The sequence below is a fragment of the Azospirillum sp. A1-3 genome (assembly GCF_023806445.1).
In the GTDB taxonomy this organism is placed as follows: domain Bacteria; phylum Pseudomonadota; class Alphaproteobacteria; order Azospirillales; family Azospirillaceae; genus Azospirillum.
The window spans coordinates 1573114-1799274 of the sequence record NZ_JAMSLU010000001.1 but is presented as its reverse complement, the minus strand read 5'-3'; the positions used below and the strand labels follow the sequence as shown (position 1 = coordinate 1799274).

205 protein-coding genes, 4 tRNA genes, 2 other RNA genes and 3 pseudogenes (2 of these 214 cut by a window edge) are annotated in these 226161 nt (G+C 67.6%); 113 read left to right on the top strand and 101 right to left on the bottom strand.

What is annotated here, in order from left to right:
- The 11 genes and pseudogenes from M5E06_RS08485 to M5E06_RS08440 form a co-directional block, all read left to right on the top strand.
- On the top strand, positions 1–1430 hold the 3' portion of the coding sequence (locus M5E06_RS08485; RefSeq protein WP_252137843.1) for a ribonuclease J. The gene continues 286 nt to the left of window position 1, outside the view; the window shows 1430 of its 1716 coding nt (coding positions 287–1716); its start codon lies beyond the left edge, outside the window; the stop codon is at positions 1428–1430.
- An 82-nt stretch (positions 1431–1512) separates the two neighbouring features.
- The gene (gene mce, locus M5E06_RS08480) at positions 1513–1917 is read left to right on the top strand and encodes a methylmalonyl-CoA epimerase (RefSeq protein WP_085089939.1); all 405 of its coding nucleotides are present in this window, start codon (positions 1513–1515) and stop codon (positions 1915–1917) included.
- 24 nt (positions 1918–1941) lie between these two features.
- Positions 1942–2196 carry a DUF1467 family protein gene (locus M5E06_RS08475; RefSeq protein ID WP_252137842.1) on the top strand — a complete coding sequence of 85 codons (255 nt, stop codon included), beginning with the start codon at positions 1942–1944 and terminating at the stop codon, positions 2194–2196.
- A gap of 37 nt (positions 2197–2233) precedes the next feature.
- Positions 2234–2809 carry a DNA-3-methyladenine glycosylase I gene (locus tag M5E06_RS08470; RefSeq protein WP_252137841.1) on the top strand — a complete coding sequence of 192 codons (576 nt, stop codon included), beginning with the start codon at positions 2234–2236 and terminating at the stop codon, positions 2807–2809.
- Between the two features lie 482 nt (positions 2810–3291).
- Complete coding sequence (locus M5E06_RS08465) at positions 3292–4191, top strand: hypothetical protein (RefSeq protein WP_252137840.1); 900 nt, start codon at positions 3292–3294, stop codon at positions 4189–4191.
- A complete protein-coding gene (locus M5E06_RS08460; RefSeq protein ID WP_252137839.1) occupies positions 4188–4655 on the top strand; it encodes a hypothetical protein in 468 nt (155 codons plus the stop codon). Before M5E06_RS08465 ends, M5E06_RS08460 begins: the two co-directional genes overlap by 4 nt.
- Before the next feature lie 145 nt (positions 4656–4800).
- Positions 4801–6114 carry a proline--tRNA ligase gene (gene proS, locus M5E06_RS08455; protein WP_136704356.1) on the top strand — a complete coding sequence of 438 codons (1314 nt, stop codon included), beginning with the start codon at positions 4801–4803 and terminating at the stop codon, positions 6112–6114.
- Positions 6115–6252: 138 nt separating this feature from the next.
- Positions 6253–7500 (top strand): lipoprotein-releasing ABC transporter permease subunit, encoded by a 1248-nt coding sequence (locus M5E06_RS08450; RefSeq protein ID WP_252137838.1) that lies wholly within the window; start codon positions 6253–6255, stop codon positions 7498–7500.
- A 19-nt stretch (positions 7501–7519) separates the two neighbouring features.
- Positions 7520–8248: an ABC transporter ATP-binding protein gene (locus tag M5E06_RS08445; RefSeq protein ID WP_252138532.1), complete on the top strand. Its 729-nt coding sequence runs from the start codon at positions 7520–7522 to the stop codon at positions 8246–8248.
- Positions 8249–8359: 111 nt separating this feature from the next.
- A pseudogene (locus M5E06_RS36035) lies at positions 8360–8440 on the top strand (hypothetical protein); the annotation flags it as partial.
- Between the two features lie 12 nt (positions 8441–8452).
- A complete protein-coding gene (locus tag M5E06_RS08440; RefSeq protein WP_502801975.1) occupies positions 8453–9226 on the top strand; it encodes a dienelactone hydrolase family protein in 774 nt (257 codons plus the stop codon).
- 117 nt (positions 9227–9343) lie between these two features.
- On the opposite strand, the gene M5E06_RS08435 is transcribed toward M5E06_RS08440, so the two are convergent.
- A complete protein-coding gene (locus tag M5E06_RS08435) occupies positions 9344–9919 on the bottom strand; it encodes a cysteine hydrolase family protein (RefSeq protein ID WP_252137836.1) in 576 nt (191 codons plus the stop codon).
- Positions 9920–10028: 109 nt separating this feature from the next.
- On the opposite strand from M5E06_RS08435, the gene crcB reads away from it, so the two are divergent.
- Genes crcB through M5E06_RS08415 form a run of 4 tightly spaced genes read left to right on the top strand, consistent with a single transcriptional unit; the run spans position 10029 to position 12867 of the window.
- On the top strand, positions 10029–10430 hold the full coding sequence (gene crcB, locus M5E06_RS08430; protein WP_109151191.1) for a fluoride efflux transporter CrcB: 402 nt from the start codon (positions 10029–10031) through the stop codon (positions 10428–10430).
- Positions 10430–11482 carry an RluA family pseudouridine synthase gene (locus M5E06_RS08425; protein WP_252137835.1) on the top strand — a complete coding sequence of 351 codons (1053 nt, stop codon included), beginning with the start codon at positions 10430–10432 and terminating at the stop codon, positions 11480–11482. Before crcB ends, M5E06_RS08425 begins: the two co-directional genes overlap by 1 nt.
- Complete coding sequence (locus M5E06_RS08420) at positions 11482–12168, top strand: HAD-IA family hydrolase (protein ID WP_502801964.1); 687 nt, start codon at positions 11482–11484, stop codon at positions 12166–12168. Before M5E06_RS08425 ends, M5E06_RS08420 begins: the two co-directional genes overlap by 1 nt.
- Positions 12169–12171: 3 nt before the next feature.
- On the top strand, positions 12172–12867 hold the full coding sequence (locus M5E06_RS08415; RefSeq protein ID WP_252137833.1) for an ATP12 family chaperone protein: 696 nt from the start codon (positions 12172–12174) through the stop codon (positions 12865–12867).
- 41 nt (positions 12868–12908) lie between these two features.
- Here M5E06_RS08415 and M5E06_RS08410 read toward each other — a convergent pair whose 3' ends face one another.
- Together M5E06_RS08410 and ygfZ are read right to left on the bottom strand one after the other, a co-directional pair.
- Positions 12909–13538, bottom strand: a complete 630-nt coding sequence (locus M5E06_RS08410; protein ID WP_252137832.1) for a PRC-barrel domain-containing protein — start codon at positions 13536–13538, stop codon at positions 12909–12911.
- A gap of 117 nt (positions 13539–13655) precedes the next feature.
- A complete protein-coding gene (ygfZ, locus tag M5E06_RS08405; protein ID WP_252137831.1) occupies positions 13656–14570 on the bottom strand; it encodes a CAF17-like 4Fe-4S cluster assembly/insertion protein YgfZ in 915 nt (304 codons plus the stop codon).
- Between the two features lie 212 nt (positions 14571–14782).
- Here ygfZ and M5E06_RS08400 point away from each other — a divergent pair, with 212 nt between their 5' ends.
- From M5E06_RS08400 to M5E06_RS08385, 4 genes are all read left to right on the top strand, one after another.
- A complete protein-coding gene (locus M5E06_RS08400; RefSeq protein WP_502801963.1) occupies positions 14783–16399 on the top strand; it encodes an ABC transporter ATP-binding protein in 1617 nt (538 codons plus the stop codon).
- 27 nt (positions 16400–16426) lie between these two features.
- Positions 16427–17503, top strand: a complete 1077-nt coding sequence (locus tag M5E06_RS08395) for an ABC transporter permease (protein ID WP_252137829.1) — start codon at positions 16427–16429, stop codon at positions 17501–17503.
- Positions 17500–18429 (top strand): ABC transporter permease, encoded by a 930-nt coding sequence (locus M5E06_RS08390; RefSeq protein WP_252137828.1) that lies wholly within the window; start codon positions 17500–17502, stop codon positions 18427–18429. The genes M5E06_RS08395 and M5E06_RS08390 overlap by 4 nt, the downstream gene beginning before the upstream one ends.
- 97 nt (positions 18430–18526) lie before the next feature.
- On the top strand, positions 18527–19615 hold the full coding sequence (locus M5E06_RS08385) for a BMP family ABC transporter substrate-binding protein (RefSeq protein ID WP_252138531.1): 1089 nt from the start codon (positions 18527–18529) through the stop codon (positions 19613–19615).
- Positions 19616–19677: 62 nt separating this feature from the next.
- On the opposite strand, the gene M5E06_RS08380 is transcribed toward M5E06_RS08385, so the two are convergent.
- Positions 19678–20148: a hypothetical protein gene (locus M5E06_RS08380; protein ID WP_252137827.1), complete on the bottom strand. Its 471-nt coding sequence runs from the start codon at positions 20146–20148 to the stop codon at positions 19678–19680.
- A gap of 131 nt (positions 20149–20279) precedes the next feature.
- Here M5E06_RS08380 and M5E06_RS08375 point away from each other — a divergent pair, with 131 nt between their 5' ends.
- Together M5E06_RS08375 and M5E06_RS08370 are read left to right on the top strand one after the other, a co-directional pair.
- The gene (locus M5E06_RS08375; RefSeq protein ID WP_244560841.1) at positions 20280–20978 is read left to right on the top strand and encodes a phosphatidylserine decarboxylase; all 699 of its coding nucleotides are present in this window, start codon (positions 20280–20282) and stop codon (positions 20976–20978) included.
- Complete coding sequence (locus M5E06_RS08370; RefSeq protein WP_252137826.1) at positions 20975–21895, top strand: CDP-alcohol phosphatidyltransferase family protein; 921 nt, start codon at positions 20975–20977, stop codon at positions 21893–21895. The genes M5E06_RS08375 and M5E06_RS08370 overlap by 4 nt, the downstream gene beginning before the upstream one ends.
- Before the next feature lie 16 nt (positions 21896–21911).
- Here M5E06_RS08370 and M5E06_RS08365 read toward each other — a convergent pair whose 3' ends face one another.
- Positions 21912–22259, bottom strand: a complete 348-nt coding sequence (locus M5E06_RS08365; protein WP_109151204.1) for an ACT-like domain-containing protein — start codon at positions 22257–22259, stop codon at positions 21912–21914.
- A 325-nt stretch (positions 22260–22584) separates the two neighbouring features.
- On the opposite strand from M5E06_RS08365, the gene M5E06_RS08360 reads away from it, so the two are divergent.
- Positions 22585–22740: a DUF3309 family protein gene (locus M5E06_RS08360; RefSeq protein ID WP_109151205.1), complete on the top strand. Its 156-nt coding sequence runs from the start codon at positions 22585–22587 to the stop codon at positions 22738–22740.
- Positions 22741–22762: 22 nt separating this feature from the next.
- On the opposite strand, the gene M5E06_RS08355 is transcribed toward M5E06_RS08360, so the two are convergent.
- Positions 22763–23008 (bottom strand): hypothetical protein, encoded by a 246-nt coding sequence (locus tag M5E06_RS08355; RefSeq protein ID WP_252137825.1) that lies wholly within the window; start codon positions 23006–23008, stop codon positions 22763–22765.
- Between the two features lie 160 nt (positions 23009–23168).
- On the opposite strand from M5E06_RS08355, the gene M5E06_RS08350 reads away from it, so the two are divergent.
- Positions 23169–23648, top strand: coding sequence for a CYTH domain-containing protein (locus M5E06_RS08350; RefSeq protein ID WP_252137824.1), 480 nt, complete (start codon positions 23169–23171; stop codon positions 23646–23648).
- Between the two features lie 63 nt (positions 23649–23711).
- On the opposite strand, the gene M5E06_RS08345 is transcribed toward M5E06_RS08350, so the two are convergent.
- The 8 genes and pseudogenes from M5E06_RS08345 to M5E06_RS08315 all read right to left on the bottom strand — a co-directional run bounded on the left by M5E06_RS08345 (position 23712) and on the right by M5E06_RS08315 (position 32909).
- Positions 23712–26117 carry a methyl-accepting chemotaxis protein gene (locus M5E06_RS08345; protein ID WP_252137823.1) on the bottom strand — a complete coding sequence of 802 codons (2406 nt, stop codon included), beginning with the start codon at positions 26115–26117 and terminating at the stop codon, positions 23712–23714.
- Positions 26118–26237: 120 nt separating this feature from the next.
- Positions 26238–26594 carry a sterol carrier protein domain-containing protein gene (locus M5E06_RS36030; protein WP_286208760.1) on the bottom strand — a complete coding sequence of 119 codons (357 nt, stop codon included), beginning with the start codon at positions 26592–26594 and terminating at the stop codon, positions 26238–26240.
- Between the two features lie 432 nt (positions 26595–27026).
- Positions 27027–27368, bottom strand: a pseudogene (locus M5E06_RS35815) (GNAT family N-acetyltransferase); the annotation flags it as partial.
- 208 nt (positions 27369–27576) lie between these two features.
- Positions 27577–28665: a tRNA epoxyqueuosine(34) reductase QueG gene (gene queG, locus M5E06_RS08335; protein WP_252137822.1), complete on the bottom strand. Its 1089-nt coding sequence runs from the start codon at positions 28663–28665 to the stop codon at positions 27577–27579.
- Positions 28652–29116, bottom strand: coding sequence for a preQ(1) synthase (queF, locus tag M5E06_RS08330; protein ID WP_252137821.1), 465 nt, complete (start codon positions 29114–29116; stop codon positions 28652–28654). The genes queG and queF overlap by 14 nt, the downstream gene beginning before the upstream one ends.
- Positions 29109–30350 carry a tRNA guanosine(34) transglycosylase Tgt gene (gene tgt, locus M5E06_RS08325; RefSeq protein WP_252137820.1) on the bottom strand — a complete coding sequence of 414 codons (1242 nt, stop codon included), beginning with the start codon at positions 30348–30350 and terminating at the stop codon, positions 29109–29111. Before tgt ends, queF begins: the two co-directional genes overlap by 8 nt.
- Positions 30347–31375: a tRNA preQ1(34) S-adenosylmethionine ribosyltransferase-isomerase QueA gene (gene queA, locus M5E06_RS08320; protein ID WP_252137819.1), complete on the bottom strand. Its 1029-nt coding sequence runs from the start codon at positions 31373–31375 to the stop codon at positions 30347–30349. Before queA ends, tgt begins: the two co-directional genes overlap by 4 nt.
- A gap of 187 nt (positions 31376–31562) precedes the next feature.
- Complete coding sequence (locus tag M5E06_RS08315; RefSeq protein WP_252137818.1) at positions 31563–32909, bottom strand: ABC1 kinase family protein; 1347 nt, start codon at positions 32907–32909, stop codon at positions 31563–31565.
- A gap of 565 nt (positions 32910–33474) precedes the next feature.
- Between M5E06_RS08315 and M5E06_RS08310 the strand changes: the two genes are divergently transcribed.
- The 4 genes from M5E06_RS08310 (at position 33475) to guaB (ending at position 38233) form a co-directional block, all read left to right on the top strand.
- The gene (locus M5E06_RS08310) at positions 33475–34698 is read left to right on the top strand and encodes an ABC transporter substrate-binding protein (RefSeq protein WP_252137817.1); all 1224 of its coding nucleotides are present in this window, start codon (positions 33475–33477) and stop codon (positions 34696–34698) included.
- Positions 34699–34843: 145 nt separating this feature from the next.
- Positions 34844–35854, top strand: a complete 1011-nt coding sequence (locus M5E06_RS08305; RefSeq protein ID WP_252137816.1) for a Ppx/GppA phosphatase family protein — start codon at positions 34844–34846, stop codon at positions 35852–35854.
- A gap of 85 nt (positions 35855–35939) precedes the next feature.
- Positions 35940–36647 carry an RlmE family RNA methyltransferase gene (locus tag M5E06_RS08300; protein WP_252137815.1) on the top strand — a complete coding sequence of 236 codons (708 nt, stop codon included), beginning with the start codon at positions 35940–35942 and terminating at the stop codon, positions 36645–36647.
- Positions 36648–36754: 107 nt separating this feature from the next.
- On the top strand, positions 36755–38233 hold the full coding sequence (gene guaB / locus M5E06_RS08295) for an IMP dehydrogenase (protein ID WP_252137814.1): 1479 nt from the start codon (positions 36755–36757) through the stop codon (positions 38231–38233).
- A gap of 171 nt (positions 38234–38404) precedes the next feature.
- Here the strand turns inward: guaB and M5E06_RS08290 are convergent, their stop codons facing one another.
- Positions 38405–38941, bottom strand: a complete 537-nt coding sequence (locus M5E06_RS08290; RefSeq protein WP_252137813.1) for a hypothetical protein — start codon at positions 38939–38941, stop codon at positions 38405–38407.
- A gap of 121 nt (positions 38942–39062) precedes the next feature.
- Here M5E06_RS08290 and ligA point away from each other — a divergent pair, with 121 nt between their 5' ends.
- Together ligA and M5E06_RS08280 are read left to right on the top strand one after the other, a co-directional pair.
- Positions 39063–41444, top strand: coding sequence for an NAD-dependent DNA ligase LigA (gene ligA, locus M5E06_RS08285; protein ID WP_252138529.1), 2382 nt, complete (start codon positions 39063–39065; stop codon positions 41442–41444).
- Between the two features lie 217 nt (positions 41445–41661).
- A complete protein-coding gene (locus M5E06_RS08280; protein WP_252137812.1) occupies positions 41662–42081 on the top strand; it encodes a bacteriohemerythrin in 420 nt (139 codons plus the stop codon).
- Positions 42082–42322: 241 nt separating this feature from the next.
- Here the strand turns inward: M5E06_RS08280 and lpxC are convergent, their stop codons facing one another.
- From lpxC to M5E06_RS08160, 24 genes are all read right to left on the bottom strand, one after another.
- Positions 42323–43258, bottom strand: coding sequence for a UDP-3-O-acyl-N-acetylglucosamine deacetylase (gene lpxC / locus M5E06_RS08275; protein ID WP_252137811.1), 936 nt, complete (start codon positions 43256–43258; stop codon positions 42323–42325).
- 406 nt (positions 43259–43664) lie between these two features.
- A complete protein-coding gene (gene ftsZ / locus M5E06_RS08270) occupies positions 43665–45602 on the bottom strand; it encodes a cell division protein FtsZ (RefSeq protein WP_252137810.1) in 1938 nt (645 codons plus the stop codon).
- A 125-nt stretch (positions 45603–45727) separates the two neighbouring features.
- Positions 45728–47002 carry a cell division protein FtsA gene (ftsA, locus tag M5E06_RS08265; protein WP_252138528.1) on the bottom strand — a complete coding sequence of 425 codons (1275 nt, stop codon included), beginning with the start codon at positions 47000–47002 and terminating at the stop codon, positions 45728–45730.
- An 85-nt stretch (positions 47003–47087) separates the two neighbouring features.
- Entirely contained in the window at positions 47088–48050 is a 963-nt protein-coding gene (locus tag M5E06_RS08260) for a cell division protein FtsQ/DivIB (protein ID WP_109073949.1), read from the bottom strand.
- Positions 48035–48982, bottom strand: coding sequence for a D-alanine--D-alanine ligase (locus M5E06_RS08255; protein WP_252137809.1), 948 nt, complete (start codon positions 48980–48982; stop codon positions 48035–48037). Before M5E06_RS08255 ends, M5E06_RS08260 begins: the two co-directional genes overlap by 16 nt.
- The gene (gene murB / locus M5E06_RS08250) at positions 48979–49923 is read right to left on the bottom strand and encodes a UDP-N-acetylmuramate dehydrogenase (protein ID WP_252137808.1); all 945 of its coding nucleotides are present in this window, start codon (positions 49921–49923) and stop codon (positions 48979–48981) included. The genes M5E06_RS08255 and murB overlap by 4 nt, the downstream gene beginning before the upstream one ends.
- A gap of 14 nt (positions 49924–49937) precedes the next feature.
- Positions 49938–51356 (bottom strand): UDP-N-acetylmuramate--L-alanine ligase, encoded by a 1419-nt coding sequence (murC, locus tag M5E06_RS08245; protein ID WP_109151224.1) that lies wholly within the window; start codon positions 51354–51356, stop codon positions 49938–49940.
- Between the two features lie 7 nt (positions 51357–51363).
- Positions 51364–51549, bottom strand: coding sequence for a hypothetical protein (locus M5E06_RS08240; protein WP_247870655.1), 186 nt, complete (start codon positions 51547–51549; stop codon positions 51364–51366).
- Positions 51550–51608: 59 nt separating this feature from the next.
- Positions 51609–52862, bottom strand: coding sequence for an undecaprenyldiphospho-muramoylpentapeptide beta-N-acetylglucosaminyltransferase (gene murG, locus M5E06_RS08235; protein WP_252137807.1), 1254 nt, complete (start codon positions 52860–52862; stop codon positions 51609–51611).
- Positions 52859–53980, bottom strand: coding sequence for an FtsW/RodA/SpoVE family cell cycle protein (locus M5E06_RS08230; RefSeq protein WP_109073943.1), 1122 nt, complete (start codon positions 53978–53980; stop codon positions 52859–52861). Before M5E06_RS08230 ends, murG begins: the two co-directional genes overlap by 4 nt.
- Complete coding sequence (murD, locus tag M5E06_RS08225) at positions 53977–55398, bottom strand: UDP-N-acetylmuramoyl-L-alanine--D-glutamate ligase (protein WP_252137806.1); 1422 nt, start codon at positions 55396–55398, stop codon at positions 53977–53979. The genes M5E06_RS08230 and murD overlap by 4 nt, the downstream gene beginning before the upstream one ends.
- 12 nt (positions 55399–55410) lie before the next feature.
- Positions 55411–56496 carry a phospho-N-acetylmuramoyl-pentapeptide-transferase gene (mraY, locus tag M5E06_RS08220; RefSeq protein WP_109073941.1) on the bottom strand — a complete coding sequence of 362 codons (1086 nt, stop codon included), beginning with the start codon at positions 56494–56496 and terminating at the stop codon, positions 55411–55413.
- 9 nt (positions 56497–56505) lie between these two features.
- Positions 56506–58005, bottom strand: a complete 1500-nt coding sequence (locus tag M5E06_RS08215) for a UDP-N-acetylmuramoylalanyl-D-glutamyl-2,6-diaminopimelate--D-alanyl-D-alanine ligase (RefSeq protein ID WP_252137805.1) — start codon at positions 58003–58005, stop codon at positions 56506–56508.
- Positions 58002–59477, bottom strand: coding sequence for a UDP-N-acetylmuramoyl-L-alanyl-D-glutamate--2,6-diaminopimelate ligase (locus M5E06_RS08210; protein WP_252137804.1), 1476 nt, complete (start codon positions 59475–59477; stop codon positions 58002–58004). Before M5E06_RS08210 ends, M5E06_RS08215 begins: the two co-directional genes overlap by 4 nt.
- The gene (locus M5E06_RS08205; RefSeq protein ID WP_252137803.1) at positions 59443–61314 is read right to left on the bottom strand and encodes a peptidoglycan D,D-transpeptidase FtsI family protein; all 1872 of its coding nucleotides are present in this window, start codon (positions 61312–61314) and stop codon (positions 59443–59445) included. The genes M5E06_RS08210 and M5E06_RS08205 overlap by 35 nt, the downstream gene beginning before the upstream one ends.
- Positions 61311–62102 (bottom strand): cell division protein FtsL, encoded by a 792-nt coding sequence (ftsL, locus tag M5E06_RS08200; RefSeq protein WP_252137802.1) that lies wholly within the window; start codon positions 62100–62102, stop codon positions 61311–61313. The genes M5E06_RS08205 and ftsL overlap by 4 nt, the downstream gene beginning before the upstream one ends.
- Positions 62099–63073: a 16S rRNA (cytosine(1402)-N(4))-methyltransferase RsmH gene (gene rsmH, locus M5E06_RS08195; protein WP_252137801.1), complete on the bottom strand. Its 975-nt coding sequence runs from the start codon at positions 63071–63073 to the stop codon at positions 62099–62101. Before rsmH ends, ftsL begins: the two co-directional genes overlap by 4 nt.
- Positions 63073–63519 (bottom strand): division/cell wall cluster transcriptional repressor MraZ, encoded by a 447-nt coding sequence (locus tag M5E06_RS08190; RefSeq protein ID WP_014248340.1) that lies wholly within the window; start codon positions 63517–63519, stop codon positions 63073–63075. Before M5E06_RS08190 ends, rsmH begins: the two co-directional genes overlap by 1 nt.
- 769 nt (positions 63520–64288) lie before the next feature.
- Positions 64289–64690: RNase P RNA component class A (gene rnpB, locus M5E06_RS08185), an RNA gene on the bottom strand.
- A 61-nt stretch (positions 64691–64751) separates the two neighbouring features.
- Positions 64752–65444 (bottom strand): N-acetylmuramoyl-L-alanine amidase, encoded by a 693-nt coding sequence (locus M5E06_RS08180; protein WP_252137800.1) that lies wholly within the window; start codon positions 65442–65444, stop codon positions 64752–64754.
- Positions 65445–65471: 27 nt separating this feature from the next.
- Positions 65472–66350 carry a DMT family transporter gene (locus tag M5E06_RS08175; RefSeq protein WP_109151233.1) on the bottom strand — a complete coding sequence of 293 codons (879 nt, stop codon included), beginning with the start codon at positions 66348–66350 and terminating at the stop codon, positions 65472–65474.
- Complete coding sequence (locus tag M5E06_RS08170) at positions 66347–68176, bottom strand: ATP-binding cassette domain-containing protein (RefSeq protein ID WP_252137799.1); 1830 nt, start codon at positions 68174–68176, stop codon at positions 66347–66349. The genes M5E06_RS08175 and M5E06_RS08170 overlap by 4 nt, the downstream gene beginning before the upstream one ends.
- A 117-nt stretch (positions 68177–68293) precedes the next feature.
- A complete protein-coding gene (locus tag M5E06_RS08165; protein ID WP_252137798.1) occupies positions 68294–69448 on the bottom strand; it encodes a hypothetical protein in 1155 nt (384 codons plus the stop codon).
- A gap of 124 nt (positions 69449–69572) precedes the next feature.
- On the bottom strand, positions 69573–70355 hold the full coding sequence (locus M5E06_RS08160) for a TerB family tellurite resistance protein (protein ID WP_252137797.1): 783 nt from the start codon (positions 70353–70355) through the stop codon (positions 69573–69575).
- 286 nt (positions 70356–70641) lie between these two features.
- Between M5E06_RS08160 and M5E06_RS08155 the strand changes: the two genes are divergently transcribed.
- Together M5E06_RS08155 and M5E06_RS08150 are read left to right on the top strand one after the other, a co-directional pair.
- A complete protein-coding gene (locus M5E06_RS08155) occupies positions 70642–71223 on the top strand; it encodes a GNAT family N-acetyltransferase (RefSeq protein ID WP_109151237.1) in 582 nt (193 codons plus the stop codon).
- A 159-nt stretch (positions 71224–71382) separates the two neighbouring features.
- Positions 71383–75066: a hydantoinase B/oxoprolinase family protein gene (locus tag M5E06_RS08150; protein ID WP_252137796.1), complete on the top strand. Its 3684-nt coding sequence runs from the start codon at positions 71383–71385 to the stop codon at positions 75064–75066.
- 174 nt (positions 75067–75240) lie between these two features.
- On the opposite strand, the gene M5E06_RS08145 is transcribed toward M5E06_RS08150, so the two are convergent.
- A complete protein-coding gene (locus M5E06_RS08145) occupies positions 75241–77193 on the bottom strand; it encodes a sigma-54-dependent Fis family transcriptional regulator (protein WP_252137795.1) in 1953 nt (650 codons plus the stop codon).
- Positions 77194–77448: 255 nt separating this feature from the next.
- Between M5E06_RS08145 and M5E06_RS08140 the strand changes: the two genes are divergently transcribed.
- On the top strand, positions 77449–78363 hold the full coding sequence (locus tag M5E06_RS08140) for a GGDEF domain-containing protein (RefSeq protein WP_136704316.1): 915 nt from the start codon (positions 77449–77451) through the stop codon (positions 78361–78363).
- 118 nt (positions 78364–78481) lie between these two features.
- Here M5E06_RS08140 and M5E06_RS08135 read toward each other — a convergent pair.
- The 7 genes from M5E06_RS08135 to epsC form a co-directional block, all read right to left on the bottom strand.
- Positions 78482–78556 (bottom strand) — tRNA-Met (locus M5E06_RS08135).
- A 169-nt stretch (positions 78557–78725) separates the two neighbouring features.
- Complete coding sequence (gene mnmA / locus M5E06_RS08130; protein WP_252137794.1) at positions 78726–79889, bottom strand: tRNA 2-thiouridine(34) synthase MnmA; 1164 nt, start codon at positions 79887–79889, stop codon at positions 78726–78728.
- Between the two features lie 142 nt (positions 79890–80031).
- Positions 80032–80361 carry a ferredoxin family 2Fe-2S iron-sulfur cluster binding protein gene (locus M5E06_RS08125; protein ID WP_252137793.1) on the bottom strand — a complete coding sequence of 110 codons (330 nt, stop codon included), beginning with the start codon at positions 80359–80361 and terminating at the stop codon, positions 80032–80034.
- Positions 80362–80434: 73 nt separating this feature from the next.
- Positions 80435–81124, bottom strand: a complete 690-nt coding sequence (locus tag M5E06_RS08120) for a molecular chaperone DnaJ (RefSeq protein WP_252137792.1) — start codon at positions 81122–81124, stop codon at positions 80435–80437.
- A gap of 200 nt (positions 81125–81324) precedes the next feature.
- Positions 81325–82464 (bottom strand): cysteine desulfurase family protein, encoded by a 1140-nt coding sequence (locus M5E06_RS08115; protein ID WP_252137791.1) that lies wholly within the window; start codon positions 82462–82464, stop codon positions 81325–81327.
- Positions 82465–82509: 45 nt separating this feature from the next.
- Positions 82510–82995, bottom strand: a complete 486-nt coding sequence (locus tag M5E06_RS08110) for an Rrf2 family transcriptional regulator (RefSeq protein WP_252137790.1) — start codon at positions 82993–82995, stop codon at positions 82510–82512.
- On the bottom strand, positions 82992–83777 hold the full coding sequence (epsC, locus tag M5E06_RS08105; protein WP_252137789.1) for a serine O-acetyltransferase EpsC: 786 nt from the start codon (positions 83775–83777) through the stop codon (positions 82992–82994). Before epsC ends, M5E06_RS08110 begins: the two co-directional genes overlap by 4 nt.
- Positions 83778–84124: 347 nt before the next feature.
- On the opposite strand from epsC, the gene M5E06_RS08100 reads away from it, so the two are divergent.
- On the top strand, positions 84125–84787 hold the full coding sequence (locus M5E06_RS08100; protein ID WP_109073919.1) for an alpha/beta hydrolase: 663 nt from the start codon (positions 84125–84127) through the stop codon (positions 84785–84787).
- A 67-nt stretch (positions 84788–84854) separates the two neighbouring features.
- On the opposite strand, the gene M5E06_RS08095 is transcribed toward M5E06_RS08100, so the two are convergent.
- From M5E06_RS08095 to M5E06_RS08080, 4 genes are all read right to left on the bottom strand, one after another.
- The gene (locus M5E06_RS08095) at positions 84855–85244 is read right to left on the bottom strand and encodes a DUF2155 domain-containing protein (RefSeq protein ID WP_252137788.1); all 390 of its coding nucleotides are present in this window, start codon (positions 85242–85244) and stop codon (positions 84855–84857) included.
- 150 nt (positions 85245–85394) lie between these two features.
- Positions 85395–85661, bottom strand: coding sequence for a hypothetical protein (locus M5E06_RS08090; protein ID WP_252137787.1), 267 nt, complete (start codon positions 85659–85661; stop codon positions 85395–85397).
- A 103-nt stretch (positions 85662–85764) separates the two neighbouring features.
- A complete protein-coding gene (gene mlaD / locus M5E06_RS08085; protein ID WP_109154180.1) occupies positions 85765–86301 on the bottom strand; it encodes an outer membrane lipid asymmetry maintenance protein MlaD in 537 nt (178 codons plus the stop codon).
- A gap of 91 nt (positions 86302–86392) precedes the next feature.
- Positions 86393–86785, bottom strand: coding sequence for an NADH:ubiquinone oxidoreductase subunit NDUFA12 (locus M5E06_RS08080; protein WP_109073915.1), 393 nt, complete (start codon positions 86783–86785; stop codon positions 86393–86395).
- A 268-nt stretch (positions 86786–87053) separates the two neighbouring features.
- Between M5E06_RS08080 and M5E06_RS08075 the strand changes: the two genes are divergently transcribed.
- From M5E06_RS08075 to M5E06_RS08055, 5 genes are all read left to right on the top strand, one after another.
- Positions 87054–87650 carry a 50S ribosomal protein L25/general stress protein Ctc gene (locus M5E06_RS08075; protein ID WP_109073914.1) on the top strand — a complete coding sequence of 199 codons (597 nt, stop codon included), beginning with the start codon at positions 87054–87056 and terminating at the stop codon, positions 87648–87650.
- Between the two features lie 91 nt (positions 87651–87741).
- Complete coding sequence (gene pth / locus M5E06_RS08070; protein WP_252137786.1) at positions 87742–88314, top strand: aminoacyl-tRNA hydrolase; 573 nt, start codon at positions 87742–87744, stop codon at positions 88312–88314.
- Positions 88315–88417: 103 nt separating this feature from the next.
- Positions 88418–89518, top strand: a complete 1101-nt coding sequence (ychF, locus tag M5E06_RS08065; RefSeq protein WP_109073912.1) for a redox-regulated ATPase YchF — start codon at positions 88418–88420, stop codon at positions 89516–89518.
- A gap of 150 nt (positions 89519–89668) precedes the next feature.
- On the top strand, positions 89669–91339 hold the full coding sequence (locus M5E06_RS08060; RefSeq protein WP_252137785.1) for a Na/Pi cotransporter family protein: 1671 nt from the start codon (positions 89669–89671) through the stop codon (positions 91337–91339).
- 207 nt (positions 91340–91546) lie between these two features.
- Positions 91547–92425 (top strand): EAL domain-containing protein, encoded by an 879-nt coding sequence (locus M5E06_RS08055; RefSeq protein ID WP_252137784.1) that lies wholly within the window; start codon positions 91547–91549, stop codon positions 92423–92425.
- Here M5E06_RS08055 and M5E06_RS08050 read toward each other — a convergent pair.
- Positions 92382–92846, bottom strand: coding sequence for an NUDIX hydrolase (locus M5E06_RS08050; RefSeq protein WP_252137783.1), 465 nt, complete (start codon positions 92844–92846; stop codon positions 92382–92384). The two genes, M5E06_RS08055 and M5E06_RS08050, sit on opposite strands and share 44 nt — an antisense overlap.
- 119 nt (positions 92847–92965) lie before the next feature.
- On the opposite strand from M5E06_RS08050, the gene M5E06_RS08045 reads away from it, so the two are divergent.
- The 3 genes from M5E06_RS08045 to M5E06_RS08035 all read left to right on the top strand — a co-directional run bounded on the left by M5E06_RS08045 (position 92966) and on the right by M5E06_RS08035 (position 95682).
- On the top strand, positions 92966–93904 hold the full coding sequence (locus M5E06_RS08045) for a LysR family transcriptional regulator (RefSeq protein ID WP_252137782.1): 939 nt from the start codon (positions 92966–92968) through the stop codon (positions 93902–93904).
- A 108-nt stretch (positions 93905–94012) separates the two neighbouring features.
- Complete coding sequence (locus tag M5E06_RS08040; RefSeq protein ID WP_252137781.1) at positions 94013–95263, top strand: MFS transporter; 1251 nt, start codon at positions 94013–94015, stop codon at positions 95261–95263.
- Between the two features lie 11 nt (positions 95264–95274).
- A complete protein-coding gene (locus M5E06_RS08035) occupies positions 95275–95682 on the top strand; it encodes a hypothetical protein (protein ID WP_252137780.1) in 408 nt (135 codons plus the stop codon).
- Positions 95683–95712: 30 nt separating this feature from the next.
- On the opposite strand, the gene M5E06_RS08030 is transcribed toward M5E06_RS08035, so the two are convergent.
- A complete protein-coding gene (locus tag M5E06_RS08030; protein ID WP_252137779.1) occupies positions 95713–98751 on the bottom strand; it encodes a transglycosylase domain-containing protein in 3039 nt (1012 codons plus the stop codon).
- 102 nt (positions 98752–98853) lie between these two features.
- Positions 98854–100203, bottom strand: a complete 1350-nt coding sequence (gene hisS, locus M5E06_RS08025) for a histidine--tRNA ligase (RefSeq protein ID WP_252137778.1) — start codon at positions 100201–100203, stop codon at positions 98854–98856.
- Between the two features lie 205 nt (positions 100204–100408).
- Between hisS and M5E06_RS08020 the strand changes: the two genes are divergently transcribed.
- Together M5E06_RS08020 and pyrC are read left to right on the top strand one after the other, a co-directional pair.
- Positions 100409–100987, top strand: coding sequence for a hypothetical protein (locus M5E06_RS08020; protein WP_252137777.1), 579 nt, complete (start codon positions 100409–100411; stop codon positions 100985–100987).
- Between the two features lie 168 nt (positions 100988–101155).
- Positions 101156–102211: a dihydroorotase gene (pyrC, locus tag M5E06_RS08015; protein WP_252137776.1), complete on the top strand. Its 1056-nt coding sequence runs from the start codon at positions 101156–101158 to the stop codon at positions 102209–102211.
- Positions 102212–102252: 41 nt separating this feature from the next.
- On the opposite strand, the gene xseA is transcribed toward pyrC, so the two are convergent.
- Positions 102253–103872: an exodeoxyribonuclease VII large subunit gene (gene xseA, locus M5E06_RS08010; RefSeq protein ID WP_252137775.1), complete on the bottom strand. Its 1620-nt coding sequence runs from the start codon at positions 103870–103872 to the stop codon at positions 102253–102255.
- Positions 103873–103945: 73 nt separating this feature from the next.
- Here xseA and purD point away from each other — a divergent pair, with 73 nt between their 5' ends.
- A complete protein-coding gene (purD, locus tag M5E06_RS08005; protein WP_109073899.1) occupies positions 103946–105232 on the top strand; it encodes a phosphoribosylamine--glycine ligase in 1287 nt (428 codons plus the stop codon).
- Positions 105233–105295: 63 nt separating this feature from the next.
- Here purD and M5E06_RS08000 read toward each other — a convergent pair whose 3' ends face one another.
- Both M5E06_RS08000 and M5E06_RS07995 read right to left on the bottom strand, forming a co-directional pair.
- Positions 105296–106801: a methyl-accepting chemotaxis protein gene (locus M5E06_RS08000; protein ID WP_109154198.1), complete on the bottom strand. Its 1506-nt coding sequence runs from the start codon at positions 106799–106801 to the stop codon at positions 105296–105298.
- A 242-nt stretch (positions 106802–107043) separates the two neighbouring features.
- Positions 107044–107496 (bottom strand): nucleoside deaminase, encoded by a 453-nt coding sequence (locus M5E06_RS07995; protein ID WP_109073895.1) that lies wholly within the window; start codon positions 107494–107496, stop codon positions 107044–107046.
- A 105-nt stretch (positions 107497–107601) separates the two neighbouring features.
- Between M5E06_RS07995 and M5E06_RS07990 the strand changes: the two genes are divergently transcribed.
- From M5E06_RS07990 to oxlT, 3 genes are all read left to right on the top strand, one after another.
- Positions 107602–109017, top strand: coding sequence for a pseudouridine synthase (locus M5E06_RS07990; RefSeq protein WP_252137774.1), 1416 nt, complete (start codon positions 107602–107604; stop codon positions 109015–109017).
- Entirely contained in the window at positions 108998–109558 is a 561-nt protein-coding gene (rsmD, locus tag M5E06_RS07985; protein WP_252137773.1) for a 16S rRNA (guanine(966)-N(2))-methyltransferase RsmD, read from the top strand. Before M5E06_RS07990 ends, rsmD begins: the two co-directional genes overlap by 20 nt.
- Positions 109559–110219: 661 nt before the next feature.
- Positions 110220–111563: an oxalate/formate MFS antiporter gene (oxlT, locus tag M5E06_RS07980; RefSeq protein WP_252137772.1), complete on the top strand. Its 1344-nt coding sequence runs from the start codon at positions 110220–110222 to the stop codon at positions 111561–111563.
- Positions 111564–111656: 93 nt separating this feature from the next.
- Here the strand turns inward: oxlT and M5E06_RS07975 are convergent, their stop codons facing one another.
- Positions 111657–111878 (bottom strand): hypothetical protein, encoded by a 222-nt coding sequence (locus tag M5E06_RS07975; RefSeq protein ID WP_109073892.1) that lies wholly within the window; start codon positions 111876–111878, stop codon positions 111657–111659.
- A 314-nt stretch (positions 111879–112192) separates the two neighbouring features.
- Here M5E06_RS07975 and M5E06_RS07970 point away from each other — a divergent pair, with 314 nt between their 5' ends.
- Positions 112193–113878, top strand: coding sequence for an alpha-amylase family protein (locus M5E06_RS07970; RefSeq protein ID WP_252137771.1), 1686 nt, complete (start codon positions 112193–112195; stop codon positions 113876–113878).
- Between the two features lie 12 nt (positions 113879–113890).
- On the opposite strand, the gene M5E06_RS07965 is transcribed toward M5E06_RS07970, so the two are convergent.
- Complete coding sequence (locus M5E06_RS07965; RefSeq protein WP_252137770.1) at positions 113891–114298, bottom strand: winged helix-turn-helix transcriptional regulator; 408 nt, start codon at positions 114296–114298, stop codon at positions 113891–113893.
- 132 nt (positions 114299–114430) lie between these two features.
- Here M5E06_RS07965 and M5E06_RS07960 point away from each other — a divergent pair, with 132 nt between their 5' ends.
- The gene (locus tag M5E06_RS07960) at positions 114431–115042 is read left to right on the top strand and encodes an NAD(P)-dependent oxidoreductase (RefSeq protein WP_252137769.1); all 612 of its coding nucleotides are present in this window, start codon (positions 114431–114433) and stop codon (positions 115040–115042) included.
- 57 nt (positions 115043–115099) lie between these two features.
- On the opposite strand, the gene M5E06_RS07955 is transcribed toward M5E06_RS07960, so the two are convergent.
- From M5E06_RS07955 to M5E06_RS07940, 4 genes are all read right to left on the bottom strand, one after another.
- Positions 115100–115474 (bottom strand): helix-turn-helix domain-containing protein, encoded by a 375-nt coding sequence (locus M5E06_RS07955; RefSeq protein ID WP_252137768.1) that lies wholly within the window; start codon positions 115472–115474, stop codon positions 115100–115102.
- Between the two features lie 2 nt (positions 115475–115476).
- A complete protein-coding gene (locus tag M5E06_RS07950) occupies positions 115477–115701 on the bottom strand; it encodes a type II toxin-antitoxin system HigB family toxin (RefSeq protein WP_286208754.1) in 225 nt (74 codons plus the stop codon).
- A gap of 111 nt (positions 115702–115812) precedes the next feature.
- Positions 115813–117732: a DNA mismatch repair endonuclease MutL gene (gene mutL / locus M5E06_RS07945; protein WP_252137766.1), complete on the bottom strand. Its 1920-nt coding sequence runs from the start codon at positions 117730–117732 to the stop codon at positions 115813–115815.
- 60 nt (positions 117733–117792) lie between these two features.
- Positions 117793–118158: a hypothetical protein gene (locus M5E06_RS07940; protein WP_109154207.1), complete on the bottom strand. Its 366-nt coding sequence runs from the start codon at positions 118156–118158 to the stop codon at positions 117793–117795.
- 247 nt (positions 118159–118405) lie between these two features.
- On the opposite strand from M5E06_RS07940, the gene M5E06_RS07935 reads away from it, so the two are divergent.
- Complete coding sequence (locus M5E06_RS07935; RefSeq protein ID WP_252137765.1) at positions 118406–119620, top strand: DUF3095 family protein; 1215 nt, start codon at positions 118406–118408, stop codon at positions 119618–119620.
- Positions 119621–119648: 28 nt separating this feature from the next.
- Here M5E06_RS07935 and M5E06_RS07930 read toward each other — a convergent pair whose 3' ends face one another.
- Complete coding sequence (locus M5E06_RS07930) at positions 119649–120086, bottom strand: YccF domain-containing protein (RefSeq protein ID WP_136704286.1); 438 nt, start codon at positions 120084–120086, stop codon at positions 119649–119651.
- Positions 120087–120370: 284 nt separating this feature from the next.
- Here M5E06_RS07930 and M5E06_RS07925 point away from each other — a divergent pair, with 284 nt between their 5' ends.
- Positions 120371–120919 carry a hypothetical protein gene (locus M5E06_RS07925; protein WP_109073883.1) on the top strand — a complete coding sequence of 183 codons (549 nt, stop codon included), beginning with the start codon at positions 120371–120373 and terminating at the stop codon, positions 120917–120919.
- 254 nt (positions 120920–121173) lie between these two features.
- Entirely contained in the window at positions 121174–121887 is a 714-nt protein-coding gene (locus M5E06_RS07920) for an alpha/beta fold hydrolase (protein ID WP_252137764.1), read from the top strand.
- 89 nt (positions 121888–121976) lie between these two features.
- Here the strand turns inward: M5E06_RS07920 and M5E06_RS07915 are convergent, their stop codons facing one another.
- Positions 121977–122648, bottom strand: coding sequence for a LuxR C-terminal-related transcriptional regulator (locus tag M5E06_RS07915; RefSeq protein ID WP_109154213.1), 672 nt, complete (start codon positions 122646–122648; stop codon positions 121977–121979).
- A 300-nt stretch (positions 122649–122948) separates the two neighbouring features.
- Positions 122949–123629: a LuxR C-terminal-related transcriptional regulator gene (locus M5E06_RS07910; protein ID WP_252137763.1), complete on the bottom strand. Its 681-nt coding sequence runs from the start codon at positions 123627–123629 to the stop codon at positions 122949–122951.
- 580 nt (positions 123630–124209) lie between these two features.
- Between M5E06_RS07910 and M5E06_RS07905 the strand changes: the two genes are divergently transcribed.
- The 10 genes from M5E06_RS07905 (at position 124210) to recN (ending at position 137039) form a co-directional block, all read left to right on the top strand.
- Entirely contained in the window at positions 124210–126543 is a 2334-nt protein-coding gene (locus M5E06_RS07905) for an ATP-dependent helicase (RefSeq protein ID WP_252137762.1), read from the top strand.
- A gap of 151 nt (positions 126544–126694) precedes the next feature.
- Complete coding sequence (locus M5E06_RS07900; RefSeq protein WP_252137761.1) at positions 126695–127891, top strand: hypothetical protein; 1197 nt, start codon at positions 126695–126697, stop codon at positions 127889–127891.
- Positions 127892–128005: 114 nt separating this feature from the next.
- On the top strand, positions 128006–128896 hold the full coding sequence (locus tag M5E06_RS07895) for a 50S ribosomal protein L11 methyltransferase (protein WP_252137760.1): 891 nt from the start codon (positions 128006–128008) through the stop codon (positions 128894–128896).
- A 65-nt stretch (positions 128897–128961) separates the two neighbouring features.
- On the top strand, positions 128962–129432 hold the full coding sequence (locus tag M5E06_RS07890; protein ID WP_252137759.1) for a tellurite resistance TerB family protein: 471 nt from the start codon (positions 128962–128964) through the stop codon (positions 129430–129432).
- A 121-nt stretch (positions 129433–129553) separates the two neighbouring features.
- Positions 129554–131617: an aminopeptidase P family protein gene (locus M5E06_RS07885; protein WP_252137758.1), complete on the top strand. Its 2064-nt coding sequence runs from the start codon at positions 129554–129556 to the stop codon at positions 131615–131617.
- 245 nt (positions 131618–131862) lie between these two features.
- Positions 131863–132228 (top strand): chemotaxis response regulator CheY, encoded by a 366-nt coding sequence (locus tag M5E06_RS07880; protein ID WP_012974572.1) that lies wholly within the window; start codon positions 131863–131865, stop codon positions 132226–132228.
- A 114-nt stretch (positions 132229–132342) separates the two neighbouring features.
- Positions 132343–133461, top strand: a complete 1119-nt coding sequence (locus tag M5E06_RS35490) for a protein phosphatase CheZ (RefSeq protein ID WP_286208635.1) — start codon at positions 132343–132345, stop codon at positions 133459–133461.
- Between the two features lie 210 nt (positions 133462–133671).
- Positions 133672–134397: a protein phosphatase CheZ gene (locus M5E06_RS07865; RefSeq protein ID WP_252137757.1), complete on the top strand. Its 726-nt coding sequence runs from the start codon at positions 133672–133674 to the stop codon at positions 134395–134397.
- 126 nt (positions 134398–134523) lie between these two features.
- Positions 134524–135339: an outer membrane protein assembly factor BamD gene (locus M5E06_RS07860; protein WP_252137756.1), complete on the top strand. Its 816-nt coding sequence runs from the start codon at positions 134524–134526 to the stop codon at positions 135337–135339.
- Positions 135340–135347: 8 nt separating this feature from the next.
- Positions 135348–137039, top strand: a complete 1692-nt coding sequence (gene recN / locus M5E06_RS07855; protein WP_252137755.1) for a DNA repair protein RecN — start codon at positions 135348–135350, stop codon at positions 137037–137039.
- A gap of 3 nt (positions 137040–137042) precedes the next feature.
- On the opposite strand, the gene M5E06_RS07850 is transcribed toward recN, so the two are convergent.
- Positions 137043–137936 (bottom strand): LysR family transcriptional regulator, encoded by an 894-nt coding sequence (locus M5E06_RS07850; RefSeq protein WP_252137754.1) that lies wholly within the window; start codon positions 137934–137936, stop codon positions 137043–137045.
- 75 nt (positions 137937–138011) lie between these two features.
- Complete coding sequence (locus tag M5E06_RS07845; RefSeq protein ID WP_252137753.1) at positions 138012–138611, bottom strand: NUDIX domain-containing protein; 600 nt, start codon at positions 138609–138611, stop codon at positions 138012–138014.
- A 394-nt stretch (positions 138612–139005) separates the two neighbouring features.
- Between M5E06_RS07845 and M5E06_RS07840 the strand changes: the two genes are divergently transcribed.
- The gene (locus tag M5E06_RS07840) at positions 139006–141555 is read left to right on the top strand and encodes an HWE histidine kinase domain-containing protein (protein WP_252137752.1); all 2550 of its coding nucleotides are present in this window, start codon (positions 139006–139008) and stop codon (positions 141553–141555) included.
- Between the two features lie 137 nt (positions 141556–141692).
- Here the strand turns inward: M5E06_RS07840 and M5E06_RS07835 are convergent, their stop codons facing one another.
- From M5E06_RS07835 to mltA, 3 genes are read right to left on the bottom strand one after another with little or no spacing between them, the layout of a single operon-like run.
- Positions 141693–142457 carry a TrmH family RNA methyltransferase gene (locus tag M5E06_RS07835; protein WP_252137751.1) on the bottom strand — a complete coding sequence of 255 codons (765 nt, stop codon included), beginning with the start codon at positions 142455–142457 and terminating at the stop codon, positions 141693–141695.
- A 57-nt stretch (positions 142458–142514) separates the two neighbouring features.
- On the bottom strand, positions 142515–143057 hold the full coding sequence (locus M5E06_RS07830) for a GNAT family N-acetyltransferase (protein ID WP_252137750.1): 543 nt from the start codon (positions 143055–143057) through the stop codon (positions 142515–142517).
- A complete protein-coding gene (gene mltA / locus M5E06_RS07825; protein ID WP_252137749.1) occupies positions 143057–144202 on the bottom strand; it encodes a murein transglycosylase A in 1146 nt (381 codons plus the stop codon). The genes M5E06_RS07830 and mltA overlap by 1 nt, the downstream gene beginning before the upstream one ends.
- 413 nt (positions 144203–144615) lie before the next feature.
- Here mltA and M5E06_RS07820 point away from each other — a divergent pair, with 413 nt between their 5' ends.
- From M5E06_RS07820 to M5E06_RS07805, 4 genes are all read left to right on the top strand, one after another.
- Positions 144616–145998 (top strand): RsmB/NOP family class I SAM-dependent RNA methyltransferase, encoded by a 1383-nt coding sequence (locus M5E06_RS07820; RefSeq protein WP_252137748.1) that lies wholly within the window; start codon positions 144616–144618, stop codon positions 145996–145998.
- 300 nt (positions 145999–146298) lie between these two features.
- Entirely contained in the window at positions 146299–147807 is a 1509-nt protein-coding gene (locus M5E06_RS07815; protein ID WP_252137747.1) for a leucyl aminopeptidase, read from the top strand.
- Between the two features lie 24 nt (positions 147808–147831).
- On the top strand, positions 147832–148281 hold the full coding sequence (locus M5E06_RS07810) for a DNA polymerase III subunit chi (protein ID WP_109073865.1): 450 nt from the start codon (positions 147832–147834) through the stop codon (positions 148279–148281).
- A 109-nt stretch (positions 148282–148390) separates the two neighbouring features.
- A complete protein-coding gene (locus M5E06_RS07805) occupies positions 148391–149608 on the top strand; it encodes an ATP-binding response regulator (protein ID WP_252137746.1) in 1218 nt (405 codons plus the stop codon).
- Between the two features lie 11 nt (positions 149609–149619).
- On the opposite strand, the gene M5E06_RS07800 is transcribed toward M5E06_RS07805, so the two are convergent.
- Together M5E06_RS07800 and M5E06_RS07795 are read right to left on the bottom strand one after the other, a co-directional pair.
- Positions 149620–150387: a class II glutamine amidotransferase gene (locus tag M5E06_RS07800; protein WP_252137745.1), complete on the bottom strand. Its 768-nt coding sequence runs from the start codon at positions 150385–150387 to the stop codon at positions 149620–149622.
- Between the two features lie 149 nt (positions 150388–150536).
- A complete protein-coding gene (locus tag M5E06_RS07795) occupies positions 150537–151592 on the bottom strand; it encodes a DUF2125 domain-containing protein (protein WP_252137744.1) in 1056 nt (351 codons plus the stop codon).
- Between the two features lie 121 nt (positions 151593–151713).
- Here M5E06_RS07795 and M5E06_RS07790 point away from each other — a divergent pair, with 121 nt between their 5' ends.
- The 3 genes from M5E06_RS07790 to M5E06_RS07780 all read left to right on the top strand — a co-directional run bounded on the left by M5E06_RS07790 (position 151714) and on the right by M5E06_RS07780 (position 156189).
- Positions 151714–152319, top strand: coding sequence for a gamma-glutamylcyclotransferase (locus M5E06_RS07790; protein WP_252137743.1), 606 nt, complete (start codon positions 151714–151716; stop codon positions 152317–152319).
- 181 nt (positions 152320–152500) lie between these two features.
- Positions 152501–154180 carry a methyl-accepting chemotaxis protein gene (locus tag M5E06_RS07785; RefSeq protein WP_353654315.1) on the top strand — a complete coding sequence of 560 codons (1680 nt, stop codon included), beginning with the start codon at positions 152501–152503 and terminating at the stop codon, positions 154178–154180.
- A complete protein-coding gene (locus tag M5E06_RS07780) occupies positions 154177–156189 on the top strand; it encodes a M1 family metallopeptidase (RefSeq protein WP_252137742.1) in 2013 nt (670 codons plus the stop codon). Before M5E06_RS07785 ends, M5E06_RS07780 begins: the two co-directional genes overlap by 4 nt.
- A 199-nt stretch (positions 156190–156388) precedes the next feature.
- On the opposite strand, the gene M5E06_RS07775 is transcribed toward M5E06_RS07780, so the two are convergent.
- The 7 genes from M5E06_RS07775 to rpsU form a co-directional block, all read right to left on the bottom strand.
- The gene (locus tag M5E06_RS07775) at positions 156389–157576 is read right to left on the bottom strand and encodes a CobW family GTP-binding protein (RefSeq protein ID WP_252137741.1); all 1188 of its coding nucleotides are present in this window, start codon (positions 157574–157576) and stop codon (positions 156389–156391) included.
- Positions 157546–158016 (bottom strand): Fur family transcriptional regulator, encoded by a 471-nt coding sequence (locus M5E06_RS07770; protein ID WP_109073859.1) that lies wholly within the window; start codon positions 158014–158016, stop codon positions 157546–157548. Before M5E06_RS07770 ends, M5E06_RS07775 begins: the two co-directional genes overlap by 31 nt.
- A 200-nt stretch (positions 158017–158216) precedes the next feature.
- Positions 158217–159698 carry a cryptochrome/photolyase family protein gene (locus M5E06_RS07765; RefSeq protein ID WP_252137740.1) on the bottom strand — a complete coding sequence of 494 codons (1482 nt, stop codon included), beginning with the start codon at positions 159696–159698 and terminating at the stop codon, positions 158217–158219.
- 67 nt (positions 159699–159765) lie between these two features.
- A complete protein-coding gene (gene pdeM / locus M5E06_RS07760; RefSeq protein WP_252137739.1) occupies positions 159766–160473 on the bottom strand; it encodes a ligase-associated DNA damage response endonuclease PdeM in 708 nt (235 codons plus the stop codon).
- Positions 160473–162974: a ligase-associated DNA damage response DEXH box helicase gene (locus tag M5E06_RS07755; protein ID WP_252137738.1), complete on the bottom strand. Its 2502-nt coding sequence runs from the start codon at positions 162972–162974 to the stop codon at positions 160473–160475. The genes pdeM and M5E06_RS07755 overlap by 1 nt, the downstream gene beginning before the upstream one ends.
- Positions 162975–163034: 60 nt before the next feature.
- On the bottom strand, positions 163035–163868 hold the full coding sequence (panB, locus tag M5E06_RS07750) for a 3-methyl-2-oxobutanoate hydroxymethyltransferase (RefSeq protein ID WP_252137737.1): 834 nt from the start codon (positions 163866–163868) through the stop codon (positions 163035–163037).
- Between the two features lie 205 nt (positions 163869–164073).
- Positions 164074–164277 (bottom strand): 30S ribosomal protein S21, encoded by a 204-nt coding sequence (gene rpsU, locus M5E06_RS07745; protein ID WP_012974546.1) that lies wholly within the window; start codon positions 164275–164277, stop codon positions 164074–164076.
- A 217-nt stretch (positions 164278–164494) separates the two neighbouring features.
- On the opposite strand from rpsU, the gene def reads away from it, so the two are divergent.
- Positions 164495–165046, top strand: coding sequence for a peptide deformylase (def, locus tag M5E06_RS07740; protein WP_252137736.1), 552 nt, complete (start codon positions 164495–164497; stop codon positions 165044–165046).
- Positions 165047–165070: 24 nt separating this feature from the next.
- On the top strand, positions 165071–165766 hold the full coding sequence (locus M5E06_RS07735; protein WP_252137735.1) for a COQ9 family protein: 696 nt from the start codon (positions 165071–165073) through the stop codon (positions 165764–165766).
- A gap of 36 nt (positions 165767–165802) precedes the next feature.
- Here M5E06_RS07735 and M5E06_RS07730 read toward each other — a convergent pair whose 3' ends face one another.
- The 3 genes from M5E06_RS07730 to ssrA all read right to left on the bottom strand — a co-directional run bounded on the left by M5E06_RS07730 (position 165803) and on the right by ssrA (position 167135).
- The gene (locus M5E06_RS07730) at positions 165803–166183 is read right to left on the bottom strand and encodes a TfoX/Sxy family protein (protein ID WP_252137734.1); all 381 of its coding nucleotides are present in this window, start codon (positions 166181–166183) and stop codon (positions 165803–165805) included.
- A 13-nt stretch (positions 166184–166196) separates the two neighbouring features.
- Positions 166197–166694 (bottom strand): SspB family protein, encoded by a 498-nt coding sequence (locus tag M5E06_RS07725; RefSeq protein WP_085089801.1) that lies wholly within the window; start codon positions 166692–166694, stop codon positions 166197–166199.
- Between the two features lie 80 nt (positions 166695–166774).
- Positions 166775–167135: a transfer-messenger RNA gene (gene ssrA / locus M5E06_RS07720) on the bottom strand.
- 114 nt (positions 167136–167249) lie between these two features.
- Between ssrA and thyX the strand changes: the two genes are divergently transcribed.
- Both thyX and M5E06_RS07710 read left to right on the top strand, forming a co-directional pair.
- Positions 167250–168191: an FAD-dependent thymidylate synthase gene (thyX, locus tag M5E06_RS07715; protein ID WP_252137733.1), complete on the top strand. Its 942-nt coding sequence runs from the start codon at positions 167250–167252 to the stop codon at positions 168189–168191.
- 16 nt (positions 168192–168207) lie between these two features.
- Entirely contained in the window at positions 168208–170103 is a 1896-nt protein-coding gene (locus M5E06_RS07710) for an O-linked N-acetylglucosamine transferase, SPINDLY family protein (RefSeq protein WP_252137732.1), read from the top strand.
- Positions 170104–170128: 25 nt separating this feature from the next.
- On the opposite strand, the gene ruvX is transcribed toward M5E06_RS07710, so the two are convergent.
- Positions 170129–170680 carry a Holliday junction resolvase RuvX gene (gene ruvX, locus M5E06_RS07705; protein ID WP_502801974.1) on the bottom strand — a complete coding sequence of 184 codons (552 nt, stop codon included), beginning with the start codon at positions 170678–170680 and terminating at the stop codon, positions 170129–170131.
- Between the two features lie 73 nt (positions 170681–170753).
- On the opposite strand from ruvX, the gene M5E06_RS07700 reads away from it, so the two are divergent.
- The 3 genes from M5E06_RS07700 (at position 170754) to gatA (ending at position 173168) form a co-directional block, all read left to right on the top strand.
- Positions 170754–171296 carry a GNAT family N-acetyltransferase gene (locus M5E06_RS07700; RefSeq protein WP_109149837.1) on the top strand — a complete coding sequence of 181 codons (543 nt, stop codon included), beginning with the start codon at positions 170754–170756 and terminating at the stop codon, positions 171294–171296.
- Between the two features lie 103 nt (positions 171297–171399).
- Positions 171400–171687, top strand: a complete 288-nt coding sequence (gene gatC / locus M5E06_RS07695) for an Asp-tRNA(Asn)/Glu-tRNA(Gln) amidotransferase subunit GatC (RefSeq protein ID WP_042691134.1) — start codon at positions 171400–171402, stop codon at positions 171685–171687.
- Positions 171687–173168, top strand: coding sequence for an Asp-tRNA(Asn)/Glu-tRNA(Gln) amidotransferase subunit GatA (gene gatA, locus M5E06_RS07690; RefSeq protein ID WP_252137730.1), 1482 nt, complete (start codon positions 171687–171689; stop codon positions 173166–173168). Before gatC ends, gatA begins: the two co-directional genes overlap by 1 nt.
- Positions 173169–173251: 83 nt before the next feature.
- Here gatA and M5E06_RS07685 read toward each other — a convergent pair whose 3' ends face one another.
- Complete coding sequence (locus M5E06_RS07685) at positions 173252–173452, bottom strand: hypothetical protein (protein WP_252137729.1); 201 nt, start codon at positions 173450–173452, stop codon at positions 173252–173254.
- 76 nt (positions 173453–173528) lie between these two features.
- Positions 173529–173720 (bottom strand): hypothetical protein, encoded by a 192-nt coding sequence (locus tag M5E06_RS07680; protein WP_252137728.1) that lies wholly within the window; start codon positions 173718–173720, stop codon positions 173529–173531.
- A gap of 178 nt (positions 173721–173898) precedes the next feature.
- On the opposite strand from M5E06_RS07680, the gene M5E06_RS07675 reads away from it, so the two are divergent.
- Positions 173899–174192 carry a hypothetical protein gene (locus tag M5E06_RS07675; RefSeq protein WP_252137727.1) on the top strand — a complete coding sequence of 98 codons (294 nt, stop codon included), beginning with the start codon at positions 173899–173901 and terminating at the stop codon, positions 174190–174192.
- Positions 174193–174238: 46 nt separating this feature from the next.
- Here the strand turns inward: M5E06_RS07675 and glnA are convergent, their stop codons facing one another.
- Together glnA and M5E06_RS07665 are read right to left on the bottom strand one after the other, a co-directional pair.
- The gene (gene glnA, locus M5E06_RS07670; protein ID WP_109073834.1) at positions 174239–175648 is read right to left on the bottom strand and encodes a type I glutamate--ammonia ligase; all 1410 of its coding nucleotides are present in this window, start codon (positions 175646–175648) and stop codon (positions 174239–174241) included.
- Positions 175649–175952: 304 nt separating this feature from the next.
- Positions 175953–176291, bottom strand: coding sequence for a P-II family nitrogen regulator (locus tag M5E06_RS07665; protein WP_012974531.1), 339 nt, complete (start codon positions 176289–176291; stop codon positions 175953–175955).
- Positions 176292–176659: 368 nt separating this feature from the next.
- On the opposite strand from M5E06_RS07665, the gene M5E06_RS07660 reads away from it, so the two are divergent.
- From M5E06_RS07660 to M5E06_RS07615, 10 genes are all read left to right on the top strand, one after another.
- Positions 176660–176735, top strand: a tRNA-His gene (locus M5E06_RS07660).
- Between the two features lie 201 nt (positions 176736–176936).
- Positions 176937–178400: an NAD(P)H-hydrate dehydratase gene (locus M5E06_RS07655; protein ID WP_252137726.1), complete on the top strand. Its 1464-nt coding sequence runs from the start codon at positions 176937–176939 to the stop codon at positions 178398–178400.
- Between the two features lie 103 nt (positions 178401–178503).
- A complete protein-coding gene (locus M5E06_RS07650; protein WP_252137725.1) occupies positions 178504–180057 on the top strand; it encodes a malonyl-CoA decarboxylase in 1554 nt (517 codons plus the stop codon).
- Between the two features lie 137 nt (positions 180058–180194).
- A tRNA-Leu gene (locus M5E06_RS07645) sits at positions 180195–180279 on the top strand.
- A 91-nt stretch (positions 180280–180370) separates the two neighbouring features.
- Positions 180371–181702, top strand: a complete 1332-nt coding sequence (gene tig, locus M5E06_RS07640) for a trigger factor (RefSeq protein WP_109149842.1) — start codon at positions 180371–180373, stop codon at positions 181700–181702.
- A 112-nt stretch (positions 181703–181814) separates the two neighbouring features.
- Positions 181815–182441: an ATP-dependent Clp endopeptidase proteolytic subunit ClpP gene (gene clpP / locus M5E06_RS07635; RefSeq protein ID WP_109149843.1), complete on the top strand. Its 627-nt coding sequence runs from the start codon at positions 181815–181817 to the stop codon at positions 182439–182441.
- Between the two features lie 269 nt (positions 182442–182710).
- Positions 182711–183973 carry an ATP-dependent Clp protease ATP-binding subunit ClpX gene (clpX, locus tag M5E06_RS07630; protein WP_012974526.1) on the top strand — a complete coding sequence of 421 codons (1263 nt, stop codon included), beginning with the start codon at positions 182711–182713 and terminating at the stop codon, positions 183971–183973.
- A gap of 456 nt (positions 183974–184429) precedes the next feature.
- Positions 184430–186841: an endopeptidase La gene (gene lon, locus M5E06_RS07625; protein WP_252137724.1), complete on the top strand. Its 2412-nt coding sequence runs from the start codon at positions 184430–184432 to the stop codon at positions 186839–186841.
- Positions 186842–187040: 199 nt separating this feature from the next.
- Positions 187041–187313 carry a non-specific DNA-binding protein Hbs gene (gene hbs / locus M5E06_RS07620; protein ID WP_012974523.1) on the top strand — a complete coding sequence of 91 codons (273 nt, stop codon included), beginning with the start codon at positions 187041–187043 and terminating at the stop codon, positions 187311–187313.
- 107 nt (positions 187314–187420) lie between these two features.
- A tRNA-Val gene (locus tag M5E06_RS07615) sits at positions 187421–187495 on the top strand.
- A 94-nt stretch (positions 187496–187589) separates the two neighbouring features.
- On the opposite strand, the gene M5E06_RS07610 is transcribed toward M5E06_RS07615, so the two are convergent.
- Together M5E06_RS07610 and M5E06_RS07605 are read right to left on the bottom strand one after the other, a co-directional pair.
- Positions 187590–188777, bottom strand: coding sequence for a hypothetical protein (locus tag M5E06_RS07610; RefSeq protein ID WP_252137723.1), 1188 nt, complete (start codon positions 188775–188777; stop codon positions 187590–187592).
- A 131-nt stretch (positions 188778–188908) separates the two neighbouring features.
- Positions 188909–191173, bottom strand: coding sequence for a DNA topoisomerase (locus M5E06_RS07605; RefSeq protein WP_252137722.1), 2265 nt, complete (start codon positions 191171–191173; stop codon positions 188909–188911).
- Between the two features lie 75 nt (positions 191174–191248).
- Here M5E06_RS07605 and M5E06_RS07600 point away from each other — a divergent pair, with 75 nt between their 5' ends.
- From M5E06_RS07600 to M5E06_RS07550, 11 genes and pseudogenes are all read left to right on the top strand, one after another.
- Positions 191249–192001 carry a trypsin-like serine peptidase gene (locus tag M5E06_RS07600; RefSeq protein WP_252137721.1) on the top strand — a complete coding sequence of 251 codons (753 nt, stop codon included), beginning with the start codon at positions 191249–191251 and terminating at the stop codon, positions 191999–192001.
- A gap of 97 nt (positions 192002–192098) precedes the next feature.
- Positions 192099–192446: a RidA family protein gene (locus M5E06_RS07595; RefSeq protein WP_252137720.1), complete on the top strand. Its 348-nt coding sequence runs from the start codon at positions 192099–192101 to the stop codon at positions 192444–192446.
- A gap of 228 nt (positions 192447–192674) precedes the next feature.
- Positions 192675–194816, top strand: a complete 2142-nt coding sequence (gene fusA / locus M5E06_RS07590; RefSeq protein WP_252137719.1) for an elongation factor G — start codon at positions 192675–192677, stop codon at positions 194814–194816.
- 303 nt (positions 194817–195119) lie between these two features.
- Entirely contained in the window at positions 195120–195596 is a 477-nt protein-coding gene (locus tag M5E06_RS07585; protein ID WP_252137718.1) for a tetratricopeptide repeat protein, read from the top strand.
- 257 nt (positions 195597–195853) lie between these two features.
- A pseudogene (locus M5E06_RS07580) lies at positions 195854–197024 on the top strand (IS30 family transposase).
- A gap of 84 nt (positions 197025–197108) precedes the next feature.
- The gene (locus M5E06_RS07575; RefSeq protein WP_252137717.1) at positions 197109–198461 is read left to right on the top strand and encodes a hypothetical protein; all 1353 of its coding nucleotides are present in this window, start codon (positions 197109–197111) and stop codon (positions 198459–198461) included.
- 182 nt (positions 198462–198643) lie between these two features.
- A complete protein-coding gene (rpsM, locus tag M5E06_RS07570; RefSeq protein WP_012974491.1) occupies positions 198644–199012 on the top strand; it encodes a 30S ribosomal protein S13 in 369 nt (122 codons plus the stop codon).
- A 15-nt stretch (positions 199013–199027) separates the two neighbouring features.
- Positions 199028–199426, top strand: a complete 399-nt coding sequence (gene rpsK, locus M5E06_RS07565; RefSeq protein ID WP_012974490.1) for a 30S ribosomal protein S11 — start codon at positions 199028–199030, stop codon at positions 199424–199426.
- A 135-nt stretch (positions 199427–199561) separates the two neighbouring features.
- Positions 199562–200578: a DNA-directed RNA polymerase subunit alpha gene (locus tag M5E06_RS07560; RefSeq protein ID WP_085089782.1), complete on the top strand. Its 1017-nt coding sequence runs from the start codon at positions 199562–199564 to the stop codon at positions 200576–200578.
- 160 nt (positions 200579–200738) lie between these two features.
- Positions 200739–201167 carry a 50S ribosomal protein L17 gene (rplQ, locus tag M5E06_RS07555; protein WP_109073821.1) on the top strand — a complete coding sequence of 143 codons (429 nt, stop codon included), beginning with the start codon at positions 200739–200741 and terminating at the stop codon, positions 201165–201167.
- Positions 201168–201323: 156 nt separating this feature from the next.
- The gene (locus tag M5E06_RS07550; protein ID WP_109149850.1) at positions 201324–201902 is read left to right on the top strand and encodes a YqaA family protein; all 579 of its coding nucleotides are present in this window, start codon (positions 201324–201326) and stop codon (positions 201900–201902) included.
- Positions 201903–201907: 5 nt separating this feature from the next.
- On the opposite strand, the gene M5E06_RS07545 is transcribed toward M5E06_RS07550, so the two are convergent.
- A complete protein-coding gene (locus tag M5E06_RS07545; RefSeq protein ID WP_252137716.1) occupies positions 201908–202168 on the bottom strand; it encodes a hypothetical protein in 261 nt (86 codons plus the stop codon).
- A 124-nt stretch (positions 202169–202292) separates the two neighbouring features.
- Here M5E06_RS07545 and M5E06_RS07540 point away from each other — a divergent pair, with 124 nt between their 5' ends.
- The gene (locus M5E06_RS07540) at positions 202293–202664 is read left to right on the top strand and encodes a hypothetical protein (RefSeq protein ID WP_252137715.1); all 372 of its coding nucleotides are present in this window, start codon (positions 202293–202295) and stop codon (positions 202662–202664) included.
- Positions 202665–202674: 10 nt separating this feature from the next.
- Complete coding sequence (locus M5E06_RS07535) at positions 202675–203994, top strand: replication-associated recombination protein A (RefSeq protein WP_109073819.1); 1320 nt, start codon at positions 202675–202677, stop codon at positions 203992–203994.
- 63 nt (positions 203995–204057) lie between these two features.
- On the opposite strand, the gene M5E06_RS07530 is transcribed toward M5E06_RS07535, so the two are convergent.
- Both M5E06_RS07530 and M5E06_RS07525 read right to left on the bottom strand, forming a co-directional pair.
- Positions 204058–204285, bottom strand: a complete 228-nt coding sequence (locus M5E06_RS07530; protein ID WP_098739542.1) for a hypothetical protein — start codon at positions 204283–204285, stop codon at positions 204058–204060.
- Positions 204286–204456: 171 nt separating this feature from the next.
- A complete protein-coding gene (locus tag M5E06_RS07525; protein WP_247870517.1) occupies positions 204457–205314 on the bottom strand; it encodes a cell envelope integrity EipB family protein in 858 nt (285 codons plus the stop codon).
- A gap of 108 nt (positions 205315–205422) precedes the next feature.
- Between M5E06_RS07525 and M5E06_RS07520 the strand changes: the two genes are divergently transcribed.
- From M5E06_RS07520 to M5E06_RS07495, 6 genes are all read left to right on the top strand, one after another.
- Positions 205423–206463: a 2-hydroxyacid dehydrogenase gene (locus M5E06_RS07520; RefSeq protein ID WP_252137714.1), complete on the top strand. Its 1041-nt coding sequence runs from the start codon at positions 205423–205425 to the stop codon at positions 206461–206463.
- 255 nt (positions 206464–206718) lie between these two features.
- Positions 206719–207435, top strand: a complete 717-nt coding sequence (locus M5E06_RS07515) for a GGDEF domain-containing protein (RefSeq protein WP_286208633.1) — start codon at positions 206719–206721, stop codon at positions 207433–207435.
- Between the two features lie 255 nt (positions 207436–207690).
- On the top strand, positions 207691–208098 hold the full coding sequence (locus M5E06_RS07510) for a response regulator (RefSeq protein WP_085089773.1): 408 nt from the start codon (positions 207691–207693) through the stop codon (positions 208096–208098).
- Positions 208099–208139: 41 nt separating this feature from the next.
- A complete protein-coding gene (locus M5E06_RS07505; protein ID WP_252137713.1) occupies positions 208140–209534 on the top strand; it encodes a PleD family two-component system response regulator in 1395 nt (464 codons plus the stop codon).
- A 92-nt stretch (positions 209535–209626) separates the two neighbouring features.
- Positions 209627–210292: a phosphatase PAP2 family protein gene (locus M5E06_RS07500; RefSeq protein WP_252137712.1), complete on the top strand. Its 666-nt coding sequence runs from the start codon at positions 209627–209629 to the stop codon at positions 210290–210292.
- A gap of 196 nt (positions 210293–210488) precedes the next feature.
- Positions 210489–214004: an SNF2-related protein gene (locus M5E06_RS07495; RefSeq protein ID WP_252137711.1), complete on the top strand. Its 3516-nt coding sequence runs from the start codon at positions 210489–210491 to the stop codon at positions 214002–214004.
- A gap of 9 nt (positions 214005–214013) precedes the next feature.
- Here the strand turns inward: M5E06_RS07495 and M5E06_RS07490 are convergent, their stop codons facing one another.
- The gene (locus M5E06_RS07490) at positions 214014–214523 is read right to left on the bottom strand and encodes a DUF4405 domain-containing protein (RefSeq protein WP_252137710.1); all 510 of its coding nucleotides are present in this window, start codon (positions 214521–214523) and stop codon (positions 214014–214016) included.
- Positions 214524–214708: 185 nt separating this feature from the next.
- On the opposite strand from M5E06_RS07490, the gene M5E06_RS07485 reads away from it, so the two are divergent.
- The 5 genes from M5E06_RS07485 to arfB are packed head-to-tail and all read left to right on the top strand — an operon-like array spanning position 214709 to position 218032.
- Positions 214709–215593, top strand: coding sequence for an AraC family transcriptional regulator (locus tag M5E06_RS07485; RefSeq protein ID WP_252137709.1), 885 nt, complete (start codon positions 214709–214711; stop codon positions 215591–215593).
- A gap of 22 nt (positions 215594–215615) precedes the next feature.
- Positions 215616–216350, top strand: a complete 735-nt coding sequence (locus M5E06_RS07480; protein ID WP_252137708.1) for an AzlC family ABC transporter permease — start codon at positions 215616–215618, stop codon at positions 216348–216350.
- Positions 216343–216651: an AzlD family protein gene (locus M5E06_RS07475; RefSeq protein WP_149198353.1), complete on the top strand. Its 309-nt coding sequence runs from the start codon at positions 216343–216345 to the stop codon at positions 216649–216651. The genes M5E06_RS07480 and M5E06_RS07475 overlap by 8 nt, the downstream gene beginning before the upstream one ends.
- A 56-nt stretch (positions 216652–216707) precedes the next feature.
- Positions 216708–217616: a 16S rRNA (adenine(1518)-N(6)/adenine(1519)-N(6))-dimethyltransferase RsmA gene (gene rsmA / locus M5E06_RS07470; protein ID WP_252137707.1), complete on the top strand. Its 909-nt coding sequence runs from the start codon at positions 216708–216710 to the stop codon at positions 217614–217616.
- Entirely contained in the window at positions 217613–218032 is a 420-nt protein-coding gene (arfB, locus tag M5E06_RS07465) for an alternative ribosome rescue aminoacyl-tRNA hydrolase ArfB (RefSeq protein WP_252137706.1), read from the top strand. The genes rsmA and arfB overlap by 4 nt, the downstream gene beginning before the upstream one ends.
- Before the next feature lie 10 nt (positions 218033–218042).
- Here the strand turns inward: arfB and M5E06_RS07460 are convergent, their stop codons facing one another.
- Both M5E06_RS07460 and M5E06_RS07455 read right to left on the bottom strand, forming a co-directional pair.
- The gene (locus tag M5E06_RS07460; protein ID WP_252137705.1) at positions 218043–218387 is read right to left on the bottom strand and encodes an HVO_A0114 family putative DNA-binding protein; all 345 of its coding nucleotides are present in this window, start codon (positions 218385–218387) and stop codon (positions 218043–218045) included.
- A complete protein-coding gene (locus M5E06_RS07455; RefSeq protein ID WP_252137704.1) occupies positions 218384–218677 on the bottom strand; it encodes a toxin-antitoxin system TumE family protein in 294 nt (97 codons plus the stop codon). Before M5E06_RS07455 ends, M5E06_RS07460 begins: the two co-directional genes overlap by 4 nt.
- 222 nt (positions 218678–218899) lie before the next feature.
- Between M5E06_RS07455 and M5E06_RS07450 the strand changes: the two genes are divergently transcribed.
- Positions 218900–220135 carry an MFS transporter gene (locus M5E06_RS07450; RefSeq protein ID WP_252137703.1) on the top strand — a complete coding sequence of 412 codons (1236 nt, stop codon included), beginning with the start codon at positions 218900–218902 and terminating at the stop codon, positions 220133–220135.
- 22 nt (positions 220136–220157) lie between these two features.
- Here M5E06_RS07450 and M5E06_RS07445 read toward each other — a convergent pair whose 3' ends face one another.
- From M5E06_RS07445 to dprA, 5 genes are all read right to left on the bottom strand, one after another.
- A complete protein-coding gene (locus M5E06_RS07445; RefSeq protein WP_252137702.1) occupies positions 220158–221453 on the bottom strand; it encodes an O-acetylhomoserine aminocarboxypropyltransferase in 1296 nt (431 codons plus the stop codon).
- A 21-nt stretch (positions 221454–221474) separates the two neighbouring features.
- Positions 221475–222011: a CoA-binding protein gene (locus M5E06_RS07440; protein ID WP_136704234.1), complete on the bottom strand. Its 537-nt coding sequence runs from the start codon at positions 222009–222011 to the stop codon at positions 221475–221477.
- Entirely contained in the window at positions 222008–222826 is an 819-nt protein-coding gene (locus tag M5E06_RS07435; RefSeq protein WP_252137701.1) for an enoyl-CoA hydratase, read from the bottom strand. Before M5E06_RS07435 ends, M5E06_RS07440 begins: the two co-directional genes overlap by 4 nt.
- A gap of 219 nt (positions 222827–223045) precedes the next feature.
- Positions 223046–225835 (bottom strand): type I DNA topoisomerase, encoded by a 2790-nt coding sequence (gene topA, locus M5E06_RS07430; protein WP_252137700.1) that lies wholly within the window; start codon positions 225833–225835, stop codon positions 223046–223048.
- Between the two features lie 46 nt (positions 225836–225881).
- Positions 225882–226161: the end of a DNA-processing protein DprA gene (dprA, locus tag M5E06_RS07425; RefSeq protein WP_252137699.1), read on the bottom strand. The gene runs 857 nt beyond the window's last position; the window shows 280 of its 1137 coding nt (coding positions 858–1137); its start codon lies off the right edge, out of view; it ends in the stop codon at positions 225882–225884.

The following is a 226161-nucleotide window of genomic DNA, read 5'->3' as shown; positions in this document are numbered from 1 at the left end:
ATCTGGGCGCGGTGCAGTATCTGTGGCCGGAGCTGCGCTGTCCCGTTTATTGCACGCCCTTCACCGCGGCCTTCCTGCGCGCCAAGCTGCACGAGAAGGGCCTGAGCAGCACGGTGCCGATCCACGAAATCCCGCTGGGTGGCACGGTGAAGGCCGGTCCCTTCTCCGTCGAATACGTCACCATGACGCATTCGATCCCGGAGCCGAACGCGCTCGCCATCCGCACCTCGGCCGGGACCATCCTGCACACCGGCGACTGGAAGCTGGACCCCGATCCGCTGGTCGGCGAGACGGCCGATGAGGAACGGCTGCGCGCCATCGGCGACGAAGGGGTGCTGGCGCTGGTCGGCGACAGCACCAACGCGCTGGTGCCCGGCGCCGCCGGGTCGGAGGCGACCGTCCGCGATGCCCTGATGGAGTTGTTCGGCCGCTATCGCGACCGCCGCATCGCCGTCAGCTGCTTTGCCACCAATGTGGCGCGGCTGGAGAGCATTGCCGCCGCCGCCGCCGCCCATGACCGCCATGTGGCATTGGTCGGCCGCTCGCTGTGGCGCATCAACGAGGCGGCGCGGGCCACCGGCTATCTCGCCGACGTGCCGAAGTTCCTGTCGGAGCATGACGCCAGCTATCTGCCGCGCGAGAAGCTGGTGCTGATCTGCACCGGCAGCCAGGGGGAGCCGCGCTCGGCGCTTGCCCGTATCGCCGCCAACGATCATCCGCAGGTCACGCTGTCGCGCGGCGACGTGGTGATCTTCTCCTCCCGCGAGATTCCCGGCAACGAGCGCGCCATCGGCCGCATGCAGAACCAGCTGGTCGCACAGGGAGTCGAACTGGTGACGGCGGACGAGGCGCCGGTCCATGTCTCCGGCCACCCGGCGCGGAACGAACTGGTGCGCATGTACCAGTGGGTGCGTCCGCGCATCGCCGTGCCGGTCCATGGCGAGCAGCGCCACCAGCAGGCCCATGCCGCCCTGGCGGAGGAGTGTCAGGTCGCCCACAGCATCGTTCCGGCCAACGGCGAAGTCCTCCGGCTCGACGGGCCGGAGGGCGCGCGGGTGGTGGCCAACGTGCGGGCCGGACGCATGGCGGTGGACGGCAAGCGTCTGGTGCCGCTCGACACCGGCATGATGCGCGCGCGTAACCGCATGGTGAACAACGGCGCCGCCGTGGTGACGCTGGTGATGACCGGAACGGGCGAGTTGCTGACCGCTCCGCAACTGGCGGTGATGGGGCTGATCGACGAGGCGACCGACCGCGACCTGTTGCTGGACGTGGTGGATGCCGTGCGCGAGTCGGTGGCGATGCTGCCCAAATCGGCACGGGGCGACGACGCCCAGGTGAAGGAGGCGGCACGGATCGCCGTGCGCCGCTGCTTCAACGCGACCCACGGCAAGAAGCCGGTGACGGAGGTCCATCTGGTCCGCGTCTGACCGAACCCAAGAACGGATTTGATGTATAACAGGCTTATCAGAGCCCGCTAACGGGCCAGGAACAGCCAGCGAGAGGACACGCATGATCGGGAAGCTCAACCACGTCGCCATCGTCGTTCCGGACCTTCCGGCGGCGACCGCGCTCTATCGCGACACGCTGGGCGCCGCAGTGTCGCAGCCGGTGGATCTGCCGCCGCACGGCGTCACCGTGGTCTTCGTCACCCTGCCAAACACCAAGATCGAACTGCTGCATCCGTTCGGCGAGAAGTCGCCGATCGCCGGCTTCCTGGAGAAGAACCCGTCGGGCGGCATCCACCATATCTGCTATGAGGTGGAGGACATCCTGGCCGCCCGCGACCGGCTGAAGGAGCAGGGCGCCCGCGTGCTGGGCGATGGCGAGCCGAAGATCGGCGCCCATGACAAGCCGGTCCTGTTCCTGCACCCGAAGGATTTCTGCGGGACGCTGGTGGAACTGGAGCAGGCCTGAGACGGCTGACACGCGGAGGGGACGATGAACAACTGGGTGACTGGAGCCTTCGTTTACGTCGTCGTCTGGTGGGTGGTGCTGTTCGCGGTGCTGCCCTGGGGCGTTCGGACCCAGGAGAACCCTGAACCGGGCATGGCCTCCTCCGCGCCGGTCGAGCCGCGCATCCTGCGGAAATTCATGATCACGTCGCTGGTCGCCCTGCTGGTGTGGCTGGCGATCTTCGGCATCGAGCGGTCCGGCATCATCTCCTTCCGGGACATGGCGCGGGACATGTTCTGACGCCAGATTGCTCTGAGTATCGAGAGGAGCGAGGCGGGTGAGCCTGACCTATTGCGCGGCCGCACCCGGCCATCCCCATCACGGCCCCTACCATGATGGCGAGTACGGTTTTCCCAGCAGCGATGACCGGGTGCTGTTCGAGCGTCTGGTGCTGGAGATCAATCAGGCCGGCCTGTCCTGGCTGACCATCCTGAAAAAGCGTGACGCCTTCCGCGCCGCCTTCGACGGGTTCGACATCGACCGGGTCGCCGCCTATGGCGAGGCGGAGCGGGCGCGGCTGCTGGCCGACGTCGGCATCATCCGCAACCGTCTGAAGGTGGACGCGGTGATCGAGAACGCCCGCCGCATCGTCGCATTGCGGGAAACCCACGGCTCCTTCGACGGCTGGCTGCGCGCCCATCATCCGCTGACCAAGCCGGAATGGGTGAAGCTGTTCGGCCGGACCTTCCGTTTCACCGGTGGCGAGATCGTCGGGGAGTTCCTGATGAGCCTGGGCTATCTGCCGGGCGCTCATCAGCCCGACTGCCCGGTCCAGGCCGTCTTGCTTGCCCAGAATCCGCCGTGGAAGGCGGCGGTGGAGGCCGGGTATCGCGGGTACGCGCCCATGGAATAGGCAATCGCCCGCCCAGAACGGTGGCAATCGCCGAAGAGCTGGGCAAAATTGCAAAAACTTTGTGCATGAGCCGCTTCTGCCTCCGTTTTGGGCTTGCCATCGCCGTGGCTCGGGTTCACTCTTTTGGAGTGATGAGGGAGGATATTCCTCCCTTTCCGACGCCTGGTGGCGATTCCTCCCTAAACTCGACAGGCCGCGCCGCTTTTGCCGCGCGGCCTTTCTTTATCCGGCCTACGGGAGGAGACAGGGCAGGGTCGCGGACAGAAAATTTCCACGCTGCTCCAGAAAACGTTAACGGTTTACTTGGTAGCGTTGCTTGGATTAGCTCGCATCGGGTTTTCCCCAATCAGGGCTATCAGCTGGGCTGAACCATCACCACCGGGGGGCCGGTCCGCCGGGGCGATTCCGCTTTGCCCGTTTACCGGTTGAGCCTTTTCCCGCTTCGGCGGGTGGCAGGAAAAAGGACGACAGTCGAGGCGCCGATGGCCGCGAATGAAAACGAACGGTTCGATCAGTTCGCCGCGGTTCTGTCGATTGAACTGTTGGAGCGGACAAAGAAAAGCATGGAGCTGCTGGCGCCGGAGCTTCAGCCATGCTCGATCCTGCCCTTCATCCAGACACCGTCCTTCGTAGAGTTCTATCAGGAGTTGGTGCGCGTCGGCATTCTGCCGGTGGTGCTCAGCCGCCGTCCGGTGCGCGCGATCGTCGGTGACGTCGATTGGGCGCGGGAGGGGCGCGAATATCTGCTGACGGTCCTCGACGACCGCTCCAACGCCGTCTTCACCGCCTGGGAATATGCCTGGGACTCGTTGTGGGACGAGCGCAAGGTTGGGCAGGACGGCGGTGGCGGCAGCCAGACCAAACCGAAAAAGGGCTTCTTCAGCGCGCTGTTCGGCCGCAAGCGCGAGCAGAAGGCGGACGGCGGTGGCGGCGAGGGCGGTGAGGGCGGTGTCATGGCCGGCCTGCATACGATGCTGACCGAACTGGGGGAAAAGCGGGGCTTCCTGCCGCTGTTCCATGACGATGTCCGCATCCTGAAGGCGTTGCCGCGCCTGAAGCCCGGTCGGGTGGCGCAGGCGTGGAAGGAGATCTCGCAGTACCACCACCAGGAATTCTACCTGCCCGAGCCCGAACAGGCGAAGCCGGGTGTGACCTCCGAGTGTCTGCAGAAATGGCATTACAATCTGCCGGACAAGATCGGCGAGTTCCTGGTGCTGAAGGCCGCGGTGGACCTGGAGCATGTGAACAAGCCCTTCATCGGCAAATACATCCGCCAGTCGGCGCGGACCCAGGAGGAGGCGGAAAAAGGAATGCCCTACCTGTCGATCTACTGGAAATCCATGCGCAACCCGGCCCCGGTGGCCGAGCGGCACACGCTGTGAACCCGCGCGGCATCTTGTACGCCGGGCTGACGGCGGCGGCGCTGTCTCTGGCGACCGCACCGGCATCGGCGCAAACCCAACCGCCGCGTCCCGGTCCGGTCCCGCTGACCCCCGATGCCGCCCGCGACCGGCCGGTGGTGGATCTGTCCTTGTGCCAACGGCTGACCCGCCATGTGCCGGCCGCCGACGTGGAATACCGGCCGGGCGTGGATGTGCATGGCCGCGCCGTCGCCCCCGCCGACTTGGCCGGCAGTGCAGGCGCGCAGCCGCCGATCCCCATCGACCTGCCGCTGTCGATCGATCTCGCCCGGCGCATGGGCATCGCCCTGCCGTCGGTGCCGTTTCTGCCTAACGATGTCACCGCGGTGTGGCTGACCGTCGTCGGCAACCAACTCTATCTCAACGGCCAACCGATCGATCCGGGTGCCGAGGAACGCCTCTACGTCTACTGCCGCTCCCGGTAGCCGGCCGTCAAGCGGGGGGCTTACAGTGGACAAGTGCGGGCGACCTTCCTAAAGTCGCTCACCCGCCGCCGCCCGTGTCCGTTCCTGTCCGCAGGAGCCATGTGTGCGCGGCCTTGTCGAACACCTCGCACACGAGAGCAGAGCCATGCGGCTGTCCAGCTTCTTCATGCCGACCCTCAAGGAGACCCCGACCGAGGCGCAGATCGTCTCGCACCGCCTGATGCTGCGGGCCGGGATGATCCGCCAGACCAGCGCCGGCATCTATGCCTGGCTGCCGCTGGGCTATCGGGTTCTGCGCAAGATCGAGCAGATCGTCCGCGAAGAGCAGGACGCCGCCGGCGCGCAGGAACTGCTGATGCCGACCATCCAGTCGGCCGATCTGTGGCGCGAGAGCGGTCGTTACGACGATTACGGCAAGGAGATGCTGCGCATCACCGACCGTCACGACCGCGAGATGCTGTTCGGCCCGACGAACGAGGAGATGATCACCGACATCTTCCGCTCATTCGTCAAGAGCTACCGCCAGTTGCCGCTGAACCTCTACCATATTCAGTGGAAGTTCCGTGACGAGATCCGCCCGCGCTTCGGCGTGATGCGCGGCCGCGAATTCCTGATGAAGGACGCCTATTCCTTCGACATCGATGCGGACAGCGCCCGCCGTTCGTACCAGAAGATGTTCCTGGCTTACTTGCGCACCTTCGCCCGCATCGGGCTGAAGGCGATCCCGATGCGTGCCGACACCGGCCCGATCGGCGGCGACCTGAGCCACGAGTTCATCATCCTGGCCGAGACCGGCGAGAGCGGCGTCTTCTGCCACAAGGACTGGATGACCCTGGACGTGCTGAAGGACGCCCCCGGCATTGAGGACGACCTGCAGCCCTTCTTCGACCGCGTCACCGGCATTTATGCGGCGACCGACGAGAAGCACGACCCGGCCAACAGCCCGGTGCCGGAGTCGGATCTGGTGTCGGCCCGCGGCATCGAGGTCGGCCACATCTTCAACTTCGGCACCAAATATTCCAAGCCGATGAACGCGGTGGTCGCCGGCCCGAACGGCGAGTCGATCCCGGTGGAGATGGGCAGCTACGGCATCGGCGTGTCGCGCCTGATGGGCGCTATCATCGAGGCCAGCCACGACGACAACGGCATCATCTGGCCGGACGCCGTCGCGCCCTTCAACGTCGGCCTGATCAACCTGAAGTCCGGCGACGCCGAGACCGACCGCGTCTGCGCCGAGCTGTATGCGAAGCTGGAATCGGCCGGCCTGGAGGTCGCCTATGACGACCGTGACGAGCGTCCCGGCGCCAAGTTCGCCGACATGGACCTGATCGGCGTTCCCTGGCAGCTGGTCGTCGGCCCGCGCGGCCTGAAGAACGGCGTCGTCGAACTGAAGCGCCGCGCCACCGGCGAAAAGGAAGAGCTGCCGGTCGAGGCGGCGCTGGCGAAGCTGCTGGGCTGATCGGCTTAGCTCGAAGAGGAAGCCCGGATCGCCCAAGTCGGCGATCCGGGCTTTGCCCTTTTCCCGCCACGCTCACGTTCTTATCTAGGGCATCGTTTCCGCCCGCCCACAGGGCCTCCCCCACAGGATCCCAGCCGCATGATCTTCAACGCCTTCGAACGCATGGTCGCGATGCGTTACCTTCGGGCGCGCCGCCAGGAAGGGTTCATCTCGGTCATCGCGGGGTTCTCGTTGCTGGGCATCGCGCTCGGCGTGGCGACGCTCATTATCGTCATGGCGGTGATGAACGGATTCCGGGCGGAGCTGCTGGGCCGGGTGCTCGGTCTGAACGGGCATCTCAACGTCTACAGTTCACGAGGCGGGCCGCTGCCGGACTTTGACATCCTGGCCGGCAAGCTGCGCAACACGCCGGGCGTGGTGAATGTCACCCCGACGGTGGAAGGGCAGGCGCTGGTGTCGGTGCACGGAGTCGCGTCGGGCGCCGTCATCCGCGGCGTGCGGGCGGAAGATTTCAAGGTGCGACCGACGCTCGCCAACAACGTCATCCGCGGTTCGGTGGATGAGTTCGGCCAGGACCGCGTCGCCATCGGCGTGCGCATGGCCCAACGGCTGGGGCTGTCGGTCGGCGACCAGATCACGCTGATCGCACCCCAGGGCAACGTCACCGCCTTCGGCACCGTGCCGCGGATGCGCAGCTACCCGATCGGCGCGATCTTCGACGTCGGCATGTTCGAATACGACAACAGCTTCATCTTCCTGCCGCTGGAGGAGGCGCAGGCCTTCTTCCGCACCGGCGACGCTGTGACCTCGCTGGAGGTCTTCGTGAGCGACCCGATGCAGATCGCGTCCGCCCGCGCCGCCGTTCAATCGGCGGTCGCCGGGGAGGGCAGGGTGGTCGACTGGCAGCAGTCGAACGCCAGCTTCTTCACGGCGCTTCAGGTCGAACGCAATGTGATGTTCCTGATCCTGTCGCTGATCATCATGGTCGCCGCCTTCAACATCATCTCGAGCCTGATCATGCTGGTGAAGGACAAGGGGCGCGACATCGCGATCCTGCGCACCATGGGGGCGACGCGCGGCATGATCATGCGCATCTTCTTCCTGTCCGGCGCCAGCGTCGGGGTGACGGGGACCTTGCTGGGTCTCGCGCTCGGCGTCTCGTTCGCGCTGAACATCGAGAGCATCCGGCAGGTCATCCAGGGGCTGACCGGCACCAACCTGTTCAATGCCGAGATTTACTTCCTGTCCCACCTGCCGGCGAAGATCGACTGGAGCGAGGTCATTCAGGTGACGCTGATGGCGCTGGGCCTGTCCTTCGCCGCCACCATCTACCCGTCCTGGCGCGCCGCCCGGCTCGACCCGGTGGAGGCCCTGCGCTATGAGTGACGCCGTCCCCATGAAATCCATGTTGCAGCCGATGCTGGAACTGAAGGGCATCGTCCGCCGCTTCGAACAGGCGGGCGAGACGCTGGAGGTGCTGCGCGGGGTCGACCTGACCGTCGGCGCCGGCGAACTGGTGGCGCTGGTCGGCCCGTCGGGTGCCGGCAAATCGACGCTGCTGCACATCGCCGGACTTCTGGAGCGGCCGACCGACGGCATGGTGCGCATCGCCGGCACCGACGTGTCCAACCTGGACGATGGCAAGCGGACCGAGGTGCGGCGTCGCTCCATCGGCTTCGTCTACCAGTTCCACCACCTGCTGCCGGAGTTTTCGGCGCGGGAGAACATCGTCCTGCCGCAGATGATCGCCGGCGTGTCGAAGTCGGTCGCCCGGCAGCGCGCGGACGAGCTTCTGCGCATGGTCGGGCTGGAGCAGCGCGGCACCCACCGGCCGGCCCGCCTGTCCGGTGGCGAGCAGCAGCGCGTCGCCATCGCCCGCGCGCTGGCCAACGCCCCGTCGCTGCTGATCGCCGACGAGCCGACCGGCAACCTCGACCCCCACACGGCGGAGCATGTCTTCGCCATGCTGTCGGCCATCGTCCGGCAGGCCAAGGTCGGCGCCCTGGTCGCGACCCACAATCTTGACCTCGCCCGTCGCATGGACCGGGTTCTGGAGATGCGCGACGGGCATCTGGTGGAATATCAGCCGTCGGAACTGGTGCCGCTGAGTGAGGTCGCGCCGGAAGCATCATAAGAAGTGTCATAGACCGAAAGCGGAACCTCCCCCTGGTTGCCAAGCCGGCGCGGCGCCCCCACTCTCATGCGCGACCGCACCGGCTGAGCTGCGGCACCGACAAGACAGGGGGCATCGGGGATGGACCAGCGGATCATCGACCTCTACGACGAATACACCCACGCGCCGTTGCCGCGCCGGGTCTTTTTGGAACGGCTGGCAGCAATGGCTGGCGGTGCGGCGGCGATCCCCGCGATCCTGGCGGCGATCGAGCCGAACTATGCCCGCGCCGCCATCGTCGGTGAGGACGACACCCGTCTGGCCGCGGAAAAGATCAGCTTCCAGGGGGCGACCGGCGACGTGTCCGGCTATCTCGCCCGGCCGAAGCTGATCGACAAGGCTCCGGCGGTGCTGGTCATCCACGAAAATCGCGGCCTGAACGCCTATGTCGAGGATGTCACCCGCCGCCTTGCCACCGAAGGCTTCGTGGCGATGGCGCCGGACCTGCTGTCGCCGCTGGGCGGCACGCCGCAGGATGCCGACAAGGCCCGCGACATGATCGGCCAGCTCGACGCCGACAAGACGGTCAACAACCTCGTCGCGGCCATGAGTTACCTGATGGCCTACCGCTATTCCTCGGCCAAGGTCGGGGCGGTCGGCTTCTGCTGGGGCGGCGGCATGATCAACCGGTTGGCGATCAAGGCGCCCGACCTGAAGGCCGGCGTCGCCTTCTACGGCCCGACCCCCGACCCGGCGCTGGTCGGTACGGTGAAGTCGCCGCTGCTTCTGCACTATGCCGGGCTGGACCAGCGCGTGAACGCCGGCATCCCCGCTTACGACGAGGCGCTGAAGAAAGCCGGCGTCGAGCATCAGATTTACGTGTACGAGGGCGTCAACCACGCCTTCCACAACGACACCTCGGCCGAACGCTACAACAAGGATGCCGCCGATCTGGCCTGGAAGCGGACGGTGGAGTTTTTGAAGGCGAAGCTGGCGTAGGGGGGTGCTCTTGCCCCCTCCCTAGCCCTCCCCCGCCTCTGGCGGGAGAGGGAACTCCGCCGCTCTTGCGCTTAACTTCCTCTCCCTTAAAGCGGGGGAGGGTTGGGGAGGGGGCAATCACTCCAACAGCTCCGCCGTCTCCACCACCGTCGCATACTCTCCGTCCATGTTGGCGAGCGACAGGTCATGGACCTCTTCGGCCGTCCGCAGTCTCCCTGACCGGTCCAGGCGGGCGAAGGTGAAGCAGGCGTCGGCCGCCAGACGCACGTCGTAGCCGAGGTTGCCGGCCATCCGCACCGTCGCCTCGACGCTGTTGTTGGTGATGACACCGGCCACCACCAGCATGCCGATGCCGCGGGCGCGCAGCCAGTCGTCCAGGCCGGTGCCGATGAAGGCGCTGTTCACCCGCTTGCCGATCACCGTCTCGCCCGGCAGCGGCATCGCCTCGTCCTTGAAGGCGTGGCCAGGGCTGCCGGGGCGATAGGCGGAGTCGGGCTCCGTCGAATCGTGGCGGATATGGACGATGGGCCGCCCATCCCGTCGCCAAGCGGCCAGCAAGGCGGCGACGTTGGCCTCCGCCTGCGGGTTGTTGCGCGGGCCGAGATGGCTCCAGCGCGGGTCGTCGATGGCCTTTTGCAGGTCGACGATCAGCAAAGCGGTGTTGGTGGGCAGTGGAGCGGGGAGGGTTTCCATGCCGACGATCCTGCCGCGATAGTCCATCGCGTGACAAGTCCGCCGGTTTCTGGCTCTAATCCGGCACTCGACCCTCGTTTCCCGTTTCAAGCGCTCGTCCGGAGGCGCCGTGCTCGCATCCCCCCTGTCATTGCTCGCCGTCGCCGCCGGAGGTGCCGCCGGATCGGTGGCGCGTTATCTGACGCTGCTGCTGATCGCGCAGTGGGTCGGCACCCGTTTTCCGATGGGGACGATCATCGTCAACGTGATCGGCTGTACGGTGATGGGGGTGCTGTCGGAACTGGCGAGCCTGACATGGTCGCCGTCGCCGGAAATCCGCGCCCTGCTGCTGGTCGGCGTGCTCGGCGGCTTCACCACCTTCTCCTCCTTCACGCTGGACATCGGCGTCCTCGTCGCCCGTGACGAGATCGCCGCGGCGGCGGGATACTTCCTCGCCTCGACGCTGTTCAGCGTGGTGGGCTTCTTTGCCGGCCTGTGGGCCGTGCGTTCTCTTGTTTCGGTGTCCATCTGATGACTGACTCTCCCGATCACGCTGATACCACGTCGACCGAAGCCAAAAGCGACAGCAAGGTCGAAACCCGCATCGTCACGGCCGACGAGGCCGACATGCGGCTCGACCGCTGGTTCAAGCGGCATTTCCCCGACGTGAACCACAGCTACCTGCAGAAGCTGCTGCGCACGGGCCAAGTCCGCATCGACGGCAAGCGGGCGGAGACGTCGTCGCGGCTGGCGGCCGGGCAGGGAATTCGCATCCCGCCGCTGGCTGCCTGGGCCGCGCCGGTCAGGGGGCCGAGTCAGGGGGCCAGCAAGCCCAAGGGCATGTCGGACAAGCAGATTGCCGAGCTGCAGGCGCTGGTGCTCTACCGCGACGCCGATGTCATCGCCATCAACAAGCCGGCCGGTCTGGCGGTGCAGGGCGGCACCGGCACCTCCAAGCACCTCGACGCCATGCTGGACGCCCTGCGCTTCGACGGCAACGAGCGGCCGAAGCTGGTCCACCGGCTGGACAAGGACACCTCGGGCGTGCTGCTGCTGGCCCGCACCACCTTCGCCGCCAGCAAGCTGACGGAGCTGTTCCGCGGCAGCGCCGTGCGCAAGATCTACTGGGCCGTCACCGTCGGTGTGCCGACGCCCTACCAGGGCAAGATCGACCTCGCGCTGGCCAAGGAAGGCGGCCCGCATGGCGAGCGGGTGGCGGAGAACAAGGAAGAGGGCAAGCGCGCCGTCACCGTCTATTCGGTGCAGGAGAATGTCGGCAAGCAGGCGGCCTTCGTCGCCATGTGGCCGCTGACCGGCCGCACCCACCAGCTGCGCGTCCACATGGCCGCCGTCGGCACGCCGATCCTGGGCGATGGCAAATATGCCGGGCTGGGCGCCTTCCTGGCCGGGGCGGAGGTGGCGAAGAAGCTGCACCTGCATGCCCGCCGGCTGATCCTGCCGCACCCGCGTGGCGGCAAGACCATCGACGTGACGGCACCGCTGCCCGACCACATGCAGGCGACCTGGAAGTATTTCGGCTTCAGCCCCAACCTGCGCGACGACCCGTTCGAGGATTTCGAGTGATGGCCTCCGCGGGGAGAGCGCCGTTGCGTCTCGCGCTGTTCGATTGCGACGGCACTCTGGTCGACAGCCAGTTCGCCATCATCGACGCCATGACCCAGGCCTGGGCCGAGCATGGGCTGGGCGAACCCGACCCGGCAGATGTACGCCGCATGGTCGGGCTGTCGCTGGTGGAGGCGGTGGCCCTGCTGCTGCCGCAACGTGACGCTGACCTGCATGTCGCGGTGGCGGAGAGCTACAAGCGCGCCTTCTCATCCGCCCGCAGCCGCGGCGAGGTGGACGAGCCGCTCTTTCCCGGCATCGTCGACACGTTGGCGGTTCTGGAGGAAGCGGGCGTGCTGCTGGGCGTCGCTACCGGCAAGTCGCGGCGCGGGTTGGACGCGGTGCTGAAGGGGCACGGACTGACCGGCCGCTTCGTGACGCTGCAGACCGCCGATGTCGGTCCCGGCAAGCCGAACCCGCACATGGTGCAGCGTGCGCTGGCGGAGACCGGTGCGGAAGAGGCGGCGACGGTTGTGATCGGCGACACGACCTACGACATACAGATGGCCCGCAACGCGCGGGTGCGGTCGGTCGGCGTCTCCTGGGGGTACCATGCGGTGCCGGAGCTGGAGCGGGCCGGGGCCGACCGCATCGTCCACCGCGGGCGTGACGTCGCCACCGCGGTGCTGGAGCTTTTGGAAGGGTAAGCGATGAAGCGTTTCTACAAGGCGGCAGGCGTCGGCGAGACCGGGAGCGGCTTTCAGGTCGAGCTGGACGGCCGTCCGGTGCGCAGCCCGGCCAAGGCGCCGCTGGTCTTCTCCAGCCGGCCGCTGGCCCAGGGCGTGGCCGACGAATGGGCGGCGCAGGGCGACCAGATCGACGCCCATTCCATGCCGCTGATGCAGCTGTCGAGCACCGCCGTCGACCTGATCCCGGCCAAGCGGCCGGACATCGTCCAGGCCATCAGCGCCTATGCCGGCACCGATCTGCTGTGCTATCGCGCCGAACATCCCCAGCCGCTGGTGGAACGGCAGGCGCAGCTCTGGCAGCCTCTGCTGGATTGGGCGGCGCTGACCTATGACGCGCCGCTGCATGTCTGCGCCGGGCTGATGCCGAAGCCGCAGCCGGAGGAGGCGCTGGGCGCCCTGCGCCGGGTGGTGGAGCGGACCGACGACTGGTATCTGTCGGCGCTGCAGACCGCGACCGGCGTCTGCGGGTCGATCGTCGTGGCGCTGGCCCTGCTGGAGGGCCGCCTCAGCGCCGAAGAGGCGTTCGAGGTTTCGCAGTTGGACGAAACCTATCAGATCGAGCAATGGGGCGAAGACGCCGAGGCCACGAAGCGCCGCGCAAACGTGCGCGCGGAGATCGTGGCCTGCAGACGGTTCGTGGATTTGCTGCGGGGGTGAGGTGTGGGGGTGTCAGACCCCCACACACCGTTTGGAACCCCTTACTTCGTGGTGGTGGTGCCGGTCGTCGAACCGCTGGTGGTCGAACCGGCGGTCGGGGCGGCGCCCGGCGCGACCTTCTCGGTCTCGGCCGGCTTGCGGCTCTTGTTCAGCGACGTCATGGTGTCGTCGTACTTGAACTCCGGCATCGACTTCACGTCGTCGCGGCTCATGCCGGCCAGGTTCAGGCGGTTGTTCTGCGAATCCCAATTGGCGGCGCTGTAATCGACGGCGACCTGCTTCTCGCCGATGCCGAGGAAGCCGCCGGAGCTGATGACCAACTGCTTGGCCTTGCCGTTGGCGTCGAGGATGACGTCCTCGATTTCGCCGATCTTGTTGTTGTCGCGGCCGTAGACGTTCTTGCCGATCAGCTCGTCGGCGCTGGCCAGCTGGCCGCCCAGGCCGCCGGATGTGGCGGCGCTGCCGGACGTCATGCTGTCAGACTTGGTGGCGTCCGACTTCATCGTATCCGACTTCGTCGTGCCGGTCTTGGTGCCGTCCGGGGCGGCGGTGTTGGACATGCTGGAGGTGGAGGAAGACGGGTTGCCCACGGTCGGCGAAGTGGTCTGTGCGACGGCGGCTCCGGTCATGAGAGCCAGCGAAGCGGCGGTAGCGATCAGGATGCGACGCATGGGGGTGGCTCCTTTGTCGTTGTGTCGAGAACACGAGGTTCGTGTGTCGAGAGACATCGGAACAACAGCGACCGAGCCCGTTTTATTTCACCTTCCGGGAATTCTTTTGGTGAGTGACTACCCCTTTGAGGTGTGGTCCCAGTCCGGTTCGTGCGGAATCAGCGTCACCGGACCGGCCTGGAAGGTCAGCCCATTTTCGGCCGCGCGCTGCACATCCTCCAGCCGCAGCAGGGCGAGCGCGGCACCATCGCGGGCGCTGCGGATCTCGCCGGCATCCTTGCCCTCCAGCGTCACCGGAGTCCCCGCTTCCGGCGCCGCGCCGTCGAAGGTGACGGGGAACAGCTTCTTCTTGATGAGGGCGCGGTACTTGGTGCGGGCGGTCAGCTCCTGCCCCATGTAGCAGCCCTTGTCCCAGGAGATGGCGTTCAGCGCGTCCATTCGGCTTTCCAGCGGGATCGATTTTTCCGGGATCAGGTCCAGCGTACCGTCTGGCACGCCGAGCGACAGGCGCAGCCGGTCGTAGTCCGCAACGTCCCGTCGCGCCAGTCCGGCCGCTTCCAGCGCCGCCAGCCCGTCGGCAGGCAGGAACAGGCGGGCGCCCAAGGCCGGCAGCCGCGGATCGGTGAAGGCGACGCCGCCGGCGAAGGGCCGCGCCGCGCCCGGTTCGGCCGGCAGACCCAGCGCCTCCAGCGCGCCGTCCCCGAAAGCGGCGACCACGCGCAGCCGGTCCGGCCGGTCTTCCAGGGCGATCTTCGACCGCAGCTTGTACATCTTCAGCCGCCGCAGCAGGTCGGCGCGCCGATCCGTTTCCGGATCCAGCAGCAGGACGGCCTCCTCGCCGCCGTCCGACTCGACGATGCTGAAATCATGCAGGAACTTGCCCTGCGGGGTCAGGAACAGGGCATAGGCGGCATGGTCGGGCGTGACCCGCAGCAAGTCGTTGGACACCAGCCCCTGCAGGAAGGCCTTGCGGTCCTCGCCCGAAACCGCCACCACGCTCCGCTGGTCCAGCACTGCGTAACCCGCCGACATCCTAGCCTCCCCATCACTCGATAGCCTGAAGTGTTGGGCCGAACGGGCCCGCTGGCAAGAGTCTGCCGCGTTGCGGAAGGCTGGGTTGCGGCTGCCGACTGTGGCATGATGACCAAAGCGGCAGATGCATCACCGTTGGGCAGAGGATCGGTTGTTGACGGCCGGTGGTGCCGCCGGATTACTCTGTTGGTAGCGGTGGCATGGCTTTGGCAATGCCATGCAGGTTTGACCTTTTCCCGGATTGCTCCCCCTTGCCTTCGCACGCCGAGACCTCACCCCCGGACGCTCCGCCGCCCCGTTTGGAGCTGCGCGGCATCACCAAGCGATTCCCCGGCTGCCTGGCCAACGACCATGTCGACCTCGTGCTGCAGCCGGGCGAGATCCATGCGCTGCTGGGCGAGAACGGGGCCGGCAAGTCCACCCTGGTCAAGATGATCTACGGGGTGCTGCATCCCGATTCCGGCACGATGCTGTGGCAGGGGGCGGAGACGACGGTGCCCGATCCGGCCGGCGCCCGCCGGCTCGGCATCGGCATGGTGTTCCAGCATTTCTCGCTGTTCGACACCCTGACGGTGACGGAGAACATCGCGCTCGGCCTCGACAATGCCGGGCCGATGGACCAGCTCGCCGACCGCATCCGCACCGTGTCCGAACGCTATGGGCTGGCGCTCGACCCCGGCCGCCATGTCTTCCACCTGTCGGTGGGCGAGCGGCAGCGGGTGGAGATCGTGCGCTGCCTGCTTCAGGACCCGAAGCTGCTGATCATGGACGAGCCGACCTCCGTCCTGACGCCGCAGGAGGCCGCCAAGCTGTTCGAGACGCTGCGCGTCCTGGCCGCCGAAGGCTGCACGATCCTCTACATCTCGCACAAGCTGGAGGAAATCCGCGCCCTGTGCAGCCGCGCGACGGTGCTGCGCGCCGGCAAGGTGGTGGGCGACGCCGATCCGCGGCAGGAGACCGCACGCAGCCTCGCCGAGATGATGATGGGGGCGGAACTGTCCACTCCCGAACGGCCGCCGCAGGGCGCCGCCGGGGCCGCCCGCCTGACGGTGCGCCATCTGTCCACCACCTCCGACAATCCCTTCGCCACCAACCTGAAGGATGTCAGCTTCGAGGTGCGGGCGGGCGAGATCCTCGGCATCGCCGGCGTCGCCGGCAACGGTCAGGCGGAGCTGATGGCGGCGCTGAGCGGCGAGGTGCTGCTGGCCGACGCCGACGCCGTGGTGATCGAGGGCACGTCTGCCGGGCATCTGGGGCCGCGGGCTCGCCGGGAACTCGGCCTCGCCTTCGTGCCGGAGGAGCGGCTGGGCCGCGGCGCCGTGCCGGAACTGAGCCTGTCGGAGAACGCGCTGCTGTCTGGCTATGCCCGCGAGCCTTTGGTGCGCGGCGGCATGGTCCATTTCGCCCGCGCCCGTGCCTATGCCGAGACCATCATCCGCGGATTCAACGTTGTCGCCCATGGCCATCGGGCGGAAGCGCGGTCGCTGTCCGGCGGCAATCTGCAGAAATTCATCATCGGCCGCGAAATCCTGCAAAAGCCGAAGCTTTTGGTCGTCGGCCAGCCGACCTGGGGCGTCGATGCCGGTGCCGCGGCCGCCATCCACAAGGCGCTGATTGAGCTGGCGCGCTCGGGTGCGGCGGTGCTGGTCATCAGCCAGGACCTGGACGAGTTGTTCGTGCTGAGCGACCGGATTTCCGTGCTGTTCCACGGCCGCCTGTCCGACAGCCGGCCGACGCACGAGACGACGGTGGAACGCATCGGCCTGCTGATGGGCGGCCTGTTCGGCACGCCGCCGGACGAAGACGGGGAGATCACGCGTGCGGTCTGATGGTTTTTTGAGCGCCGGAGACGCCGCATGAGCTTTATCCGTCTGGAACCGCGCGGGCAGGCGTCGAAGACCATGGTCTATGCCACGCCGCTGCTGGCGGTGGTGCTGACCCTGCTCAGCGGCTTCATCCTGTTCATGGCGATGGGCTTCGACCCGCTGAAGGCGCTCTATTCCTTCTTCATCGCGCCGCTGACCTCTGTTCGTGGGCTGGGCGAACTGGTGGTGAAGGCGACGCCGCTGGTGCTCTGCGCCGTCGGGCTCGCCATCGGCTTCCGCGCCAATGTCTGGAACATCGGCGCCGAAGGGCAGCTGACCTTGGGCGCCATCACCGGCGGCGGGCTGGCGCTTGCCTTCTATGGCGAGGGCGGCTGGTGGCTGCTGCCGCTGATGGTGATCGGTGGGGCCATCGGCGGGGCGGTGTGGGCTGCGGTGCCGGCCTACCTGCGGCTGCGCTTCAACGCCAGCGAGATTCTGACCAGCCTGATGCTGAACTATGTGGCTCTGCTGCTGCTGAACTATCTGGTCCATGGCCCCTTCCGCGACCCGGATGGCTTCGCTTTCCCCGAATCGCGGCTGTTCGAGGCCGATGCCACGCTGCCGATCCTGTGGGCGGGGACGCGTGTCCATCTGGGGGCGCTCTTCGCCCTGCTGGCCGTGGCCGGCGGCTGGCTGCTGATCGCGCGCACCTTCATCGGCTTCCAGATCAAGGTGATCGGCCTGACCCCGGCCGCCGCCGGCTATGCCGGTTTCGACCAGAAGCGCATCGTCTGGCTGACTCTGCTGCTGTCCGGTGCGCTCGCCGGCATCGCCGGCATGGGCGAGATCGCTGGCCCGATCGGCCAGATCACCGCCAGCATCTCGCCCGGCTACGGCTATACCGCCATCATCGTCGCCTTCCTGGGCCGGCTGCATCCGGTTGGCATCCTGCTGGCGGCGCTGCTGATGGCGCAGTCCTTCATCGGCGGCGAGGCGGCGCAGATCGCCATGGGCCTGCCCAAGGCCATCACCGGAGTGTTCCAGGGCATGCTTCTGTTCTTCCTGCTGGCGAGCGATGTGCTGATCCGCTACCGGGTCCGCTTCGGTGCGCGGAGGGCTGCGGCATGAACGACCTCGCCCTGATCGGCCCGATCCTGGCCGCCATGTTCGCCGCCGCGACGCCGCTGCTGTTCGCCGCCCTTGGCGAGTTGGTGGTCGAGAAGTCGGGCGTCCTCAACCTGGGTGTGGAGGGCATGATGCTGGTCGGCGCGGTTTGCGGCTTTGCCGTGACGGTGCAGACCGGCAGCGCCACCGCCGGCTTCCTCATCGCCGCGCTGGCCGGTGCCGCCACCGCCTCGCTGTTCGCCGTGCTGACCCTGTTCCTGCTGGCCAATCAGGTGGCGACCGGCCTCGCGCTCACCCTGTTCGGCGTAGGCTTGTCGGCGCTGATCGGCCAGGGCTTCGTCGGCATCCCGCTGGACGGGCTGCCGAAGCTGTACATCCCCGGCCTGACCGACCTGCCGGTGGTGGGGCAGGCGGTGTTCGGCCAGGACGTCATGGTCTATCTGGCGGTGGCCGCCGTGCCGCTGGTGCATCTGTTCCTCTACCGCACCCGTGCCGGTCTGGTGCTGCGCGCGGTGGGGGAGAACCACACGGCAGCCCATGCGCTTGGCTACAAGGTGCTGCGCATCCGCTTCCTTGCCGTGCTGTTCGGCGGGGCCATGGCCGGGCTGGGCGGCGCCTTCCTGTCGATGGACTACACGCCGATGTGGGCGGAGAACATGACGTCGGGCCGCGGCTGGATCGCGCTGGCGCTGGTGGTCTTCGCCACCTGGAAACCGGCGCGCGCCATGCTGGGCGCCTGGCTTTTCGGCGGCGTCACCATCCTGCAACTGCACGTCCAGGGGCTGGGCATCGACGTGCCGTCGCAGCTCTTGTCGATGCTGCCGTATCTGGCTACCGTTCTGGTTCTGGTGCTGATTTCGCGGGACGTCGCCCGCATCCGCCTGAACGCGCCGGCCTGTCTGGGAAAACTGTTTCATCCCGATGCTTGACGCGTCGTTTTGAAATCGAAACAAAGCCCATATCTAAAGATCTGCAGAACTCTAAAAGACCTGAAGAACAAGGAGCGTCGACGTGAACAGAAGGACGATGGGCAAGGCGGTGCTTGGCTTGGCCGGTGCCGCGGTCGCGCTGAGCGTGGGCATGGGCGCCGGTATGGGGTCCGCCTTCGCGCAGGAGAAGCTGAAGGTCGGATTCGTCTATGTCGGCCCGGTCAGCGACCACGGCTACAGCTACCAGCACGATCAGGGCCGTCTGGCCGTGGAGAAGGCGCTGGGCGACAAGGTCACCACCACCTTCGTCGAGAATGTGCCGGAAGGCGCCGACGCGGAGCGCGTGATCGAGCAACTGGCCTCCAGCGGCCACAAGCTGATCTTCACCACGTCCTTCGGCTTCATGAACCCGACGCTGAAGGTGGCCAAGCGCCATCCCGACGTGAAGTTCGAGCACGCCACCGGCTATAAGCGCGCCGAGAACGTCGCCACCTATTCGGGCCGCTTCTATGAGGCCCGCACGGTGGTCGGCGCCATCGCCGGCAAGATGACCAAGTCGAACATCATCGGCTATATCGGCTCCTACCCGATTCCCGAGGTGGTCAGCGGCATCAACGCCTTCACCATCGCGCTGCGCGAGCAGAACCCGAAGGCCGAGGTTCGCGTGGTCTGGGTCAACAGCTGGTACGACCCCGGCAAGGAAGCCGAGGCCGCCAAGGCTCTGGCCGACCAGGGCGCCGACATCATCGTCCAGCACACCGACAGCCCGGCCCCGATCCAGACCGCGCAGGAGCGTGGGCTGTGGTCGGTCGGCCAGTCGTCGGACATGACCCGCTTCGGTCCGAAGTCGCACCTGACCGCAATCGTCGAGGACTGGAACGGCTACTATGTCGACCGCGTCAAGGCGGTGCTGGACGGCACCTGGAAGCCGATCGACACCTGGGGCGGCATCAAGTCCGGCATGGTCGAACTGGCCCCCTACAACCCGGCCATTCCGGCCGACGTCGTGAAGCTGGCCGACCAGATCAAGGCCGACATCGTGTCGGGCAAGCGCCACTCCTTCCAGGGACCGGTCAAGGATCAGTCCGGCAAGGTCGTGATCCCGGAAGGCAAGTCCGCCACCGACGAGCAGATCCTGAAGATGGACTGGTACGTCGAAGGCGTGCAGGGCAAGGTTCCGAAGTAAGCGCTTAGATCCCGCGCGGCGGACCGGGGCTGGAAGCCTCCGGTCCGCCGCGCCGGTCGAATTTACAGATACTGGCCCAGTAGCCGCAGGAACGGTCGGGCTTCCTGCAGGACCAGGGTGGTCTGGTGGAACAGGTCCTCGGGCGAGGCGTGGTGTTCCAGGCGGATTTCCGAGAACAGGATGATCTTCTGCCCGCCCTGGACGATGAAGCGGACATGCGGCAGCCCCTCGATCCCGCGCAGGACCGCCAGCAGGGCGCGGCGGCGCTCCGGAGCCTGGGCGGTGTAGGGCACATGGCCGACATCGGCCCAGATCTGGCAGATCGACCCGCCGCCGTCCTCCGGTCCTTCGTGACGGACGGCGACGTTGAAGGGCAGGCCGTCGGCCATGAAGGTCAGCTTGCAGGGGCGGGGCGGCTTGGCGATCCCCAGCACGCCTTCCGGCGTCACCTCGATCGAACCGGGGTTGATGGGCAGGGCGCCGTCCGGCACTTCGGCCAGCGATTGAATGGTCTTCAGATCGGGAACGGACAAGGCGGCACGCTCGGCTTCTGGGTCGACGGAAACGACAGCATGGGCGCTGGCCGCTAAAATTCTGTAAAGGCTCGGAACGCACGGCTAGAATGGCTGTTCGCTGTGGTCTGAAAATACGAAGAAAGCAGGCGATGTCCGCCATCGATACCGTCGTCGTCCCCATCCACCGTGCCGGCTGGCCCTTCATCGCCGGATTCGCCGTGGTTTCCCTGATCCTCGGTCTCGCCGTCTGGGCGCCGCTCGGCTGGATCGGCTTGGTGCTCACCCTGTGGTGCGCCTATTTCTTCCGCGATCCCGACCGGGTGACGCCGACGCGGCCCGGCCTGTTGGTCAGTCCGGCCGACGGGCGCGTCACCATGATCGTCCAGGCCGTGCCGCCGAAGGAGTTGGGCATGGGCGACAAGGCGCTGACCCGGATCAGCGTCTTCCTCAACGTCTTCAACGTCCACGTCAACCGCGTGCCGGCCGACGGCACCATCGTGGCGGCGGAATACCACAAGGGCACCTTCGTCAACGCCGCGCTGGACAAGGCGAGCGACGAGAATGAACGCATGGCCTTCCGCCATCGCCTGCCGGACGGGCGCGAGATCGCCTATGTCCAGATCGCCGGGCTGGTGGCGCGCCGCATCCTGTGGTGGGTGAAGGCCGGGCAGGAGGTGAAGGCAGGCGAGCGCTTCGGCCTGATCCGCTTCGGCAGCCGCACCGACATCTATCTTCCCGACGGCGTCGCCCCTCTGGTCTGCGTCGGCCAGACCGCCATCGGCGGCGAAACCATCCTGGCCGACCTGAACGGCACCGAACCGCAACGGCAGGGGGACGTGCGGCGATGAAACGACCGCCCGTCTTCCGCCAGCAAATCTTCCGCCCGCACCGGGCCCGCCGTCCCGGCCGGCCGCATCCACGGCTGAAAGGGCTGTCGATCAACCACCTGTTGCCGAACGTCCTGACGGTGCTGGCGCTCTGCTCCGGCCTGACGGCGATCCGATTCGCCATGCAGGGGCGGTGGGAGCCGGCGGTCATCGCCATCGTCATCGCCGCAATCCTGGATGCGCTGGACGGTCGCATCGCCCGTCTGCTGAACGGGCAGAGCAAGTTCGGGGCGGAGTTGGACAGCCTGTCCGACGCCATCAGCTTCGGCGTCGCGCCGGCCTTCATGATGTATCTGTGGGGGCTGAACGGGGCGGGCAGCCTGGGCTGGATCGCCGCCATGGCCTATGCCGTGTGCTGTGCGCTGCGTCTGGCGCGCTTCAACTCGCGTCTCGGCGTGGTCGATCTGCCGCCCTGGGCCTACAACTACTTCACCGGCGTGCCGGCGCCGGCCGGTGCCGGCCTCGTGCTGCTGCCGATGATCCTGGGGTTCGAGATCGGGCCGCAATATCCCGGCCATCCGGCGGTCATCGTGCCGTGGACGCTGCTGATCGGCGGGCTGATGGTCAGCACCCTGCCGACCTTCTCCTTCAAGGGCGCGCGGGTTCCGGCCCATTGGGTGGTGCCGGCGCTGGCCGGTGTCGGCCTGCTGGCGGCGATGATGGTCAGCCAGCCCTGGTGGACGCTGTCCATCGTCGGCACCGTCTATATGGTCAGCCTGCCATTCTCCATCGTCCAGTTCCGCAAGCTGCAGCGTGCCGCGGAACTGATGCGAACGGAGATCCAGGAACCGGCTCCCGAGTCGCAGTCTCCCGAGCCGCCGGAGTCGCAGGCCACCGAAGCCACGGCCCCCGGGAGTGAGCCAAGGAAGCCGGCCTGACCGGCTTCCCGTTTTCTCATTCCGCCGCAGCCAGTTCCGCCACCAGTTCGGCCGCAGACCCGGTGGCGGCCAGTTCGGCGACGGTGACCCGCGCCACCATCGGGATCTGTCCCAGGCAGCGGCCGATATGGTCGGTCTCCGCCTGCGGCAGGTCGCCGACCTCCATGGCGATGGCGAGCGTATCGTCGGTCAGCCGGCTGTGCAGGGCCAGCGGGACCAGCCCGCGCTTGGCGACATATTCGAGGATGCGGGGCAAGGTGCCGGGATCGGCATCGGCGACCAGGGAAAAGGCGACGCGGCGACCGGGCGCGGTAACGCGGGCATCCGAAGCGGATGCGACAGTGGTGTTCATGGTCTTGGACATGGCGTGATCGGGCCTTCAGACGGTTCTGCGGAATGGACGAGCGAAATCCCCGGCTCTCAAAGGAGAACCGGGCCGCTAATTCGCAGAATGCCGTCGAAGCGATGCACGATCATGGATGGGAGCCTAAGCGGCCTGTCGCCGACAGTCAACAGGAGTGAACTCGCCGAACGGTTGGGCGCGTCGCGTTCGGGGAGTGCCGGAGGAGCACCATTCCCCCTTGGTGGTGGCAATCGGTCACGTTCGAGCCGGACAGGAACAAAGTCCACGGGACGCCGTTCCGGTCACGCTTGTCCGTCACAAATGCTCCACCAGAAGGGAGAAGGCCATGCTCGGCACTATTCTGCTCATCGTTCTGATTCTGCTGCTTCTCGGTGCCGTTCCGGCTTGGCCGCACAGCCGCGGCTGGGGCTATGGTCCCAGCGGCATCCTCGGCGTGCTGCTGATCGTCCTGATCGTTCTGCTGCTGATGGGCCGGATCTGATCCCCAGCCTGTCTGTCTGATGCTATCTGCCAGATGCGCGGCGGGGCCGGCGGAGCGCGAACATCAGCCATCCGACCGGCCCCAGCATCAGCACCATCACCAACCAGCCGGCGCGTGGCCCGAAGGGGCAGCGCGACCCGGCCGGCGGACGCCAGCCGCCGCCACGGCGCGACAGCGCCACATGCAGAAGCGGCAGCCCATAGAGGGCGAACAGGACCAGCCAGGGAATCAGGGCCCCAGGAATCCAGGCGGAGAGATCGGCGTTCATCGACCGACGATAGCATCATTTCCAGAGCTGTTGCGACCGATCGTCACGTTATGGTACGGGCGCACGCAGTCTCGGTTGCGTTCCGCACAGAGCAACGAGGTTGAAGCCGGCAGGGACTTTCCGCTAGGGTCGTCGGCGAGTTCGTCCGAAGGGCCTAGCCATGGCACTGGAAATCGAGCGGCGCTTTCTGGTCCGCAAGGATGTCCGGCATCTCTGCCGGGATGGCGTCCGAATCCTCCAGGGATACCTGCCGTCCGACGGCGCCAGCACGGTCCGCGTCCGCATTGCGGAGGACCGAGCCACACTGACCATAAAATCGCTGAAGCGGGGCGCATGCCGGGACGAGGTGGAACACCCGCTGGCACTGGATTTCGCCTGTCAGCTCCTGCTCCATGGCTGCGAAGGGCGGGTGATCGAAAAGACGCGCTACCGCCACTGCCAGGACGGGCTGTGCTGGGAGATCGACGTCTTCCATGGGGATAATGCCGGGCTGGTGATCGCGGAGGTCGAGTTGGACACTCCCGACCAGATGGTGCCGCTGCCGGACTGGATCGGTGCGGAGGTCACCACCCTGCGCGCCTACGGCAACTCCGCCCTGTCCCGCGCACCGATCCGGCGCTGGTCGGCCGCCGCGGCCTGACGGCGCGGAGGGCGGGCGTGCGGCCCGCTGCCGCACGCCTCCTCAAAAAACAGGCTCGAAAAATCAGGCTGTCCGTACCTTGTTCAAGAAGCCCTGGACCTCGCCGCGCAGGCGGTCGGCCTGGGTGGCTAGCGTGCGGCTGGCGGTCAGGACCGCATCGGCGGCGCCGCCGGTCTTGGTGGCGGCGGTGGTCACCTCGGCGATGTTGCGCATCACCTGCTGGGTGCCTTCGGCCGCCTGCTGGACATTCTGGGCGATTTCGCGGGTTGCGCTGCCCTGCTGCTCCATCTCATGGGCGATGTCGGTGACGGTTCCGCTGATGGCGGTCACGGCTTCGGAGATGGTGCGGATGGCGTCCACCGCGCTGGTGGTGGCGGTCTGCATCTCCGCAACCTGGGCGGAGATCTCCTCGGTCGCCTTGGCGGTCTGGCCGGCGAGGTTCTTCACCTCGGTCGCCACCACGGCAAAACCCTTGCCGGCTTCACCGGCGCGGGCGGCCTCGATGGTCGCGTTGAGCGCCAGCAGGTTGGTCTGCTCGGCGATCTCGCCGATCAGTCCGACGACCTGACCGATCCGCTCGGCGGCGAGCGACAGCCCTTCGACGATGCTGTTGGTCTGCACCGCCTTGTCGGCGGCACCCGACGCGGTGGCGGAACTGGCGTTGAGCTGGCGGGAGATCTCGGCGATGGACGCCGACAGCTCCTCCGCCGCCGCCGCGACCGTCTGCACGTTGGCGGTGGCCTGCTGCGAGGCCGTGGCGACGGCGGTGGACTTCGCGGTGGTCAGTGCCGCGTCGGACGACATCTCCTGCGCATCCCGGCCCAGCGAGTTGGCCGATTCGGTCAGCGACATGACCACGCCCGACACCGCCTGTTCGAAGCCGTTGGCGAACTCGTTCATCGTGCGGCGGCGGTCGGCGTCGATCTGGATGCGCATCTCCTCCCGCTCGCGTTCCATCCGCCGCATCTCCAGGGCGTTGTCCTTGAAGATGGTCATGGCGGCGGCCATGTTGCGCAGCTCGTCCTTGCGGTCGCTGCCGGGGACGTCGACCGTCAGGTCTCCTTCGGCCAGCCGGCCCATGGCGCCGGTCATGGCGTGCAACGGGTGGGTGATGGCGCGGTCGATGATCCAAGCCATCAGCATGCCGAGGACCAGCGCCACGGCGGCCCCCACGGCGATCACCATCCCGGCGCTGGCGCGCCCGGCTTCGCGGTCGTCGCGCTGCAGGCTGACCAGCCGGCCGACCTGGCCGCTGACCGTCGCGGACGCCTTGGCCATCGCCGCCGATGCCTCGTGCTGCTTGGCGACGGCGGATGACAGCGAGGCGAATTCCGAGTCGAAGGCCCGCGCGGCTTCGGTGATGGCGGCGATCAGCGCGCGCCCTTCCTGGTCGACCAGAACGGCGCCGGCCTGTTCTGCAAGCCCCAGGATCTCCTTCACCGCGGTGTCGACCATGGCCTTGGCGTCGGCCGTGCCGGTCAGCAGGAAATCGCGCTGGCCCAGCATCGCGGATTGGGCGCCCTGCACCAGCCGCATCGCCAGACCGCGCAGCATCACCGCCTCGTTCACCTCGCTCTGGGCGTATTTGGAGGCCTCGCTCAGGGCCTCGGTCACCATCGCCTGATTCTGCTGCAACTCCACCGCGCGCTCCTGCACGCCGCGCGCGGCCTCGTCGAGCCCCGTGGCCACCCCCGCCTCGGTGAGCGCCGCGACGCCCTTGCCACGCAGGGCCTTGACGGTATCGTGATAGGCGCGGGCATCGCCGGCGATCCGGGCGGCGAGTTCCTCGTCGTTGGTGCCGACGAGGTCCTTGGCAACGGTGTCGGTGGTCTCCACCAGTTCGTCCAGCGCCGCCACGATGCGGTCGGCCAGCGCCTCGTCCGTGTTGCGGCGGAGTTCGCTCTGCTGACGCCGGACTTCCAGAACCCGTTCGATCACACGGTTCGCGCGCTCGGCCGTATCCATGCTGTGGCGCAGCTCGGTATCGGCGCCGCGCTTGCTGGCCATGTTCAGGTCATAGCGTTCGGACTGCTGCTTGCCGATCTTTTCGGCGATCTCACGCAACGCGCGGGCGCGCGTTTCCATGCTGGCGGTGCGGGCGTGCGCCTCGCCGTCCTGTGCGACGAAATTGGCGAAGGCGCTACGGTAGCCGTCGATGCCGGACAGAACCTCGTCCAGCAGACGCCGGCCCTCGCCCTCGGTCAGGGCGGCGCGGGTTTCCTGCGCTTCGCTCTGCAGGGCGTCCAGCATTCCCGGAACATTGGCCGCGGCCTTGGCATCGCGTTCGGTGACGAAGCGCGCCTCCTCCAGCCGGACCGACTTCAGCCGGGTGTCGAGGTCGGCGGTGTGTGACGCCAAATCGACCCGCTCGGCATAGGTGCTCAGGCTGTTCCAGCCGACGAACGCCACGCCCACGGTCAGCAGCAGCACGGCGGCGAAGCCAAGCGCGATCCGCGTTCCGATCGTCATGGATTTTGGACTCCCCGATGGCATCGCCTGTGCGGCGACCCTTTTCTCCCGATCATTGGGACGATTGAACCACAGCTCGGTTAACGTCCGGTTTGATTCAGGTCAGGAAACCCACTTATTTCAGAAGCGGTCGGGCATCCACGAGGGTGCGCCGCAAAATATGCGCTGCAACCGGTCGATCATCTTTTCTTCACCATGAAGCAAACCGGCTCTCCACAATGAACGAGCGCTTGCATGGCCTGTGAACAGACTGGCGAAGACGGCGACCCCCAGGCGGATCGGCGGTTCAATGACTTGCTCCATTTCGGAGATATTTCCCCTGGATTGGGCAACCTCAAGGTGATATTTGCCGCAGTTACCGTGGATTAAATTATCTTTTATCTCAAAAGTGGCGGATTCCGACAGGCCGGCGGGATAGCCCCGCGCCTCCAGCGCCAGCGCTATATCGAGCGGGCGGATCAGCCACTCCTCGCGCATTTCCAGCGTCACGCCGTCTCCGGCCATCAGTGCCAGCGTGTCATCGGGGCCGCCGCGCCAAGTCACCCGGTCAACCTGGGCGCGGAAACCGGCCAGCAGGGCCATGGCGGGCTCCAGCGCCCGCGGCGAGGGCAGGCAGGCATCAGCGACGGCAAGCCGCCGGTCCTGCGGCGGCGTCACCGCGATATAGCCGTCGTCGTTGCGATAGAGGTCGGCCGGTTCGCCATCGGGGCAGAGGGCGAGCGTCCACAGTGCCTCCGTCCGTTCCGGCAGGCCGTTCTGCTCCGCCAGCATCGGCCGGCGGAGCATCGCCAACGGCGCGGCATCGAGCGGATCCGCAGGCAGGAGGGAAGCTGCGGTCATCCCGGCTTGTGCGAAGGCCATCGGCGGGGCGCTCCAGCGGCAGGTAACGCCGCCGCGGCTGAAGCCGAGTCGCTGGTAAAAGGGCAGGGTCGCCGGGCAGAGAACCGAAAGCGCGGCCCCGGCATTCCGCCCTTCCATCATCAGGGCCCGCATCAATGCGCTGCCATGACCGGCGCCGCGCAGGGCCGGGTCGACCGCCACCATGGCGATGGCCTGCACCGGAACCGGGCGTCCGCCGAACCACTGGTCCATCATCCAGTGCGCGGCACAGGCGGCCAGTACGGTTCCCGTGGCTCGTGGAACTCTCAAAACGCGGATGCTGTCGATGCCGAACAGCCCGGCATAGCGGTCGAACAGATCGCGCGACAGTCCGAAGCCGAGCCGCGCCAGACGTGCGACGTCGCTCAGTTCGTCCGGATGGGCCGGGCCATACCCGTGATGTGGAGCGGGGAGGGAGACGGCTGGCCTCCACTCATTCGGCGGCGGGCGGAACCGCGGCGACGCGGGTCGGGATCAGATCGGCATTGTTCGACATGCACGCCTCCGCAGGAATGATAGCGCAACAGCGCGGGCGGCGACAAGGTAAGCGGAGAATGCCGCCGTGCGGAAGAAACCTCACTCAAGCGTGTGCCTTTGTCATTCCGCTCAACCTTGCCGCTGCCCAGCCGGCCGCCTCGCGCACGACGTCGCTGCCGTCCTCGCGCAGAGCCTCGGCCACCGGTCGCAACGACGCGTCACCGCTGTTGCCGATGGCGACCAGCACGTTGCGGACGAAGCGGTCGCGGCCGATGCGCTTGATGGGGGAGCCGCTGAACACCTGCCGGAAACCGGCATCGTCCAGTTGCGCCAAGTCGGCCAGCCGCGGCGCGGTCAACTCGGCCCGCGGCAGGAAGGCGGGTTCGCTGGTCGCGCGGGCGAACTTGTTCCAGGGGCAGGCGGCGAGGCAATCGTCGCAACCATAGATGCGGTTGCCCATCAGCGGCTTGAGCTCGTCGGGAATCGGCCCCTTATGTTCGATGGTCAGATAGCTGATGCAGCGCCGGGCGTCGATCTGGTAGGGCGCCGGGAAGGCGGCGGTCGGGCAGGCAACCTGACAGCGGTCGCAGGAGCCGCAGCGGTCGCGGGCTGGCGGGTCCGGCGGCAGCTCCAGCGTCGTGTAGATCTCGCCCAGGAACAGCCAGGAGCCATGGTCGCGCGACACCAGATTGGTGTGCTTGCCCTGCCAGCCGAGCCCGGCCTGCGCCGCCAGCGGCTTTTCCATCACCGGGGCGGTGTCGACGAACACCTTAACCCCCGCCTTGGTCTGGTGGGCGAGCCATTGGGCCAGCGTCTTCAGCCGCCCCTTGACCAAGTCGTGATAGTCCCGGTTGCGGGCATAGACGGAGACGACGCCGCGGTCGGGATGCTCCGCCAGCCGCAGCGGATCGTCGTGCGGCGCGTAGCTGGTGCCCAGCGCGATGACGGTGCGCGCCTCGTCCCACAGCGATTGCGGATGGCTGCGCTGGTCGCTGCGCTCGGCCATCCATCCCATGTCGCCGTGCCGCCCCTCGGCAACGAACTGGGCGAGCCGCTCGCGCGCCTCCGGTCCCAGCGCGGCGGGGGCGAATCCCACCGCGTCGAATCCCACCGCCAGCGCGCGGTCGCGGATGGCGTCCCGCAGCCGCGCCGGGTCGGCGGACGCCAGCGGAGCGGGCTTAGCCGCGGCCACGATAGCTCGGGACGTCCTGCGACGGGATCCAGACGCCCTTCGGTGGCTCACCGGTCTGGAAGAAGACGTCGATGGGGATGCCGCCGCGCGGATACCAATAGCCGCCGATGCGCAGCCACACCGGCGACAGCTCGTCCACCAGACGCTTGCCGATGCCCACCGTGCAGGCCTCGTGGAAGGCGCCATGGTTGCGGAAGCTGGTCAGGAACAGCTTCAGCGACTTCGATTCCACCAGCCAGTCGCCGGGCACATAGTCGATGACCAGATGGGCGAAATCGGGCTGGCCGGTGATCGGGCAGAGCGAGGTGAACTCTGGCGCGGTGAAGCGCACGCAGTAGGGGGTGCCGGGGTTTGGGTTCGGCACCCGCTCCAGCACCGCCTCTTCCGGGGTCTTCGGTTGGACGGTGGAGCCGCCGAGTTGGGTCAGGCCGGCATAGATGTTCTCAGTCATCGGTCTTTTCCTCTTCCACCCGGTTCTTCTTGGGCGGATCGCTGTCTTTGCCCGCCTTCGGCTGGCGGCCTTGCTTCGGCGGCTTGCCGGGCTTGGCGATGGGATCGATGGTCGCCTCGATGTCGCCCTCGTTCATGCGGGCTTCCATCGCGCTGGCGACCTCCTCGAAGTTGCCGTCCTCGATGGCCTGCCGCATCGTCCGCATCACGTCCTGGTAGTAATGCAGGTTGTGCCAGGTCAGCAGCATCGGCCCCAGCATCTCGTCCGCCTTGAACAGATGATGCAGATAGCCCCGGCTGTAGCTGCGGCAAGCGGGGCAGGTGCAGTCCGCGTCGAGCGGGCGCTCGTCATGGGCGTGCCGGGCGTTGCGGATATTGATGGTGCCACGGCGGACGAAGGCCTGTCCGGTGCGGCCCGAGCGGGTCGGCATCACGCAGTCGAACATGTCGACACCGCGCCGCACCGCGCCGATCAGGTCGCTCGGCCGGCCGACGCCCATCAGGTAGCGCGGGCGGTCCTTGACCATCAGCGGTTCGGTGAAGTCCAGCACGCGGAACATCGTCTCCTGACCCTCGCCGACCGCCAACCCGCCGATGGCGTAGCCGTCGAAGCCGATGTCGCTCAGGGCGGCGACGCTCTCCGCCCGCTGCTCCGGATAGACGCTGCCCTGGACGATGCCGAACAGGCCGTAGCCCGGCCGCTCGACGAAGGCGTCCTTGCTTCGGCGCGCCCAGCGCATCGACAGGCGCATGGAGGATTCGGCCTGAGCCTCGGTCGCCGGGAAGGGCGTGCACTCGTCCAGGCACATGGTGATGTTGCTGTCCAGCATGTGCTGGATCTGGATCGAGCGTTCCGGCGTCAGATGGTGGAGGCTGCCGTCCAGGTGCGATTTGAAGGTGACGCCTTCCTCCGACATGGTGCGCAGGTCGGACAGGCTCATCACCTGGAAGCCGCCGCTGTCGGTCAGGATCGGCTTGTTCCAGTTCATGAAGCGGTGCAGGCCGCCCAGTTGCGCCACCCGCTCCGCCGTCGGGCGCAGCATCAGGTGATAGGTGTTGCCCAGCAGGATTTCGGCGCCGGTCGAGGCCACCGCGTCGGTGGTCATCGCCTTCACCGTCGCCGCGGTGCCGACCGGCATGAAGGCCGGCGTCTCGATGGTGCCGTGGGCGGTGGTCACGCGGCCGCGCCGCGCCCGCCCGTCGGTCGCCAGAAGGTCAAAGCCGATGCCGGTCATGATGGGTCCATCCTGTGCAGCAGCGAGGCGTCGCCATAGCTGAAGAAGCGATAGTTGGTGTCGATGGCGTGCTGATAGGCCGCCCGCATGCGGTCATAGCCGGCGAAGGCGCAGACCAACATGAACAGGGTCGATTTCGGCAGGTGGAAGTTGGTCCACAAGAGATCGACGATGCGGAAGCGGTAGCCGGGGGTGATGAAGATGTCGGTGTCGCCGCTGAAGGGGACCAGCGTCCCGTCCGGCTGCCCCGCCGTCTCCAGGATGCGCAGCGCCGTGGTGCCGACCGAGACGATGCGGCCGCCGGCCTTGCGCGTCTCGTTCACCGCGGCGGCGGTCTCCGGAGAGATCTCGCCCCACTCGCTGTGCATCTTGTGATCGGCGATGTCGTCGACCTTCACCGGCAGGAAGGTCCCGGCGCCGACATGCAGGGTGACCGGCACCCGCCGCACCCCGCGTTCGTCCAGCGCGGCCAGCAGTTCCGGTGTGAAGTGCAGCCCGGCGGTGGGGGCGGCGACGGCGCCCTCGCGGGCGGCGAAGACGGTCTGGTAGTCGGCGTTGTCGCCCTCGTCGGCCTTGCGGCGGATGTAGGGCGGCAGCGGCATCCGGCCATGGCGGTGCAGGGCCTCCATCAGTTCCGCCCCGCCGGCGGAGAAGCGCAGCCGCACCTCCATGCCGTCCTTGGCGACCACTTCGGCGCTGAAGTCCTCGGCAATGACGATGGTGTCGCCGGGCTTAAGCCGCTTGCCGGGCTTGGAGAATGTCGCCCACTCCCGCTCGCCCAGCCGTTTGTGCAGCGTGATCTCCACCGCAACCTCGCCGCGCCGGCCGTCGAGCCGCGCGGGAATCACGCGGGTGTCGTTGACGACCATCAGGTCGCCCGGCTGCAACAGCGTCGGCAGGTCACGCACGATGAAGTCGCGCAAGGTCGAACCCACCTCCAGCAGGCGGGCGGCGTCACGCGGCCGGACGGGATGCTCGGCGATCCGGTCGGGCGGCAGGTCGAAGTCGAAATCGGCGGTCTTCATGGGAGGGGCAAGCTATAGACTGAAGTGCGGGCGGATGGGAAGGGTTTGGGGTGTGCCAATCCTATGCCCCCTCCCTGACCCTCCCCCGCTTTCAGCGGTGGAGGGGACTGGCGCCGCTTTCCCGTAAGGCACCCTCTCCCGCAAAGCGGGGGAGGGTCGGGGAGGGGGCAATCACTTGCGACCCCCATCACTCCGCCTGCGGCAACCCCTGCGCCGCGAGCGCCGCGCTCTGCCGCGCCGCCAGTTCGTTCACATCGAAGTCGCGGATCAGCCCCTGGAACATCTGGTACCAGTTCAACTCCGCCTTCAGATGCAGGAAGACCGAGCCCAGCCCCACCGCTGCGCGGTCCATGAAGACGAACTCGCGTGGGATCTCGACGCCGCCGACGCGGCGCAACTCTGCATGGACCTTGCCGGCTGTCTCGCGCCCGTAATGGCCGCCGTTGGTCTCCTCGATCTTGCGCTGGCGATCCTCCATGATCGGGGCATAGACGAAGCGCGCCCAGATGTTCAGCACGTCGACCAGTTCGTTCGATGGGTTGACGAAGCCCCAGGTGCGGTAGGCCTCCACCGCCTGCTCGCGGTTGTCGGTGCGCAGGGCATTGTAGAGGTCGATCACCCCCTTGACGAAGCTGGGCTTGAAGACGCGGATACAGCCGAAATCCAGCAGGTTGATCGAGCGGTCGGGCCGGACCGTGTAATTGCCCAGATGCGGGTCGCCGTGGATGACGCCGTAATTGTAGAAGGGCACGTACCAGGCGCGGAACATGTTCATCGCCAACTCGTCGCGGGCTTCCGGATGCTCGGCGACGAAGTCCAGGATCTTGCGGCCATGCACCCAGCCCATGGTCAGCAGCCGTCTGCTCGACAGCTCCGGCACCACGTCCGGCACATGGACGCCGGGCGTGCCGGCCAGCATGGACTGGTAGAGGCGGGTGTGCTTGGCCTCGCGTTCGTAATCCAGCTCCTCGCGCAGGCGGGCGCCGATCTCCTTCTGGATCTGGCGGGTGGAGATGGCGCTGTCGGTGCGCTCGAAGATCGCGAAGATCAGGCCCAACTGCCGCAGGTCGGCCTCCACCGCCGAGGCCATGTCGGGATATTGCAGCTTGCAGGCAAGCTCCCGCCCATCCAGGCCGACGGCCTTGTGGACCTGCCCCAGCGACGCGGCGGCGGCGGCCGTGTGTTCGAAGCTGCGGAACCGCGACTGCCAGTTGGGACCAAGCTCGGTCGCCATCCGCCGCTTGACGAAGGGCCAGCCCATCGACGGCGCGTCGGCCTGAAGCTGCGCCAGTTCCTGGGTGTATTCCTTCGGCAGGGCGTCGGGGATGGTGGAGAGGATCTGCGCCACCTTCATCAGCGGCCCTTTCAGCCCGCCGAGCGCCGCCCGCAGTTCCGCCGCGTGGCGTTCCCGCTCCACGCGGATTCCCAGCACGCGCTCGCCCGCCAGCCGCGCGGCCAGCCCGCCAACGGCGGTGCCGACCCGCGCATATCGCGCGACCCGCCCGCCCCATGTGTTCTCATCGTGTTCCGGCATGCCCCACAAGGTGGGTTCGGCCCCGGCAAAAGGCCAGCCCTCCCCCGATTGGACGGGCGATCGAACCTCCCAAAATGGTGCCGCGCCGCAGCATGCGATTTTCTTGACAGCTCTGTGAAAGGGGAGCAGGCTTCGTCTTACAGTAATCAACGCCGAGGTGAAGTGAGCGAGCATCGGAAACGCCTTACCGTTCAAGCAGATGGCTTGGGCGGAACAGTAGAGACCGATACCAGGGAGGGTGAGTAAGATCATGACTCCACCGGCGCTTACGTGATAATGCCGAACTATTCGGCCGACATAGCTCAGTTTTATCTCGCCTGATTGGCGACACCATTTGGGCCGCTGATGCCCGATGCGAAAGCCCTCGCCCCAGTTCGGAGTGAGGGCTTTTGTTTTGCGCGGAGTCTTCCGATGCGAGGTTCGCAAGGCTCCGGGCAATACGTTGCAAACGATACTGTTTGCGCCTGAAACCAAATCCCGCTATCCACGGACACGAACGGTGCGGCAGGACGTCGCAGCCTGGCGCACGCACCCGTTACGCAAAATCGGGGATGGGGAGGATCGCATGGGGCGTTTTCTAAGGCCTTTCACGCTGGCGGCCTTGCTTGCCACGACGGCGCTGTCAGCGGCGGCACATTCCGCACAGGCGCAGACCACCCAGCCGGTGCGCATCGGCGTGCTGGCGGATGAGGCGGGCTTCGCGTCCGACATCGGCGGCGCGGGCGCGGTGCTCGCCACCCGGATGGCGGTGGAGGATTTCGGCGGCAGCGTGCTCGGCCGGCCGGTGGAGGTGCTGTCCGCCGACATGCAGAACAAGCCGGACGTGGCGTCCAACATCGTGCGCAGTTGGTTCGACCGCGAAGGCGTCGACATGGTGACCGACATCCCGGTCTCCTCGGTCGCGCTGGCGGTGCAGGCGGTCGCGCGCGAGAAGAAAAAGGTGCTGATGATCAGCGCCGCGACGACGACCGAGCTGACCAACGCCCAGTGCTCCCCCTACAGCATACATTGGGCCGACGATACCGCGTCGCTCGCGGTCGGCACCACCAAGGCGGTGGTGCAATCGGGCGGCACCAGCTGGTACTTCATCACCGCCGATTTCGCCTTCGGATCCGCCATGGAGAAGGCGGCGACCGAGGCGATCAAGCAGGCCGGCGGCACCGTGGTCGGCGGCGTGCGTCACCCGATGGGCACCAGCGATTTCGGCTCCTACCTGCTCAGTGCCCAGGGCAGCGGCGCAAAGGTGGTGGCGCTCGCCAATGTCGGCGCGGAGACCATCGGCACCATCAAGCAGGCCGGCGAGTTCGGTTTGACCCAGTCCGGCCAGCGGCTGGTCGGCTACATCGTCTTCATCACCGACATCCACTCGCTGGGTCTCGACCTCGCCAAGGGGCTGTATGTCACCAGCGGCTTCTATTGGGACAAGAATGACCAGACGCGGGCCTGGGCCAAGCGCTTCTTCGACCGTCACGGCAAGATGCCGACCAAGGAGCAGGCCAATACCTACCTCGCCACCCTGCATTGGCTGAAGGGCGTCAAGGCGGCGGGCACCACCGATGCCGAGGCGGTCACCGCCGCGATGAAGGCGATGCCGACCGATTATTTCGGCACCCCCGGCAGCATCCGTAAGGACGGCCGTGTGTTGTACGATCTGGAGTTGTATCAGGTGAAGACCCCGGCTGAGAGCAAGGCGCCGTGGGACTATTACAAGCAGGTCCGCAGCATCCCGGCGTCGGAGGCCTTCCTGCCGATCGAGTCCAGCACCTGTCCCTTTGTGAAGGCCAAGTGAGGTTTGTGAAAGCCAAGTGATTGGCGCAGATGTGACCTGCGGGTCGCGGCCGGCGGAATCCGAGTCGAGAAGGGTTCCCGCCGGACGGCGATCCGGGTTACACTCCGCTCTTTAGGCACGGCGGGGACGGTACGTGGATCTACAGGTGCAAAGCGAACGGCAGAACGACACCGGACGGTTGCGTTCGTCGGCGCTGGTGCGCCCGGTCTTCGCCGCGCTGGACCTTGGCACCAACAATTGCCGCCTGCTGATCGCCAAATCGGCGCCGGGCGGCTTCCGCGTCATCGACGCCTTTTCCCGCATCGTCCGCCTGGGCGAAGGCCTGAGCCGCAACGACCACCTGTCGGAGCCTGCGATGGAGCGCACCATCGCGGCGCTTCGCGTCTGCGGCTCCAAGATCGAACGCCGGGGCGTCACCGCCGTGCGCGCGGTCGGGACCGAGGCCTGCCGCCGCGCTGCCAACGGTGCCGCCTTCGTCGAGGCGGTGGAGCGCGAGACCGGCATCCCGCTGGAAATCATTTCCAGCCAGGAGGAAGGGCGGCTGGCGCTGGCCGGCTGTGCCGCGCTGCTGGAGCCGACCCATCCCTATGCCATCGTCTTCGACATCGGCGGCGGCTCCACCGAGCTGATGTGGCTGCAGGTGGAGAAGGGCAGGGCGCCTCGCCTGCTCGACCAGACCTCGATCCGCTGCGGCGTCATCGGGCTGACCGAGGAATATGGCGGCCCCGACGTCACCCGCGTCAACTACACCCAGATGGTGGAGGCGGTGGCCGACGCCATCGCCCCGTTCGAGGCGCGCAACCGCATCCAGAGCCGCGTTGCCGCCGGCAAGGTGCAGATGCTCGGCACCTCCGGCACGGTGACGACGTTGGCCGGCGTGCATCTGGGGCTCTGCCGTTATGACCGGCGGGCGGTGGACGGCAGCTATCTGCGGGTGGACCATGCCCGCGCGGTGATCGACCATCTGGTCGCCCAGGATTTCGACGGCCGCGCCCGCCATCCCTGCATCGGCCAGGACCGCGCCGATCTGGTGGTCGCCGGCTGCGCCGTTCTGGACGCGCTGTGCGACGTCTGGCCGGTGGAGCGGCTGCGCATCGCCGACCGCGGCTTGCGCGAAGGAATTCTGGTGGACCTGATCGGGGCCGCCGGCGAATAAACCGGTCGACGCGACCGGATAGATGATCGGGCAGGAGGGGAAAGGCTCCCCGCCTGCGCCGGATGACCGAGGAACTGCAGCGATCATGACCGAAAAGACTCCGTCGACGCGCCCGGGTGGGCGCCGTGCCACGGTCCGTGTGAAGACCGCCGGCAAGCGCACGGAATCCTCCAAGCGCTGGCTGGAGCGCCACCTGAACGACCCCTATGTGGCCGAGGCGACCAAGCGCGGCTACCGCTCGCGCGCTGCGTTCAAGCTGCTGCAGCTGGACGAGAAGTTCCGCCTGCTCGGCCCCGGCAAGCGCGTGGTCGATCTGGGCGCCGCCCCCGGCGGCTGGACCCAGATCGCGGTGGAGAAGGTGCAGACTGCCAAGGATGGCTGGAAGGTCGTCGGGCTGGACATCCTGCCGATGGACCCGGTCCCCGGCGCCACCACCATGCAGGCTGACTTCCTGGAGGAAGGCGCCGCCGAGGCGTTGAAGGAGGCGCTGGGCGGACCGGCCGATCTGGTGTTGAGCGACATGGCCGCCCCCACCACCGGGCACCAGCAGACCGACCATCTGCGCATCATGGGTCTGGCCGAGGCGGCTTACGATTTCGCCGAGGAGGTGCTGGCCCCTGGCGGCGCCTTCGTCGCCAAGCTGTTCCAGGGTGGGGCGGAACGCTCGCTGCTCGACCGGCTGCGGCGCGACTTCGCCGTGGTCAAGCACGCCAAGCCGCCGGCCAGCCGCGCCGAATCGTCGGAGACCTACGTCGTCGCCACCGGCTTCCGCGGCGGCAACGTCAGCGACTAAGTACGCCGTTTTTCGCACTTGCATAACAGATGCTGTGTGCGCACGGGTTCACAAGCCCATGGTCTTGTGTATAAGTGCGCCACGTTTATCTTCCGGGAGATTCACACATGGCGCGCGACACCAAAATCCGCGAAGCCCTGACCTTCGACGACGTGCTGCTGGTTCCGGCCGAAAGCTCGGTCCTGCCGAACGACGTGGACACCCGGACAAGATTGACGAAGACCATCGAGCTGGGCATCCCGCTGATGTCCTCGGCGATGGACACGGTGACCGAGAGCCGTCTCGCCATCGCCATGGCCCAGGCCGGCGGCATCGGCGTCGTCCACCGCAACCTGACCATCGAGCAGCAGGCCGAAGAGGTCCGCAAGGTCAAGCGGTTCGAGTCGGGCATGGTCGTCAACCCGATCACCATCACGCCGAACGCGACGCTGGCCGACGCCCTGCAACTGATGGCCGACTACCGCATCTCCGGCATCCCGGTGGTGGAAAGCCGCGACCAGCTCGGCAGCGGCAAGCTGGTCGGCATGCTGACCAACCGCGACGTCCGCTTCGCCACCGATCCCAAGCAGCCGGTCAGCGAGCTGATGACCAAGGATCTGGTGACCGTCCGCGAGGGCGTCAGCCAGGAGGAAGGCAAGCGCCTGCTCCACCAGCACCGCATCGAGAAGCTGCTGGTCGTCGACGAGGATTACCGCTGCATCGGCCTCGTCACCGTCAAGGACATCGAGAAGGCGCAGGCCTATCCGAACGCCTGCAAGGACGGCAAGGGCCGCCTGCGCGTCGCCGCCGCCACCGGCACCGGCAGTGACGGTCTGGCCCGTGCGGAGGCTCTGTTCGACGCCGGCGTCGACGTTCTGGTGGTCGACACCGCGCACGGTCATTCGCTGAAGGTGCTCGATCAGGTCCGCGCCGCCCGCGCCCTGTCGAGCTACACCCAGGTCATTGCCGGCAACGTCGCGACCGCCGAAGCGGCCAAGGCGCTGATCGACGCCGGTGTGGACGCCGTCAAGGTCGGCATCGGTCCGGGCTCCATCTGCACCACCCGCATCATCGCCGGCGTCGGCGTGCCGCAGCTGACTGCGGTCATGGATGTGGTGGACGAGTGCGAGAAGCACGGCATCCCGGTGATCGCCGACGGCGGCATCAAGTATTCGGGCGATCTGGCCAAGGCCATCGCCGGCGGCGCCAGCGTCGCCATGCTGGGCAGCCTGTTCGCCGGCACCGACGAGAGCCCGGGCGAGGTCATCCTGTTCCAGGGCCGCTCCTACAAGAGCTATCGCGGCATGGGCTCGGTCGGCGCCATGGCGCGCGGCTCGGCGGATCGTTACTTCCAGCAGGAGGTTTCGACCATGAAGCTGGTGCCGGAAGGCGTCGAAGGCCGCGTTCCCTACAAGGGCCCGGTGTCGGCGGTCATCCATCAGTTGGTCGGCGGCTTGCGCGCGGCCATGGGCTACACCGGCAGCGCCTCCATCGCCGAGATGCGCGAGAAGTGCCAGTTCGTCCGCATCACCAACGCGGGCCTGCGCGAAAGCCACGTCCACGACATCACCATCACCAACGAGTCGCCGAACTACCGGCAGGGCTGAGGTGAAGTTGGGGGTAGGCGTCGGCTGACGAATGCCCCCTCCCTAACCCTCCCCCGCCTCGCGGGAGAGGGGACTGCCGCGACTTCGCGAATCAAATCACGCTGACAAGCGTCCTGCCCCCTCTCCCGCGAAGCGGGGGAGGGATGGGGAGGGGGCAACCCACGCAGCAACTCACCCTGCCGCGCCAACTCCCTCCGTCACCAGCTTCCAAGGCTGCCACCCGCCCAGCCGCACGCCGACGGCGAGGCTGGTGAAGGGAATCCGTAGCTCGATATCCCGCGGCTGGAAGAAGGTCAGCCGTTCCGGCTCCCCCTTCTCGTCGAACTCCAGCCGGGCGCCCTTCGGCTCGGGCGCGTATTCGTCGCTCATCACCTGCCAGATTTCCAGGTCGCTGCCATGGTTGGTGATCTTGTACTGGCCGCAGCGCCAGGTCGCCGATTCGCCGACGCTGCCCTCCACCACCTTCTTGTCGCCCTCCATCCGCACATCGCCGATCCCGGCGGCCTCGCCCTTCATCGACGGCCCCTGCCGCTCGGCACGGAAGCCCAGCCGCAACCAGGCGGAGCGGCTGTGCGGGATCAGCCGGCGCACGGTGCGCGCGTCCTCGGCTGCGAAATGGTCGGGGTCGTCGTAGAGGATGCGGTCCAGCGCGGCGGCGACGATCATGCGGTCGTCGATGCGCAGGTCCGGCAGATAGGCTTTGCTCATCAGGCCAGCGGACTCCGAAGGGTGTGCCGGTCAGTATATAGGGACTTGCCCTCGCAGTCGCCCGATGCGCTATCCTGCGCGGCCCTTCTTCGGAAGACCCCGATTCGTCATGAGACGCGCCATGCAGGACCTGTTCGACACGCCGCCCGATCCCCGCAGCATCGCCGTCGATGCTCTGACGCCGGACCAGGCCGCGGCGGAGCTGGCGGCACTGGCCGCCGAGATCGCCCATCATGACCGGCTCTACCACCAGCAGGACCAGCCGGAGATCTCCGACGCCGACTATGACGCGCTGGTCCGCCGCAACCTCGCCGTCGAAGCGCGCTTTCCAGACTTGCGGCGTGCCGATTCGCCCAGCCTTCGGGTCGGTGCCGCGCCGGCCGCCGGCTTCGGCAAGGTCCGTCACGCTGTCGCGATGCTGTCGCTCGGCAACGCCTTCGCGCCGGAGGATGTGGCGGAGTTCGATGCCCGGGTCCGCCGCTTCCTCGGCCTGTCCGACGATGCGCCGCTGACCTTCGTCGCGGAACCGAAGATCGACGGCCTGTCCTGCTCGCTGCGCTACGAGAGGGGCGAACTGGTGCTGGCCGCCACCCGCGGCGACGGGGCGGAGGGCGAGAACGTCACCGCCAACGTCCGCACCATCCGTGACGTGCCGCACCGCCTGCCGGTGCCCTTCCCCGATGTGCTGGAGGTCCGCGGCGAGGTCTATATGAGCCGCGACGACTTCCTGGCGATGAACGCCGCCCGTGCCGAGAAGGGCGAGCAGCTGTTCGCCAACCCGCGCAACGCGGCGGCCGGCAGCCTGCGCCAGCTTGACCCTTCCATCACCGCGTCCCGGCCGCTTTGCTTCTTCGGCTATGCGCTGGGCGAGGTGTCGGAACCGATCGCAGAGACGCAATGGAGCATTCGCGAGCGGCTGAAGGGCTGGGGCTTCCAACTGAACCGGCCGGCGGAGCTGTGCGACGGCAAGGACAAGCTGCTGGCCTATTACGAGGGCATCGGCCGGCGGCGCGCTGGCCTTCCCTTCGACATCGACGGCGTCGTGTACAAAGTCGACAGCCTGGAACTCCAGCAGCGGCTTGGCTTTGTCAGCCGGGCGCCGCGCTGGGCCATCGCCCACAAGTTCCCGGCCGAGCAGGCTCAGACCCGGTTGAAAGCCATCACCATCCAGGTCGGCCGCACGGGTGCGCTGACCCCGGTGGCGGAACTGGAGGACATCACCGTCGGTGGCGTCGTCGTCAGCCGCGCCACCCTGCACAACGAGGACGAGATCGCCCGCAAGGACATCCGCGTCGGCGACCTCGTGGTGGTCCAACGCGCCGGCGACGTCATTCCGCAGGTGGTGGAGGTGGTGCTGTCCCAGCGCCCGGCCACCTCCATCCCCTATGTGGCGCCGGAGACCTGCCCGGTCTGCGGCAGCCTCGCCATCCGCGAGGCGGGTGAGGTGGTGCGCCGCTGCACCGGCGGCCTGATCTGTGCCGCTCAGGCCAAGGAGCGACTCCGCCATTTCGTCTCGCGCGACGCCTTCGACATCGAAGGGCTGGGCGAGAAAATCATCGAGGAGTTCTGGGACGAGGGCTTCATCAAGTCGCCGGTGGATATTTTCACCCTGGAGGGCCGTGTCGAACTGATCGGCCGGCCGGGCTGGAAGGAGAAGTCGGTCCAGAACCTGTTCAAGGCGATCGAGCAGCGCCGAAACGGCATCGACCTGCACCGGCTGATCTACGCGCTCGGCATCCGCCATGTCGGCGAGGTAACGGCCAAGTCGCTGGCACGCCAGTACAAGACCATGCAGGGCTGGGTCGATGGCATGCTGGCCGCGGAACGGGCGATGCCCGGCCAGGACTGGCGCGACCTGCACGAATTGAAGGGCGTTGGCCGCGCCACCGCCGACTCCATCATCGGCTGGTTCGCCGATCCGGAATGCGGGGCGAAGCTGGACTTCTATGCTGGCAAAGATGGCGCCGGCAACGACGCGCTTCGGCTGGAGACCATCATCGCCTCGTTGGGGATCAAGGGCGTCAAGAAGCCGGCGGCACAAGCGCTCGCTGAACGCTACGGCACGCTGGCCGAGTGGCGGGCGGCGATGGAGCGTGCGGCCGGGCAGGCGCCGGGTCAGCCCTGGCTCGATCTGGTCGCCACCCCCGATGTGGGGGAGGTCGCGGCGGAGGAACTGGCCGGCTTCTTCGCCGAAGAGCGCAACCTCGCCATCGTCCACGGCCTGATGGAAAGGCTGACCGTGCTGGAGGCCGAGATGCCGAAGGCCAGCAACTCCCCCATCGCCGGCAAGACGGTGGTCTTCACCGGCACGCTGGAGCGGATGACCCGGTCGGAGGCCAAGGCGCGCGCCGAGTCGCTGGGCGCCAAGGTGGCGGGCTCCGTCTCCGGCAAGACCGACTATCTGGTCGCCGGAGCCGACGCCGGCAGCAAGGCGGCCAAGGCCAAGGAGCTGGGCGTCGAGATCCTGACCGAGGACGAATGGCTGGCCAGGATCGGCGGCTGACCTGATCCCGAGTCCCACGGTCGCCAAAATGTCGCATCCCCGTTCGGTCGGATTGACGGACGGGGATGGGGGGAGTGAAATCAGACAACGCTTATAGGAAAAGCGAAACCATGCCGGACAGGTGGCCCGACCCTCCAGCGGAGGGCGGTGCCGACGGGCGGACAACGCCCGCACCCGCCCACCCGGCGCCGAGCAAACGGGGGACGAAGGAAACGCCATGGAGCCAATTCAGTGGTCGCGCTGGATGAGCGTGGGCAATGACGCGTTGGACGAGGATCACCGCGTCCTGATCGCCATCGTCAACAAGCTGTATGACGAGGCCAACCGCCAGGACCCCACCCTCATCGAAGCCATCCTCAACGAACTGATCGCCTACACCCGCCATCATTTCGCGGAGGAGGAGGCGCAGATGGAGCGGCTGAATTATCCGACCTTCGCCGCGCACAAGGCCCTGCACGACCGGCTGACCCAACAGGTCGAAAGCTACCGCGACGATTTCCGCGCCGATGGCGGTCGGATCAGTGGCGAGGAGGTGTTCCTGTTCTGCTCCGACTGGCTGGGCAAGCACATCCTGAAGGAAGACACCCGCTTCGGCGAGTATGCCGGCAATGAGGCGGAGATGGCGGTGGCGGAGTAGGGGAGGCTGGTCCGTCTCCCGCGCGCCTAAGGTTTTACATAAAGAAAATTACCTAAAATACTGAAACAACTCACAAGCCTGCAAACCATCCGAATTTGCGCGCTGCGCCCGCTCCGAGAGGGGAGGGCGCTTTTCTTCTGCGTGACTCACCAGGTCGGCAGGGGAGGGGAGTTGCGTGCAAAGAAAAAGCCCTCCCCGGTGGGAGAGGGCAGGGGCAGACATTCAGGAAAGACGGTGGCGATCAGGCGACCGCCAGTTGCTCCAGGACGCGGCGTGCGACCGGCAGCGACACCGCCGTCTCGTAACGCCAGGCGCTGCGGTCGGCGAACAGAGCGCGCAGCAGCTGGTTGTTCAGCGCGTGGCCGGAGCGCACGCCGTGGAAATGACCGACGATCGGCGCACCGGCCAGATACAGGTCGCCGACGGCGTCCAGGATCTTGTGGCGGACGAACTCGTCTTTGAAGCGCAGGCCCTCGGCGTTCATCACCGTGTCGCCGGAGATAACCACCGCGTTGTCCAGCGAGCCGCCGCGGGCGAGGCCCATCTTGCGCAGCCCCTCGACCTCGTGCAGGAACCCGAAGGTGCGGGCGCGGCTGATCTCGTCCTTGAAGCTCTCCGGGTCGATCTCCAGCGCGCGGGCTTGACGGGAGATGGCGGCGCTGTCGAAGTCGATCTCGAAGCTGTAGCTGGTGGCGTCGTCCGGCGTGAAGGAGGCGCTCTTGACGCCGTCGCCGATGACGACCGGCTTCAGGATGCGGATGATGCGGCGGGGCGACTTCTGCACGGCGATGCCGGCCTGCTCGATGGCGGCGACGAAGGGGGCGGCACTGCCGTCCATGATCGGCACCTCGATGCCGTCCAGCGACACGATGGCGTTGTCGATGCCGCAGCCGGCCAGCGCGGACATCAGATGCTCGATCGTACCGACGGTGGTGCCATGCTCGTTGCCGATCACGGTGCACAGGCGGGTGTCGACCACCGTGTCCCAGCGCGCCAGAATGACGGCGGCGGCCCCACGAAGATCGGTGCGCAGGAAGGTGATCCCGGAATTCGCATCGGCCGGCGAAATCGTCAGCGTGACGATGACGCCCGAATGCAGCCCGACGCCGGCGATGGTCACCGACTTCTTCAGGGTCTGCTGGAACATTCCGTCCGCGTTGCTGCGATTGTTGGCCACGATGTCTTTTCCATCTTGGTCGTGAAGGAGAGGTTCCCAGCAATGCCGCGCCGCAAGATCTTTGAAGATCATCACGTCGGCGGCGTTCGCTTTCGACCATGCTGATAGGTAACACCCGAGGTTGGAAATCGGCAAATCACTCATTGTTACCGTTTGTTGCAGGGCAAAAGTGGATTGCAATACAAGCAATCAGCTTGGCCCTGCGTGAAAGAGGCAACAAAAAATCCCCGGAGACGCACGAGGGCGCCGCCGGGGTCCGAAAGGTTCGGTCAGGTTGTGGAGCCGCCGGCGCCGCGATTAGGAGACTGCGGCGACGGCGGTTATCTCCGGCTTTCGCCGGGATCGGCCGGCCGCCGGAAAGGGTTCGGCGGCCAAGATCGGTTCACGTCCAGGCGGGTCCGTCCGCTCAGTTGGCCTGACGGCGCAGGAAGGCCGGAATGTCCAGTTCCTCCTGCTCACCCGGCTTGGCATCCACCCGCGGGGCCGGAGCCTGCGGCTGCGGAGCGGCCGGATAGCCCGGAGCCTGCTGCGGAGCGCTCTGCTGCGGCGGGTAGACCGGCTGCTGCTGCGGGGCCGTGGGATACTGGCCCGCCGGGTAGCCCTGGTGGGGAGCCTGCGGCTGCTGCGGATAGGCCGGCTGCTGCTGCGGATAGCTCTGGGGCGCGGGCTGATAGGCCTGCGGAGCCTGCTGCGGCTGGTAGGCCTGGGGGGCCGGCTGATGCACGGGCTGGGGCGCCGGCGGGTGCGCCGGTTCGGACTTGCGGCCGAGGCCGGTCACCAGACCGAACAGGAAGTTGCCCTTGCGGGCCGGCGCCGGTTCCGGCGCGGGGGCCGGGGCCGGACCGACGGACAGGCCGCCCGGGTGCTGCTGATGACCCTGCGGGGCATGGTGGTGCTGCGGCGCGGCCATCGGCGCGGGCTGCTGCGGCTGATGCTGCTGCGGCTGCTGGTGACCCTGCATCTGCGGCGCCTGGGGGGCGTGCTGCTGGGGAGCCGGCTGCTGCGGGGTCGACAGCGGCGCGGCGCCGACGGTCATCGGCTGGCGCGGGGCATCGGCCGGCTTTGGGGCGAAGAAGTGGCCGCCCTGGTTCTCGCCATGCAGCGGACCGGCCGACGGCTTCGGCGCCTCCGCATGCTGCTGGGCTGCCTGCGGGTGAGGCTGCTGCTGGGCCGGGTCGTGCTGGATGGCGGCGGCACCGGCGGTGACCGGCTGCGGCGTGCGCAGACCGATGGCGGCGCTGGGAATGGGCGAACCGGGCGCGCCGGCCGGGGCAGCCGGGGCGCCAGTCAGGTTGCCGGGAGCGGCCGGCTTCTTGGCGCGGTCGCCGGGGACCAGCGACAGGTTGACCGGATGCAGGGTGCGCGGGTTGCTCATCGCCGCGGCGTCGATGCCGGTGGCGACGACCGACACGCGCATCACGCCGTCCAGCGAGCTGTCGAAGGTCGAGCCGAAGATGATGTTGGCGTCGGGATCGACCTCGTCACGGACGCGGTTGGCCGCCTCGTCGACCTCGAACAGAGTCATGTCGTAGCCGCCGGTGATGTTGATGAGGACGCCGCGGGCACCCTTCATCGACACGTCGTCCAGCAGCGGGTTGGAGATGGCGGCCTCGGCGGCCTCGATGGCGCGGCGCTCGCCGCCGGCCTCGCCGGTGCCCATCATCGCCTTGCCCATCTCGGTCATCACGGACCGGATGTCGGCGAAATCCAGGTTGATCAGGCCGGGCATCACCATCAGGTCGGTGACGCCGCGCACGCCCGAATGCAGAACGTCGTCGGCCATCTTGAAGGCGTCCGCGAAGGTCGTCTTCTCGTTGGCGATGCGGAACAGGTTCTGGTTCGGGATGATGATGAGGGTGTCGACATACTGCTGCAGTTCGGCGATGCCGCCTTCCGCCAGCCGCATGCGGTGACCGCCCTCGAAATGGAAGGGCTTGGTGACGACGCCGACGGTCAGGATGCCGCGCTCGCGGGCCGCGCGCGCGATGACCGGTGCCGCACCGGTGCCGGTGCCGCCGCCCATGCCGGCGGTGATGAACACCATGTTGGAGCCTTCGAGATACTGGACGATCTCGTCGATCTGCTCCTCGGCCGACGCGCGGCCGACATCCGGCTTGGAGCCGGCGCCCAGGCCGCGGGTGGTGCCGGTGCCGAGCTGGATGCGCTTCTCGCACAAGGAACCCTTCAGCGCCTGCGCGTCGGTGTTGCCGACGACGAAGTCAACGCCTTCCAGGTTCGACTTGATCATGTTGTTGACGGCATTGCCGCCGGCGCCGCCGACGCCGAACACGGTGATGCGCGGCTTCAACTCGGGCTCAATCTGGGGGATGGTCACGTTGATCATTCTATTCAGGCCTCCACAACCTGTTTTCGTTGGGTTTGATGTTTGATATGCCGCGACCGGCGCCCGGTTGTGTCCGGTGTCTGTCCGATCGGGAATCGGTGAATGGCGGCGGCGGGGAGAGTCATCTACAGATTCTCCCGCAGCCACAGGCCGACGCGGCCGAGAAGCCCGGTTGACGCGACCGCCTCTTGGCCGGTCACCGTCAGCTCCGTCGGGTTGCGGACGGCATGTAGGAGAAGGCCCGCCACCGTCGAGAAGGCCGGTCCGCCATGCGCCTCGTTGAGGCCGGCGATCCGGGTGGGACGGGCGATGCGGACCTGCTTGTCCAGGATGGGGGCGGCCATGTCGCGCGTGTTGGGCAGCTGGCTGGCGCCGCCGGTCAGCACGACGCGCCGGCCGACCAGCTTGGAATGGCCCGACTGCTCGATGGCGCTGCGCACCTCTTCGAAGATCTCTTCCATCCGCGCCTGGATGATGCTGACCAGGAAGGAGCGCGGGTGGCTGGCGGTGCCGCTGCCGCTGCGCTCGTCCTCGCCGATCTGCGGCACCTCGATCATCTCGCGCTCGTCGGCCGGGTTCACCCGGGCGCTGCCGTAGAGCACCTTCAGCCGTTCGGCATGGGACAGCGGCGTGGTCAGGCCATGGGCGATGTCGTTGGTGACGTGGCGTCCGCCGAGCGGCACGAAGCCGGTCCACACCAGATTGCCCTCGGCGAAGATCGAGATGGTGGTGCCGCCGCCGCCGATGTCGACGCAGGCGGCGCCCATCTCCATCTCGTCCTCCACCAGACAGGCGAGGCCGGAGGCGAAGGGGCTGACCACGACGGATTCGATGTTCAGGTGGCAGCGGGCGACGCAGGCGCCCAGCGTGAGAATGGCGCCCTTGGCCGCCGTGACCACATGCAGCTGGGTGCCCAGCGTATGGCCGCTCATCCCCTTGGGATCGCGGATGCCGCGGATGCCGTCCAGGGTGAAGCTCAGCGGGATGGTGTGGATCAGCGCCTGATCGGGGCCGGCCTGCAGGGTGCGGGCGTGGGCCATGGCACGGCGGATGTCGCCCTCCGTCACCTCCTGGCCCGAAACGGGGACGGTGGCGGTGAAGGCGTGGGAGCGGGGGTTGCCCATCGACAGGTTGACGACGACGTCGTGCACCGTCTCGCCGGCCATCTGTTCGGCGGCATGCACGGCGGCGCCGATCGAGGTCTCCGCCGCCTCCATGTCGATGATGGTCCCGGCGCGGATGCCCGTGGCGATCTGGTGGCCGACGCCGATCACGCGGAGGGAGCCGGGTTCCTCCATCCGCGCGATGACGCAGCACACCTTCGTCGAGCCGACGTCCAGCGCCGTGACGATCCCGCCACGGGCCGGCCGCTTCGGCTTCTTGGCACCGTTGAATCCCATCCCGAACATGCCCCCCAAGACTTCCCTTCAACTCTTGTCTGCCGGCGATAAGCGCTTCCCCACAAGAGCTTGCCGCCGACCGGCCTTATGATTTCTTGCCGTTCTTCTTCTTCGTATCGTCGTCCCAGCCCGGAAGCTGGGCGGTGGACGACGTCTGGATCGCGGCGCGGTCCTGCAGGCGCATGTCGATGGCGACGATGTCGCGGTCCAGCACCCGGCTGGCCGTCTGCATCTGCTCCAGCTGGCGCAGCGCCCGGCGCATGTCGGCGGTGCCTTCCGGCAGCTTCACCGTCACGCCGTTGCTGAGCTGCAGGTTCCAGCGGCGGTCGCTGATCCAACTGGCCGAGGACAGCATCGGCGCGATGGTCGGCGCACCGTCCAGCGCCGACAGCAGGGTGTGGACCTGCTGCGGGGCGTTGGCGCCGATCACCTGCGGCAGCGTCTCGATCCGCTGGTTGCCGCGGCGCGCCAGTTCCGCCGCGTCGGCCAGCGGGCGGCCGGCACGGTCGATGACGGTGAACTGGCGGTCATGCTGCCAGATCGCCATCGGCTGGCGTTCGGAAAGCTGGATATAGAGGAAACCGGGCAGACGCCGCTCGATGGAGGCCGACGACACCCAGGGCAACTCCTCCAGCCGCTGCTTGGCGTCGGCCAGATCGATCGACAGGATCGGCTCGCCCCGGCGCACGCCCAGCGCGTCGAGCACGGCGTCGCGTTCCGTCTCGCTGCGGCCGACCACCAGGATCTCCGACAGGCGGAAGCCCAGATCCCCGGTCAGCCGAATGACGCTGTCCTGCGCCGCCTCCAGCGTGTCGGCCAGGGTGCCGCGCTTCCAGGCGGAGCCGGCGGCGGCGGTCAGCCCCAGCACCGGCACCAGCAGCAGCGCCGCCTTGACAGCGGAGCGGGTCCAGCGTGGCCAAGCCCGGCGCCGCTTGCCTTTCTGTGCCGACGCGGCCATGGCGCGCGGCGGGGTCGGCATCTCGTCCCGGGCGCGCGCACCGGCGGCGGCGGCGCGAAAATCCGGGTCGGCCATCAGGCGAGCTGACATGCGGCGTTCTCCACGAGCCAGCCGACCAGCGCGCCGTAGGTGATCCCCACATGCGCGGCCTGTTCGGGCACCAGCGACAGGGGCGTCATGCCCGGCTGGTTGTTGATCTCCAGGAAGTACAGACCGTCCGTTCCCGGCCGGCTGTCATCCCAGCGGAAGTCGCTGCGCGACACGCCCCGGCAGCCCAGGGTGTGGTGCGCAAGCACCGCCAGCCGCTTCGCCTCCTCCGCCACCGCCTCGGGAACCGCGGCGGGGATGGTGTGGACGGCGTGGCCGGCGCTGTATTTCGCGGTGTAGTCGTAGACCTGAGCCTGAAAGACGATCTCGGTCACCGCCAAAGCGCGGTCACCCATGACGCCCACGGTCAGCTCGCGACCGGGGATGAACTCCTCGATCAGTGCACGCTCGCCAAAGGTCCACGCATCACCGACCGGGCTGTTCTGCCCCTCGCGGACCAGGGTTACGCCAACGGTCGAGCCTTCGTCCACAGGCTTGACGATATAGGGCGCCGGCATGGGGTGGGTACCGCCGGTGATTTCCCCGCGGGACAGGACCATGCCTTTGGGGGAGCGGATGCCGACGGTGTCCAGCACCCGCTTGGTCATCGCCTTGTCCATGGCGATGGCGGCGGCCTGGACGCCCGAATGGGTGTAGGGCAGGCCGAGGAACTCCAGCACGCCCTGGATCGTCCCGTCCTCGCCGCCGCGGCCGTGCAGGGCGTTGAACACCACGTCGGGGCGCGGGTTGCTCAGGGCGTGCATCAACCCGCCCAGGTCGCGCTGCACGTCGACGGCGGTGACGCGGTAGCCTTCCTCCTCCAGCGCCTTGGCGACGCCGGCCCCGCTGACCAGCGACACCTCGCGCTCGGCCGACCAGCCGCCCATCAGGACGGCGACATGCTTCTTGTGGGCGTGGAGCAAGGCTTCGGTCATTGGGCGGCTCCTTCGGCGGCGGGAACGCCGATGCGCTTGATTTCCCACTCCAGCGTCACGCCGCTGGTCTCGAACACGCGGCGGCGGACCTCCTCGCCCAGCGCTTCCAGTTGGGCGGCGGTGGCCGTGCCGTTGTTGATCAGGAAGTTGCAGTGCTTTTCCGATACCTGGGCGTCGCCGATGGACAGGCCGCGGCAGCCGGCTTTGTCGATCAGCTCCCAGGCCTTGTGGCCTTCAGGGTTCTTGAAGGTCGAACCGCCGGTGCGGGAGCGGACAGGCTGGCTGTCGGCGCGCTTGTCGGAGATCTCGGCCATGCGGCGCGCGATCTCCAGCGGGTTGCCGAGCTCGCCGCGCAGTACGGCGCCGGTGAAGATGCAGTCTTCCGGCACCGCGCTGTGGCGGTAGGTGAAGCCCATGCCGGCATGGCTGAACTCCAGCCGCCGACCGTCGCGCGCCACAGCGGTGGCGGAGACCAGCACGTCGGCCAGTTCGCGGCCATAGGCGCCGCCGTTCATGCGCAGGGCGCCGCCGATGGTGCCGGGAATGCCGGAGAGGAACTCCAGCCCGGCGATCCCGGCGTCGCGGGCGACCATGGCGACGTTGAGGTCGAGCGCCGCCGCACCGGCGGTCAGCGTCATTCCGTCGGCGGCGATATCGGTGAAGCCGCGGCCGAGCCGGATGGTGACGCCCGGCACGCCGCCGTCCCGCACCAGCAGGTTGGAGGCGACGCCGATCACCGTCACCGGCACCTCGGCCGGCAGGGCGGCCAGGAAGCCGGCCAGATCGTCGGCGTCGGCCGGGCGGAACATCACCTCGGCCGGGCCGCCGACGCGGAACCACGTCACCTGCGCCAGCGAAGCGTCGGCGGTCAGCCGGCCGCGCACAACGGGCATCCGTGACATCAGATGGCCGTTGGGCAGGTGGCCGTCAGCTGGGCTCATGCGGGGCGCTGCCGTCATCGCGTGGCGCCGTAGAGCGACGACAGCTCGCCCGGCAGGGCGTTCGCCCACTGGGTGATGTTGCCGGCGCCGAGGCAGACGACGAAGTCGCCGGGCCGCGCCATCTCGCGCACGACCTGCGCCAGTTCCTGCTGGTTCTGCAGGGCCACGACATGGCGGTGGCCGTGCATGCGCAGGCCCTCCACCAGGCTGTCGCGGCTGACGCCTTCGATCGGCGTTTCACCGGCGGCATAGACGTCGGCGACGATCACGGCGTCGGCGTCGTTGAAGCAGGTGCAGAACTCCTCGAACAGGGCGGCGAGGCGGGAATAGCGGTGCGGCTGGACCACGGCGATGGTGCGGCCGGTGCCGGCGGTGCGCGCGGCCTTCAGCACCGCGGCGATCTCCACCGGGTGGTGGCCGTAATCGTCGATGACGGTGATGCCGTTGGCCTCGCCGGTCTTGGTGAAGCGGCGCTTCACGCCCTGGAACTTGGCCATGCTGTCGCGCATCACCACGTCGGGCAGGCCCATCTCGTTGCCGACCGCGAAGCAGGCCAGCGAGTTCTGGACGTTGTGCGGCCCGTACATCGGCAGGCGCACGCCGGCGATGGCGCGGCTCTCGCCGGTGTGGCGGTCATAGATCAGCACGTCGTACTTGGCGCCGTCGGGACCCAGCTCCACGTTGACCGCGCGGATGTCGGCCTGCGGCGAGAAGCCGTAGGTGACGATGCGGCGGTCGGACACGCGGGGGATCATCGCCTGCACCTCGGGATGGTCGATGCAGAGCGCGGCGAAGCCGTAGAAGGGGATGTTCTGGACGAAGCTGTCGAAGGCGGCCCGCGCGTTGTCGAAGGTGCCGTAGAAGTCCAGATGCTCCGGATCCATGTTGGTGACGACGGCGATGCAGGCCGGCAGCTTCACGAAGGTGCCGTCGCTCTCGTCCGCCTCCACCACCATCCAGTCGCCGGTGCCGAGCCGGGTGTTGGAGCCGTAGGCGTTGATGATGCCGCCGTTGATGACGGTGGGGTCGAGGTTGGCATGCTCCAGCATATGGCCGACCATCGAGGTGGTCGTGGTCTTGCCATGGGTGCCGCCGATGGCGATGGCCCATTTCAGGCGCATCAGCTCGCCCAGCATCTCGGCGCGGCGGACCACCGGCACCAGGGCGGCGCGGGCGGCCACCACCTCCGGATTGTCGCGCTTGACCGCGGAGGAGACGACGACCACGGCGGCGCCGGCGATGTTCTCGCCGCGATGGCCGACGAACACCTTGATGCCCAGCTCGCGCAGGCGCTTGACGTTGGCGTTCTCGGCGAGGTCGGAGCCCTGGACGGTATAGCCCAGGTTCCGCAGCACCTCGGCGATGCCGCTCATGCCGATGCCGCCGATGCCGACGAAGTGGATGGTGCCGATCGAGAGGGGGAGGGCGCGCATGTCAGGCTTACTTTCCGCGGCGAAGCATCAGGCGAAGGGTGGCGTCGACCGCCTCATCGGACAGGTCGTCGGGGAGGGGCTGCGATCCATGGATCATCGACAGGCGGTCACGCAGGAAGCCGCCTTCGGCGAGGAAGCGCGGCACCAGCGGACAGCCCGGACGGTTGTACCAGCCGCCCTCGGTCCGAGTCATGTCCGCCGGCCAGTCCTGCAGCGGACGGGGCGTCGGTCGGGTCAGAGTCCTGGCTTTGATCATTCCGCGGCCCCCTTGGCGCTGGCGCCGGCGGCGGACCGCCGGGCGTTGTGGGATTGGTCGTGGTCGGTCAGGCTTGGATCGGTGTTGAAGGAATTGGTGCGGCCGGCCGGGCCGCCGTCCAGCATCGCCAGCACGGCGTCAGCCAGCGCGGTGGCGGCGTCGGCGGTGCCCCAGTCGTGGGCGGCCCGCGCCGATGCTGTGAGCGCCTGCGGGTCGGCCAGCAGGGAGGACAGCCGCTCGGCCAGGGCCTGGGCGGTGAAGGAGGGCTGCGGCACCAGCCAGGCGGCGCCGGCCTCGGCCAGATGGCGGGCGTTGGCGGTCTGGTGGTCGTCGGTGGCGTGCGGGTAGGGCACTAGGATCGCCGGACGGCCGACGCAGGTCAGCTCCGCGATGGTGGAGGCGCCGGCGCGGGTGACGGCAAGGTGGCAGGCGGCCAGCCGTTCCGGCACGTCGCGGAAGAAGGTCTGCAACTCCAGCCGGGCGAGGCCCAGCGGCTCCAGCGCGTCGCGGGCGGCTTCCAGGTCTTCCGGGCGGCACTGCTGCGCCAGATGGATGCGGGCGCGCATCTCCTCCGGCAGCAGGGCGAGCGCCGCGGGGATCACCTCGGAAAAGACGCGGGCACCCTGGCTGCCGCCCATCACCAGCAGGCGGATCGGGCCGGCGGCGCCGGGCGCCTCGTAGGGGGAGAGGCGGCGGGCGGCGACCGCCGGACGGACCGGGTTGCCGGTGCGGACGATCTTGGCGCGCTGCGCTTCGCCCAGCTTCTCGATGCCGGGGAAGGCGACGGCGATGCGGCTGGCGCCGGCGATCAGCATCCGGTTGGCGCGGCCCAGCACGGCGTTCTGTTCGTGCAGCAGGGCCGGCACCCTGGACTGGATGGCGGCATAGACGGTGGGCACGGACGGGTAGCCGCCGAAGCCGACGACCGCGGCGGGATCGAGCCGGCGCATCAGCGCCCGCGCCTCCAGCAGGCCCAGCCCCATCTGCAGGGCGGCCTTCAGCTTGCCGACGATGCCGGCGCCGGGCGAGGCGGCGCGGATGCGGTGAACCGGCACCTCCGGCAGATTCTCGCCGAAGGCATGGCCGCGCTTGTCGGTGACCAGCGTCACGGCGCGGCCGCGGGACAGCAGCTCGCGCGCCAGCGCTTCGGCCGGGAACATGTGTCCGCCGGTGCCGCCGGCGGCCAGCACGATCACTTTGTTGGCGTTCGCGTCGAGGGTCGTCGCGCTCAAGTCCGTCGGCCTCCTCATTCCAGGGGGCCGAAGCGTTTGCGTGTCAAAGCCAGAACCATGCCCATGCCGAACCCGAGAGCGAGCAGCGAGGAGCCGCCGTAAGAGATGAACGGCAGGGTCATGCCCTTGGTCGGCATAAGATGCAAGGACGAACCCATGTTGATCGCCGCCTGAAGCCCGAACTGGATCAGAAGACCGGCGGCGGCCAGCAGGACGAAGTAGTTGTTGTCGTTGAAGATGCGGGCGAATCCACGCAGCACGACAAAGGCGAACAGCACCACCAATCCCAAGCAGAAGATCAGCCCCAGCTCTTCGCCTGCGACGGCGAAGATGAAGTCGGCGTGGCTGTCGGGCAGGTAGAACTTGACCGTGCCCTGGCCGGGGCCGGTTCCCATCAGGCCGCCGTTGGCGAAGGCCTCCAGCGAACGATTGACCTGGTAATTGTCGCCGGCATGCGGGTCGAGGAAGCGGTCAATGCGGCTGGTGACGTGCGGCAGCGTGTAATAGGCACCGACCAGCCCGACGATCCCCAAGCCGCCCAGCCCCATCACCAGCACGAGGTTCAGCCCGGCCAGGAAGAACTGGGTGAACCAGACGGCGGAGACGACGAAGGTCATGCCCAAATCGGGCTGCAGGATCAGGCCGACCATGGTGACGCCGTACAGCACCATCGACACCAGCGCGCCGGGGAAGCCCGGATTGGTGCGCGACAGCGAAAACAGCCAGGCCGCGACCACGGCGAAGGCCGGCTTCACGAACTCCGACGGCTGGATCGACAGGCCGGGGACATGGATCCAGCGGCGGGCGCCCTTGATCTCCACGCCCACGACCAGCGTGGCGTAGACCAGCACCACCGAGATCAGGAACACCCCCAGCGCCACCCGCCGTACGCCGCGCGGGCTGAGCAGCGAGACGCCGACCATGATGATGATCGCCGGGATCAGCATCATCACGTGGCGTTCGACGAAATAGAAGGTGTCCTGGATGCCGATGCGCTCGGCCACCGGCGGGCTGGCCGCGGTGATCAGGACGGTGCCGAGGAACATCAGCAGGGCGACGGCGCCCAGCTGCCAGCGGTCGACGGTCCACCACCAGCGGCCGAAGATCGATTGGTCGGTGCGGTCGAAGGTGATCATGCAACGCCTCCGCTGGTACCGGTCCCGGTGTTCTCATGCGCGGAAACGATGTTCGCGACATAGGTCGCGAAGGCGTCGCCGCGCTTCTCGAAATTGGCGAACTGGTCCCACGACGCGCAGGCCGGCGACAGCAGCACGCAGGCGCCCGCCAGCCGCTCCGCCAGCGCCATCCCGGCCGCCTTCGCGGTCGCGACATCAAGCGTTCCGCAGCGTGTATAGGCAACGCCCTGCGCATCGAGCCATGCGGCGAACTGTTCCTGCGCCTCGCCGATCAGGAAGGCGTGGCGCACGCGGCCCATATAGCCCTCCAGCCCGTTCAGCCCGGTGTCCTTGGCCTGTCCGCCGAGGATCCAATAGATCGGATCGAAGGTCGCCAGCGCCTTTTCGGTGGCGTCGGCGTTGGTCGCCTTGCTGTCGTTGACGAAGCGCACGCCCTCCAGCGTGCCGACCAGCTGCTGCCGGTGGGCAAGGCCGGGGAAGGTCGCCATCGCCGCGACGATGGCCGGCACCGGCAGGCCGGCGGCCTTGCAGGTGGCGAAGGCGGCGGCGGCATTCTGCCAGTTGTGGGCGCCCAGCAGGGTCGGCAGCGCCGACAACTCCGCCACACGCACCGCCTCGCCGTCGGTGTCGTCGACCAGCCAGCCGTCGGCGGCATAGACACCGCCCGCGACCGGCCCCCGGGCCGAGATCGGCCACACGCGCTGGTCGCCGGCGGCGACGAGGTCGGCGTGGATTTTCCGGCAATGCTCGTCGTCCACCCCGATCACCGCGGTGCGCGGCCAGGTCTGGCGATGGAAGATCAGCTTCTTCGCGGCGACATAGCCCTCCATCCCGCCATGGCGGGCGAGATGGTCGGGCGTGATGTTCAGCAGGACCGCGATGTCGAAGGTGATGGAGTGGGTCAGCTCCAACTGGTAGCTCGACATTTCCAGCACGCAGGTGTTGCCCGACCCGATGGGGTCGAAGGTCAGAACCGGCGTGCCGAGGTTGCCGCCCACGGCGGCCTTGCGCCCGGCGGCGGCCAGGATGTGGCCGACCAGCGTGGTGGTGGTCGATTTGCCGTTGGTGCCGGTGATGCCGATGAAGGCGCAGTCACGCTCCGCCCGGCCCAGCAGCTCGATGTCGCAGATCAGCTCGATCCCCAGCGCGCGGGCGCGCTCGGCCACCGGGTGCGGCTTGGGGAAGGTGTGGGGGATGCCGGGCGACCAGACGATGGTGGTCAGGTCCGACAGGTCGGCGGTGGCGAGATCGACGACGGCGAAGCCCTCCGCCTCCGCCGCGGCGCGAGAAGCGGGGTTGTCGTCCCATACCCGCACCTCGGCGCCGCTGTCGCGCAATGCGCGGGCGGTGGCGAGACCGGACTTGCCCAGCCCCATCACCGCGACGGGCAGTTCCTGCATATAGAACAGGTCGATCATCGCCGGTCCCCCTCAGCGCAGCTTCAGCGTGGACAGGCCGACCAGCGCCAGGATCGAGGCGATGATCCAGAAGCGGATCACCACCGTCGGTTCGGCCCAGCCCTTCTTCTCGAAGTGATGGTGCAGCGGCGCCATGCGGAAGACCCGCTTGCCGGTCAGCTTGAAGGAAGCGACCTGCACGATCACCGACACCGTCTCCAGCACGAACAGGCCGCCGATGATGGCGAGCACGATCTCGTGCTTGGTCACCACGCTGACCGCACCCAGCGCGCCACCCAGCGACAGCGACCCGGTGTCGCCCATGAACACCATCGCCGGCGGGGCGTTGTACCAGAGGAAGCCGATGCCGGCGCCGATCAGCGCCCCGCAGAAGATCGTCAGCTCGCCGGAGCCCGGCACATGATGGATCTGCAGGTAGTTGGCGAAGATCGCGTTGCCGGAGAGATAGGAGATCAGGGCGAAGCAGCCGGCCGCGATCATCGTCGGCACGATGGCCAGCCCGTCCAGGCCGTCGGTCAGGTTCACCGAGTTCGACGCGCCGACCATGATGAAGGCGCCGAACGGCACGAAGAACCAGGACAGCTGGATCAGGAAATCCTTGACGAAGGGAACCGCGACGCCGCCCGACAGCGGCGGGGCCGACACCCACATGATCAGCGCCGAGGCGACCAGCCCGATGGTGATCTCCCAGCCCAGGCGGAAGCGGCCGGACAGGCCCTTGGTGTTGCGCTTGGTCAGCTTCAGGTAGTCGTCGCCGAAGCCGATCAGGCCGTAGCCGATGGTCACCAGCAGGACGATCCAGATATAGGCGTTGGTCAGGTCGGCCCACAGCAGGGTGCTGACCGTCATCGCGATCAGGATCATCAGGCCGCCCATGGTGGGCGTGCCCTTTTTCTTGAAGTGGGTCTCCGGACCATCGGCGCGGATGGGCTGGCCTTCGCCCTGTTTGCGCTTCAGCCAGGCGATCAGGCGCGGAAAGAACACGAAACTCATGACCAGCGACGTCAGCACGGCGCCGCCGGTCCGGAAGGTGAGATACCGGAACAGGTTGAACGGCGTGAAGACGTCGGCCAGACCGAAGAGGAGGTTGTAGAGCATTTGGGTCCGTCAGCCTCGCGGCGCCTGCGCGGACTGCGCCGCCGCCTGTGGCTGGTTGGTGGTTCGGGAGGCGGCTTTGTCCTCGCTTTCGCGCCCGCTGTCGAGTGCCGCGAGCGCATCGACGATCAGACCTGTACGACTGCCCAAGGACCCCTTGACCATGATAACGTCGCCGCCTTTTACGGTCCCGGTCACGATGGGGGCCAACTCCACGCTGGTCTCGGTCCAGGCGCCGCGCATCGCCGCCGGCAGGCGGTCGAACAGCGCCTTCATGTGCGGCCCGCAGGCATAGATGGCGTCCACCTGCGCGGCGCGCAGCGGCTCGGCCAGCGCGATGTGCAGCGCGTCGGCGCGGTCGCCCAGCTCGCGCATGTCACCCAGCACGGCGATGCGCCGGCCACCGGCGCCGGGGTCGATCTTGCCCAGCACCTCCAGCGTCGCGGTCATGGCCGCCGGGCTGGCGTTGTAGCTTTCGTCGATCAGGGTGAAGGCGCCCTGCGGCAGCTGGATGCGCTTGCGGGTGCCGCGGCCCTTGACCGGCTGCAGGCTGGACAGCGACCGGGCGGCGGCGGCCACGTCGGCGCCCAGCGCCTTCACCGCCAGCAGCACCGCCAAGCTGTTCATCACCCAATGCTTGCCCGGCAGCGACAGGCAATATTGCAGCCGCTCGCCGCGGATGACCGCGGTCACCGCGCTGCAGGTGGCGTGCAGCGAGCAGTCGACCAGCCGGGCGTCGGCCTCCTCATGGGCGCCGAAGCTCCAGATATTGGTCAGGCCGTGGCGGCGGGCGGCGGCGGCCAGCCGGGCATATTGCCCATTGTCGCGGTTCAGCACGGCGACGCCGTCCGCGTCCAGCCCTTCGAAGATCTCGGCCTTGGCGTCGGCGATGGCCTCGACGCCGGAGAAGAATTCTAGATGCGCCGCCTCGACCGTGGTGATGATGGCGACATGCGGCTTGACCTGTCGGGACAAGGGCCCGAGTTCGCCGGCGTGGTTCATCCCCAACTCGAACACGCCATAGGCGCAGTCGGCGGGCAGGCGGGCGAGCGACAGCGGCACGCCCCAATGGTTGTTCAGGCTGCCTTCGGTGGCATAGGTCGACCCTTGCGCCGACAGGACGTGGCGCAGCGTCTCCTTGGTGCCGGTCTTGCCGACCGAGCCGGTGACGCCGACGAAGCGCGCGCCGCAGCGCGCCCGCGCGACCTGACCCAGCGCCGCCATCGCCTCCAGCGTATCGACAGGGGCGATCAGCAGCGGCGCGTCCGCCGGCAAACCGTCGGGCAGATGGTCGACCAGCGCCGCAGCGGCCCCGGCGGCCAGCGCGGCGCCGACGAAGGCGTGGCCGTCGAAGTTCGGTCCGCGGATGGCGACGAACAGGTCGCCCGGTGCCACCTTGCGGCTGTCGATGGTGACGCCGGTGGCGGTCCAGGCGGACGGGCCGGCCAGACGCCCGCCGGTGGCGTCCGCCGCGTCCGCCGCAGTCCAGAGGACCGTCTTCTCCGCACTCATGCTCCAACCTCCGCTACGGCTTTCCGGGCCTCGTCCGCATCGTCGAACGGACGCACCTCGGTGCCGATCGTTTGTCCCTGTTCGTGGCCTTTGCCGGCGATGACCAGCACGTCGCCGGGCTGAAGCTGCCGCACCGCGGTGCGGATCGCCTCGGCCCGGTCGCCGATCTCCTCCAGCCGGCCGGCCAGTTCCCCGGTGGCCCCGGCCAGCACCTCGCTCCGCACGAAGGCGGGATCCTCGGTGCGCGGGTTGTCGTCGGTGACGATGGCACGGTCGGCCAGTCTGGCCGCCAGCGCCCCCATCACCGGCCGCTTGCTGCGGTCACGGTCGCCGCCGCAGCCGAACATCGTCACCAGATGGCGCGCGGCATGCGGCTTCAGCGCCCGCAGCACCGTTTCCAGCGCGTCGGGCGTGTGGGCGTAATCGACGTAGACCGTCGCCCCGTTGGGGTGGGTCGCGACATGCTGCAGCCGGCCCGGCACGCCTTCCAGGGAGGAAAGCGTGGTCAGCGCCCGCCCGGCCTCAAAGCCGGATCCGATGACCAGACCCAGCGCGCAGAGCACGTTCCAGGCCTGGAAGCGACCCGCCAGCGGCAGGTCCACCGTCACGTCGCGGCCGAGCACGGACAGGGCGAGGCGCTGGCCATGGGCCAGCGGCTCCACCCCGGTCACCCGAAGCTCGGTTCCGGCCAGACCATAGGACAGGACGCGGTGTCCACGGTGGTTACAAATGGTGGCAAAATGTTGAAATTCCGGAGAGTCGGCGTTCAGCACCGCGACGGCGCCCGGCGGCAGGACGCGGTCGAACAGCATCGCCTTGGCGTCGCGATACGCTTCCATCGTGCCGTGATAGTCCAGATGGTCGAGCGTCAGGTTGGTGAAACCGGCGGCCTTGATCGCCACGCCGTCCAGCCGGAACTGCTCCAGCCCGTGGCTCGACGCCTCCATCGCCAGATGGTCGATGCCGGCGTCCTTGGCGGCGGCGAGGTCGCGGTGCAGCGACACCGGGTCCGGAGTCGTCATCCCGCCATAGCCGTGCAGGCCGGGGCCGAGCAGGCCCAGCGTGCCCAGGCTGCCGGCCGGCAGGCCGAGCCGGGTCCAGATCTGGGCGGCGAACTGAACGGTGGAGGTCTTGCCGTTGGTGCCGGTCACCGCCACCACCGTCTCCGGCTGGCGCCCGCCATGGAAGGCGGCGGCCATGCGCGCGAAGGCGAGGCGGGGTTGGGGGTCGGTCAGCAGGACGGCGGTGGAGCCGGTGGGCAGTTCGGTGCCCTCGGGCGCCAGCACGGCGACGGCGCCCTTGGCGAGCGCGTCGGCGATGAAGGCGCGCCCGTCGGCCTTCACGCCGGGCAGGGCGGCAAAGACAAAGCCGGGCCTGACCGCGCGGCTGTCGGCGGTCAGCCCGGCGATGTCGGGATCGGCGGCGCCGGCGGTGGCGTCAGCGTGGTTTGGTCTGAGTTGGGAAAGACGCAACGGTGCTTCCCTTCGACGGGGGTGGGGCGGTGACGGAGGGCATGGTCTGCTGCCAGTTGGTGGAACCGGCGGCGTTCAGGTAGGTGGAGTTCAGGATTTCCGGCGCGTTCTCGTCCACCATCGGCGTGTTCAGCAGCGGGCCGATCTGCTTGACGATGCGGCCCACCGCCGGGGCGGCGACCCAGCCGCCGGTGGCGTAGCCGTAGGTCTTCGCCGTGGCCTTGGGTTCATCCACCAGCACATAGACGATGTAGCGGGGATCGTTCATCGGGAAGGCGCCCAGGAACGACGACATGCGCGAGTTCTTCTGGTAATGCCGCCCCTTCTGCTTGTCGGCGGTGCCGGTTTTTCCGCCGACGACATAGCCCTTGACTTCCGCCGACTTGCCGGTGCCTTCGGTGACCACGAAGCGGAACATGCGCCGCATCATGTCGGAGGTCTGGCGCGACACCACCTGTTCTGTCGGAATCTCGTCGCCCGCCTTGCGCTTCAGCAGCGTCGGCTTGTGGAAGAGGCCGCCGTTGATGACGGACGCCGCGGCGGCCACCGTGTGCATCGGGCTGACCGAGATGCCATGGCCGAAGGAGATGGTGTAGCTGTTGACCTCGCGCCACGGATTCGGTACCAGCGGCCAGCCGCTTTCCGGCAGCTCCAGACCGGTGGGCTTGGTGAAGCCCATCTTGGTCATGAAGGCCTTCTGCGCCGCCACGCCCACCTGCTGCACCATACGCACGGAGCCGAGATTGGAGGAGTGCTGGAACACTTCCGCCACCGTCAGGGCGCGGTGCAGGTTGTGGTAGTCGTTGATGGTGAAGCGGCCGATCTTGATCGGATGGGCCGCGTCGAACATGTCCGACACCCGGATCTTACCGCTGTCGAAGGCCAACGCGGAGTTGAAGATCTTGAAGGTCGAACCCATCTCGTAGACGCCGAGGGTCGCCCGGTTGAACAGCGTGTCGGGGTTCAGGCCGGTCGGGTCCTGCGGGTCGAAATCGGGCAGCGAAACCATCGCCAGCACTTCGCCGTTGCGCACGTCGAAGACGATGCCGGCGGCGCCGATGGCGCTGAACTCCTGCACCGTGGCGGCCAGTTCCTTCTTCAGGACATGCTGCAACCTGAGGTCGATGGAAAGCTGCAGCGGCGTTCCCGGATCCTCGGTCAGCCGCTTGTTGAAGCCCTGCTCCATGCCGGCGAGGCCGTTGTTGTCGATGCCGGTGAAGCCGACGACATGCGAGGTCAGTGGGCCGGCGGGGTAGAAGCGGCGCTCCTCCCGCTCGAAGGCGATGCCGGGAATGCCGAGCCGATGGACGGCGGCCTGCTGCTTCGGGGTCAGGTTGCGCTTCAGCCAGACGAACCGGCGGTCACCGACCAGCTTGCCGAGGACATCCTTGTAGTCCAACTCCGGCAGGGCGCTGACCAGCTTCTGCGCGGCCTCTTCCGGGCGCGACACCAGCTTGGGGTCGGCGTAGAGCGACTGGGTGACCAGCGAGGTTGCCAGCAGGGTGCCGTTGCGGTCGAGGATGTCGGCACGGTTGGTGGTGGTGTTGTCCAGTTCCAGCGCCACATGCTGGCGCGGCTCGCCGCCGCCCGCGAACAGGGTGGCCATCGCCAGCTTGACGCTGATCGCGGTGAAGACGGTCGTGACCACGGCAGCCGTCACCATCAGGCGGTAACGGCTCTGTTCCAGCGCAACCGCCAGCGAGGTCCGCGGCTTGGCGGACTGCTGCTGGGGCGACGGCGGAAAGGGCGAGGGCGCCGGCGGCGGCACATAGGTACTGCCGGTGCTGGCGCCGGGCTGGCCGTAGCCGGCCGGGCCGCCGTGGTCGTGACCGTTCATCGATTGGCCCCCAGGCGCGCAACGAGCAGCCCGAGGCTGTCGGTCGGCTTGGGCTGGTAGGGCTGCTGGGCCGCAACCGCCGCAGCCTTAGGCGCCGGTGCCGGCGGAGTCGGTCGGGACGCCAGTTCGGTCGGGCGCGCGGTCGGCGCGTTGGGCGCAAGCTTGCCGGCGGCGCGGTCGGGCGCCTTCTCCGCCGGCGCGCGGGCGGAGCCGGGCACCAGGGCGGCGGGCTTGATCCGGGCGCCGCGCGACGGGTCGGCCAGACCGCCGGAGGAGGGCAGGGACGCGGGCACGACGACCGGCGCGCGTTCCAGCGCCTTGTCCATCGGCAGCGGCTTCGCCAGCGCCGCACCGGCCGGCAGGCTGACCGGAACGATTCCGGCGGCGGCATTGTTGTTGGGAGCGGCGGGGATGCGGGCGGCGGCGACCTGCGGGGCGCCGGTGCCGGGCGCGCGCACCATCGGCGGCAGCGGGGCAGGGTTGGTCTGGGCAGGCGGTTGGACGGCATCGCCCGGACGCATGGGGATCATGTCCATCGCCATGTACTGGCGCGGCTCGCTCGGCTGCAGCGCCAGATAGGCCTGCGCCATCTGTTCCAGCTTGGTGGGGTCGTTCAGGTAGCTCCACTCGGCCTTCAGGACCTGGATGGACTCCTGTTCCTGAATGATCTTGCGGTTAAGCCCGGCGAGCTTCTCCTCAAGATCCTGGACGTCGTAGCTGGTCTGGAACAGCACGCCACCGGCGGCCGCGATCAGGCCGCCCCAGAACAGCCAGGTCTTGCCTTTCATGCTGCCTCCTTGCCGGGCGCCGGGAACGCGGCCGCCTCGGTACGTTCAGCCGCGCGCAGCCGGGCGGACCGGGCGCGGGGGTTGTTGCGGGCTTCGGCCTCGCTCGGGTCCACGGGTTTCCGGGAGAGCAGGCGGAAGGATGGATGATGCGCCGCGACCGCGGTCACGGGCGTATGGCGGGACGGGGAGGGCGGCGGCGAGGAGCGTTCCCGCAGGAACGCCTTGACCTCGCGGTCCTCCAGCGAATGGAAGGAGACGACGGCCAGACGCCCGCCGGGCGCCAGCAGCGACTCGGCGGCGGACAGGCCGCGCCGCAACTCGCCCAATTCGTCGTTCACATGGATGCGCAGCGCCTGGAAGGTCCGGGTCGCCGGGTCGATTCCGTCGCCCTTCCCCTTCGGCACCACCGAGCGGATGATGTCGGCCAGCCGCGCCGTGCGCTCGATCGGCGCCTCGCGGCGGGCGGCGACGATGGCGCGGGCGACGCGGCGCGCCATCCGTTCCTCACCCAGGTGATAGATGATGTCGGCCAGTTCCGCCTCGTCGGCGCTATTGACCACATCTGCGGCGGTCGGCCCATCCCGTCCCATCCGCATGTCGAGCGGGCCGTCGAAGCGGAAGGAAAACCCGCGCTCCGGCTCGTCGATCTGCGGGGAGGAGACGCCGACGTCGAGCGCCACGCCGTCGACCTTGTCGACGCCATGGTCCGCCAGCAGCGTGTCCATGTCGCCGAAGCGGCCCTCGATCACCTCGAGCCGGCCGGGGAATTCCTGGGCCAAGGCGCGACCACGCTCGATAGCCGCGGGGTCGCGGTCGATGCCGATCACGCGGCAGGAGGCCGACCGCAGCAGGGCGCGGCTGTAGCCGCCGGCGCCGAAGGTGCCGTCGACATAGAGACCGCCGTCGCGCGGGGACAGCGCGGCGATCACCTCGTCCAGCAGAACGGGAATATGGATGCGGGTGTCGGTCATCAGGCGCCCTCCCCGCTCCGGCTGGCGGCGCCGCGGGAGGCCTTGGCGACGATCTGGCTGAGCGAGATGTCCTTGCGCACGACCTGCTCGCGAAGCGCGGCCTCGTGGGCCTTCAGCGCGTCGGGTTCCCAGATCTGGAAGGTCTTGCGGCGGCCGATGAAGGCGGCCTCCTCGGTGATGCCGGCGAACTCCGCCAGTTCCTTGGGCAGGACGATGCGGCCTTCGGCGTCGGAGGAGACGGGGATCAGCTTTCCGAAGATGAAGGTCTCGATCATGTCGCGCTCGTCGGCATCGAGGTCAGGGGATTCGAGGCTCTCGGAGAGGACGTCGAGATAGTCCTGGTCGGCGCCTTCCAGCGCCTGGTGGTTCAGCGAAGGCCAGAGGTAGACGGTGCTGGGAGCCGACGTCTTGGCAAGCGACTGCCTGAACTGTGCCGGGATGGACACACGCCCTTTCCTGTCAACTTTGTTGACGTATGTGGACAGGAAAACGGCCATAGGCCCGGTGGTCCCCCCTGCTATCCCCCATGCGCGGTCGGGTGCCCCGCGCTAGCCCCGCTTGGCCCATTCAGCTCCCGCCCCCAGGTGTTAACCAAAATGGGTAAGAGCCCCCCTTAAATGGGCATTCTTGGGATAGCATGGGACGGCATGGGCGTCAACGGCCCCCCGAGTATTCAGACGGGGGTGTCAAGACTTTTGGGTCGGGCTGTGGCATCCGGGCAAGTTGGTGTACGAATTTTCAGAATCTTCGCAGTATTTCGCTGGACTCCTGCGATGTGGATAAAGTTATCCACATGCGTTCGTCGAACGTTCCAAAGTTTTAAGAAAATGTGATCCATCCATGGTTTGTCATTCGGCCGAATCGACCCCCTCGGACGGCATAGGACCTTGGGTGGGAAAGGCCGGTCCGGCATGGGACGGCATGGGAAATCGCCCCACAGTTATCCACCGGCTGTGGATTAGTCTGGGGAAAATGTGGATGGGACCGTGCACATCCTGGGGATGGCCGCGGAAAAGCCCGGAGAGCTGCAGGGGGAGCGTGGGGAGAAGGGGCGTCCGCCCTGTGGATGACGCGGACAGCCGCCCATGCCGTCCCAGGCCGGACCATCCGATCGGGCGGGGCGGGGGCAAACGGGTGCCACCATGGGGCGCCGTGGGATTAAGCGCCCTGACGGGGGATCCGTTCTGGGATGGAATGGGCAAAAGGTATGGGAAAAGCGCCAGATGGCCTGTAAGCCGGGTTCTGTATCCCGCCCCGAGGGGCAGGCGATGGCCATTCGTCTGGGACGCCGGTTGCCCGGACGCCTCGCGCGACCAACCCGAGCGGCGGCGCGGAAACGCGCTTGACCCACGCCCATCCCGTTGCGGGGATGGTGGTCGGGCCGCTCCTATTCGGTCTTGCTCCCGGTGGGGTTTACCGTGCCGTCCCCGTTGCCGGGTCCGCGGTGCGCTCTTACCGCACCCTTTCACCCTTACCTGCGTCGAAACGCCGGCGGTTTGCTTTCTGTGGCACTTTCCCTAGGGTCGCCCCCGCCGGCCGTTAGCCGGCACCGTGTTTCCGTGGAGCCCGGACTTTCCTCCCCCGGTCGAAACCGAAGGCGGCCATCCGGCCATCTGGCGCGGTCGTTCATATAGGGAAGCGGCCGTGGGGGCAAATCCCAAATCGCCGGTTCAAGCCCTTACCGTCCGGTCAGCCGCAGCAGCGCGCGCAGACGCCGCACCGATTCGGCATTTGAGATGCCGGTCAGGCATTCGGGATGGAAATGGCGCTGGAAGGCCAGCAGAGCCCGCGGCTCGGCCGGGTCGTACCCATAGCGTCCCAGCAGGGCGGCGGCCTCCGCGTCGGTGAAGGGTCCGTCGTCGGCCTGGGACGGCGTGGGCCAAATCCCGACTCCCTGGGCGGCGAGTCCCGGCCAGTCGAACAGCTCACCCGGATCCTCCTTGCGGGCGGGCGCCACGTCGCTGTGGCCCAGCACGTCGGCGGGGGCGATCCCGTGGCGCTTCACGATGCCCTGGCATAGCTCGGCCACCGCCGCCATCTGCGCCAGCGGAAAGGGGCGATAGCCGAACTCGTGGCCCGGATTGACGATCTCGACGCCGATGGAGCGGCTGTTGACGTCCCCGGCGCCGCGCCAGCCCGACCGGCCGGCATGCCACGCCCGCCGGTCCTCCGGAACGTGGGCGTAGATGGTGCCGTCCTCGTCCACCGTGTAATGGGCGCTGACCTGGGCCGCCGGGTCGCACAGCCGCTCCAGCGCATGGGCGGCGGTGGGCATGCCGGTATAGTGCAGGATCAGCAACTCCACCCGTGAACCATCGGCCCGTGGGCCGTGGTTGGGGGAGGGGCGGTCGATCCGGCGGAAGGCGCTCATGTCGGCATCTTATCAGGTCGGGCCGGATCAGGTTGGATTGGTGACCGTCTGGTTGACCGCCTTCGGCCCGCGCCGGACGATCACCGCGACTCCGCCGATGGTCAGCAGCCCGCCGATGGCGAGGTTGATCGTCACCGGGTCGCCCATCAGCAGCACGCCGCTGGCGACGCCGAAGACCGGCACGGTCAGCAGATAGGGCATGGTCTGGTTGACGGAATAACGTCCCAGCAAGGGATACCACAGCCCATAGGCGATGATGGTGACGGCGACGGCCATATAGGCGATGGATGCCCAGCCGACCCAGGTCGAGTTCGCCAGTGCCGCCATCTGCCCATGCTCCAGCAGCAGCGACAGGACCAGCAATTGCGGCATGGCGAACAGCGCCATCCAGCCGTTGACGGCGAAGCCGTTCACCGCCCCGATCAGCTTCATCTGCACGCTCGCCACCGCGAAGGCGAAGCTCGCGGCCAGGATCAGCAGCAGCGAATAGAGCGACTCGCCCAGCCGTGGCTCGCCCGCGATCACCGCCACGCCGGCGAAGGCGGCGGCCATGCCGATGCCGCGGCGCCAGCCCAGCTTGTCCTTGAACACCAGCGCCGCCAGCAGGGAGGAGAAGGGCACCTGCACCTGTGCCGCCAGCGAAGCGGTGGCGGCGTCGATCCCGTTGAGCCCGCTGAACATCATCGGGAAATGGATGCTGCCCAACGTCACCGACAGAAGCGCGATCTTCCACAGCTTGTCGCGCGGCACGCGGAAGAAGGGGATGATCAGCACCGCCACCAGGGCGAAGCGCAGGAACATCACGAACAGCGGCGGGAATTCGGCCAGCGCCCATTTCGCCACGACGAAGTTCAGTCCCCAAAGCGCCATCACCACCAGCGCCTGGAGCGTGTGGGCGAATGTCATGCCCGCCCACCTTCCAGTTCCTCGCGCATCGCCTCCAACTCCAGCCAGCGCTCCTCCGCCGCGGCGAGCGCCGCCTGCTTGGCGTGCAGCTGTTCGCTGGTCTTCTGGAACTTGGCGGGGTCGCGGCTGAACAGGTCGGGGTCGGTCAGCGCCTTCTCCAGCTTGGCGATCTCGGTGCCCAGCCCGTCCATGCGAGCCGGCAGCTCGTCCAATTCGCGCTGATCCTTGTAGCTCAGCTTGCCGCGCGGCTTGGCTGCTGCGGCCGGGGCCACGGCCGCCGACTTTGGCTTGGCGGCAGCGGCGGGCGCCGCCTTGGCCGGGCGCTGCACCAGATAGTCGGAATAGCCGCCGGCATATTCGGTGGCGGTGCCGTCGCCCTCCAGCGCGATGGTGGCGGTCACCAGCCGGTCGAGGAAGTCACGGTCGTGGCTGACCAGCAGCAGCGTGCCCTGATAGTCGCCCAGCACGTCCTCCAGCAGGTCCAGCGTGTCCATGTCGAGGTCGTTGGTCGGCTCGTCGAGGATCATCATGTTGCTGGGCTTGGCGAACAGCCGGGCCAGCAGCAGCCGGTTGCGCTCGCCGCCCGACAGCGCCTTGACCGGGCTGTCCAGCTGCCGGGTGTCGAACAGGAAGTCCTTGATGTAGCCGGCGACATGGCGCGACACGCCGTTGACCATCACCGCGTCGCCGCCGAAGGGGCACAGCACCTTGCGGATGGTGTCTTCCGGGTCCAGCCCCTCGCGTCGCTGGTCGAAATAGGCGGTGTCGAGGCTGGTGCCCAGCTTCACCGTGCCCTCGTCGGGGTCGAGCTGGCCGGTCAGCATCTTCAGCAGGGTCGATTTGCCGGCGCCGTTCGGCCCGATCAGCCCCACCCGGTCGCCGCGCAGGATGCGGGTGGAGAAGTTCTTCACGATGGTCTTGCGGCCCTCGGGCGTGTCGAAGCCCTTGGAGATGCCGGTCGCCTCGATCACCAGCCGGCCGCCGCGCTCGGCTTCCGCGATGGCGAGCTTGGCCTGCTGGCCGCCCTTGATCTGCTCCGCGCGCCCGGCGCGCAGGTCCAGCAGGTTGCGCACACGTCCCATGTTGCGGGTGCGCCGGGCGGAGATGCCCTCGCGCAGCCACTTCATCTCGCTTTCGATTTTGCGGTCCAGCTTGTGGGCCGCGGCTTCCTCCGCCTCGAACACCTCGGCCTGCCAGGTCTCGAACTCGGCGAAGCCGCGGTCGGTGGCACGCACCGTCCCGCGGTCGAGCCACAGCGTCCGCTTGGCGAGCCGGTTCAGGAAGGCGCGGTCGTGGCTGATCAGCAGCAGCCCGCCACGGAAGGCCAGCAACTCCTCCTCCAGCCACTCGATGGTGGGGAGATCGAGGTGGTTGGTCGGCTCGTCCAGCAGCATGACGTCGGGGTTGCCGACCAGCGTGCGGGCCAGCGCCGTGCGGCGCGATTCGCCGCCCGACAGGGTGCGTGGATCGCGATTGCCGTCCACCTGCAGCCGGTCGAGCACCGCGTCGACCCGGTGCGCCTCGTCCTGCTCGTCGGCGGGCAGGCCCTGCACGACATAGTCGTGGACGGTGGCGCAGCCCGTGAAGTCCGGCTCCTGCGGCAGATAGGCGAGGCGGGCGCCCGGCTGCACGAAGACGGTGCCGCCGTCGGGGTGGATCATCCCGGCCAGCACCTTCATCAGCGTCGACTTGCCCGACCCGTTGCGCCCGACCAGACAGGCGCGGTCGCCGCGGCCGATGGACAGGTCGATGCCGTCGAACAGCGGACGGCCGCCGAAGGTGACGGTGACGCCCTGGAGCGCCGTGATGGGTGCGGGAGGAGCCATGGACCGTTCGTGCGCCGGAAAATCGAGGGGAGGGGATGGGTTATAGCGTGCCATCCCCCTCTGCCGCGACCCGGAAAAACGGTTGGGCGGGTTGCGTCCCCCGCGATTGCCGGCCGGTTACGCGGTCCCGGTCGGCGTCGGTACCTGCTGTTCCTGCATCTTGAAGCCGAAATAGGTGCCGTTGCTGATGCCGGTCAGCGCCAGCAGGTTGGCCGACAGCTCCGGCATGCCCAGCGTGCGGGTGACCTCGTAGAGGAAGGTGATGCCCAGCACGCCGGTCCAGGCCAGAAGCTGCAGGCGGTGGATGTTGTAGCCGGCGGCGTCGCTCAGCAGATCGGGCAGCAATCCTTGGGACGGCGGATAGACCTCGGCCAGGCTGGCGGCCATCGCGGTTTGGTCGGGCGGGTTGGCCGCGGCGGCGGCGAGGTAGGCGGCGGCATGCTGGTGGCGCCGGGTGTCGTCGTCGCTCGGCCGGCGATCCTGGAAGGCGGCCAGGACGGATGTGCCGCCGACGATCCCCATCAGCGCTATGGTGCCGGTGGTGATGGTGTCCATCGACCCGGTGATGGTCAGGATGGCGACATAGGAGGCGGTGACGATCCCGCTCCACCACAGAAGCTGGAAGCGGGCGAGGCTGTAGGGCGCCCGGTAGTTGGCCGGCATCGGCACGCCGGCGATCGGCGTGATGGCGTCGGTGCGGCCGAAATGGCGGAAGAAGGCGAACAGGAACAGCGCCGCCACCAGGGCGAACCAGACGGCGGCCAGCCCCAGGTCGCGGTCGCTGGCGCCCTGGATGGAGACCATCTTCGGCGCGGTGGTCATGCCGCCTGTGGCCGGGCCGAAGGCGACCGGCAGGGTCTTGGCGCCGGCGAGGTTGAAGAAGCCGCTGAAGGCGGTCTGCCATGACGCCCGCCGTTGGGCCGCGTCGTCGCCGTTGCCGGAGATGGAGGTGGAAGCGGTGCCCACCAGCTCACCCTTGGCCGAGCAGCCGAAGCTGGCGCGGGCGCCGGGGATGGTCTGGCCGTTGGCGACCAGGACCAGGGCTTGCGCGTTCAGCGTCGCGGCCTGCGTGGCGCAGTCGGTGCCGGCCGGCGGCACTCCCAGGTTCAGCGTCAGCGGCTGTCCCAGCACCACCCCCGGCACCACCCCCGGCACCACCGTCGCGTCGGCGGCCGCCGCCGGCATCTGCGCCTGCGCGGCGCCGCCCGTTGCAATCGTCGTTCCCAGAACCGCAGCGAAGATCGTCCGGATGATCGTGCGTCGCATCGTCATGTCGCCCCCAAAGCGCGCGGGCAACCGATCGCCCGCCCCGGCGGGAACGATACGTCAGGAAACGGGATAAAGCCTATGGCAAAACAATTTCAAATCATCAAAAGCTGTGACGAATCGCGACATGTCAGGACAGGGCCGCAGCTCCCTCCCGTTGCCGGCGAATGCGGTCGTAGGCGGCATTGATCAGCGCGAGTTTCTGGGTGGCGAGGTCGATGAACTCCTGCGGCATGCCCTGGGCGATCAGCCGATCCGGGTGGTGTTCGCGCACCAGCGCCCGGTGGGCGATTTTCACCGCGTCGTCATCCGCGTGGCGCGACACGCCCAGCACGGCGTAGGGGTCGGTCTCCGTCGGGGTGCCGGCCAGATGGTGACCGGCGACGATGCGGCGGAAGTCGGCCTCGTCGAAGCCGAAGATCACGGCGACGGCGCGCAGATACTCCACCTCCGTCTCGTGCAGCTCATCGTCGGCTTCGGCGATCATCAGCAGGCTGTCGAGCAACTCCTCCAGCACCGCATGCTTGTCCTCGAACAGCTTGGCGATCTGGCGGGCATATTCCTCGAACCCGCGGGTGTCGCGGCGGGCGAGGTCGAAGACGCGGCCGACATTGCCCAACTCCTCCGGCGGGACGCGGAACAGCCGCTTGAAGGTGTCGACCTCCACCCGCTTCACCACGCCGTCGGCCCGCGCCATCTTGGCGGCCAGCGCGATCACGCCGATGGTGAAGGCGACGGTCTGCTTGGCCGCTTCGGCATCGGCGTCGCTCATGCCCCGGCGCGGCTGGTCGTCCGGGCCGCAGGGCGACCACAGGTCGACCGCATGCCCGGCCAGACCGCCCAGCAGGGCGCCGATCGGCCCGCCGGTGAACAGGCCGGCCGCGCCGCCCAGGATCTTGCCCCAAATGCTCATGCTACGCTCTTATGTCCGCAGGCTCCCCAACCGGGGGCAGCATAGCGGCCGGAACAGGGCGGGCCAACTGTGGCGCACCGGCAACAGGCCAGCATTGTTCGCATTGCAAAGTTCTAATAAGCGCTTGCGATTCCCGTCAGCCACGCCATGTTGCAATGCAACAAAGGGCGCCGCAGAGAGCGCCGGCCGTGACAAAAGCGGTGTCCGCCGGTGGCGGCGCCGGAGCCTGGGGAAAAACGTTCTGCGCGAATGCGTTTTCGGATTTTCGAGAACCGTGAGCAGAGCCATGCCTATCATCCGCAAGATCCTGCCGACCGAACTGCCCCAGTACCGGGCACATCTTCTCCGCCTTGACCGGACGGACCGCTATGCCCGCTTCACCGGCACCCTGTCGGACGAGGCGGTCGAGCGGCATTGCGCAGCCATCGACTGGGGCCGGACGGTCATTCTCGGCGCGTTCGAGGACGGCGTGCTGCGCGGCGCGGTGGAACTGTGCGGCGACCGCATCCTCTGGCCGCAACAGGCGGAGTTCGGCATCAGCGTCGAATCGGTGCTGCAGGGCAAGGGGGTCGGCAGCACGCTGGTCCGCCGCATCCTGAATGTCGCCCGCAACCGCGGCATCCGCCATGTCCACATGATGTGCCTGTCGGAGAATGTCCGCATGCGTGCGCTGGCCCGCCGCTTCGGTGGCCGGCTGGCGCTGGACAGCGGCGAGATCACCTCGCGGTTCGAGCTGCCGCCGCCCAACCAGTTCTCCCTCGCCCTGGAAGCGCTGGAGGATGGCACCGGCGCCTTCAACAGCATCCTGTCCGGCAACGCCATTCTTGGCCGTCTGCCCACCCCGTCGCCGCAGCGGCTGGCCGCCTGAGCGGCAGGGTTCTTCATCGGTGATCCTGTGTTCTTTCCGCCGCTTCCCTACCTCCTGATGGGGACGGGCCACTCAAGCGGTTGAAATTCGCTGCCGGATCGCGAAACTCCGGCCCACGCGCGGTGCGGTTGCCGCGCATGGAATTCGGCGGGTGCGACGATGGGTGAGACGGAGAACGCGACGGTGGCCGGAGGGGCGGTGGCCGGAGCGGCGGAGACCAGGCCGGCCCGGTGGCAGTTCTGGGTGGATCGCGGCGGCACCTTCACCGACATCGTCGGCCGCCGGCCGGACGGGTCGGTCGTGACCCACAAGCTGCTGTCGGAAAATCCGGAGCGCTATGCCGACGCCGCCGTCCAGGGCATCCGCGAGCTGCTGGGCCTGAAGCCGGGCCAGCCGATCCCGCCGGACACGGTGGAGGTGGTGAAGATGGGCACCACCGTCGCCACCAACGCCCTGCTGGAACGCAAGGGCGAGCCGACCGTCCTGTTGATCACCGAAGGGCTGGGCGACCAGCTGCGCATCGGCCATCAGGCCCGGCCGAAGATCTTCGCCCGCCACATCCATCTGCCCGACCAGCTCTATTCCCATGTGGTGGAGGTGCCGGAGCGGGTGATGGCCGACGGCCGGGTGCTGAAGCCGGTCGACCTGCACGCCGTCCGCCGCGGGCTGGAGGAGGCCTACCGCCAGGGCTTCCGCGCCGCCGCCATCGCGCTGATGCACGGCTACCGCTATCCGGAGCATGAACGGCAGGTCGCCTCGCTGGCCCGCGCGGTCGGCTTCACCCAGGTCTCCGTCAGCCATCTGGTCAGTCCGCTGATGAAGCTGGTCGGCCGCGGCGACACCACGGTGGCCGACGCCTATCTCTCCCCGGTGCTGCGCCGCTATGTCGATCGTGTCGCCAACGACCTCAGCGTCGACGGCACGCCGGTGCCGCTGATGTTCATGCAATCCAACGGCGGCCTGACCGACGCCCGCCGCTTCCAGGGCAAGGACGCCATCCTGTCGGGTCCGGCCGGCGGCGTGGTGGGTGCGGTGCGCACCGCCGGCATGGCCGGCTTCGACCGGGTCATCGGCTTCGACATGGGCGGCACCTCCACCGACGTGTCGCATTATGCCGGCGAGTATGAGCGCGCCTTCGACGCGGTGGTGGCCGGGGTGCGGGTGCGGGCGCCGATGATGCACATCCACACGGTCGCGGCCGGCGGCGGCTCGCTCTGCGTCTTCGACGGTACCCGCTTCCGCGTCGGGCCGGACAGTGCCGGCGCCAATCCGGGTCCTGCCTGCTACCGCCGCGGCGGGCCGCTGACGGTCACCGACTGCAACGTCATGGTCGGCAAGATCCAGCCGCGCTTCTTCCCGCATGTCTTCGGCCCGAACGGCGATCAGCCGCTGGATGCCGAGGTCGTGAAGGCCCGCTTCACCGAACTGGCCGCCACCGTCAACGCCAAGCTCGGCACGACGATGACCCCGCAGGAGGTCGCCGAAGGCTTCCTGCGCATCGCCGTCGACAACATGGCCAACGCCATCAAGAAGATTTCCGTTGAACGCGGCTATGACGTCACCGGTTACACGCTGAACGGCTTCGGCGGGGCGGCGGGCCAGCATGTCTGCGCCGTCGCCGACGCGCTGGGCATGACGCGGGTGTTCCTGCATCCGCAGGCCGGTGTGCTGTCGGCCTACGGCATCGGGCTGGCCGACACCGTGGCCATCCGCGAGCGCGCGGTGGAAGGACCGCTGAGCGACGCCGTGGTCGACCGGCTGACCATGCTGTTCACCGACCTGGAGACCGAAGGGCGGGCGGAACTGACCCGCCAGGGCGTCGATGCCGGCCGGCAGGCGATCAACCGCCGCGTCCATCTGAAGGCCGCCGGCTCCGACACCACGCTGACCGTCGCCTTCGGGTCGAAGGTGGCGATGACCAAGTCCTTCGAGGAGGCGCACCGCCGCCGCTACGGCTTCCTCACCCCCGGCACCGCGCTGGAGGTTGAGTCGGTGACGCTGGAGGCCGTCGGCCTCACCGACGTTCTGGAGGACCCGGAGCTTCCCGTCACCACCGCGGTGCTGCCGCGCCGGCTCGCCACCGTCGCGATGCATATTGGTGGCCAGCGCCGCGAGGCGCCGCTCTACGACCGCCGCCAGCTTCAGCCCGGCAACCGCGTCGTCGGCCCGGCGATCCTGGCCGAAGCCGTCTCCACCACCGTGGTCGAGCCCGGCTGGATGGCGGAGGTCACCCGCAAGAACCATCTGGTGCTGACCCGGCTGGAGCCGGCGACCCAGCGTCAGGCCGCCGGAGTCAAGGGCGGGGCGAAGGTCGATCCAGTGACGCTGGAGGTCTTCAACAACCTGTTCATGTCCATCGCCGAGCGGATGGGCGTGACCTTGGAGAAGACCGCCCGCTCGGTGAACGTCAAGGAGCGGCTGGACTTCTCCTGCGCCCTGTTCGATCGCGAAGGCGGGCTGATCGCCAACGCCCCGCACATGCCGGTTCATCTGGGATCGATGGGCGAGAGCGTGCGCGCGGTCATCGAGCGGCGTGGCGGCAGCTTCACCGCCGGCGAGAGCTTCGCGCTGAACGATCCCTACCATGGCGGCACCCATCTGCCGGACATCACCGTCGTCTCGCCGGTGTTCGACGAGGCCGGCAAGGACCTGCTGTTCTTCGTCGCCTCGCGCGGGCACCATGCCGATGTCGGCGGCATCACCCCCGGCTCCATGCCGCCGGACAGCAAGACCATCGCCGACGAGGGCGTGCTGCTGGATTGCGTGCCGCTGGTGGAGAACGGCCAGTTCCGCGAGGAGGCCATGGTGGAGCTTTTGCGCTCCGGCCCGCATCCGGCGCGCAACCCGGCGCAGAACATCGGCGATCTGAAGGCGCAGGTGGCGGCCAACGAGCAGGGCACCCGCGAGTTGCACCGCGTCGTTCGCCTGCACGGACTGTCCACCGTCATCGCCTATATGCGCCACGTCCAGGACAATGCCGAGGAGCAGGTCCGCCGCGCCATCGGCGTGCTGAGCGACGGCGATTTCGCGGTGACTCTGGACAATGGCGCGGTCATCAAGCTGCGGGTGTCGATCGACCATGCCGCGCGCTCGGCGATCGTCGATTTCTCAGGCACCAGCACGCAGCTGACCAACAATTTCAACGCTCCGTCGGCGGTCTGCCGGGCGGCGGTGCTGTATGTGTTCCGCTGTCTGGTGGACGACGAGATCCCGATGAACGAGGGCTGCCTGCGCCCCATCGAGATCGTCATCCCGCCCGGTTCCATGCTGTCGCCCAACCCGCCGGCCGCGGTGGTTGCCGGCAATGTCGAGACCAGCCAGTGCATCGTCGATGCGCTGTTCGGCGCGCTGGGGGTGATGGCGTCTGCCCAGGGCACGATGAACAACACCACCTTCGGCAATGAGTGGCACCAGTATTACGAGACGGTCTGCGGCGGGTCCGGTGCCGGCAACGGCTTCAACGGCACCGACGCGGTGCAGACCCACATGACCAACTCGCGCCTGACCGATCCGGAGGTGCTGGAATGGCGCTTCCCGGTGCTGGTGGAGAGCTTCCGCATCCGCCGCGGCTCCGGCGGGACAGGGCGCTGGCGCGGCGGCGACGGCGTGATTCGCCGCCTGCGCTTCCTGGAGCCGATGACCGCCGCCATCCTCGCCAACCACCGCAAGATCGCCCCGTTCGGCCTGAAGGGCGGTGCGGACGGTGCGGTAGGCCGCACCTGGGTCCAGCGCACCGACGGCAGCGTGCAGGAACTGGCCTCCCAGGACAGCACGGCGATGCGGCCGGGCGACGCCCTGGTGGTTGAGACGCCGGGCGGCGGCGGGTTCGGGGCGGTGGGGTAAGGGGGCGTTGGGGGGCGTGATGCCCCCTCCCTAACCCTCCCCCGCTATGGCGGGAGAGGGGACTGCCGCCGCTCCTTTGCAACACTTTTGCAAAGTTCCTACCCCCTCTCCCGCGAAGCGGGGGAGGGATGGGGAGGGGGCAACCGCAGCAGCACGTCGCGCACAGACTCAGCCTCACTCCGCCCGATGCGGCGCCACGATGCCGAAGCGGTGCATCTGCCGGTGGATGGTGGAGCGATCGACCCCCATCGCCCGCGCCGTCGCAGACACGTTCCAGTGATGCCGCCGCAGCGTCTCGCGCAGCCGGGCGGCGGGGTCTTCCTCCGCCGCCGCCACTGCCTTCTCCGCCACCTCCGCCGGCCACGCCTGGAACAGGCCGCTGTGCTGCACCGGCTCCGGAATGTCGTCGAGGTCGATCAGCCCGCCATCGCTGACCGCGCAGGCATAGTCGAGCGCATTCACCAGCTCCCGCACATTGCCCGGCCAGCCGTGCCCGCGCAGAGCCGCCAGCGCCGCCGGGGTCAGCCGGTAGCCGATGCCGTCACGTTCCGTCCGCTCGGCCAGCAGCCGCTCGATCAGCCACTCCAGGTCACCGCGCTGGCGCAGGGGCGGCACGGTGAACACCGCGCCGTTGAGACGAAAGTACAAGTCGTCGCGGAATTTGCCGGCCTTGACCAGTTCTACCAGATCGCGGTGGGTGGCGCCGATGACGCGGACATCCACCGAAACCGCCTTGGTCCGGCCGATCGGCGTCACCTCCCGCTCGGCCAGCACGCGCAACAGGCGGGTCTGCGACGACAGCGGCATGTCGCCGATCTCGTCCAGGAACAGGGTGCCGCCGTCGGCCTCCAGGATCAGCCCCTTCTTGCCGCGCGCCGTCGCCCCGGTGAAGGAGCCCGGCTCGTAGCCGAACAACTCGCTCTCGATCAGGTTTTCCGGCAGTGCGGCGCAGTTGATGGCGACGAAGGGCTTGTTGCGGCGGACGCTGGCCTTGTGCAGGGCCTTGGCCAGATGCTCCTTGCCGGTGCCGGTCTCGCCATGGATCAGCAGGCTCATGCGGGTGTTGACCAGCTTGGCCGCGCGCGTCAGCACCGCCTTCAGCGCCGGATCGCCGCCGGACACCACCCGCAGCGGCTCCGGCAGCGTGTCGCCGCCATGGTCCGGCGCATGGCTGCGCGGCAATGACACGGCTGGCGGCGGCATCGCCTGGGCGAACAGCGGCAGGCCGGTGCGGCGCAGGCGCAGCGTGCGCTGTTCGGTCGGCAGCGAGCGGACGAAATGAACCAGATCATCCACTTCGCAGTCGAACAGCTCGGCGAAGGAGCGGCCGAGCGGCGACACCCCATCCTCCACCAGCAGGTCGCGGGCCTTGTGGTTGAAGCCGACCACCCGCCCGCCGCCGTCCAGCGCCAGGACGAAGTCGGGATCGACCTCCGCGAACTCCTGCGACGCCGACAGCTTCACCACCCAGTCGCGGCGGAAGTTGTTGTAGAGATTGGCGGTTTCGATCTTGTGGACATAGGCGCGCACCATCTGCAGCGCCAGATACTGGCTGATCTTCGGTTCCGGAGAATGCAGGGCGGAGATGTCCAGAACGGCGGCCAGTTCGCCGCCGCTGTCGAAGACGGGTGCGGCGGTGCAGGTCAGCGGGATGTGGGTGGAGTCGAAATGGTCGGTCTGGTGGACGGTCAGCGCCTGGGCGGTGGCGATGCAGGTGCCGACCGCGCAGGTTCCGGCGTGCCCCTCGTTCCAGTCCGCCCCCAGATACAGCCCGGCCCGGCGCAGATGGTTGTCGAAGGTCGGGTCGCCGATGAAGTCCACCGTGACGCCGTTGCTGTCGGTCAGCAGCAGGACATAGCCCATGCCGGCCACCTGCCGGTACAGCGCCTCCAGTCCGAAGCGGGCCATGCGCAGGAACTCGTCCATGGCGTCGCGATGCTCGCGCAGCCGTTCCTGCGGCAGGATGTGTGGCTCGCGCCCGACGGTGGGGTCCAGCTTGTGGTCGGCGACGCAGCGGCGCCAGGAGCTTTCGATGATCGGGTCGCGGGCGGACCGCAAGCCGGCGGAGACACCGCCGGTGGAGACACGGACGAGTTCATCGATGTGGGCCGCGCGCGCGCTGTCCATGGTCGTGCCTCCCGCAGTCATCGTCCGCTTGTCCCGCGAACATATTTATAAGGAACAGTACCAACCGGCCGGCCCGATAGGCAACATGTGCAAAAGCATCAGACCGCGCCGCCGTCCGACCCCAGCCGCAGCCGCCGGCATACCGGCGTATGACCCCGGCTTTTCGTTATTGTTCTGCGACATGACGTTAAGGACATTTGCACAACCTGGGCCTCATGCTCCATAAACGGGCAAGGATCGCCGGGAGCTTTCGAGTTGCGGATTCTGATCGTCGACGATTCACCGCGCCACCTGACCATGATGGTGTATGAGCTGAACAAGCTCGGCTACGCCACCAGCGTGGTCCACAGCGGGGCCGCCGCCATCGAAGCGGTGGCGAATGAGCGGTTCGACGTGGTGATGGCCGACATCCGTCTGGCCGACATGACCGGCATCGAGCTGTGCTGGCACCTGCGCACCGCCCAGGGGCTTCGCCACCTGTACTTGATCCTAATGATCCCCGGCAGCATGACCGACCAGTTCCACGAACTGGTGGAGGCCGGCGCCGACGAATTCCTGCGCAAGCCCCTGGACTGGAAGTGGACGGCGGCGCGCCTGCTGGCGGCCTCGCGCGTCGTGGCGATGCAGCGCGACCTGGAACGGCTGGCGACCACCGACGCCCTGACCGGCGCCATGAACCGCCGCCGCTTCCTGGAAAGGGGGGCTGAAGAGTTTACCCGCTCGCGACGATACGAGCGTCCGCTGTCGGTGGTGATGCTGGATATCGACCACTTCAAGCGGGTCAACGACACCCACGGCCACGCCACCGGCGACGAGGCGATCCGCAGCACGGTGCGCGCCTGCAAGGACACTCTGCGCGCTTGCGACATCATCGGCCGCCTGGGTGGCGAGGAGTTCGCCGTGGTGATGCCGGAAACCCCGCCGGTAAACGCCTTCGCCGCCGCCCAGCGCCTGCGCCAGGCGATCGCCGCCCAACCGGTGAAGCTGGAGGACGGCGGTGAACTGTACCTGACCGTCAGCCTTGGCCTGAGTTGGCTGACCGGCCCCGACACCGGCATCGAACCGCTGCTGGCCCGCGCCGACGCCGCCCTCTACCGCGCCAAGAACGCCGGCCGCAATCGCGTGGAGGTCGAACCGCAGATCGCGCTGCCGAAGTCGATACAGGGGTAGGGGAGGGCAACGCCGGGGGCCTCGCAATCGTCGAACCGCGATCGACGCTGCATCATGTGGACGATGCGCAAAGAAAAACCCCCTGACTTCCTTCCGGAAATCAGGGGGTTTTCTGTGATGGTAGCAGCGGAGGGATTTGAACCCCCGACCAAGGGATTATGATTCCCCTGCTCTACCACTGAGCTACGCTGCCATCGTGAGCGCCATTATTGGCGTTTCCGCCGCCGTTGGCTACCATCGTGTCCCGTCGTTGCCGCCGGGAGCCGCTATATAGGATAGGGCGACTTGGCCTGTCAACGCGGAATTTTCAGGGGGTGCGATTTTTTTCGGCCGGTCGGCAAAAATCGGCATAACCCCCTGATTCAGGCCGCCGTTTCACCAACCTCAACACCCTCGGCCACACCTCCCGCCGTGCCGGAAATCCAGCCGCCGCCCAGCACGCGGTCGCCCTGATAGACGACGCAGGCCTGACCGGGAGCGATGCCGTGCTGGGCCTCCAGCAGTTCCACCCGCGCGGTGCCGTCCGGGCCGGCGCGCCACAGGGCAGGGGCGGCGGGCTGGGCGGAGCGGAGCTTCACCGACACCTCGATGCCGGCACCCTCGACCAGATGAGGACCCAGCCAGTTCACGTCGCGGACCATCACCAGCGAGCGGGCGAGGTCGCGGCGCGGGCCGACGACGACGCGGCGGCGGGCGGGCTCCAGGCGGACGACGTAGAGCGCCTCCTCCTCCTGGCCGCGGATGCCGCCGATGCCCAGCCCCTTGCGCTGGCCGACCGTGTAGTGGACGACGCCCTTGTGGCGGCCCAGCACCCGGCCGTCGACATGAACGATGTCGCCGGGCTCGACGGACCCGGGGCGCAGCTTCGCCACCACCTCGGCATAATTGCCGTTGGGGACGAAGCAGATGTCCTGGCTGTCGGGCTTGGCCGCAACCTCCAGCCCGTGGCGCTCGGCCAGCGCGCGGGTCTCCGGCTTGGTTAGGCCGCCGAGCGGGAAACGCAGGAACTCCAGCTGCTCGCGCGTGGTGGCGAACAGGAAATAGCTCTGGTCCTTGGCGGGATCGACGGCGCGGTGCAGCTCGGCACCCTGCGGGCCGGCGATGCGGCGGACGTAGTGGCCGGTGGCAAGCGCGTCGGCGCCCAAATCGCGGGCGGTGTTCAGCAGGTCGCGGAACTTGACGCGCTGGTTGCAGCGCACGCAGGGGATCGGCGTCTCGCCGCGCAGATAGCTGTCGGCGAAGTCATCCATCACGTCCTGGCTGAATCGGCCCTCGTAATCCAGGACGTAATGCGGGATGCCGATGCGGTCGGCGACCTGACGGGCGTCGTAGATATCCTGGCCGGCGCAGCAGGCGCCCGGCTTCTGCAGGGCGAGGCCGTGGTCGTAAAGCTGCAGCGTGATGCCGACGACGTCATAGCCCTCCTCCCGCAGCACGGCGGCGGTGACGGAGGAATCCACCCCGCCGGACATCGCAACGACGACGCGGGTGTCCTGGGGGCGCTTGGAAAGACCGAGGGAGTTCATGGCGCCCTATATGGGGCGGGCAGGCGCCCGGAAAAGGTAGGAAAGCAGGGCGGGTACAGGGGAACGGCAGGGAAAGAAGGCCGCCGGGCGCCGCATCGCGCGACGCGGGGCCCGGCAGCCGGAACAGGGTTCCCCTGGACCGTCACTTCATCGCGTTGTTGCTGCCGCCCGGCAGGCGGACGATCAGGCCGTCCAGCTCTTCGGTCATGATGATCTGGCAGCCCAGGCGCGAGGTCTTGGTCAGGCCGAAGGCGAGGTCCAGCATGTCCTCCTCGTCCTCCTGCGCGTCCGGCAGGACGTCGAACCATTCCGGCTCGATCACGACATGGCAGGTGGAGCAGGCCAGCGAGCCCTCGCAGGCGCCTTCCAGGTCCAGGCTGTTCTTGTGCGCGATCTCCAGCACGGACAGGCCGAGCGGGGCCTCCACCTCGCGGCGGGTGCCATCGGGCTCGATGAAGGTCATCTTGGGCATGGGGTCCTCGTTCCTTTAAGGTTGCCTAGCGATTTAGGGGCGATTTAGGGGGTGATTGTAAGGGAAAAGCGGATCAGGGCCGCGGCGGTGTCAGGGCGGCGCGGCGGTCGCGGACCTCGGCGGCCAGCGCCTCCAGCCGTTCCAGCCGGGCCAGGATGCGGGCGGCGCCGTCGGAGGCCGGCGGGCTGTCGGAGCTGGCGGCCGTCTGCGCCTTACGGAAGGCGGGGGTGAGATACTTGATGCAGGCCTCGACCCGCTGGCTGAGGTCCAGCCCTATGCGGTCCAGTTCCAGCGCATTGTCGGCGCGGGACAGCCGGGTGGCGAGGTCGGCGATCTCTTCGTCCCCATCGCCGTCTTCGTCGCCGACGGCCGGCGTGCCGCCCATCAGGGCCAGCAGCGCATGGGCGCGGCGGATGGGATCGCGCAGCACCTCATAGGCGTCGCGCAGGGCGTTGATCTGGGCCTTGGCATTGGCCTGCTGGCGCGGTCCGCGGGCGGCGAAGCGATCCGGGTCCATGGCGCGGGTGAAGCCGGCATGCTGCTTCGACAACTGCTCCAGATCGATGTCGAAGCGGCGTTCCAGCCCCAACCGGGTGAAGGGGTCGAGCGGCCGCGGCGGCTGGGCTGCACCGCAGGCGTGGCAGAACAGGGCACGCGGCGCCACCGAGCGGCCGCAGGTGCCGCAGGGCTCCAGATCGCCGGCGATGGCGCCGGAAATTCCGCCGCTGCTGTTGCCGGGCGGGCCGGATTTGGAACGGGTCATGCGCACAGTCCGTCAAAACGCCGAAAGGATCGGCCGATAGGATCGATACCCCGACATCAGGCCGCCACTGCAAGCCGACGGGCCTTCCGCGGGGTCATACCCATAAGCCGCAGCCGGCGCAATGCGCGAATGCGGACTTTTCGGGCGGGGGACAGATGGTCGCGCAGGCATGGCGGGCGGCAGGCGGGCGACAGCGGAACTCAGCCATCCGCGGAAGCGCTTCGCCGCGCCATCGCGGTCCAGGCCGTCAGAAAACGGTCGACCGCCTCGTCGTCGCTGGTCCAGCCCAGGCTGACACGGATGGCGCTGGCGGCAGACCGGTCGTCCTCGCCCATCGCCGCCAGCACATGGGACGGCTTTACCTTGCCGCTGGAACAGGCCGATCCGGCGCTCACCGCCACCCCGGCAAGATCGAGCGTCATCACCTGGGTCTCGCCGGGCAGGCCGGGCAGCATCAGGCAACTGGTGTTGGCCACCCGCGCCGCACCGCCCCCCATCACCCGGGCGTGCGGTACGGCGGCCAGCGCCTCGCGTTCCAGCCGGTCGCGCAGGGCCGCGAGGTCGGCGGCCTCCGCCAACCCCTCCCGCGCCAGCCTTGCGGCGGCGCCGAAGCCGACGATGCCCAGCAGGTTCTCGGTGCCCGCCCGCTTGCGCCGTTCCTGCCCGCCGCCGCGGATCAGCGCGTCGGGCTCCAGCCCTTCGGCCAGGATCAGGGCACCGACGCCGGTCGGGCCACCCAGCTTGTGGGCCGACAGCGTCATCAGGTCGACGCCGAGGTCCGGCAGGGACAGCGGCAGCCGCCCGGCGGCCTGCACCGCGTCGCAATGGACCAGCGCGCCATGGGCATGGGCGATCCGGGCGGCCTCGGCCACCGGCTGGATCACCCCGGTCTCGTTGTTGACCAGCATCAGCGAGACCAGCGCCGGACCGTCCGCAGCGGCCAGCCGGCGTTCCAGGTCCTCAAGGTCGGCGACGCCGTCGCGGGTCACGCCGAAGCGCTCCGCATCGGGGCAGGCCGCCAGCACCGACTCATGTTCGATGGCGGAGGTCAGCGGTCGCCGGCCGGGGAAGCCGCGCAGCGCGAAGTTGTTCGCCTCCGTCCCGCTGCCGGTGAACAGCACCTGCGCCGGCTTCACGCCCGCCAGTGCCGCCACGGCGGCGCGCGCCTCCTCCACCGCCCGGCGGGCGCTGCGGCCGAAGGCGTGAACGGAGGACGGGTTGCCGACCAGGTCCATCGCCTGACCCATCGCCGCCTTGACCTCCGGTTTCAGCGGAGCGGTGGCGTTGTGGTCGAGATAGACACCGGTCCGACGGAAGGGGGCGACGAACGGGGCGGTCACTTTTCAGGCACGCTCAACTGCGAAGGCCAATCTCATCCGGCGGCGTCACTCTGCGGCGGCGACGGCGGTGCTGTCGGCGGTCGGGGCCGGGCGCAGCAGGTTCAGGCCGCTGGTGCCGATGATCCGCCGCTCCACCACGTCGGCAACAGTGACCGAGCTGAGATACATATGGATCTGGTTGCCCAGCTCTTCCCACAGATCGTGGGTCAGGCAGCGCGAGCGGTTGGTGCGGCAGCCCTGCGGCGTGCCGTTGGCGCAGCGGGTGGTGCGGATCGGCTCGTCCACCGCCAGGATGATGTCGGAGACGCGGGTGGCGTCGGCCGGATGGGCCAGCAGATAGCCGCCGCCGGGGCCGCGCACGCTCTTGACCAGCCCGCCCTTGCGCAGCTTGGCGAACAGCTGTTCCAGATAGGACAGCGAGATTTCCTGCCGCTCCGCGATGTCCGCCAGCGCGACCGGGCTGCCCTGGCTGGTGGCGGCCAGATCGACCATCGCCATCACGGCATAGCGTCCCTTGGTGCTGAGTCTCATCGCGATTCTCCTTGCGCTTCGTGCATCCCGCCATTGTGGGACGCCACCGTCTCTAGCGGTGTGGGTGTTGATCGGGGGAGGGCGGCGGACGGGCGGTCCGCTTCCAGCTCTCCGACACGGGCCTGCAGCGCCGTCACCTGATCGAGCAGGCCGGTCAGCGCGCGGGCGACCGGGTCGGGGATCTCGCCGCAGGGGGTGCCGTAGGGCATGAATTTCCGGGTTTCCGCGCGGTCGCGCGGAATGACCGGCTTGGCCGGGATGCCGACCACCGCGGTGTCGGCGGGTACGTCCGCCACCACCACCGCGTTGGCGCCGATGCGCGCGCCGCGACCGATGGTGATGGCGCCCAGGATCTTGGCGCCGGCCCCGACGATCACGCCGTCGCCCAGCGTCGGATGGCGCTTGCCTTGGTTGAGCGAGGTGCCGCCCAGCGTCACCCCGTGATAGAGCATCACGTCGTCGCCGATCTCCGCCGTCTCGCCGATCACCACGCCCATGCCGTGGTCGATGAAGAAGCGGCGGCCGATGGTGGCGCCGGGGTGGATCTCGATGCCGGTCAGGGAGCGGGCGATCTGGGAGATCAGCCGGGCGGTGGTGTGCCAGCCGGCGTCACGGGCGCGCCGGGCGATGCGGTGGAGCACGATGGCATGCAAGCCGGGGTAGCAGAGCGCCACCTCCAGCCGGGAGCGGGCGGCGGGGTCCCGCGCCATGATCCCATCGATCTCTTCGCGAAGATGCTTGAACACGCCATCACCCGCCGTGGTATAGTCCGCCGCTCTCATCGGCCGCCCGCGCCCGGCTTCGGCCTGTCGGACCCTCGCGGTTCAGGACCTTTCCGGTTCGGACCCATTCGGGTTCCGGCCGGCAGGGACCCGGACTTATCGATCGGTCCAGCAGGCGCTGGGGCCGATCGGGCGGGTCAGGCGGGTTGTCCCGGAGGACGTTACGACGCATATATGATGACCAAGCAAAACGGTCAAGAATTGTGTGCGGAAAACCCCACTCCAAGACGGGAAAATCCGTGACGGGCCCGAAGGCCCGTGCGCTGGGGCGGCTTTCCGGATGAAAGTCCGGTCGGTCGCCGTGGCGGTCCCAATAACCCTTTGTCCGCGTCAGGAACGTCGTTCCCATGCCTGAAGTGCTCTTCAACGGTCCCGCCGGTCGCCTGGAAGGCCGTTACACCCACGGCAAGCAGCCGAACGCCCCGGTTGCGCTGCTGTTGCACCCGCACCCGCAGCACAATGGGACGATGAACAACAAGGTGGTCTTCACCCTGTTCCAGTCCTTCACCAAGCGCGGCTATTCGGCTCTCCGCTTCAACTTCCGCGGCGTCGGGCGCAGCCAGGGCACCTACGACAAGGGGGAGGGCGAACTGGCCGATGCGGCGGCGGCACTCGACTGGCTGCAGACCTACAACCCCAACGCGCCGCTCTGCTGGATCGGCGGCGTGTCCTTCGGCGCCTGGATCGGCATGCAGTTGCTGATGCGCCGTCCGGAGATCGACGGCTTCGTCTCGGTCTCGCCGCCGGCCAACCTGTTCGACTTCTCCTTCCTGGCGCCGTGCCCGTCCTCGGGCCTGATCATCCATGGCGACAAGGACGAGGTGGTGCCCCAGGCCGCGGTGACCAAGCTGGTGACCAAGCTGTCGCACCAGAAGGACATCCGCATCGACCACCGCGTCGTTCCCGGCGCCAGCCACTTCTTCGTCAACCGCACCGACGATCTGGCGATCCAGGTGGACGACTATCTGGACAAGGCGCTGGGCAATCCCATCGCGGCAGTGGCGGAGTAAGCAAGTCCATCCCCATCCAACCGTCCCCGCGAGAGCGTGGGCGGTTGGATGGGGGCTGGCGCCGTGCCTATTGTTGCTCGCAGCCCAGAACCCACACGTCGTAGATCGGGTTCTCCATCGCCGACAGGGCGGGGCTGGAGGCGAACATCCAGCCGCTGAAGACCGGTTCCGCCTGCTCGCCGGGCTTGATCTCCGTCACTTCCAGAAAAGCGGCCGATTCCGGCGTTTCGATCGGCGGGTTCTCGCGGCAGGCGCGCAGTGTGATGCGCAGGCTGCTCATCGCCTTGGTCTCTCCGACCTTCATGGTGAAGGTGGAGGTGCGGGCCGTCACCTTGTCCAGCCATTGCAGCTTGGCCGCCGGCCGTTCGATCATCTGGCTCGGGACTGGGGCGGCCTGGACGGACGCGGTTGCCAGCAGGGCGGCCGCCAGCGGCAAAATTCGAAGAAGTCTCGTCACGTCGGATCGCTTCCGTAATTGCGGACGGCGCTCCACGGCAGGATCCGGCCAATCAGGGGATCTCTGCCGGGGCGCTCCGCCTTCTATCCCGGAAGCGGGGTCAGCGTCCAGTGGCGGGGGCGCTGGGGTGTGTTGTGCGGATCAGGTGTTTCAGCGCGTGACGGTGCTGCGCGAGGCGGGGGCGCTGTAGGTGGCGCCGGACCCGCTCTGGGTCTCGTTCCGGTCTTCGATCTTCTGGGTCGCCGCACCGGCGCCGGCTCCCGCGGCGGCCCCGACCACGGCACCCACCGGTCCACCGACCACCGCGCCGGCTGCGGCGCCGCCAAGCCCGCCGGTGGCCAATTTCTCTTCCATGTCGGCGCCGCAGGCGGCAGTCGCCAGGGCAAGGCCGAGCACGGCCAATTGGGACAGACGCATCGCATTTCCTCCTGCCTCGTGATCCGGGAGCATTGCCGTCCGGATGGCAGGAGGAACGCTTGAGCGTGTCCGTCGGTTCCGGCCACGCCCAGGGTTGGGGGAATTACAGCTTGGGCGGCTGGGCCGGCGTCTGGCCGGGAGCCTGACCCTGCTGACCGCCGGAAGACTGGCCATTCGCCTGGTCGCCGGACTTGCTCATGCTCTGCAGCGAGAAGATGACCTGACCCAGCAGCTGTTCCAGGCCCGGGGTGCTCTGCGTGAACTCGATCTTGCCGTTCGGCTTGATCATGTCGGGATCGCCGCCCGGCTCCAGCGACAGGAACTTGCCGCCCAGCAGGCTTTCCGATGCGATGACCGCCGCGGTGTCCTTGGGCAGCTTCACCGAATTGTCGACCGACAGATGGACGACCGCCTGATAGCTGGTGGGGTCGAGCGTCAGTCCGGTGACCGTGCCGACCTTCACGCCGCTGATGCGCACATCGGCGCCGCTCTGCAGGCCGGTGATGCTGTTGAAGTTGGCGGTGACGTCATAGCCCTGCACCTTGCGCAGGTCGGCGCTTTTGTAGGCGAAGGCAAGGAACACGGCGGCCACGGCGAGCACGACGCCGCCCAGCACGGTTTCGATCACATTCCGGCGCATAGAGCTATCCTGCTGCGAGTTCCCGAATCGAAACCCGGCCCGAAAGGGGCCGGGCTTTCCGTTCCGACGTGATGGTCAGTCCCGGCAGGGATCAGCTCGGCGTCCAGGGCTCGTAATCGCCGGTGGCCGGCACGCGCTGCCCGCCGGCCAGCACATGGCCGGGCGGACGGTAGGCCTGGACCGAGCCCGACATGTTGGGCAGATGTTCCTTCTGCCACGGCTTGTGGAAGGCGCTCGACCCCTCGGGCAGCGGCTCCTTGGTGGTGTGGTGCAGCCACCCATGCCATTCCGGCGGGATCTTGGAGGCATCGGGCTCACCGGCATACAGGACCCAGCGGCGCTCGCGCGTGCCGGGCTGGGCGTCCTTGTTGCGGTAATAGACGTTGCCGAAGCGGTCGCTGCCGACCTTGGCGCCCCGACGCCACGTGACGTAACGGATGTGGATGTTCGCCAGTTTGGTGAACAGGGAGATCGGCTCGCTCATCGTCGCTCACGAATTCCGGAGTCTGGCCCCGTGGACACGGGGCTGGTCGAATGCGGGCCGCACTATGACACCGCAAGTGCCGCGCGTCCACCGTTGGTGAGGCCCAATTTGCCGGCTTTCGGCTCCTTTGAGAGCGGAAGCGCCCTGGCGGCGGTCGCTCCGCAGGAACGCCCCCTTTTCCTTGACGCGCCCGGCCGATTGCCGTATGCACCCCGCGCATGCGCCGGCACCCCTGGAGGCCGGCGCCCTTTCGTTTTGGAGCATCGTCATGACCAAGATCATTCCGCTCGGCGCTGAGACGCGCGAACGGGCCGGCAAGGGGACCGCCCGCCAGACCCGCCGTGATGGCCGTATTCCGGCCGTCATCTATGGTGGCAAGCAGGCTCCCCTGACCATTTCGCTCGAGAAGTTCGAGTTCACCCGCGTCCTGCATCAGCCGGGCTTCTTCACGCACCTGTTCGAAGTGACCGTCGACGGCACCGCCCACCGCGTCCTGCCGCGCGACGTGCAGTTCCACCCGGTGACTGATTTCCCGCTGCATGTCGACTTCCTGCGCGTGTCCGGCGACACCCGCACCAACGTGCAGGTTCCGGTCGAGTTCGTCGACCAGGACAAGTCGGCCGGCCTGAAGCGCGGCGGTGTGCTGAACATCGTCCGTCACGAGCTGGAGCTGAGCTGCCCGGCCGACAGCATCCCCGAGCACATCACCATCTCGTGCGAAGGCTTCGACGTCGGCGATTCGATCCACATCTCCTCGGTCAAGCTGCCGGAGGGTGTGACCTCGACGATCACCGACCGCGATTTCACCATCGCGACCATCGTTGCGCCGTCGGGCCTGAAGTCGGAAGAGGGCGCCGCTTCCTGATAAGGGGCGTTCGACCTTCGAAGATGGTTACGGTGGGGGGCTTCGGCCCCCCGCTTCGTTTGTGGAGAGTGGTTTCCAAAGGGTGAGGGACATGCTGCTTCTGGTCGGACTGGGCAACCCCGGCAACGAGTATGCCCGCAACCGCCACAACATCGGCTTCATGGCGGTGGAGGCCATCGCCCAACGCCATCGCTTCACCCCGTGGAAGAAGCGTTTCCAGGGCCAGACCGCCGAGGGCACCGTCGCCGGCGACAAGGTTCTGGCGCTTGAGCCCGCCACCTTCATGAACCTGTCCGGCCAGTCGGTGGTGGCGGCCCTGCAGTTCTACAAGCTGAAGCCCGAGAACGTCGTCGTCATCCATGACGAGCTGGACCTGCCCCCCGGCAAGATTCGGGTGAAGAAGGGCGGCGGCCATGGCGGCCACAATGGCCTGCGCTCGATCGACGCGCATATCGGCAAGGAATACTGGCGCATCCGTCTGGGCATCGGCCATCCCGGCAACAAGGATCTGGTCAGCGGCTATGTCCTGCACGACTTCGCCAAGGCCGACCAGAGCTGGATCGACCCGCTGCTGGATGCCGTTTCCGATAACCTGCCGCTGATCGTGGAAGGCCAGCCGGAGCTGTTCATGAACAAGGTGACGGTGGCGACGCAGGCGCGATAAGCCGCGGCCTGCCGGACCTTCCCCCACTTCGCGTTTGCGCTTTGTCCCCCATCGTAGGATAAAGCGCCTCAATTCCAGAATTTCCGACGGCGAGCACCCACCCATGGGCTTCAATTGCGGCATCGTCGGCCTGCCGAACGTCGGCAAGTCGACCCTTTTCAACGCGCTGACCGCCACCCAGGCGGCGGAGGCGGCGAATTTTCCCTTCTGCACCAAGGAGCCGAACGTCGGTCGCGTCGGCGTGCCCGACCCGCGGCAGGACAAGCTGGCGGAAATCGCCAAGTCGCAGAAGGTCGTCCCGACCCAGCTGGAGTTCGTGGACATCGCCGGCCTGATCCGCGGCGCGTCGAAGGGTGAAGGGCTGGGCAACCAGTTCCTCGCCAACATCCGCGAGGTGGACGCCATCGTCCATGTGCTGCGCTGCTTCGAGGACGACGACATCACCCATGTCGAGGGTAACGTCGATCCGCTGCGCGACGCCGAGGTGGTCGAGACCGAGCTGATGCTCGCCGACATGGAAAGCCTGGAACGCCAGCTGACCAGCCTGCAGAAGAAGGCGAAGGGCGGCGACAAGGACAGCAAGATCAAGGCCGACCTGATGGAGCGCGCCCTGAAGGTGTTGCAGGACGGCAAGCCCGCCCGCGTGGTCGAGCTGTCGGACGAAGAAAAGCCGGTATTCAAGCAGTTCATGCTGCTGACCGACAAGCCGGTGCTCTATGTCTGCAACGTCGAAGAGGCATCGGCCGCGACCGGCAACGCCTTCTCCGCCAAGGTCGCGGAAAAGGCCAAGGCCGAGAATGCCGAGGTCGTCGTCATCTCCGCCGCCATCGAGTCCGAGGTCGCCCAGCTCTCCGATCCGGCCGAGAAGGCCGAATTCCTTGAGTCGATGGGGCTGGAGGAAACCGGCCTGAACAAGCTGATCCGCGCCGGCTTCAAGCTGCTGGACCTGATCACCTTCTTCACCGTCGGCCCGAAGGAGACGCGCGCCTGGACCGTGCGCCGCAACGCCAAGGCTCCCGAGGCCGCCGGCGTCATCCACACCGACTTCGAGCGCGGCTTCATCCGTGCCGAGACCATCGACTACACCAGCTTCGTCACGCTGGGTGGCGAGCAGGGGGCGAAGGACGCCGGCAAGATGCGCCAGGAAGGCAAGGAATACGTCGTTCAGGACGGCGACATCTTCCACTTCCGCTTCAACGTCTGAGTGGACGGGCGTCGGGGGAACGGGGGCGCAACCGCTCCCTTCCCACCTTCGCCGTCACCCAACTGTCATATTGTCGTAACAATCGGCGCACCCCACACTTCAGTTAGGGGTGCCGCTTGATCGCATCCCCGACCCGACAGAGGGGGTGCGATGCAGGCGACGCGGGTGCTGCTGGAACTGGCCGGAAATGTCGTGCTGCTCCTGTGGGGGCTGCACATGGTGCAAAGCGGGCTGACCCGCGCGCTTGGCGGCGACTTGCGCCGCATCCTGGGGGCCGGTCTGCGCAACCGCTGGACCGCCTTCCTGTCCGGCATGGGCATCACCATGCTGCTGCAGAGCAGCACCGCCACCGGCCTGATGGCGACCGGCTTTACCGCCACCGGGCTGGTGTCGCTGATGCCGGCGCTGGCGGTGATGCTGGGCGCCAATGTCGGCTCCACCCTGATTGTCCAGATCCTTGCCTTCGACGTCGCCCATGTGGCGCCGGTCCTGCTGCTGGGCGGCTTCATCGCCTTCCGCCGCGGCGCCCGCACGCGCAGCCGCGACCTGGGCCGGGTCGCTATTGGGCTGGGCTTGATGCTGCTGTCGCTGCATTTGTTGCTGGCGACCATCGCGCCGGCGGAGAACGCGCCGATGCTGCGGCGGATGCTGGCGATGCTGACTGCCGATCCGGTGGTGGCGGTGATGCTGGCGGCGCTGCTGTCCTGGGCCGCCCATTCCAGCGTCGCCGCCATCCTGCTGATCGCCTCGCTGGCTGGCGGCGGGGTGATCGGGCCGGAGGCGGCGGTTGCCATGGTCGCCGGCGCCAATCTGGGCAGCGCCGTCAATCCGGTGGTGGAGGGACCCGGCGGCGACGGCCGCAACCCGGCGGCAAGGCGGCTGCCGGTTGGCAACCTCATCAACCGGCTCGTCGGCTGCCTCATCGTCGTGCCGCTGCTGGGGCCGATCACCGCCGGCTTGCAGGCGGTATCGCCGGACGCTACGCGGCTGGCGGCCAATTTCCACCTCGCCTTCAATCTGGCGATGGCCGGGCTGTTCATCGGGCCGCTTCCCTGGTTCGCGCGGGTCCTGACCCGGATGTTCCCGGAACGGGTAGCGGTCGCCGATCCGGCGATGCCGCTCTATCTCGACCGCAGTGCCTTGCGAGTCCCCCATCTCGCCATCGCCAACGCGTCGCGCGAGGCGTTGCGCATGGCCGACACGGTCGACAGCATGCTGCGCGGCGCGCTGGACGTGATCCAGACCGACGACCGCAAGCGGGTGCAGGAGATCCGGCGGATGGACGATGTGCTGGACCGGCTGCACGACGCCATCAAGCGCTATCTTACTCAGATCAGTGTCGAGGATCTGGACGAACGCGACGCCCGCCGGGTGTCGGACGTGCTGACCTTCACCATCAATCTGGAGCATGTCGGCGACATCGTAGACCGCAACCTGATGGAGGCGGCCTCCAAGAAGATCCGGCGCAGGCTGCGCTTTTCCACCGAGGGGGCGGCCGAGATCGCCGGCATGCTGGAACGGCTGAGCGAGACCCAGCGTCTGGCCGCCGCCGTCTTCGTGTCGGGCGATGTCCGGTCCGCCCGCGCGCTGATCCACGAGAAGGAGGTAATCCGCGATCTGGAGACCAGCGCCACCGAGGCGCATTTCGCCCGCCTGCGCGCCGGACGCAAGGAAAGCGTCGAGACCAGCGCCCTCCATCTGGACATTCTGCGCGACCTGCGCCGGATCAACGCCCATCTGGTCGCCGCCGCCTATCCGGTGCTCGATCAATCGGGGGAGCTTCTGCCCAGCCGTCTCAAACAAGGGGCAGCACGGGCGTGACCGTCCGCTCCCGATGGAGGTGCGGCATGGCTTCCGCTTCGACCTTTTCTTGTCACCAGCCCAGCCACGTTAACACTTTCGTAACCATATAAAATTCGTCAAGCTCTTTCGCGACATGGTTAACAAACCGTCCCTGTGGTTGTTATGGCAATGAGGCCCAGCGGGCCGTTGTCGAACCCAGGAATGGTTGTCGAGAGGGAGCGGACGGTGGCGAACACGCACGCGACGTCGAACGGACCCGAAGCGCAGGGGATATCCGACGCCGGATTCGCCGAGCGGGTGCGTGACGCCATCAACCGTCAGGAACTCTCCCTGGTCTTCCAGCCGCAGGCGGACGTCGTCACCAACCGCCTGACCGGGTTCGAGGCTCTGTCGCGTTGGCGCCTGTCCGACGGAACCATGCTGCCGCCCGACGTCTTCGTGCCGATGGCCGAACAGGGGGAAGCGATCCATCTGCTGGGCGAATGGACCCTGCGGACCGCCTGCAGGGTGGCCGCCGGCTGGCTGCGTGCCGGCTATCCAGACATTCCGGTGTCGGTGAACCTGTCGGCGCGGCAGCTTGACGATCCGGGGCTGGTGCTGAAGGTGCTGGCGATCCTGGCGGAGACCGGCCTGCCGGCCGCCAACCTGAAGCTGGAACTGACCGAAACCAGCATGTTCAGCCAAGGCGCCGATGCCCGCGAGGCCTTGCTGCAGCTGCGCGGCGCCGGAATCCGGCTGGTGCTGGACGATTTCGGCACCGGCTGGTCGTCGCTGGCCACCCTGCGACGGGTGCCGGTGGAAGCGCTGAAGATCGACAAGCAGTTCGTCCAGGCGATGGTGGAGGACCGTGACGCCGCCGCCATCGTCCAGGCGGTGGTTGCCCTGGCCCACGCGCTGGATTTGGGCGTGGTGGCGGAAGGGGTGGAGACGCCGGAACAGCGGCTCTACCTGCAGGCCTATCGCTGCGACGTTCTGCAGGGTTATTGGCTGTCGCGCCCGCTGAGCGCCGACGGGGTGAGCGAGTTCCTGGCCGAGCGGAGCGTCATCGGCACCCTGCGGCCTATGGGGTCGGGGGCCGCCGCTGGGCCGCAGACATCAGGATGACCCGCCGGGTCTCGTCCCATTCCGTCAGTTCGCCCGCCTCCTCGGCGGTGGCCCAGCAGGCCTCCAGCGCATCGTCGGCGCAGACCGGATCGCCCTCGACACTCTCCGCCGCCACCTCCACCAGAGTGTAGTGATAGTGGACGCGGCCCTCGGCACCGGGAGTGATGGCGTCGACCACGGTGACGATCCCGGTCGGCACCACCTCCAACCCGGTCTCCTCGCGTACCTCGCGCACGGCGGTCTCGAACACTGTTTCGCCGACCGACTGCGCCCCGCCGGGCAGGCTCCACTGGCCCATCCGCGGCGCCTTGCCCCGCCGGATCAGCAGAACCTTGTCGCCGCGCCAGACGACGGCCCCGACACCGACCCAGGGACGGTCGGGATATTCGCGGCTGGAACGGTCGGGCGGGGTGGCGGGCATGAATGGCTCCCTATCGATGGCTTGACCCGAGGGTAGCGCGGTCCGACACTGGGATGCCAGACGCGAAGACGTATCGCCGCGTCCCGTCGGCGCAACCCACCCGACCTTGTGGCTGCCCCATGAAGCTCAACGAGATCCGCACTTTCATCGCCGTGGCCGATGCGCAGTCGGTGCAGGAGGCCGGCAACCGGCTGGGGCTGACGCAGTCGGCCGTGTCGCGGCTGATCCAGCGGCTGGAGGCGGAACTGGGCGTCGTGCTGTTCGACCGGCAGACCAAGCCGCTGGCCCTGACCCGCGACGGCGAACTGGCGCTGGCCCATGCCCGGCGCATCCTGGCGGCGACCAGCGACTTCGCCGACGCCTTCGCCGGATCGGCCGAGCCGCGCGGGCTGCTGCGGCTGGGGACGGCGCATGTGCTGACCGCGCTGGCCGCCGGCCGGCCTCTGGACGAGTTGCGCGCCGGCTTCCCCGGCCTGACCCTGCGGCTGCATGCGGACTGGAGCAACCCGCTGATCGAGCAGGTTCGCGCCGGCAGCCTGGATGGTGCGCTGATCCTGATGTGCGACGATCAGGCGCCGCCCGACGATTTGCCGGTCCGCCGGATCGGGACTGAACCGGTCAGCATCATCGCCTCTCCCGGCGACGGATCCGCCGATCTGGCGGCCATGAACCGGCGCGGCTGGGTGTTGCAGCCGAACGGCTGCCGGTATCGGGAGGCGCTTCATCAGGCGCTGGCGCCGCTCGGCCTGCAGCCGAACGTGACGGTGGAGGCCTATGACCAGAGCCTGCTGGTGTCGCTGGTGGCGCGCGGCGTCGGCTTCGGTCTGGCGCCGATGGGGTTGATCGCGCCGATTCCCGGTGCGGTCGCCGTCCGGCCACTCGAATTGCCCGATTTCCGGATGGCGGTGACGATCTGGCTGATCCAGTCGCGGACGACCGGTCGCATCGCCCCGGTGTTCGACAGGCTGGAGCAGTCGCTGCGGCATGAATTGTCGGCCTCGCATCGGCCCGATCGCCGGACCGCGCAGCCTTCCGTCCTGCATTCCGCCGCGGAATGACCCGGTTGCCGATTATGAATTTGCCGAACTGTTGGTGCCCGCCTATCGTCGGGGCATAGCAGTTCCACAACACCGGCGCTCAATGCCGGCCCCTTCCGGGAGGACGCCTTGACCACCGCCACCCCTGCACCGGCGCCCTCCTGGAGGACGCCCGCACTCGTCGTCGTTTGCGGTTGCCTGATCTCGATGCTGGCCTTCGGACCGCGGTCCAGCATGGGGCTGTTCATCGGCCCGCTTTCGGAAACCCGCGGCTGGGGCCGCGACGTCTTCGCACTGGCGATGGCGATCCAGAACATCCTGTGGGGCGCCGGCGGCCCCTTCGCCGGGGCGCTGACCGACCGCTACGGCCCGGCTCCGGTGCTGGCCGGCGGCGGCATTCTCTATGCGGCCGGTTTGGCGCTGATGCCCTACGCCACCACCAGCGTGGAGTTGTACCTGACCGCAGGCGTGCTGATCGGACTCGGCCTGTCCGGTGCGTCCTTCGGCATCATCATCGCCGGCTTCACCCGGCTGTTGCCGCCGGAACAGCGCAGTTGGTCGGTCGGCATCGCCACCGCCGCCGGATCGATGGGCCAGTTCCTGTTCGCACCGATGGGGCAGGCCTTCATCGCCGGCTTCGGCTGGCAGACCGCCCTGCTGCTGCTGGCGGCCTCGATGATCGCGGTGCCGCTGCTGGCCGGCGTCTTCCCCGGCCCGAAAGGCACAGCGGCCGGTGGCGGCCATGCGGTGACCGGCGCCAATGTCGGATTCGTCACCGCCGTGCGCCAAGCCTTCCAGCATCGCAGCTATGTGCTGCTGGTCGCCGGCTTCTTTGTCTGCGGTTTCCAGCTGGCCTTCATCACCACCCATCTGCCGCCCTACCTGACCGAGGCCGGCATCAGCCCGTCGCTGGCCGCCTGGGCGCTGGCGCTGATCGGCCTGTTCAACGTCATCGGCTCCTACGCGTCCGGCGTCCTCGCGGGCAAGGTCAGCAAGCGCTACCTGCTGTGCGGCAATTATTTCTCGCGCGGCATCGCCACGGCGATCTTCATCCTGCTGCCGATCTCGCCGGTCACCGTCATCGCCTATGCCGCGGTGATGGGCCTGCTGTGGCTGTCCACCGTGCCGCCGACCTCCGGCCTCGTCGCGCTGATGTTCGGCACCCGCTACATGGGCACGCTCTACGGCTTCGCCTTCTTCAGCCATCAGGTCGGCGGTTTCCTGGGCGTCTGGCTGGGCGGCGTGCTGTACGAACGCACGGGATCCTACGACGTCGTCTGGTGGCTGGGCGTGGCGCTGGCCATGTTCGCGACCATCGTCCACTGGCCGATCGCCGAGAAGCCGGCTCCGTCGCTGGCGGCGGCCGAGGCGAAGGCGTAAGGTAGGCCACCATGAACGACAGCCCCGTCCAATCCCCTTCCGGACTTCCCATCGGCCACGGACTTGCCGCGGCGCTGCTGGGCGGCATCCTGCTGGTCTGGGCCGGGCTGATAGGGCTGTCTCTGCAGCGCGCCGCGCTGCCGGATTCGACCGACGGGATGATGCTGGCGGTCTTCTCCCTCGGCACCAGCGATGCCGAGGCGATGACGGCGATGGTGCGGGCGGGTGGCGAGCCGGTCCGCTCCACCTGGCTCGGGTTCGCCTGGGTCGCCCGCGGGGTGGAGCCCGGTTTCGTCGGCCGGCTGAAGGCGGAAGGCGCGCTGGCTGCCTTCGGCGAGCTTCCGGTCGGCCCGACCCTGGGCGGCTGCACCGCCACCCCGGTCGACACCGCCAAGATCGCCGCCACCAGGCTGCAATAGGCCCGGCTGCAAGAGGCCGGTCTTTCCGCCTTACAGGCCGGTGGGTGTTGTCCGCGTGTCGGCGGTGCGGGTGGCGCCCTGGTCGATCAGCGGCTGCAGCGCCGGGGCGAGGCTTTTCAGAAGCTGGGCGGGCAGGGCGCTGGTGAAACGGTAATTGTCGGCTTCCGGCCCATGGACGAAGGCGGTCATCGTGCCGAAGAAGCGGTCGCCGATGTAGAAGACGAAGGTCGCCGTGCGGTTGACCGCTTTCGATTCGATCAGCACGCCGCCCGGCCCCCAGCGGTCCAGCCGATGATCGCCGGTGCCGGTCTTGCCGCCCATCGGGATCGGCATGCCGGCCGGGTCCTTGAAGGAGCCCCAGACGCGCTTGGCGGTGCCGTTCTGCGCCACGTCCATCAGGGCGCGGCGCAGCGTGGCGCAGACCTCCGGCTTCAGCACGCGCTCGCCCTTCAGCGGCCCCAGCCCCAGCTTCGCCTCGTAGGGCGTGCCGGCGGCGAAATGCAGCGAGCGGATTTTCACCGTCGGCTGGCGCACCCCGTCGTTCAGGATCAGTCCCATCAGCTCCGCCAGCGCCGCCGGACGGTCGGCCGAGCTGCCGATGGCGGTCGCCAGCGACGGCACCAGCGTTTCGAACGGATAGCCGACGCTGCGCCACTGGGCGGTGATGCGCTGGAACGCCTCCTCCTCCAGCCCGATGCGGATGCGGGTGTTCTGGGCGGCCATGCCCTTCTTGAACAGCCAGCGGTAGCTTTCCTGGCGTTCGTCGGCGCTGGCGGCCAGCACCTCGGCCCGCGTGGCGCCGGGATGCTGCTGGAGATAGGCGACCAGCCACAGCTCCAGCGGATGGACGCGGGCGAGATAGCCGAGGTCGTTCAGCGGGAAGCGGTCCGGTCCGTATTTGGCGTAGAGCGCCGACAGCTGCCCGTCGGACAGCGCCATTTTCGGCAGCTGGGCACGCAGGAAGGTGGAGAACTCGGCCAACCCGGCCTTCGGCCGCACGGTGCGGAAGATCACCGCCAGCCGGTGCGGCACCGGGCGCGAGCGGGTCGCAAGCCGGGCCAGCGCCTCGTCCGGCGTGCGCTTGCGGTAGTCGTTGTAGAAGCGGTTGAGGAAATCCGACCCTTCGCGGTCGGCGAAGCGGGCGAGATAGGCCTGCCGGGCCGGGTGGTCGGGTGAGCGCAGGATGTCGGCGCCGTCGTCCGCCCCCTCGTCCATATAGAACTGGACGACGTCGCGCATCAGCCGGATGAAGGGCAGGTTGACGCTGTTCCGCAACGCCTCCTGCACGGTCAGGATGCGGCCGTTGTCGTCCTTGTTGAAGTTGACGAAGCTGTGCTGGCCGCCGCCGGTGAAGAACACCTCGCCGGGGCCGGCGGAATAGCGCCGCTCCATCGCCGCGTCCAGCATGGCCGGCAGCCGGCGGTCGGGAGAGGCAGCCAGCCACGCCGTCGCCCAGCGGGTCAGGTTGTCCGAAGCCTCGTCCTGCACATCGGCCAGCAGATCCTTCGGCAGGTGGGCGTAGCGGCTGTGCAGTTCGGCGACGATCTCCAGATAGGTGGTCAGCGTGCGCAGCTTGGCGGTGGAGCCGAGATCGAGCTTGGCCCCGTCGTTGATGTCCAGCGGCTGGTCGAGGTTGTCGGCCTGGACGCGCAGGTAATTGGCCTCCGGACCCCGCTCGTACAGCGTGATCGAATAGACCAGCTTGGACAGGTCGTTGTTGCGGGCGTCGAGCAGCCGTTCGCCGGTCAGCCCAAGCGAGCGGGCAAAGTCGGGCTCGTTCAGCTTGCCCAGCACCTCCACCACGCGCGCCTGCGTTTCGGCATCCAGGGTGGATTGCGCGGTGAGGTCGAGCCGGTCGAGCGCATAGAGGTTGGAGACGCCGAGCATGCCCAGCAACCGGGCGCGAATGGCGTTCGACGCCTTCTGCTCGACGAAGGAGGTGGCGGGGGCGGTCGGCGCCTCCTCGCGGAAGGCCAGCGGCGTGGCCAGCGCCGCGTCGCGCAGCGCCGGATCGATCACCCCGGCCTGTGCCAGCGCCCGCAGGTGGGCATCGGCCAGCCGATCGAGGGCGGCACGGTCCTGGATCAGGTAATGGGAGGGCCGTCGCTGCGCCAGCAGCAGGGCCAGCACTTGCTTGTAAGCCAGCGCCTTCAGTTTCAGGGCGCGGGGATCGGTTGCCGGTTCTGCCAACACGCGCTTGGCGATGGACAGGTCGGTGCCGAACCAGGCCCACAGCCCGTCGCCCAGCCCGTTCACCTCGCCGAAGCCGGCTCGCGCGGTCAGCGGGGTGGAGTTCAGGTAATCGACCAGGATTCGGCGGCGGGCCTGCGTGGTGTCCTCGCCGTCGCTGTAGGCGCGGACGCTGGCCGACGCCATCTGGCGCAGCTTCTCCACACTGCCGGTGGTCTGTCCGTCGGGCGAATGGCGGTACTTCTCGATCTGGGTGGCGAGCGTCGAGCCGCCGGGGGAGCGCTGACCAGGCCGGACCATCTGCAAGGGCAGCATCGCCACCGCCGCGCCGAAGCGGTCCCATTCCACCGCCGGGTTGCGGCGCGGCTGGTCGGCGTCCAGCAATTCGCGGTTCTCAATGAACAGCAGCGTGTCGGAGACCAGCTTCGGCACGTCATCGAAGCCGTTGAACACCCGTTCGGGATAGCGCGCCGAATACATGACCGCGCCGTTGCGGTCGAGCAGGGTCAGCCCGGCCTGTGTCTTCTCGCGATAGATCGGAAAGCCGCCGCCGGCCATGAAGCGGTCGAGCGACGGCGACAGCACCGCCTGCCGTTCGACCGCATAGAGATCATGAGTCAGCGCGTCGAGATAGCCGGGCAGGGCGGTGTAGCCGAGCCGCTCGTTGTACGGCCCATGCTTGGGATAGCGCGCCTGGGGGTTGGGACCTTCGCGCAGGGAGACGGTCATCGACTGGGCGACGCTGGAGAGCAGCCGGGCCTGGAGACGCGAGGTCTGCATCTCCTGCCACCCGGCATAGCCGGCGGCGGCCACGGTGGTCGCCAACGTCGCGCCGATCGCCGCCCGCCGGGCCCAGCGCCCAACCTGCATCCACCCCATGGCCATATCGGAAGCGAACCCCCTGCCGCCCGACTCACACGGTCGGTGTAGGCCGGAACGATAGGGGATTTATGGTTAACGGGGAGTTTAAGGCGGTATTCCTCACCCCTCCAGCAGCACCTTCGCCCGCGCCGCCAGCTCGGCCAGCGGGACCTCGACCTGCTCACCCTTCACCAGATGCTTCAGGGTCGCGGTGCCGCGGGTCTTCTCGTCGGAGCCCATCAGCAGGACGACGGGGATGCCGGCGCGGTCGGCATACTTCATCTGCTTGGCGATCTTGCCGCCGTCCAGCTGGATTTCCGTGTTGATGCCGGCGGCGCGCAGCTCGCTGGCCATGCGGAAATAATCGGCGGAGAGGGCAGGGTCCATCTGGGTCACCAGCACCTGGGCGGTGGGGGCGGCGTCCTTGATGATGCCGGCTTCCATCAACTGGTAGAACAGGCGGGTGGCGCCGATGGAGATGCCGACGCCGGGCAGCTTCGACTTGGTGTAGTGGCTGGCGAGATTCTCGTAGCGCCCGCCCGAGCAGACCGAACCGATGCCGGGATGGTCGTTCAGGAAGGTCTCGTAGACGGTGCCCGTGTAGTAATCGAGCCCCCGCGCGATGGCGAGGTTGATGCGCACCGTCCCTTCCGGCACCTGGAAGGCCTTCAGCCCCTCGATGACGGTGGTCAGCTCGCCGACGCCCTCGCGGAAGATGGCGTTCTCGATGTCGAGCGCACCGAGTGCGGCCAGCGTTTCGGCGTTCGTGCCGTTCATGTCGATCAGCGACAGGATGGTGTCGGCGGCATGTTCGGTCACGCCAAGGCCCAGCAGGCTCGCGCGCACCTTGTCGCGGCCGATCTTGTCCAGCTTGTCGATCTCGCGCAGAACCAGCACGCGGGTATCGGCGTCGGCGACGCCCAGACCGTCGAGCAGGCCCAGCAGGATCTTGCGGTTGTTTACGTTGATGGTGAAGCCGCCGAAGTTCAGCTCGGTGAAGACATGGTGGATCACCGCCGGGATCTCGGCGTCGTAATGGGCGGACAGGCTGTCCTTGCCGATCACGTCGATGTCGCACTGGTAGAATTCGCGGAAACGCCCGCGCTGAGCCCGCTCGCCGCGGTAGACCCGCTGGATCTGGTAGCGGCGGAAGGGGAAGGCAAGGTCGCGCTCATGCTCCGCCACATAGCGGGCGAGCGGCACGGTCAGGTCAAAGCGCAGCGCCAGTTCCGGCTTGTTGCCCTGCTGGATGGCGCCGGTGGACTGGACGAAATAGACCTGCTTCTCCGTCTCGCCGCCCGACTTGGTCAGCAGCGTGTCCACCGTCTCGAACACCGGGGTTTCGACGGGGACGAAGCCGAACCGCTCGTAACCGCGGCGGATGGTGTCCAGCATGCGCTGGAAGGCCACCTGCTGGCGCGGCAGCAGCTCCATCGTTCCGGGCGGGGTGCGGGGCGTGATCAGGCTCATCGGAGAGGGTCCGCGCTTGGATAGGAAAAGCGTGCGTTTTCTAGCCCCTTTCGCCGGCCCCGTCACCTGCGCCCAAAAAGGTTGGGATAAATTTTTCAGTTGGGGCGAAAATTTTTCGGGAGGGCGTGGAATGAACGGCAGCGGGGCCGCGTTCATCTAAGCACGATCCCGCAGCGCGGATCGTTCACCGAAATGGAGAAACCAAATGTCCGGCACCATCTTTGGGTCGCGTATCCGCTCGTCCGTTTCGACCCTTGCGTTTGCCGCTCTGATGGCGGCAGCTCCCGTGCTGAGCGCGGGTGCCGCAACGGTCGTCCCGGCCGCCCCGGCCGCGTCCGCCCCCGCCGCGACGACCGACTCCACCACGACTGCGCCGAAGGTCGAGCAGAAGACCGACCATAAGGCCGTCACCAAGAGCGAGGCTACCAAGACCGAAGCCACCAAGCACGAGGCTCCGAAGGCCGACGCCACCAAGGCCGATGCCGGCAAGACCAAGCATGAGCAGGTCGCGGCCACGCCGAAGGCCGAGGTGACCAAGACTCAGGCCGATGCCGTCGCCAAGGAACTGGGCGCCAAGCCGACCGAGCAGCTGACGGTCCAGCTCGGCAAGTATCACGAGCAGATGCTGGCCGCCCATGCGCTGAAGGACAGCGCCGCCCGCGACAAGGCGGTGGCTGAGGCGCGGCAGCAGCTCGCCAGCATCGGCGGCAAGCCGGTGACCGCCGAGCAGGCCGCGAAGATCGACGGCATCCTCGGCCTGAAGAGCTCGACCACCATCCAGTAAAGCTGCATTCCGGCTGCGCCTGCCCACCCGCCAACGCCGGCCGGCGGGTGGGCAGGTGCTCCGGCACGAGGATGCGGCGTCCCGGTTCTGTTGAGATGCGGCGGCGATGGCGATAGAACGTCGTCCAAGCTCGCCACCTTCCTCGACACCAGCGCCGGGACCCGATCCATGCCGAACGACCGTCTTGTCATCCGCCGTCCCGACGACTGGCATGTCCATCTGCGCGACGGCGCCATGTTGAAGGCGGTTCTGCCCTTCACCGCCCGCCAGTTCGGCCGCGCCATCGTGATGCCGAACCTGAAGCCGCCGGTGACGACAGCCGCCGATGCCGTCGCCTATCGCGAGCGCATCCTGGATGCCCTGCCGGATGGCGTGGACTTCACGCCGCTGATGACCGCCTATCTGACCGACGGCACCGACGCCGACGATCTGGCCCAGGGCTTCAAGGACGGGGTGTTCGCCGCCGCCAAGCTCTATCCCGCCAACGCCACCACCAACAGCGCCCATGGCGTCACCGACATCGCCCGCATCGCCCCGGTCCTGGAGCGCATGGCGGAGATCGGCATGCCGCTGCTGATCCATGGCGAGGTGACCGACCAGTCGGTCGACATCTTCGACCGTGAGGCGGTGTTCATCGACACCATCCTGGCCCCGCTGCTGGAGCGTCATAAAACCCTGCGCGTGGTGCTGGAGCATGTGACCACGGCCGACGCCGTGCAGTTCGTGCGGGCGCATGCCGCCAGCGGCCGGATCGGCGCCACCATCACCGCGCACCACCTGCTGATCAACCGCAGCCACATCTTCCAGGGCGGCATCCGCCCGCACCTCTACTGCCTGCCGATCGCCAAGCGTGAAACCCACCGGGTGGCGCTGGTCGAGGCGGCGGTCTCCGGCGAGGGGCCGTTCTTCCTGGGCACCGACACTGCACCGCACACGGTCACGGCCAAGGAGGCCGCCTGCGGCTGCGCCGGCTGCTTCACCGCCGCCAACGCGCTGGAACTCTACGCCGAGGCCTTCGACGAGGCCGGTGCGCTCGACAAGCTGGAAGCCTTCGCCAGCCTGAACGGCCCGCGTTTCTACAACCTGCCGGTCAGCGAAGAGCGCGTGGCGCTGGAACGCCGCCCGTCGGTCACCCCCGACCTGATCCTGGTCAGCGAGGGCGACGCCGTCCTGCCCTTCCGCAGCGGCGAGACCCTGCGCTGGAGCTATGCGGGGGCGGTGTAAAGTGAAGAGGGCCGTGCCCGCTGAGGGCGCGGCCTTTCCTGTTAGAAAAGCGTTCCCTGCACCGGAACCACCCGCGGCTTGCGGGGCACTGCCTTCTTCTCCGGCTTAGGCTCCGCCGGCGTCTCGGGCTTTGCCTCCGCTTTCGGGGCGCCGCCGTCGATGGTTGCGGCAACTTTGGCGTCATCGGCGAAGACGATGTTGACGGCCAGCCCCGGCGCCGCCTGATCGGCGCGGGTCACGGGCCGGCCGTCGCGGTCTTCGACCAATGCGAAGCCGCGGGCCAGCACGCCCTTGTAGCTGTAACTTTCCAGCAATTGGCCGAGCGATGCCAGCGTCGCCGCCTTGTCGGCAACCCCCTTGGCATAGCTGCGGTCGAGGCGCGGTGTCAGGTCGGCGACGCGGCGCTCTCCATCCGCCAGCTTCACCCGCGCCGGAGTCAGCGACAGCCGGCCGGCGACGCGGTCGAACCGCCCGCCGGCGGTGGTCACCGCATGGCGCAGGGCCGAGTCGAGCGCCCGACTCTCCGACGACAATCTCTGTTCGGCCTGGGCCAGCTTCTCGCGCGGGTGGCGCAGCTTGGCGGCCAGTTCGCCGACGCGGGTGCGTCGCCGCTCCAGCAGCGCGGAGGCGGCGAGGTTCAGCCGTTCGGCGCGGTCGTCCAGCCGCTGGGCATGGCCCTCCAGCAGGGCGCGGGGATCGCCCAGGCCACGGGCCAGCCCCTCCACCCGGTTGCGGCGATCCTCCACCGCGCGCGAGGCGCTGGCGAGCAGGCGGCGCTCATCGTCCAGGATCTGGGCGAGCAACTCGCCACGCACCGGCACCGCCATCTCGGCGGCGGCGGTCGGGGTAGGGGCGCGCAGGTCGGACGCGAAGTCGATCAGGGTGGTGTCGGTCTCGTGCCCGACGGCGGAGATCAGCGGGATGGCGCTGGCCGCCGCGGCGCGCACCACATTCTCCTCGTTGAAGGCCATCAGGTCCTCCAGCGAGCCGCCGCCACGCGCGACGATGATGAGGTCGGGGCGAGGCACCCGCTCACCCGGCTGGATGCGGTTGAAGCCTTCAATGGCCGCCGTCACCTCGGCCGCCGCGCGCTCGCCCTGGACGGCGACCGGCCACAGCAGGACATGGCGGGGGAAGCGGTCGTTCAGCCGGTGCAGGATGTCGCGGATGACCGCCCCGGTGGGGGAGGTGACGACGCCGATCACGTCGGGCAGGAAGGGGATGCGTTTCTTGCGGGCGGGGTCGAACAGCCCCTCCGCCGCCAGACGGCGCTTGCGCTCCTCCAGCATCTTGAGGAGCGCGCCTTCGCCGGCCAGCTCCATCGACTCGACGATCAGTTGGTATTGCGAGCGGCCGGGGTAGGTGGTCATGCGGCCGGTGACGATGACCTCCAGCCCTTCCTCCGGCCGGACCGCCAGCTTCGCCATGGTGCCGCGCCAGCACACCGCCTCGATCACCGCGGTGTCGTCCTTGAGCCGCATATAGCAGTGGCCGGAGCTGTGCTTCTTCGGCTGGCTGATCTCGCCGCGGACGCGGACGAAGCCGAATTCCTCCTCGATGCTGCGCTTCAGCCGGCGGGCGAGGTCGCCGACGGTGAATTCCGGCAGGTTGGAGCCGGGGCGCGGTTCGGGGGCGATGAGGGGTGCGTTGTCGGACGTCATGGCGCTCTTGAGTTGGGGCGCCGCCATGATACAAGGCGCGCAGTTCGCAACAAGGCGGAAGGAGCGCCACCCCATGAAAGTCCTCGTCGTCGGATCGGGCGGTCGTGAGCACGCGCTCTGCTGGGCCATTGCCAATTCGCCGCTGTGCGACGCGCTCTATTGCGCGCCGGGCAACGCCGGCATCGCCGACGTCGCCACCCTGGTTCCCATCGGGTCGGAAGACGTTGATGGGCTGGTGCGCTTCGTCCAGGACAACGCCATCGACTTCGTCGTCGTCGGTCCGGAAGGCCCGCTGGTGCTGGGTCTGGTGGACAAGCTGACCGCGCTGGGCGTCAAGGCCTTCGGTCCCAGCGCCGCGGCGGCGGAGCTTGAAGGCTCCAAGGGCTTCATGAAGGACATCCTGGCGAAGTACGGGGTGCCCACCGCCTTCTACGAGCGCTTCAAGGACCCGGAGGCCGCCAAGGCCTATGTCCGCAAGCATGGCGCGCCCATCGTGGTGAAGGCTGACGGTCTGGCCGCCGGCAAGGGCGTTACCGTCGCCCGAACTGAGCAGGAAGCCTTCGAGGCGATCGACGACGCGCTGGTCGGCGGCCGCTTCGGCGCCGCCGGTGCCGAGGTGGTGGTGGAGGAGTTCCTGGACGGCGAGGAGGTCAGCTTCTTCGCGCTGTGCGACGGTGAGAACGCGCTGCCGCTGGCCTCCGCCCAGGACCACAAGGCGGTCGGCGACGGCGACACCGGCCCCAACACCGGCGGCATGGGCGCCTATTCCCCCGCGCCGGTGCTGACGCCCGACCTGCAGGACCGCGTTATGCGCGAGATCATCCTGCCGACGGTCAAGGGCATGGCGGCGGAAGGCAAGCCGTTCAAGGGTGTGCTGTTCGCCGGTCTGATGATCATGCAGACGCCGGACGGGCCGGTGCCGAAGACGCTGGAGTTCAATGTCCGCTTCGGCGACCCGGAATGCCAGACGCTGATGATGCGGTTGAAGTCCGACGCACTGGCTGCCTTGGTGGCGGCGGCCGACGGCGTGCTGGACAGCATCGACCTGCGCTGGCATGACCAGACCGCGCTGTGCGTGGTGATGGCCGCCAACGGCTATCCGGGGGACTACGCCAAGAACACCGAGATCCGCGGGCTGGACAAGGCCGGCGCGGTGGAGAATGTGACCGTCTTCCACGCCGGTACCAAGCGGGCCGAGGATGGCCGGGTGCTGTCGGTCGGCGGCCGGGTGCTGGGCGTCACCGCGCTGGCCCCGACGGTGGCCGAGGCGCAGGCGGCGGCCTACAAGGCGGTGGATGCGCTGGATTGGCCGGACGGCTTCTGCCGCCGCGACATCGGCTGGCGGGCGGTGGGGCGATAGGGGCCGCTTCCGCTTCGACAGGAAACCGGGGGCGCATCGCTGCGCCCCCTTTTCATTTCAGCATCACGCCCGCAGCCGCTCCGATGCGGTGGCGATGTTCTGCGACACCACCTCGATGTCGCGGACCACGCGGGTAACGCTGTGGGCAATCTCCTTTGTCGCCGATTCCTGCTGCGACACGGCGGCGGCGATGGTGGTGGAGATCTGCTGGACGTCGGTGACGATGGCGCCGATGCGGCGGATGGCGTCGACCGCGTGCAGCGCCTCCTGCTGGACCGAGGCGATCTGCGCGGCGATGTCGTCGGCGGCGCTGCCGCTCTGCTGGGCCAGCGACTTCACCTCGTTCGCCACGACGGCGAAGCCGCGGCCGGCCTCTCCGGCGCGGGCGGCCTCGATGGTCGCGTTGAGCGCCAGCAGGTTGGTCTGCGAGGCGATGCTGTTGATCAGCTTGGTGATGGCGCCGATGCGCTCCGCCGAAGTGACCAGGGCTTCCACCGCGGCGTTGGTGCGCGACGCCTCCTCGGACGCCTTCAGCGAGGCACCCGACGCCTCGTTGGCGCGGTTGCTGATGTCGGAGATCGAGGCCGACAGCTCCTCCGTCGCGGCGGCGACGGTCTGGGCGTTGGCGGTGGCGCGGTCGGCGGCGGTGCCCACCTCGCGGTCCAGCGATTCGGCAAGTCCGGAGACGGTGCGGCGGCGCTCGCCGTCCATCTCCACCTGCCGCAGTTCGGACAGCTTCTCCGCATCGATATCGATCAGCGATCCGCAGGCGCGCAACGCCACGCCGTTGTTGTCGCGGGCGACGCCGCCGATGGCGCGGAACCAGCGATAGCTGCCGTCCTTCACCTTCAGCCGGTAATCGACATCATAGCCGGTACGGCCGCTGCGGTCGTTCAGGCAGGCCATGAAGGCGTCGAAGGTCGGCTTGGCATCGTCCGGATGCAGCCGGTCGGCCCAGGAACCGACCTTGTCCGGGAAGCCTGCCTTGTCGTCGCGGTCGAAGCCGGCGAGCCGGCGAAACTCCGGCGACCAATGCCAGCGGCTTTGCGCATGCATCGGATCGCCATTGTGGAAGACCGCGTCCCAAAGCCCGACGCCGGCATGACGGTCGAGCAGCTTTGCCCGCTCCAGTTCATTGCGTTCGGCATCGATGTCGATCAGGGAACCGCAGGCGCGCAGCGCCAAACCGCTGCTGTCGCGGGCGACGCCGCCGATGGCGCGGAACCAGCGATAGCTGCCGTCCTTCACCTTCAGCCGGTAATTCACATCATAGCCGGTACGGCCGCTGCGGTCGTTCAGGCAGGCCATGAAGGCGTCGAAGGTCGGCTTGGCATCGTCCGGATGCAGCCGGTCGGCCCAGGAACCGACCTTGTCCGGGAAGCCTGCCTTGTCGTCGCGGTCGAAGCCGGCGAGCCGGCGGAACTCCGGCGACCAGTGCCAACGGCTCTGCGCGTGCATCGGATCGCCGTTGTGGATCACCGCATCCCAAAGCCCGACACCCGCATGGCGCCCCAGCAGGGCCAGCTCTTCGGCGGCCTGATTGTCCTGCGGCTTGCGGAACGACAACATTTCGTAACTCCTGATGGCTGAAGGCGGTCAGGGCATCATGAGCATATATTCGCTAAACAAACACTTAACAGAGTAAACCGTATTTACACGAACTATACGCATTGGTTGTTCCGGATGGGGGATTTTCACCTGTCTTTGCTATGGCCTGAGTTGCGGGGCATAAGCCTGACCGTTGCGCAATTCTATTGCATGGCGTCAGCAATAACATTGCGCCTCGGGGCCGGCTGAGACCCGCGGGGCGCTCACCGCCGCTCCCTGAAGAACCCCCGCAGCAGCGCGCCGGCCCGTGTCTCGCCGATGCCGCTGTAGACCTCCGGCACGTGGTGGCAGGTGGGCTGCGTGAAAAAGCGCGGACCGTGGTCCACCGCGCCGCCCTTTGGATCGTAGGCACCGTAATAGACCCGCCGGATGCGGGCGAAACTGATCGCCGCGGCGCACAGTGCGCAGGGTTCCAGCGTCACATAGAGGTCGCAGCCGGGCAGGCGGGGCTGGCCGCGGGCGGCGCAGGCCTCGCGGATCGCCAGCAACTCGGCATGGGCGGAGGGGTCGCACAGTTCCTCGGTCCGGTTGCCGGCGGTGGCGAGGACAGAGCCCGTCGCGGGGTCGACGACGACGGCGCCGACCGGCACCTCGCCACGCGCGGCGGCGGCCTCGGCGGCGGCGAAGGCGAGGTCCATATAGCGGGGAGACGGCATGGCCGGGCAAGGTGCCAACCCCGCCGTCGGCGCGTCAACCGGATTCCGGCGTCAGGGCACTGGACTCGTGTTGCGGGCAGCGCGTCCAGGCCCTATGGTCCGGCCATGGACCGCTCCGATACCGCCAAGAAATCCAAATCCGCCGCCACCCCTGCCGCCGGCCCCGCTGCCGACGGCGGCGAACGCATCGCCAAGCGACTGGCGCGCGCCGGGCTCTGCTCGCGCCGCGATGCCGAACGCTGGATCGCCGAGGGCCGCGTCGCGGTCAACAGCCGCGTGCTCGACAGCCCCGCCTGCGTGGTGCGCCCCGGCGACATCGTGCAGGTCGACGGCAAGGTCATTCCGGAACCGGAGCCGGCCCGCCTGTGGCGCTATCACAAGCCGTCGGGGCTGGTCACCACCGCCCGTGACGAGAAGGGGCGCGAAACCGTCTTCGACCGCCTGCCGCCCGAGTTGCCGCGCGTGGTCTCCATCGGCCGTCTCGACCTGACGACCGAGGGGCTGCTGCTGCTGACCAACGACGGCGAGCTGGCACGCTTCCTGGAATTGCCTGCCACCGGCTGGACCCGCCGCTATCGCGTGCGCGTCTTTGGCGAGGTGGACGAGAGGCAATTGGCGGCGCTGGAGAAGGGGCCGACCATCGAAGGCGTCAAGTACGGTCCGATCGAGGCCGCGCTGGACCGCATCCAGGGCCGCAATGCCTGGCTGACCGTCAGCCTGAAGGAAGGCAAGAACCGCGAGATTCGCAAGGTCATGGAGTCGCTTGGGCTCCAGGTGAACCGGCTGATCCGCGTCGCCTATGGTCCCTTCCAGCTGGGCAAGCTGGAGGAGGGCGCCGTCGAGGAGGTGCCGAAGCGCGTCGTCCGCGAACAGATCGCCCCCTTCTTCGGCACGCCCGAAGGGGCGGAGCCTGCCGAGTCCGGCACCAAGCAGCGCGCCAAGGCCCGTGCCGATGCGGCGGTCAAGTCCGCTCCGGCGAAGGCGGCTTCCGGCGGCCGTCCGACCGGCAAGACGGATGCGAAGGCGGACGCCAAAACCGCTCCGAAGCGCGCGCCGCGCTCCGCCACCAAGCGGCACGAGGCCGAAGCCGCCCGCACCGAAGAGGGCAAGCCGGCCCGGCGCGGCGCATCGACCCGTGGCACCCTGTCTCTCGGCGGTGGTGCGGCGGCCAAGCCGGGTCGTCCCGGCAAGCCGGAGGGCGCGCGGTCCGACACCCGGCGGCCTGACGCAGGCCGGTCCGAGTCCCCGCGCTCCGAAGGCGCCCGTTCGCGGGATGCCAAGCCGAGGGACGCCAATCCCCGGGACGCCAAGCCGAGAGACGGCAAGGCTCCGGGCTTCAAGGCGGCCGAGTCCAAGGCGGCAGGCCCCAAGTCTGCCGGCCCCAAGTCTGCCGGCCCCAAGGGGAGCGGCCCGAAGGGTGCCGGTCCGGCGCCGCGGGGCGGGCCGAAGGGCGGCGGCGACAGGTCCGGTGGCGGTGCCGGCGGACGGACGGAGCGCCCGCGTGCGGATCGTCGGCGGTAAGCACCGCGGCCGCAGTCTGGTGGCGCCGGGCGGGCGGGACACCCGCCCCACCACCGACCGCACCCGGCAAGCGATCTTCAACATCCTGGCCCATGCCGACTGGGCGCCCGAGTTCGAGGGCGCCGCGGTCGTCGACGCCTTCTGCGGCACCGGCGCGCTGGGGCTGGAAGCCCTGTCGCGCGGGGCGTCCTGGTGCGGCTTCCTCGACATGGGCCGGCCGGCACTGGACGCCGTGCGCGCCAATGTCGAGGCATTGCGCGAGGCGGAGAACGCCCAAATCCTGCGCGCCGACGCGACCAAGCCACCGCCGGCGTCCCACGCCTGCATGCTGGCCTTTCTCGACCCGCCCTATGGCCAGGGGCTGGCGCCGCGCGCGCTGGAGGGGTTGCTGCGCGCCGGCTGGCTGGCCGACGGCGCGCTCGCGGTGGTTGAGGTTGCCGATCGCGACCCCTTGCCTCTTCCCGACGGTTTCACCGCGGTCGATGAACGCCGCTATGGCGACACCCGCGTCGCCTTCCTGACGGTCCGCCGCCCGGCCTGACCGCAGGGACGGACACCGCGGCCCCCTCCCCGGGGTTGCCGGTCCGCTGTTTCAATCCCCCGAGTTTCATTTTTTGCCGACCATGCCCAAGGGCCGGTGGTGACGCATCCCTTGCGTTCCAAGGCGGCCATCCGTGTTTTTCCATCATGCGGAAAGACGAAACGGACTGTTGAGTTCCAAAACAATCCGAGCAAAAGATCATGTGTCGCCGATGCGGTTCCTTATGGAAACGGCGGCATCTATCTATCTCCTAAGACTGCACACCCTCGTTCGAGGGGGCCGTGCAGGTACCGGCACGGCTTCTTTTTGCAGAACCTACGTCAAAGCGGGTGAACCGACACAAGAACCGGTGTGGACCGGTCATCCAGCGCGACGCGAGTTATAGCTTTTACTTTGTCTGACTGTATGCCTACGGCGTCGATCCGTCCGTCGGTGTCTTTTTGTCCCCGGTTTTGGCATACCAGATTACATATCTGGCATTCCTAAATCGGGACAATCGAACTCCGAGCGATTGTCGGCATCCGCGCCGAGTTCCGGAAAGGAACCGTCAGCAAGAGCGGTCCGTCCGGGTCATTCCGCAATCGTGATTGGCGTGCCGGTCCCCGGGAGAGGGGCCGCGCCGCCGGCTCAGGCAAGTTAAACGGGAGGCACGATGGCTCATATGAATTCACAACCGGCGGCATCGGCGCCGCCGGTGACCGATGCGGTCCGCTGGACGCAGATCGTCGTCGGCATCGTCTGCATGGTGGCGGCGGCCAACATCCAGTACGCCTGGACGCTGTTCGTCCCGGAAATCCAGGCGACCCATGGCTGGACGCGCGCATCGATCCAGACCGCCTTCACCATCTTCGTCGTCGTGCAGACGTGGCTGACGCCGATCGAGGGCTATTTCATCGACAAGTACGGCCCCCGTGTGATCGTCGCCGCCGGCGGCTTCTTCACCGGCCTGTCCTGGATCGTCGACAGCTATGCCGGCTCGCTCAGCATGCTGTATGTCGGTTCGGCCATCGGCGGCATCGGCGTCGGTTGCGTCTACGCCACCTGCGTCAACAACGCGCTGAAGTGGTTCCCGGAAAAGCGCGGCCTGGCGGTCGGCCTGACGGCGGGCGGCTATGGCGCCGGCTCGGCGCTCACCATCCTGCCGATCTCGGCGATGATCCACAGCAGCGGCTATCAGACCACCTTCTTCTGGTTCGGCCTGCTGCAGGGCGCCATCATCATCGCCGCCGCGCTGTTCCTGCGCATGCCGCAGAAGGAGCAGGTCAAGGCCTCCACCAAGGTCGCGCAGACCCGCCGCGACTACACGCTGGGCGAAGCGATCCGCACCCCGGTGTTCTGGGTGATGTGGGCGATGTTCATCGGCACCGTCACCGGTGGCCTGATGGCGGTGGCCCAGCTGGGCGTCATCGCCCACGATCTGGGCGTGAAGGAAGCCCCGGTCAGCGTCTTCGGCCTGACCATGGCGGCTCTGCCCTTCGCCCTGATGCTGGACCGCGTGATGAACGGCATCTCGCGCCCGCTGTTCGGCTTCATCTCGGATCACATCGGCCGTGAGGCGACCATGTTCGTCGCCTTCACGCTGGAAGGCGTCGGCATCATCATGCTGAGCCGCTTCGGCCACGACCCGATGATGTTCCTGATCCTCAGCGGCATGGTCTTCCTGGCCTGGGGCGAAGTGTACAGCCTGTTCAGCGCCACCTCGGCCGACACCTTCGGCACCAAGCATGCCGGCAAGATCTACGGCGTCCTGTACTGCGCCAAGGGTGTCGCGGCTCTGCTGGTGCCGATGGGCAACCTGCTGATGGAAGCCACCGGCACCTGGGCGACCGTGCTGTACGTCACCGCCACCATGGACCTGACCGCGGCGGCCTGTGCGCTGCTGGTTCTGAAGCCGATGCTGGCCCGCCACCATGCCCGCAACGCCGAACTGGCGCGCCGGGCCGAGCAGGGTGAAACCGGACATGCCGTGCCGGTCGGCGCCGCTGCCGGCACCGCCAACGGGTAAGGGGACGGTTGGGGGGCTGGTTCAGGGAACTGGCTGATGAAAACGGGCCGGGGATGCGCAAAGCACCCCGGCCCATTTCGTCGGCCGCATCATTCATTCGATCCAGAAAGGGCGGTCCTTGGCCTTGTCGGACTTCGCCTCATTCTGGGCCGCCTGCTGGAATCGGTCGGAGGAGAACAGGATGCCCGGCTCTTCCTCCGTCTCGTCCTTCTCGGGCTCGATCACGGTGAAGCCGCCGCGGCCGCTGGCCATATAGACGGCGTGGCCGATCATGCCGGTCAGCGCGAGGAACAGAAGGGCCTGGGTCTCGATCATGGCGAAAACGTCCTTATCGGGGAGGGGAGGGCGTCGACAGGAACAACAGCGCATGACCGCAAACGGCATCCCCCGCGGACGGTGATCGCCCACGGTGACGGCCAAGTCATGCTGTGCTGCAACATAAGCAAACTGGCATGCCACCGCAAAAAGTTTTGCATGCCAGATGCCGGATGCCTGACCTGCAACTTTGCCGCAGGGGCTCCTACCGCCAAAGACCGGTCCTCCGCCGCAACCAAACCGGCCCTGCCGCTGTTCCCCGCCTGTCGGCCCCGCTTTTAGGGCCGGGGATCGGCAAAAGGGATGGAGCGGCCATGATCCGGGACCTTTGGTACAAGAACGCGGTCATCTACAATCTGTCGCTGTCGACCTTCATGGACGCCAACGCCGACGGCATCGGCGATTTCCAGGGGCTGCTGCGCCGGTTGGATTATCTGCAGGGGCTGGGGGTGACCTGCCTGTGGCTGGGGCCGTTCCAGACCTCGCCGATGAAGGACGGCGGCTATGACGTCGCCGACTACTACAGCGTCGATCCGCGTTACGGCACGCTGGGCGACTTCGTGGAGTTCACCCACGCCTGCGAACAGCGGGGCATCCGCGTCATCATCGATCTGGTCATCAACCACACCTCCGACGAACATCCTTGGTTCAAGGACGCCCGCAGCGATCCCAACAGCAAGTATCGCGACTGGTACGTCTGGTCGGACAAGAAGCCGGAAAATGCCGACAAGGGCATGGTCTTTCCCGGCGTGCAGAAATCGACCTGGACCTATGACCGCGAAGCCAAGGCCTGGTACTTCCACCGCTTCTACAAATTCCAGCCCGACCTGAACACCTCGCACCCGGAGGTGCATGCCGAACTGCTGAAGATCATGGGCTTCTGGATCCAGCTGGGCGTCGCCGGGTTCCGCATGGATGCCGTACCCTTCATCATCGCGGAAAAGGGGGCGGACATCGCAAAGCCGAAGGAGCAGTTCGGCATGCTGCGCAGCTTCCGCGAATTCGTGCAGTGGCGCCGCGGCGACGCCGTGCTGCTGGCGGAGGCCAACATCCTGCCGGAAGACGACCTGGAATATTTCGGCGAGGACGGCGACCGCTGCCACATGATGTTCAATTTCCAGGTCAACCAGCACCTGTTCTATGCGCTGGCCACCGCCGACACCGGGCCGCTGGCCAAGGCGTTGGAGATCACCAAGCCGCGTCCGGCCACCGCGCAATGGGGCTGCTTCCTGCGCAACCATGACGAACTCGACCTTGGCCGGCTGACCGACGAGCAGCGCCAGGCGGTGTTCGCCGCCTTCGGCCCCGAGAAATCCATGCAGCTCTACGACCGCGGCATCCGGCGGCGGCTGGCGCCGATGCTGCACGACGACCGGCGGCGGATCGAACTGGCCTACAGCCTGATGTTCACCCTGCCGGGGACGCCGGTCATCCGCTATGGCGATGAGATCGGCATGGGCGATGACCTGTCGCTGCCCGAACGCGAGTGCGCCCGCACGCCGATGCAATGGTCGGACGAGCCGCATGGCGGCTTCACCAAGTCCGACGAACCGGAAAGCCCGGTCATCAGCGGCGGCGTCTTCGGGTTCGAGCGGATCAACGCCGCGATCCAGCGCCGCGATCCCGAATCACTGCTGAACTGGACCGAGCGCATCATCCGCATGCGCAAGGAGTGCCCGGAGATCGGCTGGGGCGACTTCCGCATCCTGAAGACCGGCCGGCCGGAGGTGCTGGCCCTGCGTTATGACTGGCGCAACAACGGCGTGGTGGTTCTGCACAACCTGTCGGACAAGCCCTGCGAGATCGTGCTGGACGTGGACGGGCACGGCGAATCCTGCCGGCTGGTCAACCTGCTGTCGGAGGACCACAGCGAACCCGACGCCGAGGGCCGCCACCGCTTGGTGATGGAGGCCTATGGCTACCGCTGGTTCCGGGTCGGCGGGCTGGATTACCTGCTGCGGCGGACGGAGGCGGACAAGAGGCCCGGCGAGGACGTTTAGGCGCGATCTTTTCTATGCGACATCCAGCCGGGCCGGACCGTCCTCGTCCGTCCGGTCATAGGCGGCGCGGGCCTCCAGCATCTGCGCGATGTGGGTCTCGGCCCACACGCGCAGGGGCACAAGCGTTTCGGCCAGCGTCGCGCCCAGCGGCGTGATGGAATATTCGACGGTGACCGGCACGGTGGCGAAGACCTTGCGGCTGACCAACCCGTCGCGCTCCAGGCTTTTCAGGGTCTGCGACAGCATCTTCTGCGAGATGCCCTCGATCTCGCGGCGCAGCTGGTTGAAGCGCATCGGCCCGCCTTCCAGCAGACCGAGGATCAGCACCGTCCATTTGTCGGCGATCCGGTCAAGCGCTTGCCGCGTCGGGCAGGCGGATGCATAGGCGTTGCCATCCTGATCGGTTCCGCACTGGTGCACGACAAATCCCCCGGCAGCCGGCCGCCCGCGGTTACGCGCGGGTGACCATGTAACGAAAAGGTGCCTTCTTTACACCAGATTTCCAAACGGCCATCAAGTAACCATTGGAAACCTAGTGAAAGAACACCTGCCATGAACATCGCCATCATCGGTGCCGCCGGCCGCGCCGGCAGCCGCATCCAGGCCGAACTGCTGCGCCGCGGCCATAGCGTGACCGCCATCGTCCGCGACCCCGCCAAGGTCGCCGCTGCTCCCGGCCTGACGGTGAATGCCGGCGATGCCAACGACGCCGGGACGCTCGCCCCGCTGCTGGCCGGCCATGACGCGGTGGTCAGCGCCGTGATGTTCCTGATGGGCGATGCCGACAGCCTGATCGGCGCGGTGAAGCGGTCCGGCGTGCCGCGCTATCTGGTGGTCGGCGGTGCCGGCAGCCTGGAGGTCGCCCCCGGCGTCCGCCTGATCGACACCCCGGAGTTCCCGGACCTCTACAAGGCCGAAGCCACCAAGGGCGCCGAATTCCTCGACCGCCTGAAGGCCGAACCGGAGCTGAACTGGACCTTTCTATCGCCGTCCGCCGAGTTCGTGCTGGGCGAGCGGACGGGCAAGTTCAGGCTGGGCGACGACGCGCTGCTGGTGGACGGCGCGGGGCGCAGTTGGATCAGCTACGAGGACTTCGCCGTGGCGCTGGTCGACGAGATCGAGACGCCGAAGCACGAGCGCAAGCGGTTCACGGTCGGGTACTGAGGGGCAGGCGGGCGGCGTTCGGAATGGGCATCGCCCGTTTCGTATGTAAGAACCGTTTCAGGCCGCCCGCTGGACGGGATAGTCGCGCACCAGGATATCGACGGGGATATGCAGGCCCTCCGACAGCCGCCGGATCATCGGCAGGGTCAAGGCACGCTTGCGGTTCAGGATCTCGGCGACCCGGGCGCGGCTGCCGATCATCGGTTCCAGATCGTGCCGGCTCAGCCCGCGCTGTTCCATCATGAACTCGATGGCGCTGATCGGATCGCTCGGCGGGATCGGGTGGTTGGCCTCTTCATAGGCCTCCACCAGCATCATCAGGATTTCGAGCCGCGCACCGTCGGTGGTGTCGGGATCGGCCCCCCACAGGCGGTCGATTTCCTCCAGGGCGGCGGCGTGGTCCTGATCGGACCGGATCGGGCGAATATCCATGATTACACCGTCCTCACGTCGATGGAGTCGTATTCCCGATGCGTACCGACCCATTTCACATAAACCGTGCGGTACCGGTAATCGATCCCGGCAACGAGCCGGTACTTGTTGCCGGCGATGTTGAATACCACCCGGTCACCCACGAAAGACGCTGAGCGGAACTGAGCCTTGACGGCTGCCGTATCCGGCCAGTCGACGTTGCGGACCATGTTGAACCAATCCGTCAACGGCGCCTCGCTGTCACCCCGACCGGGCTTTTCCCAATGCTCCCGCAAAGTTCGGCGTGAAATGATCCTCATGGAGGGAGCTTACATGTGCTCCCGTGGTGGGAGCAACCCTTACCGCCTCCCAAACAGCCTCTCAATATCCGCCAGCTTCAGTTCCACATAGGTCGGCCGTCCGTGGTTGCACTGCCCGCTGTGCGGAGTCGCTTCCATCTGCCGCAGCAGGGCGTTCATCTCGTCGACGCTCAGCGTGCGGCCGGCGCGGACGCTGCCGTGGCAGGCCATCGTCGCGCAGACCTCCTCCAGGCGTTCCTTCAGGGACAGGGCGTCGCCCAGCTCGGACAATTCCTCGGCCAGATCGCGGATCAGGTTCTTCACATCGGACTGGCCGAGCAGGGCCGGGACCTCGCGGACCATGACGCAGCCGTGGCCGAAGCCCTCGATCACCAGGCCAAGCTCCGCCAGTTCGGCGCTGCGGGCCAGCAGCCGGTTGGCGGAGGGTTCGTCCAACTCGATCAGTTCGGGGATCAGCAGGGCCTGGCGCTTCACGCCGCCTTCCAGCAGAGCGGCCTTCATCCGTTCGTAAACCAGCCGTTCATGGGCGGCGTGCTGGTCGACGATGACGATGCCCTCGCGGGTCTGGGCCACGATGTAGGTGGTGTGGACCTGTGCCCGCGCCGCGCCCAGCGGGTGGCTGTCGAGCGGCGGCTCGGGCTTCTGCGCGGACGGGTCGGGGGTGCGGTATTCCGGCGGGCGGGCGCCAGGGGCGAAGCCGTTGCCGAAGCCGCTGAGGCGGCCTTGCAAGGGCGGCAACCCCGTCTGGGTCGGCGCCTGGAAGGCGGCGGAGCGCTCCGCCAGACCGCGCGGCACGGCGGTCGGCGTATAGGAGCCGCCCCAGCCGCTGCCCGAACCGCCACCGGAACGGCCGTAGGGCAGGGGAGAAGGGGTGAAGCCGCTGTCGGTCCCGACATCGCCGGACTGCTCCGGTCGCAGGGCGCCCAGCGTGGCGAGGCCGACGGTGGTGGAGGCGCGGTGGCCGGCCTCGGCAAGTGCGTGTTTCAGCGATCCGACGATCAGGCCGCGCACCAGACCCTGGTCGCGGAAGCGCACCTCGGCCTTGGCCGGGTGGACGTTCACGTCGACCTCCTGCGGGTCGATGTCGAGGAACAGCGCCAGCATCGGGTGGCGGTCGCGCGGCAGGAAATCGGCATAGGCGGCGCGCACGGCACCGACCATCAACTTGTCGCGCACCGGGCGGCCGTTGACGAACAGGTGCTGGTGCTTGGCGGTCGGTCGGTGCAGGGTGGGCAGGCCAATCCAGCCGGCCAGCGATACGCCCTCGCGCTGCGCCATCACCGGAACGGCGTTCTCCTGGAAATCGCGGCCCATCAGGGCGCCCAGCCGGGTCAGCCGGGCGTCCAGCAATTCGCCCTGCGCCGCGCTCAGCCGCAGGCCGCCGCGTCCGCCGTCGCTGAGGGTGAAGGCGACGCCGGGATGGGCCATCGCCAGCCGCTCCAAGCAATCGGCGATGTGGTCGTATTCGGTGCGCGAGGCCTTCAGGAACTTCAGCCGGGCCGGCACGGCGGCGAACAGGTCGCGCACCTCGATCCGCGTGCCCTGGGCCAGGGCCGCCGGCTGCGGCGATCCCTTGGCACCGGCATCCACCGTCAGGCTCCAGGCGCTGTCGGCGTCGCGGGCGCGGCTGGTGATGGTCAGGCAGCTGACGGCGCCGATGGAGGGCAGCGCCTCCCCCCGGAAACCGAGAGAGCGGATGTCGAGCAGATCGTCACCCGGCAGCTTGGAGGTGGCATGGCGTTCGACCGCCAGAACCAGCTCGTCCGCGGTCATGCCGCAGCCGTCGTCGGTGACGGCGATCAGCGACTTGCCACCGTCGCGCGCCACCACGTCGATGCGGGTGGCGCCGGCATCGATGGCGTTCTCCACCAGCTCCTTGATGGCTGCGGCGGGACGTTCGACCACCTCGCCGGCGGCGATGCGGTTGACCAGTGTTTCGGGAAGCAGTCGGATCGGCATGCCCATAGATATAGTGGCAGCCAGCGCGCGGCACCACCATCTTCGGCCATGTTTGCGCGCTTACAGACCCTTCAGGGCCTTCATGTAGTCGACCAGCTTGCGTTCGTAGAAGGGCTGCGGCGACTGGTAGCGGGCGACGAGGCCGGCCTCTGCGGTCAGCTTCACCACGATACCCATGCAGGACACGTCGACTGGATCGCCGCCGATGTCGAACTGCAGGCGGAAGTCGAACTTCTGCTTGGCGATCAGGTCGCCGTCATAGGGACGGATGCGGAAGGAACCGAGGACGAACTCCTCCGGCACATATTCGTGGTGGTCGATCACGATCTTGGGCAGGGAGGACGGGCGCTCCTTGCGCGGTTCCGCGGCGGCCTTCGTGCCACCCGGTTCCTTGTTGCCTCCGGAAAATCTCGACAGCCAAGACATGAAGAGCGACGTCCCTTCGTTTAGAAGACCTGAAACCGTGCCGACATATTCCGACAGTTTCGGCGCCATATCCTTTAACAACGGTTAATGACGTAAGCATCGGTTACGGCTTGGAAATTTCCGTATTCAGGATCCGCTTCGACGGTGATGTCGCTCGACTTTCAGGGTTCCACCACCCTGCCGTCCTGGCCGGGGCCGTGCTACGGTCGATCCTCGTCTTGCCGTTTCCCGTTGGGGAGGGTCCGCCATGCCGCTGTTGCCGGTGATCCGCGATTTCGCCGCCGAGGCTTCGGACCCACGGCGCTATGCGGCGCTGGACGGCGGATGGTCGCTGGCGGTGGCCGACGTCACCGGCAGCACGCAGTTGGCCGGGCAGGGCCGTCACCGGGACGTGAATTTCGTCGCCGCCGGTGTGGTCGCGGTGCTGTCCGACGCGGTGCGGGTCGGGCAGGAGCCGGTGGCCTGCCAGTTCGGTGGCGACGGCGCCATCGCTGCGGTGCCGCCGGGGCGGGAGGACGCGGCACGGACCGCGCTCTCGGCCCTTGCCCACTGGTCGGCGGAGGTGATGGACGTGCCGCTGCGCGTCGGGCTGGTGCCGGTGCGGGCGCTGCTCGACCACGGGCTGGAAGTCATGGCCGCCCTGCACGATGTCGGCAACGGCAACAGTTTCGGGCTGTTCCTGGGCGCCGGGGTGGTGGCGGCCGACGCCTGGGTGAAAGAGGATGCGCGCTGGCGCCTGCCGCCGCAGAAAGGGCCGCTGCCGGGGCTGGAGTCGGTGTCCTGCCGCTGGAACCCGGTGCCGCCGCGGCGCGGAACCGTGCTGTGCGTGATCGTCGATGCGGTCGATTCCGGTGCGGCCGGGCTGCTGGAACTGGCCCGCGTCCAGCGCGCTATCGAGACGATCGTGCCCACCGCCGGCGCCGCTCCGCTGGGGGTGGGGGAGCGGCTGGAGGCGCGCTGGCCGCCGGACTGGCGCGCCCTGCTGATGGAGGCGCGCGGCGGCAGGGACGGCGCCGGATTGGGCACGCGCATCCGACGGGCGGGCAAGGCCTTGGCAGGGTCGGGGCTGCTGGTCCTGCTGCTGAAGCTGGGGCTGTCGCTCGGCGGCTTCGATCCGCAGCGCTACCGCCGCCACATGGCGGAGCGCACCGATTTCCGCAAATCGGCCGGCGGGCCGCGGCTGGTGCTGGACGTGACGGAGGGGGAGGCGGACGCGATCGAAAGGCTGCTGGCCCAGGCGGCCCAGGCCGGCTCGATCCGCTACGGCACCGCGCGGGCCGATGCCACTACCGTCACCTGTCTGGTCGGCGATGTGACGGCCGACCGCCATGTGCATTTCGTCGACGGCGCCGGACTGGGCTTCTGGCGCGCCTCGGTCATGCTGAAGGCGATGAAGGTGCGGGAGAAAGCCGGCCAGGAAGGCGGGGCGGCGAAGGGGATGGAAACCGCCGCCCCGAACTGAGTTGGCGGAAGGTGCCGCAGGACCGGGATCAGAACCGTCCGGCCACGCGCCGTCCGGCGTCGTCCGACGGCACGATCTCGGTTCCGATCGGCCAGAGAGCCAGCAGCGCAAGCTTCAGATGCGCCCAGGCGAAGGGCAGGCCGATGATGGTGATGGCAAGGCCGACCGCCGAGATCAGATGGCCAAGCGCCAGCCACCAGCCGGCCAGCACGAACCACACCACATTACCCACGAAGCCCAAGGCGCCTGTGCCCATGTCTTCGCGCCCGCGGAACTCATCCCGGCGTACGGCGGTTTGCCCAAAGGGGAGCAGGGTGTAATGGGCGATGGTCAGGGCGGACCGAGCCCAGGGCAGGCCGACGATGGACAGAGCCATCAGAACCGCGGCCAACAGCCAGCCCAGCGCCATCCAGATGCCGCCCGTGACCAGCCACAGCAGGTTGAGGAGAAGACTGAGCAGAGACATGACACGAAACCCTCCCTTTCGCCGCAGATGTGGGGACGGTCGTACCGCGCGCCTAGAGGCGGGCCGTTCAGATCGTGGCCCTTCGGACTTTGGCCACTCCAAAGATGGAGCACCCCGTCCGGCGGCGCGAAAGAGGGGGTGGTGTATGCCATCCATGCCTTGAACCGTATCCGTTCGGTCCACAGATCCGGTACAGGCATCATGACGACGCATCCGGACGGGTCCTTCGTCGGCAGCATCGCCGGCGGGCCGCCCGTTTCCGGTTCACACGGATCGGAGGCCGCATGAACGAGGCTTTGAACACCGACTCCGGCGCCGATGCGCCGAACGTCCCGGGCGACGGCGAATCGCTCTCGCCGGTGGTCGCTGCCATCCTCGGCACCGCCGTCGCGGCGGCGGCCAAGCGCGGCGGCAACGGCGATGTGGTCCGCGGGCTGATCGCCGGTCTGCGCATCCTGCGCGCCACCGTCGAGGAGGAGGCCGGCTACACCATGGCCGCCGCGGTCGACAACGCCATCCGCACCCGCCTGCTGGCCGACAACCTGTCGCGCCTGCGCGTCAGCGGGGAGAAGCCGCAGGCCATCCCATTGCCGGATCCCGGACCGGGCGCCAGCGCCGCGGCGGCCATTTTCGAAAGCGCCGCGGAATCCTGCCTGACCGTGAATGCCCATGCCGAGGACAACGGGCCGCTGGAACATGCGGTCTTCGCCTTCACCGCACAGTTGCTGCAACAGTTGGGTGGAGCGCCGGAGTGGCGCAGCCTGGCCGGCGAGCTGCGCCGCCCGCTGGCGGTGGCACCGGATGGCGAGGGCGAGGAGGTGACCCTGCATTGACCGCTTGGCATTAACCGCTTGCCTTGCCGGCCGGCGGCCTGTGGTCCGGACTTGTCGGCAAGTCTTGGAATTTGCTTTGCTTTTGTCGTGTTTCGGCGGCGGCTGAAACCTTTTGCGGGCAGGACGGCTTTTCGGGCCGTGTTAAGGTTTCTGCCCGATTTATCGTACGGGACGATTTGGGTTCCGCTTCGTTAGGGTTGGCTTCGGCGATGGGGCAGTCCCATCGCGGAACGCCAGCACCGGGGACCGCGACCGTGTTCTTTCACACCCAGCCTTCCACCGTCCGCGCCGGACGGGCAGATGCCGCCCGCTTTCCGGTGACCGGCTTGGCCGTGGATGGGGCCGTGGACGGGGCCTTGGAGGGGGTGGGCGACCGCACGGCCGACCGTGCCGGCGATCCTTCCGGACGGCGGGTGATCTTCCTTCATCCCGGCAAGGGGGCGTGGTGGCGCCTGCTGGACCATGTCCCGACGGGCCAGGAATGGCTGACCGTGCCGGCGTCGGCCGGGGCGACGATCCTGTCTCCCCTGCTGGTGGAACGCGGTGGGCGCCGGCCGGTGCTGGTGGCGGGGGCGGTGACGGCGCCGCTTGCCATCGCCGCGGCGCTGGATTACCCGGAGCGGGTCGGCGGTGTGATGATCGTCGACGATGTCGGGGCCGAATCGCCAATGCGCCGCCGTTGGAATGCGCTGGCCGGCCGCTTCGGATGGGCGCTGCCGGCGGTGCTGTCCGGCGATCTGGGAGATCTTGTTTCCGAATTGCCGGCGGTGCGGGTGCCGGTGACCCTGATGCAGGGCAGCGACCCGGCCGGCCTCTTTGCGCGGCTGGAGGACGGGCTGACCGGCTGCCGGACCTTGACGGTCGTCGCGGTGCCCGACGCCGTCGCCGTCCGCCCGCGGACCCATGCGGCCGAACTGCGTGGCGCGCTGCTGGCGCTGGTCTCCGCGGTGGAGCGCGCGCAGCGGTAGGAGATCGGCGTTAGGAGAAAAGAGGCGGTAGCGGACCTGCGCGGTGCAGGTCCTCCCCATCACAAACTCTGGCGTCACAAACTCTAACGTCACAAACTCTGGGCGGTGAGAGCGGCCTGGGTGCGGTTGCGGACGCCGAGATGCCGCAGGATCGCGGTGACGTGGACCTTCACCGTGCCTTCCGTCAGCCCCAGCTCATGGGCGATCTGCTTGTTGGATTTGCCGTCGCGCAGGCGGGCCAGAACGTCTCGCTGGCGTGGCGTCAGCTGGTCGCCGTTGCCGTTCCCCAGCGCCGTGGACTCGTCCATCGTGTCGCCGGAGCCGTTCCCGCCGTGGCCGCCATGCATCTGCTCGACACGGTCGCCGCCGCGGATCGCCTGTTCGGGAAGATAGATGCCGCCGGCAAGCACCAGCTGCAGCGCGCCCAGCAAAACCTTGGCGCTGGAGGATTTCGGGATATAGCCGGCGGCGCCGTTCTCGAGGGCCGCCAGCAGGTCGGAGCGCTTCTCCGATCCCGACACCACCACCAGAAGCGCCTTTGGCAGGCTGGCATGGATGTCGCCGAGCGCCGAGAAGCCGGTCCAGCCCGGCATCCCGAGATCGAGCAGAATCAGGTCGAAGGGTCTGGTCCCATCGCACAGTGCCCGCACCTCGTCATAGGTGCTGGCTTCGAAAAATGTCATGTCGGCGTCGAATTGCGCCAGCAGCCGGCGCAGACCGTCTCGGAACAGCAGGTGATCGTCGGCGATCAGCACGTTCATCGCGGGCATTTCCAGAAGGTTGCGGCGATCCGACACCGGGATGGCGTCATCGGCCCGGACGTTCACATAGGAACGCCAGTTCTGACGCTGTAGTTCGCTTTTGGTCTTAGACCGCTTCCTCTATGCCCGTCGCCCTTCCCTGGCCGAGGGGCCGGGCCACACCCCGAATTCAGGGTTCCGGAAACGGAAAAGCGCTGCAAAAGGCAACGCTCCGCTCCGCCGACCGCCTGCCCCGGATGGATGGGGCGGGCGGCCTGGACGGAAGGCGGGCGAGACCTTTTGGCAGAGCGGTCGAATGGATCAGACGGTGGCGGCGACGCCGGCCTCGGCAGTCTGGTCGCCGATGCCGTTGTTCAGCGCCCAGATGGCGGCCTGGGTGCGGTTGGAGGCGTTGATCTTGCGCAGCAGGCTCTTCAGGTGAACCTTCACGGTGGCTTCCGTGATGTTCAGGTGGTTGGCGATCATCTTGTTGCTGTTGCCGTTCAGCAGGCAGCGCAGGATCTGAACCTCGCGCTGCGACAGGCCCTTGCGGCGGGTCGGCAGCTCGGCGCCCATGTCCTCGGTGCGGCCACTGACCAGCAGCTCGGCCAGATGGGTCGGGAACACCTTCTCGCCCATCATCACCAGCTTCAGCGACTGCATCAGCGCCTCGCAGGCGATGTCCTTCAGCAGATAGCCGCCGGCACCGGCACCGAGCGCGGCCGACAGGCGGCGGGTTTCCAGGTCGTTGGTCAGGATGACGATCCTGATCGACGGGTGGTTCTCACGCAGCGTGCGCATCGCATCGACTTCCTCGTCGGCGCCGCTCGGCAGGTCGATCAGGATCAGATCGGGGTTGGTGCCGGTGTTGAGCGTGGACAGGCCCTCGCGCAGGCTGCCGGCCTCGCCGACGACGTTGAAGGGCGTGCCTTCGAACAGGCGCTTCATGCCTTCACGGAAAAGCTTGTTGGCGTCGATGAGGAAAACGTTGATGGGATCCATGGTCTCAGCCCGCCTTTTGTTCCGTTCGGATCGATGTGGCGCCGATTGGCGCTTCGGAGGCATCCCCGACCTTCCGCTCCTGCGTCCGGCCCACTCACCCTCAGGGTTCGGGGGTGCCTCGTTGTGATCCATAGATACCCCCGATTTGCGCTCCGCAAAATTTCGCTTAGGTAAATTTCGCGTCGAGCAATGGGCATATGCCGTAAGCCTGCATAAGACAAGATGCGGACATAAATTAGCTCGGATTGGTCAGGTGGAATAACTGTCTGTGACAGAAAAGGGGAAATCGTTAACCTGACACCTGTGACTTCGTCGGGACACTGAACTACAGCGGCGATGGACTGTCATAGTGAATGGATCCGGTGGATCATGACTATGTCATCGCCCGTTGGTTGGAGTCCTACATCTCAAGAGCTCGCCGTTCGGCATAAGCGTGGGCGCCGAGGCACGTGGTTCCCGAAGGGGTGAGGGGCTTCTCACGGGGGGTCGTGCCGGCCGGCTCTGTGCTGTATACGTTCCGACCGCAAGACAGCATTCGCATGCTTGAGCGGAATTTCGTTCATCCCCGGACCGGGACGCCATGTCAGACGCTTTTGATGATGATCCGCTGAGCCACACCGCTCCTGCCGCAGCCGTTCCCGCTGCGGCGCAGCGCTTCGCCTATCTGGACGGGCTGAACCCGACCCAGCGGGCGGCGGTGGAGGCTCTGGACGGACCGGTCCTGGTGCTGGCGGGTGCCGGCACCGGCAAGACGCGGGTGCTGACCACCCGGCTGGCCCATTTGCTGATGACGCGGCGCGCCGCCGCCTTCCAAATCCTGGCGGTGACCTTCACCAACAAGGCCGCCCGCGAGATGCGCGAGCGTGTGGCCCATCTGGTGGGGATCGAGCCGGAGGGCTGGTGGCTCGGCACCTTCCACGCGCTGGCCGCCCGCATCCTGCGCCGGCATGCCGAACTGGTTGGGCTGAAGTCGAACTTCACCATCCTCGACACCGACGACCAGGTCCGCCTGGTCAAGCAGTTGCTGGAAGCCGCGAACATCGATTCCAAGAAGTGGCCGCCCCGTCAGGTGCTGGGCGCCATCGAGCGCTGGAAGGACCGCGGCCTGACTCCCGACCGTCTCGGCGACGCCGACGGCGGCGATGTGGCCGGCGGCCGGGTGGTGGCGATCTACCGCGCCTATCAGGAGCGCCTGCGCACCCTGAACGCCTGCGACTTCGGCGACCTGCTGCTGCACAACATCACGATCTTCCAGAACAATCCGGACGTCCTGGCGGAGTATCACCGCAAGTTCAAATATGTTCTGGTGGATGAGTATCAGGACACCAACGTCGCGCAGTATCTGTGGCTGCGCATCCTGTCCCAGGCGCACAAGAACATCTGCTGTGTCGGGGACGAGGATCAGTCGATCTACGCGTGGCGCGGTGCCGAGATCGGCAACATCCTGCGTTTTGAGACCGACTTCCCCGGCGCCACCATCATCAAGCTGGAACAGAACTACCGTTCCACCGGCCATATCCTGGCCGCGGCCTCCGGCCTGATCGCCAACAACCAGGGCCGCCTCGGCAAGACGCTGTGGACCGAGGCCGACGGCGGTGAGCCGGTCAAGGTCAAGGCGGTGTGGGACGGAGAAGAGGAGGCGCGCTGGGTCGGCGAAGAGATCGAGACTCTCCAGCGCAAGGGCACCTCGCTGGCGCAGATCGCCGTGCTGGTCCGTGCCGGCTTCCAGACCCGCGAGTTCGAAGAGCGCTTCATCACGCTCGGCCTGCCATACAAGGTGCTGGGCGGTCCGCGCTTCTACGAGCGGCAGGAAATCCGTGACGCGCTGGCCTATTTCCGCGTGGTCAATTCCGGCGACGACGATCTGGCCTTCGAGCGCATCGTCAATTTGCCCAAGCGCGGCGTCGGCCCGGCGGCGATGCAGAGCCTCTACACCGCCGCCCGGGCGCGGGGGCTATCGCTGACCGAGGCCGGCTGGGCGCTGACCGAGACGGACGAGCTGAAGCCGAAGCTGCGCGCCACCCTGCGCGGGCTGTTGCAGGACTTCTTCCGCTGGCGGACGCTGATGGCGACGGTGCCGCACACCGAGCTTGCCCGCACCGTCCTGGACGAGTCCGGCTACACCCGCATGTGGCAGGAGGACAAGACTCCGGAGGCTCCCGGCCGGCTGGAGAACCTGAAGGAACTCATCACCGCCATGGCGGAGTTCGAGAACCTGCCGGGCTTCCTGGAGCATGTGGCGCTGGTGATGGAGAATGCCGAGGCCGCCGGAATCGAGCAGGTGACGGTGATGACCCTGCACGGCGCCAAGGGACTGGAGTTCGACCATGTCTTCCTGCCGGGCTGGGAGGAGGGCGTGTTCCCCAACCAGCGCGCGCTGGACGAGACCGGCATCGCCGGGCTGGAGGAGGAGCGGCGGCTGGCCTACGTCGGACTGACCCGCGCCCGCCGCCGCGCCTATGTCAGCCATGCCGCCAACCGCCGGCTCTACGGCAACTGGGTCAGCGCCGTGCCGTCGCGCTTCGTCGAGGAAATCCCGCAGGACAATGTGGAGGCCGAGGCCGCCAACGGCCTGTTCGCCGGCAGCGGCGGGCGAGGGAGTTTCGGCGGCGGTTTTGGCGGCGGGGCAGGGGGGTATGGCGGTGGCGGCGGGGCCGGCGGATTCCAGTTCCGCGGCTCCACCCGACAGGCACCGGCGCCGAAGACGATCACGCTGGACCAGGGTGCCTACGCGGTGGCGCCGCGCGCGCGGCCTGATGCGCCCTTCGCCAAGGGAGCGCGGGTCTTTCATCAGAAATTCGGCTACGGCACCGTCGTCGCCGTGTCGGAGGACAAGCTGGAGATCGACTTCGATCATTCCGGCAGCAAGAAGGTGATGGACAGTTTCGTCGTGCCCGCCGAGAAGGCGGGTTGAATAGGGGCATGCCCGCCGGGAAGGCGGGCTGATCCGACGGTCGGTCCGCTCCGTACAGGACGGGTTGCCGCACTGTGACGGCCGTCACAGCCGCGGCGGCCGGTGCGGCTCAAGATTGCAACGGTGCAACAGAAGCCGGAGGCCATCCGTCGTGTTCGGATCGGGCAGCGTCAGTTACGAGGTGCAGAGCCGCCGCGAGGGCCGCTGGCGCATCGAGGGGGCCTACACCGACCAGGAGTCGGCGATGTCGGCCGCCCGCTCGCAGCTCGCCGCTTCCGGGGTGGAGGAGGCGAAGGTGGTGAAGTTCCGCACCATCGCCGGCCTGTCGCTGGAAACCGTGATCCTGCACAAGACCGTCCCGCAGGCCCCGCGCAAGGGCCTGACCCTGGGCGGTACGGCGGAGGGGGCGCCGCTCTGCCGCACCCCCGACGATCTGCGCGGCTTCGAGAGCCGGGTGGTGATCGGCCGGCTGCTGCGCCCCTATCTGGACACCCAGCGCATCACCCCGACCGAACTGCTGCATTCCTGGCCGCTGTTCCGCCGGTTCGAGGAGCAAGGGGCGCTGCTGGGCGCCGCCATCCATGCCGTCGCCCGCCATCATGCCGACATTCACGGCGTTTCCCACGCCGCCCGCGCCCGCGAACTGCGCCAACTGGTGGAGGCGGTCACCGGGGCCGCCCGCGACGCGCTGGCCGAACGGCGCCGGTTGCCGCGCTTCGACACCGCCGACCTGCCCGGCACCAGCCGCCGCATCGGAGAGGCGGTGGAAACGGCCGGCCATGATGCGATGTTCCTGATCCTGCTGTGCCAGCATCTGGAGGCCGGCGGACCGCTGGCGGGGAAGCTGGACCTGCTGCTGGCGATGATGGGCGAGGATGCCGAACCGCGCCATCTCGCCCTGCTGGACGGGGTGGTCGCCGACATCATGGGATCCGCCGACACGGTGAAGGAGTTGCTGGGCGCGCAGTCCAGCCTGCATGCCGGGCTTTGCGTGCTGGCCGACGGGCTGTTCGACCGCGATCCCGATCCGGCGCTGGCGCCGATGGCGGGCTCGATGCGCCGGGTCTGCCGACTTGCCCTGCAGGGCCGTGCGCCGCAGAGCCGGGCCGTCCTGCTGGAGCGCCTGCGCCAGAGCATCGCCGGCGACCAGCCGCTCGACCGCCGCGACGCCAAGGCGGATGGGATGCTAACCCACGACCTTGCCGACCGGATGAAGGGGGCGGACGGTGCGCTGCTCGGCGGGGCGGCGATGGAGAAGGCGCTGGAGCGCCGGCTGCTGCGCCACCGCCAGTCGGTCCTGCGCGCCCAGGGCATGCATGACATCGCCGATCGGTTGTCGGGGCGGTAACGGGCGGTCGGACGATTAAGGATTCTCCCGATAACCTGAAACCTTGGTCTCTTTCCGGCTTGATGCTAAAAACGCCGCTTGTTGTTCTCGCGTCGTCGTCGGAAAGCCCCTGTCATGTCGCAAACCCCGCTCTGGCGCATCGCGCTGGTCGTTCCCGAAGCCCATGCGCCGGCCTTCGCCGAGGCGGTGGGGGACCATGCCGATGCGGTGTCCACCTTCGAACTGGAGGAGGGCGGCAACTGGCTGGTGGAGGCGACCCTGTACGGCGCCCCGGACGAGGCGCGGCTGCAATCCCGCGTCGCCGTACTGGCCAAGGCGCTGGGGATCGAGGAGCCGAGGCTGGCGGTCGAGAACCTGCCGCCGATCGACTGGGTCTCGCACAGCTACCAGGGCTTCCCGCCGATTCGCGCCGGGCGCTTTTTCGTCCACGGCTCCCACCATGAGGGCATCGTGCCGGCCGGCAGCATTCCTCTGCTGGTCGACGCAGCCACCGCCTTCGGTACGGGGGAGCATGGCTCGACCAACGGCTGCCTGCAGGCGCTCGACCGTTTGTCCCGCCATTTGAAGCTGCCGCGCGGCGGCCGGCGCGGCGCGCTCGACATGGGCTGCGGCTCCGGCATCCTGGCGCTGGCGGTTGCCAAGCGCTGGCGCGTGCCGGTTACCGCCGTCGACATCGATCCGGAGGCCGTGCGCGTCACCCTCATCAACGCGGCGCTGAACGGGCAGAAGCACATGATCCGTGCCCAGGGCGGCGACGGCTACCACACGCCGATCGTCGGGCGGCACAAGCCCTACACGCTCATCACCGCCAACATCCTGGCCCGCCCGCTGTCGCGCATGGCGCCGCAGCTGCGCCGCCACCTGAAGAAGGGCGGCTATGCCGTGCTGGCCGGCCTGCTGAATCGGCAGGAACGCCATGTCATCCAGGCCCACCGCAACCAGGGTCTGCGGCTGGTGGCGCGCATTCCGGTCGGGGAATGGACCACTCTTGTGGTGAAGCGTTGAAACCATAGGGCCGCGATGCGACTTCCCCTAGGGACGATGTTCCGACACGTTTCTGGGGAGCCACCATGCTGAACCGCATCCGGTCCTTGTTCGCAGGCGACGACGGCGTCGAGCCGGGCGAGGACGCCCTGCAGGCCGCCGCCGCCGCCCTGATGGTCGAGGCCGCGCGTACCGACGACACCATTTCCGAAGCCGAGCGCGACCGCATCCTGGCGGTTGTCCGCCGTCAGTTCAAACTGAGCGAGGAAGAGGCGCAGGATCTGCTGTCCGCGGCGGTGTTCGACACCGAGGACGTCTCGCCCTATCTCCGCTATGTCAGCGTCATCATGGACCGCTGCCCGCCCGGTCACCGCATCTGGATCATCGAGATGCTGTGGGAGGTCGCCTACGCCGATGGCGTGCTGAACGACCTGGAAGCGAGCCTGCTGCGGCGGATCGGCGGATTGCTTCACATCTCCGATGTGGAGCGCGGCGAGGCCCGCAAGCGCGTGCTGGCGCGGTTGGGGCTGCCGGACGATGCGGGGCTGCCGGTCTAAGCGGACTGCGGCGGCCTGTGCCCCCTCCCAACCGGCATAGCCGCCGCCCCGCCGCTTGCGCAGCGCCTGCGGGGTGCCTAGCCTGTGTCCACAGGATTCACTCTTCCGAGGAACAGGTTCCGTGCCCAGCGCGATTCCCTCCGCTGCCTATCGTGGCGATGACGCCCTTGCGACCCTGTTGACCGAGGCCGGGACCGGCCGGTCTCCCGCCGATGTCCGTGCGCTGCTCGCCGGCGTGCTGGCGGCGCCGGAGGGGGAGGAACCCGCCGCCTGGACGGTGCTGGTGGGCGAGAACCTTCCGCCGGCCCTGACCGAACAACTCCAGGCACTGAAAACCCTGATGGCTGCCGAGGCGCCGGCGGACAAGCCCGGCCCGGCCCAGCGTCTGGCCAATCTGCGCGCCGCGCTGAAGCGCCGCGATCTCGACGGCTTCATCATCCCGCGCGGCGACGAGCATCAGGGCGAATATGTGCCGCCGCGGGCGCAGCGGCTGGGCTGGCTGACCGGCTTCACCGGATCGGCCGGCAACGCGGTGGTCGCCGCCGACCGCGCGGCGATCTTCGTCGATGGCCGCTACACCCTCCAGGTCCGCAGCGAGGTGCCGGCCGACCTGTACGAGTACAAGCATCTGGTCGAGGATCCGCTGACCGACTGGATCGTCGCCGCGCTGCCGGATGGCGGACGCTTCGGCTTCGATCCTTGGCTGCACACCATCGGCTGGGTGGAAAAGACCCGCGCCGCGCTGGAACGCGCCGGCATCCTGCTGGTGGCGTGTGAGGACAATCCGCTCGATTCGGTGTGGCAGGGCCAGCCGCCGGCTCCGCTCACCCCCGTGGTGCCGCAGGACGACGCCTTCGCCGGCGAAAGCTCGGCCGACAAGCGGGCGCGGCTGGCCGACGAGCTGGGACAGAAGGGCATCGCCGCCGCCGTGCTTACCCAGCCGGACAGCATCGCCTGGCTGCTGAACATCCGCGGCGCCGACGTGCCCTGCACGCCGCTGCCGCTGTCCTTTGCCATCCTGTCCGCCGATGCGTCGGTGGAGCTATTCCTCGACCCGCGCAAATTGGCGCCGCCGACCCGAGCCCATCTCGGCAATCAGGTGCGGGTGCGGCCGGTGGAGGAATTCGGCCCGGCGCTCGACGCCGTTGCCCGCGGCTCCGCCCGCGTGCTGGCCGACCCGAGCTGCACCTCGGCCTGGATCGTCGACCGCCTGCATCTGGCCGGCGCCAGGGTGGAGCGGGACGGCGACCCCTGCGCCCTGCCCAAGGCCTGCAAGAATGCGGCGGAGCTGGCCGGCACCCGTGCCGCCCATGTCCGCGACGGCGCCGCGCTCGTCCGCTTCCTGCACTGGTTCTCGGAAGAGGCGCCGAAGGGCACGCTGACCGAACTGGCGGTGGTGGAGCGCCTGCTGGCCTGCCGTCGGGAGAATGAGCGCTTCCGCGGCGTCAGCTTCGACACCATCGCCGGGGCCGGGCCGAACGGCGCCATCGTCCATTACCGGGTCACGCCGGAGACCGACCGCCGGCTGGAGCCGGGCAGCCTGTTCCTGCTGGACAGCGGCGCGCAGTATCTGGACGGCACGACCGACGTGACCCGCACGCTGGCGGTCGGCGAGTTGGATCCGGCGCTGGCGGCGGAGATGCGCGACCGCTTCACCCGCGTGTTGAAGGGCCACATCGCGCTGTCCACCGTCCGTTTCCCGCAGGGCACGACGGGCTCTCAGCTGGACGTGCTGGCGCGGCTGCCGCTGTGGCAGGCGGGGCTGGACTACGACCATGGCACCGGCCACGGCGTCGGCAGCTTCCTGTCGGTGCATGAGGGGCCGCAGCGGGTGTCGAAGGTCGGCAACACCGTGGCATTGCAGCCGGGCATGATCCTGTCCAACGAGCCCGGCTATTACAAGACCGGCGCCTATGGCATCCGCATCGAGAATCTGATCGTCGTCCGGCCGGTGGAGCCGGCCAGCGAACCAGAGGGCGAGCTTGCCGGTGCCGAGCGTCCGCTTCTGGAGTTCGAACCGCTGACCCTGGTGCCGATCGACCGGTCGGTGATCGAGCGGGCGCTGCTGAACGATGCGGAGGCCGCCTGGGTCGACGCCTATCATGCGCGGGTGCGCGAGTCGCTGTCGCCGCTGCTGGACGAGGCGGCCCGCCGCTGGCTGGAGCAGGCGACCGCCCCCCTGTAACGGAAGCGGACGGCGGTATCAAATCATGGTTCGGCGCTGGGGGTGCCCCTGATTCCGCAGGATGTTGCCGTCCGTGGTAACACGTTCTTTACCAGCCTGCTGCAGTGTGACCCAAGGGGATGACTTTTGGCGGCAGTTAGGGCACTACAGTCGGCATCACTTCCCGGATTACGGCGCAGCCCCCGCGCCGGGTGGGCGTAACGGCCGGTCAGACACCGGCAACGGATTATTGCGGAGACGTCTAGATGAAGATCCTCGTCGTCGATGATTACGCCACCATGCGGCGCATCGTGCGGAACCTGTTGACCCAGATCGGCTACACCGACATCGACGAGGCCGGCGACGGCGTGTCGGCGCTGGCGAAGCTGCGTGAGAGCAAGTTCGGCCTCATCATCTCCGACTGGAACATGGAGCCGATGACCGGTCTGCAGCTGCTGAAGGAAATCCGCGCGGACGCGAAGCTGGCGGCGACGCCCTTCATCATGGTCACCGCCGAGAGCAAGACCGAGAACGTGATCGCCGCCAAGCAGGCCGGCGTGAACAACTACATCGTCAAGCCCTTCAACGCCGACACGCTGAAGCAGAAGATCCAGGCCGTCATCGGCGGCTGATCCTCGGTTTTCGTGATCGCGACTGACTGTTCGGTCCGGGCGGACGGCGGCACCTGCCGTTCGGTGCCCGGTCCATAGGGCGGCTGGCGAATCCAGTTTGGGGAGTGGACCGGTTTGGAGCAGCTTCCGCAGCTGTCCGATGAGGAGTTCGAGCAGATCGAGGACGCCATCGCCCGATCGGCGAAGGGCAGGGCGTTCCTGCGGCGGCTCCACCGGCGGTCCCTCGGGGCCGCGACGGAGGAAGTGCGCGCCATGCTCCAGGAGTTCCGCGACTCCTGGAACCGCCAGAACGAAGCGGTGGAGGCCGGCAAGCATGTCGGTGTCCTGCGCCGCGAGCTGATGGAAATGGCCGCCTCGATCGAGCAGGCGAGGCGGGAAGTGGCGGCGCTGCGGCCCCCAGACGGGTCGGGCGACAAGATCCTGTCCGCCACCAACGAACTGGACGCCATCGTCATCTCGACCGAACGCGCGTCCTTCGAGATCCTGAACGCCGCGGAACGGCTGATGGATCTGGCGGGCAAACTGCGGTCCAGCGGTGCCGATCCCGCGATGTGCGGCGAGATCGATACCCAGGTGAACGACATCTTCACCGCCTGCTCCTTCCAGGATCTGACCGGCCAGCGCACCAGCAAGGTCGTCAACGCGCTCCGCTACATCGAGCAGCGCGTCATGGCCATGATCAGCATCTGGGGCGAGGATGGGCTGGCCGGCATCATCGTCAAGGAAGAGCAGACGGACAGCCGTCCCGACGCCCATCTGCTGAACGGTCCGCAGCTGGACGGTCATGGCGTCAGCCAGGCCGACGTCGACAGCATGTTCGACAGCCCGGCACCGGCGCCGGCACCGGTCGCGGCCCCGTCGCCTCCGCCGCCGCCCGCTCCGGTGCAGTCGAGCCAGGCCGACATCGACAGCATGTTCGACAGCCCGGCTCCCGCTCCCGCCCCTGCGCCGGCGCCCGCTGCGGCTCCGGTCCAGTCGAGCCAGGCGGACATTGACAGCCTGTTCGATTCGCCCGCACCCGCCGCGGCTCCGGCGGTGGCGAGCCAGTCGGACATCGACAGCATGTTCGATACGCCCGCACCCGCCCCGGCGAAGAAGCCGGTGCCGAAGCCGCCGGGCGCCGCACCGAAGGCCAAGGCCGCTCCCAAGCCTGCCGCACCGCCTCCGCCGCCCGCCGCGGCAGAGCCGCCGGCGCCGCTGGATCAGGCGGCCATCGACGCCCTGTTCGGATAGGGGGCGGTCCGGCTCCGGCACGGGTATTCAGATAAGGGCTTTCCGACCCGGGCATTCAGGCTCTCTCCCGATTGACCGCCTCCGCCCGCCGATGGCTGGATGGCGGGCGGTCAGCCGATCCAAACGCAGAACCGACGCACGCGACCAGACATCCACCACACACAGGCCACTGGCGGCCGTTTCCGAGAGGCGGGACCGAGGATGAAGCAGATGACCAAGCCCTTCATGGCCGAGCTTCAGAAAGCCCGCAAATCCGGGCATCCCTTCCAGTCCCTGATCGAGGACGGTGCTGCGGCCCCGGCGCTTCCGGTGCCGGCCACGGTCGTCCAGGCCGACAACACCGAGGTGCTGCGCGCCATCGGCGATCTCGGCGCCAAGCTGGACCGCTTCCTGACCATGGACGCGGCGCAGATCGACCAGATCCAGGTGGAGATCGCCGACATCTCCGGCCGCATCAAGGCGACCAAGGTGGAAATGGCAGCCATCCGCCACCCGCTGGCCGGCGACGACAAGTTCCAGCAGGCCAGCCAGGAACTGAGCGCCGTCGTCGCCGCGACGGAGGCCGCGACCAACACCATCATGGCCTGCGCCGAAGAGCTGGAAGAGGTGGTGTCGGAACTGAAGTCGTCCCTGCCGGAGGGCTATCACAACGACCGCGTCAACGACATGGTCGACGTCATCGTCCGCATCTACGAAGCCTGTAACTTCCAGGATCTGACCGGCCAGCGCATCACCAAGGTCGTCCGCGCCATGTCCTTCATCGAAGAGCGCGTCGACGCGATGATGGGCCTGTGGAACAAGCGCGAGTTTGAGGCGATGCCGCTGCCGCCGTCCGTCACCAAGAAGGACGAGGATCTGGACCTGCACGGTCCGGCCGAAGCCACGCCCGAAAGCGGCAACATCAGCCAGGCCGACATCGACGCGCTGTTCGGCTAAGGCGCTTTCCGCAGATTTTCCGCCAGGGGCGGGGAGGGGCATATCGCCCGCCCCCGCGTTACCGCTTGCGGCGCCCTCACCCCGGCGTGCTATACAGGGGCAACTTCGAAAGCGCCCAAGACGACGATGCTTCCTCGCCCGTACCGCCTGCCGCTGACGGCCATCCTCCTGTCCGCCGCCCTGTCCGCCTGCTCCTCCACCAAGGAGGACGCGTATGTCGAACGCCCGGCCGACCAGCTTCTGTCGGAAGCCGACGCGGCGATGCGCGATGAGGCCTTCAAGAAGGCCGCGAAGCTCTATGACGAGGTGGAGCGCCAGCATCCCTATTCGGATTCGGCCAGCAAGGCGCAGCTTCTTGCCGCCTATGCCCACTATCAGGATCTGAAGTACGACGACGCCATCCTGGCGCTCGACCGCTTCATCCAGCTTCATCCGGGCAGCCCGGATGTCGACTACGCCTATTACATGCGGGCGCTGTGCTATTACGAGCAGATCACCGACGTGCGCCGCGATCAGAAGATGACGCGTCAGGCGCTCGACTCCCTGTCGGAGGTGGTGCGTCGTTTCCCGGACAGCAAATACGCCCGCGACGCGAAGCTGAAGATCGACCTGACCAACGACCATCTTGCCGGCAAGGAGATGGAGGTCGGGCGCTTCTACCTGCGTCAGCATCAGTATACCGCCGCGATCAACCGGTTCCGCGCCGTCGTTGAAAATTACCAGACCACGTCCCATGTGCCTGAGGCGCTGCACCGCCTGGTGGAGTGCTATCTGGCGCTGGGCGTGACCGACGAGGCGAAGGCCGCCGCGGCCGTGCTCGGCCACAACTTCCCCGGCAGCGAATGGTACACGGACAGCTACGCACTGCTGGTGGACGCCAATCTGCGTCCCGAGCGAAACGAGAAGTCGTGGCTCAATCGAGCCTGGAACTCCCTGTTCTAGGACGCTCCATGCTCGTGTCGCTGACGATCCGGGACGTCGTCCTGATCGAGCGGCTGAGCCTGTCCTTCCGCAAGGGCCTGTGCGCCCTCACCGGCGAGACCGGTGCCGGCAAGTCCATCCTGCTCGACGCGCTGGGGCTGGCCCTTGGCGCGCGTGCGGATTCCGGGCTGGTGCGCCATGGCGCCGATCAGGCCTCCGTCACCGCGGAATTCGAGCTGTCGGGCGACCACCCGGCCTTCGCCATCCTGAAGGAACAGGGGCTGGACGCCGATTCGGGCGATGGCGCGCCCGGTTACCAAACACTGGTGATCCGCCGCACCGTCAACACCGATGGGCGCAGCCGCGCCTGGGTGAACGACCAGCCGGTCGGCGTCGGCCTGCTGAAGACGCTGGGCGCCGAACTGGTCGAGGTGCATGGGCAGTTCGACACCCACGGCCTGCTGAACCCGCAGACCCACCGTGGCGTGCTCGACGCCTATGCCGGGCTGTCGGCGCAAGCGGCGCAGGTCGCCGCCGCGCATCGGGCTTGGCGTCAGGTCGAGGATGCGCGCCATTCCGCCGCCGCCGACATCGCCCGCGCCCGCTCCGAAGAGGAATATCTCCGCCACGCCGTGGCCGAACTGGACGCGCTCGCCCCCAAGAGCGGCGAGGAGGAGGAACTGTCGGAGACCCGTGCGGTGCTGATGCATCGCGAGAAGCTGGTCGACGGCATGAACGCCGCCTATGCGGAACTGTCGGGCGACCGTGGTGTCGAACGTGCGCTGTCCTCGGCCATCCGCACCCTGTCCCGCATCGCCGACAAGGCCGGTGGTACACTGGACCCGGTCATTGCCGCGCTCGATCGGGCCGCGACCGAGGCGGGGGAGGCCATCGCCGCGCTGCAGGCCGCCTCCAGCGGTGTCGACATGGACCCGCGGGCGCTGGAGAAGCTGGAGGAGCGGCTGTTTGCGCTGCGCGCCGCCGCCCGCAAGCATGGCGTCGATGTCGATGCGTTGGCCGCTCTGCGCGAGGAGATGGCCGGCCGGCTGCTGCTGATCGAGGATCAGGGCGACCTGCTGGCCAAGCTGGCGAAGGAGGCCGAACAGGCCCGCACCGCCTTCCACAAGGCCGCCGAGGCGCTGGGCGCCGCCCGCCGCGAGGCCGCCGGCCGTCTGGACGTGGCGGTTGCCGCTGAACTGGCGCCCTTGAAGATGGAAAAGGCCAAGTTCCGCACGCTGGTCGAGCCGCTCGACGAGTCGGAATGGAATGCGGCCGGCATCGACCGTGTCGCCTTCCAGGTCGCCACCAACCCCGGTTCGCCGCCGGGTGCCTTGAACAAGATCGCGTCGGGCGGCGAATTGGCGCGCTTCATGCTGGCGCTGAAGGTGGTGCTGGCCCAGACCTCCACCGTCGGCACGCTGGTGTTCGACGAGGTCGATACCGGCATCGGCGGCGCCGTCGCCGCGGCGGTGGGCGAGCGTCTGGAGACCCTGGGCCATGGCCTGCAGGTGCTGGTCGTCACCCACAGCCCGCAGGTCGCGGCGCGCGGCGCCGTTCACCTGAAGGTGCAGAAGTCGCAGAAGGGCGAGCAGGTCACCACCGGCGTCGCCGAATTGGACGGCGACGAGCGGCGCGAGGAGATCGCCCGCATGCTGTCCGGCGCCACCGTCACCGCCGAAGCCCGCGCGGCGGCCGACAGCCTGATCGCCGGCCGCGGCTGAGGCTCATTCCCCCGCCAGCGCCTTGGCATGGCGGCGGAACAGACGGACCAGAGCATCCACCACCGTTGCCACGGCCGGCGCCTCGCGCCGGTCGCGGTGGACCAGCAGATGAACATCCTCGCCGAGCGCGGCCGGCGGATCGACGACGCGGACCAGCGCTGGTTCGGCATCGCCGAGCACGCAGGGCAGCAGCGTCATCCCCATTCCGCGCCGGGCGGCGTCGAGCCGCATCGGCAATTCGCTGAGCCGCGCCACGATTCGGGCGCCGCGCTCCCGGATCGTATCGTCCACCCATCCTGATTGTGACGGCCGCCGCCGTGTCTCCTGCAGGCCGACCACCGGAACGCCATCCCAGCGGCCGGACCAATCGTCGCGAAGGTCCCGCTTTGCATAGAGGGTGAAGCCGAAGTGTCCCAGCCGGCGGGTGACCAGATCGCCCTCGGCCGGCACCCGGCCCATGCGCAACGCGATGTCGGCCTCGCGCTGGGCGAGGTTCAAGGGGTTGCGGGTGCTGAGGATGGTCAGGTCGGCACCGGTCTCCGCCAGCAGATCGGGCAGATGCAGGGTGAGGAAGGCGGAGACGGACGTGGTTGCCGTCACCCGCACCGGCCGGGCCGTTGCGGCCAGCCGATCGGCATTGCGGGCGAAGGCCGCGGCGGCGTCGCCCATGGCCGCGGCACTGTCCAGCACGGAGCGGCCGAGCGCCGTCAGTTCCAGCCGGTTGGGCAGCCTGTCGAACAACGGACCGCCCACTGTCTCTTCCAACCGCTTCAGCCGGCGGCCCAGGGTCGGCGGGCTCAGCCGCAGGCGCTGTGCCGCGGCGGTCAGGCTGCCGCTGTGCGCCGTGGCCAGGAAGGCGCGGATATCCTCCCAGTCGAGATCCGCCTCGTCGATCATCCAGTCCCCATCCGAATCGCCCCATCCGAATCGCCCCATCCGAATCGCCTGGGCCGGCGGGGCGGGCGGATGTCGTCACCGCGGCAGCAGGCCATGAAGGGCGGCGTGCTGCAGCAGCATGATGGTTTTGCCATCCAGGATCGCCCCGCCGCCGACCATGGCAAGGGCATCGGCGAAGGTCAACTCGACCACCTCGATGTCCTCGCCTTCCTCGGCAATCCCGCCGCCCTCGCTGCGGTCGGCGGCGCGGTATTCGGCGACGAAGAAGGCCAAACGCTCCGTCACCGAACCGGGACTCATGAAGGCATCGAATACCCGGCGCGGTGCCTGGACGGTCACGCCCAGCTCCTCCGCGGCCTCCGCCCGGATCGCCTCTTCCGGACTGCGGTCGTCGAGCAGGCCGGCGCACACCTCAAGCAGAGGCTCGGCGTGGCCGTTGACGTAGGCGGGAAAGCGGAACTGCCGGGTCAGCAGGACGGTGCCGCGGGTCGGATCGTACAGCAGCAGGGCGGCCCCATTGCCACGGTCATAGGTCTCCCGGCTGAGGGTCTGCCAACTGCCGTCACGACGGCGGTAATCGAACACGGTCTTCTTCAGCACATACCAATCGTTGGACAGCAGCGTGACCTCACGGATGCGGATGCGGTCGTCCTGACCTGCGGACAGCGTCGTCATTGCGGGAACCCGTTGTCGGTTGGAAAGGCCGGCATCCTGCGCCGCCGTCGGCTTTCGAACAGCCCGTCAGGGGTGAAAGGCCCCGCTGCGGAATTTTGGAGGTCGCGCGTCCGCTTCTCGCGCCACATATTTCTGATTGTAGAAAATCTGCACCAGGTTCTGACGATCTCGCGCAATGCCAAAGCTTGGCGGTTCAAATCACGCGCAGAACGCTCAGATACTTATCCTATGTTAAGTTAACAGGCCTGAATGAGAGCAAAGGTATAGCCATTTTGGAGCGTTGCGGCCTTCCATCCACCTGCCTAAATTGTTGATGAAATCCCTTGGCAGTGCGTGACAAACGCCGCCGGTCCAGCTTCCGCTTGAGGTCGCGTTTGTCCGAAGTCTTTGTTCGATGAGCGGCCCGGTTCCTTCGGGGTCTGTAGACCTCACCGATTGTGACCGGGAGCCCATCCACCAGCTTGGTCTTATCCAGCCCACCGGATTCCTGATCGCCGTCACGGCCGATTGGATCGTCCTGCATGTCTCGGCCAATATCGGCCGCTGGCTGGGGGTGGAACCCGAAGACCTGCTGGGGCATCCGCTGTCCCGCGTGATCACCGGCGAGGCGCTGCACACCATCCGCGGCCGGTTGCAGGTCGCCCACATCAACGGCAGCGTCGAGCGCGCCTTCGGCGTCCATCTGTCCGACCTCGCTCCAATCTGCGACGTCGCCGTCCACCTGTCCGGCTCCACCATCGTGATCGAAGCGGAGCCGAGCGAGGGGGAGGGGCCGCAGGACTCCGGATCGCTCCTGCGCTCGATGATCGCACGGGTCCAGAACACCCGCGGCTTCGATGCCTTCTGCCGTGAGGCGGCGCGCCAGATGCGGGCACTGACCGGTTTCGATCGGGTGATGGTCTATCGCTTCGGCCCCGACGGGGCGGGGGAGGTGATCGCCGAATCGGCGGTGCACGGCATCGGCAGCTTCCTTGGCCAGCGCTATCCGGCCTCCGACATCCCGCAGCAGGCCCGGCGCCTGTACGAACGCAATTGGCTGCGCTGCATCGCCGACGTGAATGCGCCGCCGGTGCCGGTGGTGCCGACGCTCGATCCCACGGGGCGGCCGCTGGACCTGTCGCTCAGCCTGCTGCGCAGCGTCTCGCTGATCCATGTCGAATATCTGCGCAACATGGGGGTCAACGCCTCGCTGTCGGTGTCGATCCTGCGGCATGGCAAGCTGTGGGGCCTGTTCGCCTGTCATCACCGCCATGCCCGCTCGCTCTCCTTCGAACGGCGCACAACTGCCGAGCTGTTCGGACAGATGGTCTCCCTCCTGCTGGAGGGACGCGAACGCGAGCAGGAAAGCCAGCACGAGGCGCAGGTCCGCCGCGCACATGTCCGCATCATGTCGATGCTGGCCGACAGCGAATCGCCGCTGGACAATCTGGTCACCTTCGCGACGGAGCTGCGGACGCTGATCGAGTGCGACGGCTTCGCCTGCTGCATCGACGGCCAACTGCATATGGAAGGCGAGACGCCGACGCGGGAGGAGACGCAGGGCGTCATGCGTTTCCTGCACCGGACGCCGCCCAGCAAGGTCTATTTGACCGACGAATTGGGGGCCGTCCATCCGCCGGCCCGCGACTTCACCGAACGGGCCTGCGGACTGCTGGCCATCCCCGTGTCGCGCATGCCGCGCGACTACCTGGTCTTCTTCCGCAAGGAGCTGATCCGCACCGTCACCTGGGGCGGCGACCCGACCAAGCCGGCGCAGTATGGCCCCAACGGTCCGCGCCTGACCCCGCGCAAGAGCTTTGAGGCCTGGAAGGAAACCGTGCGCGGTCGCTCCAAGCCCTGGACCGAACTGGACGAGCGCAACGCCGAATCCCTGCGGGTGACGCTGCTGGAGGTGGTGTTGCGGCTGGCCGACATCGCCGGCCGCACCCGCAAGGAGGCGACCGAGCGTCAGGAACTGCTGATCGCCGAACTGAACCACCGCGTCCGCAACATCCTCAGCCTTGTCCGTGCCCTGGTGCGGCAGAGCGAGACCGGGGCGGAGACGGTGCAGCAGTTCGCCGCCATCGTCGCCGGCCGCATCGAGGCGCTGGCCCGCGCCCATGATCAGATCACCGCGGATAATTGGGGACCGGCCTCGTTGCGCGCCCTGATCGCGGCGGAGATCGGCGCCTATCTGTCGGCCAAAAGCGAGCGGGTGCGGCTGACCGGGCCGGAGGTGCTGCTGGCGCCGCAGGCCTTCTCCGTCTTTGCGCTGGTGGTGCACGAGCTGACCACCAACTCGGCCAAATACGGCGCGCTCAGCGACAGCGGTGGCTGGGTCGAGGCGGACTGGTCGATCGACGGGGGTGGGCGGCTGCAGATCGACTGGCAGGAGAATGGCGGTCCGCCGGTGCGGGCGCCCTCGCGTGTCGGTTTCGGCACCACGGTGATCGAGCGCTCCGTCCCCCACGATCTGCAGGGCGAGGCCGAGGTGACCTATGCCCTGTCGGGCTTGCGGGCGCGTTTCATGATCCCGGCCCAGTATGTCACCGTCGCCGCCAGCCTGCCGGGCGGCGGCCGGCTCAGCCTGCCGGTGCCTGCGGCCGATTTCTCCATCGGCGGTCCGGTGCTGCTGCTGGAAGACAACATGATCATCGCGATGGCGACGGAAGACGTGCTGCTGAGCTTCAGCGCCAGCCGGGTCAACACCGCCGCCGGCGTCCGCCACGCCCTGCGCCTGATCGACGAGGACCCGCCGGTGGTCGGTGTGCTGGACATCAACCTGGGCAACGAGACCTCGCTCGCGGTCGCCGAACGGCTGCGGGAGCTGGGAATCCCCTTCGTGTTCGCGACCGGCTATGGCGAGTCCGCCGCAGTGCCGGAGCGGTTCGCGGACGTGCCGGTGCTGAAGAAGCCGTATGGGTCCGATCAGGTGGTGCAGGTGTTGGCGTCGGTGATGGGGTAGGGGAAGCGTCGGCTTCGATTGCCCCCTCCCCAACCCTCCCCCGCTTCGCGGGAGAGGGAGTTAAGCGTAAGAGCGGCGGAGTTCCCTCTCCCACCGAAGGTGGGGGAGGGTTAGGGAGGGGGCCCCTCCGCGACCACTTACCCCCTCACCACCCCAAACCGCGCGAACAGCGCCACGCTGACCGCCACCGTGGCGTTCAGCGACTCCACCGCGCCGGTCGTCGGCACCGACAGCCGCATCGCCGGGCAGTCGGCCGGCACGCCCTGGCCTTCCTCGCCCAGGATCAGCCGCATGTCGGCCGGCCAGTCGAAGCGCGTCAGATCCTCGCCCCCACCGTCCAGCGCATAGAGCGGCCCGGCCGCGTCGTTCACCGCCGACCATCGCGGCCCGCGCAGCAGAGTCAGCGCGAACTGCGCATTCGATGCTGCCCGCAGGCATTTTGGATGGAAGGGATGCGCTGCCCCCTCCAGCAGCACGATCCGCGACACGCCGAAGGCGGCGGCGCTGCGGAGCAAGGCGCCGAGATTGCTGGGATCGCCCAGCGCGCACAGCAACTCCAGCCCCTGCGGCGGCTGCGACAGGTCGATGGCCGGCATCTTCGGCACGGCACCCACCAGCAGCGGGAAGCCGGTGCCCGATACGTCGAGCGTCCGGAACAGGGCAGGGGCCAACTGCACCGGCTCCACCCCCGGCGGCAGGCGCCAGCCAGCGATTTGGGCGGGATCGGTGAACAGAACACGCTCGAACCGTTCGGGGTGCTGACGCAGCGCCTCCGGCACCGTCTTCAGGCCGGCCAGCAGGAACTTGCCGTTTTTCTTCAGCCCGCGGCTTTCCAGCGCCGATTCCCACAGCTTGAACTGCGGGTTCTGCGGGCTTTCGATCAGCAGGGGCGGGCGGGTCATGGCAACGGGCTTTCCGGCAAGGGGATGCCCTTGCCTAGCACAGCAGCGTCCCCAAAGTCAGGGGTTCAGGCGGCGGCCGAGGAACAGCAGGGGGCCGCGTTGGCAGGCGTCGGTAAAGCCGGCGCGCTGATAGAACTCGACATTGCGGGCGAAAACGGCGGTGACCAGATGCACGCCGGAAAGGCCGTCGGCCCGGCAATCCTCGGCGAAGCGGTCGACCAGCCGGCGGCCCAGCCCATGCTCCCGCCAGCCCGGCCGGACATTCACATGGAAATGGGCGGGGTAGGCGGCGAAATGGTCGGCGAAGACCTCGTATTTCGGGATGCGCCGAGCCAGTTCAACCGAGCCCGCGCTGTCCTTGCAGCCGGTGAGATAGCCGACGATTTGCCCGTCGCCCGCCACTGCCATCCAAATGTCGCGCGGCGCCTCCGCCACGAACCAGCCGGTCCAAGTGGCGAGGAAGGCGGCGCGGTCGGCGTCCGACGCGAACTCCGTCCGGGTGGTGGAGGCGAAGAAGATGTCCTCCAGGGCAGACAGCGCCGCCGCGCGGTCCGGCAGGGCGGTCAGGCGCTCCAGCCGGATATCTCCGCCCTCCGTCATCACTTCCGCTGTGCGGTCTGGACCGACAGGGCGCGCGGGGCCAGCATGGTGTAGTGGCCGCGCGCCTTCATCACGCCGGCCCCTTCCTCCGCCTGCTGGCCGTGGCCCCAGAACAGGTCGCCGCGGACCGGACCCTTGATGGCGCCGCCGGTGTCCTGCGCCACCACCAGCCGGTTGATGGCGCCGCCCGGCACCGGGGCGTCGCGCACCTCCAGCCAGAGCGGCACGCCCAACGGGATATGCTCGACATCGACGGCGAGGCTGCGGCCGGGGGTCAGCTCCATGTTGCGGGCGCCGCGGGCGCCGACCTCGGGCTTGACCTTGAAGAAGACGTAGGAGGGGTTGAGGTTCATCACCCGCTGGGCCTCGGCCGGATGGTCCTTCAGCCAGCGGCGGATCGTCTGCAGCGACATCTGTTCCGGCGTGGCGTCACCGATGTCGATGATATGGCGGCCTATCGGGTAATAGCTGTGACCGTTCTGGCCGGCGTAATGGATACCGACCACCGACCCGTCGGCCATGACCGCCCGGCCCGACCCCTGGATTTCCAGGAAGAAGGCGTCGACCGGGTCGTCCACCCACATCAGTTCCAGCCCCTTGCCCTTCAGCGCCCCGGCTTCGATCCGGGCGCGGGTCGGGAGGCCGTGCTTGCCGCGCGCCGGCATGCGGTAGAGCGGGACATTGTAGCGTTCGGTCCGCGTCCAGCTGCCGTGCAGCTCGATCTCGTAGTAGCCGGTGAACAGGCCGTTTTCGCCGTTGCTGACGTCGCGCGGGGTGAAGAAGGTCTCGAAGAAGCGGCGGGCCGCCTCGCTGTCACCGGGGGGCAGGTCGCGGGCGGCGGCGCAGATGGCGCGCCAGTCATCGGTGGTACCGGCGGCGCGCAACTGGCCCAGCGCCTTGCCCGGCGGCTGGTTCTTCACCCAGCCGCAGGTGCGCTGCACCGCCGGAACCGCTTGGGCATGGTCGTCGTCGATCCAGCCGGCGAGATGGCGGAAGTCGGGCGAAACCTGATCCCAGGTCGGGCGCTGGGCCGTGGTCCGCTGCCCGTCCACCGTCGGCGCGGTGCCGGCACAGGCCGCCAGCGTCGCCAGCAGGCCGCCGAGCAGGGAAAGCCGCAGGAGCTGCCGCTCTTTGGGCCGCTTCATTTCACGCGCACACGCCACCCCAGCCGCAGCCGCCATCGCGCACTCCGCCACCAGCAATCGATCTGTCCATTCGAAGACCCGGATCGTCCGGACGCTCTGGCGGTCCGGTCACGATAAGGTCACATCACCCGATCGTTTGTGCCGGTGGTTACCCCGAGTCGTCAATCCCCAACCTGCACTTTCGGGTAGGTCGCGGCCGGTTGTCACGGGTGGGCGCCGGTCGCGCCTTTCCGGCGGCAAGCGGGGCAGCCGCGCGGCGGCAAGGCGTGACAGGACGCGGCAAACGCGGTATCGACAGCCCATACGTGAAGGACCGTCCGCAACTGTGCATCCCGTCCCCGATCCGATGCGGGGGAACATGCGGGCGGCCGGTCCTGTTCGCCGCCATGAGATACCCCAAGGGACCAGACGCCATGACACCCGCCGCCCGCCTCCAGGCGGTCATCGATCTGCTGACCGAGATCGACGAGACCCCTCGCCCCGCCGACGCGGTGATGAGCGCCTATTTCCGCAATCGCCGCTACATCGGGTCGAAGGACCGCACCGCAGTCGCCCAGATGGCCTACGCGATCCTGCGCCGCCATGCCCGGCTCACTTGGTGGATCGAGCGCGGCGGTTACGAGCGCGCCACCCCGCGCGCCCGCGTCCTGGCCTATCTGCTGCTGGAAGAGAACCGCAACGCCGGCGTGGTGCTGGAGATGTTCAGCGGCGGCAAGTTCGCCCCGGCTCGCCTGACCGACGACGAGTTGGCGCTGGTCGGCAAGCTGGAAAGCCACACGATGGATCATCCCGACATGCCGGAGACGGTGCGGGTGGAGTGTCCGGAGTGGGCGGAAGCGGCGATGCGCGCCTCGCTGGGCGACCGCTTCGGGGTGGAGATGGAGAAGCTGCTGGAGGCGGCGCCGCTCGACCTGCGCATCAATCCGCTGAAGGCCAACCAGCAGAGCGCGATCAAGGCGCTGGCCAAGGCGCAGATCACGGCGGAGACCACGCGCTGGTCGCCACTGGGCCTGCGGGTGAAGGGCCGGCCGCCGCTGGGCAGCGTCGACGCCTTCAAGGACGGTCTGGTCGAGATCCAGGACGAGGGCTCGCAGCTGGTCGCGCTGGCGGTGGCGCCGAAGCCCGGCCATCAGGTGGTCGATTTCTGCGCCGGCGCCGGCGGCAAGACGCTGGCCGTCGCGGCGCTGATGAAGAACAAGGGCCGCGTCGTCGCCTGCGACGTGCTGGACAAGCGCCTGAAGCGCGCCGCCGAGCGCTTCCGCCGCGCCGGCCTGCACAACATCGAAGCCCACCCGCTGACCAGCGAGCGCGATCCCTGGGTGAAGCGCCACAAGCGCAAGTTTGACCGCGTGCTGGTCGACGCCCCCTGTTCCGGCACCGGCACCTGGCGCCGCAACCCGGATGCCCGCTGGCGCCAGCTCGGGCCGGGGCTGGAACAGCTGCTGCCGCTGCAGGCCAACATCCTGGACAGCGCGGCGCGTCTGGTGAAGCCGGGCGGACGGCTGATCTATGCCACCTGCTCCATGCTGCATGACGAGAACGAGGCGCAGGTCGAAGCCTTCCTGCAGACCCACCACGACTTCATCGTGAAGCCCGTCGCCGAGGTTTGGGCGGAGGAGGAGGCCGGCGCGCCGCCGGTCGAGGGTCCGTACCTGCGCCTAACCCCGGCTAAGCACGACACCGACGGTTTCTTCGCCGCCGTGCTGGAGCGCCGCGCGGAAGAGAGCGTGTCGGAAGTCGGGCTGGAGCAGGGCGAAGTCGATCCGGTCGAGCTGGGCAAGGCGATCGATGCGTGAGTGAGGGGGCGTCGGCTGACGATGCCCCCTCCCTAACCCTCCCCCGCGTTCCGCAGGAGAGGGGACTGCCGCCGCATTGCAAACTCACCCTCTCCCGCGAAGCTCTCGCACAAAGCTATGCTTTGTGCTGACGCGACAGGCGGACCGTAGGTCCGCTGAGAGCGGGGGAGGGAGGGACCCGCGAAGCGGGAGGGAGGGGGCATCGCGAGCCAACCCTCCCCACCCTTGACAGCCGGGGTGGCGCGCTCCTTATCGGTGGGGTAGGCTTTCCGCCGCGCAATTCCCCCTCAAGAGGACCAGATGAAGTTCTCCTTCGCCAAGCCGTCCCTGCCGTCCTCCGGCGTCCTCGCCGTGACCGTCGCCGCCGACCGCAGCCTCGGCCTGATCGGCCGCGAACTGGATCAGAAGACCGGTGGGGCGCTGGCCCGCGCCATGGCCGCCGCCCGCTTCACCGGCAAGAAGGACGAGACGCTGACGCTGCTCGCCCCGGCCGGGACCGAGCTTGACCGCATTCTGCTGGTCGGCATCGGCAAGGGCGCCGACCTGACTGATCTGGTGCTCCAGGCCGCCGGCGGCGCCATCGCCGTGGCCCTGGACAAGGCCACCGACGAGGCGGCGCTGCTGGTCGAACTGCCGGAGGGGGCCAAGCTTTCCCCGGCTGCCGCCGCCGCCGAGATCGCCTTCGGCGCGCAGCTGCGCAGCTACAAGTTCGACAAGTACCGGACCAACGACCGCAAGTCCGACAAGAAGGAGCCGAAGCCCAGCCTGCGCAAGGTGACGCTGCTGGTCGAGGATGACGGCGCCGCAAAGGCCGCCTTCAAGAAGCTGGACACGTTGGCCGACGCAATCCGCTTCACCCGCGATCTGGTGTCGGAGCCGGCCAACGTCATCTATCCGGAAAGCCTCGCCGAGAAGACGAAGGAGCTGGAGCAGTTCGGCGTCGAAGTCGAAATCCTCGACCAGAAGAAGCTGCGCAAGATCGGCATGGGCGCCCTGCTGGGCGTCGCCCAGGGCAGCGCCTTCGAGCCGCGCGTGGTCGTGATGCGCTGGAACGGCAACCCGGATGCCGCTGACAAGCGCCCGGTCGCTTTCATCGGCAAGGGCGTGACCTTCGACAGCGGCGGCATCTCGATCAAGGGTGCGGCCGGCATGGAAGACATGAAGTGGGACATGGGCGGCTCCGCCACCGTGATCGGCACCATGTACGCGCTGGCCGCCCGCAAGGCGAAGGTCAACGCTGTCGGTATCGTCGGTCTGGTGGAGAACATGCCGTCCGGCACGGCGCAGCGTCCGGGCGACATCGTCACCTCGCTGTCGGGCCAGACCATCGAGGTCATCAACACCGACGCCGAAGGGCGCCTCGTGCTGGCCGACTGCCTGTGGTACGCGCAGGATGTCTACAAGCCCAAGCTGATGATCGATCTCGCCACCCTGACCGGCGCCGTCATCGTCGCGCTGGGCCACGAGCATGCCGGCCTGTTCGCCAACGACGACGACCTCGCCATGAACCTGACGGCCGCCGGCCTGAAGGTGGGCCAGCCGGTGTGGCGCATGCCGCTGGGTGACGGCTATGACAAGGAAATCGACTCGCCGGCCGCCGACATGAAGAACACCGGGTCGGGCGGCGGCGCCGGCAGCATCGTCGGCGCGCAGTTCCTGAAGCGCTTCGTCAACGACCTGCCCTGGGCGCACATCGACATCGCCGGTGTCGCCTGGGCGAAGAAGGACGGACCCACGGTGCCGAAGGGCGCCTCCGCCTTCGGCGTGCGCCTGCTCGACCGCTTCGTGGCGGAATACCACGAAGGCTGATGACCTGAGTTGAGTGAAGGAGCCATGACCGAAGTCCGCTTCTACCACCTGCAACGGCGCACGATGGAGCAGGCGCTGCCCAAGATCCTGGAGAAGGTTCTTGAGCGGAACTGGCGCGCCGTCGTGCTGGCCGGTTCGCCGGAGCGGGTGGACATGCTGAACCAGCATTTGTGGACCTACGATCCCGGCTCCTTCCTGCCGCACGGTGCGGCGCGCGACGGCTTCGCGGACCGCCAGCCGGTGTGGCTGACCGATGCCGATGAGAACCCCAACGGCGCCACCGTGCTGGTCACGGTGGACGGCTGCGTCAGCGATCGGATGGATGGCTTCGAGCTTGTCTGTGACCTGTTCGACGGCAACGACGACGAGGCGGTGCTGGCCGCCCGCCAGCGCTGGAAAGCCTGCAAAGCGGCCGGCCACAGCCTGACCTATTGGCAGCAGACCGACCGCGGCGGGTGGGAAAAGCGGGCCTGAGCTGAGGCGGTCGCAATACCGGTCGTTTCCGGATCATTTCGATTGCATTCGATCCGTTCAGAGGCAAATCTAATTGCCCACGCGGACGGTTCAAAGGTGCATGTTCCCGATGAACAGGAGCCAGATCGACCCGGCGCTCGCCCAGCAGGTCAAGGACGCGAGCATCCTGATCGTGGACGACAACCCGTCCAACGTCGACCTGTTGCGGGAAATCCTGAGCCATGACGGTTATCGCCGTGTGCGCGGCGAGACCGACCCGCGCAAGGTGCCGGACCTCTGCGCGGCGGAGCCGTTTGACCTGCTGCTGATCGACATCCGCATGCCGCACATGAGCGGCTTCGACCTGATGGAGCGGCTGAAGCCGATCTTCGGCGACGATTACGTGCCGATCCTGGTGCTGACCGCCCAAACCGACCAGGAGACCCGGCGCAAGTCGCTGGAACTGGGCGCCAACGATTTCCTGACCAAGCCCTTCATCGCCTGGGAGCTTCTGCACCGCGTGCGCAACATGGTGGAGATCCGCAAGCTCTACCGCCGCGCCGCCGAACAGAACCGCGAGCTTGAACACCGTGTGACGGAGCGCACCGCCGAACTGTCGGATGCGCTGGAGGCGGCGCGCAAGGCCGACCGCGCCAAGCTGGACTTCCTGGCGGTGATGAGCCACGAGCTGCGCACGCCGCTGAACTCCATCATCGGCTTCGCCGACGTGCTGGCAGGGGAGGGGATGGGCAAGCTGGGCCATCCCGATTACCTGGAATATGTGAAGCTGATCGAGGAAAGCGGCCGGTCGCTGCTGACCATGGTCAACAACATCCTGGACTATACGCGCGGCTCCACCGGCTCCATCGAGATCCAGGAAAGCGACGTCAACATCCCCCAGCTGCTGACCGGCTGCGCCGACATGCTGGCGCCGAAGGCGGCGGGCAAGCGGCTGACGGTGGCCGTCCATCCCTGTCCCGCCTTCCGCATGCGCATCGACCGCCGCCGGCTGCGCGAGATGGTGCTGAACCTTCTGGACAACGCGGTCAAGTTCACACCCACCGGCGGCCATGTCGCCGTGGCGGTGGAGGACCGCGGCAACTTCGTCGGGCTGACCGTGCGTGACAACGGGCCGGGAATTCCGGCCGAGCTGATGGGGCGCATCTTCAACCCCTTCACCCAGGCTGAACGCTCGCTGATCCGCCAGCATGAGGGGGTCGGGTTGGGGCTGCCCATCGTGCGCCGCTTTGCCGAATTGCATGGCGGCGGCGTTGAGATCGACAGCGCACCGGGGCGGGGGACGGCGGTGACCATCCTGCTGCCGAAGGAGCGGTTGCTGGAAGGGTGATGGCCCCTCGCTCAATGAAACGTGAACATCTCCGGCGCACCACCGATGCGCGCCACCAACCCACCGCTGGGCGGCACTTGCCGCCACTGGTCGCGCTGGGCGTCGACCGGTTCCGACACCACGATCAGGCCATTCTCTCCCCGGCGCCAGTACAGGCTGGGCGGCTTGTCGTCGGATGCCCAGCGCACCGCCCACACCCGCTCGCCGTCGGTCCAGGTCGCGGTGAAGCGAAGCGGCGCAGTGATGTCCAGCGCCTGCATCTCGTCGCGGATGGTATGCAGCACGCGCTGGAAGGCGCCGACCGAATCCTGCTCCAGCCCCTGGCCGATCGCGGCGAGGAAGATCGCCTCGCTGTCGGTGGTGCCGGTGCGCGAGCTGTACAGCTCGTCCGGGATCATCGCCTCCACCCGGCGGCGCAGGCGGGGCCAGTCGCCGATCTGCCCGTTGTGCATGAACAGGAAACGCCCGGCTTTGAAGGGATGGCAGTTGGCCCGGCTGACCGCGGTGCCGGTGGCCGCCCGCACATGGGCGAAGAACAGGTGGGAGCGGACATGGCTGCAGATCGATTGCAGATTCTCGTCCGACCAGGCCGGGCGGATCTCGCAATAGCGGCCGGGCTCGGTCCGCTCGCTGTACCAGCCGACGCCGAAGCCGTCACCGTTGGTTTCGGTCTTCGCCTCCGCAGCGTGCATCGACTGTTCGATCAGGGAATGACAGGGCGTGCAGACCAGCGTTTCCAGGAACACGGGTTCGCCGCAATAGGCAAGAAACCGACACATCGACCGACGCACCATGGCAGCCGCGACAGGGACTGCGTCAATTTGACCTGAGGCGCCGTGTGAAACAAGAGGGCGGGTTCATGGAAGCGTCATGCCCGCCGGCACCTGTTGCATTTCCGCCGGTTATCGCCGGTTCCGCCCGATACTTGTCACCAGACCAGCTTGGGCAGTGCAGCGACGCGCAGCGGCCCGACATAGAGCGCGCGGTCCTGCACAGTCACCGGGGCGGTGACCACCGGTTCGCCGTTCGGGCCGGTCGGACGCGCCAGCATGGCCAGGACGGTTTTGGCGATGGCGGCCTCGTTCGGGCGCATCATCGGCTTCACCGCGTCCAGGATGGCCGGTGCGCCGCGGATCTCCGCGGTCAGCGCCGCCTGCGGCTGCAACTGGGCATCCAGCGCCAGCGTGCCGGACAGCACCGCTCCCAGCGGTCCCCAATCCAGCGCCAGCCGGTCCAGTTCCACCGTGCCGCCGTCGCGGCTCCAGGCCGACAGGCTGGCCGGCTCCGGCCGGGGCGGTGCGCCCATGACGCGCAGGGTCAGTTCCGTCCGCTTCACCTCGCGGCCCAGCGTCGGCGGTATGCCGTCGGGCAGGGTCAGCCCGTCGGCGGACAGCGTCATGGTCAGGCCGGCGGTGCCGCGTTCGGCCGGCGGCTGGTCCGGCTGGGCGGCGCTGACGTCGAGCGCGGCGACCGGCACCGACTGTCCGGCGACCTGCGCGGTCAGGCCGGTGAAGTGCAGGGCGAGCCGCTCCAGCGTGCCCGACATCCGCATCGTCACGTCGCCGCTGCCGCCCTGCGGTGCCAGGATGTCGACGGGTGGCTGACCGGGCTGGACGACGGACAGGCGCTGCTCGCCCGGAAAGGTCAGTGCGATGCGCGTCGGGTTCCAGGGGGCTGCCTCCGCCACCAGACCCCCGCCCTGCCAGTCGGCGCCACGGGTCGCCAGATGGAGCTTTTCAAGCTCGGCCCGCAGGGTGAAGGGGAAGCCGCCGACGGTCAGCCCGCCATGTTCGACCACCGCCCCGTTGGCACGCTGGTCGGCGACCCAGGTCTCCAGCCCTTCCCGCACGGAACGGGCCGCCTGCCACCACCACAATGAATAAAGAAGGGCAGGCAGCAGCAGGACCATCATAACCAGGATGGTCGCGATCCGGCGCCCGGTCAGCAGGCGGCGCGGGGCGGAAGAGGTGGCATTGGGTCGCATCGGTGGCATGTCCGTTCCATCTCCGTACCGTTATAGCGACCCCGGAACCCGCATGCTAGGCTCGGTGGCTACCGATTCGGTTCCAACCAGTCCCAAGCGATCTTTCCTCCTGCGATCTGCCATGGCTCCCGATTCACCGATTCCGACTCCCGCCTGGACCGGCGATATCGCCGTCGAACCCGGCACCGACCTGTGGGTGTTCGGCTATGGCTCGCTGATGTGGAACCCCGGCTTCATGTTCGCGGAGCGGCATGCGGCGACCCTGGCGGGATATCACCGCAGCTTCTGCGTCGCCTCCTATCGCTATCGCGGAACACCGGAGCGGCCGGGGCTGGTGCTGGGGCTGGACCGTGGCGGCTCCTGCCGGGGTATCGTCTTCCGGGTGGCCGCGGCGGAGGTGCCCTCAACCCTCGACTATCTGTGGGAGCGCGAGATGGACAGCCGGGTCTACCGGCCGAGGCTGCTGCGCGTGCGCCTGCGCGATGGTCGGTCGGCGGAGGGGCTGGAATCGGTCAGCGCCTGCTGCTTTGTCGTCGACCGCAACCACCCGCAATATTGCCGAGGCCTGGACGAGGCTGCGGTCGTTTGTCGCATCGCCGGCTGCTGCGGCCAGCGCGGGCCCAACATCGATTACCTGGCCAACACAGTTGATCACTTAAAAGATCTCGGGATATGCGACCTCCGATTGTCAAAGTTATATGATCGTGTGCGCGGCTATTCGGGTTGACCCTAAGCTTGAGGTCTTCTTTTGGCCTCCTCGCAATCAATTGTAACGATTTTCCATCAATCTCTTATTGTCCAGTAATATTGTGACATGTTTGACGTTCAAATGTGTCGCCACTAATCCGTTTTGACACTGACCGGCCGAATCCATAGAATTCTAATGTTCTATCCGGGAGGTCGTGTGAATGCAGAACGTCAGCATAGGAAAAAAATTCCTCACCATTTCCGCAGTTATGCTCTGCGCAATCATAGGTGTGGCCGCCATCCTTCTCTCTTCTCTTCACACAACTCAACAGGAGGCCAGCGAGGCAAAGGTTCGTTCGATCGTCGAGGCTGCCATCGGTGTCGTCAAAGATTTTGAAACCCGGGCAGCCAAGGGCGAGATGTCTGAGGACGCGGCGCGTACCGCAGCACGCAACGCCATACGTTCGATGCGTTACGCCGGAAACGAATATCTGTTTGCCACAGATGCCAATGGCTTGGTTGAAGTCCACGGTGGGCAGCCGCAAATCGAAGGACGGAGTTTCAGTGGTTCCAAGGACCCGAATGGCGTCCCCTTTGCGCAACTTCTGGTGGATGAGGGTCGCAAGGGTGGCGGTTACGTCTCCTATTCCTGGCCGAAGGTGACGGGGGCCCAGCCAAGCCCGAAGATCGCCTATTCGCAGATGACGCCGGGATGGAAGTGGATCGTCGCCACCGGTGTCTATGTCGACGACATCGAAGCCGATTTCCGCCGTCATGCGCTGCAGGCCGGATTGCTCGGCGGTGGTTTGGGCATCGCGGCGCTGTTGCTGTCGTTGTGGATTGCGCGCTCCATCACGCATCCGCTGTCGCGGCTGACCGCGGCGATGCGCCGGCTGGCCAATGACGACCTGGATGTCGAAGTCACCGACACCGACCGCCGGGACGAGATCGGGCAGATCGCCACGACGGTCGGCGTGTTCAAGGAACGCGGGCTGGAAAACCGCCGCCTGCGCGCCCAGCAGGAGGAGATGCACGTCAAGGCGGAGGCCGAGCGGGTGGCCCTGCTGTCCAGGCTGGCCGACGGCTTCGAACGGTCCATCGGCGAGGTGGTGCGGCAGGTGACGGCCTCGGCCGGCACCATGCGCCAGACCGCCCAGTCGCTGACCGTCAGCACCGGCACAGCCACCAGCCGCAGCAGCGCCGCCGCCCAGGCCGCGGAAGAGGCGGCAGTGAGCGTCAACACCGTCGCCGGCGCCACCGAGGAGCTGTCCAGCTCCATCGGCGAGATCGGCCGGCAGGTTAGCGCTTCCAACGACGTGGCAAACCAAGCGGTGACCGAAGCGGCCAAGACCAACGAGGTGATGAACGGCCTCGTCCGCGCTGCCAACGAGGTGGGCGAGGTGGTGAGCCTCATCAACTCGATCGCTGGGCAGACCAATCTGCTGGCGCTGAACGCCACCATCGAGGCCGCGCGTGCCGGCGAGCACGGCAAGGGCTTCGCCGTCGTCGCGTCGGAGGTGAAGGGATTGGCCAACCAGACCGCCCGCGCCACCGACGACATCCAGAAGAAGATCGCCGAAATTCAACAGGCGACCAACGTGGCGGTGGTGGCGATCCGCGACATCGGCCATGTCATTGGCGAGATGACCAGCATCTCCAGCGCCATCGCCGCGGCGGTGGAAGAGCAGGGGGCTGCGACGCGGGACATCTCCGCCAACGTCCATCAGGCGGCCCAGGGCGCGCAGGCGGTCTCGGTCAACGTCGCCGGCGCCAGCGAGGCGACCACCGATGCCGGTGCCAAGGCCAACGAGATGCTGGATGAATCCGGGCTCCTGACCGGTGTCGCCGACCGGCTGCGCCGCGAGGTGGACGGCTTCCTGGAGAGCATCCGCGCGGCATGACGCCGCGCTGGCGCCTTGCCGGTCCGGCGCCCATCTTCAGGGCCATGACGACGATCCTGCGCATCCGGTTCCCTGCCCTGGGGACCCTGGTGGGTGCGGCACTGGCCCTGGGCGTGGTCGCCCCGGCCGGTGCCGCACCGCTTCACCACGACATCGACCTGACGCTCGATCCCGCCGCCGGACGGATGGAGGCGGTGGATCGGCTGACACTGCCGGCCGGACCTCAGTCCTTGCGGTTGGACCCGGCCCTGACGCTGGAGGAGGCGCGGGCCGGCGACAAGCCCGTCCCGGTCGACCGACGTGGCGACCGGCTGCGGCTGGTGGTGCCGGAGGGAGGCGGGCCGGTGACCATCCGCTATGGCGGCCGGCTGCCGGGCTTCACCGCCGGCACCGGGCTTGCGCTGGACGGTGAGGGCGCCTTTCTGCCGGGTCTTGGCGGCTGGCTGCCCGATCCGGCCTTGGCATCGGAAGAACCGCCGACCTGGCGCCTGTCGGTGCGGGTGCCGGCGCCCTATGTCGCCGTCGCCACCGGACGGCTGGTGGAAGAGGGGCGCGACGCCGCCGGCTACCGCGCGGTGTTCGAGGAAAGCCGCAGCGTGGAGGAACCTTCCGTCTTCGCCGGTCCCTGGACGGTGGAGGAGCGGATGGCGGGGGACCTGCGCTTGCGGCTCTATCGCCATCCGGAACAGACGGGGCTGGCCGACGGCTATCTCGGACTGTCGGAGCAGGCGATCGCCGCCGGGTCCGCCCGCATCGGCGCCTATCCCTTCGACGGCTTCAGCATCGTATCGGTTCCGCCGTCGGTGGGGCTGGGTTTTCCCGGCCTGACCGCCATCGGCCGTGCCGTGCTGCCGCTGCCCTTCATCCGCAGCCAGTCGCTGACCCACGAGATCATGCACAACTGGTGGGGCAATGGCGTGCGGGTCGGGGAGGGCGGAAATTGGGCGGAGGGGCTGACCACCTACATGGCCGATTATGCCGCCGCCCGCGAACGCGGCGCCGACGCGGCGCGGGCGATGCGGCTGGACTGGCTGCGCGACTATGCCGCCCTGCCGGCCGAGCGCGACCGCCCGCTGACGGAGTTCCTGTCCAAGACGCACGATGCCTCGCAGATCGTCGGCTACGGCAAGGCGGCGATGCTGTTCCACATGCTGGACACGGAGATCGGGCACGACGCCTTCGACGCCGGCATCCGGAAATTCTGGAGTGGGTTTGCCTTTCGCAATGCCGGCTGGTCCGACCTCCGCCAATCCTTCCAGACGGCGTCCGGCCGTGACTTGGACGGGCTGTTCAGCCAGTGGCTGGAGCGGCGGGGCGCGCCGATGCTGACCCTGGTCGATGCCCGTGCCTTGGGAGACGGTGTGCAGTTGACCCTGCGGCAGGAGGCCGACGCGCCCTATGCCCTGACCCTACCGGTGCGGCTGGAGACGGCGGCCGGGGTGGAGGAGCATAGCGTCCGATTCAACAGCCGGCAGGCGACGCTGCGCATTCCATCGAAAGCGGAGGTTCGGGCGGTGGCGGTCGACCCCGACTTCGACCTGTTCCGCCGCTTGGCGCCGGGGGAGGCGCCGCCGATCCTGCGCGACGTGACCCTGCGTCCGGGTGCGGAGCGGGTGATCGCCGCCGACGGCAAAGCGGCGGAGGCGGCAAGGACGCTGGCCGGGCGCCTGATGGATGGAGCAGGGAAGGAGGAAGGTGGTGGAGGGGCGCCGCTGCTGCTGGTCGGGACCGACGCGGTCGTGGCGCGGGAGCTGGAGGCGCGCAGGCTGCCTCCGGTGCCGCCGGAACTGGCCGGGCGGGGCAGCGCACGGGTGTGGGTGTCGCGCGCGGTTGACGGGCGAACGGCGCTGGTGGTGTCGGGTGCCGACGCCGAGGCGCTGCGGGCGCTCGTCCGGCCGCTGCCGCATTACGGGCGGCAGAGCTGGCTGGTGTTTGAGGGGGCGAAGGCGGTGGACCGTGGGGTGTGGGCGGTCGGCGACAGTCCGTTACGGCGGGTGGTGGTGCGGTGATAGTGTCGGCTTCGAGTGCCCCCACCTAACCTCCCCCGCTCTCAGCGGACCTACGGTCCGCCTGCCGCGTCAGCACAAAGCAAAGCTTTGTGCGAGAGCTGGGCGGGGGAGGGACTGCCGCCACTTTTCCGCATAAGCACGTGCCCCCTCCTCCGCCCAGCGGGGGAGGGTTAGGGTGGGGGCACCCCGCAGCCCGCACTTACCCTTCCTTCCCCTCGCCCCAGACCAGCCCGTTGAACAGCGGCTCGATCACCGGCTGGCCGAGGTCGCGGGTGATGAAGACCAGCTTGGTGCGGTGGTCGTCGCTGGGCCAGTCCTCCAGGCGGACCGGCGGGTGGAACATGTGCTGGACGCCGTGGACGACCACGGGCAGCTCGCTTTCCTGGACGTTCAGCAAGCCCTTCACCCGCAGCAGATTCTCGCCGGCTTGAGCGATCAGCGCTTCCATGAAGTCGACGAAGCCGTTCCAGGGAATCGGCCGATCGATCACCATGCAGAAGGCGCGGATATGGTCGTCATGGCGGTTGGCGTCGTGGTGATGATGGTCATGGCCACAATCGGGGCCGCAATGGTCGCCGTGATCGTGGTCATGGTCGTGGTCATGGTCGTGGTCATGATCGTGCCCATGGTGATCATGGTCGTGATGCTCATGTGCCTTGGCCTGCTCGTCGCGATAGGCCTCCTCGCGCAGCCAGCGGGCGACGTCGGGGCTCTTGGTTTCCGGGTTGTAGAGCCCGGCGTCGAACAGTTTGTTCGGATCGACCTCGCCATGGGCAGCGGGGATGATCGGGGCGGCCGGGTTGATGGCGGCGAGGCGCTGCATCAGGGCGGCGGTGGCCGCCGGGGTGGCGACATCGGTCTTGGTCAGCACGATGCGGTCGGCGACAGCGGCCTGCTTCACGCTTTCCGGCTGGCGGTCGAACTGGAGCGAGCCGTGCGCCGCGTCCACCGTGGCGATGACGCCGTCCAGGCGGAAGCGGGCGGCCAGCAACGGATCGGACATCAGGGTATGGATGATCGGGGCGGGATCGGCCAGCCCGGTCGTTTCCACCACCACCCGGTCGAATTCGGGGATCTCGCCCTTCACCCGCTTCAGGAACAGGTCGCGCAGCGTGTCGACCAGATCGCCGCGGATGGTGCAGCACAGACAGCCGCTGTCCATCAGCACCATGTTCTCCGACGCCTTGGCGACCAGCAGATGGTCGAGCCCGACCTCGCCGAACTCGTTGATGACGATGGCGGTGCGGGCCATCGCCGGGTTGCGCAGCAGCGCCTGGAGCAGCGTGGTCTTGCCGCTGCCGAGGAAGCCGGTCAGCACCGAGACGGGAAGACGGGCGGGAGGGGCGGCGGGAGCGCTCAACGGGGATTCTCCTGACAGGATTTGCACAGGCCGCGCACCTCGACGGTGGGGCGCTGGACGCGAAAGCCACGCTCGGCCGCCGCGGCGATGATGGCGGCGCCGACGCCTGGATCATCGATCTCGGCGGCGTCGCCGCAGGCCTCGCACACCAGGAACTGCCCGGAATGGACATCCCCCGGCGCGGCACAGCCGACATAGGCGTTCAGCGATTCGATGCGGTGGACCAGCCCCTGCTCGACCAGGAACTCCAGTGCGCGGTAGACGGTCAGCGGCGCCGCCGCCTTGCCGTCCTGCTGGCTGAGATCCTCCAGGATCGCATAGGCGCCGCGCGGCCGGTGGCTGGACCACACCAGCTCCAGCACGCGGCGGCGCAACGCGGTCAGCCGCGCCCCCCGTTCGGCGCACAGCGCGTCGGCACGGGTCAGGGCATCGGCGATGCAGTGGGTATGGTCGTGAAGCGCGGACATGGGTGTTACTTTATAACACTCTGTCGGCTGATGCAACGCGACAAGGGAAAAGGCGGCCCCGGGGGAGGGGCCGCCTTGTCAGGTGGCGGTCGTTCTTTCTTTTTGGGACGGCGCGACCGCACCGGGTCGCTGCCGGCACGATAGCGAAGGCGCGTGACCGATTGCGGGCGAAGTCATGACTCTTCGATGAAGATCGACACTCAGGTTTCGGCCTCCACCTTGTCCTTGCGTTCGTTGTAGAGGGTCAGCGCGCGGTCGCGGGCGACGGCATGGTCGATGATCGGGCGCGGGTAGTCGTCGCCCAGCCGGACGCCGGCCTGCCGCAGCACCTCGGTCGGCGCGGCCCAGGGCTGATGGATCCAGCGCGGCGGCAGCCGGTCCAGTTCGGGGACATACCGCCGGACATAATCGCCTTGCGGATCGAACTTCTCGCCCTGCAGAACCGGGTTGAAGACGCGGAAGAAGGGGGCGGCATCGGCGCCACAGCCGGCCACCCACTGCCAGTTGCCGGCATTCTGGGCCAGATCGGCATCGACCAGCGTGTCCCAGAACCAGCGCTCCCCCTCCTGCCAGGGCAGCAGCAGATCCTTGATCAGGAAGGAGGCGACGATCATCCGCACCCTGTTGTGCATCCAACCGGTCTCCCACAGCTGGCGCATGCCGGCATCGACGATGGGGTAGCCGGTGCGCCCACGCTGCCAAGCCCGCAGTCCAGCGGCATCCTCGCGCCAGGGGAAGTCGGCGAAGCGGCGGTCGAGCGGCCGGTCGGGCAACTCCGGCGCGTGGTGCAGCAGGTGATACTGGAACTCGCGCCAGCCAAGCTCGCGCAGGAAGGCGTCGATGCCGGGTGCCAGTTCCGGCCGGGCCTCGGCGGCATGGCGGGCGGCATGCCAGACCTGCCGTGGTCCGATCTCCCCGAAGGCCAGATAGGGCGACAGGACGGAAGTGCCGGGACGGTCCGGCCGGTCACGCTCCGTCGCATAGACCCCGACCGGCCCGTCGAGGAAATCGGCGAGGTGGGACAGCGCCGCCGTCTCCCCCGGCACCCAGCGCTTGCGCAGGCCCGCCGCCCAGTCGGGCTTTGTCGGCAGCAGGCCCCAACCGTCGAGATCGTCGCCGGCCGGTGCGGTGCGCGGTGCCATCAGTTCGGACGGGGCGCGGGTCGGCAGCGGCGGGTTCAGCGTGGCCGATAGATGGCGCCAGAAGGGGGTGAAGACCTTGAAGGGACCGCCGCTCTTGTTGCGGACGGTCCAGGGTTCGGCGAGCAGGCCGGCGTTGAAGCTGCGTGTGTCGATGCCGCGCGCCTTCAGACGCTCCTTGATCGCCGAATCGCGTGCGGTCTGGGCGGGGGTGTAGCGGCGGTTCCACAGGACGCACTCCGCCCCCGTCTCCGCGATCAGCGCGTCGAGCACGGCGCCAGGTTCGCCCCGGCGCAGAACCAGCGGCGAGCCGTGGCGGGCGCAACAGGAGGCGAGCCGTTCCAGACTGCCGTGCAGCCACCAGCGCTGCGCTCCGCCGAGGGTCCATGGATCCAAGGGGGGATCGCCGGATTCCTCCTCTAGGATGTAGAGCGGGATGACCGGCGCGCCGCGTTCGGCGGAGGCCTGGGCGGCGGCGGTCAGCGCCGGATTGTCGGCAAGGCGCAGATCGTTGCGGAACCAGACGATGATGGGGGCGGGCATGCGCGGTGCTCGATTGGTCTCATCCGGATCCACCGATATAGGCCGCGCTCACGCTTCGGCCAGAGCGTCAGCGCGCGCGGTCCGGCGACAAACGGGCGCAGGGGAAGCGGTAGACCCGGCCGCGCGCCGTCATCAGCACCTCGAAATCCGGATCCAGCAGCCCATCGAAGGCGGCGTCCAGCACGTTCAGCCCGCCGGTGAAGCTGCCGAAGGCCGGCAGGATCAGCTTGGCGCCGTCATGGGCGAAGCAGCGTTCGCGCACCCGCCGCCCGGCCAGCGCCACCGCGGCGGCCGGGTGCAGGTGGCCCGACAACTCGCCGACCGCGCCCGGCTGCGCCTCGTGCCGGAAGGTCAGGGGGCCGACGGACAGCTCCGCCACCACCCGGCCGCCCAGGCCCTGCGGCGGTTCGGGATCGTGGTTGCCGGTGATCCAGACCCAGTCCGCGACGGCGGCGGTCAGGCCGCGCAGCCGCTGCACGTCGGCCGGGTCCATCCGCTCCGCCGCGCGGCGGTCGTGGAAGCTGTCGCCCAGGCACAGCACGCGCGCCGGCCGCGCCATCGCGATGATCTCCGCCAGCCGGCCCAGCGTCGCCCGCGTGTCGTAGGGCGGCAGCATCCGGCCGCGCGCGGCGAAGGCCGATCCCTTCTCCAGATGCAGGTCGGCAACGGCGAGGATGCCTTCGTCCGGCCACAGCAGGGCGCCCGACGGATCGGCCAGCAGATCGGCGCCGCACAGCGTCAGCGCCGCGCGACAGGTGCTCTCAGTGAGGCTCATCACAGGATCAACCGGCCCTGTTGCGGATTGGCACGTTTGCCAGAGGCCGGTTTAGGAGGCGCCAGTTCCGGCATCGCCTCGGCCAGCAGCTCGGCCTCGGCGGTGGCGAGCAACTCGTCGGTGGCGCTGCCGTCCACCCGCTCGCGTCCGATCTCCAGGATCACCGGCACCGCCAGGGGGGAGATGCGATCGAGGTCCTTGTGGGTGATCCGGCCCCGCACCCGCGCCAGGAAATCGGACAGGCGGCGGATGTCGGTCAGCCCGCCGGCCGCATCGGCCCGCGTCGCCCGCAGCAGCACATGACCGGGGTCGTGCTTGCGCAGCACGTCATAGATCAGGTCGGAGGAGAAGGTGACCTGCCGCCCGGTCTTCTCCTGCCCCGGATGGCGGCGGTCGATTACCCCGGCGATCAGCGCCACGTTGCGGAAGGTCCGGCGCAGCATCGAGGATTCGTCCATCCAGGCTTCCAGATCGTCGCCCAGCATGTCCTGGTCGAACAGCGCATCCATGTCCGTCGGCGAGCGCAAGGACCACACCGCCAGCACATAATCCGTGGCGACGAAGCCCAGCGGCCCCAGCCCGAAGCGCTCCATCCGCCGGGTCAGCAGCATGCCCAGCGTCTGGTGCGCATTCCGCCCTTCGAAGGCATAGGCGACGAGGAAGCGCTTGCCGGCTTTGGGGAAGGTCTCCACCAGCAGCCCATCGCGATTCGGCAGGACCGAGCGGTAGCGTTGCAGCCGCAACCATTCCTGCACGTCTTCCGGCAGCCCGTCCCACTGGCGCGGATCGGCCAGCATGGCACGCACGCGCTCGGCCAGATGGGTGGTCAGCGGCAACCGCCCGCCGGCATAGGCGGGCACCTTCGGATCGCCGCTGCCGCCCTTGGCGACCTGGGCCTCCATTTCGCGCACGCCGAGGAACTTCAGCAGCTGGCCGGCGAAGAGGAAGGTGTCGCCGGGGGTCAGCCCCTGGATGAAATACTCCTCCACCTCGCCCAGCACCGGGCCTCGGTTCAGGCGGACACGCAGCAGCGCCTCCTGCGTGATGGTGCCGACATTCATCCGGTACTGGCGCGCCACCGCCGGGCCGGCTACCGCCATCCGCCCGTCCTCGCGCAGCTTCAGGCGCTGGAAGCGTTCGTAGGCGCCGAGCGCGTAGCCGCCGGTGGCGACGAAATCCAGCACATCGTCGAACTCGTCGCGCGTCATCGCGGCGTAGGGGGCGGCGGAGATCACCTCCTCATACAGGTCATCGGCCAAGAAGGGGGCGGCGCAGGCCATGCCGAGCAGATGCTGGGCCAGCACGTCCAGCCCGCCCGGCCGCGGCGTCTCGCCGTCCAGCGTGTGGTCATGGACGGCCTCCAGTGCGGCGCGGCATTCCAGCACCTCGAAGCGGTTGGCGGGGACCAGCAGGGCGCGGCTGGGCTCGTCCAGCCGGTGATTGGCGCGGCCGATGCGCTGGACCAGCCGGCTCGATCCCTTCGGCGCGCCGATCTGCACCACGAGGTCCACCGCCGCCCAGTCGATGCCGAGATCAAGCGAGGAGGTGGCGACCACCGCCCGCAACTCTCCGCGCGCCATGGCGCCTTCGACCTTGCGGCGCTGCTCCACCGCCAGCGAGCCGTGGTGGAGCGCGATCGGCAGATTGTCGTCATTGACCCGCCACAGCGCCTGGAACACCAACTCCGCCTGGGCGCGGGTGTTGACGAACAGCAGAGTGGTGCGCTGGCGGCGGACGCGCTCGTAGATTTCCTTCATGGCGTGCATCGCCATGTGGCCGGCCCAGGGCACCCGCTCCTGCGAGGTCAGGATCTCCACCTCAGCCTGCGCGCCAGAGCGGCCAAGGACGAGGCGCACGTCGTCGGAGTCGGTTCCGTCATGCCGACCACGGCGGGACAGCCAAGCCAGCAGCCGCTCCGGTTCCGCCACCGTCGCCGACAACCCGACGCGGTGGGCGGCGGGGGCGAGCCGCGACAACCGGGCCAGACCCAGCGCCAGCAGGTCGCCGCGCTTGGTGCCGGCCAGCGCATGCAGCTCGTCGATGATGACGCAGCGGAGATTGCGGAACAGCCGGTCGGCGTCGGTGTAGGACAGCAGCAGCGCCAGGCTTTCCGGCGTCGTCATCAGCATGTGCGGCGGATGGGTGCGCTGGCGCTTGCGCTTGGCGTCCGGCGTGTCGCCGGTGCGGTTCTCCGCGCGAATCGGCAGCCGCATCTCGGCGATGGGCTGTTCGAGATTGCGCTGGATATCGACCGCCAGCGCCTTCAGCGGCGAGATGTAGAGGGTGTGCAGCCCCTCGCGCGGCCGTTCGGCCAGTTCGATCAGCGACGGCAGGAAGCCGGCCAGCGTCTTGCCGCCGCCGGTGGGCGCGATCAGCAGGGCGCTTTCACCCTGCTCCGCCGCCTCCACCATGGCGACCTGATGCGGGTGCGGCGCCCAGCCGCGCGACCGGAACCACGCGGCGACATTGGGCGGAATCAGGGCAGGGGAGGGTGCATCCATGGCGATCGGACTGTAGCGGATCGCCTGGAACGGAGGAAGAACGATGTGCGGGACAGAGCCTTACACCGCCGCCGCCTTCTTCATCCCGAAGCAATGCTCCGGCCCCGGAAAGGCGCGGCTGCGGACCTCGGCGGCGTAGGTCGCGGCGGCCTCGCTCACCGTCTCGCCCAGGTTGGCGTAGCGCTTGACGAACTTCGGCTGGAAGGCGCCGAACAGGCCGAGCATATCGTCGGTGACCAGCACCTGACCGTCGCAGGCCGGCGAGCCGCCGATGCCGATGGTGGGAATTGCCACCTCTTCGGTGATGCGGCGGGCGAGTTGCTCCATCGTGCCTTCGATCACCAGGGTGAAGGCGCCGGCCTCGGTGATGGCACGGGCGTCGGCGGCGATCCGCTCCGCCGCTTCGGCATCGCGACCAACCGCCTTGTAGCCGCCGAGCGTGTTGACGGACTGCGGCGTCAGCCCGACATGGCCCATCACCGGGATGCCGCGGGCGGTCAGGAAGGCCACCGTCTCCGCCATCTCCATCCCGCCTTCCAGCTTGACCGCCTGGGCGCCGGTTTCCGCCATCACGCGGGCGGAGGCGCGGAAAGCGGCCTCCTTGCTCTCCTGATAGCTGCCGAAGGGCAGATCGACGACGACGCAGGCCCGTTCCGACGCGCGCACCACCGCGGCGCCATGGGCGATCATCATGTCCAGCGTCACCGGCAGCGTGCTGTCCAGCCCATAGACCACCATGCCCAGCGAATCGCCGACCAGCAGGATATCGACATGCGGATCGAGCAGCCGGGCCACCGGGGCGGTGTAGGCGGTCAGGCAGACGATCGGCTCGCCCCCCTTGCGGGCGCGCAACGCCGGGACCGAGTGGCGGGCGGTGAGGTTGGAAGCGCTCATGATCGGGCCTTTCCGGTACGGGCTGCGACGTTTTGGCTCGCTGACCGTTCAATACGCTTGACCGACGCACAATCAGGTCAAACGAAATGGCGCAGATACACCAAAACCGCCCACGCGAGGATCGCGGGACGGTCGGGTGCAAGACACAAGGGGTCTTGGGCGCGCATCACACGCGCCCTTCGCAGTCGCTACGTGCGACCGACGATTAATAGCCCTCGCGTTCCATCCGCTTACGGAGCAGCTTGCGGGTGCGACGCACCGCTTCAGCCTTCTCACGCGCACGCTTCTCCGAGGGCTTCTCGTAGTTGCGACGCAGCTTCATTTCACGGAAAATGCCCTCGCGCTGCATCTTCTTCTTCAGCGCGCGGAGGGCCTGATCGACGTTGTTATCTCGGACCAGAACTTGCACGTTTACCGTCACCCTTCCAAGTGTGCCGTGTTGCGCAAAGGCAACAAATAGGTATGCGCGGCGGGCGCACCCCTTGTGTGGGCGCAGTGTGTAGCATGCTCCACCGCCTTTGTGAAGGGGAGTCTTCGGCCTGCAAGCATAAGCCCGGCCAGACCCGCTGTGGCATAGCCACAGGAATCGGTTGCTCCGGCCGCATCCACACTCCAGATATAGCGGCATGCCAGTGCTTCCAATCGCCCGGATGGGCAATCCCGTACTCCGCAAGATCGCGGAGCCCATCGCCGACCCGACCGATCCGGCCATCGTCCGGCTGGCGGCCGACATGATCGCCACCATGCTGGACGCTCCCGGCGTCGGGCTGGCCGCGCCGCAGATCGCGGAGTCGCGCCGGATCATCGTCTTCCGAGTCCCCGCCGACCGCGGCGAGGGGGAGGAGGTGGCGAACACCGTCCTGGTCAATCCGGTGATCGAGCCGCTGACCGACGACATGGTCATGGGCTGGGAAGGCTGCCTGTCGATTCCGGGCCTGCGCGGGCTGGTGCCGCGCTTTGTCCGCATCCGCTACCGCGGCTATGGCCTTGACGGCGCCCGGATCGAGCGGGAAGCGTCGGGATTCCATGCCCGCGTGGTCCAGCACGAGGTCGACCACCTGGATGGCGTGCTCTATCTTGATCGCATGGACGATCTGCGGCTCCTCGTCTGCACCGAGGAAATGCATCACCTCAACGCCGCGCTGGCCGCGGCAAAGGATGCGCCGACCCCGGCCTGAGGGCGAGCGCAGGGAGATTTGGCGATGAGCATCGACACGCTTCGCGACGAGATCCTGGTGGCCAGCCTGCCCAACGTCGTCTTCGACGGCTGGAGCCTGCAGGCTCTGCGTGACGGCACCGAGATGATGGGGCTTGAGCCGTCGGCGCTGCTGCGCGCCTTCCCCGGCGGCGTCACCGACGCGGTGGAGCATTTCGCCGACTGGACCGACCGCCAGATGCTGGACCGGCTGGAAGCCCAGCCGATGGCCGAGATGAAGGTGCGCGAGCGCATCTCTCTCGCCGTCCGCACCTATTTCGAGGTTCTGGAGCCCTATCGCGAAGCCAAGCGCCGGCAGCTCTCCTACTTGGCGATGCCGCAGAACGTGACGCTCGGCCTGCGGCTGCTCTACCGCACGGTGGACGCCATGTGGTTCGCCGCCGGCGACACCTCCACCGACTACAACCACTACACCAAGCGGGCGCTGCTGGCGGCGGTGGTCAGTTCCTCCACCTTCTATTGGCTGGATGACAAGTCGGACGACCATGCGGAGACCCGCGCCTTCATCGACCGCCGGCTGGCCGATGTGATGGCGGTGGGCAAGGCGACCTCGTCGGTCGGCAAGCTCGGCTCGATGCTGAACATCCTGCCGAACCCGCTGCGCTTCGCCCGCCAGATGCGCCAACGCACCGCCGGCGCCCAGGCGAGCAACGCCACGATCCACATGGCGGAGAATATCTAAAGAGGTGACTGTCCCTCTCCCACCCCAGGAGAGGGACTATCCCGCCGTGACGGGCTTCTTCCGCTTCGCCCTCGCGGCCTTCTTCGCGGCGGCTCGCAGCGCCGCCTCGAATCCCGACCGGGCCCAGGGCAGCAGTTCGTCCTGGTCGTCCAGAGCCGAGTCGGGAGGCGGGTAGTAGGACAGGGTGGTCGGCTTGTCCGGCATCGGTCGGAATGGTTCCAGCCCCAGTTCCGTGAACGCCGCGCGGTTCACGTCGTCCGCCTTGAAATACAGAATCTCGTCGGCGATCAGCGCGAAGGTCAGCCCATCGATGGACAGGCCATAGCCGCCGAACATGCGGCGCACACGCACATCGCCCAGCGGCGCCAGCATCTCGCAGAGTGTCGCGACATACTCGCTGGGCGGCTGGGCGGGCATTTGTGGGAAACGGTTACTTCTTGCGGAAGGCGTCCAGGGCCACGACCTCGCCGCGCTTCGGTTCTTCGGCCGGGGCGGCTTCCTCCGCCTTTTCCTCGGCACGCTCGGCGGCGGGGCGGGGCGGCATGGTCGAGACCTCCGCCGATTCGGCGGCGGCCAGCGGCTGGAACTGCAGCGCGAAATTCACCGACGGGTCGGCGAAGGTGGTGATGGCGGCGAACGGGATCACCAGCCGCTCATGCACGTTGTTGAAGCTCAGCGTGACCTCGAAATGATCGTCCGTGACGTCCAGCCCGTAATACTGGAACTGCAGGACGATGGTCATCTCGTTCGGATACTGGGAAGCCAGGTAATCCGGGATCTCCACGCCGGGGAAGCCGGTGCGGAAGGTCAGGTAGAAATGGTGATTGCCCGGCAAGCCGCGCTCGGCAACCTCGGTCAGCGCGTCGCGGACAACGCCGCGCAACGCGGTCTCGACCATGCGGTCATAGCGGAGCTGCTCTTTCGGCATGCTTGGGCGGGTCCCTGATAACGCGATCGGTCCGGCGTCCCGCCTTGGCCGAGGGCCGGCACGAAACGCTGGAAAGAAGAGGTGTGGGCCTTCTGTTGCTAGGCGGCCCACGGCCCCACCCTTAGGCGCTAACCCTCGGGGATTAGGTTTAGGCTACCAGCCGCCGTTAGGCAGCGAGGCGAGCCTGAGCAACGTTGTCGTTGGCAACTATTGCAACGGCCCGATAACGGCGGAACCATGCCGAGCGAAAACCATGCCTTTACCACGCGTGTCGATCCTATTTCGCCCCCAACGACCCCGGTCAACGAGTCCGGTGTATGGTTGGTGGAGGCGCCGGGTACCGCCCCCGGGTCCACAACGCTTATTCCACAAGGCGTTTATCGCCATAGTCGGCGAACCGACGAGGCGAATATAGGCACTCCCGTTCGGCAAGGGAAGGGGGTGTGTGCATGATTGCCGAATGCGTTGCGTTGACGCGGGGCACTTCGTTCGTTCACCGTTCCCGACAGCCACGCGGTCTGGTAAGACAGCCGGCACCGTAACCCCGGAGTCACCATGCCGATCACGCCCGAGCAGCGCGACGAAATCGATCGCCTGCGCGCCGTCACCGCCACCACCCGCCGCGCCACCGTCCCGGCGCTGGAAGAGATCCTCTATCAGCCGCTGGAGGTTCTGGACCACGGCTTCGTCCGCGTTATCGACTATATGGGCGACGATTCGGCGGTCGTGCAGGCGGCGCGCGTGTCCTATGGCAAGGGCACCAAGAAGGTCAGCGAGGATTCCGGCCTCATCAAGTATCTGATGCGCCACCGCCACTCGACTCCGTTCGAGATGTGCGAGATCAAGTTCCATGTGAAGCTGCCGATCTTCGTCGCCCGCCAGTGGATTCGCCACCGCACCGCGAACGTGAACGAGTATTCGGCGCGTTACTCCATCCTCGACCGCGAATTCTACGTGCCGACGCCGGAACAGCTGGGCGCCCAGGCCGTGGTGAACCGCCAGGGCCGCGGCGACGTGCTGGAAGGCGAGGAGGCGGCCAACGTCATGCGGCTGCTGCGCGAGGATTCCGAGCGCGCCTACAGCCACTATGAAGAGATGCTGAACCACCGCGAGGACGGCACGGTCATCGACCCGACCCGCCAGGGTCTGGCGCGCGAGCTGGCGCGGATGAACCTGTCCTTGAACTACTACACGCAGTGGTACTGGAAGGTCGATCTCCACAACCTCCTGCACTTCCTGTCGCTGCGCGCCGATACCCACGCCCAGTACGAGATCCGCGTCTATGCCGACGCCATGCTGGACGTGGTGAAGCGCTGGGTCCCGGCGGTCTTTGAATCCTTCACTGAATACCGTATGGGCGGCGCCCACCTGTCGCGCACCGGTCTCGACGTGGTGAAGCGCCTGCTGGCCGGCGAGCCGGTGACGCAGGAGGCCAGCGGCCTGTCCAAGCGTGAATGGCGGGAACTGATGGACCAGTTGGGCCGTACCGAAGCTTAAGACGGAACCGAAGTCGATGACGCCGGATCAGGCCGAAAGCACCTACCGCCAGGGCCTGATCGCCGCGCAGGCCGGCCGCTGGGCCGAGGCGCAGGACCTTCTCGCCCAGGCCATCACCGCCCGGCCGGGCGTCGCCGTCTGGTGGGCCAATTACGGGCTGGTGCTGGAAAGTCAGGGCGATGCCATGGGAGCGGCGCAGGCCTATGCCGGGGCGCTGAACCTCGACGGCGGTCTCGCCATGGCGATGGACGGCCTGTTGGTGATGGCGGAGACGCTGGCCGGCGCCGGGCGCGCCGATCTGGCGGAAGTCTGCTACCGCAGCGCCATCGCGCTCAACCCGGCCGCGTTGGCCGCGCTGGTGAATGCCGGCAATCTGCTGCGGGCGCAGGCCCGCAGGCCTGAGTCGGCAGCGCTGCACCGCCGCGCTGCACACGTCGAACCCGACAGCTGGATCCCGCCCTACAACATCGGCAACGCCCTGGCCGAGATGAACCGGCCGGGCGAGGCCGACCGCGCCTATCGCGCCGGGTTGTGCCTGGAGCCGTCGCGGGTGGAACTGTGGGCCAACCGCGCCAGCCGCTCTCTCGCTCCCCAGGCCTGCATCGGCGAGGCTTTGATCGCGCTCGATCGCGCTCTCCGGTTGGCACCCGGCGCTGATTCGCTGCACAGCGCCCGGCTGTTCCTGATGCAATACGACCCGGCGCGAACCATGCCGCAGATCGCGCAGGCCCATGCCGATTGGGGCGCCCGCTATCCCGACCGACCGGCCGCCGCGGTGGCGGCGCCGGCACCGAGGCTACGCGTCGGTTACGTCTCCGCCGATTTCCGTGCCCACCCCGTCGGCACGTTCCTGGAACCGGTGCTGGTCGCCCACGACCGTGCTGCGGTCGAGGCGATCTGCTATTCCAACACCGCCAATCCCGACGCCGTGACGGCGCGGTTGCGCGGTCTGGCCGACGGCTGGGTCGACAGCGCGGCGATGGACGATGCGGCCCTGCTGGAGCGCATCCGCACCGATGGCATCCATATCCTGGTCGATCTGGCCGGCCACACGCTGGGCAACCGGCTGGGCGTGTTCGCCCGGCGGGCGGCGCCGGTGCAGGTCACCTGGGCCGGCTATGTCGGTACCACCGGCCTGCCGGCGATGGATTACCTGATTTCCGATCCGCGGCAGAGCCCAGAGGGCGCCGACGGTTGGGCCATCGAGGGCATCGTCCGCATGCCCGACGCCTATGTCCCCTGGTCGCCGCCGGCCGCCGCACCCGCCGTGGCGCCGTTGCCGATGATCGCGCGCGGCGCCCCGACCTTCGGGTCGCTGAATGCCCTGCCCAAGCTGAACGCGCAGGTCGCCTCCTTGTGGACCCGCCTGCTGGCGGCGGTGCCTGGATCGCGGCTGCTTCTGCGCACGCCCGGCCTGGACGATGCGGATTTGCGGGAGTGGACGCTGGCGCTGTTCACGGCGGCCGGCGCCGATGCGGCCCGCATCGAACTGCACGGTGCGGCCCCGCATGCCGAATTCCTGGCGACCTATGGCGAGATCGACGTCGCGCTCGACCCCTTTCCCTATTCGGGTGGGCTGACGACGCTGGAGGCGCTGTGGATGGGCGTTCCGGTGGTGACGCTGGGCGGCGACCGGTTCTGCGCCCGCCATACGGTGACCCACCTGACCTCCGCTGGGCTTCCGGCGCTGGTGGTCGAGGGGGAGGAGGCCTACATCGCCATGGCGGCGGCGCTGGTGTCCGATCCGGACGGGCTGGCGAGCATCCGCAGCCGCCTGCGCGACCGGCTCGCCGCCTCGCCCGCACTGGATGGCGTGCGCTTTACCCGCGCGTTGGAGGCGGCCTTCGGTGCCATGTGGCAGCGGGCGGCGGCAGGGCAGGGGCGGGCGTCCTTTGCCCTGAACTTCGACTGAGGTCAGCCCTTGTCGGCGACCGGTTTCAGTCCCGGTCGTAATCGTCGTCCCGCTCGTCCCCGCCTTCGTCTTCATCCGCTTCCGCGGCGAGGCGGCGCTGGTTGGCCAGCATGTCGAGCGCACCCTGCAGGATGTAGGCGGCGGCCATCTTGTCGACCACCTCGTCCCGGCGCTTGCGGGTCATGTCGGCCTCGCCGATCATGAAGCGCTCGACGGCCGAGGTGGACAGCCGCTCGTCCCAGAAGGCGATTTCGGCCTCCCAGCCCAGCAGGTCGGGACGTTCCAGCAGGTTCTTGGCGAAGGCGCGCACCGACTCGGCACGCGGCCCCTCCGTTCCGTCCATGTTCAGCGGCAGCCCGACCACCAGCCCGCCGATGCCGTAATCGCGGATTGTCTTGCCCAGCTCGCGCGCATCCTGGGTGAATTTGGTGCGCTTCAGCGTTCCGATGGGAGATGCGACGATCAGTCCCGGATCGGCCACCGCCAGCCCGACGGTCTTGGTGCCGACGTCAAGGCCAAGCAAACGTTGGTTTTTGCCCAGCCGGGCCGCGAGTTCGGAGAGGGTATGGATCATGATCCGACCATAAGGCCGCAGCCTTGTCACTGCAAGATCGCTTGAGTTGTTGTAAAAGATACTTATTCTTCTAAGTATGAGCAGCGCACTTTCCCTTACCGCCTTGTCGCACCGGCCGCTCGCCGACGCCGACATCCCCACCATCTGCGGGTTCCCACGCAACGCGGAGGAGCTGTATTTCCTGTTCCCGCGCGCCGTCTGGCCGCTGACCCCGGATCAGGTCCGGGCGACGCTGGGCCTCCGCCGCGATCCGACCGTGGTCACATTGACCGAGGATGGGCGGGAGCGCGTGGTCGGCTATGCCAATTACGCCACCTTCGAGGATGGCTGCACCGCCAGCATCGGCAATGTCAGCGTCGACCCGACCCTGCGCCGCCGCGGCATCGCCGAATATCTGGTGCGGACGATGATCGACCGCGCTTTCGATCACCATCACCTGCCCGAACTGACGCTTTATTGCTTCAATACCAACACGCCGGGCCTGCTGCTCTATGCCAAGCTCGGCATGACGCCGATCGCGCTGGAGACGCGGGTGACGCCCTGGGGCGAGCCGATCGCGCTGTTCAAACTGCGCATGGACCGCGCCAATTGGCAGTCGGCGACCCGCATCGCCGCATGATCCGGCGCCTTCTGAGTGTTGGAATGGCCGCAATCGTTGCGGTGCGCGTGCGCGGGTGATAGCTTCGCGGCCGATTTCCAATGTTTTGGAAGAGAGTAGAGGCATGTCGCTCGACAAGGCCACGGTGGCCAAGATCGCGCATCTGGCCCGCATCAAGGTGCCGGACGAGGAACTGGAATCCCTGGCTGGGGAACTGAGCCAGATTCTGACCTTCGTGGAACAGCTCAACGAGGTCGACACGAAGGACGTGCCGCCGATGACCAGCGTCGCCGCGCAGAAGCTGCGCCGCCGCAAGGACGAGGTCACCGACGGCGGTTACGCCGCGCAGGTCCTGTCGAACGGTCCGGAAACGGCCGAAGGCTTCTTTGTCGTGCCCAAGGTGGTCGAGTGATGACGGCGCTCACGCATCTGACGATGGCCGGGGCCCTGGATGGCCTTGCCAAGAAGGAGTTCACCGCGGTCGAACTGACCGAGGCGCATGTGCGCGCGGTCGAGGCCGTGCGTCCCTTCAACATCTTCATCACCGAGACCCCGGACGCCGCCCTGTCGATGGCCAAGGCCAGCGACGAGCGCCGCGCGAAGGGCTCGGCCGGGCCGATGGACGGCCTGCCCATCGCGGTGAAGGACCTGTTCTGCACCAAGGGCGTTTCGACGACCGCCGGCAGCCATATCCTGGACGGCTTCAAGCCGGAATATGAATCCACGGTCACTTCCCAGTTGTGGCGCGACGGCGCCGTCATGCTGGGCAAGGTGAACCTGGACGAATTCGCCATGGGCTCCGCCACCATCACCGCCCATCAGGGCGAGACGGTCAGCCCGTGGAGCCCCGGCGCGCCGGGCGCTTGGGAGAAGAAGATCGTCGCCGGCGGTTCGTCGGGCGGTTCGGCCGCGGTGATCGTCGCACGCGCGGCGCTGGGCGCCACCGGCACCGACACCGGCGGCTCGATCCGCCAGCCGGCCGGCTACACCGGCACCGTCGGCATCAAGCCGACCTACGGCCGCTGCTCGCGCTGGGGCATCGTCGCCTACGCCTCCTCGCTGGATCAGGCGGGGCCGATGACCCGCACGGTCGAAGATGCGGCGATCATGCTGCGCTCGATGTGCGGTTTCGATCCGAAGGATTCGACCTCGGTCGACATGCCGGTGCCGGATTTCCGCGCCGCTCTGACCGGCGACATCCGCGGCCTGCGCGTCGGCATTCCGAAGGAATACCGGGTCGAAGGCCTGTCGGCCGAGATCGCCGCGCTGTGGGATCAGGGCATTGCCTGGCTGAAGGAGGCCGGCGCCGAGCCGGTCGAGGTCAGCCTGCCGCACACCAAATACGCGCTGGCCGCCTACTACATCATCGCGCCGGCCGAGGCGTCGTCCAACCTCGCGCGCTATGACGGCGTGCGCTACGGCCTGCGGGTCGAGGGCGGCAACCTCAAGGAGATGTACGAAAACACCCGCGGCGCCGGCTTCGGCAAGGAAGTGCAGCGCCGCATCCTGATCGGCACCTATGTGCTGTCGGCCGGCTATTACGACGCCTATTACAACAAGGCCCGTCAGGTGCGTACGCGCATCAAGTGGGACTTCGACGAGGCGTTCAAGAGCTGCGACGTCATCCTGACGCCGACTGCGCCCAGCACCCCCTTCGCCATCGGCGAGAAGATGGATGATCCGGTGCAGATGTACCTGAACGACGTCTTCACCGTTCCGATCAACCTTGCCGGCCTGCCGGCCATGTCGGTCCCGGCCGGTTTGGGCGCCGACGGCCTGCCGCTCGGCCTGCAGCTGATCGGCCGTCCCTTCGACGAGGAGACGCTGCTGCGCGTCGGCCATGTCGTCGAAAAGGCCGCCAACTTCACCGCGCTTCCGCCTTTCGTGGCGTGACGCAGGGGACGTGACAGCGAAAGGGCCGGCTCGCAGGAGCCGGCCCTTTTCGTTTGTGGGTGGCGTTGGCCGACGCCAACCTATCAGGCTCCGCCGATCCCTTGTACATAGCTTTCGCCGGTCTTCGGATCGATGTTCTCACCCGTCCCCGGCGTGCCCGGCGGCGCTTCGTCCTTGTCGCTCATCGGCTCGACCGCCGGCTTCACCGGGATCGGCTTGGTCGCCGGACGATCAGTGCCGGACCGGTCGTTCTGCGGCAGATCGGACCTGTTGTCTTCGGCCATGGCGGCATTCTCCCTCTGTTGGCTCGCTTCACCTCCACCAACAGGCGGCCCGCCGCTTCGTCACCCTGTGCGCCCGCTATTCGGCGGCTTCCAGCGCCACCCGCGCCAGTTCCAACAACTTCTTGTCCACCTCCGCCTCATCATAGCCGGGGTTGTCGGCCAGCGAGTCGCGCAGGCGCATGGTGATGAACTCACCGGTGTGGTGCTTCTCGTAAAGGCGGACATCGCCCAGCGCCTTGGCGACGCGGTGCAGCCTGTCGCGATCCATCTTGCCCTCCCGTCTTGGTCACCCATCTTGATCACTGCTGTGGCAACAGCCGGGCCGCCGCATCATTCCTGTGCGTTGAGTTCCCCTTGCGCCGTACTGCGCATGGATGCCGGAACAGGACGCGGCTCTCCGGCGTCCCTGTTCATGGCTGCAATCACTGGCGATTGGGGGCGAAGGCATGGACCCGGGACACGATCAACGGCGCGAATTGCTCACCCGCGTCCGCCATGTCGTCGAGCATTACGAGCGCCACAGCACCGCCGGCCCCGCCATCATGCGCGGCGTGCGCTACGATCTCGCGGTGCGGGCGACCGACCTGAACGGCGACGGCTGCCTGTTCCCGGCCTGCGCTTGCGCCAAGGCGGATTGTGCGGAGCGCAAAGGCTGCGCACCGACCGATGTCGGGGTCTGGATCGAACAGGCCAAAAAAGAAAACCGCCCCCGGCGCGAGCCAGGAGCGGCTATCGATTGATGCAAAACCGGCCGCGGCGCCCGTTTCCGGACGCCGCGAGGCGACATCAAACGGAATAATACATCTTGTACTCGATCGGGTGCGGCATGGTTTCGAAGGCCATCATCTCTTCCGTGCGGAGGTCGATGTAGCCGTCGATCATGTCCTGCGAGAAGACATCGCCCTTGCGCAGGAACTCGTTGTCCTCGCGCAGAGAGTTCAGGGCTTCGCGCAGCGAGCCGCAGACGGTCGGGACCTTGGCCAGCTCTTCCGGCGGCAGGTCGTACAGGTTCTTGTCCATCGCGTCGCCCGGATGGATCTTGTTCTGGATGCCGTCCAGGCCGGCCATCAGCATGGCGGCGAAGGCCAGGTACGGGTTGGCCGACGGATCCGGGAAGCGGACCTCGACGCGCTTGCCCTTCGGCGAGGCGACGTACGGGATGCGGCAGGAGGCCGAACGGTTGCGGGCCGAGTAGGCCAGCAGGACCGGAGCCTCATAGCCCGGGACCAGACGCTTGTAGCTGTTGGTCGACGGGTTGGTGAAGGCGTTCAGCGCCTTGGCGTGCTTGATGATGCCGCCGATGTAGTACAGAGCCAGCTCCGACAGGTCGGCATACTGGTTGCCGGCGAACAGCGGCTGGCCGTCCTTCCAGATCGACTGGTGGCAGTGCATGCCCGAACCGTTGTCGCCGAAGACCGGCTTCGGCATGAAGGTCGCCGTCTTGCCGTAGGCGTGGGCGACGTTGTGCACCACGTACTTGTAGTACTGCATGTTGTCGCCGGTGCGGACCAGCGTGTCGAACTTGATGCCCAACTCGTGCTGGGCGGCGGCCACCTCGTGGTGGTGCTTCTCGACCGGAACGCCCATCTCGGCCAGGACGCTCAGCATCTCGGCGCGCAGGTCGTTGCAGCTGTCGATCGGGGCGACCGGGAAGTAGCCGCCCTTGGTGCCCGGACGGTGGCCCAGGTTGCCGTCCTCATAGTCCTTGTCGGACGAGTAGGTGCCCTCGTCCGAATCGAACTGGTAGGAGACCTTGTTCATCTCGACCGTGTACTTCACGTTGTCGAAGATGAAGAACTCGGCTTCCGGACCGAAGAAGACGGTGTCACCGATGCCGGCCGAGGCGGTGTACTTCTCGGCGGCCTTGGCGATGCCGCGCGGGCAGCGGGCGTAGGAGCCGCCGGTGCCCGGATCATAGACGTCGCAGAGGATGTTCAGCGTCGGCTGGGCGGCGAACGGGTCCATGATGGCCGTCGTCGGGTCCAGCTTCAGGATCATGTCCGACTCTTCGATGCCCTTCCAGCCGGCGATCGAGGAACCGTCGAACATGATGCCGTCTTCGAACACGTCCTCGTCGATGGTCGAAACGTGCTGGGCCGTGTGGTGCAGCTTGCCGCGCGGGTCAGTGAAGCGCAGGTCCACGTACTTGACGTCGTGTTCCTTGATCAGGTCGAAGACCTTGCTGATGTCGGACATGTCTCTTTTTCCACGCTTTAAGAGGGTTGGATCCCGCTGCGTCAAGCCGCTGCCCAAGCCCCGTCGGGGTCTTGGCGGCGGAGGGCGGCGCTCGCGGCGGACGTTATCTCACGCCTTTCTTCCCCGCACAACGCGCCAACCCAAAAAGTCGCACGTTCGCCATAGGCGGCCATCAGCCGTTCGGCGAGGTGTGCGGCCGGGGCCGGCAGGAGGTGATGGGGAAAGCGGCGCATGTTGGCGGATGCTGGTCGGGAGGGTGCCGGTCGGAAGGGAGGAGCCGGTGGACGATGCTATCCGGGCGCGATCAGATCGCGTCGGCGCCCTTCTCCCCGGTGCGGATGCGGACCACCTCCTCCACGGGCGTGACGAAGATCTTGCCGTCGCCGATGCGGCCGGTATGGGCGGCCTGCTGGATCGCCTCGATCGCCCGTTCCACCAGGGAATCCTCCATCACCACCTCGATCTTCACCTTCGGCAGGAAGTCCACGACGTATTCCGCGCCGCGGTAAAGCTCCGTGTGGCCCTTTTGGCGGCCGAAGCCCTTGGCTTCGGTGACGGTGATCCCCTTGATCCCGACTTCGTGAAGGGCTTCCTTCACCTCGTCGAGCTTGAACGGCTTGATGATGGCTTCGATCTTCTTCATGGGTCTCTCGTGTACGAGGTGCCAACGTCGGCAGGCACCGTCCACGGCACTGCCGACAGCGACGACGATAAGCATGGAGCGTGCCACATTCGGCCGGTCCGATCCGGCGGCATCGATGCTGGTCATAAGACGGACGGGTGCCGTCCAATGGGGCAGGGTGCTGCCAAAGGATTCAGCGGAGTGAACAATATTTGTGCAACTGGTGCAAGCGCTCCGCGGCGCCGGGCGTGTCACGGCCGTTTCGACCGGGCGAAAGGGGTGCCGTTCCGCCCCGAAAGAAGTTTTTTCACTTTTCGTGAAAAAGGCGCTTGACCGGTCAGCCGCGGTGGAGCATAACGCGGCTCCCGACGGCGGAAACGCTGACGGCGGCGGTGGTAGCTCAGTTGGTAGAGCTCTCGGTTGTGGTCCGAGCGGTCGTGGGTTCGAGTCCCATCCATCGCCCCATCTTCTTCTTCGCGTCTTGGAAAATTTCGGTTTTATAAACGTCCGCACGGCTGGCCCGCCGTTTCGCGGACGTTTATGCTTGTCCGCATCTTTTGTTCCGGGTGAAGACGCTGCCTACGGGTAGAGCGGGCGTGCGAATGTTCGCCCGCACAAGGAACGGCAAGGCAAGCCGGGGTCGGCCAAGGTTGGGGAGAGTGGGGGATGGATGAGCTTCTGTCCGTCGCGGAGATGTATCGGGCCGACCAGTTGGCCATCGCCGCCGGGGTGCCCGGCCCGGCCCTGATGGAGGCCGCCGGCGCCGCCGTGGTCCGTGCCGTGTGCGAGCGCTGGGCGCCGCACCCGACCGCCGTGTTCTGCGGCCCCGGCAACAACGGCGGCGACGGCTTCGTCATCGCCCGGCTTCTGTTGGAGGCCGGCTGGCCGGTGCGGCTGGCCCTGCTCGGCACACGCTCGGCCCTGACCGGCGATGCGGCGGTGGCGGCGGAGCGCTGGCCCGGCCCGATCGAAGCGGCCGATCCCTACATCCTCAAGGGCAATCCCCTGGTCATCGACGCGCTGTTCGGCGCCGGCCTGTCCCGGCCGCTCGATGGGCTCGCCCGCGCCATCGTCGAAGCGATGGAGGGGCGCACGGTCGTCGCCGTGGACGTGCCGAGCGGCTTGCACGGCGACAGCGGCCGGGTGCTGGGAGCCGCTCCCCAAGCGGCGCTGACCGTCACCTTCTTCCGCCGCAAGCCCGGCCATGTGCTGCTGCCCGGCCGCACCCTGTGCGGCGAGGTGGTGGTCGCCGATATCGGCATCCCGGAGCGTGTTCTGGACAGCATCGCCCCGCAGACCGCGGTGAACGAGCCTTCGCTGTGGCACCACCGTTTCCCCTGGCCGGCGCTGGACGGCCACAAATATGCGCGCGGCCATGCCGTGGTGCTGGGCGGCGCGCGGATGACCGGCGCGGCGCGTCTGGCCTCGGTCGCGGCGCTGCGGGCCGGGGCGGGGCTGGTCACCATCGCCTGCCCGCCGGAAGCGTTCCCCATCTATGCCGCCGGATGCGCCAGTGTGATCGTCGATCCGCTGGAGGATGCCGGCGCCTTCGCCCGGCTGCTGCAGGACCCGCGCAAGAACGCCGTGCTGATCGGTCCGGGGGCAGGCAGGGGGGCGCAGACCCGTGCCGCCGTGACGGCCGCGCTGGACGCCCGGCGAGCCTGTGTTTTGGATGCCGACGCACTGACCAGCTTCGCCGAGTCGGCCGACGAACTGCTCGACCGGCTCGACAAGCGTTGCGTCCTCACCCCGCATGAGGGGGAGTTCGCCCGGCTGTTTGGTGATTCGGTCGGCATGGACGGCGACAAGCTGTCGCGGGTGCGGGCCGCCGCCGCGCGGTCCGGCGCGGTCGTCGTCCTCAAGGGGGCGGATACGGTGGTCGCGGCGCCCGACGGGCGTGCCGTCGTCAACGTCAATGCGCCGCCCGATCTGGCGACCGCCGGCACCGGCGACGTGCTGGCCGGCATCGTTCTGGGCCTGCTGGCGCAGGGAATGGACGGGTTCGAGGCCGCGTGCACCGCCGTCTGGCTGCATGGCGAGGCGGGGCGCGCGCTCGGCCCCGGCCTGATCTCCGACGATCTGGCGGGGGCGCTGCCCGGTGTGCTGAAGGCGCTGAAGGCGCAGGGTTGAGGTCTGCCAAGACCGGCCCATAAGTCGACATCCGCGGTACCCCTGACGACGGCGTTCGCGCGCCCTCTTGCGGCGGCGCTCCGGTCGGGCCAGACTCCGGGGCATGAGCGACGCACCCGACACCACCACTCTGGAGCCTGTGCCGCCATCTCCGGCCGCGCAGCCCAATTTCTTCGACCGCGCGCTGGACAACCTGCGCACCCGCTGGCGCGAGATCGCGGCATCGGCCCGCGGCGCCGTCGGCGCGCCGCCGCGCACCCATCTGCCGAAGGAGGACGCCGAGCGCCTCAAGGAGCAGATCGAGGCCTGCCTGGAATCGCGGGGCGGCGAGGTTTCGGCCCGCGCCCGCGCTGCCCAGCTCGGTCGCACCTATCTGGCACTGGATCCCCAGGGTCGGCGCAACTTCCTAGTAATGCTCGCGCGCGACTTCGACGTCGACCGCGATGCGGTGATGGACGCGATGGCGACCTTCCAGGCCGCCGCCGACCCGGTGGCCCGCGGCCATGCCGAACGGGCGCTGCGCCGGGCGCTGGAACCGCCGCGCCTGCGCCTGCTCACCCAGTTCAACGCTCTGCCGGAAGGCGTCAAGTTCCTGGTCGACCTGCGCGCAGAGCTGATGGAGATGGCGCGCGGCGAACCGCTGCTGCAGGCGCTGGAAGACGATCTGAAGAATCTGCTGCGGGCGTGGTTCGACGTCGGTTTCCTGGAGATGCACCGCATCACCTGGGACAGTCCGGCCTCGCTGCTGGAAAAGCTCATCAAGTACGAGGCGGTGCACGAGATCAGCGGCTGGCAGGACCTGAAGGACCGGCTCGATTCGGATCGCCGCTGCTTCGCCTTCTTCCACCCGCGCATGCCGCACGAGCCGCTGATCTTCGTCGAGGTCGCGCTGGTCCAGGGCATGTCGGACAATGTGCAGGCACTGCTCGACCCGACCGCCCCGGTCTGCGACCCCAAGAGCGCCGACAGCGCCATCTTCTATTCGATCTCCAACGCGCAGGTCGGGCTGGCCGGCATCAGCTTCGGCAATTTCCTGATCAAGCGGGTGGTCGACGGGCTGGCGACCGAGTTCCCCAACATCAAGTGCTACGCCACCTTGTCGCCGATCCCCGGTTTCCGCCGCTGGTTCGACCGGTTGTTGGACCGCGACGGCGATGCCCTGCTGACCAACACGGAGGCCGAACGCATCGCCGAACGGCTGGCCGAGTTGGAGCAGGCCGACGACGGCGAGGCGACCACCGAAGGCGGCGTCGGCACCGACGAATCGCCGCTGCTCGCCCGCGCTCTTTCCCGTCCCGGCTGGGCGGAGGACGAGGAGTTGCAGAAGCACCTGCGCGGTCCACTGATGCGGATGTGCGTCCATTACCTGTCCAGTGTGCAGGAGGCAAAGGGCAATGGCCGACCCCGCGCACTCGACCCGGTGGCGCATTTCCACCTGACCAACGGCGCCCGGATGGAGCGGCTGAACTGGCTGGCCGACCGCTCGGCCAAGGGGCTGAAGCAGTCGTTGGGAATGATGATCAACTACCGCTACCGGCTGGGCGAGATCGACGCCAATCACGAGGCCTACACCGGCGAGGGACGCATCATCACCTCGTCCGCGGTGCGGTCCCTGGACAAGGCGGGGAGCAAGGCGGCGGGGAAGGCCGGCGGCTGACGCGAACAGAGCGGGCCTCACTCTCTCGCGTGGGGCCATTTTGCCTGTTTGCTTCCGGCGCGCTGTGCTATAGACCGGACTTCGCCGGCGGTCCGGCGGGTGTTTCGGCACCCGTCGCGGCTGCCTTTGCCATGAACGCGGGCGTGGCGGAATTGGTAGACGCGCTGGATTTAGGTTCCAGTGACTTCGGTCGTATGGGTTCAAGTCCCTTCGCCCGCACCATGGCAACACCTTGGACCGCATGGACAACACGGATTCGGGCCGCCCGGACGGGCGCCGCCGGGCCGGAACAACGAGATAGGCTTTCGTTCCGATGAACATCACCGAGACCAGCACCGACGGCCTCAAGCGCGAATTTCAGGTCGTCATTTCCGCCAAGGACATCGAAGAGAAGGTGAACGGCAAGCTGGAAGAGCTGCGCCGCACGGTCCAGCTGCCGGGCTTCCGTCCGGGCAAGGTGCCGGTCACCGTGATCAAGCAGCGCTATTTCGGCGGCGTGCTGTCCGAGGTGCTGGAGGACGCCATCTCCGACAGCTCGCGCCAGGCGCTGAGCGAGCGCGGTCTGCGCGTCGCCCTGCAGCCGAAGATCGAAGTCGAGAAGTACGAGGACGGCGGCGACCTCACCTACAAGATGGCGGTCGAGCTGCTGCCGGACGTCGAGCCGGGCGACTTCTCGGGCATCGAGCTGGAGAAGCCGGTCGCCGAGGTCACCGACGAGTCGGTGGAAGAGGCGCTGACCCGTCTGGCCTCGGCCCACTCGACCCAGGCCCCGGTCACCGAGGACCGCGCGGCCGAGACCGGCGACATCGCCGTGATCGACTTCGCGGGCAGCGTCGACGGCGAGGCCCTGCCGGGCATGGACGGCAAGGACTACCCGCTGGAGCTGGGCGCCGGCCGCTTCGTGCCGGGCTTCGAGGAGCAGCTGGTCGGCGCCAAGGTCGGCGAGCACCGCACCGTCAACGTCACCTTCCCGGAAGACTACCCGCATGAGCGCCTGAAGGGCGCCGCGACGGTCTTCGAGGTCGACGTGAAGGAGCTGCGCAAGAACGTCCCGGCCGAGGTCAATGACGAACTCGCCAAGGAGTTCGGCATGGAGAGCCTGGAGAAGATGCGCGAAGCGATCCGCGACCGCATCAAGGGCGAGTATGACGGCCTGTCGCGCCTGCGCGTGAAGCGCCAGCTGCTCGACAAGCTGGCGGAGGCCCATTCCTTCGAGGTGCCGGCCGGCATGGTCGACATCGAGTTCGAGGGCATCTGGGCCCGCCTGCAGGAAGAGCTGAAGAACGGCACCGCCGGCGAGGACGCCAACAAGTCCGAGGACGACCTGAAGGCCGAATACCGTTCGATCGCCGAGCGCCGCGTCCGCCTGGGTCTGCTGCTGTCGGAAGTCGGCCGCCGCAACAACATCCAGGTCACCCAGGACGAGGTCAACCGCGCCCTGATCAACGAAGCCCGCCGCTTCCCCGGTCAGGAGCGTCAGGTGTTCGAGTTCTTCAAGCAGAACCAGCAGGCGCTCGAGAACCTCCGCGCCCCGATCTTCGAGGACAAGGTCGTCGATCACATCCTGGATCAGGCCAAGGTGACCGAGAAGACCGTCAGCGTCGAAGAGCTGAGCAAGGACGAGGACGAGTCCGAAGCGGCCTAACTCCCCGAAAGGAGTGGGGGCGGACTACCATCCGCCCCCAAAGGTTCCTATATGTGGTTCCGTGCCGGCAACGATCACCGGTTCAGCCAACTGCGGGGGCAGGGAAGAACACATGTACGACTTCGAGCCGAAGATGAATGCTCTGGTCCCGATGGTCATCGAACAGACCAACCGGGGCGAGCGCGCGTACGACATCTATTCGCGCCTGCTGAAGGAGCGGATCATCTTCCTGATCGGCGGAGTGAACGACGCCGTCGCCAGCCTGATCTGCTCGCAGCTGCTGTTCCTTGAGTCGGAGAACCCGAACAAGGACATCGCGCTCTACATCAATTCGCCGGGCGGCTACGTCTCGGCCGGCCTCGCCATCTACGACACCATGCAGTACATCCGTCCGCAGGTGTCGACGGTGTGCATGGGGCAGGCGGCCTCGATGGGTTCGCTGCTGCTGGCCGCCGGTGCGCCGGGCAAGCGTTTCTCGCTGCCCAACAGCCGCATCATGATCCATCAGCCGTCGGGCGGCGCCCAGGGCCAGGCTTCGGACATCGAAATCCAGGCCCAGGAAATCCTGAAGCTGCGCTCGCGCCTGAACGACATCTACGCCAAGCACACCGGGCAGGATCTCGACACCATCGAGTCCGCCATGGAGCGCGACAAGTTCATGTCGCCGGAAGAGGCGAAGGCCTTCGGTCTGATCGACGAGGTGGTGGAGAAGCGCCCGGGCGTCGATCACCATTCGTAACCCACGCTTCTAGGGCCCTCCCAACAAAGGGTTGATCGGGTCGTGACGCTGATGTTGAATGGCAGTGACACGATCCGGTCATAGGGGCCGGTCATAGGGGAAGCCCCTTGTGGCATGTCCGGTATGCGGATTGTGATGCGTCGCTAAACCGGCGCGTGACCTTGTCGCGGACGTCGTCCGCGATAACCTGAGTAGGACCGGCGTCGGGGGGCGCCGCGAACGGGCATGGTCCTAGGGGTCCACGCCTCCCGCGAGATGACGGAGTACCGATGAGCAAGTCCAGCAGCGGCGATTCGAAGAATACGCTCTACTGCTCCTTCTGCGGCAAGAGCCAGCACGAGGTCCGCAAGCTGATTGCCGGTCCGACGGTGTTCATCTGCGATGAATGCGTCGAACTGTGCATGGACATCATTCGCGAGGAGAACAAGACGACCCTCGTGAAGTCCCGCGACGGGGTCCCGACTCCGCGCGACATTCATGCGGTGCTCGACGATTACGTCATCGGACAGTCCTACGCCAAGCGCGTGCTGTCGGTGGCGGTCCACAATCATTACAAGCGCCTTGCCCACGGGACGAAGCACAACGACGTCGAACTGGCGAAGTCGAACATCCTGCTGATCGGCCCGACCGGCTGCGGCAAGACGCTGCTGGCCCAGACCCTGGCCCGCATCATCGACGTTCCCTTCACCATGGCCGACGCCACGACGCTGACCGAAGCTGGTTATGTCGGCGAGGATGTCGAGAACATCATCCTCAAGCTGCTCCAGGCCGCCGACTACAATGTCGAGCGGGCGCAGCGCGGCATCGTCTACATCGACGAGGTCGACAAGATCAGCCGCAAGTCCGACAACCCGTCGATCACCCGCGACGTGTCGGGCGAGGGCGTGCAGCAGGCCCTGCTGAAGATCATGGAGGGCACCGTCGCCTCCGTGCCGCCGCAGGGCGGGCGCAAGCATCCGCAGCAGGAATTCCTGCAGGTCGATACCAGCAACATCCTGTTCATCTGCGGCGGCGCCTTCGCCGGCCTGGACAAGATCATCGCCCAGCGCGGCAAGGGCACCAGCATCGGCTTCGGCGCCGATGTCCGCTCCGCCGACGAGCGCGCCACCGGCGAGATCCTGCACGAGGTCGAGCCCGAGGATCTGCTGAAGTTCGGCCTGATCCCCGAGTTCATCGGCCGTCTGCCGGTGCTCGCCACCCTGTCCGATCTGGACGAGGCGGCGCTGGTCGAGATCCTGAGCAAGCCGAAGAACGCCCTGGTCAAGCAGTACCAGCGTCTGTTCGAGATGGAGGATGTCCATCTGGAGTTCTCCGAGGACGCCATGCGCGCCATCGCCCACAAGGCCATCGCCCGCAAGACCGGTGCCCGCGGTCTGCGGTCTATCATGGAAGCCATCCTGCTCGACCCGATGTTCGACCTGCCGGGCCTCACCGGCATCGAGAGCATCCTGGTCAACAAGGAAGTGGTCGAAGGGCGCGCCAAGCCGCTCTACGTTCATGCCGAACGGCGCAGCGAAGCGCCGGGCGCGTGATCGGACGACAAGCCGTCGCACTCTTTGTGGCGGGACGACGAGAGGGGCGCTTCGGCGCCCCTTTTTCTTTTTCGGCCGATTTCCAATGCGGTCGGCGCATGGCACCCGGACTGGTCATTCCGAATCGTCGCCCCTCCAGTGCCTTAGGAGCGGATCGTCTGCGGCTGATAGGGTGAATGACGCCGCAAAGCTTCCGTTTGGGTGGTTGAAGGGGCGTAAAACCGGCTCGAACCGTCTGTTATGTCGTCCGAAAGGGGAGCAAAGGCGGTCTTAGCCGGCCAAACGGCCGTTTCACCTTGCGGAAACGGCGGGAAGACGGTCGCAGCCCCTTGAAGGGCGCATGGCCGTGTGCCACGTTAGTCCGGTGCCGTAGGCGATCCCCGCGCTCAACCCGAGGCGGGGGCTGTGTCAGGCCCATTCCGGGCTGGCGGCGATCCATTCATTGAGGCCCTGCCCATGATCGAACTCTCCCGTGGTGCCCTCTACCCGGTCCTGCCGCTGCGCGACATCGTGGTCTTCCCCCACATGATCGTGCCGCTGTTCGTCGGGCGCGAGAAGTCCGTGCGCGCGCTGGAAGACGTGATGAAGGATGACAAGCAGATCCTGCTCGTCACCCAGAAGAACGCCGCGCAGGACGATCCGACTCCGGCCGACATCTACAGCGTCGGCACCGTCGGCACCGTGTTGCAGCTGCTCAAGCTGCCGGACGGGACCGTCAAGGTGCTGGTGGAAGGTGGCCAGCGCGCCGCCATCACCAAGTTCGCCGACAATGAGGAGTTCTTCCAGGCCCAGGCCGAACTGGTCGAGGAAAAGACCGGCGAGAACCAGGAGCTCGAAGCCCTGAGCCGCGCCGTCGTCTCCCAGTTCGAGCAGTACATCAAGCTGAACAAGAAGATCCCGCCGGAGGTGCTGGTCTCGATCAACCAGATCGAGGAAGCCGGCAAGCTGGCCGATACCGTCGCCTCGCATCTGGCGCTGAAGATTCCGGAAAAGCAGCAGCTGCTGGAATGCGCCACCGTGTCTGAGCGCCTGGAGCGGGTCTATGCCTTCATGGAAGGCGAGATCGGCGTGCTGCAGGTGGAAAAGCGCATCCGCAACCGCGTCAAGCGGCAGATGGAGAAGACCCAGCGCGAGTACTATCTGAACGAGCAGCTGAAGGCGATCCAGAAGGAACTTGGCGAGACCGAGGACGGCCGCGACGAATCGGCGGAACTGGAAGAGAAGATCAACAAGACCCGCTTCTCCAAGGAAGCCCGCGAGAAGGCTCTGGCCGAGCTGAAGAAGCTGCGGTCGATGAGCCCGATGTCCGCGGAAGCCACCGTGGTCCGCAACTACCTTGACTGGATGCTGTCCATTCCGTGGAAGAAGCGCACCAAGGTGAAGCGCGACCTGAAGCTGGCCCAGAAGGTGCTGGACGACGACCATTACGGTCTGGAGAAGGTCAAGGAGCGCATCCTTGAGTATCTCGCCGTCCAGAACCGCATGAACAAGGTCAAGGGGCCCATTCTTTGCCTCGTCGGCCCGCCAGGCGTCGGCAAGACCTCGCTCGGCAAGTCGATCGGCAAGGCGACCGGCCGCAACTTCGTCCGCATGTCGCTCGGCGGCGTCCGTGACGAGGCCGAGGTGCGCGGTCACCGCCGCACCTATATCGGCTCGATGCCCGGCAAGGTCATCCAGGGCATGAAGAAGGCCAAGTCCTCCAACCCGCTCTTCCTGCTGGACGAGATCGACAAGCTCGGCGCCGACTGGCGCGGCGACCCGTCGTCCGCCCTGCTGGAGGTTCTGGATCCGGAGCAGAACGGTACCTTCAACGACCATTACCTGGAGGTCGACTACGACCTGTCCGACGTGATGTTCGTCTGCACCGCCAACACGATGCGCATGCCGCAGCCGCTGCTGGACCGTATGGAGATTATCCGCGTCGCCGGCTACACCGAGGACGAGAAGGTCGAAATCTCCAAGCGTCACCTGATCGAGAAGCAGGTGGAGGCGAACGGCCTGAAGAAGGGCGAGTTCGCCATCTCCGACGACGCGTTGCGCGACCTGATCCGCTACTACACGCGGGAAGCCGGCGTCCGTTCGCTGGAGCGCGAGATCGCCAACCTCTGCCGCAAGGCGGTGAAGGAGATCCTTCTGAAGGGCGGCAACGCCAAGGTTTCGGTTACCCGCCGCAACCTCGACAAGTATGCCGGCGTCCGCCGCTTCCATTACGGCGAGGCGGAGCTGGAGGATCTGGTGGGCGTCACCACCGGTCTGGCCTGGACCGAGGTCGGCGGCGAACTGCTGTCGATCGAGGCCGTCGGCCTGCCCGGCAAGGGCCGCGTCACCACCACCGGCAAGCTGGGCGACGTGATGAAGGAATCGGTCCAGGCGGCCGAGAGCTACGTCAAGTCGCGCGCCGTCGCCTTCGGCATCAAGCCGACGCTGTTCGAGAAGAAGGACATCCACGTCCACGTTCCCGAAGGCGCCACGCCGAAGGACGGCCCGTCGGCCGGTGTCGCCATGGCCACCTCCATCGTCTCGGTGCTGACCGGCATTCCGGTCCGCAAGGACGTGGCGATGACCGGCGAGATCACGCTGCGTGGCCGGGTCCTGCCCATCGGTGGACTGAAGGAGAAGCTGCTGGCCGCTCTGCGTGGCGGCATCAAGCATGTGCTGATCCCGAAGGACAACGAGAAGGACCTGGCGGACATCCCGGACAACGTGAAGCGCGGGCTGGAGATCTTGCCCGTCGGCACGGTGGACGAGGTGCTGCGCAACGCGCTGGTCCGTCCGCTGGAGCCCATCGAGTGGACCGAGCCCGAGGTTGATCCGGCCGCGGCGAAGGCCCAGGAGAAGGGTGCCGACGGCGAGGTCCTGCGTCACTGATCCGGGTCCAGAACGGCCATGATCTGATCATAGCCGTCGCGGGGCAGTCGACTTTTGGGACAATAGGAGCTTTGCCGCCCGTCGGGAATTGACGGGCGGCAAACGCTGTGCTTATCCTTTGCTTCCAAAAAGTCGTGGACGAAAAGTCCTGGGGCGGCTTTTGTCTTTCAGTATTTGCTGAATTTCGAAGGGGGATTGCGTGAACAAGAACGATCTCGTGGCGCATGTTGCCGAAGCGTCCGGTCTGTCCAAGACCGACGCCACGAAGGCCGTCGACGCCGTGTTCGACAGCATCGCCGAATCCTTGAAGAACGGCGATGAAGTCCGTCTTGTCGGCTTCGGCACCTTTGCGGTGGCCGAGCGCCCCGCGACCGAGGGCCGCAACCCGCGTACCGGCGAGAAGATCGACATCCCGGCATCCAAGCAGCCGAAGTTCAAGGCGGGCAAGACCCTCAAGGACGCTCTGAACTGAGCGTGAGGTTCAGCAAGCTTGAAGTTTCCGGCCCGCTCAGGGCATAGTGCGGCCGGCCGGGCAACCACCCGGCCGGCTTGCATTTCAGTGCATGATTTTTCAGGTACGGGCGATTAGCTCAGCGGTAGAGCGTCTCGTTTACACCGAGAATGTCGGGGGTTCGATCCCCTCATCGCCCACCATCATCTCCATTGCTGTCCATGCAGTCAGGCCCCGTTCCGGGGCTTTTTTCATGTCCGCATGGTGTGGGGCGCCGGGTGGGCGCCCCATTGCCGGTTACTGCTCGCCGCAAGGATTGGGCTGGTCCTTCATGCCGACATACCCCTGCTTGGCGTCATATAGGAATTGGTATTGGCGCAGAAAATGGCGGCCGGTGTTGATGAACGGCGCCTTCTTGGGAGCAGGCGGGGGCGGTTCGGTGCTGGAGGGGATCACCTGTGCCGGCTCGTTCGGTGCGCCGGCCCCGACGATGAAGGCGTCGGTGGCGATCGGATTGCCGGCATTCGGAATCTGGACAGCCACCGACGTGTTGGGCGCCAGTACCCATACCATCTTTGTCGGCTCGCTCAGATCGGCCTGCTGCACCTTGTCGAATTGGATCGCAGGCGGCAGCGTCATGTAGCTCTGCGGGATCCCGGTATCGACCAGGATGTTGGCCGTCGTGCAGACCGGACCGTCGGCATTGCGGTTCACCTCCGGATTAACCGTGATGCAGCCCTGCGGCATCATCCAGTCGCCGGGATATTGCGGGTAGGGGGCCAACTGGGCGAAGCGGAAGCCGGACGTGTTGGCGTCGGTCAGGCCGACCTGGATGCCCTGGCGGCCGATGATGTAACCCTTGTTCAGCGTGCCATCGGCGACGGGCTGGCCGTTCACGCTGCGCAGGTTCAGCAGGACATTCTTGTCCGGTGTGCCTTGCGGCTGGAAATCGGCCTCCTGGCCGAAGCCGACGCCCATATACAGCACCGGCTTCTCAGGCGCGGGCAGGTTGGGACAAATTTTCTGGTCGGTCTGGTAACTGTCGCAGCGGCCTGATTGCTCCACGCCCAGGATCAAGACCTCGGAGGTCGCGACAGGCTTGTTGCCGCGGTCATAGAGCGTGACCGTCATCGGCACCCAGGTGCCGACCCACAGCACCTTGCTGCTCGACAGGAACTGCGTGCCCGGCTTGGCGCCCGGCGTCGTTTTCAGCGTCTCATAGTTGGGGATGTTGGTGGCGGACATGGCGACGCCGACCGATCCGGTGTCCATCGTCACCGTGTGGATGGTGCTGTCGCCGGCAATGCTGAAATTCAGCTTCGGCGGATCGGTGAAAGACACCGATTGGAAATTCGCGAACGGGATACATTGCGTCACGCTGGCGCCGCCGTAGCTCGGTAGGCTCTGGGCCAGCGCAGGGGCTGTCGCCACCAGGGTCAGCGCGGCTGCGGTGACGGTTCGCGAGGTCGGGCTGGAAAATCTCATGGGAAGTGCTCAGCATTGATTGAGACTTCCACAAGAGTTACCGACAGAGCAGGTCTCGTCCAGCAATCAATATCACTAAAATCGCGCAAATCTGCGCTAATACACAACCGATACCCGGCGGTTGGCGGTGCTCAGCGCGCGTGCTGATCCAGAAAACTGCGGCATTGATCGAAATCGCGCAGGCACGGGTCGGGCAGGGCGATGCCCTTGCGTTCTGCCAAGCTGCGGGCGAAGGCAACCATACGCTCGGTCGGTTCACGACGGCGCCGCGACTCCGGAATGGGCGATGCCTCTGCCGGCGCGCTTTCAGCCACTGCGGCAGCCTGCGGGGCGCCGCTGGCACCCTTGGCTTTGCGGGTGCGCCGCAGCTTCGGCGCCGGCGCTTCCCCCTCGGCGGGAGCTGCAACCTTGCGGGTCCGCCGTCGTGCAGGCTTCGTTACATCGCCCGACACGGCGCCGCCGCCCCGCGTCGTCGTGCTTCGTCCCGGAGTGCCGCGCCGGGCGAATCGGACCTTGGCGGCGGGCAAGCCGAGATCCAGCGCGGTACCGCGCTGTCCGACCAACGCGCCGATCAGTCGGTCGGCCTCGCTGGCAATTGCGTCGATCACCCGGCGGAAATCGGCACGGCCGGTCACCACCTCGTCCAGCTTCATTTCCCACAGCGCGGTGGTGCCGGGATCGACCAGGGTGGGGGCGGCGGCGCGCAGAGTTTCGAACAGATGCAGCCCGGCAGGGGTGGGCACCAGCCATTTGCCGTCCGCGCCCAGCAGGTTCTGCTTGCGCAGCCCCTTGATCACCTCGGCGCGAGTGGCCGGGGTGCCAATTCCCTTGGCTTCCTTCAACCGGTCGCGCAGAGGTGGATCCTCGACGAACCGCCAGGCGTTCTGCATGGCGTCGACCAGCGTGCCCTCGTTGTAGCGCGGCGGCGCTTGGGTGCGCTTGGCCTCTACCTTGGGATCGCTCAGGGTCGCCGATTCGCCGTCGGTCAGTGGCGGCAGGGTCTGCTCGGCCTCCTCCTCCGGTTTGCCGCCGGAGCGGTCGTCGCTCTCGGCGGAGCCGAAGGCGGCCTTCCAGCCCAGCTTCAGCGGGATACGGCCGACGGCGCGGAAGGCGACCGGTTTGCCACCTTCAGCCAATGGCACCGGGACCGGCATGGTCACGCTGGTCTGGCGATACTCGTAATCTGGCATCACAGCGGCGAGATAGGAGCGGCAGATCAGCGCGAACAGCCGCTTTTCGTCGTCGGTCAGCCGGAACAGCCGCGACTCCAGATCGTCCAGCACATTGACGTTGGGGATCACCGCATGGTGCGACACGCCTTCCAACGCCTTGTCGCAGAAATGGCCGGACTTGCCCTTGCGGATCACCGGCCGGGCGATGTCGAGATGGGCGAAGCCGCGCAGCCGGGTCAGCGCCCCGACGATGGCCGGCGCGTCGGCGATCTGGTTCTCCGACAGGTAACGCGCCTCCGCGCGCGGATAGGTGATGAGCTTCTTGCCCTCACCGTCATACAACTCCTGCGCCACCGCCAGCGTACGGTCGGCGGTCCAGCCCCAACGCTGGCCGCAGGTCTTCTGCAGCGAGGGCAGGTCGTACAGCTTGGGCGGCGCCTGCCGCTTCTCCTCCACCGTCACGGTCAGCGGGCCGTGGTGGTTGTCGGCGGCGCGGGCGATGGCCTCGGCGGCGGCGCGGTCCTTGATGCGGTCCTTCGGCGCCGGGGCGTGGCGCATCAGGAAGCTGCCCTCCGCCACGGTGGCGGTCGCCACGACCTCGAAATAATCCTCGGGCTTGAAGTTGCGGATCTCAAGCTCGCGCAGGCACACGATGGCCAGTGTCGGCGTCTTGACCCGGCCGATGCCGATGACGCCGCGGGTGCCGGGGGCCAGCAGGGTCTTGGTCGCCGTGCGGGTCAGCGACAGGTTGTAGATCTGGTCGGCTTGCTGGCGCGCTACCGCCGCCTCATAGAGCGATCGCATGGAGTCGTTCGGCTTCAGCTGGGCGAAGGCATCGCGCAGGGTCTTCGGGTCCTGAGCTGTGAAAAGCGCGCGCCGCACCTTGCCGCGATAGCCGACATGCTCCAGGATCTCCTGGCCGATCAGCTGGCCCTCGCGGTCGCAGTCGGTGGCGAGGATCACCTCGTCGCAGGCGCGCAGCGCGGCGGTGATCGCCTGCAGCTTCGCGGCCTTGTTGCCGCCCTGGTCGGGCCGGGTGGGAAAGAGCCCGTCGGGCTTCAGCAGCGTCGGCGTCCAGCGCTTCCAGGCGGGGTCGACCTCATCCGGCTCGGCAAGCCGCAGCAAATGGCCCTCGGCCGGCAGGATGCGGCCGTAGCGGTCGCCCAGGGCTGCGCGCAGGTCCTTCGCCTGACTGGATTTTTCGGTGATGATCAGCGTCGCCATGCGTCGGAGGATACGGGATTGAGGGAAACGGAGCAAGAACATGCGTGGGCTCGGCGCAGCCTTGGCCTTGGCCTTATGGTCGCAGCCGCGCTTGCTCTCGTGGTGTCGGCCGTCGCCTCCGGCGCCCATGCGGAACGGCCGCTGCTTCCCGGCGTCGGGCCCGGGGACCGGCGGGCGCCGGTGGATGCGACCGCGGAGCCTTGGAACAGTATCGTCCGGGTGCAGACCAACCTGGCTGGCCGCTGCACCGGGGCGCTGGTTGGCCGGCACACGGTGGTGACCGCCGGCCATTGCCTGTTCAACCCGCGCACGCGGCGCTTCCTGCAGGCGTCCTCCCTGCATGTCCTGTTCGGTTATGACCGGGGGGAGTTCACCCGCCATGTCACGGTGGCGCGCGTCGCGACCGACCCGGCCTATGATCCCGCATCGGCGACTCCGAAGGTCGCCGCCGACTGGGCGGTGCTGACCCTGTCGCAGCCTGCGCCGGAGTCGGCTCCTCCGCTGCCCCTCAGCGCCGGACAGCTGCCGCCGGGAACGCCGGTGATGCTCGGCGGATACAGCCAGGACCGGGCGCAGATCCTGATGGCCGACAGCGACTGTCATCTTCTGGGGGAAAGCGCCGGCCTGCTGGCGCACGATTGCGACGCCACGCGCGGAACCAGCGGCGGGCCGCTGCTGGTGCGGACGCCCAGGGCGAACGGAGAGGGCTGGTCGGTCGCCGGAGTCGGCGTTGCCGCCGGACCCGGCCCGGCCGTGCGCAATTTTGCGGTTCCGTCCGCGCGTTTCGCCGCACTTTTGGCGAAGGATAGCGCTGCGGGGCAGCCCTGAGCGGCTGAAACGCATTTTTCGCTTCGCGTGCGGCCCCGAATGGCATAGACGTACCCCCGTCTTTTTCGAGCCCCTCGGAACCCGGAGTCTTTCCGCAATGTCGATCCAGCGCTTCCACACCGGACCGCGCATGAGCCAGATGGTCGTCCACAAGGACACGGTCTATCTCGCCGGTCAGGTCGCCGACGAGCCGACGCCCGACGTCGAGCGTCAGACCGCCCAGATCCTGGCCCAGATCGACGCCTTGCTGGCGGAAGCGGGCAGCGACAAGAGCAAGCTGCTGTCGGCCACGATCTATCTGGTGGACATCGCCAGCTTCGGCGCCATGAACAAGGCCTGGGACGCCTGGGTCGATCCGGCCAATCCGCCGGCCCGCGCCACGGTGGAAGCCAAGCTGGCCGCTCCAGAGTATCTCGTTGAAATTCAGGTCACCGCTGCTAAATAAGGCGGCGGAAACGGGGCGACCCGGCAGCCTCGGTTGGGGTGTGCCGGCGTGGCCCGAACGCTGTGAGGGCCGCGCGCTTCAATATTCCGACAAATTGCTTGTCGGTTTACGGAATGTTAATGACGCCTTAACAGATCGCCCGTAAAACCCCGACCAACCTCTGCCGCCGAAGCGGACGACCCTGACGGTCGCGCTTCGGTTGTCGCGTTACTGCAATGGAACCGCAACATGCCGCGCCAAACGCCACTGTCTGACATTCGGAACATCGGCATCATCGCCCACGTCGACGCGGGCAAGACGACGACCACCGAGCGTATTCTGTACTACACCGGTCGCAAGCACACGATCATCGACGTCCACGAGACGAAGGATCTGAAGACGTCGACCACGACCGACTACATGGAGCAGGAGCAGAAGCGCGGCATCACCATTCAGTCGGCCGCCGTTTCGGCCTTCTGGCGTGAGAAGAAGATCAACGTCATCGACACCCCGGGCCACGTGGACTTCACCATCGAGGTGAACCGCTCGCTCCGCGTGCTCGACGGCGCGGTCGTGGTGTTCGACGGCGTCGCCGGCGTGGAGCCGCAGTCGGAGACCAACTGGCGTCTGGCGGACAACTACAACGTCCCGCGTATCTGCTACGTCAACAAGATGGACCGTTCGGGCGCGAACTTCCAACGTTGCGTCAGCATGATCAAGACCCGCCTGAACGCGCGTCCGGTCTGCATCCAGGTCCCGCTCGGCTCGGAAGACAACTTCCGCGGCATGGTCGATCTGGTCGAGATGAAGGCCTATGTCTGGTTCTCCGACGACAAGGACGCCAAGTGGGAGACCTGGGAGGTCACCGACGATCTCGCCCAGAAGCTGAACCTGTCGGTCAAGGAAGACCTGGACAACATCGCCAGCATCCCGGCCCTGCGCGCCGAGCTCGTCGACACCGCCCTGGAAATGGACGAGGCGGCGATGGAAGCCTACCTGGACTCGGGTGAGGAGCCCTCGCCCGACGTTCTGCGCGCCTGCCTGCGCAAGGGCACCATCACCAGCGCCTTCACGCCCGTGCTCTGCGGCTCGTCCTACAAGAACAAGGGCGTCTGCCAGGTTCTGGACGCGGTCGTCGACCTGCTGCCGGCTCCGACCGACGTCGAGGCGATCAAGACGGTGGACGAGGACGGCAACCCGAACGGCGAGCGTCTCAGCTCCGACGACGCGCCCTTCTCGGCGCTGGCCTTCAAGGTGCTGAACGACACCTACGGCTCGATGACCTTCGTCCGCGTCTATTCGGGCGTGCTGACCAAGGGCATGTCGATCCTGAACTCGACCCGCGGCAAGCGCGAGAAGATCGGCCGCATGGTCGAGATGTACGCGAAGGACGCCAACCCGATCGAGGAAGCCCGCGCCGGCGACATCATCGCGCTCGTCTCCCTGCAGGAGACTGAGACCGGTGACACGCTGTGCGACGCCTCCGCGCCGGTCATCCTGGAGCGCATGCGCTTCCCCGACCCCGTCATCAGCGTCTCGGTCGAGCCGAAGACCAAGGGCGAGCAGGAGAAGTTCTCGATCGCTCTGGGCAAGATGGTCCGCGCCGATCCGTCGCTCCGCCTGGAGACCGACCGTGAAACCGGCCAGACCATCCTGCGCGGCATGGGCGAGCTGCATCTGGAAGTGACGCTTGACCGTATGCGCACGGAGTTCGGCGTGGAAGGCAACATGGGCAAGCCCCAGGTCGCCTACCGCGAGACGATCACCAAGCCGGTGGAATACACCTACACCCACAAGAAGCAGACCGGTGGTTCGGGCCAGTTCGCCGAGGTGAAGATCATCTTCGCGCCGCGCGAGCGGGGCGAGGGCTTCGAGTTCCTCGACGAGACCGTCGGCGGCACGGTTCCGCGCGAATATGTCCCGTCGGTCAAGAAGGGCCTGGAGATGCAGAAGGAAGACGGCGTCCTCGCCGGCTACCCGACTGTGGACTTCAGCGCCCGGCTGGTGGACGGCAAGTACCACGACGTCGACTCGAACGCCCTGACGTTCGAAATCGCCGCCAAGGCCTGCTTCCGTGAGGCTCTGCCGAAGGCCGGCCCGATCCTGCTCGAGCCGGTGATGAAGGTCGAGATCGTCACCCCCGACGATTACCTGGGCGATGTCATCGGCGACGTGAACCGTCGTCGCGGCACCGTCCTGGGCCAGCTGGAGCGTGGTTCGAACATTGCCGTCGAGGCCAATGTCCCGCTGAACGAAATGTTCGGCTACATCGGCCAGCTGCGCGGCATGACCTCGGGTCGTGCGTCCTACACGATGGAGTTCAGCCACTACGAGCCGGTGCCGCGCAACGTCACTGACGAAATCGTGGCCGGCCGTAACAAGGCCGCCTGATCGTCCTCCAGACGATCGGGACACACCCGGTAAAGCAGACGGCCGGCGGAGCGATCCGCCGGCCGTCCGCCGTTTCCGACCATTCTTCGGCCTGTACCAATGGTATAGGGGGCATAGGCCTGCGGCTCTAAAGCCCAAGGGCAGCGCCTCTGACCAATTCTTTAGCGTTTTGCAACCAAAAAATAGTTGGCAGCTCGCCGAATCCGTGCCCAAATTTGGAGCATGATGATTCGACGCTTCTTTTCCTTGACAGTGCTTTTGCTGCTGACCCTCGGGGTGCCGGCTGGCGCGGGGCAGGGAAACATGCGTCTCGACAGTCTTTTCCAGGCCTTGCACAGCGCCACCGACGCCGCCTATGCCGAATCGGTGGAGGAGCATATCTGGGACTTCTGGCTGGAACATCCCGACCCGGTGATGGTGCACGACATGCGCGCCGGGGTGCTCGGCCTGAACGGCGACGACTACGAGTCGGCGCTGCACGCCTTCGACGCGGTGGTCGCCCGCGACCCGTCCTATGCCGAAGGATGGAACAAGCGCGCCGCCGCCCATTACATGCTGGGCGACTATCGCGCCGCCATGCTGGACCTCCGCCATGCCCTGTCGCTCGAACCCCGTCATTTCGGGGCGCTGGTCGAGTTGGGCCTCGTCTATCTGGCGCTGGGCGACGAAATGCCGGCGCTCCGGGCGTTCGATGCGGCACTGAAGATCAACCCGCATCTCAGCCGTGTCCGAATCCAGGCCGACGCGATCCGTCATCGGATTGCGGGCACCAACCTCTAAGCGGACCGGCTTGCGCCGCAGATTATCGCGCGCAGAATTTCGCTGAAAATCACTCAATGAGAGTATACCCTTCGGCGGCGCGACCGTAACGAGGTTGCGTTGTCGTGGCTGCACGTCAGGAAAGCGGCGTGTCGGTACTGCGGGCTGGAGGCCGGCCGGGGGCGTGATGTTCGACGAAGTGATCCATGTGGTCGGTAGGTTCTATTCTGAAGTGCAACTTTCTTGTAATCACAGGGCTTTACGGGTCGTGAGCGCTGATGGGTGAACATTATTCGCAGATCGATTTCGCAGAGCGCCGCCGCATCCAGGACATGCGCGACGCCAAGATGCCGGTGACGGTGATCGCCGAGGCTTTGGGCCGTCACCGGTCGACCATCCACCGGGAAATCCGGCGCAACTTCTATCACGACCCGTTCCGGGATCGCTGGGGCCAGGAGTACAAGGGCTACTTCTGCACCAGCGCCCAGAAGTATGCCCGTGATCGACGCTCTCGGCGTCGATTGAAACTGACGCTCAAGCCGGTTCTGCGCGACCACGTGATCGCCAAGCTGCGCGAGGGCTGGTCGCCGCAACAGATTGCTGGCCGCCTCAAACTGGATGCTTCTGATGGCGCAACAGTGTCGCACGAGACGATCTACCGCTTCATCTATGGACCGGAAGGGAAAACCCTCAATCTCTATGCGCTTTTGGCCGTCGCCCGGCGTCGGCGCCGCAAGCGTATGGGTCGCAAACCACGCAGCAGTCCGATTCCCGCCGAGCGCTCGATCGCCAATCGTCCGGCCGAGGTGGAGACCCGGCAGAGTTTCGGGCACTGGGAATGTGACTTGGTGATCTTCAGCCCTCAGTTCGGAAAATCCAACATCACGTCTCTTCAGGAGCGTCAGAGCCGATACCACATCCTCATAGCCAATGAGGATCGTCGCTCAGCCGAGGTGATCAGCCGGATCGCAACAGTGCTTGGCAAATTTCCACATCATGCATGCCGGACCATTACTTTTGACCGGGGAACGGAGTTTCTGTCCTACAAAAGCCTATCGTTGGACAGTTACTTTTGCAATCCGCACAGTCCCTGGCAGAAAGGTGGCGTTGAAAATGCCAACGGACGTTTGCGGCGATATTTGCCTCTGGGCATCCCTGTAGCGGAGCGCAATGGCTCAGCACTTGCCGCCCTCGCGAAGCGGCTCAACAATACGCCACGCCGCTGCCTTGACTACAGGACGCCAGCCGAAGTCTTTGCGGTCAATCTGGCGGCTTCGAAGATCGGGCGGTGAATACCAGCTACGCCTGAGCGCCATGAGAGGCCGTGAAACCAGCAGGCCTCCCCTGCCCCGCCGCTCGCACCGGTGGGTCCACAGGCTTGATCCGCCATCGCGATGGAGGCGCGCGGATCAAGCCTATGGACTACCGGTACGAGCTCTCCTCTCCTGACGCGATCGATAAAAAGCAGGCCGCCCGATCAACAAAAACGTGTTGTCGCACTTCAGCTTGATTCCGCGGGTCGGTGAATTGCGGGTGCTGAGCGCACTCGGTCTGCTCGGCCTGTCCTTCATCCTCCCGCTGACGATCTTCATCGGCCGCAGCAATATCAAGAATGTGCGGCAGAAGATCATCGCGGACCTGGAGTCGGTCTTCCGCATCGAGGGGCAGGATCACGACCAGCTGATCCCCTCCTTCGAATTCGCGGCCTATAAGTACCGCGCGCTGCCGCAGGGACCGGACAACACGCAGCCGTCGGAATGGCGCGCCTATTTCTTTCCGGTCTTGGTCTTCATCATGGTGTCCTTCAGCGGCTTTCTGACCTCCAGCGGCATGCTGCTGGGCAAGGACCGGTTGGACCATTTTCAGCCGCTGTTCAGCGGAATGACGCTGTACGGAGTTGACGGGGTCACGCCGATGGATCTGGTGCATTACCAGCTCCAGACCGTGGCGGTTCTGTCCTTCGCTTTCTTCGGCGCCTATGTCTGGTCGATCGACTACCTGATCCGTCGCATTTCCAACTACGATCTATCGCCGATCTCTTTCCTGCGGGTGACCGACCACATCATCCTGGCCTGCATCACTGCGGTCACGCTGCATCACGCCTATATGGACATTGCGAAGATCGCGCCGGAGGGCGCGGTCGGTGACGGCGTGCCGGAATTGCTGGTGGCCTTCCTGACCGGCTTCTTCCCCAAACTCGGCCTGCAAACGCTGCTGAGCCGGGTGCCGCAATTGCAGATCCGGCGGATCGATCCGCGGGCCCAGAGCATTATCCGCGAATATCCGATCGACATGATTCTCGGCATCGATTCGGCCATCAAATTCCGACTTGCCGAGTTCGAGATCGAGGACGTGCAGAATCTGGCCACGGCAAACCCGATCCTGCTGTTCGTCGAAACGCCCTACGGCATCTACGAGACGATGGATTGGGTGGCGCAGGCGCAGTTGATCCTGGCACTCGACCTCGACCAGATCGAGGCGCTGCGGGTCATCAATGTCCGCACCATCTTCGACATCGAACGCTTCATGAGCCGGCCGGAGTCGCGGCCACGGCTGATGCAGGCGCTGAATTGCCCGAAGACCGACGGCAAGGGCGCGGTGCTGCTGGCCGACCGCGGCATCACGCTGGAGAATCTCGAATCGGTGGTGCAGGCGATCGGCGAGGATCTGCATGTCCAGCGCCTGCGCCAGATCTGGCGCAACATCGAATTGAAGCTTAGCCTCGACCTGCCGCAAGTCTTGCGCGACCGTGCTCTGCTGAACGCCGGCCGGATGCCGCTGCGGCCGGCTCCGGTCGAGGGCGCACCGGACGACACCTTGGGAGCCGGCCTTGCAAAGGCCGCGGGTGGCCCGGCGCCGGTCCGGCGGCCGGTTCCGGCCGAATAACGGCCGGCAATTCACCTTGACAAGCTCCGCGGTTTTTCTATAGTCGCACCCTCTCGCCGTCCCACAGGGGTGGCGGGTAACATTGTGCGTTCCCAGTTCCGGCCTTGTGCCGGGCGGGATTTGCTCGGTGTGTAGGCGGCCCGACGGGCTGCCGTTGAGATATCGAGACTGAGGAGAGTAGCGTGGCGCGTATTGCTGGCGTCAACATCCCCGCGCAGAAGCGCGTGGAGATCGGGTTGACCTACATCCATGGCATCGGCCCCTTCAAGGCCAAGGAAATCTGCGCGAAGCTGGAAATCCCGGCGGAGCGTCGCGTGAACGAGCTGACGGACGACGAAGTCCTGAAGATCCGCGAGACCATCGACGCAGACTACCGCGTCGAGGGCGATCTTCGTCGTGAAGTCGCCATGAACATCAAGCGTCTGATGGACCTGGGCTGCTACCGTGGCCTGCGTCACCGCAAGGGCCTGCCGGTCCGCGGCCAGCGCACCCACACGAACGCCCGCACCCGCAAGGGTCCGGCCAAGCCGATCGCCGGCAAGAAGAAGTAAGAGGACGAACGCAAAATGGCCAAGCCCTCCGCTGCTTCTCAGCGCCTGCGTCGCCGCGAGCGCAAGAACATCACCGCCGGCGTCGCTCACGTGAACGCCTCGTTCAACAACACGATGATCACCATCACCGACGCGCAGGGCAACACCATTGCCTGGTCGTCGTCGGGCACCATGGGCTTCAAGGGTTCGCGCAAGTCGACGCCCTACGCCGCCCAGGTCGCTGCCGAGGACGCCGGCCGCAAGGCCCAGGAACACGGCATGAAGACCCTGGAAGTTGAAGTGAAGGGTCCGGGTTCGGGGCGTGAGTCCGCCCTGCGCGCCCTGCAGTCGATCGGCTTCCAGATCACGTCGATCCGCGACGTCACGCCGATCCCGCACAACGGCGTTCGCCCGCCGAAGAAGCGTCGCGTCTGATTTAGCATTGTTTCCGCACCCGCGGGGACCAGCCATTCCGGGACAGGGGGCCGCAGCCATCGCGGTCCCCTCAGCATGGGAATGGTTCGGGCCCCGCGGGTTCGTGTTCACCCGATGGCATCTTGAGGTCGATCCGTGCTTCAGAAGAACTGGCAGGAACTGATTAAGCCGAGCAAGCTGGACATCCAGCCCGGTGACGACGCCGACCGTTTCGCGACGGTGGTCGCCGAGCCGCTGGAACGCGGCTTCGGTCTGACCCTGGGCAACGCCCTGCGCCGCATCCTGCTCTCCTCGCTGCAGGGTGCCGCCGTCACGTCGATCCACATCGACGGCGTGCTGCACGAGTTCTCGTCCATTCCCGGCGTCCGCGAGGACGTGACCGACATCGTCCTGAACATCAAGACGATGGGTCTGCGCATGGGCGGCGACGGCCCGAAGCGCATGCGCCTGCGCGCCGAAGGCCCGGGCGAGGTCAAGGCCGGCATGATCGAGACCGGTCCCGACATCCAGGTCATGGATCCGGAACTGGTCATCTGCACGCTGGACAACGGCGCGCGGCTGAACATGGAACTGACGGTCGAGACCGGCAAGGGCTACGTCCCGGCCAGCCAGAACCGTCCGGAAGACGCGCCCATCGGCCTGATTCCGATCGACGCCCTGTTCTCCCCGGTCCGCAAGGTGTCCTACAAGGTCGACAATGCCCGCGTCGGGCAGGTCACCGACTATGATCGCCTGTCGATGACGGTGGAGACCAACGGTTCGGTCAAGCCGGACGACGCGGTGGCACTCGCCGCCCGCATCCTGCAGGACCAGCTGCAGCTGTTCATCAACTTCGAGGAGCCGACGCACGCCGTCTCCGAGGAGAAGCACGAGGAGGTTCCGTTCAACAAGAACCTGCTCCGCAAGGTGGACGAGCTGGAACTGTCGGTCCGTTCGGCCAACTGCCTAAAGAACGACAACATCGTCTACATCGGCGATCTGGTGCAGAAGACGGAAGCGGAAATGCTCCGCACCCCGAACTTCGGCCGCAAGTCGCTGAACGAGATCAAGGAAGTGCTGTCCCAGATGGGCCTGCACCTCGGTATGGAAATCCCGAACTGGCCGCCGGAGAACATCGAAGAGCTGGCCAAGCGTCTGGAAGAGCCGTACTAAGCATCTCGCTTGTTTCCGCGTCCTTCCCGCCCTTGGGCGGGGAGGGCGCATTTCCCAGGGCCGAAACGGCCCGACCCCATCGCCGTACCAGCATTACGACTGGGCGGCGGGGTTCACGATCGGCTCCCCGAGGGGGGCCATGCCATGAAGGAGGACCGCCATGCGTCACGGCGTTTCGGGACGTAAGTTCAGCAAGACCAGCAGCCACCGCAAGGCCATGTTCTCGAACATGGCGAACGCGGTGATCAAGCACGAGCAGATCACCACCACCCTGCCGAAGGCGAAGGACCTGCGTCCGATCGTCGACAAGCTGATCACGCTCGGCAAGAAGGGTGGCCTGGCCAACCGTCGTCTGGCCTTCGCGCAGCTGCGCGACAACGACACGGTCACCAAGCTGTTCACGGTGCTGGCCGACCGCTACAAGGATCGCCAGGGTGGCTACAGCCGCGTCCTGAAGGCCGGCTTCCGCTATGGCGACGCCGCCGACATGGCGGTGTTCGAGCTGGTCGACCGCGACGTCTCCGCCAAGGGTCAGGATTCGGGCCCGACGCAGGATGCCGTCGAGGCCGAAGCCGAGACCGCCGAGTGATATGACCGGGCATCGCGCCGGTTCTCCTGACTGTGCGGCATCGGGCCTCAGGGCCCCGTGTCGTGCAGGACGGAACCGCCGATATCGGTGATATGTTAGACCCTTCCTCCGGGGACACCCCCCGGAGGGAGGGTTTTCTCTTATGTGGCCGGTCGAATGTTGCGTTCCCTTTACACGCGCCTCCAGCGCCTGTCCGCCCGCGACGATGCCGTCTGGTGGATGTCGGCGATCTCCTTCGCCGAAAGCTCCTTCTTCCCATTGCCGCCGGACGTGATGCTGGTGCCGATGTGCCTGGAGAAGCCGAAGCGACTCTGGTTCTACACCAACATCTGCGCCTTCGCGTCGCTTGTGGGCGGCCTGCTGGGCTATGCGCTGGGCTTTTATCTGTTCGAGAGCGTCGGGCGGATGATCATCGACTTCTACAATGCGCAGGAGTCGTTCCATCATTTCCAGGAGATGTTCACCGAGTTCGGCCCCTGGTTCCTGATCCTGAAGGGGGTGACGCCGATCCCCTACAAGCTGCTGACGATCACCGCCGGATTCGCCCATCTGGACCTGACCGTCTTCATCCTCTGTTCGATCGTCGCGCGCTTCTCCCGATTCTACATGATCGCCATCCTGCTGCATTTCTACGGACCGCAGGTTCAGCACATCATCGAGAAGCGGCTGATGCTGGTGGCCACCGTCCTTCTGGTCGTCGTGGTCGGCGGCCTGCTCAGCTTCAAGTTCGTCTGAGCGACTCAGTCCGGCATGCCCTGGTCCTGGCGGTCACGCCGGGACGGGGGCAGGGCGTCGCGGTCGGCACGGTCACGGCGCACGATCAGGACGATGGCGACCGCCACGAACAGCCCGCCCAGCAGCGGGATGATCATCTCGGCCATGCCGACATTGGGCAGCGCCAGCGCGCGCGAGGCCAGCATGACGAGGCCGAGGACAAGCAGCGCCAGCAGCAGTCGCAGGGACCGGTTGCGCGGCGGTCTGCCGTCCGATTTGGAAGTCATTTCAGTCATTCCCTTCTTACAGCTGATATCGGCATAGTGGGGGCCGAACGGGGGATGGTCCAGAGGGGTGTGGCATTCCGTCATGCCCATGGCCGTCCTCACAACAAGAAGAATAGGAGCCGTCGTGGCTAAGTTCCGTCCGGTCCGTCTCATCGCCCCGCTCGTGGCCGTGGCCCTTCTCGGCCTGTCGGCCTGCGCCGATCACCCGGCGTCGCGCCCTGCCGCCTCCGGCCCGGCGCCCATCGTCACCGTGGTCCCCGGACCGTCCACCCCGCGCGGCGGCGCCGACGACCAGTCGCTGCGGATCGACGGCGGCACCGGTTCCGGCGCCTCCTGTCAGGCCCAGTGCGAGCGGAGCCACAATGTGTGCATGGACTCGGTCGCGGCGCGCAACCAGGGCGGCATCGACCGCGCCGATTCGACCCCGTTCAGCCCGACCGACAACTGCAGCTATCAGCTGAAGCAGTGCTATCAGCGCTGCGGCGCGGCGCGCTGAGGCACCCGTCATGGCAAAACGCGGCGAGTCGGGCGGGGATGCCGGGCTGTTCGAGTCGGCGGCTCCCCGCCCGCTCGCCGACCGGCTGCGCCCGCGCACGCTGGACGAGGTGGTCGGGCAAGACCATCTGCTGAAGCCCGATGGGCCGCTGGGTCGCATGGTTGCGGCGCGGCGGCTGGCCTCCATGATCCTGTGGGGGCCGCCCGGCTGCGGCAAGACCACCATCGCCCGTCTGCTGGCCCACAGCACCGACCTGCATTTCGAACCGCTGTCGGCGGTCTTCTCCGGCGTCGCCGACCTGCGCAAGGTCTTCGACGCCGCCCGCGCCCGGCGGGTGGCGGGGCAGGGGACTCTGCTGTTCATCGACGAGATCCATCGCTTCAACCGCTCCCAGCAGGACGGTTTCCTGCCCTTCGTCGAGGACGGCACCGTCACGCTGGTCGGCGCCACCACCGAGAATCCATCCTTCGAACTCAACGCCGCCTTGCTGTCACGGGCGCAGGTGTTCGTGCTCAACCGCCTGGACGATGCGGCGCTGGAAAAGCTGCTGTCGCGGGCGGAGGCGGAGATGGGCCGGCCGCTGCCGCTGGACGCCGATGCGCGCGCCGCGGTGAAGGCGATGGCCGACGGTGACGGCCGCTTCTGCCTGAACCTGTGCGAGGAGCTGTTCGCGCTGCCGGGCGAGACGGTGCTGGACACCAACGCGCTCGCCGCCACCATCCAGCGCCGCGCCCCGCTCTACGACAAGGCGCAGGAGGGGCATTACAACCTCATCAGCGCCCTGCACAAGTCGCTGCGCGGGTCGGACACCGACGCGGCGCTCTACTGGTACAGCCGCATGCTGGATGGTGGCGAGGACCCGCGTTACATCGCGCGGCGCCTGACCCGCTTCGCGGTTGAGGATGTCGGACTGGCCGATCCCAACGCCCTGACCCAGGCCATCGCCGCCTGGGAAGCCTATGAGCGGCTGGGCAGCCCTGAGGGCGAACTGGCCCTGGCGCAGTTGGTGATCTATCTGGGGACGGCGCCGAAGTCGAACGCCGGCTATACGGCCTACAAGTCGGCGGTGCGCGCGGCGAAGGAAACCGGTTCGCTGATGCCGCCCAAGCATATCCTGAACGCGCCGACCAAGCTGATGAAGACCATCGGCTACGGCAAGGGATACGAGTACGACCACGACACGGCGGAGGGCTTCTCCGGCCAGAACTACTTCCCCGAAGGGATGGCGCGGCGCGAGTTCTACCAGCCGGTGGAGCGGGGGTTTGAACGCGACCTGCGCAAGCGGCTGGACTATTGGGCGCGACTGCGCGAGCGGCGGGGGGAGGAGTAGGGGGCGGACGTCATGCCGGTGTCGGAATGACGGCGTTGAATAACGTCCGCTGAACCGCGCCCTTTACGCCGCCATCCCATCGGCCGGCGCCGATGCGATCAGGCGATAGTGGCTGGTGTCGGCGAGGACCGAGCAGCTGAGGGTCTTCGACACGCCCTCGTCTTCGGTGCTGACGACGCGGGCGTGCGGGATGCCCAGCAGGTTGACCGTTGCCGTCACCCGCCAACCGCGGCCGCCGGCGCTGCCGACCGGTTGGAAAACCTGCCCGATCTGGACATGCTTCTTGCTCATGACGGATAAACCCTCGGACGGCCGGTTACCCGTGGGCTAAACCCGGCCTGTTGCGCAAAACCCCAACCCGCAGTTAAGCGCAGCGGCGAGTCGCGATCAACAGGGAAACCATCGGATGTCCCCTGGATCGGCAAACCCGATGTGAATTGTCACGGGCGCGTTGCGCCGCCGTCAACATCCCGACTTCGGCAGCGCCTCGATCTTGTCCAGCACCGCGTTGACGGTGAAATCGCCATAGTCGATCTGCATGGACTCGGCGATGCCGTTTTCCAGCAGATGCAGGCTCATCTCATACTCCGGCTGGGCCGAATCGCTCTGGGTCGGGAAGAAGGCCATGCGGACCGGCCAGGCCTTGCCCACCTTCAGCAGCGGGTCCTTGCCGGCGTCCGTCGGCGCGCCGGGCTTGCCGACGACGGTCGACACCTCGGTCGGTCCTTCCGCGTCGGACCCGTCGAAGATGGTGCGGGTGAAGAAGGGGTCCTTCCGTTCGGCATGGTCCAGGATCGCCAGCGTGTGGGCGGTCGGGAACATGGTGCCGGCCGGCAGCTCCATCTCCTGCGGTTCGGGCTTGGTGAACTGGGCGGTGCCGGCGCCGTCGCGGTTCAGGTTCGCCTCGCCGCGCACCTCCTCGTCCACCTCGCCGTTGACCAGCTTGCGGACGTTGAAGCGGTAGCGCAGGCCGTCCTTCGATTCCCAGGTCGTGTAGTTGGTGTTCATCGCCATGTCGTCGCCTTCGCTGTAGACGAAGCGCAGCTGGAAGCGCTGCTCCGTCGTCCAGCCGTCGCAGGCGTCGGCCCATTCGAACATCATGCGGCCGCGGACGTCGCTGACCTTCGAGCCGTTGCGCGCCGAGGCCAGCGACATGGTGTAGATCGCCCGGTGCGGCTGGATCCTGGCCGCCACCGCCGCCATGGAGGTCGCGGCCGGCTGAGCCAGGACGGGGGAGGCCGCGAGGAGCGCACCGGTGGAAACGGCGGCCGCGAGGACCGCGCCGACGGTTGCCGGAAAGGCGGAAAGACGGTCGAGCAAGACGGGATCCACAGGTGATTGACGGCTCTTGGTGAAGTATGGGTGTTTTTTCCGCGGTCCGAAAGGCCCGCCACCCGAATGTCTTATCAATGGAAGGGAACCGCCGGAATGACAAGCCCTGCCGAGTTGCCGTTTGCGGCGCAGTCGGACAGTCCCGCCTCCCACCCCTCTGCCCAGCCCTCTGCCCGCCCGGTGCTGCTGCTGACCCGCCGTCTTCCCGAAGCGGTGGAGGCGCGGGCCTCGCGCGATTACCGGGCCGTGCTCAATCCGGAAGACCGCGCCTTCAGCGGGGCGGAGATCGCCGCCCGTGCGGCGGAGGTTGGGGCCGACGCCGTGCTCTGCTGTGCCGGTGATCGGCTGGACTCCGCCGCCATCGCGGCCTTGCCGCAGCGGGTGCGGGTGCTGGCGACCTTCTCCGTCGGCACCGACCACATCGACCTGGAGGCGGCGCGCGCCCGCGGCCTGACCGTCAGCAACACGCCGGACGTTCTTACCGACGCCACCGCCGACATCGCGCTGCTGCTTCTGCTGGGTGCCGCGCGCCGCGCCTCGGAGGGCGAGCGGATGATCCGTGCCAATGCCTGGACCGGCTGGACGCCGACCCAACTGATGGGCACCCATGTCGGCGGCAAGCGGCTGGGCATCGTCGGCATGGGCCGCATCGGACAGGCGGTGGCGGCCCGCGCTCGCGCCTTCGGCATGACCATCCATTACAGCAACCGCCGGCGCCTGACCCCGGACCTCGAACTGGGCGCCACCTATCATGCCGATCCGGAGGCGATGCTGCCGGAGTGCGATGTCCTGTCGCTTCACTTTCCCGCCACGGCGGAAACCCGACATTGGCTGAACGCCGAACGGATTGGGCGGCTGCCGCCGGGGGCCATCCTCATCAACACGGCGCGCGGCAGCGTGGTGGACGATGAGGCGGTGATCGCCGCGCTGAAGACCGGGCGGTTGGCGTCCGCCGGGCTCGACGTGTTCGAGAACGAGCCGAACCTGCATCCCGGCTACCGCGATCTGCCCAACGCGTTCCTGCTGCCGCATCTGGGCAGCGCCACGGTCGAAACGCGGAATGCCATGGGATTCAAGGCGCTGGACAACATCGATGCGGTGATGGCCGGCCGGCCGGCGCCGGATCGGGTGGTGTAATGGGCGGATGGAGCCTTTTACCGGGCCGGCGTTCCGGCGGCCCCTTACCGGCAGGGATTTCCTGCCCCGAACGGTTGGGGTGGGCAGAAGATGCCGGTCCGGTAGGAAAGAGGCTCCATCCCCTACCGATGATCCGGCGGCGCAATCTGCCGGAAATGCATAAAATGCTTGGTATCTGCGGGGTGCGGCGGGTTGGCACAGGGGTTGCTTGGGTAGAGGCGAAGTGTTCCGACCTTCATCAGAGGAGCCGACCCCATGAATGCCATCGTCGCCGCCCTGGACCTGAAGCACCACACCTCCGACCGTTTCGACGTGCCGGCCGGATGGTCGCCGGTTGCGTTGGCTTCGCGTGTCGGGCTTCTGCGGGGGACCGAGCGCCAGACGCTGGACGAGACGATCGCGCTGCTCGCCGAAGCCAAGGAGACGATCGCCGAGTTGCATGAGCGCATCGCCTACCTGGAAAGCCTGACGATGACGGACGAGCTGACCGGCCTGTTGAACCGGCGCGGCTTCTACAGCCACTTCCGGCGCGAGTTGGCCTCGGCCCGCCGCAACGGGTCCGCCGGCGGCCTGCTGGTCATGATCGACCTGGACGGTTTCAAGGCCATCAACGACACCCACGGCCATATCGCCGGCGACGCCTATCTGCGGCAGGTGGCGCGGATGATCGTCGGCAATGTCCGGCAGGAGGACGTGGTCGCCCGGCTGGGCGGCGACGAGTTCGCCGTGCTGCTGACCAACACCGACACCGCCAGCGGCCTCGCCCGCGCCCGCCAACTGGCTGCCATCGCCGACGCCACCCATGTGGAATGGGGTGGGCAGTCGCTGCCGGTCCGTTTCTCCGTCGGCACCCAGCCCTATGGCGCCGACGACAGCGAGGACGAGGTGATGCGCCGCGCCGACGCCATGATGTACGGCGCCAAGGGGGCCCGCCGCCGCGATGCCAAGCGCAAGACCAAGCGGGCGGCTTGAGCCGCGGCCCGGCTCCATCTCAGTATATTACCGCTGTCGATAACCGATCGCCGCCCGCGTCCGCCGCGGGCGGTTTTCGTTTGAATGCAGGGCGGTCCGCGGTCATCAGGGCTGTCATCCAGCGGTCCGGTAACGACTATTTAACCGTCGCGACCTAATCAGAAAGGGGCTATACCGGTCTTGCGACCCCGCAACTGCGGTACGCAATCCGGCAATGGGCGGCGTGAACGCGGGGGTCACACCCAGGGAGGATGCATGTCAGCGGAGCCTTGCGGTCCATTGGCGACCGGTGGTGGGCCGACGAAGACCGTCCTCATCGTCGAGGACAACGAGCTGAACATGAAGCTCTTTCATGACCTGCTCGAAGCGCACGGCTATGGCACGCTGCAGACCCGCGAAGGCATGGAGGCGATGCGGCTGGCCCGTCAGCACCGCCCCGACCTGATCCTGATGGACATCCAGCTGCCGGAGGTTTCCGGGCTGGAGGTGACCCGTTGGATCAAGGACGATCCGGATCTGAGGAGCATTCCGGTCGTGGCCGTCACCGCCTTCGCCATGAAAGGTGACGAAGAAAAAATCCGTCAGGGCGGCTGCGAGGATTATGTCGCGAAGCCTATTTCGGTTGTGAAGTTCCTCGAAACAGTCAAGAAGTTTCTCGGCTAAGTCTGTTTTCTCTGTAGCAATTCTGCAGGAATTTCCTTCCGATGTCCGCGCGTGTCCTTGTCGTCGACGATGTACTGCCGAATGTGAAGCTGCTTGCGGCGAAGCTGACGCGCGAGTACTTCAATGTTCTGACGGCCTTCAACGGACCCGACGCGCTTGAGATGGTGCGGAAGGAATCGCCGGATATCGTTCTGCTCGACGTGATGATGCCGGGCATGGACGGGTTCGAGGTGTGCGAGAAGATCCGTTCCGATCCCGCCACCATGCACATTCCCGTGGTGATGGTCACGGCGCTGTCGGACATCGCCGACCGCGTCCGCGGCCTGGAGGCCGGGGCCGATGATTTCCTGACCAAGCCGGTGAACGACATCGCGCTGTTCGCGCGCGTCCGCTCGCTGGTTCGGCTGAAGATGATGATGGACGAGTGGCGCCTGCGCGAAAGCACGTCCGGCCAGTTCGGCGTCATCGAGCGCAGCGGCACCATGCTGAGCGAATCCTTCGAGCGCGCCAATGTGCTGGTGCTGGAGGACTCCGCCCTCGACCTGGAAAAGGTGACGGAGACGCTTCAGCGCGACCACAACATGGTGTTCTCCGCCGACACCGGCGCCAAGGCGCTGGAACGCGCGCTGGGCACGCCGCTCGATCTGGTGGTGGTCAGCCTGACCCTGCTGAACGAGGACGGGCTGCGCCTCTGTTCGCAGTTGCGCTCGCATGAGCGCACGCGGCAGGTGCCGATCCTGTTGATGGTGGACGACGGCGATCTGGGGCAGGTGGCGAAGGGGCTGGAACTCGGTGCCAATGATTACGTCGTCAAGCCGGTCGACCGGAACGAGTTGCTGGCCCGCGCCCGCACCCAGATCCGGCGCAAGCGCTATCAGGAACGGCTGCGCTCCAATTACGAGCAGAGCCTGTCGATGGCGCTGACCGACAGCCTGACCGGCGTCTTCAACCGCCGTTACGTCAACGCCCATCTGCCGCGGCTGCTGGAACGCGCCATCGACAGCCATAAGCCGGTGTCGGTGCTGATGTTCGACATCGACCATTTCAAGGTGGTCAACGACACCTATGGCCACGCCATCGGTGACGAGGTTCTGCGCGAGGTGTCCGCCCGCGCCAGCCGCAACCTGCGCACCTTCGACCTCGTCGCCCGGCTGGGTGGCGAGGAGTTCATCGTCATCCTGCCCGATACCGACGGGGAAGCCGCGCTGATCGTCGCCGAACGCCTGCGTTCGCGCATCGCCGACATGCCCTTCGCCGTATCGACCGGCCACGGCGAGATCAACGTGACGGTGTCCGTCGGCATCTCCATCGGCGGACGGCTGGGCGATACCGCCGAAGGGCTGGTCCGCCGGGCCGACGAGGCGCTGTACGAAGCCAAGCGGTCGGGCCGCAACTGCGTCATCGCCGACGCCCGCGCCGACCAGATGGAGGGGTAGGGGCGGGGCTTTCGACTCGTCCTCTTGCCGATCCTGCTGCGCCGCACCATGTGGCAAAGCCGTTCGTTATCACCGGCATCCATGGGGGACCGATGCTCGCCACCGCCAGCGGCGCCATCACCCATCTGGGCAGCAGCAGCCTTCTCGTCCCGCTTTCCGCCCTCTATGCGACTGCGCTGTGGCGGCACCATTCGGCGCCGCTGGCGCTGCGCTGGCTGCTTGCCCTGTCGCTGTGCCTGGGCGCTATGGTGGTGCTGAAGCTGGTGGGGCATGGCTGTGGTCTGCCGGACTTCCCGCTGTTCCCGTCGCTGTTCGCCGGCGACCGTTTCGTCAGCCCAAGCGGCCATGCCGCCTTCTCCGCCGTCTTCTACGGGTCGGTGTCGGCGCTGGCGGCGCGCAGTGCCCGATCGCGCTGGCTCCGCATCGTGCTGCCGCTGGCGGCGGTGGTGCTGGTGTTGGCGATCGGCGCCTCGCGTGTCGCCGTCTCCGCCCATTCGGGGGCGGAGGTGTTGGCCGGGCTGATGATCGGCGGGCTGTCGGCCCTGCTGTTCCTGTGGAGCAGCCGCAAGGACGCCGTCCCGCGCCTGCGCCCCTCCCCCTGGCTGGCGGGGGCGATGGCGCTGGGGCTGGCCCTGCTGGTCCACGCCGGCGATCCGTCCTTCGTCGAGGGAACCATCCGCTGGGCCGCCCATCAGTTGGACAGCGAGGGCGGTCTGTGCGAACTGGCCAGCCGGGTATTCCCCGGCAATCGCGGGTAAATCACCAACCGGGGTGAAGCCGCTGTCGTCCTGTGCTATGACGGACGGCCGCGCCCGGTTCCGCCGTTGCGGCACCGTTCGCGTCAATGCTTGAGCCTAAGGCTTGCGCCACGCCGCGCAAGATCCTATACCGACGCCCCGTTTCCGTTCCGTTCCGCCCCATTCCATCAGCTTTCGCCTGGTCACCTCGCACCGCATGTCGCTTTTCGATGCCCTGCCGCGTGGCCCTTCGTCGGGTGGCGCCGCCGTCCCCTTCGGTCAGGAGGACCTGACGCGCGTCTTCGATGCCAAGACGCTGCAGCGCGGCCGCACGCTGATGATGACCGGTGCGGTGACGCTGGGTCCTCCCGGCGGCGACCGGATCGAGGCGGAGGTCAGCGATCTCGGCCGGCGGCTGTCGGTGACGGTGATGCCGGTGCAGGGCAAGCGCAGCATCGTGCTCGACCGCAGCTGTTCCTGTGGCCGCAACGCCTGCGCCCATATGGCGGCGGCGGCGATGCTGGCGCTGGAAAGCCGGCCGGAATGGCGTCGCGCCTCGCTGTTCGACGTGGCGGACGTGAAGGCGCCGCTGGTCCCGCCTCCTCCGCCGCCGCCTGTACCCGTCGCGCCCACCCCGGCCGCAACGGCCCCCTCGGCACCGCCCGCCCCCAAGGCTCCGCTCACCCTGGTCCGCCCGCCGGTCCCGCCGCCGATCCGCAGCGTGGCGCCCCAGCCCCCACCGCCTCCACCCCCGGCAGCCAAGCCGGAGCCGGTGCGCAGTCTGCGCTGGACGCTGGAGCCGGGGCAGGGCGACGTTGCCTGCTACATCCTGGTGGAATTCGTGGCGGAGGGATCGGCCGACGCCAGCCCCGCCAGCCCGCGCGACGTGCTGGCCAAGGCGCCGCGCTCCGTCGACGGCGATGCCGACCGTGCCATCGCCCGGCTGCTCGGCGGCGGCGGCACCGAACGCACCCCCGTTGCCAAGAGCCGGGGAGAGGCGGTGGACCGCCTGCTGCGCCGCCTGCTCTCCACCGGCCGCCTGCGCTGGCGCGACGGCACCCCGCTGGCCGAGGGGCCGGGCCGCACCGTCCGCGCCTTCCGCGACCCCGCCACCCGCAAGCTGCGCCCGACCGGTCTGCCGGAACGCAGCGTGCTGGTGAAGGGGCAGTCCTATTGGTGCGTCGACAGTGCCTCCGGCACCGTCTTCCCGGTCGACCTACAGGTGGTGGAGGTGCCGAAGGCCAAGCCGGTGCCGGCCGCTCCGCCACCGCCGCCGGTTCCATCCAAATCTCCCCCGTCCAAATCGACGCCGTCCCGCCTGTTCGGCCCGTCGCGCAGCGGTGTGGCGTCGATGCCGCGCATCACCCCGCCGCCGCCCTCCATCGCGACATCCAGCTTCCGCGACAACGCCATCCCCGGCGTGCGCAGCGGGGCGGCCGATGCGGCAGCCATCGTCGAGCGCTCCCCCCGCATCATCGCGCGCCTCGGCCGCGTGGTGACGCCGGCCGACGGGCTGGTCGACGTGCTGCGCCTCTCCTTCGACTATGGCGAGCCCGGCCGCGCGGTGGAGATCGAGCCCGACGACCAGCGCCAGTTCGCCCGTTACGAGGACGACTTCGGCGACGTCACCTTCGTCCGCCGCGACAAGGCCGACGAGCAGGCGGCGCTGGACCGGCTGTCCGGACTCGGCTTCGCCCAGGCGCGGATCGAACCGCCGAAAGGCGCGCTGAACGCCCGCGGCTCCCGCGTCCACTGGCTGACCGGCCGGGACGTCGAGGAGCGCTGGCAGCATTTCCTGACCAACGAGGTCCCCGCCCTGACCAAGGCCGGCTGGATCATGGAGGTCGGCGCCGATTTCGGCACCAAGGTCATCGAACCGGGGGCGGAGGTCGAGGTTGCCGTCCGCGATGCCGGCGACGGCTGGTTCGACCTGGATGTCGGCGTGGAGATCGACGGCGAGCGCCAGCCGCTTCTGCCGATCCTCGCCCGGCTGGTGGAAAAGGGCGGCCTGTCGACCACCCGTGTCATCGACGGCCGCGCCCACATCGTGCTGGACGACGGCAATGTCCTAGCCCTGCCGGCCGAACGGATCGAGCGGCTGCTCAGCGTTCTGGAAGCGATGCTGGACAGCGGGCGCAGCAGCGGCGACCGGCTGAAGGTGCCGTTGGCCGAAGCCGACTCGCTGCTGGACATCGACGATTTGATCGCCCGGCGCGGCGACGAGACGGCGCAGATCGACGGCTATCTCCAGCGCCTGCGCGCCGACGAGATGCCGGGTGACATGACCCCGCCGCCGGGCTTCAGGGGCGAGTTGCGCGATTACCAGCGCGGCGGTCTGGCCTGGATGCAGAGCCTGCGCGCCAACAACGTCGCCGGAATCCTGGCCGATGACATGGGGCTGGGCAAGACCGCCCAGACGCTGGCCCACATCGCCATGGAGGAACATGAGGGCCGGCTGACCGAGCCCTGCCTCGTCGTGGTGCCGACCAGCCTCGTGCCCAACTGGGTCGCAGAGTCGGAGCGCTTCACCCCGCATCTGCGCGTCGTCGTGCTGCATGGCGTCGACCGCCATGGCAAGCTGTCGGAGATCGACCGCGCCCACATCGTCGTCACCACCTATGGCGTGGTGGCGCGCGACGTCGATCTGCTGAAACGCCTGACCTGGCACATGATCGTGCTGGACGAGGCGCAGGCGATCAAGAACCCCGACGGCAAGGCGACCCGTGCGGTGGCGGCGCTGCCGGCGCGGCACCGGCTCTGCCTGTCCGGCACGCCGGTGGAGAACAATCTGGGCGAGCTGTGGAGCCAGTTCGCCTTCCTGATGCCGGGCCTGCTGGGCGACCGCAAGGATTTCGGCAAGCGTTACCGCGTGCCGATCGAGAAGCGCGGCGACAACACCCGCGCCAACCTGCTGATGCGCCGCATCCGCCCCTTCCTGCTCCGCCGCACCAAGGAGGCGGTGGCCAAGGAGCTGCCGCCGAAGACCGAGGTGGTGGTGCGCATCGACCTGGAACGCGACCAGCGCGACCTTTACGAGACCATCCGCCTGTCGGTGAACGAGACGGTGCGCGCGGCGTTGGCCGCCAGCGGCAAGGGGCTGGGCCAGAACGCCATCGCGGTGATCGACGCGCTGTTGAAGCTGCGGCAGGTCTGCTGCGACCCGTGCCTGCTGAAATCCATCGCTGCGCTGGGCGGCAAGGCGCGGCCAAGCGCCAAGCTGCACGCCCTGACCGAAATGGTGAAGGAGATGGTGCCGGAAGGCCGGCGCATCCTGATCTTCTCGCAGTTCACCACCATGCTCGACCTCATCAAGCTGGAATTGGAGAAGGCCCACATCCCCTATGTCGAGCTGACCGGCCGTACGCTGGACCGCGCCGAGCCGGTGAACCGCTTCCAGAACCGCGAGGTCCCGGTCTTCCTCATCAGCCTGAAGGCCGGCGGACGCGGCCTGAACCTGACCGCGGCCGACACGGTGATCCACTACGATCCCTGGTGGAATCCGGCCGCCGAGGATCAGGCGACCGACCGCGCCTATCGCATCGGCCAGGACAAGCCGGTCTTCGTCTACAAGCTGATCGCCGCCAACACGGTGGAGGAACGCATCCTCGACCTCCAGCGCCGCAAGGGCAGCCTGTCCGCCGCCACCATCGAGGGCAAGGGGCTGGTCAGTGCTCTCGACGGCGGCGATATCGACTATCTGCTTGGAGACGGTGAAGAGGACGGGGAGGAATAGGCCCCCGCCTCAGTGTGCCCGCTTCGCCGCCAGCAGGCTGGCGACGGCAGCGCCATTCTTGCCGGCGCGCTCGCCGATGGCGGTCAGGGTCTCGCCCGGCCTAGCGTCGATGTTCGCGGTCTTCAGCACCTCCACCGCCTTGTCGGGCGTGAGGCCCAGCGCCGGCGCCGCTGCTTCCAGCGTCGCGCCCGACAGCGCGCCGAACACCGCCCCCGGATTGACGCTGCCGCCGCCGGTGGTGCCGGTCAAGCCGGTGAAGACCACCGACACGACGATGCTGGCGATGAAGGCGGCTTGCGCGGCGTACCGCTTCAGATAGCCCAGGAAAGCCCGCCAGTTCTTCACCAGATGCCAGAGCGCGATGGCGGAGAACGCCATGCTCAGCCATTCGTGGGAGAAGCGCACCAGCCCGGCGTTCCAGTGCAGCAGCAGCATCACGCCGGTCACCGTGGACACGACGAAGGTGACGATGGTGACGGGGGTGACCACGTCGCGGGTCATGGTCTTGGAGATGGTCATGGCAGTCGCCCTTGATCCGGTGTCGTTTCTTGTTGGCGGCCATGATCGCGCGCGACTGTAACTGGACAATATCCGGCGGCGTGCGGCTGTGTAACAGTGTGTAACGCGCCGGCCGGCGTGCCATCGGCCGCTCCGCCCGCAATCCTGTCCAAGACGACCGTCACGCCCTCCTGTTAGACTGCGGCATGGACCAGCAATCAGCACTGACCCGGACTCCGGCCGGCGGAGGCGATTTCGCCCGTTTGTGGCGGGAAGCGCGCTTCGACGGCATGGAATGCCTGAACGCCCGCTTCCAGCGCCACAGCTATGCCCCGCACACGCACGAGACCTATGTGGTCGGCGTCATCACCGCCGGGACCGAGCTATACCGCTGCCGCGGCGCCGAGCGGGTGGCGCGGGCCGGACAGGTCGTGGTTCTGGATCCGGAGGTTCTGCATGACGGCCGCCCGGCGGCGGACGGCTATGCCTACCGCATGTTCTACCCCTCGGTGGCGCTGTTCGAACAGGCGATGACGGATGCGCTGGGCCGGCCCGTCGCCCCGCATTTCGCCGCCACCGAACTGGACGACCCGGAGTTGTTCCAGGCCCTGCGCGGCCTGCACCATGGGCTGGAGGGGCCGTACCGCGAGCCGCTGCGCACCGACACCGACGCGCTGCGCGCCTTCACTGCGCTGGCCCTGCGCCACGGCGACCTGACCGCCCGCCCGCGCGATGCCGGGCAGGAGCCGGCGGCGGTCCGCCGCGCGCGGGAGTATCTGGACGCCCACCTCGACAGCCCGGTGGAACTGGCCGATCTGGCCGAGGCGGCGGGGCTCAGCCGCTTCCATCTGCTGCGCGTCTTCCGCGCGGCGGTGGGCACCACACCGCACGGCTATTTGACCGACCGCCGCGTCGCCCAGGCCAAGCGGCTGCTCGCCGGTCCGTTGCCGCTTGCTGACGTGGCGCTGGCCTGCGGTTTCTGCGATCAGGCGCATTTCAACCGGGTGTTCAAGGGGCGGGTCGGCGTCTCCCCCGGCCAATACCGGCGCGGCAGCAATCCCGTCCAAGACGCGCCCGCCGTCGCCGCCTAGTTTCGCAGCCATGAGCAAGCACATGAGCATGGGTAGCTACCCCATACCGGCATCCCCGCGGCAGGAGTTCGCGGCGGGCGTCGTCCATTGCCTGCCCATCGTGGCCGGCGCGGTTCCCTTCGGCTTCCTGCTGGGCAGTCTCGCCGCCAAGGCCGGGCTGTCGGCGCTGGACATGGGGCTGATGAGCGCGCTGGTCTTCGCCGGCAGTTCCCAGTTCGTTGCGGTCGAACTGCTGGACAAGGGAAGCGCCGGGCTGGCGGTGGTCGGCGCCATTCTGCTGGTCAACCTGCGTCACCTGCTGATGGGGGCGACGCTGGAGCCGCGCTTTCGCGGCGTTCCCCGCGCACGGGCCGGGCTGGCGCTGTTCTTCATGACCGACGAACAATGGGCGCTGGCGCTGCGCCGCGGGCCGGAGCTGACGCTGGCCTATTGGTACGGCGTGGCGGCGACGCTCTATCTGGCGTGGCTGACCAGCACGGTGGCGGGGACGCTGGCCGGGACGCTGATTGCCGACCCCGCCGCCTGGGGGCTGGATTTCACCTTCATCGCCGTCTTCCTGTGCCTGCTGGCCGGGTTCTGGCGTGGAGTCGGTTCGCTGCCGCCCTGGCTGGCGAGCGCTGCCGCCGCGCTGGCCGTCCATGCGCTGTCTTCCGGAGGGACATGGCACATCCTGGCCGGCGCCTTGGCCGGCGGAGCGGTCGCCGCAATGCAAGCGAAGGGGCCGGGACAGGGACAGGGGAGGGCGCGCGATGCTTGAGTCGCTGCACCTGGACTGGAGCGTCTTCGCCATCGTTCTGGGCGGGGCGCTGGTCACTTGGATGACGCGGATCGGTGGGCCGTGGCTGATCGCGCGGATCCGGCCCGGCCGGGCGGCGAGTGCCGCGCTGGAGGCGACGCCGGGCGCTGTCTTGGTCGCCCTGGTGGCGCCCGCCGCCCTGTCGCGCCCATCCGATGCGTTGGCCGCCGCCTTCGTCTGCCTGATCGCCCGGCGCGTGCCGATGGTGGTGGCGGTGGTGGCCGGCGTGGTCGCCGTCGTGCTGCTGCGCCGCCTGCTGTAGTCATTGTTGCAAACTGCCGTCTGGTGAAGCGGGCGGGGGATGCCTATAAGTCGGGAATGACCGACCCGATCTCCGCCCCCTCCGCGCCCGCATCCACCCCGGCTGGCTTCGACCCGCACGCCCTGCCGCCGCTGCGCGACGTGATCGCGCGTTTCGGGTTGGAGGCGCGCAAGTCGCTGGGGCAGAACTTCCTGCTCGACCTGAACCTGACAGGGCGGATCGCGCGCTCGGCCAATCTGCCGGCCGGCACCACCGCCATCGAGGTCGGTCCCGGTCCCGGTGGCCTGACCCGCGCGCTGCTGGCGACCAATGCGGTGAAGGTCATCGCCATCGAACGCGACCGCCGCTTCATCGAGGCGCTGCAGGACGTCATCGAGGCATCGCAGGGCCGCCTGAGCATCGTCGAGGCCGACGCCCTCACGGTGGACCCGGAAGACCTCGTTCCCGCCCCGCGCGCCATCGTCGCGAACCTGCCCTACAATATCGCGACCCCGCTTCTGCTCGGCTGGCTGGCGCGGATCGAGGCCTATGTCAGCCTGACCCTGATGTTCCAGAAGGAGGTCGCCGACCGGCTGGTGGCGAAGCCGGGCAGCAAGGCCTATGGCCGGTTGTCTGTCATCACCCAGTGGCGCTCCGACGCCCGCGTGCTGTTCAACCTGCCACCGCGCGCCTTCACCCCGCCACCGAAGGTCGAATCGACGGTCGTTCACCTGACTCCGCGCATGAACCCCGAGCCAGCCGACTGGCGCGCGCTGGAACAGGTCACCGCCGCCGCCTTCGGCCAGCGCCGCAAGATGCTGCGCCAGAGCCTGAAATCGCTGGGCAATGCCGAAGCCCTGCTGGAGGAGACCGGCATCGTCCCGACCGCCCGAGCGGAGGAGATCGACGTCGCCGGCTTCGCCGCTCTCGCCCGCGCCTTCCGCGCCCGCCATCCGCTGGAGCCGCCAACGGGGGAGTCGACATGATCCGGGTCAATCCCCGCATCAGCTTGGACGAGAGCGAATTGCAGGAGGAGTTCATCCGCGCCTCCGGCCCCGGCGGCCAGCATGTCAACAAGACGGAGACCGCGGTTCAGCTGCGCTTCGACGTGCGGCGCTCGCCGAACCTGCCCGACCCGGTGCGCTATCGGCTGGAGCGGCTTGCCGGATCGCGCCTGACCCAGGACGGCGTGCTGATCCTGGTGGCAGACCGTTACCGCTCGCAGATGCGCAACCGTGAAGACGCCCGCGAACGCCTGATCGACCTGATCCGCGAAGCCGCCACCCCGCCGCCGCCACCCCGCCGCCCGACCAAACCGACGAAGGGATCCAAGGAGCGGCGACTGGAGGGCAAGGCCAAGCGGTCGGAGGTGAAGAAGATGCGTGGGAACGTTCACGACTGAGCGCCTCCCGTCAGAGCGCCATCTTCATTTCGACATCGTCATAATCCACCCGCAAACCGTCCTGATCGTCGATCAGTCCGGCCTCGACCAATGCGGTCACGTCCAAATGGACGTTACGGTAATCGCGGCCCAGTGCCCCGGCCAATGCCCGGATGCTTGCGGTGGGAGTGCGATGAAGATGCCGAAGGATCTCCAGTCGCTTCGGCGTGAGAACCCGCGCCATCCCCTCGAAGGACTCGAAGGTGATGTGGTGCTCCCGGACGGTTTTCCCGGCTGCATGGCGGCGGAGCGCATCCTTGATGGCAGCGGCCTCGGCCTGGAGGTCGATCCCGATGTGGATCTGAAGCGTCGTCATAGCCTTCCCTCCCTGACCGCCGCGACATCGGCGAAAAACTGGTCGATCAACTGGTCCATAGTCTCGAATCGAACCGGCGTCTCCCGGCCCTGGATGTGCTTGTGGTCACCTTTGCCCTTCTCGTTGTCGTACCCGACGATCCGTTCGCCGGCTCTTCCATAAAACAGACTGTACTTGTAGCCATGCTCCGATGGCGGTACGGGAGCGGCCACTGACCAGACCCGCACCTGGATGATGCTTCCGTCGTCGTAGAGGGTCTTACGGGACAGGAGGAGCACGGCTTTGTTCATGCCCTAAGATAAGCTGTCCCGATGATGTGGTAAAGCCACATATGGCGGCCCACCACATCATGTCCAGCCCTGTTGACCGACAACGCTGCCACCTGATTCGACGCGGCATGTCCGCCATGAGGCAGGCGCATTGGACGGTTCAACCATCCCGTGCCAGCTTTGCTTTTCGCTTGCCTGTGAAACATTTCCCGGCCCGAACAGGTCCGGGGTCGGAGACGTTCCATGAGCCACCCTTCCGCCGCCCTGCCGTCGCCGACCTCGGCGCGGCTGTCCGTCGGGTTCGCCTGGGTCGGGCATTCGCTGATGCACATCGTGTCGGCGCTGTTCCTCACCATCGTGCTGGCGCTGGAAACGGAATGGAAGCTCTCCTATGACGAACTGATCCGGCTGTGGACGCTGGGCGCCTTCATGATCGGGCTGGGGGCGCCGCTCGCCGGCTGGCTGGGCGACCGCTGGAGTTCGGCCGGCATGATCGCCGTCTTCTACCTGATGACCGGTGCTGGGGCGGTGCTGGCCGGACTGTCGGACGGGCCGGAGATGCTGATGTGGTCGCTGGCCCTGCTGGGGCTGGGGGCGTCGATCTACCACCCCGTCGGCATGGCCTGGATGATGGCAAACGCCGAGAATCGCGGAAAGGCGATGGGCTGGCTCGGCCTGTTCGGTACCTTCGGCGTCGCAACCGCCGCGGTGGTCGCCGGCAGCCTGACGCAATGGCTGAACTGGCGCATGGCCTTCATCATCCCCGGCGCGATCTGCCTCGTGCTGGGCGTTGTTCTGGCCTTGCTGATGATGACCGGCGTCGTTCAGGACCGCCACGCCGACGTGAAGCCGCAGCCCAAGCCGTCGCGCGGCGACGTGGTGCGCGCCTTCTTCGTGCTGTCGCTGACCATGGTCTGTGCCGGTCTGATCTTCAACGCCATGCAGGTGGTGCTGCCCAAGCTGTTCGAGGCGCGGCTGGGCGGTTGGCTCGGCACCGGCACGCTGGGCGTCGGCGGGCTGGTGACGGCGGTCTACCTGATCTCCGCCCTGCCGCAGATGGTCGGCGGCGTGCTGGCCGACCGCCATTCGCTGAAGCGGGTCTATATGCTCTGCCTGCTGGTCCAGATTCCGCTGATGGCCGCAGTCGCCGTCCTGGCCGACGTGCCGCTGGTGGCCGCCGCCGCCTTCGTGGTGATCGCTTCGCAGACACAGATCCCGGCGGAGAACATGCTGCTGGCCCGCTATACCCCGGACAAGCACCGCGGGCTGGCCTTCGGCGCCAAATACATCCTGTCCTTCGGCGCCGGTCCGCTGGCCGTGCAGCTGGTCGCCTGGGTCTATGAGCGGACCGGTGAGTTCACCATGCTCTATCTGACCCTGTCGGCGCTGGCCGCCCTGGCCTTCGCCGCCGCCCTGCTGCTGCCCGACGACCGCCGCAAGGCCGAACCGGTGGCGGAGCCGTTGCCGGCGGCGGAGTGACCCGCCGCCGGATTGGAGTTCCTCACGCAAGCGTCTTGTTCAGTGCCTGATCCAGGTCGGCGATGATGTCCTCCGGCGTCTCCAGCCCGATCGAGAGGCGGATCACGTCGGGACCGGCGCCGGCCGAGGCCTGGGCCTCCGCCGACAGCTGGCGGTGGGTGGTCGAGGACGGGTGGATGATGAGGGAGCGGGCGTCGCCGATGTTGGCGAGGTGGCTGAACAGCTCGACGCTCTCCACCATTTTCACGCCAGCCTCGAAGCCGCCCTTGACGCCGAAGGTCAGCACCGCACCGGCACCGCGCGGCAGGTACTTCTTCGCGAGGTCACGGTACTTGGACGACTCCAGCCCGGCATAGCTGACCCAGCCGACCGCCGGATGGCCTTCCAGGAACTGTGCCACCTTCAGCGCGCTTTCGGCGTGGCGCTGCATGCGCAGCGGCAGGGTTTCGATGCCGTTCAGCGTCAGGAATGCGTTCATCGGCGCCTGGCTCGGCCCCAGGTCGCGCAGGCCGACGGCATGGCCGTGGATGGTGAAGGCGAGATGGCCGAAGGTCTCGTGGAAGCGCAGGCCGTGATAGCCGGGGTCCGGCTCGCTCAGCGCCGGGAACTTGCCGGACTTGCTCCAGTCGAACTTGCCGCTGTCGATCACCACGCCGCCGACCGAGGTGCCGTTGCCGGACAGGAACTTGGTGGTGGAATGCACCACCAGCGTGGCGCCCCACTGGATCGGGTTGATCAGGTAGGGGGTGGCCAGCGTGTTGTCGACGATCAGCGGGATGCCGGCCTCGTCGGCGATCTTGGCGATGGCTTCGATGTCGGTCACCACGCCGCCGGGGTTGGCGAGGCTCTCCACGAAGATGGCCTTGGTCTTCTCGGTCAGCGCCGCCTTGACGTTGTCCACGTCGTCGGTGTCGACGAGGCTTGGCTGCCAGCCGAAGGCGCGCGGGAAGCTGATGCCGAGCTGGTTCAGCGAACCGCCATAGAGCTTCTTTGACGCGACGATGTGATCGCCCGGCGCCATCAGCGGGAACAGCGCCAGCAGCTGGGCGGCATGGCCGGAGGAGGTCGCGGTGGCGCCGGCGCCGCCTTCCAGATTGGCCAGACGCTCCTCCAGCACCGCCACCGTCGGGTTGGTCAGGCGGGAGTAGATGAAGCCAACCTTCTGCAGGTTGAACAGAGAGGCGGCGTCGTCGACATCCTCGAAGACGAAGCTGGTGGTCTGGTAGATCGGCGTCTGTCGCGCGCCCGTCGCCGGGTCGGGAGCGGCGCCGGCATGGATGGCGCGGGTCTCGAAGCCGAAGCTCTTCTGCTCAGTCATCTGCGTGATTCCCCCAATTTTTCAGATCAGCTTTTTGAACGATTTCGTCGGCGCCATGCGGCGCGTCACCAGCACGTTGGAATTGACCCCGATCCGGCCGATTTCGCCGTAGAGCCGTTGGATTTCCATCTTCGGACAGCGGTCCATCACCACCGTCAGGCCGGCGGCCTGGGCCCGCGCCGCCGCCTCGTCGTTGCGGACGCCCAACTGCATCCACACCACCTTGGCCCCGGCGGCGATCGCCTCGTCCGTCACCCCGCCAGCGGCGGCGGAGTTGCGGAAGATGTCGACCATGTCCGGCGGCTCCGGCAAATCCTTCAGGCTGGCGTAGACCGGCAGGCCGAGAATGGTCTGGCCGGCCATCTTCGGGTTGACCGGGATGACCTGATAGCCCTTGTCGCGCAGATACTTCATCACGAAGAAGCTGGCTTTCACCGGGTCGGCGCTGGCCCCCACCACGGCGATGCTCTTCGCGTTTTCCAGCACGCCGCGCAGGAAGGCGTCGGTGTAATCGGCCGGCTCGGTGATCTTGAGATCGCTCAGCTTGGGATCGGTCATCGGCCACACCAGACCGGCGCGCGCTTGCCCAGGAAGGCGTCGATGCCTTCGGCGGCATCCTGCGCCATCATGTTCTCGGTCATCACCTTGGCGGCGTAGGCATAGGCGCCTTCCACGTCCAGATCGATCTGGCGGTAGAAGGCCTCCTTGCCGGAGGCGAGCGTCAGCGGTGACTTGGACGCGATCTTAGCGGCGACGCTGTCCACCACCTCGTCCAGCTGATCGGCCGGCACCGCGCGGTTGACGAGGCCGATGCGCTCCGCCTCCTCGGCGTCGATCAGGTCGCCCAGCAGCAGCATCTCCATCGCCGCCTTGCGCCCGACCGCGCGGGTCAGCGCCACCATGGGCGTCGAGCAGAACAGCCCGATGTTCACCCCCGGCGTCGCGAAGCGCGCGTCCTCCTCGCAATAAGCAAGGTCGCAGGTCGCCACCAGCTGACAGCCGGCGGCGGTCGCCACGCCGCGCACCTTGGCGATCACCGGCTGGCGGACGCGGTTGATCGTCAGCATCAGGCGGGAGCACTGGGTGAACAGCGCCTCGTACAGCTCACGCGACGGGGCGGCGCGCATTTCCTTGAGGTCATGTCCGGCGCAGAAGGCGCCACCGGCCCCGGCCAGAACCACCGCGCGCACGGAACGATCCTCGTCGATGATGTCGAGCGCGTCCTGCAGCGCCGCCATCAGTCCGACCGACAGCGCGTTGCGCGCCTTCGGCCGGTTCAGCGTCAGGGTGGCGACCCCATCGCGATCCTCGCGCAGGACCAGCGGTGTATCCTGCGGGGAATGGGAATCGTGTGTCGAAACCGCGGCGCTCATGGTCGTTGTCCTCCCGTATTCCTTTGGTTGCGCACCGCCGGCAGCTTAACGCGCCGGGCCTGCGGGTGACACGGGGAACCTGCAGGGCAGGGACAATGAGACGACAGGCCGATGGGGATTTCAACAGAGAATTTTGTCTGAACTGCTTTAATGTCTTTTGTTTTAGTAGGAAAACCGCCTGCGAAAATCCCTCTCCCGGGGTGGGAGAGGGAACTTCGGTTACGATGCCTTGGCGGTCTTCTTCTTCGGCACGGCGGCTTCCGCCGGAGCGTCCTTGGCGGCCTTGGCCTTGGTCGTCTTCTTGGCGGCGGGCTTCTTCGCCGCGGCTTTCGCCTTGGCGGGCTTCTCAGCCTCCGCGCCCTCGGCCTTGGCCGGTTCGGCCTCCTTCGGGGCCTTGCCCTTCTTGGCGGCGTCCTTGGCGACCTTGGCGTCGATCAGCTCCAGCGCCTGTTCCAGCGTGACGCTGTCCGGCTCGGTTCCCTTGGGGATCGAGGCATAGACGCTGGCGTGCTTCACATAGGGACCGAAGCGGCCGGAGCCCATGGTGATCGGCTTGCCGGTCTTCGGGTGGTCGCCCAGCGTCTTGGCCGGGGCCGACGCCTTCTTGGCGGCGCCGGCCAGCAGGTCGACGGCGCGGTTGATGCCGATGGTCAGTACGTCGTCATCGGGCGTCAGCGACTTGTAGACGCTGCCATGCTTCAGATAGGGGCCGAAGCGGCCGATGCCGGCGCTGATCTCCTCGCCGGTTTCTGGGTGATTGCCGATGACGCGGGGCAGTGCCAGTAGCTTCAACGCGGTGTCGAGATCGACGTCCGCCGCGGCCATGCCCTTGGGTAGCGACACCCGCTTGGGCTTGGGCGCGTCGTCCTTCTTCTTTTTCTTCGCCTTCGGCTTCTTGCCGTCGGCGGCAGACTCTTCCGCCGCAGGCTCCTCCGGCGGAGCGACCGCTGCGGTGGGCGCCGGGCCCAACTGGATATAGGCGCCGTACGGGCCACGGCGCACCGTCACCGGCAGGCCGGTCTCCGGATCGTTGCCCAGCTCGCGCGGACCTTCCTGCGCCTCGCCGTTCTCGTCGTTGGCGACGGCCAGCGGCCGGGTGTAGCGGCACTCCGGATACCGCGAGCAGCCGATGAAGGCGCCCATCTTGCCGAGCTTCAGCCCCAGCCGGCCCTCGCGGCAGACCGGGCAGACACGCGGGTCGTGGCCGTCCTCGGTGGCGGCGGGGAAGAAATGGGCGCCGAGTTCGTTGTCGAGCGTGGTCAGCACCTGGGTGATCGTCAGATCCTTGGTGCCGTTCACCGCCACGTCGAAGGCGGTCCAGAAGTCGCGCAGGACGGTCTTCCAATCGATCTTGCCGTCGGAGATCTCGTCCAGCTGGTTCTCAAGCTCCGCCGTGAAGTTGTACTCCACATAGCGGTGGAAGAAGTTCTCCAAGAAGGCGGTCACCAGCCGGCCGCGGTCCTCCGGGATGAAGCGCCGCTTATCTAGCCGCACATAGTTGCGGTCCTGCAGCACCTGCAGGATCGAGGCATAGGTGGACGGCCGGCCGATGCCCAGCTCTTCCAGCTTCTTGACGAGGCTGGCTTCGGAATAGCGCGGCGGCGGCTGGGTGAAATGCTGGTCCGGGACGATGTCGCCGCGGTCCAGAGCGTCGCCCTGGTCCATGGCCGGCAGGCGGCGTTCCTGCTGGTCGTCTTCGGCCGCGTCGTCGCGGTCCTCCTGATAGACCTTCAGGAAGCCGTCGAACACGACGATGGAGCCGGTGGCGCGCAGGACCACGTCCTTCGACGGGCTGGCGATGTCCACCGCAACCTGATCCAGCACGGCGCTTTCCATCTGGCTGGCCAGCGTGCGCTTCCAGATCAGCTCGTACAGCCGCAGCTCGTCGCTTTCCAGATAGCCGGACACCGATTCGGGGCGGCGGTGCAAGTCGGTCGGGCGGATGGCCTCGTGGGCCTCCTGGGCGTTCTTGGCGGCGGTCTTGTAGACGCGCGGCTGGGCCGGGACGTAACGCTCGCCATAGTGCGAGCCGATCAGGCTACGGGCGCCGTCGATGGCCTCCTGCGACAGGCTGACGCCGTCGGTTCGCATATAGGTGATGAGGCCGACCGTCTCGCCGCCGATGTCGACGCCCTCATACAGCTTCTGCGCCGTGCGCATGGTGCGGGTGGCGCCGAAGCCGAGCTTGCGCGAGGCCTCCTGCTGCAGGGTCGAGGTGGTGAAGGGCGGCGACGGGTTGCGGCGGCTCTGCTTGCGCTCGACCTGCGACACGGCGAAGGTCTGCGGGCGGATTTTCGCCACCGCGGCCTCGGCCGTCTCGCGGTTGGGCAGGCCGAACTTGTCGAGCTTCTTGCCGTCCAACTGGGTCAGCGACGCGGTGAAGGAGGACCCGGCCGGCGTGGTGAAACCGACCGCGATCGACCAGTATTCCTGCGGCTTGAAGACCTCGATCTCCGACTCGCGCTCGCAGATCAGGCGCAGCGCCACCGACTGCACCCGGCCGGCCGACTTGGAGCCCGGCAGTTTGCGCCACAGCACCGGCGACAGGGTGAAGCCGACCAGATAGTCCAGCGCCCGGCGCGCCAGATAGGCGTCGACCAACTCCTGCGACACGGCGCGCGGGTTGGCCATCGCGGTCTGGACGGCGGACTTGGTGATTTCGTTGAAGGTGACGCGCTGGACGTCGCGATTGTCGGACAGATGCTTTTCGCGAAGGAGTTCGGACAGGTGCCAGGCGATGGCCTCTCCCTCGCGATCCGGGTCGGTTGCGAGATAGATGCGGTCAGCCGACTTCACCGCCTTCGCGATCTCGTCAATGTGGCGCTTGGAGCGGTCGCCAAGTTCCCATTCCATCGCGAAGTCTTCATCCGGGCGCACCGAACCGTCCCGCGCCGGAAGGTCGCGGACATGGCCGAAGCTGGCGATGACGGTATAGTCGTCGCCCAGATACTTGTTGATGGTCTTCGCCTTGGCCGGCGATTCGACGATGACGACGTTGCTGCCCGGCAAGAAACCAGCCCTTCGCGTATGCCCACCCAAACCACGGCGATGCCGATCAGGCGAGAGAGACCTGATGACCGGGAAGACGCTGGACTCGGCCGGCAAGCTCAAGTTCCAGAACCACGGTCAGCACCACCGGAGCGGACAATTGGCACCCGCGAACGAGTTCGTCAATGGTGACGGGCGAGTGGCCCAGGTTTTCCAGCACCAGGGCGCGCGCCTTGGCAAGGTCGGATTCGTCCGGTTCCGCCGCAGGGGCGGGGGTATGGATGGGGGCGCTGAACAGGTCGCGCTGCCGTTCCGCCAGCGTCGGCGGCCTCAGGTTCTCAATGGCG

What these genes read in the sequence shown, in the direction of transcription:
- gatC (WP_042691134.1), top strand. Translation starts at nt 171,400, where the DNA reads ATGTCGCTCGACAAGGCCACGGTGGCCAAGATCGCGCATCTGGCCCGC.
- M5E06_RS08465 (WP_252137840.1), top strand. Translation starts at nt 3,292, where the DNA reads ATGGCCGCGAATGAAAACGAACGGTTCGATCAGTTCGCCGCGGTTCTG.
- M5E06_RS07650 (WP_252137725.1), top strand. Translation starts at nt 178,504, where the DNA reads ATGAGCGACGCACCCGACACCACCACTCTGGAGCCTGTGCCGCCATCT.
- M5E06_RS07585 (WP_252137718.1), top strand. Translation starts at nt 195,120, where the DNA reads ATGCGTCTCGACAGTCTTTTCCAGGCCTTGCACAGCGCCACCGACGCC.
- M5E06_RS07805 (WP_252137746.1), top strand. Translation starts at nt 148,391, where the DNA reads ATGAACAGGAGCCAGATCGACCCGGCGCTCGCCCAGCAGGTCAAGGAC.
- murC (WP_109151224.1), bottom strand. Translation starts at nt 51,356, where the DNA reads ATGCGCGCCCTCCCCCTCTCGATCGGCACCATCCACTTCGTCGGCATC.
- M5E06_RS07550 (WP_109149850.1), top strand. Translation starts at nt 201,324, where the DNA reads ATGTTGCGTTCCCTTTACACGCGCCTCCAGCGCCTGTCCGCCCGCGAC.
- mnmA (WP_252137794.1), bottom strand. Translation starts at nt 79,889, where the DNA reads ATGAACTCCCTCGGTCTTTCCAAGCGCCCCCAGGACACCCGCGTCGTC.
- fusA (WP_252137719.1), top strand. Translation starts at nt 192,675, where the DNA reads ATGCCGCGCCAAACGCCACTGTCTGACATTCGGAACATCGGCATCATC.
- recN (WP_252137755.1), top strand. Translation starts at nt 135,348, where the DNA reads ATGCTCGTGTCGCTGACGATCCGGGACGTCGTCCTGATCGAGCGGCTG.
- M5E06_RS07680 (WP_252137728.1), bottom strand. Translation starts at nt 173,720, where the DNA reads ATGGATCGCGACAGGCTGCACCGCGTCGCCAAGGCGCTGGGCGATGTC.
- xseA (WP_252137775.1), bottom strand. Translation starts at nt 103,872, where the DNA reads ATGACGTCCGACAACGCACCCCTCATCGCCCCCGAACCGCGCCCCGGC.
- M5E06_RS08260 (WP_109073949.1), bottom strand. Translation starts at nt 48,050, where the DNA reads ATGTCAGCTCGCCTGATGGCCGACCCGGATTTTCGCGCCGCCGCCGCC.
- gatA (WP_252137730.1), top strand. Translation starts at nt 171,687, where the DNA reads ATGACGGCGCTCACGCATCTGACGATGGCCGGGGCCCTGGATGGCCTT.
- M5E06_RS07700 (WP_109149837.1), top strand. Translation starts at nt 170,754, where the DNA reads ATGAGCAGCGCACTTTCCCTTACCGCCTTGTCGCACCGGCCGCTCGCC.
- M5E06_RS08315 (WP_252137818.1), bottom strand. Translation starts at nt 32,909, where the DNA reads ATGCCGGAACACGATGAGAACACATGGGGCGGGCGGGTCGCGCGATAT.
- M5E06_RS07460 (WP_252137705.1), bottom strand. Translation starts at nt 218,387, where the DNA reads ATGACGACGCTTCAGATCCACATCGGGATCGACCTCCAGGCCGAGGCC.
- ftsA (WP_252138528.1), bottom strand. Translation starts at nt 47,002, where the DNA reads ATGGGATTCAACGGTGCCAAGAAGCCGAAGCGGCCGGCCCGTGGCGGG.
- pyrC (WP_252137776.1), top strand. Translation starts at nt 101,156, where the DNA reads ATGCCGAACGACCGTCTTGTCATCCGCCGTCCCGACGACTGGCATGTC.
- M5E06_RS08205 (WP_252137803.1), bottom strand. Translation starts at nt 61,314, where the DNA reads ATGAACGGTCACGACCACGGCGGCCCGGCCGGCTACGGCCAGCCCGGC.
- M5E06_RS36030 (WP_286208760.1), bottom strand. Translation starts at nt 26,594, where the DNA reads ATGCGCGAGGAGTGGCTGATCCGCCCGCTCGATATAGCGCTGGCGCTG.
- M5E06_RS08390 (WP_252137828.1), top strand. Translation starts at nt 17,500, where the DNA reads ATGAACGACCTCGCCCTGATCGGCCCGATCCTGGCCGCCATGTTCGCC.
- M5E06_RS07835 (WP_252137751.1), bottom strand. Translation starts at nt 142,457, where the DNA reads ATGACCCGCCCGCCCCTGCTGATCGAAAGCCCGCAGAACCCGCAGTTC.
- M5E06_RS07890 (WP_252137759.1), top strand. Translation starts at nt 128,962, where the DNA reads ATGCTGAACCGCATCCGGTCCTTGTTCGCAGGCGACGACGGCGTCGAG.
- M5E06_RS07595 (WP_252137720.1), top strand. Translation starts at nt 192,099, where the DNA reads ATGTCGATCCAGCGCTTCCACACCGGACCGCGCATGAGCCAGATGGTC.
- M5E06_RS07845 (WP_252137753.1), bottom strand. Translation starts at nt 138,611, where the DNA reads ATGACGACGCTGTCCGCAGGTCAGGACGACCGCATCCGCATCCGTGAG.
- M5E06_RS08090 (WP_252137787.1), bottom strand. Translation starts at nt 85,661, where the DNA reads ATGCGTCTGTCCCAATTGGCCGTGCTCGGCCTTGCCCTGGCGACTGCC.
- M5E06_RS07995 (WP_109073895.1), bottom strand. Translation starts at nt 107,496, where the DNA reads ATGCCGTCTCCCCGCTATATGGACCTCGCCTTCGCCGCCGCCGAGGCC.
- M5E06_RS08395 (WP_252137829.1), top strand. Translation starts at nt 16,427, where the DNA reads ATGAGCTTTATCCGTCTGGAACCGCGCGGGCAGGCGTCGAAGACCATG.
- M5E06_RS07505 (WP_252137713.1), top strand. Translation starts at nt 208,140, where the DNA reads ATGTCCGCGCGTGTCCTTGTCGTCGACGATGTACTGCCGAATGTGAAG.
- M5E06_RS08170 (WP_252137799.1), bottom strand. Translation starts at nt 68,176, where the DNA reads ATGGCTCCTCCCGCACCCATCACGGCGCTCCAGGGCGTCACCGTCACC.
- M5E06_RS08160 (WP_252137797.1), bottom strand. Translation starts at nt 70,355, where the DNA reads ATGAGCATTTGGGGCAAGATCCTGGGCGGCGCGGCCGGCCTGTTCACC.
- M5E06_RS08345 (WP_252137823.1), bottom strand. Translation starts at nt 26,117, where the DNA reads ATGACGATCGGAACGCGGATCGCGCTTGGCTTCGCCGCCGTGCTGCTG.
- M5E06_RS08120 (WP_252137792.1), bottom strand. Translation starts at nt 81,124, where the DNA reads ATGACCCGTTCCAAATCCGGCCCGCCCGGCAACAGCAGCGGCGGAATT.
- M5E06_RS08410 (WP_252137832.1), bottom strand. Translation starts at nt 13,538, where the DNA reads ATGCGTCGCATCCTGATCGCTACCGCCGCTTCGCTGGCTCTCATGACC.
- clpX (WP_012974526.1), top strand. Translation starts at nt 182,711, where the DNA reads ATGAGCAAGTCCAGCAGCGGCGATTCGAAGAATACGCTCTACTGCTCC.
- M5E06_RS07800 (WP_252137745.1), bottom strand. Translation starts at nt 150,387, where the DNA reads ATGTGTCGGTTTCTTGCCTATTGCGGCGAACCCGTGTTCCTGGAAACG.
- tgt (WP_252137820.1), bottom strand. Translation starts at nt 30,350, where the DNA reads ATGACCGGCATCGGCTTTGACCTTCTGGCGACCGACGGGCGGGCGCGG.
- glnA (WP_109073834.1), bottom strand. Translation starts at nt 175,648, where the DNA reads ATGTCCGACATCAGCAAGGTCTTCGACCTGATCAAGGAACACGACGTC.
- mltA (WP_252137749.1), bottom strand. Translation starts at nt 144,202, where the DNA reads ATGAAGCGGCCCAAAGAGCGGCAGCTCCTGCGGCTTTCCCTGCTCGGC.
- ligA (WP_252138529.1), top strand. Translation starts at nt 39,063, where the DNA reads ATGCAGGACCTGTTCGACACGCCGCCCGATCCCCGCAGCATCGCCGTC.
- M5E06_RS07930 (WP_136704286.1), bottom strand. Translation starts at nt 120,086, where the DNA reads ATGTCTCTGCTCAGTCTTCTCCTCAACCTGCTGTGGCTGGTCACGGGC.
- M5E06_RS07610 (WP_252137723.1), bottom strand. Translation starts at nt 188,777, where the DNA reads ATGAGATTTTCCAGCCCGACCTCGCGAACCGTCACCGCAGCCGCGCTG.
- M5E06_RS07440 (WP_136704234.1), bottom strand. Translation starts at nt 222,011, where the DNA reads ATGACCGATCCCAAGCTGAGCGATCTCAAGATCACCGAGCCGGCCGAT.
- M5E06_RS07955 (WP_252137768.1), bottom strand. Translation starts at nt 115,474, where the DNA reads ATGGATATTCGCCCGATCCGGTCCGATCAGGACCACGCCGCCGCCCTG.
- rplQ (WP_109073821.1), top strand. Translation starts at nt 200,739, where the DNA reads ATGCGTCACGGCGTTTCGGGACGTAAGTTCAGCAAGACCAGCAGCCAC.
- M5E06_RS07675 (WP_252137727.1), top strand. Translation starts at nt 173,899, where the DNA reads ATGGACCCGGGACACGATCAACGGCGCGAATTGCTCACCCGCGTCCGC.
- M5E06_RS07545 (WP_252137716.1), bottom strand. Translation starts at nt 202,168, where the DNA reads ATGACTTCCAAATCGGACGGCAGACCGCCGCGCAACCGGTCCCTGCGA.
- M5E06_RS08420 (WP_502801964.1), top strand. Translation starts at nt 11,482, where the DNA reads ATGGCCTCCGCGGGGAGAGCGCCGTTGCGTCTCGCGCTGTTCGATTGC.
- M5E06_RS07860 (WP_252137756.1), top strand. Translation starts at nt 134,524, where the DNA reads ATGCTTCCTCGCCCGTACCGCCTGCCGCTGACGGCCATCCTCCTGTCC.
- M5E06_RS08100 (WP_109073919.1), top strand. Translation starts at nt 84,125, where the DNA reads ATGCCTGAAGTGCTCTTCAACGGTCCCGCCGGTCGCCTGGAAGGCCGT.
- rsmH (WP_252137801.1), bottom strand. Translation starts at nt 63,073, where the DNA reads ATGACCGACACCCGCATCCATATTCCCGTTCTGCTGGACGAGGTGATC.
- M5E06_RS07970 (WP_252137771.1), top strand. Translation starts at nt 112,193, where the DNA reads ATGATCCGGGACCTTTGGTACAAGAACGCGGTCATCTACAATCTGTCG.
- M5E06_RS08215 (WP_252137805.1), bottom strand. Translation starts at nt 58,005, where the DNA reads ATGAGTGCGGAGAAGACGGTCCTCTGGACTGCGGCGGACGCGGCGGAC.
- M5E06_RS08230 (WP_109073943.1), bottom strand. Translation starts at nt 53,980, where the DNA reads ATGATCACCTTCGACCGCACCGACCAATCGATCTTCGGCCGCTGGTGG.
- M5E06_RS07990 (WP_252137774.1), top strand. Translation starts at nt 107,602, where the DNA reads ATGGACCGCTCCGATACCGCCAAGAAATCCAAATCCGCCGCCACCCCT.
- M5E06_RS08355 (WP_252137825.1), bottom strand. Translation starts at nt 23,008, where the DNA reads ATGAACGCCGATCTCTCCGCCTGGATTCCTGGGGCCCTGATTCCCTGG.
- M5E06_RS07455 (WP_252137704.1), bottom strand. Translation starts at nt 218,677, where the DNA reads ATGAACAAAGCCGTGCTCCTCCTGTCCCGTAAGACCCTCTACGACGAC.
- M5E06_RS08375 (WP_244560841.1), top strand. Translation starts at nt 20,280, where the DNA reads ATGTCCGCCATCGATACCGTCGTCGTCCCCATCCACCGTGCCGGCTGG.
- oxlT (WP_252137772.1), top strand. Translation starts at nt 110,220, where the DNA reads ATGAATTCACAACCGGCGGCATCGGCGCCGCCGGTGACCGATGCGGTC.
- pdeM (WP_252137739.1), bottom strand. Translation starts at nt 160,473, where the DNA reads ATGAGCCTCACTGAGAGCACCTGTCGCGCGGCGCTGACGCTGTGCGGC.
- M5E06_RS08125 (WP_252137793.1), bottom strand. Translation starts at nt 80,361, where the DNA reads ATGCCCAAGATGACCTTCATCGAGCCCGATGGCACCCGCCGCGAGGTG.
- M5E06_RS07785 (WP_353654315.1), top strand. Translation starts at nt 152,501, where the DNA reads ATGCAGAACGTCAGCATAGGAAAAAAATTCCTCACCATTTCCGCAGTT.
- hisS (WP_252137778.1), bottom strand. Translation starts at nt 100,203, where the DNA reads ATGAGCCTGATCACGCCCCGCACCCCGCCCGGAACGATGGAGCTGCTG.
- M5E06_RS08020 (WP_252137777.1), top strand. Translation starts at nt 100,409, where the DNA reads ATGTCCGGCACCATCTTTGGGTCGCGTATCCGCTCGTCCGTTTCGACC.
- M5E06_RS08150 (WP_252137796.1), top strand. Translation starts at nt 71,383, where the DNA reads ATGGGTGAGACGGAGAACGCGACGGTGGCCGGAGGGGCGGTGGCCGGA.
- M5E06_RS07815 (WP_252137747.1), top strand. Translation starts at nt 146,299, where the DNA reads ATGAAGTTCTCCTTCGCCAAGCCGTCCCTGCCGTCCTCCGGCGTCCTC.
- M5E06_RS07795 (WP_252137744.1), bottom strand. Translation starts at nt 151,592, where the DNA reads ATGCGACCCAATGCCACCTCTTCCGCCCCGCGCCGCCTGCTGACCGGG.
- mce (WP_085089939.1), top strand. Translation starts at nt 1,513, where the DNA reads ATGATCGGGAAGCTCAACCACGTCGCCATCGTCGTTCCGGACCTTCCG.
- M5E06_RS07915 (WP_109154213.1), bottom strand. Translation starts at nt 122,648, where the DNA reads ATGAACGTGCTGATCGCCGACGATCACCTGCTGTTCCGAGACGGTCTG.
- M5E06_RS08050 (WP_252137783.1), bottom strand. Translation starts at nt 92,846, where the DNA reads ATGCCCGCCACCCCGCCCGACCGTTCCAGCCGCGAATATCCCGACCGT.
- M5E06_RS07710 (WP_252137732.1), top strand. Translation starts at nt 168,208, where the DNA reads ATGACGCCGGATCAGGCCGAAAGCACCTACCGCCAGGGCCTGATCGCC.
- M5E06_RS07605 (WP_252137722.1), bottom strand. Translation starts at nt 191,173, where the DNA reads ATGGCGACGCTGATCATCACCGAAAAATCCAGTCAGGCGAAGGACCTG.
- M5E06_RS08370 (WP_252137826.1), top strand. Translation starts at nt 20,975, where the DNA reads ATGAAACGACCGCCCGTCTTCCGCCAGCAAATCTTCCGCCCGCACCGG.
- ychF (WP_109073912.1), top strand. Translation starts at nt 88,418, where the DNA reads ATGGGCTTCAATTGCGGCATCGTCGGCCTGCCGAACGTCGGCAAGTCG.
- mraY (WP_109073941.1), bottom strand. Translation starts at nt 56,496, where the DNA reads ATGCTCTACAACCTCCTCTTCGGTCTGGCCGACGTCTTCACGCCGTTC.
- M5E06_RS08360 (WP_109151205.1), top strand. Translation starts at nt 22,585, where the DNA reads ATGCTCGGCACTATTCTGCTCATCGTTCTGATTCTGCTGCTTCTCGGT.
- pth (WP_252137786.1), top strand. Translation starts at nt 87,742, where the DNA reads ATGCTGCTTCTGGTCGGACTGGGCAACCCCGGCAACGAGTATGCCCGC.
- proS (WP_136704356.1), top strand. Translation starts at nt 4,801, where the DNA reads ATGCGGCTGTCCAGCTTCTTCATGCCGACCCTCAAGGAGACCCCGACC.
- M5E06_RS07840 (WP_252137752.1), top strand. Translation starts at nt 139,006, where the DNA reads ATGAGCGGCCCGGTTCCTTCGGGGTCTGTAGACCTCACCGATTGTGAC.
- purD (WP_109073899.1), top strand. Translation starts at nt 103,946, where the DNA reads ATGAAAGTCCTCGTCGTCGGATCGGGCGGTCGTGAGCACGCGCTCTGC.
- M5E06_RS07520 (WP_252137714.1), top strand. Translation starts at nt 205,423, where the DNA reads ATGACAAGCCCTGCCGAGTTGCCGTTTGCGGCGCAGTCGGACAGTCCC.
- ftsL (WP_252137802.1), bottom strand. Translation starts at nt 62,102, where the DNA reads ATGAAAGGCAAGACCTGGCTGTTCTGGGGCGGCCTGATCGCGGCCGCC.
- M5E06_RS08425 (WP_252137835.1), top strand. Translation starts at nt 10,430, where the DNA reads ATGACTGACTCTCCCGATCACGCTGATACCACGTCGACCGAAGCCAAA.
- M5E06_RS07510 (WP_085089773.1), top strand. Translation starts at nt 207,691, where the DNA reads ATGTCAGCGGAGCCTTGCGGTCCATTGGCGACCGGTGGTGGGCCGACG.
- M5E06_RS07810 (WP_109073865.1), top strand. Translation starts at nt 147,832, where the DNA reads ATGACCGAAGTCCGCTTCTACCACCTGCAACGGCGCACGATGGAGCAG.
- arfB (WP_252137706.1), top strand. Translation starts at nt 217,613, where the DNA reads ATGATCCGGGTCAATCCCCGCATCAGCTTGGACGAGAGCGAATTGCAG.
- tig (WP_109149842.1), top strand. Translation starts at nt 180,371, where the DNA reads ATGAACATCACCGAGACCAGCACCGACGGCCTCAAGCGCGAATTTCAG.
- M5E06_RS08350 (WP_252137824.1), top strand. Translation starts at nt 23,169, where the DNA reads ATGGCACTGGAAATCGAGCGGCGCTTTCTGGTCCGCAAGGATGTCCGG.
- ygfZ (WP_252137831.1), bottom strand. Translation starts at nt 14,570, where the DNA reads ATGTCGGCGGGTTACGCAGTGCTGGACCAGCGGAGCGTGGTGGCGGTT.
- M5E06_RS07475 (WP_149198353.1), top strand. Translation starts at nt 216,343, where the DNA reads ATGCTTGAGTCGCTGCACCTGGACTGGAGCGTCTTCGCCATCGTTCTG.
- M5E06_RS08445 (WP_252138532.1), top strand. Translation starts at nt 7,520, where the DNA reads ATGTTGCAGCCGATGCTGGAACTGAAGGGCATCGTCCGCCGCTTCGAA.
- M5E06_RS07725 (WP_085089801.1), bottom strand. Translation starts at nt 166,694, where the DNA reads ATGCCGAAAGAGCAGCTCCGCTATGACCGCATGGTCGAGACCGCGTTG.
- M5E06_RS07765 (WP_252137740.1), bottom strand. Translation starts at nt 159,698, where the DNA reads ATGCCCGCCCCCATCATCGTCTGGTTCCGCAACGATCTGCGCCTTGCC.
- M5E06_RS08145 (WP_252137795.1), bottom strand. Translation starts at nt 77,193, where the DNA reads ATGGACAGCGCGCGCGCGGCCCACATCGATGAACTCGTCCGTGTCTCC.
- M5E06_RS08175 (WP_109151233.1), bottom strand. Translation starts at nt 66,350, where the DNA reads ATGACATTCGCCCACACGCTCCAGGCGCTGGTGGTGATGGCGCTTTGG.
- M5E06_RS07480 (WP_252137708.1), top strand. Translation starts at nt 215,616, where the DNA reads ATGAGCATGGGTAGCTACCCCATACCGGCATCCCCGCGGCAGGAGTTC.
- M5E06_RS08290 (WP_252137813.1), bottom strand. Translation starts at nt 38,941, where the DNA reads ATGAGCAAAGCCTATCTGCCGGACCTGCGCATCGACGACCGCATGATC.
- M5E06_RS07960 (WP_252137769.1), top strand. Translation starts at nt 114,431, where the DNA reads ATGAACATCGCCATCATCGGTGCCGCCGGCCGCGCCGGCAGCCGCATC.
- M5E06_RS08110 (WP_252137790.1), bottom strand. Translation starts at nt 82,995, where the DNA reads ATGAGACTCAGCACCAAGGGACGCTATGCCGTGATGGCGATGGTCGAT.
- M5E06_RS08165 (WP_252137798.1), bottom strand. Translation starts at nt 69,448, where the DNA reads ATGACGATGCGACGCACGATCATCCGGACGATCTTCGCTGCGGTTCTG.
- M5E06_RS08280 (WP_252137812.1), top strand. Translation starts at nt 41,662, where the DNA reads ATGGAGCCAATTCAGTGGTCGCGCTGGATGAGCGTGGGCAATGACGCG.
- M5E06_RS08030 (WP_252137779.1), bottom strand. Translation starts at nt 98,751, where the DNA reads ATGGGGTGGATGCAGGTTGGGCGCTGGGCCCGGCGGGCGGCGATCGGC.
- M5E06_RS07940 (WP_109154207.1), bottom strand. Translation starts at nt 118,158, where the DNA reads ATGTCTTGGCTGTCGAGATTTTCCGGAGGCAACAAGGAACCGGGTGGC.
- M5E06_RS07600 (WP_252137721.1), top strand. Translation starts at nt 191,249, where the DNA reads ATGGTCGCAGCCGCGCTTGCTCTCGTGGTGTCGGCCGTCGCCTCCGGC.
- M5E06_RS07730 (WP_252137734.1), bottom strand. Translation starts at nt 166,183, where the DNA reads ATGCCCGCCCAGCCGCCCAGCGAGTATGTCGCGACACTCTGCGAGATG.
- lon (WP_252137724.1), top strand. Translation starts at nt 184,430, where the DNA reads ATGATCGAACTCTCCCGTGGTGCCCTCTACCCGGTCCTGCCGCTGCGC.
- thyX (WP_252137733.1), top strand. Translation starts at nt 167,250, where the DNA reads ATGCCGATCACGCCCGAGCAGCGCGACGAAATCGATCGCCTGCGCGCC.
- clpP (WP_109149843.1), top strand. Translation starts at nt 181,815, where the DNA reads ATGTACGACTTCGAGCCGAAGATGAATGCTCTGGTCCCGATGGTCATC.
- M5E06_RS08440 (WP_502801975.1), top strand. Translation starts at nt 8,453, where the DNA reads ATGGCTGGCGGTGCGGCGGCGATCCCCGCGATCCTGGCGGCGATCGAG.
- M5E06_RS07450 (WP_252137703.1), top strand. Translation starts at nt 218,900, where the DNA reads ATGAGCCACCCTTCCGCCGCCCTGCCGTCGCCGACCTCGGCGCGGCTG.
- M5E06_RS07495 (WP_252137711.1), top strand. Translation starts at nt 210,489, where the DNA reads ATGTCGCTTTTCGATGCCCTGCCGCGTGGCCCTTCGTCGGGTGGCGCC.
- murB (WP_252137808.1), bottom strand. Translation starts at nt 49,923, where the DNA reads ATGAGCCCAGCTGACGGCCACCTGCCCAACGGCCATCTGATGTCACGG.
- M5E06_RS07755 (WP_252137738.1), bottom strand. Translation starts at nt 162,974, where the DNA reads ATGGATGCACCCTCCCCTGCCCTGATTCCGCCCAATGTCGCCGCGTGG.
- M5E06_RS07515 (WP_286208633.1), top strand. Translation starts at nt 206,719, where the DNA reads ATGAATGCCATCGTCGCCGCCCTGGACCTGAAGCACCACACCTCCGAC.
- murD (WP_252137806.1), bottom strand. Translation starts at nt 55,398, where the DNA reads ATGATCGACCTGTTCTATATGCAGGAACTGCCCGTCGCGGTGATGGGG.
- epsC (WP_252137789.1), bottom strand. Translation starts at nt 83,777, where the DNA reads ATGAGAGCGGCGGACTATACCACGGCGGGTGATGGCGTGTTCAAGCAT.
- rpsK (WP_012974490.1), top strand. Translation starts at nt 199,028, where the DNA reads ATGGCCAAGCCCTCCGCTGCTTCTCAGCGCCTGCGTCGCCGCGAGCGC.
- M5E06_RS07975 (WP_109073892.1), bottom strand. Translation starts at nt 111,878, where the DNA reads ATGATCGAGACCCAGGCCCTTCTGTTCCTCGCGCTGACCGGCATGATC.
- M5E06_RS07830 (WP_252137750.1), bottom strand. Translation starts at nt 143,057, where the DNA reads ATGACGGAGGGCGGAGATATCCGGCTGGAGCGCCTGACCGCCCTGCCG.
- M5E06_RS08240 (WP_247870655.1), bottom strand. Translation starts at nt 51,549, where the DNA reads ATGACTCGGACCGAGGGCGGCTGGTACAACCGTCCGGGCTGTCCGCTG.
- M5E06_RS07905 (WP_252137762.1), top strand. Translation starts at nt 124,210, where the DNA reads ATGTCAGACGCTTTTGATGATGATCCGCTGAGCCACACCGCTCCTGCC.
- M5E06_RS07500 (WP_252137712.1), top strand. Translation starts at nt 209,627, where the DNA reads ATGCTCGCCACCGCCAGCGGCGCCATCACCCATCTGGGCAGCAGCAGC.
- M5E06_RS07850 (WP_252137754.1), bottom strand. Translation starts at nt 137,936, where the DNA reads ATGATCGACGAGGCGGATCTCGACTGGGAGGATATCCGCGCCTTCCTG.
- M5E06_RS08045 (WP_252137782.1), top strand. Translation starts at nt 92,966, where the DNA reads ATGAAGCTCAACGAGATCCGCACTTTCATCGCCGTGGCCGATGCGCAG.
- M5E06_RS07485 (WP_252137709.1), top strand. Translation starts at nt 214,709, where the DNA reads ATGGACCAGCAATCAGCACTGACCCGGACTCCGGCCGGCGGAGGCGAT.
- queF (WP_252137821.1), bottom strand. Translation starts at nt 29,116, where the DNA reads ATGACTGAGAACATCTATGCCGGCCTGACCCAACTCGGCGGCTCCACC.
- M5E06_RS07925 (WP_109073883.1), top strand. Translation starts at nt 120,371, where the DNA reads ATGAACGAGGCTTTGAACACCGACTCCGGCGCCGATGCGCCGAACGTC.
- M5E06_RS07895 (WP_252137760.1), top strand. Translation starts at nt 128,006, where the DNA reads ATGTCGCAAACCCCGCTCTGGCGCATCGCGCTGGTCGTTCCCGAAGCC.
- M5E06_RS08400 (WP_502801963.1), top strand. Translation starts at nt 14,783, where the DNA reads ATGCCATGCAGGTTTGACCTTTTCCCGGATTGCTCCCCCTTGCCTTCG.
- M5E06_RS07780 (WP_252137742.1), top strand. Translation starts at nt 154,177, where the DNA reads ATGACGCCGCGCTGGCGCCTTGCCGGTCCGGCGCCCATCTTCAGGGCC.
- queA (WP_252137819.1), bottom strand. Translation starts at nt 31,375, where the DNA reads ATGAAGACCGCCGATTTCGACTTCGACCTGCCGCCCGACCGGATCGCC.
- M5E06_RS07820 (WP_252137748.1), top strand. Translation starts at nt 144,616, where the DNA reads ATGACACCCGCCGCCCGCCTCCAGGCGGTCATCGATCTGCTGACCGAG.
- M5E06_RS07685 (WP_252137729.1), bottom strand. Translation starts at nt 173,452, where the DNA reads ATGGCCGAAGACAACAGGTCCGATCTGCCGCAGAACGACCGGTCCGGC.
- panB (WP_252137737.1), bottom strand. Translation starts at nt 163,868, where the DNA reads ATGAGCGCTTCCAACCTCACCGCCCGCCACTCGGTCCCGGCGTTGCGC.
- mlaD (WP_109154180.1), bottom strand. Translation starts at nt 86,301, where the DNA reads ATGCGCCGGAATGTGATCGAAACCGTGCTGGGCGGCGTCGTGCTCGCC.
- M5E06_RS07530 (WP_098739542.1), bottom strand. Translation starts at nt 204,285, where the DNA reads ATGAGCAAGAAGCATGTCCAGATCGGGCAGGTTTTCCAACCGGTCGGC.
- M5E06_RS08365 (WP_109151204.1), bottom strand. Translation starts at nt 22,259, where the DNA reads ATGTCCAAGACCATGAACACCACTGTCGCATCCGCTTCGGATGCCCGC.
- M5E06_RS08035 (WP_252137780.1), top strand. Translation starts at nt 95,275, where the DNA reads ATGAACGACAGCCCCGTCCAATCCCCTTCCGGACTTCCCATCGGCCAC.
- M5E06_RS08155 (WP_109151237.1), top strand. Translation starts at nt 70,642, where the DNA reads ATGCCTATCATCCGCAAGATCCTGCCGACCGAACTGCCCCAGTACCGG.
- M5E06_RS07490 (WP_252137710.1), bottom strand. Translation starts at nt 214,523, where the DNA reads ATGACCATCTCCAAGACCATGACCCGCGACGTGGTCACCCCCGTCACC.
- M5E06_RS07910 (WP_252137763.1), bottom strand. Translation starts at nt 123,629, where the DNA reads ATGGATCCCATCAACGTTTTCCTCATCGACGCCAACAAGCTTTTCCGT.
- M5E06_RS07665 (WP_012974531.1), bottom strand. Translation starts at nt 176,291, where the DNA reads ATGAAGAAGATCGAAGCCATCATCAAGCCGTTCAAGCTCGACGAGGTG.
- M5E06_RS08385 (WP_252138531.1), top strand. Translation starts at nt 18,527, where the DNA reads ATGGGCAAGGCGGTGCTTGGCTTGGCCGGTGCCGCGGTCGCGCTGAGC.
- M5E06_RS07535 (WP_109073819.1), top strand. Translation starts at nt 202,675, where the DNA reads ATGGCAAAACGCGGCGAGTCGGGCGGGGATGCCGGGCTGTTCGAGTCG.
- def (WP_252137736.1), top strand. Translation starts at nt 164,495, where the DNA reads ATGCCAGTGCTTCCAATCGCCCGGATGGGCAATCCCGTACTCCGCAAG.
- M5E06_RS08080 (WP_109073915.1), bottom strand. Translation starts at nt 86,785, where the DNA reads ATGAGCGAGCCGATCTCCCTGTTCACCAAACTGGCGAACATCCACATC.
- M5E06_RS08060 (WP_252137785.1), top strand. Translation starts at nt 89,669, where the DNA reads ATGCAGGCGACGCGGGTGCTGCTGGAACTGGCCGGAAATGTCGTGCTG.
- M5E06_RS07880 (WP_012974572.1), top strand. Translation starts at nt 131,863, where the DNA reads ATGAAGATCCTCGTCGTCGATGATTACGCCACCATGCGGCGCATCGTG.
- M5E06_RS08475 (WP_252137842.1), top strand. Translation starts at nt 1,942, where the DNA reads ATGAACAACTGGGTGACTGGAGCCTTCGTTTACGTCGTCGTCTGGTGG.
- M5E06_RS08075 (WP_109073914.1), top strand. Translation starts at nt 87,054, where the DNA reads ATGACCAAGATCATTCCGCTCGGCGCTGAGACGCGCGAACGGGCCGGC.
- M5E06_RS07435 (WP_252137701.1), bottom strand. Translation starts at nt 222,826, where the DNA reads ATGAGCGCCGCGGTTTCGACACACGATTCCCATTCCCCGCAGGATACA.
- M5E06_RS07445 (WP_252137702.1), bottom strand. Translation starts at nt 221,453, where the DNA reads ATGACTGAGCAGAAGAGCTTCGGCTTCGAGACCCGCGCCATCCATGCC.
- rsmA (WP_252137707.1), top strand. Translation starts at nt 216,708, where the DNA reads ATGACCGACCCGATCTCCGCCCCCTCCGCGCCCGCATCCACCCCGGCT.
- murG (WP_252137807.1), bottom strand. Translation starts at nt 52,862, where the DNA reads ATGAGGAGGCCGACGGACTTGAGCGCGACGACCCTCGACGCGAACGCC.
- M5E06_RS08450 (WP_252137838.1), top strand. Translation starts at nt 6,253, where the DNA reads ATGATCTTCAACGCCTTCGAACGCATGGTCGCGATGCGTTACCTTCGG.
- ftsZ (WP_252137810.1), bottom strand. Translation starts at nt 45,602, where the DNA reads ATGATCAACGTGACCATCCCCCAGATTGAGCCCGAGTTGAAGCCGCGC.
- M5E06_RS07790 (WP_252137743.1), top strand. Translation starts at nt 151,714, where the DNA reads ATGGCTCCCGATTCACCGATTCCGACTCCCGCCTGGACCGGCGATATC.
- M5E06_RS07865 (WP_252137757.1), top strand. Translation starts at nt 133,672, where the DNA reads ATGACCAAGCCCTTCATGGCCGAGCTTCAGAAAGCCCGCAAATCCGGG.
- M5E06_RS08415 (WP_252137833.1), top strand. Translation starts at nt 12,172, where the DNA reads ATGAAGCGTTTCTACAAGGCGGCAGGCGTCGGCGAGACCGGGAGCGGC.
- mutL (WP_252137766.1), bottom strand. Translation starts at nt 117,732, where the DNA reads ATGCCGATCCGACTGCTTCCCGAAACACTGGTCAACCGCATCGCCGCC.
- guaB (WP_252137814.1), top strand. Translation starts at nt 36,755, where the DNA reads ATGGCGCGCGACACCAAAATCCGCGAAGCCCTGACCTTCGACGACGTG.
- M5E06_RS07935 (WP_252137765.1), top strand. Translation starts at nt 118,406, where the DNA reads ATGCCGCTGTTGCCGGTGATCCGCGATTTCGCCGCCGAGGCTTCGGAC.
- M5E06_RS08180 (WP_252137800.1), bottom strand. Translation starts at nt 65,444, where the DNA reads ATGAGCGCCTTCCGCCGGATCGACCGCCCCTCCCCCAACCACGGCCCA.
- M5E06_RS08435 (WP_252137836.1), bottom strand. Translation starts at nt 9,919, where the DNA reads ATGGAAACCCTCCCCGCTCCACTGCCCACCAACACCGCTTTGCTGATC.
- M5E06_RS08255 (WP_252137809.1), bottom strand. Translation starts at nt 48,982, where the DNA reads ATGACCGAAGCCTTGCTCCACGCCCACAAGAAGCATGTCGCCGTCCTG.
- M5E06_RS07655 (WP_252137726.1), top strand. Translation starts at nt 176,937, where the DNA reads ATGGATGAGCTTCTGTCCGTCGCGGAGATGTATCGGGCCGACCAGTTG.
- M5E06_RS08000 (WP_109154198.1), bottom strand. Translation starts at nt 106,801, where the DNA reads ATGTTGTCGTTCCGCAAGCCGCAGGACAATCAGGCCGCCGAAGAGCTG.
- M5E06_RS07770 (WP_109073859.1), bottom strand. Translation starts at nt 158,016, where the DNA reads ATGTCCGCGCTTCACGACCATACCCACTGCATCGCCGATGCCCTGACC.
- M5E06_RS07735 (WP_252137735.1), top strand. Translation starts at nt 165,071, where the DNA reads ATGAGCATCGACACGCTTCGCGACGAGATCCTGGTGGCCAGCCTGCCC.
- M5E06_RS08300 (WP_252137815.1), top strand. Translation starts at nt 35,940, where the DNA reads ATGACCGAAAAGACTCCGTCGACGCGCCCGGGTGGGCGCCGTGCCACG.
- M5E06_RS08310 (WP_252137817.1), top strand. Translation starts at nt 33,475, where the DNA reads ATGGGGCGTTTTCTAAGGCCTTTCACGCTGGCGGCCTTGCTTGCCACG.